This is a genomic window from Streptomyces spongiicola (assembly GCF_003122365.1).
GTDB lineage: Bacteria > Actinomycetota > Actinomycetes > Streptomycetales > Streptomycetaceae > Streptomyces > Streptomyces spongiicola.
Window position 1 is genome coordinate 2,223,874 of sequence record NZ_CP029254.1, and the last position, 230,166, is coordinate 2,454,039.

Below are 230,166 nucleotides of genomic sequence, written 5' to 3' on the forward strand. Positions count from 1 at the left end.
CCATTGTCGTGCTCCCGCTGAGTGACGCCCCGGACACGTTGAGCGACCGGATGCGGAGTGCGCCTGCACCGCCGGTGTCCGGCGCATACGCGCCCAGGCGGACTGCGGCCCGGACCCGCGGTCCCGCTCGCGGCCGCGGCGGTTTCGGGCCGGGCGGTGCGCGAAGCGCACGGAGCGGGGCAGACGCGGGAGCCGGCACTCTCCTAGCCTCCCGGCCCATGCCCATCACACACCTGACACGCCTCGGCCGGCCGGCCGCCCTCGCCACGGCACTCGCCACGGCACTCGTCTGCGCGGGCGCGGCGCAGCCCGCCGCCGCCGACACACCGGACCTGGCCTTCACCGTCGACCAGCCGGTGACCACACCCGGCTCAGCCGTGTCGCTGACGATGACCCTGACCAACAACCAGCCCACGGACATCTGGTTCGTGTACCAGTCGGTCCAGCCGACCTGGGCGACCACCCAGCGCAAGGACCTCAAGTACAGCTTCGTGTCCTGCACCGCCGAGGGCGCCTCGTGCTCGGGCACCGGTTCGACCGGGCTCGGCGTCAACTACGAGATCCCGCTGGCCCCCGGCGCGTCCCGGACCGTCACGCTCACGTACCAGGTCGCCGCCGACTCCGGCTGCAACGGGACCATCGGCTTCTACTCGTACCTGTACTACGAGTACGACAACGGGCAAAGCACCAAGGACGGCATCCACACCCTCCCGGAGACCCGGGTGGACTGCGCGCCCGCGGAACCCGCCGGCGCCTGACCGGCGGACCCCGAGGAACCCGAGAACCCGAGGAACCCGAGAATCCGGGATCCCGGGGAGCCGTGAGCCGGGGCGTCCCGCCGGGCCTGCCCCGCCCTCCGTGGGGCGCCCGGCCTCCCGGAACACCCTGGCGGCCGCCGGGCCCACCCGCGCCGGCGGCCGCTGCCGGCGGTCCGCACACGCGCGGCCGTGCCGGCCGGGTGCGCGGACCGCCTCGCGGCACCTCCCAGGCGCATCGCCGGCACGTTCCAGGCACCGGCACGACCGGCTCGACCGGCACGACCGGCTCGACCGGCTCGACCGGCAGCAGAAGAACGCAGAAGAACGCAGAAGAGCGCAGAAGAACAAGGAGCACCACCCGCACCGGTGGCACCTCCCCGGCACCGCCTGTACTCGCGGCCTCCCGAACTCCCGGCCGCTGCGGCACTCCATGGCACCGTCGGCATCACCAACATCACCGACATCACCGGCATCACCGGCGCTCCTGGCCGAAAACACTCGTCCCCCAAGCCCGGCGTCTTGTCCATCCCCCCGGCCGCTGCGAGCGTCTGGCTCCGTACCCGCCGGGCTCCACGGCGTACGGACCGCTCCGCGCCGTTCGCATGGCACCTGTGCTTTTCCGTCAAGTTTCACCGTAGACGCACAGAACGCACACGCAGCCTCCACTATGTCTCGGGACAGGGCATAGCGGCACGGCGTTCCGGGGGGAGCAGCCGCGCCGCTGTGCCGGGGGTCATGGGGAGGGACACCACCGCATGAAGCGGATCCGCGTCCGGCGGACCTTACGCACGACCGCGCTCGCCGCGGGAGCACTCGCCATCGCGCTCGGCGGACTGCCGGCGTCGCCGGTACGGGCGGCCGAACCGGCGCCGAGAATCGACCTGAGGGTGCTCGTGGTGTCCGACGGGGGCCCGGCCACGGCCGCGATCGCCGCGGAACTCGACGGCGCGGGCACTCCGTACACGGTGGTCGATCTCTCGGACGCGGCGCGGCCCGTCATCGACGCCGCATTCCTCGCGGACGAGATCGACGGCCGGCCGCGCGCGAGGTACCAGGCCGTGGTGCTGCCCAACGACAACCCGTTCCCCGCCGGTTCGCCGGAGATGGCCGCCCTGGCGGCGTACGAGCGGACCTACGCGATCCCGCAGGTCGACGCGTACACCTACGCCCGGCCCCAGGCCGGTCTGGAGTACCCGGTGAACGGCGGGTACGCGGGGCCCGTGGACGGCATCACCGCGCAGGTGACCGCGGCCGGCGAGGCCGGGCCCTTCGGCTATCTCGACGGCTCCTTCGCCTTCGAGGACAACGACCCCTCGGTGGACGAGAGCTGGGGCTTCCTGTCCACGCCGCGGGCGGGCGCCGACTTCACCACCTACGTCGACGCCCCGCTCCCCGGAGGGACCGGCCGGGGCTCGCTCGTCGGGGAGTACCGGCACGACGGCCGCCGCGAACTGGTGGTCACCTTCGTGGCCAACCGGTACCAGCAGCAGTTCCGGCTGCTCGCCCGGGGGATCGTCGACTGGATGACGCAGGAAGTCCGGCTGGGCACCTCGCGCAACTGGTTCTCGGTCCACGTCGACGACGTGTTCGCGAGCGACGACCGCTGGGACACCGAACTCAACTGCACACCGGGGGACGTCGACTGCCGGCCCGGCGAGGGCACACCCGACCCGATCAGGATGACCCCCGGCGACGCCACGCACGCGGTCGAGTGGTCGCGGTCCCGCGACTTCACCCTCGACCTCGCGTACAACGGCGGCGGCAGTGTGGAGTACCGGGAGGAACACGGAGCCGACCCGCTGGCGGACCGGCTGACCGGGGAGCGCGACGCGTTCCGCTGGATCAACCACACCTACGACCATCCCTACCTGGGCTGCGAGCAGGACGTCAGCGTCGTGCCCTGGAAGTGCGCCGTGAACGCGGACGGCACCGTCCGCTACGTCGGGCGGGACGAGATATCCCGGCAGATCTCCGACAACCGCCGGTGGGCGGAGGGCGCGGGACTGCCGCTGGACAGCGGCGAGCTGGTCACGGGCGAGCACTCGGGGCTCAGGCTGCAGCCGCAGCAGCCCGAGGACAATCCGCACCTCGCCCCCGCGCTCGCGGACGACGGCGTCCGCTGGCTCGCCTCGGACAACTCCCGCGACCCGGTGCAGCGCCAGGTCGGTCCCGCGCTCACCGTCTCGCGCCACCCCATGAACGTGTTCTACAACGCGGGCCGCGAGGCGGAGCAGGTCGACGAGTACAACTGGATCTACACCAGCCGGGCCCAGGGCGGCAGCGGCATCTGCGAGGACTCGGCCACGACCACCTGCCTCGACGCCCCGCTCGACCCGGCGACCGGCTACCCGGACCACATCGTCCCCCTCGAGACGCGGATCGCCCTGGGCCACATCCTGGCCAACGACCCCCGGCCGCACTTCATCCACCAGTCGAACCTCGCCGAGGACCGCATCGCGTACCCGGTCCTGGACGGGATCCTCGGCCGGTACGCGGAGCTGTACGCGGACGACACCCCGCTGGTGAACCCCCGGATGAGCGAAGTCGGGGAGGAGCTGCGCGAACGGGCCGCGTGGGACGGCGCGGTGAAGGCCGGGCTGGTCACGGCGTACCGGATCGGCGACACGGTGACCGTCACGGCTCCGCCGGGTACGGCGGTCCGCGCCACCATGCCGGCGGGGACCACCCGGGTACTCCCGGACGGCCCGGCGGGCTTCGGCGAGCCGTACGCCGGCACCGTCTCCGGCAGCGTGCCGTCAGGAACCGGCCCGGACGGCGTGGCCCTGTCACTGCCGTCGGCTCCCGCTGCGGGAGCCCCGTCCTCCGGTCCCGCGCGGGCCACGGCCCCCGCTCCGGAGGGCCCGGTGCCGGCCGGCGCCGAACGGCCCGTGTCCCCCGGCGCCGAGCGCCGGCCCGCCGGCACCGAGCGCTGACCCGAACGACCCGGCCGCACCAGCTCGCCCCGCGAGGGAGCGGGTTCCGGACGCCGCACGCCGTCACCACACCAGGCGGGGCGGCCGGAACCCGCCGCAGACTCGCGCCCTCCTGCCGTGGAGCCCATCGATGCACGTATCGCCTCGTGCGCCGCGCCGAGCCGCGGCTCGCGTCACCCTGCTCACCGAAGGCACCTACCCGCACAGCCACGGCGGGGTGAGCGTCTGGTGCGACCAGCTCGTCCGCGGCATGCCCGACATCGACTTCGACGTCGTCGCGGTGACCGGCACCGGACGGGAGTCCGTCGTATGGGAGCTGCCCCCGCACGTCGCCGAGCCGGTCACGGTACCCATGTGGGGCCCCGCACCACCCGGTTCACCACCGCGGGGCCGGCGGGAACGCCGGTTGATGGCCGCGTACGAGCGGTTCCTCACGGCACTGGTGGACCCGGCCGCCGAGGACGGCTTCTCCCCCGCCCTGTACGAACTGGCGCACGCCGCCCGGGACGGGGCGCTCGGACCGGCGCTGCGCGGTGACCGCGCCCTGCGCGTCCTGACCGCCGTGTGGAACCGCCGCGGTCTGACCGTCCGCGAGGCGCGGCCCAGCCTCCACGACGCCGTCACCGCGACCGCGCTGCTGGAGCACGCCCTGCGTCCCCTCGCGGCCCGGCCGCCGGAGCGCGGAGTGGCGCACGCCGTCAGCGGCGGCGTCGCGGTGCTGCCGGGGCTGGCCGCCCTCGAACTCCACGGGGTACCGCTGCTGCTGACCGAGCACGGCGTCTATCTGCGCGAGCGCTACCTCGGCTACCGGACCGCTCCCTACCGCTGGCCGGTGAAGGCGCTGCTGCTCGGCTTCTTCCGGCTGCTGGCCGAGGAGAGCTACCGCCGGGCGGCCCTGATCACACCGGGCAACCGCTACAACCGGCTGTGGGAGGAGCAGGGCGGCGCCGACCCCCGGCTCATCCGCACCGTCTACAACGGAGTGGACCCGGCGGCCTTTCCCGCGGCCGGCCCGGAGCCGGAGCGCCCGACGCTCAGCTGGGCCGGGCGCGTCGACCCCATCAAGGACCTGGAGACCCTGATCCGGGCGTTCGCCGAGGTCCGCGCGGCCCTTCCCGGAGCCGTGCTGCGGCTGTTCGGCGGCATACCGAGGGGCGGCGAGGCCTACCGGGAGCGCTGCGAGGCCCTCGCGGCGTCACTCGGCCACGGTGACGCCGTGACCTTCGAGGGCCGGGTGGACGACATCAGGGACGCGTACGCCGCGGGTAACGTCGTGATGCTGTCCAGCATCAGCGAGGGCTTCCCCTTCACCCTGATCGAGGCCATGTCGTGCGGCAGAGCCACGGTCTCCACCGATGTCGGCGGCGTCCGGGAGGCCGTCGGCGACGCCGGGCTGGTCGTCCCGCCCCGCGATCCCGCGGCGATGGCGGCGGCCGCGCTGGAACTGCTGGCCGACCCCACGCGCCGGGCGGCCATGGGAGAGGCGGCGAGGCTGCGGGTGATCGAGCAGTTCACGCTCCGCCAGACCATCGACACCTTCCGCGCCCTCTACCTGGAGCTGTCCGTCCGCGGGACCCGGCTCGCCGACCCCTGGGGCACCCCCCTGAGCGACGAGGCCGCCCTGGGGAGCGTGGCCGGATGAGCGGGCCGATGGCTCTCGAACCCGACGGCGGGCAGGGCGACACGCTGGCCCTGCGGCTCGCCGCCCCCGACAGCACCCTGTCGCTGCGCCTGCCCTGGCGCCGACGGGCGCAGGACGACCCGGTGGACGTGCTGGCCGCCGAACTCGCCGAACGCATCGGTCCCGCGGTGCACTCCTACGAGGTGGCGGCCCTGCTGGAGTCCGAGGGCCTGACGGGCGAGCAGATCCGGGAGCGCTACGGGCACCCCGGCCTGTTCTCGCTCGCCGCCGACCTGTACCGGCGGGTGCCGCGCAGCTTCCCCGAGCCCCCGCGCGGGCCGGATCCCTGGGCGCCGGACCACGTCCGGTGCGCCCTGCGCGGCGCGCTGTTCGCCCTGCCGGGACTGGCCTACCTGCTCACCGCCGGGCTGTGGCACGCACCCCGGGGGGTGTACGCCCTGGTGGCCGCGGGCCTGCTGTCCTGGGCGTGGGGGCAGGCCCTCAGCCATCGCGCCTACCTGCGGCTGGCCGCGGGGCCGCGCGAGGCGGGCCGGACGCTGCTCCTCGGTGCTCCCCCGGGCGCGCTGCTCGCCTCGGCGGCCGCTCTCGCGGTCGCCGGGCCGGGACCGGCGGCTCTCTTCGGCGCGGGGCAGTCGCTGTACCTCGCGGCGGCCGGGGTGCTCCTGGTCCGCGGCCGGGAACTGCTGCTGCTCGGCACGCTCGCACCCCTGGCCGCGGGCGCGGCGGTGCTGCCGTGGTGGGACCCGGGTACGCTGCCGCGCGTCGCGCTGCCGGTGCTGACCGTGGTGCTCGCGGTCACCGCCGCCTGCCGGGAGATCCGGGGGATGCTGGCCGCGCCCCCGGAAGGCGGCTCCACCCGGCCACCGCTGGCGGCCTCGATACCGTACGGGCTGTTCGGGCTGGCCGCGGGCACCCTGGTGGTGTCGGTGGGCCGGCACCAGCCCTGGGCCGTCATCGCGCTGACCGTCAGCATGGGCCCCGCGGAATGGCTGCTGTACCGCTACCGGGGACTGTCGGTCGCGGCGCTGCGGGCCTCGGCGAACGAGGCCGTCTTCCGGCTGCGGTCCGCCCGGACGCTGGCCCTGTGCCTGGGCGGCTATCTGCTGCCGCTCGTCCTGGCGGCGCTGCTCACCGGCGCCGAACCGGCGCCCCTGCTGACCCTCGCCGCGCTGCTCTGGACCGCCCTGCTGCTCCAGGCGTTCGGCCTCGCCTGGTTCCCGGCCGTGGTCGCGCTCACCGCGGCCGCCGGAGTGGCCGCCACCGCCCTGCTCGGCGGCCCACCCGGCACCGCCTGGCCGCTGGTCTGCTGCGGCACCGCCACCGCGGTGCTCGTCATAGGCGCCGTGCGGTGCCTGGGCCGGCCCACCGCGCACTCCTGACCCCGATGCCCGCCGGGCCGGTGCCACCCGCGGCGACCGCCGCGCCGGGGCCACGGGCCCGCGCGGCCGCGGGCGGACCGGTCCGTCGCTCCCCTTCTCCACCAGCCGTCTCAACCAGCCGTCCCCACCCGTCGGACGCAACTGCCGTCCGCCACGCTCCCGCCACCGCCACCGCCACCGCCACCGCCACCGGCCCGACGCACCCCTACCACTGCCTCCGGCACCCCCACCGCACAGCCACAGACCGCACAGCCACACACCACACAGCCACACAGCCACACAGCCACACACCCGCCACCGCTCCCTTCAGGGAACCCCTCCGAAAGGAAGATCACTTGACAACCGCACCGCTCGCCGCCGTCACCGGAGCCGAGGGCTTCATCGGCTCCCACCTCACCGAGGCCCTCGTCGCCTCCGGCCACCGGGTCCGCGCCATGGCGCAGTACAACTCCTTCTCCTCCTACGGCTGGCTGGAGACCCTCCCCCAGGACGTCCTCGACCAGGTCGAGATCGTGCTGGGAGACGTCCGCGACCCCGGCTCGGTACGCGCGCTCGCCGAGGGGGCCGACACCGTCTACCACCTGGCGGCGCTCATCGCGATCCCCTACTCCTACCGCGCCCCGCACAGCTATGTGGACACCAACGTCACGGGCACGCTCAACGTGCTGGAGGCCGTCCGGGCGCTGGAGACCCCGCGGCTGGTGCACACCTCCACCAGCGAGACCTACGGGACCGCGCAGACCGTGCCCATCACCGAGGACCACCCCATCAACACCCAGTCCCCGTACGCCGCGTCGAAGGCCGGCGGGGACCGGCTGGCGGACAGCTACCACGCGAGTTTCGGCACCCCCGTCGTCACCCTGCGGCCCTTCAACACCTTCGGCCCCCGCCAGTCGATGCGCGCCGTCATCCCGACCGTCATCGGGCAGGTCGCCGCCGGGAACCACACGATCACCCTCGGCGGCCTCCGCCCCACCCGTGACTTCACCTACGTCACGGACACGGCGGCGGCCTTCCTGGCCGTCGGTACGGCACCGGCCGAGGCGGTCGTCGGCCGGACCCTCAACGCCGGTACCGGCGGCGAGATCTCCATCGGGGACCTGGTGGGGCTGATCGGCAAGGTGATGGGCACCGACCTGGACATCCGGGAGGACGAACAGCGCATCAGGCCCGCGGACTCCGAGGTGATGCGGCTGGTCGCGGACGCGACCCGGCTGCGGGAGGCGACCGGCTGGACTCCGGCACTCGACCTGGAGCAGGGCCTCGCCAGGACGGTGGAGTTCTTCCGCGACCCCGCCAACCTCGCCCGCTACAAGACCGGAATCTACAACGTCTGAATCCGGCGGACCACCGACCACCGTACTCACAGGGGGCTACCGTGCACGCAGTGATTCTCGCCGGAGGCAAGGGCATCCGGCTGCGCCCGTACACCACCGCGCTGCCCAAACCGCTCGTCCCGATCGGCGACCGGCACGCGATCCTGGAGATCGTGCTGCGCCAGCTGGCGGCGAGCGGCTTCACCAGCTGCACCATCGCCGTCGGCCATCTCGGCCACATCATCCGCGCCTACGTCGGGAGCGGTTCCCGATGGGGGCTGAGCGTCGACTACGCGACCGAGGAGAACCCACTGGGCACCATGGGGCCCCTGCTGACGATGCGGGACCGGCTGCCTGAATCGTTCCTGGTGATGAACGGGGACATCCTCACCGACCTCGACTTCGCCGACGTCCTGGGCCGGCACCGGACGGGCGGTTCGGCGCTGACCATCGCCACCTACGCCCGGAAGGTGCACATCGACTTCGGGGTGCTCACCACGGACGCCGGGAGGGTGGTCGGCTTCGCCGAGAAGCCTTCCATGGACTACCGCGTCTCGATGGGCGTGTACGGGCTGTCCCTGGACACGCTCGACGGCTACACCGCCGGGCTGCCGCTCGGCTTCGACGAACTCGTGCTCGACCTGCTGAAGGCCGGGAAACCGCCGCAGGCCTACGAGTTCGACGGCTACTGGCTGGACATCGGCCGGCCGGACGACTACGACCGGGCCAACGCCGAGTTCACCACGCACCAGTCACTGCTGCTCAAGGGAGCCTGAACCCGTCATGCGCATCCTCGTCCTGGGCCACACCGGGTACCTGGGCCGCCATGTCGCCGCACAGCTCGGCGCGCTGCAAGGCGTGCGGCTGTTCGGCGGCGGCCGGTCACCGGACGCCGACCTCCACGTCGACCTCGCCACGGCCGACGCGGGGCGGCTGGCCGAGAACCTCTCGGACCTCTCCCCCGACGCGGTGGTCAACTGCGCGGGGTCCCTCGGCGCCGACCCGGTGACCGACGCCGAGGTCAACGCCCGCGGCCCGGCCGTGCTGTGCGCGGCGCTGCTGCGGGCCGCGCCGACGGCCCGGCTGGTGCACCTCGGTTCGGCCGCCGAGTACGGATCGTGCGAGCCCGGCGTACCGGTGGCGGAGGACGCGCCGACCCGGCCGGCGGCCTCGTACGGGGCCACCAAGCTGGCCGGGACCGTGGCCGTCGCCTCGTCGGGCCTGGACGCGGTCGTGCTGCGCGTGGGCAACCCGGTCGGGCCCGGCGCCGCGCCGAAGAGCCTGCCGGGCGGCACCGCCCTGCGGCTGCGCCGGGCCGGCCGGGACCGGGACGCGGTCGTGCGCTTCGGCGACCTCTCCGCGCATCGCGACTTCGTCGACGTACGGGACCTGGCCCGGGCCGTCGCGGCGGCCACCGCGGCGGGGCCGCTGCCGCGGATCCTCAACATCGGCGGCGGCCGGGCCGTTCCCATCCGGGAGCTGGTGCGGGGGCTGGTGGCCGTGGCGGGGTTCCGCGGCCGGATCGAGGAGGCCGGCGCCGGGTCGTCCCGGTCCGCGGGCGTGGCCTGGCAGTGCTCGGACATCTCGGCCGCGCGGAACGCGCTCGGCTGGGAGCCGCGGTTCACCCTCGCGGACTCCCTCGCCGCGCTGTGGGCGTCGACCGGTGCCCCCGGGAAGGCGGACCCGGTGGCATGACGCTGCTCGTCCCGCTCTATGTGCATCCCGCGGCGGACCCGGAGGCCTGGGGGCTGGTCGCGGCCGCGGGGCCGCGGGTCTACGGGGTGGTACTCAACCCCGGTGACGGTCCCGGGGCGGCGCCCGATCCCGCCTTCGCCGCCGCCACCCGCACCCTGCGGGCGGCCGGCACACTCGTCCTCGGCTATGTCGACCTGGACTACGGGATGCGGCCGGAATCGGCGGTGACCGGCGATCTGGACCGCCACCGCGACTGGTACGGCCCCGACGGGTGCTTCTTCGACCAGGTGCCGGCCGACCGGTCGGCACTGCCCGGCTGCCGCCGGCTCGTCCGCGCCGCGCGGCAGCGGGGCGCGGGCACGGTCGTCCTCAACCACGGGGTGCACCCTGCACCCGGCTTCGCCCGGATCGCGGACCTGCTGGTGACGTTCGAGGGCCCGTGGCCGGTCTATCTCTCCTCCTTCACCCGGCCCCGCTGGACGGCCCGCCACCCGCCGGAGCGGTTCTGCCACCTGGTGTACGAGGTACCGACGGCGCTGGCCGGGGTCGCCGCCCGGGCGGCCGGGGAACGCGGGGCGGCGGTGTCCTGCGCGGTCACCGGCTCGCTGCCCAACCCCTGGGGCTCACCGCCGCCCGCGCTGTACGGGGGGGCGCGGTGAACCGCCGCCGCGTCGCCCGGCTGTGCCTGGTGGCGGCCGTGCTGCTGCTCGCGGGCTGCTCGGGCGGTGCGCCGGAGCCGGACGGAGCCCGCTGGCGGCCGCGGCCCGGCACCGCGTGGCAGTGGCAGCTCGACGGCCGCGCCGATCCGTCGTCCGCGGACGTGCCCGTGTACGACATCGACGGCTTCGAGAACAGCGCGCGCGACGTCGCACGGCTGCACCGGGACGGGCGCAAGGTCATCTGCTACGTCAACGCCGGTGCCTGGGAGCGTTTCCGTCCCGACCAAGGGGACTTCCCGGTCTCCGTACGCGGGCGGCCGAACGGCTGGGAGGGCGAGCGCTGGCTCGACATCCGCCGGCTGGACGTGCTGCGCCCGCTGATGGAGAGGCGCTTCGACATGTGCCGGGAGAAGGGCTTCGACGCGGTCGAGCCCGATCTGCTGGACGCCTACCTCAACGACACCGGATTCCCCCTCACCGCCGCCGACCAGCTCGCCTACAACCGCATGATCGCCCGAATCGCCCATGACCGCGGCCTGTCCGTCGGGCTGAAGAACGACCTGCCCCAGGTGGCGGAGCTGGTCGGGGACTTCGACTTCGCGGTCAACGAGGAGTGCGCCCAGTACGGCGAGTGCGCGAAGCTCACGCCGTTCATCGAGGCCGGGAAGGCGGTGTTCCACGTCGAGTACGCGCTGGCCAACCAGGACTTCTGCGCCGAGTCCCGGCGGCTCGGGCTGTCCTCCATGCGCAAGCGGCTGGAGCTGGACGCATGGCGCCGGCCGTGCTGAACGGGCCCCGCCGGGTATCCGGGTACCAGGTGGCCAACGGAACAACGGAACAACGGACCAGGTGGGTGACCAGGTGGGTGACCGGGCGGAACAGGTGACCAGCCCGGGTACCCGGCGGGCCGAGCGGCCCGTCCGAGCAGCCCGTCCGAGCGGCCCGTCCGAGCGGCCCGTCCGAGCGGCCCGTCCGAGCGGCCCGTCCGAGCGGCCCCTGCCAGCGGGGCCGGCCGGCGGGGCCGCCGGGCACTCAGCGGGTGCCCGGGGAGCGGGGTGTGCCCGGCGGGCCGCCCCCCGCCGAGGGCTCCCGGTCCGCCGGCCCCGGGGCCACGCCGGTGTCCTGGGCCACGCCGGTGTCCTGGGCCAGGAACTCCACGACGGCGAGCGCGAGGAGCAGCGCGAGGGCCAGCCCGACGACGACCCAGGCGGTGGGGTACGTCCAGAAGAGGTACGCCAGCACGGCGGCGGCGACCAGCACCCAGGTGATCCACGTCCGGTACCGCCGGACCCAGGGGCCCACGGGGCCGGTGCGCAGGCCCGCGCGGTCCGCCGTGGCCCGGGTGGCGGCGATACCCGTGGTCCACAGCTGCCGGGCGAGACCCGCGTACCGTCCCGGCCCCGTGAGCCAGGCGGCGAGGGCGACGACGACGCCGAGCATCACGATGTTGCGGATCGTGCTGCGCAGGAAGCGGACGAGCGCGTCGTACACGGCCTCCGCCGCGGGCTGGGACACGCCCTGGGGGAGGGAGTCCAGATAGGTCACCCGGAAGACCGTCAGCGCCACGCCCAGCAGCGCGGTCGCGACGGCGACCCCGAGCGCGGCCGCCACCAGGGCCCTGCGGCGGTGGGCGGCCAGGAGCACCCCGGCGGCGATCAGCACCACGCCCACGACCGGCAGCCAGGTGCCCGCGAGCTGGAGCAGCCGGAACCCGGTCTTGACCCGGCCGACGTCCTCGGACTGGAGGACGGTGAAGTCGGTGTGGATCTCGGGGATGTTCCCGGCGATGGTGAGCCCCCCGTTCACCAGTTGCTGCTTGACCTCCTCGATCACGGGCGCGAGGTCGATCTGCACCGCGTTGTCGGTGAGCACGATGGCGCCGCCGCCGCTGCCGGTCAGGGCCTTGACGACCGCGGCGTGGATCTCCCGGTTCGCCTCGGTCCAGATCCTCCGGAAGACGTCGGAGGCGACGACGTCCTGGACCCGCGCCTGGACGAAGCTGCGTACGGCGTTCTCCAGGGCGCCGCCGACCCCGCCGATCAGGGCGTCCAGCCGGGGGCGGTCGGCCGGGGCCACCTCCTCGAGCAGCTTGGGGATGTCGATGTTCTCCATCACGACGTCCGTGACCCGGGCCGCGACGGCGGCCTGCACGGCGGGGTCGGAGGCGAGCGGGGCGACGGTGGCGACATAGCGGTCGGTGTCGGCCACCTCGCTGTCGGCCCAGGCGGCGACCGCGCTCAGCGGGGCGAGGAGGCAGCCGAGGACGATCAGGACCGCGGCGAGGGCCGAGCGCGCCCGGTGCCGCGGCGGCCGGGACGGGGGCTGCTCCCGCGCCTCCAGGGCCGCGATCCGGGCGCGCAGCTGCTCCAGGTCGCGCCCCTCGGAGCCGGTGGTTCCGTCCGGCATGCGCACTCCTCCGCTGTCGGCAGGCTGACCACAGCAGACCCCGGGGGCCGGTGGGGCGCGAGCCGGGAGAGGCCGCTCAGGTGAGGCCCGACCCGCAGGCCCGACCCGCCCGGGCGGGTCGGGCGCCCCCGGGGCGCGGCCGCCACGTCCGTGCGTCCGCGCCCCGGGGCCGCGGCCGCCCGGGCCGGTGGCCGTGCCGGCCCGGGCGGCCGCGGGACGTGCCGAGTTGCCCCCGGCCCGTCAGGGGCGATCGTTGGTATGTGGACGGAGACGACGCACGACGGGAGTCGGCCATCCTCGACGCACTCTTCACACAGGCACCGTTCGGCCTGTTCCTGTGTGACGCCGAGCTGCGGGTCGTCCGCTTCAACAGCGCCGCGCGCGGGGTGCACGGCGTCCCTCCCGAGCGGATCCTGGGCAGGACCCTGGCCGAACTCGTCGACGGCCTCACGGACGAACCGGTCGTCGCGCTGGCGGAGGAGGCGCTGCACACGGGCGCGGTCGTCCGCGACCGCCTGTTCAGCGGCAGGCCCCCGGCCGACCCCGACCGGGACATGACGGTCTCGGTCTCGCTGTTCCGGCTGGAGGGGGCCGGCGGCGAGCCGATCGGCCTGGCGGTCGTCGTCGAGGACGTCACGGAACGGGAGGCGGCCCTCGGGCGGCTCTCCCTGCTGAACTCGGCCCGGGAGTCCATCGGCACCAGCCTCGACGCGTACCGCACGGCCGCGGAACTCGTGGACGTGCTCGTCCCCGGGCTCGCCGACGCGGCGGCGGTGGACCTCCTCGACGACGCGCTGCGGGGGCGGGCGCTGCAACCCGGTCCCGTGCCCGCGGACACGCCGCTGCGCCGGGCCGCTTTCCGGTCCGTCCTCGGCGACGAGCGGGGGCCGCCGAAGGGCGCACTGAACACCTTCGGCCCCCACACCCCGTACTCCCAGGTGCTGAACGACCTGACGCCGCGTCTGATCACCGGCGTCGACGCGGGCGACGCGTGGCTGGGCGCCGACCACTCGCGAGGGGACCCCATCGTGTCCGCGGGCGTCCACTCCCTCGTCGTGGTGCCGCTGACGCTGCGGGAGACGGTGCTGGGAGTCGCGGCGCTGTACCGCTTCTCGCGTCCCGAGCCGTTCGAGGACAGGGATCTCGCGCTTGCCGCGGAACTGGTGGCCAAGGCGGCCCTGCACCTCGGCAACGCGTGCAGTTTCGCCCGGGAACGCACCGTGGCCAGGGCGCTCCAGCAGGGGCTGATGCCGGGGCGGCCGCCGGAGCTGACCGCCGTGGACACGGCCTGCGCGTATCTCCCCGAGAGCGCCGGAGGCGACTGGTACGACGTCATCCCGCTGTCCGGCGCCAGGGCCGCCCTGGTCGTCGGCGACGTCGCCGGGCACGGCATCGAGGCCGCCGCCACCATGGGCCAGCTGCGCACGGCCCTGCGGACGCTCGCCCTGCAGGACCTGGAGCCCGCCGAACTGCTGAGCCGGCTCGACGAGACGGCCGCGTTCCTCACCCGGACCCGTTCGCCCGTCGGCCAGGGCGACGAGACGACGCACGACTACCTCGCCACCTGCGTCTGCGTCGTCTACGACCCGGTGTCCCGGGTGTGCACCGCCGCCCGGGCCGGCCATCCCCTCCCCGTGATGCTGGGGCCGGACGGCTCGGCGCTCGAGTTCGACGTACCCTACGGGCCGCCGCTGGGCGCGGCCGGCGCCGGCTACCCGTCCGCGACCACCGTGCTCCCGGAGTCCACCCTGCTGGCGCTCTACACGAGCGGCCTGATGAACTGCGGCGGCCGGGACGGGGCGACGTCCCTCGAGCGGCTGCACCGGATCCTCGCCCAGCCCGACGAGTCCCTCGGCCGGCTCTGCGACTCGGCGGTCTACGAACTGGTGCCGCGACTGCCGCGGGAGGACGCCGTGCTGCTGCTCGCCCGGACCCGCGCGCTGCCCCCCGACCGGGTCACCAGCTGGACGCTGCCCCGGGACGCCTCCGTCGTCTCCACCGCGCGCAGGCTGATCGAGCACCAGCTCCAGGCCTGGGAGATGCCGGACGCCGTCTCCGGCACCGAACTGATCGTCAGCGAGCTGCTGTCCAACGCGATCCGCTACGGGCAGGGCCCGATCAGGCTGCGGGTGATCCTCGACCGCTCGCTGATCTGCGAGGTGTCGGACACCAGCAGCACCTCACCGCATATGCGCCATGCCACCGAGACGGACGAAGGGGGCCGCGGACTGTTCATCGTCATGCAGCTCAGTGACCGATGGGGCACCCGGACCACCGGAGACGGCAAGACCATCTGGTCGGAACAGGTGATCCGGCACGGCCCCACCCGGTAGTGTCCACGCACACCAGAGCGACCGAGGGCGTTCGCCGCCCTCCGTCCTGACTCGCCCGGCGGGTCCCGGGCGGGACAGCATGGAGGGAGGACGGCCCTCGGCGGCTGCCCGCGCGAGGAGGCGGAACAATCGGTGACCAGGCATCGCTTTGCGTTCTGCGGGGCTGAGCTGGCCGCTGTCTACGTCCTCGCCGGCGGGGGCCGCGAGCTCCACCTCGCCGAGCTGACCGGCGACCGCGGGATGCTGTACGGCCTGCCGGCGATCACCGCCGTGGAGGGCCACTCCCCCGCCGCCGAGGCCTTCCGCGCCGGCCGCCCGCTGTGGCTCGACCCGAAGGAACTGGCGGCGTACGCGGAACTCGACCCCCACCACTTCCCCGGCCGCCGCGGGGAGGGTGTGGAGACCACGGCCCGGATATCGCTCGGGGCGCTGCCGCTGGGGCGGGGTGCCGGCGAACTGGGCTGCCTGATCGTGGCGGGCGACGTCCCCGAGGGCTTCAGCACCGACCGCCGGGCGCTGCTGGAGCTGTACGCCGACCAGGTCGCCGCCGGTCTGGAATCGGCCGCCGCCCGGGTGCCGGGCCGCGCACCGCCGCAGACGCAGCTCGTACAGGCCGCCCTGGTGCCCCCGCGGGGTGGCGCGTTCATCCTGGAGCTGAGCACCGGCCGCATGGAGGCACACGCGTATGTGCTGGAGCTGCTCGGCATACCCGCGGAGGAGTTCGACGGGCGGGTGGAGACCCTGCTGGCCAGCGCGGTCCCCGACGACATCCCGGCGCTGATGCAGATCGTCGAACCGGGGCGGATGTCCGCCGCCACCGAGCAGCTGGCCTTCCGGATACGCCGGCCCGGTGGCGAGCTTCGCTGGCTCGGCCTGCGCAGCCGGGTCGAGGTGAACGGCGAGGGGACGCCGGAGCGGGTGCTGGGCGTGGTGGCCGACGCCGCGTATCTGCGGCCCACGGCCGACGAGGTCTCGGTGGTGCAGCGGCTGTCGGCCAAGCTGGCGGGAGCGAGCACCATCCGGGAGGTCAGCCGGCTGGTGGTGGCCGCGCTCCACGGCCCCCTGCGGGCGAGCCGGGTCGCGGTCGCCGAGCGGGAGGGCGACCGGCTGGTGGTCACCATCCTGGACCCCCCGGAACCCGACGCCTGGCCCGCGGTCTGGCGCTCCGAATGGCGCTCCGACTGGCCGGACCTCTCGATCCACGACCTGCCCACGCTCGAGGGCGCGCTGCGCGAGGGGCATGTGAGCCTGTGGCCGGCGGGTGCGGATCTCGAACCGGGACTGGCGGAGATCGGGCGCGGCGGCCTGGCGGTGCTGCCGCTCCGCGCGGACGGGCGCATGGTGGGGGTGTGCCTGGTCGGGTGGGACGCCGAGCACCGGTTCGACCCGGACGAGCGGTCGCTGCTGACCGCGACCGCCGCCCTGGTGGGGCAGGCCCTGATGCGGGCGCACGCGCTGGACGCGAGGCACGAGCTGGCCACCATGCTCCAGCGCAGCCTGCTGCCGAGGAAGCTGCCCGAGCTGCCCGGCGGTGAGGCCGTCGCCCGCTATCTGCCGGCCACGGCGGGACTGGAGGTCGGGGGCGACTGGTACGACGTCATTCCGCTCGCCGACGGCCATGTGGCACTGGTGATCGGGGATGTGCAGGGGCACAGCGCGGGCGCCGCGACCATCATGGGGCAGATGCGCACGGCCGTCAGGGCGTACGCGGTGGAGGGGCATCCGCCGGACGTGGTGGTGGCCCGCGCCAACCGGCTGCTGGTCGGCATGGAGACCGACCTGTTCGCCACCTGCCTCTATGTGGACCTCGACATGGAGGAGGGCATCGCCCGCCTGGTGCGGGCCGGTCATCTGCATCCGGTGGTCCGCCACCCCGACGGCAGCACCGAGGAGCTGCTGGTCGAGGGCGGGCCCCCGCTGGGCGTGCTCGCCGACGAGGACTACCCGATGACGGAGGCGGGTCTGGTGCCCGGCACCCTGCTGACGCTGGTCACGGACGGTCTGGTGGAGTCGGCCGCCCTGTCGATGGAGGAGGGTGTGCGCCGGGTGTGCGACACCCTCGCCGCGGCCGACCCCTCCGACGCCGGCCGGGTGGCCGACGAGCTGGTCGTGGGCGTCAACCGGCGCGACGACGACGTGGCCCTGCTGCTGCTCCGCTACGACGGCACCCGGGTGCGGCCGATGCGGACCCACTGGACGGTGTGGCGGCTGCCCAACGCCGTGATGCACGCCCGCCGCTTCACTGCCCGGACCCTGCGCTCCTGGGGTGTGGAGGAGGAGTTGGACGGGGCCCTGCTGGTCGTGTCCGAACTGGTCACCAACGCCGTGGCGCACACGCAGGGCGAGGTGCGGCTCGATCTGACGCTGTCCGCCGACCGCCTACGGATCGCGGTGAACGACGCCTCTCCCCGCAGCCCCGTCAAACCGGCCGACCAGGACTGGGAGGCGACCGGAGGCCGCGGGCTGCTCATCGTCGAGGCCTCGACGGCGTCGTGGGGGGCGGTGCCGCTCAGCGGAGGCAAGCAGGTGTGGGCGGAGATCCCGCTGGCGCCGCGCGAGCGGCTTCCGCGGGCCGGCTGAGCCGGGCGCCGGGGCGGAAATCCGGTGCCGTGCCGGTGCGGAACGCCGGTGCTGTGCCGGTGCCGGGAGCGGAGCCCGCCGACGCGGCCGGGACGCGGCGACCGCGGCGGCCCGGACCGGGGCGGACGTCGAGCGGCGGTTCGGCGAGCAGCGAGCAGCGGCACGGTCGCCCGCGGCGTCCGGGCACCCCACCGCGCTGCGGCCTCGTGTGCGGCGTGCTCGATCCCCCGCCGCCTCCCGGTCGCCTTCCAACTGCCTCCGGCGGTCCGGCGGTCCGGCGGAAGGCCGTACGCCCACCCGGGGCGGGCTAGCGGGACAGCGGCTGCTCCGTCCAGATGACCTTGCCGCTGCCCGTGTAGCGGGTACCCCATCGCTCGGCGAACTGGGAGACGAGGAACAGTCCGCGGCCGCCCTCGTCAGTGGCCGTGGCCCGGCGCAGATGGGGGGCGGTGCTGCTGCCGTCGGACACCTCGCAGATCAGGAAGCGGTCGCGGATCAGCCGCACCCCGATCGGTCCGACTGCGTGGCGGATGGCGTTGGTGACCAGCTCGCTGAGGATCAGCCCGGTGGTGAACGCCTCCTCCGCCAGTCCCCACTCCTCCAGCGCCCCGGCGGCCTCCGCGCGGACCCGGGCGACCGCGGCGGGCTCGGCCGGCACGTCCCAGGTGACGGAGCGGTTGCCGTCCAGCACCCGGGTCCGGGCCACGACCAGGGCCACGTCGTCACGGGGCCGCTCCGGCAGCAGGGCGTCCAGCACCACGCGGCAGGTCTCCTCGGGCGTCCCGCCGGCCTGGGCGAGCGTGCGGCGCAGCAGTTCCAGGCCCTCGTCGATGTCCCGGTGGCGGTCCTCGACGAGACCGTCCGTGTAGAGCACCAGGCTGCTGCCCTCGGAGAGGTGCAGTTCGGCGGACTCGAAGGGGAGCCCGCCGAGGCCCAGCGGCGGCCCGGCCGGCACACCCGGGAACCGGACCTCGCCGTCGGGGTGCACGATGACGGGCTCCAGATGTCCGGCGCGGGCCACGGTGCACACGCGGGAGGTGGGGTCGTAGATGGCGTACAGGCAGGTGGCGCCGGTGAGCGCGGTGACCGAGCCGTCGGTGTCGTCGTCCTGGTCGATGCGCGAGACCAGTTCGTCCATGTGCCACAGCAGTTCGTCGGGCGGAAGGTCCAGGGACGCGAAGTTGTGGACGGCGGTGCGCATCCGCCCCATGGTCGCCGCGGCGTGCAGACCGTGGCCGACGACATCCCCCACGACGAGGGCGACCCGGGCGCCGGGGAGCGGGATCACGTCGAACCAGTCCCCGCCGACGCCGCCCAGCCCCGCCTGGGCGGGCAGATAGTGGTAGGCCACGTCGAGGGCGGTCTGCTCGGGCAGGACCCGCGGCAGCAGGCTGCGTTGCAGGGCGACCGCCATCGCATGCTCCCGGGTGTAGCGGCGGGCGTTGTCGATGTTCACCGCGGCGCGGGCGACCAGTTCCTCGGCGAGCGACACGTCGTCGCCGTCGAAGGGCTCCGGTTTCCCGGAGCGCCAGAACGTGGCGACGCCCATCGTCACGCCGCGGGCGCGCAGCGGGACGGAGATCATGGAGTGGATGCCGTAGTCGACGAGCCTGCGGGCGCGGGCCGGTTCCTGTGCCTGCCATCCGGAGAAGGCGGGCAGGTCGGCCTCGAGGATGGTCTTGCCCCTGGCGTACGCGACGGCCTGGGGGGTGGTGCTGACGAAGTGGATCAGCCGGCCCGAGGGGTAGAGCGGGGTGTCGGCCCGGACGCCGGTAAAGGCGACACGGCGCATGTCGGTGCCGGACTCCGCGGGTTCGTCCCCGCTGAGCACGGGGTCGGAGAGGTCCACGGTGACGAAGTCGGCGAACCGGGGGACGGCGAAGTCGGCCAGCTCCTGCGAGGTGCGGACCACGTCGAGGGTGGTACCGATCCGCATGCCGGCGTCGTAGACGAGCCGCAGCCGGCCCTGCACGGTGTCGGCGCGGCCGCTGAGGGCCCGGAGTTCGGTGGTGTCCCGCAGGGTGGTGACGGCGCCGCAGCAGGGGCCCGAGCCGTCCGGCGGGGGACTCATGGCGCGCTGGTTCACGGCGACCAGCTGGTGCTCGATGACGTGCACCTCGTCGCTGGCGGGGCGGCCGGACTCCAGCAGCCGGGTGATCTCGGGATCCATGGCGATGTCGCGGACGAGGCGTCCCTGGGCGTCCGGGGGCAGCTCGAGCAGGCGTCGTGCCTCGTCGTTGACGAGCACCAGCCGGCCGTCCTCGTCGACGATCAGCACGCCCTCCCGCACGGCGTGCAGGACCGCGTCGCGGTGCTCGTACATCCTGGTCATCTCGGCGGGACCCAGGCCGTGGGTCTGGTGCCGCAGGCGCCTGCTGATCAGCGCGGCCCCGGAGGTGGCGACGGCCATGGCGAAGGCGGCCGCACCGAGCAGCACGGGAAGCTGGTCCCGGGCTGCCGTGCCGGCCCGCTCGACGGTGATGCCGGCGGCCACGAGCCCCAGCACCTCGCCGTCCTCGCCGGTCACGGGCGCGACACTGCGGATCGAGGGGCCGAGGATGCCGGCGAAGTCCTCGGTCACCCTGTCGCCGGCCGCCGCCGGGCCGATGGTGCCGAGGTATCTGCTGTCGATCATCTCGGGGTCCGGGTGCGTGTGCAGGGTGCCGTCCGGGGCCATCACCACGAGGAAGTCGACGTCCGAGGACGCCCTCGCGGTCTCCGTCATGTCCTGCAGTGCCGTGCTCGGGTCGGGGCCGCGCAGGGCCTCCCTGACGCCCGGCGCGGTCGCGTACGTCTCGGCGACGGCGACCGACCGGTTGCGCGCCTCCCGCTCCCCGCCCGACCGGGCCTGCACGAGCAGGGCGGCGACGGCAGCGGCGACGAGCAGCAAAGCGACCGTCACCTGCAGGACGAACACCTGACTGGCGACGGTGCGCGTGCTCATCGTCGAGCGGAGGCGGCCGAAGAGTCCGGCCATGCTCCTATCTAACACCGGGCGGCTACGGCGGGCGACCGCTTCGGGACAACCGGAGGAGCGGAGGTGGAACCGCGGAGGGCCCGCGGAAGAACCGAGGGGAAGCCGCGGATGAGCCGCGGAGGAGCCCTGAAGCGGCCGCGGAGGCCGTCGGGAAGGGCAGGTGGGACCCCCGGGCCGCCGGGGGTCCCGGGCGGCCTGGCCGGATACCGCGGGTACACCGCGGTGCACCGCGGTGCACCCGCGTTGCACCGCGACGGCGCCCCGTCCCGCGCCCCGTCCCCGCGTGCCGTCCCCGCGTGCCGTCCCGCCCCGTGGCGGGAGCGGCTCCCTCACAGCAGGGCCGGCGGTCCCCCGGCCGCCGCCACCCGCTCTCCCGGCCGGACGGCGGCGGCCGCCGGTTCGCGACCGCCCCCTGTCAGATCCGGCGCCCTCCCCGCTCCGCTCCGGGCCCCCGGTCCGCTCCGGGCCCCCGTCTCCCCCGGGCCCGTCCCCCCGGGCCCGACTCAGGCCCTGGTCAGCCGCAGCGTCACGAGTTCGAACGGGCGGAGGGCCAGGGACACCGCGTCGCCGGTGCGCTCCATCGCGCTGCCCTGGGCCAGCGGACGCTCGAGCAGGTCCGTCGCCACCGCTGCGGCGAGCGGGAAGCCCGCCGTCAGCGTCGCGCGGGCGCGCCCGCCCCGGGACTCGTGGAAGCGGACCACCACGTCGCCGCTTCCGTCGTCCGCGAGCTTGACCGCGGTCACCACCACGGCGTCGTCGTCCACCTCGACCAGTGGTGCGACGCCGGTGTCCGCACCCGTCACCCGCCGCTCCGGGAGGTTCACGCGGTACCCCTCGCGTACCGCGTCGCCGATCGCCGCGCCCGGCGCGAGAGCGTGCCGGAAGCGGTGGACGCCCTGGTCGGTCTGCGGATCGGGGAAGCGCGGGGCGCGCAGCAGGGACGCCCTGAGCGTGGTCGTCGTACCGGAGTCGGCGGCACGGACGGTGCGGGTCACGTCGTGGCCGTACGTGGAGTCGTTGACCAGCGCGACGCCCCAGTCGGGCTCGCCGATGTGGACGAAGCGGTGGTTGCAGGCCTCGAACTTGGCCGCCTCCCAGCTGGTGTTGGTGTGCGTCGCGCGGTGGAAGTGGCCGAACTGGGTCTCGGAGGCGTAGCGCTCGGCGTGCACGTCGAGCGGGAAGGCCAGCTTGAGGAACTTCTCGGTCTCGTGCCAGTCGACCTCGGTGTCGATGTCGAGCCGCTTGGCGCCCGGGGCGAGCGACAGCACCTGGGTCACCCTGGACGACCCGAAGGAGCGCACGATCCGCACCGCGGCCACGCCGGCGCCCTCCTCCACGCCGGTGCCGTCCTCCACGCCTGCGCTCCCCTGCCCTCCGGCGGGCTCCACCAGGTCGGCCTCGACCAGGTCCGTGCCGGTGTTGCGGTAGAACTCGTCCACGTCCCAGGCGTCCCACATGTTCGGGAAGTCGGGGTGCAGCTGGAGCAGGTTGGCGGCGGCACCGGGCGCGACCGCCTCGCGTTCGGCGCCGACGTCGTACGCCGAGACGACGAGGCCGCGTTCGTCGACCTCCACCCTGAGCAGCCCGTTGCCGAGGACGTACCCGCCGCCCTCGCGCGGCCGCAGGTGCGCCGCGGCGCCGCCGGTCGGCCGGGCGGCGCCGCCCGCCGGGACGCCGTGCCGGGCGTGCGGAGCCGGGTTGAAGACGAGTTCGGCGGTTCCGTCCCCGGCGAGTGCCCGCTGGGCGGCGTCGACGACGGCGTTCAGCTCGTCGGCGACCGCCGCGTACGTCTTCTCGGCCTCGCGGTGCACCCAGGCGATGGACGAGCCGGGGAGGATGTCGTGGAACTGGTGCAGCAGCACCGTCTTCCAGATCCGGTCCAGCTGCTCGTACGGGTAGCGGAACCCGGTCCGCACCGCTGCCGTCGCGGCCCACAGCTCGGCCTCGCGCAGCAGGTGCTCGGAGCGGCGGTTGCCCTGCTTGGTCCTCGCCTGGCTGGTGAGCGTGGCCCGGTGCAGTTCGAGGTACAGCTCCCCGACCCACACCGGCGGATCGGCGTACTCGGCCTCGGCCTTGGTGAAGAACGCCTCCGGGGTCTCCCAGACCACCGTCGCCGCGCCCTCCAGGTCCCGCATCCGGGCCGCCTTGGCCACCATCTCCCGGGTGGTGCCGCCTCCTCCGTCGCCCCAGCCGGTCGGCGCCAGCGAGTGACGGGCGACCCCCTTGTCCTTGAAGTTCCTCGCGGCGTGCGCGATCTCGCTGCCCTTCATGGAGCAGTTGTAGGTGTCCACCGGCGGGAAGTGGGTGAGGATCCGGGTCCCGTCGATGCCCTCCCACCGGAAGGTGTGGTGGGGGAACCTGTTCGTCTGCGACCACGAGATCTTCTGGGTGAGCAGCCACTTGGAGCCGGCCGCCTTGATGATCTGGGGCAGTCCCGCGGCGAACCCGAAGGTGTCGGGGAGCCAGGCCTCGTCGTTCTCGATGCCGAACTCGTCCAGGAAGAACCGCTTGCCGTGCACGAACTGACGGGCCATCGCCTCCGAGCCGGGCATGTTGGTGTCGGACTCGACCCACATGCCGCCCGCCGGCACGAACCGGCCGTCGGCGACGGCCTGCTTCACCCTGGCCCACACCTCGGGCCGGTGCTCCTTGACCCAGGCCCACTGCTGCGCCTGCGACATGGCGAAGACGAAGTCCGGTTCGTCCTCCAGCAGGGCCGTCATGTTGGAGGTGGTGCGGGCGACCTTGCGTACGGTCTCCCGGAGCGGCCACAGCCAGGCGGAGTCGATGTGCGCGTGCCCGACGGCGCTGATGCGGTGCGCCGAGGGCTCGGCGGGGGTGGCCAGCACCTGCTCCAGGCAGGCCCGGGCGGCGGCGGCCGTGCCGGGCACGTCCTGGAGGTCGACGGCGTCCAGGGCCCGGCCCACCGCCCGCAGGATCTCGGAGCGCCGGGCGGATTCCGCCGGGAGTTCCGGCATCAGCTCGCCCAGCACCTCGAGGTCCATCACCAGCTGCCAGACGCTCTCCTCGAAGACGGCGAGGTCCATCCGGGCCAACCGGTACTGCGGCTCGCTGCCCGCGGTCTCCTTGTCGCCCAGCGGGGTGGGGAGGAAGGGGTGGTAGTCGAGGATGACCGGGTTGGACGCCGCCTCGATGTGCAGCCGCACCTCCTCGCCGCCCTCGGCGGGCGCCCCGATCCGGACCCACTGGTTGCGGGGGTTCAGCCCCTTCACCGGGGTGCCGTCGGGCCGGTAGACGAGCCCTTCGCACTGGAACCCCGGCATGTTCTCGTCGAAGCCGAGGTCGAGGACCGCCTCGACGGTCCGGCCCGCCCATTCCTCGGGGACGGTCCCGGTGACCCGGAACCAGCTGGTCCCCCACGGCGCGCCCCATCTCGTGCCGACCGTGATCGGCGTCGGGTCGGCGGCCAGGCCCTCCGCGACCGGTACGGGCTCGCCCGGGGCGTTCCACACGGCCACGTCCAGCGGGACGGACGCGGAGTACACGGCGGGTCGGATGCGCTCGTCGAGGACGCGCTTGAGTCGGGCCTCGACCAGGCTGCGGTCGTCATGCATGGGGTTCTGCTCCGTAAGGGGTCGGGGTGCGGGGGGTGCGGGCCGTCACCAGGGGTGGACGGCGGAGGCGGCCGCGGAGGCCGTGTAGAGCTCGCCGACGGCGCGGACCTCGATGCGCAGGGCCGGTTCGCCCGGCTCCGGGCGCAGCCCGGGGACGTGGTACGCGGTCTGGCAGGTGCCGCCGAGGAAGCGCCTGGTGCCGTCGGGGAGGACGCGGTGCAGTTCGTAGTGGCGCAGGGGGCCGGGTGCCGCGGTCCAGCGCAGCCGCAGCCCGGTGCCCTCGTCGGTGGTGGCGCTGCCGGTGACGAGGAGCCGGGTCGGGGAGGCGGGCGATTCCGTTTCGGTCCGCACCGCCAGTCCGCCGAGCCGGTAGGCCACGGCGCCGTCGCCGGTGAGCCGGACCCCGAGGCCGCGCAGCTCGCCCGAGAGGCCGTTCAGCCGCAGGGTCGCGGTCGTCCAGCCGCTGCCGCCGGGCAGGGTCCCGGCGGGCACGTAGGTGTACGGGACCGGGTCGCCGGGCTGGTCCGGCTCCCGGGTGGCGACGGCGAGTTCGACGGTGACGGGGCCCTCGTCCGCCCGGTGGGCCAGCTCGACGACGGTGCCGGGGCCGAGCGGCAGCCGGGTCGCGTACAGCTCGACCGTCACCGGCGCGTCGAGCGGGCCGGCGACCAGGACGCTGCTGCCGCCGCGCCAGGCGTCGGCGAAGTCGAAGGAGACGGCCGGGCGGCGGCCTTCGGTCCGTACGACCCATCGGCGGCCCGGCAGCCGGTCCTGGAGGCCGAGGTGGTTCCACTCGCTGCCGGAGGTGACGGTGCCGTCCTCGTACCAGCGCAGTCCGTGGCCGGTGTTGAAGGTGGTGGCGAACGGCAGTCCGGTGACGGTGGAGCGGTCGGCGACGGCGGTCGCCGGGGCGCGCCATCCGCCGTCGCCGTCCGGGACGGACGGGTCGAGCGACTGCCCGGTCCAGAAGCGGTCGTCGGCGGCGTGGAACTGGCCCGGGGTATGCCCGGCGGGGAGGTGGTTGCGGGTCCACTCGGGGCGGTAGAAGCCGTAGGAGACGACGTGGTCCCCGTCGCGGGGGATGATCGCGTCCCAGTCGACGGTCTTGTTCCAGCCGTTCGCCTCGACGTCGACCCCGGCCCACAACTCGTAGCGGCTGCGACCGAGCGCGGCCGCGCGGGTCGCGGAGGACGCGAGCCGGGACGGTGTCCAGCGGAAGTCCACGAACATCGAGTCGGCGGTCCGGAAGAAGTCCTGGTTCCGCTCGTTGAGCGCGCCCTGCCAGGACACCGCGCCGCCGGCCGTCATCGCGTCGTACCAGGTGACGCGCAGCCCGGCGGAGTCGCCGCGCGCCTTGAGGTCCCGCACGAAGGCGAGCATCTCGGCGCCGAGGGCCGCGTCGCCGCCCTCCGTCTCCGCGTTGACGAACCAGCCGTCGAAGCCGTGGGCCGTGGCGACCTCGACCAGCTTCGCGGCGAGGGGGAAGCGGCCCAGGGAGTCGCGCCGCACCAGGTCGCGGGTCCACCGCAGGTCGCCGCCCCAGTGCACGGGCGGCAGGAACACGGTGCCGAGGACGGGGACGCCGTTGCGGTGGGCGGCGTCCACGACGGGAGCGTTCGGGGCCAGGATCAGGCCCTCCCCCGCCGAGCCGCCCCAGAAGACGAGTTCGTCGAGGTACGCCCAGTGCGTCAGCGCGTAGTGGTCGGCGGTCGGCGCGCCCTGGGAGGGGTTGCCGGAGGTGTGCCCGAAGGAGACCAGCGACTGGACGCGGGCCTGGCCGGTGCGTGCGGTGCGGTTCGGCGGGACGGGTGTGAAGCGCTCGGCCAGCGGCACGGCCGCGGTGTTGAAGGGCAGGTCCGGGTCGTCCTCGGCCCGCCAGGTGCCGAGGCTGCGCCAGGTGACGCCCTCGCCGGGGGTCCCGGCGGGCAGCGAGTCGGGGAACCAGTAGGAGGCGTACGGCCGGAGGTCCCCGGTCGCCGCGGCCTCGGCGGTGCCGCCGGCGAGCGGCGCGGCGGCGGCCCGCCCCGGGGGGAGGAGGGCGGCCGCGGCACCCGCCATTCCCGCGATGACCACGCTGCGGCGGCGGGGGGCGATGGGCTGGGTCATGGTGTGCTCCGTGTCGGTGGTCGGCGAGGGACGGTGCGGTGCGGGAGTGGTCTCTCCGCTGCGGGCGGGACGGTCAGGGGCGGTACGGGCAGGTGCCGGGCCAGGGTAGGTCCCGTGGCCCGAAGCCCGTGGCCGGGCGTCCGGCCCGGCCGGTGCCCCGGGGCGGTACCGGAGCGGCCCGGGACGGTACCGGAGCGGCCCGGGGCGCGGGCCGTCCCGACTGCCGGCGCCGGTCGGGCCGGTCGCCGGTGGGGCCGGTCGGCGGTCGGGCCGGTCGGGTGCGTCATCGGACCTCGTCCGGGGTGACCACCTCGGTGATGCCCCGGGCGGCGAGGTGCCCGGGGTCGTCGGCCCGTCCTGCCAGGACGGCGGCCGGCCGGGCCCCGTCCGCGGTGAGCCGGGCGAACGCCTCGAAGACGGCGCCGCCCGGCGCGCAGACCGAGCGGCGCGGGGCGGTGGCCTCGTCGCCCGCGTCGACGACGAGCGCCGTGGTCCGGGGGGCCGGCCGGTGCGGGCGCTCCCGCTGCCCGCGGACGGCGCGGGCGATGGCCCGCCCGATCGGCTTGACCTCCCGGTCGCTGGTCATCAGGCCCAGGCCGTACTCGAGTTCGGGGAAGTCCGCCAGTGAGCGCGACACGTCGTGCGAGCACCACCAGGTGACGCCCCACAGGTCCTCGCAGTCGAGGACGTTGGCGACGGTCGCCTCGGTGAAGGCGGCCGCGTGCTCGGCGGGGACCAGCGGTGCGGGCGCGCCGACCTCCTGCAGCCACACCGGGCGGTGCGGCTCGTCCGCCCACGCCTTGGAGAGTTCGACGAGGTACGCGGCGTGGTGCTCGGTCGCCGTGCCGGTGCGGCCGTGGCGCTGGGCCGTGCCGTTGAAGACCCAGGAGTGCACGGCGGTGACGGCGCCCAGCCGGGCCGAGTGCGCGGGGGTGAACGGCTGGTCGTCCTGGTACCAGGCGGCGTCGTACTCGGCGTGCAGGTGCAGTCTGCCGGGCGCGCCCTCCTCGCAGGCGGCCAGCAGGGCGCCGAGCCAGTGCTCCGCCTGCGCCGGTGTGATCCGGTCGGGGTCGGGGTGCGGTCCGGCGGAGAACTGGTTGACCTCGTTGCCGACGGTCATGCCGATGAAGTTGGGCCGGTCGGCGAGGGCCTGGGCGAGGGTGCGCAGATACGCGGCCTGGCCCGCCACCACCTCGGGGTCCGTGAAGATGTTGCGGCGGTGCCAGGTCTGCGTCCACGACGGCAGGAAGTCGAAGCTCGACAGGTGCCCCTGGAGTCCGTCGACGTTGACGTCGAGCCCGCGTTCGGCGGCGGCGTCGGCGAGCTGGACGAGCTGTTCCACGGCCCGTGGGCGGATCAGGGTGCGGTTGGGCTGGAAGACCGGCCAGAGCGGGAAGACCCGGACGTGGTCGAGACCCAGTGCCGCGACGGAGTCCAGGTCGGCCCGTACGGCGTCGAGGTCGAAGTCGAGCCAGTGGTGGAACCAGCCCCGGCTCGGGGTGTAGTTGGCGCCGAAGCGCACGCGTGAGGACATGGACGTCCGAGGCTCCTCGGAGGGTCGGGGAAGGCCCGCTTCTCCAGCGGACCCGTGGTGTTGACGGTGCATCAGCCCTTGACGGCTCCCTCTCCCACGCCGCGGAAGAAGTAGCGCTGGAGGCAGGCGAACAGGACGACCAGCGGCAGTACGGCGATGATCGTGCCCGCCGCGACGAGGCGCTCGTCGTCGGCGAAGGTGCCGTGCAGGTAGTTGAGCCCGATGGTGAGGGTGAAGTTCTGGGGATCGCTGAGCACGATCAGCGGCCAGAGGAAGTCGTCCCAGGCGCCCATGAAGGAGAGGATGGCGACGACCGCCAGAGTGCCCTTGACCGAGGGCAGCGCGATCCGGACGAACCGCTGCCAGACGTTCGCGCCGTCGACGAACGCCGCCTCCTCCACCTCGTAGGGCAGGTTGAGGAAGGCGTTGCGCATCAGCAGCACGTTCAGCGCGGAGATCGACAGCGGCAGCACCACGCCGGCGAGGGTGTCGTTGAGCCCGAGCCCGCGCATGGTCGTGAACAGGGCGATGATGATGCCCTCGACGGGCACGAGCATCGCCAGGATGAACACGAGCGTGGCGGCCCGGCGGCCCCGGTAGCGCAGCCGGGCGAGGGCGTAGCCGGCGAGGGCGGCGCCCGCGCAGTTGGCCACGACGTTGACGACCGCGACGGTGAGCGAGTTGAGGGCGTAGTCCCACACGGGGATGGTCTCGGCGACGCGGACGTAGTTGTCGAACGTGGGCTGTTCGGGAAGGAAGGACGGCGGGGAGGCGAAGATGTCCTCGTGCGGCCCCTTGAGCGAGGTGGACAGCTGCCACAGGAACGGTCCGACGGTCAGTGCGAGGACCGCCAGCAGCAGCGCGTACCTCAGCGCGATCTCCCACCCGGGCATCCGGCGGCCGCTCCCGCGGCCGGTGTCCCGGCTCCGGCGCCGGCCCGGGGCGGCCGTGCCTTCCTCCCGCCGCTCCGCGCGGTCCCTGGGCCGGCTCATGCGTCCTCCTTGCGGTCGGCGCGCAGCACCAGCAGCATCAGGGCGACGGTGACGACGAAGACGACCACCGATATCGCCGCGGAGTAGCCGACCCGGCCGGAGAGCCCGGTGCCGGTGCGCTGGACGAGCATGACGAGGGTGGTGTCCTCGCCCGCGGGGCCTCCGTCGGGGCCCGCCATCAGGTACACCTCGGAGAAGACCTTGAAGGCGGCCACCGAGGAGAGGGCGCCCACCAGCACCATGGTGGAGCGGACCGCGGGCACCGTGACGGTGAGGAACCGGCGTACGGCTCCCGCGCCGTCCACGGACGCCGCCTCGTGCAGCTCGCGCGGGACGTTCCCCAGCGCGGCCAGATAGATGATCATGTAGTAGCCGAGGCCCTTCCAGACCGTGACCGCCATGGCGCTCAGCAGGAGCAGCCACTGGTCGCTGAGGAAGCCGACCGGGCCGGCCCCCACCACCTCCAGCATCGAGTTCACCAGGCCGCGTTCGTCCAGCAGCCACACCCAGATCAGGCCGACCACCACGATGGAGGCGACGACCGGGGTGTAGAACGCGGAGCGGAAGAACGTGATGCCCGGGATCTGCTTCTCCACGAGCAGCGCCAGCAGCAGCGGCAGGACGACCAGCGCGGGCACGACGCCGAGCACGTACAGCGTGCTGTTGCGCAGGCCGATCCAGAACATCTCGTCGCCGAGCATCTCCCGGTAGTTGTCCAGTCCGACGAAGCTGCCGGGCAGCAGCGCCCGGCGGTCCGTGAAGGAGTTGGCCACCGTGGAGAGGAACGGGTAGAGGCTGAACGCGCCGGCGACCAGCATTCCCGGGGCCGCGAACAGCCAGGGGCTCATGGGCAGTTGCCGTCTGATCCGGCTCCTTCCGCCCCTCGGGCGGCCGGCGGGCGGCCGGCCGCTCGGGGCGCGCCTCTTCGCCGTCCTGCCGGGGGTCGAAGCCGGTGAGGTGGTGGGGGTCGTCATGGCCGGGTCCTTGCTCGTCCGGGTCTCAGCTCTGCTTCAGCAGCCGGTCACAGGCCTTGACAGCGTTGTCAAGCGCTTCCTTGGGGCTCTCCTTGCCCTGGAGCGCCCTCGCGACGGCGTTGCGCAGTTCGGTCTTCATCTGCTCGCTCAGCAGCACCGGGGTGTAGTTGACCGCGGTCTTCAGGGACCTGGCGGCGGCGATCCGCACCCTGGTGGCGTCGGTACCGTCCTCCTCGGTGAAGTACGGGTCGTCGAGGGAGCCCGCGGTGCTCGGGAAGATGGCGACCTGCTTGGCGAACTCCATCTGGCGCTGGGCGTCGGTGACGAAGTGGGCGAAGGCGACGGCGGCCGGCGTCTGCTTGGTCCGGGCGTTCACCATGACGCCCATCACGTACATGTTGTCCTTGCCGGTGTTGCTGATCTGCTCGGTGATCCCGATGTTGTCGTACAGCGTCGGGGCCTGCTTCCGGAACTTCTCCAGGTCCAGCGCGGAGCCCGGGTTCATCGCCACCGCCTCGGTGAGGAACTTCTTGCCCGCCGACTCGGGCGTCGCGGTGAGCGCCTGCGGGTCGAGCGCCTTGGCGTCGTACAACTCCTTGTACTTGGAAAGGAGTTCGACCCCCTTGGCGTCGTTGAAGGTGAAGGCGGTGCCCTCGTCGTTCATCAGCGGCACGCCGTAGCGGCCGAAGTCCTCGATGGTGGGGATGTTGGCCAGTGTGGCGATCTCGCCCTTGCTCTTCTCCGCGATCCGCAGCGACTGGTCGAAGAGTTCGCCGTACGTCGTCGGAGGCTTCTCCGGGTCGAGCCCGGCCTCCCGGAAGAGGCGCTTGTTGTAGAACAGCGGGCCGGTGTTGAGGTACCACGGGAAGGCGTAGGTGCCCTCCAGGCCCGGGACCCGGTGGCCTGCCCAGGCGCCCGGCAGGTACTCCTTCTCGTACTTCGCGGCCGCCTGGTCGAGGTCGAGCGCGAGGCCGGCCTTGGCCAGCGGGGCGAGCAGGTCCGGGGAGACGTTGACGACGTCCGGGAGGGTGCCGCCGGCGGCGTCGGCGCTGAGCTTGTCGGCGTAGCCCTCGGCGGGCTGGTCGACCCACTTCACCTCGGTGCCGGGGTACTCCTTCTCGAAGTCGGCGATGAGACCGGTGAAGTAGGGCTTGAAACCGGCCCGCAGGTTCCAGGTCTGGAAGGTGATGCTGCCCTCGACCTTGCCGGAGGCGTCCGCCTCGCCGCCGGCGCCGGACGCGCCTCCGCAGGCGCTGAGCGGGAGGACGACGGCGAGGACGGCGGCGGTGGCGGCGGTTCTGCGGGCGGTACGGCGGGGGATAGGCACGGTGGATCGGCTCCTTTGCTCGGCCCGGCGTGGGCTGCATCCGGTGCACGGGATGCCGCGGACGCTGGGAGCAGACCCTGCATCGCGTTCCGGCGGAAAGTCAATGCACTGAGCGAAGAAAATTCCGCTCCCCTGACATCTTCGCAGCTCAGAGACGTTTGCACGCAGGGTTGCGTGATCGACTAATGCGCTTTAGAGTTCAGCCACTCAAGCGCTTTAGTGCACTGGGCCGACCGACCGGGAAGGGAGCACGGGTGGCAGCGAATCCTCCGTCCGCCGAGGACGCGCCGCAGCGGGGGCGGTCCCCCGCGCGGCGACCGCGGATCAAGGACATCGCCCGCCGCGCGGGGGTCTCCGAGACCGCCGTGTCCTTCGCGCTCAACGACCGGCCGGGAGTCTCCGAAGCCACCCGCGACCGGGTGCGCCGGGTCGCCGACCAGCTGGGCTGGCGGCCGAGCGCCGCCGCCCGCGCACTGTCCGGGGAGGGCGCGGCGACGGTGGGCCTGGTGGTCGCACGGCCCGCGGGGACACTCGGCGTCGACTCGTTCTTCCTCCAGCTGATCTCCGGGATCCAGGAGGCGCTGTCCGAGCGCCATCTCGGTCTGCTCTTCCAGGTGGTGGAGGACCTGGACGCCGAGTGCGCGGTGTACCGCCGCTGGTGGGCCGAGCACCGGGTGGACGGCGTCCTCGTCGTCGACCCGCGCTCCGACGACCCGCGGCCGGCGCTGCTCGCCGAGCTGGGACTGCCGGGCGTGGTGATCGGTGGCGCCCCCGAGGAGGGCGGTCCGGGGCTGTCCACGCTGTGGGCGGACGACGCCGGTGCGATGGCCTCCGTCGTCGGCAGGCTCCACACGCTGGGGCACCGGCGCATCGTGCACATCGCCGGGCTGCCCGGTCTCGCCCACACCGAGCGGCGCATCCGTTCGCTGCGGGCGCAGGCCGAGCGGCTGGGGCTGACCGAGGTCCGCTCCGTCACCACCGACTACTCGGACGCGGAGGGCGCCGCCGTCACCCGCGGAGTGCTCTCGGGCGAGGCGCCGCCGACCGCTCTGGTGTACGACAACGACGTGATGGCCGTGGCCGGGGTCGCCGTGGCGACGGGTCTCGGCTGTGCCGTGCCCGAGGACGTGTCGATCATCGCCTGGGAGGACTCGGCCCTGTGCCGCCTGGTCGACCCGTGGCTCGCGGCCCTCTCCCGGGACACGGTCTCCTTCGGCCGCGGCGCGGCGGCCGAACTCGTGGCCCTGCTCGACGGAGCCCCCGCGCGGACGGTCCGGGTGCCGGTCCCCGGGCTGATCGAGCGGGCGAGTATCGGACCGGTCCGCCCGGCGGCGGCCGCACGTACACGGCCGCCGTGGCGGCGCGCGGGCGGCTGACCGAGGTCGGACCGACCGCACCGGCTGCCGCCACGGCGGCCGTGAGGACGCAGGGCGCCGGTCAGGCGCGGTGGAGCAGGGCCTTCATGACGTCGAGCAGGGCCGTCTCCGGGTCGCGGACCGCCCCGGGCGCCCGCCAGGCCACGAAGCCGTCGGGGCGCACCACCACGGCGCCCTCGTCCGTCGTGCCGTGCAGCTCGGCCCAGTCACCGGACTCGGGGACGAGTTCCGCGTGCGGTTCGGTGCCGATCCGGTAGGCGTCCAGGGTGACGGACAGCTTCTCGGCGACCTTGGCGGCCGCCGTGTGCCACGGTGTGCCGCCGGAGCCGGTGAGCAGCACGAAGTTGCGCTCGTACAGGTCGAGCGTGGACATCGTCCGCTCGCTGTCGTGCGGGTGCAGCCACATGTGCGGGGCCCGGGTGCCGGGGTCCCCGGAGAGGTCCATCCGATCGGGTACGACCGCCATGCCGGGATCGGCGCCGACGACGGCGCCGTGCGGGTAGCGGTAGCCCATGGCCACCGTGAGCATGCCGCGCCGGCGTCCGCCGACCATCTCGGGGCCGGGCGTGTAGCCCGGATGGCTGTGCTCCGCCGACCGGGCCGACGCGCGCTCGCCGGTGGCCTCCGCCACCGGACGGCGCTCGGCCTCGTAGCTGGACAGCAGGCCGGGACCGGCGGAGCCGTCGAGGACGAGGGCGAGCTTCCAGGCGAGGTTGTGGGCGTCCTGGATGCCGGTGTTGGAGCCGAAGGCACCGGTGGGTGACATCTCGTGGGCGGAGTCCCCGGCGAGGAAGACCCGGCCTTGGCCGTACCGTTCCGCGACCCGCTCGGCGGCGTGCCAGGGGGCCTTTCCGGTGATCTCCACGTCGATGCCGGGCGCGCCGACGGCCCGGCGGATGTGCTCGGCGCAGCGCTCGTCGGTGAAGTCCTCCAGCGTCTCGCCGGTGTCCGGCTGCCAGGGTGCGTGGAAGACCCAGTTCTCGATGTTGTCCACGGGCAGCAGAGCTCCGTCCGCGCCCTCGGCGGTGAGGTAGCAGACGATGAAGCGCCGCTCGCCGACGACGTCCGCGAGCCCGCGCGAGCGGAACGTGATGCTGACGTTGTGGAAGAGGTCCCCGTGCCCCGTCTGGCCGATGCCGAGCTGCCGGCGGATCGGGCTGCGGGGCCCGTCGGCCGCGATCAGGTAGTCGGCTCGCACGGTCCTGCGCCGCCCCGAGTCGCGCTCCCGCACGACGGCGGTGACGCCGTCCCCGTCCTGCTCGAACGACACCAGCTCGGTGGAGTAGCGCAGGTCGCCGCCGAGCTTGCGGGCGCAGTCGAGCAGCACCGGCTCGAGGTCGTTCTGGCTGCACACGCACCACCCGGACGGGCTGAAGCGGGCGATCCCGTTGCCGGGGTCGATCTCCTTCAGCAGCCACTCGCCGGCGTCGCCGTGGAGCGAGGGGGTCTGGAAGATGCCGTGGTTGCCGGCGAGGAGCGAGGCGGCCCGGTGGATGAGCGGTTCGGCCCCGGCCACCCGGAACAGCTCCATGGTGCGGACGTTGTTGCCCCGGCCGCGCGGATGCCTCGACGTGCCCGCGTGTCTCTCCACCAGCATGTGCCCGACGCCGAGCCGGCCGAGGAACAGCGAGGAGGACAGCCCCACCAGGGAGCCGCCCACGATGAGTACCGGTACGCGCTCGTCGATGTGTTCTTCCATCAGTAGCTCCAGCTCCAGCCGCCGGTAGGGGGGAATGGGGTTTCCATGCCCTGGCGGGAGGGGCTCGATCGCCCGGTTCACCCACCTGGTTCACACATCTCGCGCCACCCGTGGTACCGGCACAGGATCGAAGCCTGACACCCCTGGCCGGCTTCGTGCACCGCACGCGGCGGCCCCACCGTCTCGAAGGAGATGCGTGCATCATGACAACGCTTTCGGAACGTATATCGCAGTCGGCCTTCGACGGCTCCAGGCTGCGTGTCGTACTGCTGCTGGACCTTCATGACGGCGCTCAGCAGAACTTCCTCAAGGCCTACGAGCACATGCGCAACCAGGTCGCGTCGGTGCCGGGCCACATCAGCGACCAGCTGTGCCAGTCGATCGAGAACCCCTCGCAGTGGCTGATCACCAGCGAGTGGGAGAGCGCCCCGCCCTTCCTCGCCTGGGTGAACAGCGAGGAGCACGTCGAGACGGTACGGCCGCTGCACAACTGCGTCCGGGACACCCGGTCGCTGCGCTTCAGCGTGCTGCGCGAGACGGGCCGGCTGCACACGCCGCCGGCCGCCGACGCGACGCACGGCGGACTGCAGCCGTTCCCCCGAGTGGGTGACAACGTGGTGCGCCACGCGCTCACCTTCACGGTGAAGCCGGGCAGCGAGAAGGTCGTGGCGGACATCCTCGCGGGCTACCGCTCGCCCCGGTCGAAGGTCGACGAGCACACCCGGCTGCGCAGGACCTCGCTCTTCATGCACGGCAACCGCGTGGTGCGGGCCGTCGAGGTGGAGGGCGACCTGATGGCCGCGCTGCGCCATGTGGCCCGGCAGCCCGAGGTACGGGCCGTCGAGGAGGCCATCAACCCCTACCTGGAGCAGGACCGGGACCTCAACGACCCCGACTCCGCGCGGGTGTTCTTCACCCGGGCGGCGCTTCCCGCGGTGCACCACCTGGCCTCCGCGGGCACCGACGACGAGGCCGTCAAGCGGCACGCGCTGTACTACCCGGCCAAACCCGGCTGCGGCATGGCGCTGGCGCGGCTGCTCGCCGGGCAGGACGAGGCGGCGGCGGGCGACCCGTCGACCCCGATCGACAGCAGCACGATCTTCCAGCGGGACGACATCGTCGTACGCCTGGTCGACGTGCGCGGTTCCGGTGACGCGGCGCCGCTGCAGGTGATCGGGGCGCACGGCCCGCGCAAGGCGGCCATGCTGTCCCGCCTGCTGGACAGCGAGGCACTGGGCATCGACGCCCCGGCGACTCGGGAGGACATGTCCAAGCTGCTGTCGTCCGCCGACATGCGCCCGATCACCGACCGCCACGCCCCCTGACCCGTGCGACCGGCCGCACCGGTACGCGCAAACCCGAAACGCCGGCGCCACACGCACGGCCACGTGGAGGAACCCGTCATGACCACACCCCATCGCATCGTCGACCTCAGTGAGACCCAGCACAACACCAAACGCGGCGGCGACCTGCGCGCCGTGCTCACGCCCACGGCGGTGGGCGCCACGAGCGGCTTCATGGGCCTGGCGACCGTCGAGCCCGGCGACCGCATCGGCGAGCACTACCACCCGTACTCGGAGGAGTTCGTGTACGTCGTGTGCGGGGAGATGGAAGTCGACCTCGACGACGAGACGCTGCCGATCCGGCCGGACCAGGGGCTGTTCATCCCGCCCTATGTCCGCCACCGCTTCCGCAACGTCGGCAGCACGCAGGCCCGGATGGTCTTCCACCTCGGGCCGCTGGCCCCGCGGCCGGAGCTGGGCCACGTCGACACCGAGGAGACGCCGGGAGCGGAGGCAGGGGCCGCCCACCGGCCGCCGGAACGCACCGGGACGGCTTCATGACCCGGCGCGTGGCGGTCACCGGTGTCGGCATAGTCGCGCCGGGGGGTGTCGGGATACCGGCGTTCTGGGACCTCCTGGCCGACGGCCGCACGGCGACACGCGGCATCACCCTCTTCGACCCGGCCGGCTTCCGTTCCCGGATCGCCGCCGAGTGCGACTTCGACCCGGCGGAGCACGGGCTGGGGCCGGAGGAGGTGCGGCGCGCGGACAGGTACGTCCAGTTCGCCATGGTCGCCGCCCGGGAGGCGCTCCGGGACGCCGGTCTCGACCCGGAGAAGGAGGACCCCTGGCGGATCGGGGTGTCGCTCGGCACCGCCGTGGGCGGCACCACCCGTCTGGAGCACGACTACGTCAGGGTCAGCGGTTCGGGCCGGCGCTGGGACGTGGATCCGGGCGAGGCGGAGCCGCATCTGCACCGGGCGTTCTCGCCCAGCGCCCTCGCCTCCGAGGTCGCCGAGCAGACGGGCGCCCACGGTCCGGTGCAGACCGTGTCCACTGGCTGCACCTCCGGCCTGGACGCGATCGGCTACGCCTTCCACGCGATAGAGGAGGGCAGGGTCGACGTCTGCATCGCCGGGGCCTCGGACTCGCCCATCTCCCCCATCACCGTGGCGTGCTTCGACGCGATCAAGGCCACGTCACCCAACAACGACGATCCGGCCCATGCCTCCCGCCCCTTCGACGCGCGCCGTGACGGGTTCGTGATGGGCGAGGGCGGAGCCGTGCTCGTCCTGGAGGAACTCGAGCACGCACGGGCCCGCGGTGCCACGGTGTACTGCGAGGTCGGCGGCTACGCCACGTTCGGCAACGCTTACCACATGACGGGGCTCACCCGTGAGGGTCTGGAGATGGCTCGGGCCATCGACAGCGCCCTGGACCACGCGCGGCTCGACGGGTCGGACATCGACTACGTCAACGCGCACGGTTCCGGTACGCAGCAGAACGACCGGCACGAGACGGCCGCCGTGAAGCAGTCGCTCGGGTCCCACGCGTACAAGGTCCCGATGAGTTCCATCAAGTCGATGGTGGGCCACTCGCTCGGGGCGATCGGGGCGATCGAGGTCGTCGCCTGTGTGCTGGCACTGGCCCACCAGGTGGTGCCGCCGACGGCGAACTACGAGACCCCCGACCCCGAGTGCGATCTCGACTATGTGCCGCGCACGGCGCGCGCCCTCAGGCTGCGCAACGTGCTCTCGGTCGGCAGCGGATTCGGCGGGTTCCAGTCCGCCGTCGTCCTGACCCGGCCAGGAGGGAGGACACCATGAGTCCTCGGCAGGACCGGCGACCGGTCGTCACCGGAATCGGTGTCGTCGCCCCCAACGGGGTCGGTACCGACGCCTTCTGGAAGTCCACCCGGGAGGGCGTCAGCGTCCTCGACCACATCACGCGTGAAGGCTGCGACCGCATGCCGGTCCGGGTCGCCGGAGAGGTCCGCGGCTTCGACCCCGAGTCCCTGGTCGAGGAGCGCTACCTCGTCCAGACCGACCGGTTCACGCACTTCGCGATGGCGGCGGCCGACATGGCGCTGGCCGACGCGCGGATCTCCGCGGGCGACTGCGGCGGGTCGCCGTTCGCCGTGGGTGTGGTCACGGCGGCCGGTTCCGGCGGCGGCGAGTTCGGCCAGCGGGAGCTGCAGCGGCTGTGGGGGCAGGGCTCGCGCTATGTGGGCCCGTACCAGTCCATCGCCTGGTTCTACGCGGCGAGCACGGGCCAGATCTCCATCCGCGGCGGGTTCAAGGGCCCCTGCGGTGTGGTGGCCAGTGACGAGGCGGGCGGTCTCGACGCCCTCGCGCACGCGGCCCGGGCCATCGGCCGGGGCACGGACGCGGTCGTGATCGGGGCGGCGGAGGCGCCGCTCGCGCCGTACTCGCTGGTCTGCCAGCTCGGCTACCGGGAGCTCAGCACGAGCGAGGACCCGGAGCGGGCCTACCGGCCCTTCACCGCGGGCGCGAGCGGCTTCGTGCCCGCGGAGGGCGGGGCCATGCTCGTCGTGGAGGCGGAGTCGGCGGCCCGCCGCCGCGAAGCCCCGGTCCGCGCCGTGGTGGCCGGTCACGCGGCGACGTTCACCGGGGCCTCCCGGTGGGAGGCCTCGCGCGAGGGGCTGGCCCGGGCGATCCGGGGAGCCCTGGCGGAGGCCGGGTGCGCGCCCGAGGAGGTCGACGTCGTCTTCGCGGACGCGCTCGGCATCCCGGACGCGGACCGCGCCGAGGCCCTGGCGCTCGCCGACGCGCTGGGGACGCACGGCCGGCGGGTGCCGGTGACGGCGCCCAAGGCCGGCACGGGCCGGGCGTACTGCGGAGCGCCCGTGCTGGACACCGCCGCCGCCGTACTCGCCCTTCAGGAAGGCGTCGTCCCGCCCACGCCGAACGTCTTCGACGTGTGCCACGAACTGGAGGTGGTCACCGGCAGGCCGCGCCCTGCCGAGCTGCGCACGGCCCTGGTGCTGAGCCGGGGACTCATGGGCTCGAACGCGGCGCTCGTGCTGCGGCACGGCGCCGACGCCCGGTGAAGAACCCTGAGAAGGAGGACGTCATGACCATGCAGATCTCCAAGCTGACCATCGAAGAGCTGGCCGCCCTGATGAAGAAGGGCGCCGGCGTCACCGTCGACCCCGCGGAGATGGGCGGCCGCCCCGAGGCGCGGTTCGACGAGTACGGCCTCGACTCCCTCGGCCTGCTCGGCATCGTCGGGGAGCTCGAGAACCGCTACGGCCGCTCACTCCCCCAGGACGCGGACCGCTGCAAGACCCCGCGTGAGTTCCTCGACCTCGTCAACAACTCCCTCATGGCAGGAGCCTGAAGTGTCCGGGCACACCGAGAACAAGATCGTCATCAACGCTCCCATGGACCTCGTCTGGGAGGTCACCAACGACATCGAGAACTGGCCACGGCTGTTCAGCGAGTACGCCTCCGTCGAGATCCTGGAGCGCGAGGGCAACCGGACGAGGTTCCGGCTGACCATGCACCCGGACGAGAACGGCACGGTGTGGAGCTGGGTGTCGGAGCGCGTCGTCGACCCCGGTGCGAGGACCGTCAGCGCCCGCCGGGTGGAGACGGGTCCCTTCCAGCACATGGACATCCGCTGGAAGTACGACCGGACGCCCGGCGGAGTCCTCATGCACTGGACCCAGGACTTCGCGATGAAGCCGGACGCCCCGGTCGACGACGACTGGATGACCGACAACATCAACAAGAACTCCAAGGTCCAGATGGCCCTCATCAAGGAGAAGATCGAGCAGCGGGCCCGGGAGCACGGCGCGCCGGTCTCGGTCCACTCCGACTGACCGCCCACCGAAGGGAACCCCCTCGATGCACCACGCCCTCATCGTCGCCCGTATGGCACCGGACTCGGCCCCCGACATCGCCGAGGTGTTCGAGGCCTCCGACCGGGGCGAACTGCCCGACCTGGTCGGGGTGACCCGGCGCAGCCTCTTCCAGTTCGGCGATGTCTACCTCCATCTGATCGAAGCCGACCGGCCGCCGGGGCCGGCGGTGGCCAAGGTGGCGGACCACCCCGAGTTCCGTGACATCAGCGACAGGCTCTCCGCCTACGTCAGCGCGTACGACCCGAAGACCTGGCGCGGCCCCAAGGACGCCATGGCCCGCGAGTTCTACCGCTGGGAGCGTGCGGCGAAGGGATGAAACGGCCCGCCGGCTCCGCGTGCGGACGCGGAGCCGGCGAGGGGGAGGCGGCCCGGCGGTCAGCCGCCGGGTGTGACGCTGTCGAACGCGTGCAGGTACGCGTTGACCGGTCGGACGTCGCCGACGGCGAGGCCGGCGTCCGCCATCCTGGCGGCCATGCTCTCCCGGGTGTGCTTCGCGCCGCCCACGTTGAGAAGCAGCAGCAGGTCCATCGAGGTGGTGAACTTCATCGACGGGGTGTCGTCGACGAGGTTCTCGATGACCACCACCCTGGCGCCCGGACGGGCGGCCGCGACGACGTTGCGCAGGGTCCTGCGGGTGCTGTCGTCGTCCCATTCCAGGATGTTCTTGATGATGTAGACGTCCGCCTCGACGGGGATGGACTCCCGGCAGTCGCCGGGGACGATGGTGACCCGGCCGGCGAGGGAACCGCCGTCCCGCAGCCGGGGATCGGCGTTGGCGACGACGCGCGGCAGGTCCAGCAGCGTTCCCCGCAGGCCGGGGTTCTTCTCCAGCAGGCTCGCCAGGACGTGGCCCTGACCGCCGCCGATGTCCGCGACGGTGGCCGCTCCCGTGAGGTCGAGCAGTTCCGCCACGTCCAGCGCCGACTGCACGCTGGAGGTCGTCATGGCCTGGTTGAAGACGTGCGCGGACTCGTGGGCGTCCTCGTGGAGGTAGTCGAAGAAGCCCTTGCCGTACAGGCCGCCGAAAACGCTGCCGCCCGTGCGGACCGCCTCGTCGAGGCGCGGCCAGGCGTCCCAGGTCCACGGCTCGGTGCACCACAGGGAGATGTACTTCAGGCTGTGCGGGTCGTCCTCCCGCAGCAGCCGCGACATCTCGGTGTGGGCGAACGTGCCGCCGGCCTGCTCCGCGAAGATGCCGTAGCAGGTCAGCGCCCGCATCATCCGCCGCAGGGACCGGGGGTCCGCCCCGACGGACTCCGCGAGCTCCTCGGCGGTGGCCGGGGACTCCCCCAGCGCGTCGGCGACGCCGAGCCGGGCGGCGGCCCGGACCGAGGCGGCGAGGGCGGCGCCGAAGACGAGTTCCCTCAGCCGCATCGACGGCGGGGTCGCGGTGCGGACGGCGCCCGCCAGGGTGTCCGTGCCGTGCGCAGCCGTGCCGGTCGTGCCGGTCGTGCCGGTCGTCATGCGCACGTCCCCGCGTTCTGGGAGACGCGGCAGTAGTTGCCGGAGAAGACGTTGCCGGTGCCGGTGTCCCGGTTGGCGAGGTCCGCGGGGCGGTTGGCCAGCAGCATGTTCGACTGGATCAGGTTGCCGGTGTTGGGGGCGCCCACGATGCTCTTGAAGAGCACGATCCCGCCGGAGAACGGGGAGGTTCCGACGTTGCTCCAGACGGCGTTGGAGGCGACGGTCGCGCCCTCGACGCCGGTGAGGACGATGCCCGCGCCCTGGATCCTCGGAAGGCGTGCGGTCTTGGCGCACGCCTTGTTGTTGTGGTGCACGCGGTTGCCGCGCACGGTCAGGTCGCCCGTCCGCGGGACGCCCTCGTCGCCCACGACGAACATGCCGGCGCAGTTGCCGGTGATGACGTTGTTGTTCACGTACAGGTTGCGCAGGCGGCGGACGGTGACGCCGATGCGGTTCCCGGCAAGCAGGTTGTCCATGACCACGGTGCGCCGGGTGTTGACGGCACCGGCCTCGGCGTCGATGGTGTTCGACACGAAGATGCCCGCGTCCGCGTTGTCACGGGCCGCGTTCCCCCGGATCTCGGACCGCAGGGACCGCTCCTGGGCGATGCCCCAGTTGCCGTTCGCCACCGCGGTGACCTCGCGGATGCTCAGCTTGTTGGTGCGCGACGCCCAGATGCCGTTCTTCTTGAACTTCGACACCGTCAGCGAGTGGATCCGGACGTTGGTGGCGGGCTTCGCGTCGGTGCCCAGCACGCAGATGCCGTTGCCGCCCAGGCCGCAGACGTGTGTCGGCTTGGCCGTGGACGGCATGAGGACGGTCCGGTCGCCGGCGCCGCGCAGCGTCAGGTCGGACTTCCTGATGAGGACGCTCTCCCGGTAGACCCCGGGGGCGATGTCGATGGTGTCCCCGGGGCGGGCCCGGTCGACCGCGAGCTGGATCGATCCGCCGGGGACCACGTCGTAGGTGGTGCGGGCGCCTGCCGGTGCCGCCACGCCCAGGCCCGAGGTCACCATGAGAGCCACACAGCCGAGGTACATGAACTGTCGTTTCGTCATGACCTCAAATTATGTGGCGAATAGGACAAGTCGCCACATAGATCGTCCATCAGGAGCGTGTCGTGGAAGCGGTCCCGGCAGGACCGGTTCAGCGGGCCCCGTCGCCCTCGAGCCGGCGCAGCCGCCCGGCGTCACCCGTACGGGGGAAAACCGGTTCAGCCGGAGGTGTCGCCCTCAAGCCGGGACAGCCGCCCGGCGTCACCCGTACGGGGGAAAACCGGTTCAGCCGGAGGTGTCGCCCTCGAGCCGGCGCAGCCGCTCCGCGTCACCCGTGCGGGGGCACGTGCCGCATGCCTCGGCCGGACGGATCGTGTAGTACAGGCAGCAGCCGGTTCGGGTGCGGGTCGGGTACGTCCGGCCCTCGCGGCCCGCCAGGCGGCGGAAGTCCGCGCCGCCGGGGAACGGGGCGACGGGCCCCGGCAGCAGTTCGGACGCGGCCCGCACACCCCGCTCCTCCTCCCCCAGCATCCGGCCGAGGTACCAGACGCCGGAGACAAGGTCGTCGCCCGCCATGCCCCACAGCGCACGGGGCCCCCGGCGCACCCGCGGGGCGATCGCGGCCAGCAGCGGGCGCACATGGCCGGCGAACCCGGCGCGCAACTCCGCACGCAGGGCCTCCTCGTGCGGCAGCACCCGTACACCCGGCAGCCCGGCGGCCGGATCGCCGGGGAGGCAGGCGAAGCCGCCCGGAACGACGGAGAACGCCCCGGTGGTGAGGCTGACGCGGACATCCCGGGGCCGAAGCCGCGGGACGCGGCGCTCCAGGCACCAGGGACCGCTCATCAGCAGGCCGACGGACCAGAGGTAGTCGTGCAGCGCACGGGAGGCCGCGACGTCGGGACGCGGAGTACGGCCGTGGTCGTGCTCCACCCGCAGGGTCTCGGCGGCGAGCAGGGCGTCCAGGAACCCGGGACCGCCGGCCAGCTCGGCGCCGTCGGCCCACCCCTGGGGGGTCCGCGAACCGGCTTCCGCGACCCGCGCGTCGAGGGCGGGGCAGAGCGCCGCGAGCCTGCGGAGCGCCGAGCCGGTCAGGGCGGAGCAGCTCACGGCAGGAGCAGCAGGGTACACCGGAGCCAGGGTCACGGACGCTCCTCGACACAACGACGACACCAACGAGGTAAGGGGAGGCTCACCTTAACCACACAATTGATCTCCGGAAGCAACCGGGGCCGTGTCGCGGCGAATTGACAGGGTTAGGTGTGCCTAACCTAGGCTCTCGCCCGGTGATCCGGAACCGTCGGACCACCGGATCCGAGCGCGGAGTGCCCCCTCATGCGGTTGTACCTGCTTGCCCTGAACCCGACCGACTCGGTCACCGAGGGATTCCTCCCGGCCGCCCACCGGCTGGGACTGACCGTCACCCTGCTCACCGACCAGCCCGCCGCGCACCGCGCCGCGCACCCGGACGTCGAGGTGCTGGAGTGCGACGTACGCGACTTCCGCGCCGTCATCTCCCGGGTGTCCGCCCACGGCACCCCGGAGGCGGTGTTCACCAACAGCGACCATCTGCAGACGCAGGCGGCGCTCGCCGCGGACTACTTCGGGCGGCCCGCCAAGGACTGGCGGGCCGCGCTGCGGACGAAGGACAAGGCCGAGATGCGCCGGCGGCTGGCCGCCATGGGCGCGGACACCGTGCGGTCCGTGGAGCTGGCCGCCGGGCAGGACCCGGCCGCCGTCGCCGCGGGGATCCCGTACCCCTGTGTGGTGAAGCCCCGCGAGGGCGTGGCCAGCGAGGACGTCGTCATGGCCGGGGACCCGGCCGAACTGGTGCGGCACTGCGCGGAGATCCGGGCACGGCGGCCGGGGGCCGCGCTGGTGGTCGAGGAGTACCTGCCCGGCGAGCTGCTCACCATGGAGACCCTCGGCGACGGGCGGGTACGCCATGTGCTGGGGGGATTCCGCACCGAACTGTCCCCTCCCCCGTACTTCGTCGAGGAGCGGCTCACCTACGTCCCCGGGCACCCGCCGGACGCCGAGAAGCAGGTACTCGCCCAACTCGACGCGCTCGGCGTGGGATTCGGCGCCTGCCACACGGAGTTCACCCTGCACCGGGGCCGCGCGCGGATCGTCGAGGTCAACTACCGTGCCATCGGGGACCAGTGCGACCTGCTGCTCGCCGGACTGCTGGACATCCCGTTCTTCGAGCACGTGCTGCGCACCCACCTCGGTGAGCCGCTCCCGCCCGAGCTGGGCGCGCGGACCGGCGGGGCGGCCAGACTGGACTACCCCTGCGCGGACCGGGCCGGGACCCTGACGTCGGCACCGGGTGCGAGCGAAGTGGAGGCGGACGGGGTGAAGCTGACGTACCGGCCGCTGCGCGGTGTCGGTGAGCGCCACCCGGTGTACCGCACCAACCGCGACTTCCTCGGCGTGGTGCGGGCCACCGGGACCGACGCGTCGGCCGTGGACCGCGCCGTGACCCGGTTCCTGGCCGCACAGCGCTGGGAGATCACCCCGTGACGGTCCCCGCGGCGGGCCCGGCGGGCCCGGCCGGGAGAACCGGCCCGGCGGGTGCCGGAGCCGAACTGCTGCTGAGGGTGCTCAGCGCGCTGCTGCGCGAGGACGTGGTGGGGCTGCGCAGCCGCAGCCGCCCGGTCGAACGCCCCGACGGGACCTGGCTGCGGCGGGCAACCCCCGGGGCCGGCGCGCTGCTGCTGCCCGTGCGCGAGGACGGCTTCCAGTGCGCGTGGGCGGCCAGGGAGCCGCTGCTGCGGCGGGAGTCCGACGGGGCCGAACTGACGGACACCGACGCGGTGCTGGCCGAACTCCGCTCCCTCGCACCGCCGGTGGACCGCCCCGGCTTCGACGCCTTCGCCGAGGAGTGCCGCCAGGCCCTCGCCGCCGCCACGCTGCACGACGCCACGGAGGAGGAGGTGCTGCGGACCCTCGCGGAGCGCCACGGCGCAGATCCGGCCGACTGGACCGGGCTGTCGGGCGGCCTCGCGCTGGAGGCCCTCGCCGCCCGGCTGGACCACCCGGTCTACCCCACCGCGCGCGGCAGGTCCGGCATCGGCGGTACGGCACTGCGGGCGTACGCGCCCGAGTTCCACCCCCGGTTCCCGCTGCGCTGGCTCGCCGTGCCGCGCGACGCCGTGACCGCCGAGGGCCCGCTCCCCTGCCCGGCGCCCTCGGTCCTCGGGCTGTCCGGTCTGGACGCCAGCCATGTCGCGCTGCCCGTGCACCCGCTCACGGCGGGGGGCCCGCTCGGCGAGGCGGTGCGCGCCGCGGGGCTCGAGGGCCGCGCCGTCCCGGCGCCGCGGGCCCGCCTGGACGTCGTCCCCACCCTGTCGATGCGGACGGTCGCCCTCGCCGGCCGGCCGGGGGTCCAACTGAAACTGCCGCTGGCCACCTCCACCCTCGGCCGGCTCAACCGGCGCACCATCAAGCCGGGAACGCTCTTCGACGGGGCCGCCGTGCAGCGTCTGCTGCAGACCGTGACCGCCCGCGAACCGCGGTTCCGGGACACCGTCCTGCACGCCGACGAGACCCGTTTCGCCCACGCCGGACACGAACTGCTCGCCGTACTGCTGCGCCGCCAGCCGGCGGGCCTCGACGGCTGCGCGGTGGTGCCCATGGCGGCCCTGCTCGCCCGGGCGCCCGGCGGGCGGCTGGTCGTCGACCACCTGGCCGACCGCTTCCACGGCGGCGACCCGGTCGCCCTGCTCGACGCCGTACTCACCCTGCTCCTGGACTTCCAGGCGACCCTCTTCGGGTACGGCATCGCCCTGGAGTCCCATCAGCAGAACGTGTCGCTGGTGCTGGACGCCACCGGCAGCGGCCCCCGGCTGCGGCTGCTCCTCAAGGACAACGACGGCCCGCGGATCAACGGCGGACGGCTGCGGGCCGCGCTGGGCACCGGCGCGCCCGGGCCCGGCGACTTCGACGACCCCCGCATACTCACCGACGGCGACGGCCCACTCGCCGACCTCTTCACCACCGTCACCGTCCATCTGTGCGCCGGGGCCTACGCCTTCGGCCTCGCCCGGCACGGCCGCGCCCCGCTGGACCGGCTGCTACGGCTCGTCCGCGACCGGCTGGCCGAGGCGGTGGAGCGGCTCGGAACCGGGCCGGGCGAGCCCGGAGCCGTGCTGCGGGCACGGGTGCTGGACGCACCCGCACTGCCCGTGAAGGCGATGGTGACCGCGGGAACCCTGCTGGCCAAGGAACGTTCGGGAGCGTCCGACATCAACAAGCACTACACCACCGGCCCCAACTACCTGCTGCGGGGAGTGTGAACCGGGATGACCTCCACCCGTCCTTCCGCGCACCGCCCGGCCCCGGCCGCAGCGCCCACCGCGCCCGCCGTACCCACCACGCCCACCGCCGGCGAGGCGGTGGCCCACACCCTCCTCAACTGCCTGCTGCGCGAACTGTGCGGACCGGGGCACCAGACCGCCGTCGCCGACGGGCACCTGCTGCTGCGGCTGCCCCGCCGCGGGGTGCTGCTGCGCGTGGCGCTGCGCCGTACATCGCTGCTCGGCGCCCACCGGTTCACCGGCCCGGTCACCGAGGAGGCGCCGGGCGGCTGGTCACCGGTCTGCTGGCGGCGGCTCGCCGAGCACATCCACGCGGAGCTGACCCTGCGCACGGGCGTGCGCAACGAGGAGTTCCTGGACCAGGTCGCCTCCAGCCACCGGGGCGTCGCCGCCGCGCTCGCCGCGCGGCGCACCGCGGCCGGGGCCTCCGTGCCACTCGGCGGGTCCCGCGGCGGGGCCTGCGGTCCGCCCACCGGATCCACCGGGTCCACCGGGTCCACCGGGTCGGCCGGGTCCGCCGGGTCAGCCGGGTCAGCCGGGTCAGCCGGGTCAGCCGGGTATCTGGCCTCGGAGCAGTCCCTCGCCCTCGGGCACCGCTTCCATCCCACACCCAAGGCCCGCGGCGGGGACGCCTCGACCTGGGCGGCGTACGCCCCCGAGGCCGGCGCTTCGTTCCCACTGCGGCTGCTCGCGGTGCGGGAGGACCTGGTCGCCGGGGAGTCGGCGGAACCGGGCTCCGGTGCGGCGCTGGACCGGCTGGGCAGCGCCCCGGACGGGTACCGGCTGCTGCCCGCGCACCCCTGGCAGTACGCGCTGCTGCGCGACGACCCCCGACTGCGAACCGCCCTCGCCCGCGGCGAGGTGCTCGACCTCGGCCCGGGCCCGGCGGCGTTCGCCGCGACGGCCTCCGTGCGCACCCTTTTCGACGGCGACGCCTTCCTGAAGTTCAGCCTCAACATCCGCATCACCAACTGCCTCCGCAAGAACGCGGGGTACGAACTCGCCGGCGCGGTGGCGCTGACCCGGCTGCTGGAGCCGGTCCTCACCGAACTGACCGCCCGCTTCCCCGGCAGCGACATGCTGCGCGAACCCGCGTACCGCAGCCTCGCCCTGCCCGGCCCGGACGGGGTGCCGGTGCGCGGGCTCCTGGAGGGCCTCGGGGTGATCGTCCGCGAAGGGCTCGGCAGGCGGCTGCGGCCCGGGCTCACCCCGCTGCTCGCCGCGGCCGTCGCCGACGAGTACCCCACCGGGCCCGCCCACGTCTCCCGGCTCCTCGCGGACACCGACCCGCGCACGGCCCTGTCCTGGTGGCGCGCCTACCTCGCGCTGCTGGTACCTCCGGTCCTCGCCGCGTACTTCGACCACGGCCTCGTCCTGGAGCCGCATCTGCAGAACGTCCTCGTCTGCGTGGACGGCGGGGGCCTGCCCCGCCAGGTGCTGTTCCGCGACCTGGAGGGCACCAAGCTGCTCCCGGACCGGCACGCCGCCGCGCTCGCCGCGCTGCCCCCGGACGTGGCGGGGCCCATGACCTACGACGCCGGGCGCGGGTGGGACCGGGTGGTCTACTGCCTCCTGGTGAACCATGTGGCCGAGATGCTGGCCGCACTGGCCGATCTACACCCCGGCACGGAGGCCGCCCTGTGGGCCGAGGTCCGGGACACGCTCCGCCGCCACGCCGACGGGCACGGGCGGCAGCCGCGCCTCGACGCGCTCCTGTCGGGCGCGCCGCTGCCCGCCAAGGCCAATCTGCTCACCCGCTGGGCGCGCACCGCCGACCGTGAGGCGCGCTATGTGCGGCTGCCCTCCCCGCTCGCCGAGGACGTGCTGTCCGGGGCGACGGGCACCGACGACGACGTACGGAGCGCACGTTGAGCCACTCCCCGACGGACGCCACCGGGCCGGCCGCGACCGCCCCCGCCGGCACCGCCGCACCCGTCATCCCCGCCGCCCCCGCCGCCCCCGCCGTCAGCGCGGCGGTGCGCGAGCGGGCCCTCTCCCTCCCGGCCGGGGAACTCCCCGCCTACCTGTACGACCTGGGCGCGCTGCGGGAGCACGCCGACGCGATACGGAGGGCGCTGCCGGAGCGGGTCGAGTTGTACTACGCGGCCAAGGCCAATCCCGAAGCGGAGATCCTGACGGCCCTTTCCCCGTACGTGGACGGATTCGAGGTGTCCTCGGGGGGCGAACTGGCCCATGTGGCACAGGCCGTACCGGGGCGTCCGCTGGCGTTCGGCGGTCCCGGGAAGACACCGGCGGAGACGGCGGCGGCACTGGCGGCCGAAGTGGCGCGGTTCCATGTCGAGAGCGCCCACGAGCTGCGGGTACTGGCCGCTCTCGCGGCAGAGCGGCCGGCGTCCGCACCGCCGGTCGAGGTGCTGCCGAGGTTCAACCTTCCGCTGTCCGACGGCGCGTTGCACAGCAGTGCGCTGTCCATGGGCGGCAGGCCGACACCGTTCGGGCTGGACCCGTCCGAGGCCGGCGAGGTGATGCGCCACCTCACCGGCGGCTCCTGCCCCGGCCTGCGGGTGCGCGGGATCCACGCCCACCTCGCGAGCGGACTCGGGGCGGCGGACCAGCTCGCCGTCGCCGAGTCCGTGGTGGACTGGGCCGTACGGCTCTTCGACCGCCACGGCGTGCCGCTCCACGAGGTGAACGTCGGGGGCGGCATGGCCGTCGACTACGCCGACCCCGGCGCCCGCTTCGACTGGGCCGGCTACGGAGCCGGGCTGGCACGCCTCGTCACGGCCCACCCCGACCTGCGACTGCGCATCGAACCGGGGCGTGCCCTGACCGCGTACTGCGGCTGGTACGCGACGGAGGTGCTGGACGTGAAGCGGAGCCACGGCGAGGACTTCGCCGTGGTCCGCGGCGGAACGCACCATCTGCGCACACCGGCGACGAAGGGCCACGACCAGCCCTGTGCCGTGCTGCCCGTGGCCCACTGGCCCCATCGCTGGCCCCGCCCCACGGCACGGGGGGACGGCGTCACCGTGGCGGGGCAGCTGTGCACGCCGAAGGACGTACTGGCCCGCGGGGTGCCCGCGCCCGGCCTGCGGGCCGGCGACCGGATGGTGTTCGCACTCGCGGGCGCCTACGCGTGGAACATCTCGCACCACGACTTCCTCATGCATCCCCGGCCCGGGTTCCACTTCCTGGGCCGGTGACGGCGTCCGGGGCCGGTGACGGCGGAGTCTTCCGTGGGCGCTCGCCCGCGGCACGGAACCGACCTGGGACTCCTGCGACCGACGGCGGTAAGCGGCCGCGGCGATCATCGCCCGGCACGCCCCGATCACCCAGGTGATGTCCGACTTCAACGACAGGTTCCGGCGCCTCGACAGACGGTTCCCGTTCCCGCTGGAGGAGATCCGCCGGCTTTCCCGCGATCCGGTCGTGCAGGGGCCGTGGTGATCGGCCGGGCGTTCCTGGAAGAGCAGCCACTGAGTCATCCCCGAAGCGCTCCCGGCGTCGTGTGCCGCGCGGTGGCGCAGACGCCCGGTGCCGTTCCGGAGCCCCTCGTTCGCGCCGCACCGCGAGGCGTCCGTCCGGTACGTTCCGCACTCGTGCTCCGGCCTCAGCCGTTCGCCGGGACGATCATGGCGTGGCATGGCACGTAGCATCAAGGTTGTGGAGACGACACACCGGCCCGCCGTGCGGGTGATCTGCCTGGATGCCGCTCAGCGCCTACTCCTCCTCCACTGGTGTGATCCGTTCGACGGTGTGATGCTCTGGGAGCCGCCCGGTGGCGGCGTCGAACCGGGCGAGACACCGCTGATCGCGGCTCGCCGAGAACTGGCGGAGGAGACCGGCCTGGACCCCGCCGCCGTCCGTGACCGGTCCGTGTCGGTGGAGCGCGACGTTCGGTGGAACGGGAAGCGGCAGGTCGGGCCGGAGGACTTCTTCGTGGCTCATTTCGCCGAGGAGCGGCCGGCGTTGAGTCCGACCGGCCTCCTGCCCGATGAACAGGTCGGTCTCCACGGACACGCCTGGGTCACGCGGTCCGACCTGGGCACGCTGGCGGATCGAATCGAGCCGCCGACGCTGCCGTCCGTTCTCGCGGCCCTGGTGCCGGACGGTCCCTGGCGCAACCCGGTGCGTTGACCGGGAACATTTCGGTGGGGCCGCCTTCGCAGGTGGGCGTCCGCCCCGGCGGGCGCCTTTGCCACCGTGGACACGAACGCGCTCGCGCGTCGTGCGGCGAGGACGCCGGCACGGCGTGCGCGGGTGTGGCGCCCGCGGACAGCGCTGGAGTTCGCGGGTCCGGACGGCGCGGTCGTGGTGGTGCGCGCGCAGGCCGGGGCGTACTGCCCAGCGGCCCGAGCCATGGTCCGTGCGGTCACGGCGCCGAGCGGCGCGGGGGTTCCGGCGGGGTGCAGAGGGCGGCCGCGCGGGGGGCCGCGCGGATGATCGCGCCGACCAGGTCGGGGGCGGGCTCCCGCTCCCGGGCCCGGTCCCGGTCCTCGCGGGTCCGTCCGGAGTGCTCCGCAGCAGGCCGCCCGGGGTGCTCCCCACCGAGCCACCCGGGGTGCTCCACGGCGGATCGCGCGCCGCGGTGGGCGGGGAACCCCTCGGGGTGTCCGCCGGTCACGGCCGGCTCGGCAGTCGGCTGCCCCGGCGGCAGGCGCGGGCCGCCACCAGGAGCGCCCGGACGCGGTGGCCGGCCTGCCCGGGCTCGTCCACAGGGGCGGGGAAGCGCAGCAGGACGTCCTCGTGGCTGGTTGGGTACTCGAGGCGGAGGGTGATCCCCCGGCGGTCCATGGACAGCGGCCACACCCGGGCCACGCCCTGGAGCAGCCGCGGGTCCACCAGCCGGGTGAGCAGGGCCACCGCGTCGGCGTGGTCGTCGACGAGGTGGGTGAGCATGGCGGCCTCCTGGCGGGCGAGCACATCCGGCCGGGCCAGGGCGAGTTCGTCGAGGCCGACGGTGACCGGCCCCGCGGGGGTCTCCAGGGCGACATGCGCGGTGACCGTCCGGAACGTGGCGATGCCGGACTCCTCGCCTTCCGGCGCGGCCCGGGCCAGCCATCCGGCGATGGTGACGCGGGAGCGCACCCGGTCTCGGACCGCGACCGGCGCGATGTCGGTGAACTTCAGTACGGCGGGGAGCGTGCCGCGCGGCGCGAGCGCGACCTCGCCGGCCAGCCGGGAGTCGGCGGGCAGCCGCAGCAGCGGTGTGCCGTCCTCGCCGACGCCGTGCGGACCGCCGCCGACCAGGTCGCAGGTGTGCCCGTCGGTGATCGCCGTGAAGGATTCGGCGGCGGCCAGCACGGTGCGCACCCGTTCGGCCGGGCTCGCCTGCTCGCCCGCGCAGACGTCGTCGTCAGTCATTCCACACCCCTCATCCGGTTAGGTAAGGCACACCTAACTTAGCCTATGGCTCGGTGGGCGCGCATCACCTGCCGGTGCCGAGGCCGGACCCGCCACCAGCGAGCGGGGACCCGCCGCTACCGGGGCGGGACCTGCGCGCCGGGCCCGCTCGGCAGGGGCGGCGGGCCGGGCGCCGGCTCAGGTCGTGGCCATCAGCGCCTCCAGCGCGGTCGCCGTGCCGGGATGGGCATGGACGAGCGCCACGCCCCGCGGGCCCGGGTCCGCCGCGGCCCACGGGTCGTCGCAGCCGAGCAGCGCCGCGACCGCGTCACAGGTGGCGGGGTGGGCGGTGAGCAGCGCGACCCCGCGCTCCCCGCTCCCCGGCGGGGCGGGCTGCACCGCCCGCGGGTCCGGCGCCCCGTGCCACGGCGGCACCCAGGCGTCGAGGGCCGCGAGCCGCCCGGGGAAGATGCGGCCGGCCTCGCGGATCAGCAGGGGGGCCGACTCCGCGCCACCGGCCCGCAGGGTGCCGATCAGGGTCGGCAGCCATGGCAGCAGCACCGGGTCGGGCAGCCGGGCGAAGGCGTTCGACACCGCCTCCACGACGAAGTCGGCCAGGGCGGGCACCGGCTCCAGCGCGTGCAGGAAACCGCTGAGATAGCGCGGGTAGGACGGAACGACCAGGGGATTGCCGAGCAGTGTGTCGCACCGCGCCCGCAGCTCCGCCCGGGACAGGCCGCCGAGCCGGGTCTGCGCGGCCCAGAGCAGTGCCGTCTTCGCCGGTTCCACGGGGTGCGACTGGGCGACCGCCAGCTCCAGTTGCGTACGGTCGCAGCCCAGGGAGAGCGCCAGGCCCTCCATCCCGAACAGGAACCCGAGGGTCGCGGCGACCTGGCGGACGGTCGCGTCCTCGTCGGCGAACGCCGTCGGCAGCAGGGTGCAGTAGTGCGCGTACCCCGTCCTGACGAAGGACTCGATCCACCGCGGCAGCGCGGGCTCTCCGGTCCGGTAGTACGCCAGCAGCCGGCGCACCCGGCGCAGCACCTCCGGGGCGCCGTCGACGCTGCGCTCGGTGGCCAGCACCTCCAGCGCTCGGGTGCCCAGCTCGTCGGCGAGGCGCCGGCTGCGCAGATGGAGGGTGGCGTCCTCGACGGCCTCGAGGACGTCGGCCGTCGTCGCCCGCGGGCCGTACGCGGTGCGCCTCAGGCGCTGTTCGAGGACCTGCTCGATGCTGACACCCTCGTAGCCGAGTTCGATGAGGGCACGCTGGTGGGTGCCCAGTGCCAGGTCCCAGGACTCCTGGACGGGACGCTCGCCGAGCCGCCGCTCCCCCATGATCGGGCGTGCGGCTCCCCGCGGCATCAGGTACCGCAGCATCCACAGCACGTCGGAGCACTTCTCCAGGTCCGGCCGGGAGGCGATGTCCAGCAACGCCCGCCGCACACCGCTCTGCTGCAACTTCAGTCCCAGCGGCGCGAGCCGGTCGTGCACATCGCGCGCCAGGGGCGGCAGTGCGTCGTAGCCGACCCGGCCCGTCCGGTCGCCGCCCATCATGATCTCGACCAGGCGGCGCACGTCGCGCCGGCCCGGCACGGAGTCCTTCTCGATGCAGGTGACGGCCGCGTCCTGGAAGTCGTACGGGGTGGGCTTGGCCCGGTCCCGCATCCCGGCCAGCAGGATCGAGGTCTCGAACACGGCGATGGCGTCGGCGGTGGAGGCGAGATAGCCGTTGCGGCGCGCCGCTCGCACGATCTCCACCGACCAGCCGAGCAGTTCGGACTCGTCGAGCCGGTCCAGGACGGGCGGCCGCCGCAGAAACCCGGAGAGCCTGTCGGAGGCCGGAACCGGCGCCTCCACGCCCACCGCGGCGGTCCCCGAGGCCTTCGCCCTCTTCTTCGTGCCCGCCTGTCCGGCGAGCCGGAACGGCTCGACGCGGGTGCGCCTGAGGTTCTTCGCCCACACCGTCGCGGCGATGGACACCGAGCCGGGCTCGAGGCCGAACTGCGCCTCGATCGCGGCGTGGCTGGACGGGATGAGCCCGTGCTGCCACCTGGTCGCGGTCCGCGGTCCGATCGCGAAGGCGCCGGCACCGTCCACGCCGAACTCGGCGACCCGGCTGGCCGCGTGGAACGCGCCGCAGACGTACAGGCAGTCCGCCGGGTCGGTGCCGGTGGCGGCCAGATGCTCGCGCATCCGGGTCCACATATGGCGCTCACGGTCCTCGTCCAGGCGCACCCGCCGGGGGTCGCCGGGCGCGAGGCGGCGGAACAGGCTGCCGATCATCAGCATGACCTGCCGGTAGGTGTCGTGGTCGCTGTCGCCGAGCGGGAGTTCGACGTACTGGTGCCACCACTCCGACCAGTGCCGGACCCGTCCGTGGCGCAGCAGGTGCTCCTCCAGTTCGGCGAAGCGCGGCCGCAGGTCCCCGATGCCGACGCCCACCGCGTCTCCGTGCAGTGCGGCCTCGCCGTCGGCCGGTGCGTCCGGGCCGGCCGGTTCGGCAGGTCCCGGAGGTCCGGCAGGCCCGGAGGTCCGCGTATCGCGTGCCTCCCACTGGAACATCTGGTCGGAGGACCGGTCGACGAGGACGAGTTCGACACCGGGGGTGTCCAGTGCGTAGGCGATCGCCTGGTACTCGGCCGAGGCCTCGGTGACGGGCGCGACCACCGACAGCGGCGACCAGTCGGCGGGGAGTCCCTCGACCTCGGTGGCGAACGCCTGCACCGCGACCGGGAGCCGGCAGTTGCGCAGCTCGGTGAGCAGCGGCGCCATGTCCTCGCACAGCTCCAGGTACACCACCTTCGGCTGCTTCACCCGCAGCCTGCGAGCCATCGCCAGCGCCGAGGCCGGCGAGTGATGGCAGACCGGGAAGATCTCCAGGGGCTCCCGAACCGCTCGGTCCACGTCGTCGACGATGCCGAGCAGGATGCCCTCGAGGGCGTCAGGACCGCCGGCGAAGGCCGCCGCGGCTTCCTGCAACTGCGTCCGCAGTCCGGTGAACGTCCCCTCCTGGGCGGCGGTCATGACAGGGTGGCGATCGCCTCGCGGCCGCCCTCCAGGAACTCGGGCCAGGAGCCGCCCTCTTCCTTGCAGCGCGGCTCGACGACGCCGTGCAGATACTTGTTGAGGATGGCCAGGTCCTCCGGCTCGCGCCGGGCCAGCGACCCGACGAGCGAGGAGGCCAGAGTGCGGGCGGTCAGCGCACGCTCGCCGAAGAAGTTCCCGTGCAGGATCGCGTCCTCCAGCACGCCGATCTGCTCGGCGGTGGACAGCGCGGACTCCAGCTTCTCGTCGTCGCTGCCCGCCGAAGCCGAGGAGGCACGAAGGTCGGCGAAGCTCTGGAGCAGCACGTCCAGCAGCGTCGGCGGCACGTCCAGCTCGATGCGGTGACGGCGCAGCAGTTCCTCGGTGCGGAAGCGGACGATCTCCGCCTCGCTCTTCTTGTTCGTCACCACGGGGATACGCACGAAGTTGAAGCGCCGCTTGAGTGCCGAGGAGAGGTCGTTGACACCCCGGTCACGGCTGTTGGCGGTGGCGATGACGGAGAAGCCCGGCTTGGCGAAGACGATGCTGTCGCTGTCCAGCTCCGGGACGGAGATGTACTTCTCCGAGAGAACGGAGATCAGGGCGTCCTGGACGTCGCTGGTGGAGCGGGTGAGTTCCTCGAAGCGGCCGATCGCGCCGGTCTCCATCGCGGTCATGATCGGCGAGGGGATCATCGACTCGCGGGACTGGCCCTTGGCGATCACCATGGACACGTTCCAGGAGTACTTGATGTGGTCCTCGGTCGTACCGGCCGTGCCCTGCACCACCAGGGTGGAGTTGCGGCAGACGGCGGCGGAGAGCAGCTCGGCGAGCCAGCTCTTGCCGGTGCCGGGGTCGCCTATGAGCAGCAGTCCGCGGTCGGAGGCCAGGGTGACGATGGCGCGCTCGACGAGGCTGCGGTCACCGAACCACTTCTGGGGGATCGGCCGGTCGAGACCGTCGGAGCGCTCGGCACCCAGGATGAACAGCCGGACCATCTTCGGGGAGAGCCGCCAGGAGAAGGGCTTGGGGTTGTCGTCGACCGACTCCAGCCAGTCCAGCTCCTCGGCGTACTTGATCTCGGCGGGAGCGCGCAACATATCGGACATGTCGGAACCTTTCTGAAAGTGTGGGCGTGGGAACGGGGTCGGCGCGAGAGCGGGGGTGGAAACAGCGGGTGTGGAGGCGCCGCCGCGGAGAGCGGGCGGCGAAGGCCCCGTGACGGCTCGGGGTGCGGCGGTGGGCACGCGATCTCGCGGCAGGGTGCCGTCGGCCGGGTCGTGCGGCCGCCGGGGAGCGCGGCACCGCCGTCAGGTGAGGAATGTCTTGAGTTCGTGGACCAGCTTGCGGATATGCCCGGATATCACCGGTGTGCCGAGGTCCTTGAAGCGCTCGCGGAACCAGGGGTTGACGCTGGCCCGGCCGGCGCTGGTCACCGAACCGACGGGGATGAACTTCGCCCCGGAACGGTGGACGGCGGCCATGGACTCGAAGAGCTGCTCGGTCCGCCATTCGTAGAAGTCGGAGATCCACACCACCACGGTGCTGCGTGGTTCGGCGATCTTCGGCTGGGCGAGCGCCATGGCGGCGGTGCCGTCGGTGCCGCCCCCGAGGTTGGTGCGCAGCAGCGTCTCGAAGGGGTCGTGTACCCAGGGGGTGAGGTCGAGGGCCTGGGTGTCGTAGGCGATCAGGTGGACGTCGACCTTCGGCAGCCCGGCGAAGATCGAGGCGAGGATGGTGCAGTTGACCATGGAGTCGACCATGGAGCCGGACTGGTCCACGACCACGACGAGCCGCTGCGGTGTCGTCTTGCGGACGGTGTGCCGGTAGTGGAGGCGGTCGACGTACAACCGCTCCTCCTCCGGACTCCAGTTGGTGAGGTTCTTCCAGACGGTCCGGTCCAGGTCCAGGTTGCGGAAGACGCGCTTCGGCGGCACGGAGCGGTCCAGGGGACCGGCCGTGGCCTTCTCCACCTGGGTCCGCAGCACCTCGGCGACGTCGTCGACGAATCGGCGGATCAGCGCCTTGGCGTTGGCCAGTGCGACGCCGGACAGATTGCCCTTGTCCCGGAGCAGCTGCTCGATCAGCGACATGCTCGGGGTGAGCTGTGCGGCGAGCCGGGGGTCGGCGAGGACCTCCCGCAGATGCATCCGCCTCACGAGGTCGGCCTCGATGGCGCCGAGTTCGGGGCCGATCGCCGCAACCTGCGTGCCGGGGCCGGGTGCCGCACCCCGGCCGGTTCCCGGTGGGCCGGCCCCCTGGCCGGACCGGCCGCCGCGCAGCTCACCGGGCGCGCAGCCGAGCGAGCGCTCCAGCCACCCCGCGTCGGACTGCCAGCGCGAGAGCTGTCCGGCGGTGACCGTGCCGGATCCGGACGAGAAGACGTTGAGCAGCACCTTCGACACCAGTGCGGCACGGCGTACTTCGGCGGCGCGGTCACGTCCGCCGGCACCGCCCTCACCGGACGCCTCCGCCTCGCCTCGGGCCTCCCCCTCGTGTACGGCCGCCTCTCGGTTCGCGAAACCGGTGTGATCGGGTACGGACCCTCCCCCGGGCACGTGTCCCGGCTCGGGGCCGGGATCCGGCTCGGGGCCGGGGACCGCTCCAGGGCCGGGATCCGGCTCCGCCGCGAGGTCCGCCTCCGGCAGGGCGTCGGGTCCGGTACGGGGATGGCCTGCCCGGGGCACCATCAGTCCGTCGAACTCCTCGGCCAGCTCCGGATGGCGCTGCACGACGGAGTCGACGGACGCCCGGGGGTCCAGCAGTGCGGGCGGCAGCCCGATGTCCTCGATCACGGCGAGGCTCGCCGCTTCCAGCGCCGTGTGCTCCTCGCGGTCGAAGAGGCGGGCGAGGAGGCGCCAGTACAGGACCTGGCGGCGATTGTCGTGGGAGTCGGCCTCCGGATGCGGGTCCGTCCGCTCCGGTCCGGTCGTGTGCTCGGTCATGTGCGCAGCAGCCTCCCCGCCCGTTCCCGCAGCACCTTCACTGCGTCGGTGGCGGCCTTCTCCGCCCTGACGCCGGTCTTGTCGGTCGTGCCGCCCGCCCAGCCCCCGCCGTGCACCGCCACGGTCTTCTTCCGCACGGTCGTCTCGACGGCGAGCGGCTGCACCGTGAACACACCGGCGTCCCACCGGAGCAGCCCTATGCACGCGCCCGACGCCCTGACGGCCTCCGGAGTGAGCGGCCCCGCGGCCGGAACCCGGCCGGCGTCGACGGCCACGGAGTGCCCGGCCGCCTCGAACCGCAGCACGCCGCCGTCCTCGCGGACCGTGTAGCCCTCCAGGAACACCGGCTCGGCGATGCGCGCCGGGTGGCGGTCCAGCGGCGCCGCCGCCGGTGCCGTCGCCGCGGCCAGGACGACGCGGGCGGTGGCGAACGCGTCGGCGGCTCCGCCCGGGTGGGCCCGCTCGTCGTCCCAGATCAGGTCGCCCCCGGCGGTGACCGGCATCCCCGACACCTCCATCGAGCGGCCCTCGCCCACGGCCGCCAGCAGAGCCATGTGCGGACGGAGCAGCTGCCAGAGGCCGGCCCCGACGACCGTGTCCGGCTTCGGCACCGAGACGGCCGCCCGCACCAGTCGCGGCGCGGTGCCGTCAGCGGGCTCGAGCACCGCGTGCACCTGGGCCTGTGCGGCCGTCGCGTGCTCGTGCACATCGACGCCGAGCGGCAGCAGCCGGCCGGAGGCGGTGCCGGACGCGGCCGTCCCGGTGGCACCGGGCAGGGTCAGCAGCATCGCCCGCGCCCAGAGATCGGCCCAGCGGCGCACCGGGATCCGTTCCGTCGAGGCGACCGGGCAGGAGGCGGCCAGCTCGGCGGCGAACCCGTCCAGCAGCGTCGCCGGCCGGCGCAGTGCCGGGTCGGGAAGCATCGCGGACACCACCCGGGCCGCTTCGGAGACCAGTTCGTGGTCGACGCCCTGCCACCCGGCACGCGCCAGGTCCGAGAGCCAGCAGCGGGCGGCGGCCGGCAGGTTCGCCGTCCGCCGGTCCGCGGGCACCACCGGCACCGCCTCCTCGACGCGCGAACGGCCGGTCGCCTCGTCGGTGCGGGCCACCAGGGCGTCATGGACGGAGCCGAGCAGCGCCGCGCGGGCGGCGGCCAGTGGGAGCAGGTCGTCGTCGGCCGCGGCTCCGGCCGCGGCCTTCCCGGCCGCCTCGGCGGCTCGGGTGGCCAGCGGTGTGCCCGCCACGGCTTCGGCGAGTCCGGTCAGCCCCTCGGCCTGGACGGGCTGCGGTCTGAGCAGACCGCCGACGAGCGCGCGGTCGAAGGCGTCGACCGCGGCGAGGGCCTCGTCCAGGCCGTCGACGGGGTCGGCGAGCAGGGCGGTGCGCATCAGGCCACCGCCCCGGCCGGCGGGAACCAGTGCATCTCGGGCAACGGCACGGTGGACGGGGCGAGTTCGAGGTAGGCCAGATGGCGCAGGAACCGGCTGAAGACGGTGGCCGCGGTCCTCGTCTCCGCCGGGGCGGGACGGGCGCCGGTCATGACCGCGGTGACACCGGCCGCCGTCGGCTCCGCGTCCCCCGTGTCGACGCGCAGGGAGCGGGCGACGCGCTCGGCGCCGTACTGGAGCGCCGCCTCCCCGATCAGGGCCCGGATGTGGTTGCAGAACGAGCCCCGCGCGCCGCCGCAGGGCCGGTTGTTGTTGGTGCTGCAGGCGAACGCGTACGTACCGGCCTCGACCGACGACACATAGACCCGCTCGACGTCCGAGCCGCTGGACACGACGCCCTGCAGGCGTCCTTCGGCCAGCTCGACGAACGGGACCTTGGCGAGCTTTCGGGGCCGGGCGGGCGCCAGCACGCGCGCCGTGCTCCGCCTCTCCCAGTCCTCGCGGTTCCGGTCGTCACCGCTCTCCCGGTCGTCGCCGCTCTCCCGGTTCTCCCAGTCAGACAGCACACCATCTCCTTTGCACAGCACGGGATGTCCCTGCCGGACGGCTGGGCCCGGCGGGACACCACAGAACCTAGCGGCGCACACTGACAACGCCGATCTTGAGCGGGGCCGGGCGGCGGACGGCAGGCGCGGAGCCGGCGGACGGCAGGCGGGCGAGGTGGGCCGGCGCGGGCCGAGTGGCCGGCGCGGGCCGAGTGGGCAGGGCGGGCCGAGTGGGCAGGGCGGGCCGAGTGGGCAGGGCGGGCACGGCTGGCAGGGCTGGCAGGGCGACAGAGGAGGCAGGGCGCCCGAGGGCGATCGGCCAGGGGGATCCCGCGCTGCGCGCACGGCCGGGCACTGCGTGTGACGCCTTCCGCGCCGCGGGCGCCGCTCGCGGTGCAGAGCGGGCCCGGGCTCTCTAGCCTCGAAACAGAAGAGACGTGAAGGACCGCGAGACCCGGAAAGCACGACGGTATGCCCGCCCGTCCTCACCCGGAGGTGGCCCCAGATGCCCGAGCTCTTCATCGGCGGTAGGTGGACCGCCGCGGCCGGCGGGCGCAAGCGGGAGATCCGCTGCCCCGCCGACGGCACGCTGGTGGCGGCCGTCGACGAGGCCGGGCCCGAGGACGCCGCGGCCGCCGTCGCCGCCGCCCGCGACGCCTTCGACAGCGGGCCCTGGCCCCGCACCCCGGCCGCCGAACGCGGTGAGCTGCTGTTGCGCACCGCCGCCCTGCTCGACCGCGACAGGGCGGAGTTCGCCCGCGCCGAGTCGCTGGACACGGGCAAGCGGCTGGTGGAGAGCGTGTACGACATGGACGACATCGCCGAGTGCTTCCGCTGGTTCGGCCGGCTTGTCGCGGCCGGCGGTCACGACCGCGTCGTCGACACCGGACGGCCGGACGTCGACAGCCGGGTGGTACACGAGCCCGTGGGTGTCTGTTCGCTGATCACCCCGTGGAACTACCCGCTGCTGCAGACCTCCTGGAAGGTCGCTCCGGCACTCGGCGCGGGCAACACCTTCGTACTCAAGCCGAGTGAACTCACCCCGCACACGGCGGTGCTGCTGATGCGGGTGCTCGGCGAGGCGGGGCTGCCCGACGGCGCCGCCAATCTGGTCCTGGGCGCGGGCGGCGTCGTGGGTGCCCCGCTCACCGAGGACCCCAGGGTCGACATGGTGTCGTTCACCGGTGGCCTGGTCACCGGTCGGCGCATCATGGCCGCCGCCGCGCCGACGGTGAAGAAGGTGGCGCTGGAACTCGGCGGCAAGAACCCGAACGTGGTGTTCTCGGATGCCGCGTTCGAGGCGGCGGTGGACTACGCGGCGACCGCCGTCTTCCTCCACTCGGGCCAGGTCTGCTCGGCCGGGGCGCGGCTGCTGGTGCAGGAGGGACTGCACGACGCGTTCGTCGCGGAGATCGTCGGCCTGGCGGAGTCCATCAGGCTGGGCGGGCCGTTCGACGAGAACGCCCGCGCCGGTCCGCTGATCTCCGCCGGGCACCTGGAGAAGGTCGAGGCGTACGTCGAGGCCGGCCTCGCCGAGGGCGCGGTCCTGCGCTGCGGCGGCTCCCGGCCGGACGACCCGGGGCTCGCGAACGGCTTCTACTACCGGCCGACCGTGCTGGACGAGTGCGCCCCGGACATGACGGTGGTACGTGACGAGTCGTTCGGGCCGGTGCTGACCGTGGAGCGCTTCCGCGACGAGGAGGAGGCGGTGGCCCTCGCCAACGACACGGTCTACGGTCTCGCGGGTGCCGTCTGGACCCGGGATCCGGCGCGGGCCCACCGGGTGGCCGCGCGGATGCGGGCCGGCACCGTGTGGATCAACGACTTCCACCCGTACGTCCCGCAGGCGGAATGGGGCGGTATGAAGCAGTCCGGATTCGGCCGTGAACTCGGGCTGGCCGGACTGGCCGAGTACCGCGAGGCCAAGCACGTCTGGCGCAATCTCGCGCCGGGCCCGCAGCGGTGGTTCGCATGACGGCGGACGGGAAGGGCACCGCCCGCCGGGGAGCGCCCGCCCCCGCCGCCGTGAGCGGAACGTCGCGCGCCCGGTGCAGCGACCCGGCGCCCCCGGGCGCCGGACGGGCCGTCCCCGGTGCGCCGGCCGGACGGCGGCGCGGGCGCGCCGTCTCGCGCGCGACGCGACACCGGTGTCCGGCGCCCGGATCCGCGGCGTCCACGAGAGGGACGGGCTCGCCGAGCGCGTGCCCGAGTCCGCGCCGACCGGTGCCCCGGCGGCTCCCCGACGAGCCCGGGGGTACGGCCGCACCCGCCCGGTCGCGCCCCGGCGGCTCCCTGACGACCTGGAGATGCCATGTCCTCACCCACGTCCGCGCCGGAGTTCGACCATGTCGTCGTGGGCGGCGGCACGGCCGGCGCCGTCGTCGCCGCGCGGCTCAGCGAGGACCCCGATGTGAGCGTGTGCCTGCTGGAAGCCGGACCCTCCGACGTGGGCGACGACACCGTCCTGGTGCTGGAGCGCTGGATGGCCCTGCTGGAGTCGGGCTACGACTGGGACTATCCGGTCGAACCGCAGGTGAACGGGAACAGCTTCCTCCGCCATGCCCGCGCGAGAGTCCTCGGCGGCTGTTCGTCGCACAACTCCTGCATCGCGTTCTGGGCGCCCGCGGAGGATCTGGACGAGTGGGCCGCGGCGGGGTGCACCGGATGGAGTGCCGCGGACTGCTTCCCGCTGTACCGCCGGCTGGAGAACAACGAGGCGCCCGGCGACCACCACGGCCGCTCGGGCCCGGTGCACCTGCGGACGGTCCCCCCGCGGGACCCGTGCGGGCGGGCGCTGCTGGAGGCCTGCGCCGAGGCGGGCATCCCGACGACCCCGTTCAACACCGGTAGGACGGTGGTGCGGGGCGCCGGCTGGTTCCAGATCAACGCCCGTCCGGACGGCACCCGCGCGTCCGCCTCGGTGTCGTACCTGCACCCGCTGCTCGGCAGGCGCCCGAACCTGGAGGTGCGGACCGGAGTACGGGCGCGGCGGCTGCTGTTCCCGGGCGACGGCCGGTGCGGGGGCGTCGAGTACCTGGAGCCGGACACCGTCCACACGTCGGCGGTGGCCGCCCGCGGTGAGGTGATCGTGGCGTGCGGGGCCATCGACTCGCCCAAGCTGCTCATGCTGTCGGGCATCGGCCCCGGCGGGCATCTGCGGGACGTCGGCGTCGACGTACGGGTGGACGCCCCCGGCGTGGGCTCCCACCTCCAGGACCATCCGGAGGGAGTGATCATGTGGGAGGCGAAGCAGCCCATGGTCACCGCCTCCACCCAGTGGTGGGAGATCGGCGTCTTCGCGGACACCGTGCCCGGGCTGGACCGGCCGGACCTGATGTTCCACTACGGCTCCATGCCCTTCGACATGAACACCTACCGGCAGGGCTATCCCACGTCCGACAACGCCTTCACACTGACGCCGAACGTGACCCGGGCCCGTTCGCGGGGGACGGTCCGGCTGCGCAGCCGGGACTTCCGCGACAAGCCGATGGTCGACCCCCGCTACTTCACGGACGAGCACGACATCCGCGTGATGACCCACGGGCTGCGGCTGGCGCGCGACATCGTCTCGCGGGCCCCGATGACCGACTGGGCCGGAGCGGAACTCGCCCCGGGGCCGGGGACCACGGGCGACGACGAACTGTTCGCGTATGTGCGCGCCACCCACAACACGGTGTACCACCCGGCGGGGACGGTGCGTATGGGGGCCGACGGCGATCCGGAGTCCCCGCTCGACGCACGTCTGCGGGTCAAGGGCGTGCGGGGGCTGCGGGTGGCCGACGCCTCGGTGATGCCGCTGCTCACGACGGTCAATCCGGGCATCACCACGATGATGATCGGGGAGAAGTGCGCCGACATGGTCAAGGCCGACGCGGCCGCGGGGAACGGCTGAGCCGGCTGCCCGGCGGGGAGCGGAGCGGAGCACACTTGCGGCGGGGCGGCGAAGGCCCCGGGAAAGGCGCTCCGGCCCGGAGGGCACCCTCGGTAGGGCACCGGGACAAGACACCGGGGAAGGCCCCGGGACAAGACACCGGGACAAGGCACCGGCGGCCGGGGTAAGGAGCCGGGAGGACTGCGGGGCGGATGCGGGGCGGATGCGGGAGGACCGTGGGGCGGATGCGCGACGGCTGCGGGAGGACTGCCGGGCTGCGCGAACGGCGCCGCCCCGTCCGGGGTTTGCGCGACGGACGGGGCGGCGGGCACGGCGGCGCAGGAGCGGCCACGGGTGGGTGCCGGGGCACCGCTGCCGGGACCCGAGGGCTCGGGAACGGAGGGCTCGGGAACGCTGCGGACCCGGCGGTGTGCGGGTGCCGGGGCGTCCCCGCGCGGGGACGCCCCGGCTACCCACTGGCTCAGCCGAGGCTCGCGAGCGCCTGGTTGAGGGTCTGCGAGGGGCGCATGACCGCCGAGGCCTTGGCCGCGTCCGGCTGGTAGTAGCCGCCGATGTCGGCCGGCGAGCCCTGCACGGCGATCAGCTCGTCGACGATCGTCCCCTCCTGCTCGGTCAGCGTCTTGGCGAGCCCGGCGAACGCCTCCGCCAGCCGGGCGTCGTCGGTCTGCCTCGCGAGCTCCTGCGCCCAGTACAGCGCGAGGTAGAAGTGGCTGCCGCGGTTGTCGATGCCGCCGAGGCGGCGGCTCGGCGACTTGTCCTCGTTGAGGAAGGTGCCGGTGGCCCGGTCCAGCGTGTCGGCCAGGATGCGGGCGCGGGCGTTGCCCGTCGTGGCGGCGAGGTGCTCGAAGCTGACGGCGAGCGCCAGGAACTCGCCGAGGCTGTCCCAGCGGAGGTAGTTCTCCTTGAGGAGCTGCTGGACGTGCTTCGGCGCGGAGCCGCCCGCACCGGTCTCGAACAGTCCGCCGCCGTTCATCAGCGGGACGACCGAGAGCATCTTGGCGCTGGTGCCCAGCTCCAGGATCGGGAACAGGTCGGTCAGGTAGTCGCGCAGCACGTTGCCCGTCACCGAGATGGTGTTCTCGCCGCGGCGGATGCGCTCCAGCGAGAAGCGGATCGCGTCGACCGGGGCCATGATCTCGATCCGCAGGCCCTGGGTGTCGTGCTCGGCCAGGTAGCGCCGGACCTTCTCGATCAGCCGGGCGTCGTGCGCGCGGCCCTCGTCGAGCCAGAAGACGGCCGGGTCGCCGGTGGCGCGGGCGCGGGTGACGGCGAGCTTCACCCAGTCCTTGATCGGCGCGTCCTTGGTCTGGCACATGCGGAAGATGTCGCCGGCGCTGACCGTCTGCTCGATCACGGCGTTGCCGTCGGCGTCGACGACGCGGACGGTGCCGGTGACCGGGATCTCGAAGGTCTTGTCGTGGCTGCCGTACTCCTCGGCCTTCTGGGCCATCAGCCCGACGTTCGGGACGGATCCCATGGTCGACGGGTCGAAGGCGCCGTTGGCACGGCAGTCGTCGATGACGACCTGGTAGATGCCCGCGTAGCTGCTGTCCGGGATGACGGCGAGGGTGTCCGCCTCCTGGCCGTCCGGGCCCCACATGTGGCCGGAGGTGCGGATCATCGCCGGCATGGAGGCGTCGACGATGACGTCGCTCGGCACGTGCAGGTTGGTGACACCGCGGTCGGAGTCGACCATCGCCAGGGCGGGGCCCTCGGCGAGTTCGGCGTCGAAGGAGGCCTTGACGGCGTCGCCCTGCGGAAGCGACTCCAGGCCCTTGAGGATGCCGCCGAGGCCGTCGTTCGGGGTCAGTCCTGCGGCGGCGAGGGCCTCGCCGTGCTCGGCGAAGGTCTTCGGGAAGAAGGCGCGTACCACGTGGCCGAAGATGATCGGGTCGGACACCTTCATCATCGTGGCCTTGAGGTGGACCGAGAACAGCACGCCCTCGGCCTTGGCGCGGGCGACCTGCTCGCCGAGGAACTCGCGCAGGACGGCCACCCGCATCACGGACGCGTCCACGACCTCACCGGCGAGCACCGGGACCGACTCGCGCAGCACGGTGGTGCTGCCGTCGTCACCGGCGAGTTCGATGCGGAGGGTGCCGTCCTCCGCGACGACGGCGGACTTCTCGGTCGAGCGGAAGTCGTCGCCTGTCATGTGCGCGACGTTGGTCTTGGACTCGGGGGTCCAGGCACCCATGCGGTGCGGGTGCGCCTTGGCGTAGTTCTTCACCGAGGCGGGGGCCCTGCGGTCGGAGTTGCCCTCGCGCAGCACGGGGTTGACGGCGCTGCCCTTGACCTTGTCGTAGCGGGCGCGGATGTCGCGCTCCTCGTCGGTCTTCGGGTCGTCCGGGTAGGCCGGCAGCGCGTAGCCCTGCTCCTGGAGCTCGGCGACCGCCGCCTTCAGCTGCGGGATCGAGGCCGAGATGTTGGGCAGCTTGATGATGTTGGCACCGGGGGTCCTGGCCAGTTCGCCGAGTTCGGCGAGGGCGTCGTCGATGCGCTGGCCCTCCTGAAGGTACTCGGGGAACTGGGAGATGATCCGTCCCGCCAACGAGATGTCCCGGGTCTCCACGGCGACTCCGGCCGTCGAGGCGTACGCCTGGATCACCGGCAGGAACGAGTACGTCGCCAGGGCCGGGGCCTCGTCAGTGTGTGTGTAGATGATGGTCGAGTCACTCACCGGGTGCTCCGCTCTCCACGTCTGCAACATTGCTCGACATCAAGATATCTCGGTGCGGCTCCCCTCTCGACAGTGGCCTGCCCCACAGTCGGCGCGAAACCGCCGGCCCGCGCTCACGCGCTCAGCGGCCGGCACCGGAGAGGGGCAGGGACTGCTCGGACCGGACCGCCCCGGCCTCCCCGGTGGAGCGGCTGCCCGGCGGCGGGAGAGCTGTCAGGCAGGGGGCGGCGGCCGGGTCCGCCTCCTCTCCGGCGTCCGAGCCCTCTCCGACGTCCGAGCCCTCTCCGACGTCCGGGCCCTCTCCGATGTCCGAACCCTCTCCGGCGTCCGGGCCCGGCGCATCCTGGGCCGGGTGCCACCGGAACGGACTCCTGGCAGTTCAGGGCATCCGCCCGGATGAGCCGGAGGCCCACGGGACCGCCCGCGCAGCGGCCGGGTCATCCGGCGGCCGGCTCGCCGGTCGTCGACCCACGGGAGCAGGCCGCACCGGCGGGTCCCCGGCCTTCGGGTCGGGGCCGGCCGACGGCCGTACGGAGTGACATGGAACGGTCCCCGCCATGGCCGAAACACACGGTCCCGTGACCGGCCACGTCCCCGGCCACCGGATCGACACGGACCGGAGGCCGTACGGAGCGCCATGGAACGGTCCCCGTCGGCGCCGTCCCCCGGGCCGGCCGACGGGGCAGGCGCCGAAGCCTCCGGCGCGGGCCCGCGCCAGGAGCGCCGGAGTCCCCACGGCCGTACAGCGCTCCCCGGTGCCGCGTCGTGCGCTGCACAGCAGCGGGCACGGCGAGGGCCGCAGGCCCCCACACCGGCACCGGCACCGGCACCGGCACCGCACGGTGCGGTGCGGTGCGGGTGCCGCCTCTCGGGTGCGTGCTCGGAAATCACCCAGTCCGGGGCCGGCCAGGGCGGGCCGGGGCAGGGCAGGACGGCGGAGCGGGCGGCACCCGTGCAGGCCGGGGGGCCGGGGGGCCGGGGGGCCGGGGGGCAGCACCCGGCCGGGCCCCGGGGCCGTCAGACCTTCTGGAAGACCATCCGCAGCGCGGTGTAGCGGCGCTCGCGCAGGAACTTCAGCGCGGTGCGCTGCTCCCTGACGATGTCGGCGACCGCGTCCTCGCCGATGAGTTCCGCGCCTCTGGCCCGGTTGGCCTGCGCCCGCTCGAGCCAGGTCGCCACGGTCTTCACGCCGTCGTCGGGATCGCTGCGCACCTCCGGGATCCGGAACAGCCCGCGGGCCGCCTCGGTGAGCTCACTCCGGGTCGGGAGGAACACCTCGGGGAAGACCTTGCGCGAGGCGTGCATGCCCTCGCGGAGGTTGCCGAAGCCGTCCCGGACGTCCCGCAGGGCCGTGCGGACCCTGGCGCGCCCGTGCACGTCGCGCCCGGCGGGCCGACGCGGCGGGAGGGCCAGTGACGTGAACCATCCACCGCTGTTCCAGGCGTTGGCCTGGAGGGAGATGCGCCCGCCGGGACGCAGCCAGGTGTGGCAGCGCTCGAAGAACATGCGGTAGCTGGCGACCCGCTTGCGCCGCAGCATGGTGGTGCCCGCGAAGTGCTCGATCGCCTCGATCGCGATGATGGCGTCGTACGGGGCGTCCGGCTCGTGGTCGAACCAGTTCTCGGCCAGGATCTCGCAGTTGGGCCAGCCCTGCTGGCGGATCCATGCCGCCTGGCCCGGACTCATCGTGAGCCCGACGGCATGGCCCACACCGTGGTTCTCCACCAGACGCTGCATGAGGCTGCCCCAGCCGCAGCCGACGTCGAGCACCCGGCCGGCGCCCGTCGCCCGCGCGGCCTCGGCGTGGTGGTCCAGCTTGCGGATCTGCGCCGATTCGAGTGTGTCGCCGTCCTCCCACATGGCGTAGGAGTAGACGAGTTCGGGGCCGAGGGTCAGCCGGTAGAACTCGCCCAGGAAGTCGTACTGGTGAACGATCGCCTCGGATGACGTGCCCTTGTACGCGGACGTTCTTCTCGACCCGGTCAACGCGATCACCTGCCTGTCGATTCGGTGCGGGTTTCCGACGGCCGCGGGCGGGCCGGATCGGGAACGGCGGCAGCCGTTCGGGGGAGGTGTGCACGCAAGACGGCTCCCGGACGCGGCGGTTCTGGCCGACGGCGGGGGCTCCGCCCGGCCGTCGGGCCCACCGGCGACCCGGCCCGCGTTTCGCGGAACGCACCTTCGATCACCCTAACCGTGTGCGGTCGAACCGGCACGCTGAGCAAGACCCGGAGTCGCCGGACGGCGAACGCCGGACGCCGGACGCCGGACGGCGAACGCCGGACGCCGGACGCCGGACAGCCGGACAGCCGCAGCGGCGGACGGCCCGGCGGCGGTGCCGGACCGGCCCACCGACACAGGGCTCCTCACCCGTCCGGCCGATCCGATTCGCCGATACGCCGATACGCTGTACAGGAGTCGCGGCAGGAGAGCAGCGATGACGGCACTTCCGAGTTCCGGCACGACACACGCCTGGGTGGTCGGGCGCCCCGCACCGATCGCCTCGGGGCCGCTGCGCCCGGTCGAGCGGGCGATTCCCGAACCGGGTCCGTACGAGTTGCTGCTGGGCGTGCGCGCGTGCGGCGTCTGCCGGACCGATCTGCATCTCGCGGAGGGCGACCTGCCGCCCCGCCGGCCGGGCTGCACCCCGGGTCACGAGATCGTCGGCGAGGTGCTGGAGGCGGGAGCGCTCGCCGACGGGTTCGCGGCCGGTGACCGGGTGGGCGCCGCCTGGCTGGCGGGTACCTGTGGGCGGTGCCGCTGGTGCCGGTCGGGGCGGGAGAACCTGTGCCCGGCCTCGCGCTACACCGGCTGGGACGTCCACGGGGGCTTCGCCGGGCACACGCTCGTGGACGCGCGGTACGTGTACCGGTTGCCGGAGGGTCTGCCGGACGAGGACGCCGCCCCGCTGCTGTGCGCCGGCATCATCGGCTACCGGGCCCTGGAGCGCGCCGAACCGCCCCGGGGCGGGCGCCTCGGCTTGTACGGCTTCGGCGCCTCCGCTCATCTGACCGCCCAGCTCGCCGTCGCCCGGGGCGCCGAGGTCCATGTCGTCACCCGCTCGCCCGCGGCGCGGCGGCTTGCGCTGGAACTGGGCGCCGCGTCCGCCCGGCCGGACGCCCCTCCACGCCTCCTGGACTCGGCGATCCTGTTCGCCCCTGCCGGAAGCCTGGTACCGAAGGCCCTCGAGGCCCTGGACCGGGGCGGGACGCTGGCGATCGCCGGCATCCACCTGACCGACGTGCCGCCGCTCGGCTACGAGCGGCACCTGTTCCAGGAGCGCACGATGCGCAGCGTCGCGGCCAACACCCGTGAGGACGGCCGCGCCTACCTGGCCGAGGCCGCACTGCTGCGGCCCACCGTACGGGCGGTGCCGTACTCCATGCGGGACGCCGACCGGGCACTGGCGGATCTGGCGGCCGGGAAGGTCACCGGTGTGGCCGTGCTCCTACCGCCGTGAGCCCGGGTCCGGACCCGGGCGCCGCACCCGGACGGCGGCCCCGGACGGCGAACCGCGAACCGCGAACGGTGGACGGTGGACGGTGGACGGTGGACGTGTTTGCCGAATCGGCAAGGAACATTGCCAATCTGCTCGGGCAGGGCACAGGGTGGAGCCATGGACGAGGCGAACGGACGGAACGGGATGAACCCATGGACGGGATGAACCCCGTGTTCGGAGCGGGCACGGTACACGGGACGGGCGAGCGGGACCTCGCCGAACCGGACGTCGTGGTGGTGGGGGGCGGCGCCGCCGGGCTGTCCGCCGCGCTGACGCTGGCCCGGGCCAGGAGAACCGTGCTGGTGATCGACTCCGGCGAGCCGCGCAACGCCCCCGCGACCGGCGTCCATGGTCTGCTGGGCCGGGAGGGGATGCCGCCCGGAGAGCTGGTGCGGACCGGGCGCGAGGAGGTCAGCCGGTACGGCGGGCTGATCGTGCCGGACACGGTGACGGGCACCCGCCGGGACGGCGGCCGCATCGTCGTGGAGACCGCGGGCGGCCGCAGTCACCGGGCGCGGCACCTGCTGGTGGCCTCCGGCCTGGTCGACGAGCTTCCCGCCGTTCCCGGACTGCGCGAGCGCTGGGGCCGCGATGTGCTGCACTGCCCGTACTGCCACGGCTGGGAGGTACGGGACGAACCGGTCGGGGTACTCGCGAGCGGCCCCAAGGCGGTGCACCAGGCGCTGCTGTTCCGGCAGTGGACGCCCTACGTGACCCTCCTCCTGCACACGGCGGACGACCCGGACGAGGAGCAGTGGGAGCAGCTCGCGGCCCGAGGTGTCGCCGTGGTCGACGGTGAGGTGACCGGACTCTCGGTCGAGGACGACCGGCTGAGCGGGGTGCGCCTGGCGTCGGGCCGGCGGGTGCCGCTGAGGGCCCTCGCCGTGGCCCCGCGCTTCCTGGCGCGCGGGGACGTGCTGTCCGGGCTCGGCGTGAAGACCGTCGAACACCCCATGGGCGTGGGCCGTTACGTGGAGGCCGGCGCGCAGGGGGCGACGGGGGTGGAGGGGGTGTGGGTGGCGGGCAACGTCGCCGACCTCATGGCGAGCGTGGCCGTGGCGGCGGCGTCCGGCACCCAGGCGGCCATGGCGATCAACGCGGAACTCGTGGCAGCCGACACCGCCGCCGCGGTGTGGGCGGGCCGTTCGGCGGCCCGCGCACCCCGGGTGTTCGCCGCGCCCGCGGAGTCGGCGGTCGGCGAGCGGGTGCTCGGGGAACGCCGTCACGGGCTCGAGTCCCTGATCGGCGGCGGAGGCGGCCGGGCGGGGTGAGAAGCGTTGCGGCGGTCGGAGACGAGCCCGGCGCACAGCACCGGGGCCCGTCGGGAAGCGGCCGGAACGGGTCCCTCCGCACGGCCGGCCGGGTCGCCCGTCGCGGGGCGGGAGCGGCAGGAGTGGGAGGCGGGTACGTGGGTGGTGCGGGAGGCGGGTGTGTGGGAGACGGGTGTGTGGGAGGCGCGGGAGGTGTGGGAGGCGCGGGAGCGGGAGGAGACCGGAAGGACCTGCTCCGTCCAGACGGCCTTGCCGTCCTGGCCGTACCTGGTGCCCCAGCGCTGGACGAGCTGGGCGATGATGAACAGCCCGCGCCCGCCCTCGTCGTCGTCGGCGCTGTGCCGCAGACGGGGTGCGGTGTGGCCGGCGTCCGCGACCTCGCACACCAGGGTCCGGTCGTGGATGAGCCGCAGGTGCAGCAGCCCTCCGGCGTACCGGACCGCGTTGGTGACGAGTTCGCTGGCGATCAGCTCGGTGGTGAGGACCAGTTCGTCCAGCCCCCAGTCGCGCAGCCGGGCGGCCACGAGCCGGCGGGCTCGGCCGGCGGCGACCGGCTCCGCCGGCAGGCTCCAGACGGCCACCCTGCGGTCGTCCAGCTCCCTGGTCCGTACCAGTAGCAACGCGGTGTCGTCGCTGGTCGTGCCGTCGGGCAGCAGCTCGGACACGGCCCGGTCGCACAGGTCCTCCAGCGAGTCCGCGCCTTCGGCCAGTACCCGTGCCAGGGTGTCCAGCCCCTTGTCGATGTCCTGGTCCCGGGCCTCGACGAGGCCGTCCGTGAAGAGCGCGAGCAGACTGCCGACGGGCAGTTCGACGTCGAGGCACTCGAAGGGCAGGCCGCCGAGCCCCAGCGGCGGCCCGGCCGGCAGGTCGGGGAATGCGACGCGTCCACCGGGCTCCACGACCGCCGGGGGAAGATGCCCGGCGCGCGCCATGGTGCAGCGCCTCGACACGGGGTCGTAGACGGCGTACAGGCAGGTCGCTCCGGCCGCGACGTCGTCGTCGCCGGTGAGCGTCCCGAGGGCGTCGGCGCTGTCCTGGGCGGACTGCCCGACGAGGTCGTCGAGCCGCTTGAGGAGTTCGTCGGGCGGCAGGTCCAGGGGCGCCAGCGCGCGCACCGTGGTGCGCAGCCGGCCCATGGTGGCCGCCGCGTGCAGGCCGTGCCCGACCACGTCGCCGACGACCAGTCCGACCCGCGCACCGGACAGCGGGATGACGTCGAACCAGTCCCCGCCGACCCCGCTGAGGTCGTCCGTGGGCAGGTATCGACAGGCCAGTTCCACGGCCGAGCCGGCCGGCAGGTGCTGCGGCAGGAGCTGCCGTTGGAGTGCCAGTGCGGACTCCCTCTCCCGGGTGTAGCGGCGGGCGTTGTCGACGGACACCGCGGCGCGGGCGACGAGTTCGTCCGCCACGGCCACCGCGCCGTGGTCGAAGAAGCCCCGCAGGCCGTCGCGCACGAACGTGGCGATCCCCAGCACGCCGCCCCCGGCGCGCAGCGGCACGACCAGGGTGCCGTCGTCCAGCACGAGCCCGCCGGAGGCGAGGCTGCGGTGCTGCGGCGAGCCCTCGGCGTAGGCGACCGGCAGCGGGCGGAGCCGGCCCGCGCCGATGCCCCCGTCCGGCCCGGTGCCCCCGTCCGGCCCGGTGCCGTCCGCGCTCCCGGGGGCCTGGGCAGCCGCGGCGCCGGAGGACGCGGCACGGAGCAGTTCCGCCGTCCCCCGGCCCGTGCCGCCCGGTACCTCGCCCGCCAGTACGGCCGGGGCCAGGTCCACGTCGACGCGGTCGGCGAAATCCGGCACGGCAACCGCGGCGAGTTCGCCGGCCGTGACGAGCACGTCCAGTGTCGTACCGACGGTGCGGCCCGCCTCGACGAGAAGGCTCACCTGGCGCTGCGCCTCGTAGCGGTCGGAGATGTCGAAGGCGTCCTCGCACACGCCGAGGACACGGCCGCCGGCGTCCTGCAGGCGGTAGTACGAGCAGGACCACACGTGTTCCCTGCCCGGGTCGCTGGGCTGCTCCGCGCGGAAGTGCAGATCGAGGAACGGCTCGCCGGTGTCGAGCACCCGGTGCATGACGGCGTGGAGCGTCTCCGGGTAGCCCGGGGTCACGAACCCGCCCCTGGGGTAGAGCTCCTGGGCCGGCTCGCCGCGGGTCTGGGCGAGCGGGCGCCCGATCTCCCGCTCCGAGGCGGCGTTGCACCAGACGAGGCGGAGGCCGGTGTCGTAGATCGCGAAGCCCAGGGGCGACTCGGTGGCCAGTCCCTGGAGCATGGCGAGGCGGGACTCCCACTCCCGCAGCCGGTCCCGGTCGGCCGCCACGACGACGCGCTCCGCCCGCCCCGTCCCGGAGAGCGGGCAGACCGCGGTGGCGAGCTGCATCCGGTGGCCGTCGCGGTGGACCGCGGTGTGCACACGATGCTCGGGGAAGGGCGGGACCAGGGGGCCGCCGGCCGCGTCGGCGGCCCGGCCGGCTGCCGCCCGGGGGTCCGGTGCGGCGCCGGGCGCGGGAGCCCCGCCGGGCGCCAGGAACACGGCGACGGGACGCCCGATGATCTCGTCCGTCCGGTAGCCGAGGAGTTCCTGCGCCGCGGGGCTCCAGCCGATGACGGCGTCGTGCTCGTCGAGCACGAACGTGGCGGCGCTCGTGACGTCGAGCGGCCCGCGGAAGTCGGCGCCCTCGGTCGCCCTTCTCGCGTTGTCCATGACGCCCTCACCGGCCGGTTTCGTCAGGTCCAGAATCCGCCTTGCGCTGACCCTGCGCAACCGACCGGACCGGATGGGCGGCCGTCGCCGCCACGGGAGCGTGCCGCACACGCGACCGGGTGAGCGGGGCGGCGGCGCGCTCCGCTCCCGGCGCGGACACCCGCCCGGCCGGAGGGGTCTGGTGTGACCCCGCGCGAGCGCGGATGACAGCATGGACCCCATGAGTAACGACGTTTTCTTCGACATCACCATCGACGACGAGCCCGCCGGGCGGATCGTCTTCACACTGTTCGACGACGTGGTCCCCAAGACCGCGCGGAACTTCCGCGAGCTGGCCACCGGTGCGCACGGCTTCGGGTACGAGGGCTCCGGCTTCCACCGCGTCATCCCCGACTTCATGCTCCAGGGCGGCGACTTCACGGCCGGTAACGGCACGGGCGGCAAGAGCATCTACGGCGAGAAGTTCGCCGACGAGAACTTCCAGATCAAGCACACCAAGCCCGGCCAGCTGTCCATGGCCAACGCGGGCCCGAACACCAACGGCTCGCAGTTCTTCATCACGACCATCGTCACCGACTGGCTGGACAACAAGCACGTCGTGTTCGGCGAGGTCGTCGAGGGCATGGACATCGTGAAGCGGATCGAGTCGCTGGGTTCGCGCAGCGGCGCCACCAAGGCGAGGATCAGCATCGCCAAGTCGGGCGTCGTCGGGGGCTGACCCCGGCGGCTGCCGCCCCGGCCCCGGCAGAGGTCCACGACCCACCGGGGCGGGGCGCGGCGCTCCTCTCCCGCAGGCCAGGTCGGCGAGCGGCGACCCCCGCCCAGCACCGGCGTCACCAGGGCCGCCGTGACCGGCACCGGCGTCACCAGCACCACCGTCACCAGGGCCGGGGTCACCAGCACCACCGTGACCAGGGCCGCTGAAGCCCGGCCGGCGAACGCCCGCCCCGCCCAGCGCCGCCGGTCCTCGGCCGGCGAACGCCCGCCCGCGTCCTCCGCGGCCGAGGGCCCGGCCCGCGCCGGTCGAACGCCCAGGACACGCGTACCCGGCGGCACTGCGGCACTGCGGCCCGGCGGCTGCCGTTCCGCCGCCCGGCCGGGACCTGCGGGGATACTGTGGTGGCGGCGGTTGCCGGGAAGGACGGCCATGCGGGTAGCCCTCTTCGTCACATGCGTCAACGACACGCTCTTCCCTCGCACCGGCCGGGCCGTCGTCCGGCTCCTGGAACGCCTTGGCGTGGAGGTGGACTTCCCGCCCGCGCAGACGTGTTGCGGGCAACCGCAGTACAACAGCGGCTACCGGCACCAGGCGGAGCCCCTGGTACGCCGCCACGCCGCCGCCTTCGACGGCTACGACCACGTCGTCACGCCGTCCGCCTCGTGCGCGGCGATGGTCCGTGACAACCATCCGAGGATCGGTGCCAGGGCCGCCGCCGAAGGGCGCGGCCGGGCACTCGCCGATGCGGCGGCGGCCTCGCTCCCGCGCACGTACGAACTGACGGAGTTCCTGGTCGACGTGCTCGGGGTGACGGACGTCGGGGCGTACTACCCGCACACCGTCACCTACCATCCGACGTGCCACGGCCTTCGGGTGCTCGGGCTCGGCGACCGGCCGCGGCGGCTGCTGGAGCACGTCGGCGGGCTGGTGCTCAGGGAACTCGAAGGCGCCGAGGAGTGCTGCGGATTCGGCGGGACCTTCGCGGTGAGGAACGCCGCCGTGTCGGCCGCCATGGGAGCGGACAAGGCACGCCGCATCCGCGCCACCGGCGCCGGGGCGGTGTGCATGGTCGACAACTCGTGTCTGATGCACATCGGCGGCACCCTCGCCCGGCTCGGCTCGCCGGTGCGGCCCGTCCACATCGCCGAGATCCTGGCAAGCACGGAGGAGGACGTCCGTTGAGCGGTACGTATCTCGGGATGCCGTCGTTCCCCAGGGCGGCGGCCGCGGCCACCCGCGACGGCACCCTCCGCGGCAATCTGCGGCACGCGACACACACCATCCGCGACAAGCGGGCCAGGGCTGTCGCGGAACTCGCGGACTGGCCGCGGTTGCGCGCGGCGGCGGCCGCGATCAAGGAACGTACGCTGCGCCATCTGGACCACTACCTGGTCCAGACCGAGGCCGCCGTGACGGCCGCGGGCGGAACCGTCCACTGGGCCGCGGACGCGGCCGAGGCGAACCGGATCGTCACCCGACTCGTCCGCGCCACCGGCGAGACGGAGGTCCTCAAGGTCAAGTCCATGACCACCCAGGAGATCGGGCTCAACGAGGCGCTGGGCCGCGCCGGGATCACCGCCTGCGAGACCGATCTCGCCGAGCTGATCGTGCAGTTGGGCGAGGACCGGCCCTCGCACATCCTGGTACCGGCGATCCACCGCAACCGGGCCGAGATCCGCGACATCTTCCGTGCCCGGATGGCGGACTGGGGCCGGCCCGCCCCGGACGGCCTCGGCGACAACCCGACCGAACTGGCCGAAGCCGCCCGGCTGCATCTGCGGGAGAAGTTCCTGCGCGCGAAGGTCGCGATCTCGGGCGCCAACTTCATGGTCGCCGAGACCGGCACTCTGGTGGTGGTCGAGTCGGAGGGCAACGGCCGGATGTGCCTGACACTGCCGGAGACGCTGATCTCGGTGGTCGGCATCGAGAAGGTCGTGCCGACGTGGCGGGACCTGGGGGTGTTCCTCCAACTCCTGCCGCGCTCCTCCACAGCCGAGCGGATGAACCCGTACACCAGTATGTGGACGGGGACGGCGGAGACGGCGGAGACGGCGGAGACGGCGGAGACGGCGGAGACGGCGGCAGAGGCCCGGGCGGCGGCAGAGGCCCGGGCGGCGGCAGAGGCGCGGCCAGGGGCGCGGGCGGGAACGCGGACCGGGACGGAGACGCGGGCAGAGGCGGGGGCGCGGGCGGGCGGCGCCGACGGCCCGCGCGCCTTCCATCTCGTCCTGCTGGACAACGGCCGCACCGACACGCTCGCCGACACCGTGGGACGCCAGGCGCTGCGCTGCATCCGCTGCTCCGCCTGCCTGAACGTCTGCCCGGTGTACGAGCGGGCCGGCGGACACGCGTACGGTTCGCCCTACCCCGGCCCGATCGGCGCGATCCTCACCCCCCAACTGCGCGGCACCGAAAGCGAGCTGGACGCCTCGCTCCCCTTCGCCTCGTCCCTGTGCGGCGCCTGCTACGAGGTGTGCCCGGTCGCCATCGACATCCCCGAGGTCCTGGTCCATCTGCGGGAGCGGGTCGCCGAGGGCGGCATCGTGACCCGCGGCGGGAAGAAGGCCGTCATCCGCCCGGCGCGAGGGCACGCGGCGGAGCGCGCGGCGATGCGCGCGGCCCGCTGGACCTTGGACCACCCGGCCGCGCTGCGCACGGCCCAGCGCATCGCCTCCCGCACCCGTCGGCTGCACCCACGGCGCCTGCCGGGGCCGGGAAGGGCCTGGACCGGGACCCGGGCGCTCCCCGAGGTCCCACCGGAGTCGTTCCGCGACTGGTGGGCACGCACACGCGGCCAGGGGAGTCCGGAATGAGCGACAGGGACACGGTGCTCGGCCGGGTGCGGCGGGCGCTGGCGGACGTACCACGCGAGGAGCGGCCGGAGGACGTGCCGGTCACCGGGGGCCGTCCCGACGGAGCACGCGCCCCTGACGCGGCCGCCGACCTGCTGGCCCGGAACCTCGCGGACTACCGGGCGCTCGTGCACCGGGTGTCCCCGGCCCGGCTGCCCGTACTCGTCGCCGGGCTGCTGGCCGCTCGGGGCGCCCGCACGCTCCTGGTCCCGGAAGGACTGCCGGAGCGGTGGCCCGCGGCGGCCGCCGCGGCGGGCGTCCGGCTGTGCCCGGACGATCCGAGGGCGACGCCCGTCGAACTGGACGCCGTGGACAGCGTGCTGACCGGTTGCGCGGTCGCCGTCGCGGAGACCGGGACGGTCGTGCTGGACGGCGGCCCGGGGCAGGGTCGCCGCCGGATCACCCTGGTGCCGGACCATCACATCTGCGTGGTGCGGGTCCCCGGGCAGGTCGTGGACTCCGTGCCGTCGGCACTGGAGCGGCTGGACCCGACGCGTCCGCTGACCTGGATCAGCGGGCCGTCGGCGACCAGCGACATCGAGCTGGACCGGGTGGAGGGCGTCCACGGGCCCCGCACACTGGAGGTCGTCCTGCTGGAAGGCTGATCCAGGCCGTGCCCCACGTGCCGCCGTGCCGTACCTGCCGTGCCGCACGTGCCGCCGTGCCGTACCTGCCTTGCCGCACGTGCCGCCGTGCCGTACCGGACCCGAGGTGGGCGGGGCCGCGCTCGACGGGTCCGCAGCGCGCTCGGTCTACCGCGCGCCGCGGGGTGAGCCCGCGCGCCGGCGAACCGGCGCAGTCCAGGGACTCTCTCACCTCCGTGCGGGTCCCGGTCACCGGGAGTGACGCGGTACGGCGGGCACCGGAGGAGCGGAGTAGCGTGGAGGTTCCAGTCCCGCGTGCCCGGACACGCGCGGCGTGGAGATGGGCGGCTGTCGTGTCTACGTCAAGTCATGCGCTGTTCGGCGCTCCGTGCTGGGTGAGCCTCATGGCTCGTGACCTCCCGACGGCGGAAGAGTTCTACTCCGAGGTGCTCGGGTGGGCGTTCCGTCCCACCCGGCTCGGTGAGGAGTTCTCCGTCGGCTTCCTCGACGGCACTCCGGTCGCCGGCGTAGGAGCCCTCGCGGACAGCCTCTCGGTCGCGGTGGCGTGGACACCGTACTTCGCGGTCGACGACGCGGATACGACCGCGGCCCGGATCCAGGAGCGCAGCGCAACGGTGGCGGTGGGCCCGCTCAGCTTCGGCACCGGACGGGCGGCGCTGGCCGCGGACCGCGACGGCGCCGTGTTCGGCATCTGGCAGGGCAGGGCCATCCCCGACTGGAGCATGGGCACCGACAAGGCCCCGGCCTGGCTGGAACTGCGCACCCGCGATGCCTTCGAGGCGGCGATCTTCTACGCCGAGGTGCTGGACTGGGCCTGCGCGCAGCCCGGTTGCTGCCAAGTGACCTATGAGGACGACCATGTCGTCCTGCGGCACCAGGGCGACATGGTCGCCCGGATCACCGGCGGCGCGGTCGGAGAAGCGCCCGACCCGCACATCCGCCCCCGCTGGCACGTGTACTTCTACGTGCCGGACGTGGACTTCGCCGTAAGGACGGCCGTCGGGCTCGGCGGCCGGGTCGTCGGTGATCCGGGCGACCCGGCCCGCGCGGACGACTGGGTGAGCCTCCGCGACCCCGACGGCGGCCTGTTCACCGTCACGTCCAGCGATCCGGTGCCGGGGCTCCCGCACTGAGCCACCGCCCGGCCGAAGCGAGCGGAGCGCTCACACAGCCCGGCCGGCCCCCGTCGGGACGAGGGCCGGCCGGGCATGGGGGAAGGATCCGGGTCACCGGCGACGAGCCGCCGCACTCTGCGGACGGCGGGTACGCAGCAGCAGCACACCCGCCACGAGCAGTACGGCCCCGGCCGCGGACGGCCACAGCTGCGCACCGGTCTCGGCGAGCCCGCCACCCTGGCTGCCTGCCAGGGGGCTGCCGCCGCCGTTGGGCTCGGCGGCGTTCCCCGCAGCTGCCTCGGTGGGCTGGGCGGCGGGCTCGCCGTCGCCCGCACCGGTCTGCGCGGAGTCGTTCGTACCGGCGGACGAACCCGTCGACGACCCGGCGGAGGACCCGGCGGAGGAATTGGCGAGAACCTCGCCGTTCTTCACCTCGCCGCCGCCATCCGGCGCCTTAGGGTCCCCGTTGCCGTTGTCAGCAGCGCCGTTGTCGCCGGAGCCGTTGTCAGCAGCGCCGTTGTCAGCGGGGCCGGATCCGTTCTGGCCCTCACCATTCTGGCCGGAGTCCTGCCCCGCACCGTCCTGGCCGGAGTCCTGCCCCGCACCGGCGGCCGCGCCGGGCTCACCGTCGCCGCCGGGGGCACCGGGTGCCTCCTGGCCGCCCGCGGCGCCCTCGTTGGGCGGGGCCGGGTCGCCGGGGTTCTCCTCGTTGTCGCCTCCGTTGCCTCCGTCGCCGTTGCCTGCGTTGCCTCCGTCGCCGTTGCCTCCGTTGCCTCCGTTGCCTGCGTTGCCTCCGTCGCCTCCGTTGCCTGCGTTGCCTCCGTCGCCCTCGCCGTTACCGCCGTCACCGTTACCGCCGTTGCCTCCATCGTCCGCCGGAGGTGCGCCTGCATCGTCGGGACCGCACTCGCGTCCCTCGTTGATGCAGCTCACGAGTTCCTCCATCAGGTTCTGGTCGAAGACGTTGATGAAGTCGCCGTGGTCGGTGATGGGCTTGTGCAGCTGCTCCGGGAAGGAGTCGACGGCGAAGACGCTCGGGTTGGCCCCGCCGAAGACCGGCGGCGGCACGTCGTACACGATGCGCTGCACGAGCTGCGGGATGGCGCGGAAGCCGTTGGGGCAGGCGCCGTTGGCCTGGGCGAAGGCGACATGGGTGCGGTGGTTGGCGCTGTCGGTGTTCTGGCCGTCCCAGCAGCTCTGGAACTTGAACGTCCGCACCACCTGGCTGCCCTGGGGGCAGATCGGGTACTTGTCCTTCAGCTGGCGGTTCTCGAAGCCGGTGCAGCTCCAGGAGGCGTTCGCGTTGGCGTCGCCGTTGACGAACGCCTTGGCGTCGCCGGTGATGATCCGCAGAAGCCGCGGCATCGCCGTCACCTTGGACCGCGGGTTGCCCACGAAGTCCATGGTCACCTGCGACGGTGTCTGGATCTCGCCGACGTTCTGGTCCTTGCCGCCGCCGTCGGCGTCGGCGTCGTCCTCCTGCTGCCCGTTCTGGAGCCGCAGCACCGGCCAGAAGTACGACGACCGGTCGCCCTGGTTCACACAGGTCGTCTCGCCCGCGGCGAGATCGTCGTCACTGGCGAACGCGTCGTTGGCCTGGTTGCCGATGTAGTCGTGCATATGGTGCGCGCCGTTGGCGACACCGGGTGCGACGATCACGTTGTCCGGGTTGAACTTGCCGTTCTCGTTCACCCCGCAGCTCGTCTTGAAGACACCACGGGAGACGCCGCGCCGGTTGCGCGGGTCGCCCGCGTTCGGCTTGACGGACTTGATGTCGACGAAGTCGGCCTGCACCGGGCCATTGCCCGCCTGACCGCCACCGCCACCGCCCTGACCGCCATCGTCCTGACCACCGTCGTTCTGACCACCGTCCTGACCCTGGCCGTTGCCACCCTGGTTCCCACCGTCGTCGGCTTCGTCCTGCTTCAACTCGCAGGCCGCCATGGACTCGAGGCCCTTGGGCCGATCGCCCACACGGCCGATCGCCGTGGCGATGCGGTCCAGGCTCGCCGTCCGCTTGTCTTCCAGGGGACCGAGGACCGCGTTCTCGGCGAATCCCGGGTCCTGGGCAACCTGCTCCCGCTGCTCGGCGAAGCGCTTGTACGCCTCCGTGATCTGGCTGTCCATCGCGGCCAGTTCCCTGTCGACCTCGCGCCGCGCCGCATCGGGCACCTCCGAGAGCCCGTTCGCGGCCTCGGGGCACTTGATGGTGGAGGCAGAGGCACCGGCACCGAGAGTCCGGTCCTGTGACTTCCCCCACCCCTCGCCGGCCGAGGCATAGGTGTTGACGGCGATGAGCCCGCCACCGCCCAGCATGAGCGCGATCGAGGTCGCGACTACTCTCCTGCCGCCCGTTGAGCGCCTGCGTGAACTTCTTCTCAATGGAACTCCTGTGCGTCTCTGCCGGTTCGCGCGTGGACGCGAACGGCTGTGGGGGACCCGCTGAGTTCCATACGGACGCCCCCGGGTGCGCGTTCAGATCGATCGGCAACTCTTGGGCCCGGCGCGGTGGGACGACCCACGCACGCACATGGCCGGTGCTTCCCCGGCGGTGCCCGGGCCTGGGCCCGGGCATAGACATGGGCATAGAGATGGGCATAGACATGGGAGGAGCGTGCCCCGGGGCGGGAAGGAAGCCCCTCAGCTGCCGGTGCCGTTGCGGGTGCCGTTGCGGGAACCCACCACGTCGGGTTCGGCCTCCCGGGACTCCGCTTCGAGCACGGTCAGCGGCTCACCCGGGACCACGACGGAGCCGACCTCCGCCTCGGGTGCCGTGGTCGCGGCCCACTGGACCGCTCCGGCCACGAGGCGGTCGGTGGCGTCCTCAGTACCGGGCTCACCCCGCTCGCCCCCGCGCGGCCCCGCGCGGCCAGAGCACAGAGGTCCCACCTCCCCGGCGGACGTGGAGTGGTGCCGGTGCGCAGGCGAGGCCGGGTCTCCTGCTCCTGCTCCTGCTCCTGCCGCGCGACGCCGCCGGGTCCTGCCCGCCGCGGCGACGGTCCCTCGCCGAGCCGCCGAATCGCACACCTGAACGGGCGGTGTCCGTCAGGGCGATGGGAACCAAGTCGTTATCGGGGGCGGAGTGAACCGTGCTGTACGGGAGGAGTACTGTGCGCTGCCGTCAGACCATGTGTCAGGACATCCATGGAGGATTGATGAATGCACCCACCCGTGCGTGGAAGCGCTCGGGCGCTCTTATAGCGGGCGCTGCCTTCGGACTGGTCGGAGTGGGCCTGAACGCGGCTCCGGCCTCGGCCCACACGCCCGTCTGGACGGTGACGTGTTCCGAGGTCACCGTCGACCTCAAGGCGTACAGCTCCCGGGTCACCAACACGGTGACGATCACTGCCGACGGCAAGGACCTGCTGCCCACGCAGGAGTTCGGGCGTGACTTCAGCAAGACCCTGCAACTGCCCGAGCACAAGGCCGAGATCCAGGTGCGGCTTGTGGTGAAGGCAGGCGACGGGGAACGCTTCTCGCGCGACGAGACCAAGACCGCGCCCGTATGCGAGACCCCGGAGCCCTCGGAGCCGCCTCAGGAGCCGGAGCCCTCGGAACCGCCCAGCTCGGAACCGCCGGCCTCGGAGCCTCCCGCCTCGGAACCGCCCAGCTCGGAGCCTCCCGCCACGGAGCCTCCCGCCTCGGAACCGCCCAGCTCGGAGCCTCCCGCCACGGAGCCTCCCGCCACGGAACCGCCCGGCACGGAGCCTCCCGCCACGGAGCCTCCCAGCTCCGAGGCCCCGCCCGCTCCGGCGCCGAGCACGCCGCCTCTCGCGGAGACCGGCGGTTCCAGCGCCACGCCGGTGATCGCGGGCGCCGCTGCCGCGACGGTCGCGGCGGGTGCCGGCATCCTCGTGGTGACGCGCAGGCGCCGCGCCGGCCGGAGCTGACCGCCCGCCGCCCGTTCCGTGCCCCGGGGCCTGCACGGGCCCCGGGGCACGGCCGTGCCCTGGTCACTCCGGCGCCCGGTTGCCGATGCCGGTGCCGTACGGCGGAGCCCGAAACCCGGCGCCCGAAGCCCGCAGGGTGGTCACGTTCACCGGTGGGACGGGGGCTCGGCGCACACGCACGCAACCCGGAGGTCGCGGACCGGGGCTGGTGCCCTACCCGGCTCGAACACCGGCCGGACCGGGGAGACGGACCGGGAGACGGCGGGAGACGGAGCGGACCGGGAAACCTGGCAGGACCCGGGAGGCAGACGGGACCCGGGAGGCAGACGGGACCCCGGAAGAGCACAGGACCAGGGCCGGAAGAAGGCAGGACCCCGGAAGAGGACCGGAAACCGGGCCGGCGCCGCCTTGCGCAGCCGCGCCTCAGGAACGCTCTTCGGCCCCGGCTTCCTTCGCGGCGCGCCTCTCCTTGAGGCGCACGGCCTCCTTCCGCACCTCGGCCTGGGTCGCGCGCTCGCGCTGGAGCCACTCCGGGCTCTCCTGCTTCAGTGCCTCGATCTGCTCCGTTGTCAGGGCCTCGGTGACCCCGCCCCGGGCCAGGCCCGAGATGGAGACGCCCAGTTTCGCCGCGACGACGGGCCGGGGGTGCGGGCCGTGGCTCCGCAGCTCGCGGAGCCACTCGGGCGGGTCGGCCTGGAGCGCGTTGAGTTCGTCCCGCGAGACGACACCCTCCCGGAACTCCGCAGGGGTGGCCTCGAGGTACACACCCAGCTTCTTCGCCGCCGTGGCGGGCTTCATGGTCTGGGTGCCGTGGTGCGACGTCATGGCTCCAGGATATCGAGCATGTGCACGGGCTCGAACCACGCCGGATAACCTGGAGCGGTGACCGGCTCGGAAGCTCCCCCCTCGTTCAGACTCGCGTACGTCCCGGGCGTGACCCCCGGCAAATGGGTGCGCATCTGGCAGGAGCGGCTGCCCGGCACTCCTCTGGACCTGCTCGCGGTACCTGCCGCCGAGGCGGAGCGCCTGCTGCGCGAGGGGGCGGCCGACGCCGGTGTGGTCCGGCTGCCCGTCGACCGCACCGTCTTCAGCGCCATCCCGCTCTACACGGAGACGACGGTCGTCGTCGTACCGAAGGACCACGCGATCGCGGCCGTCGACGAGGTCGCCCTGGAGGACCTGGCCGACGACGTCGTGTTCCACCCGCTGGACGACACCCTCCCGTGGCAGGGCCTGCCGGGCCGTCCCGCGGTTGAGCGGCCGGCGACGACGGCGGACGCGATCGCACTCGTGGCCGCGGGGGTGGGTGTGCTGGTGGTCCCCCAGTCCCTCGCCCGTCTGCACCATCGCAGGGACCTCACCTACCGCCCGGTGACGGACGCCCCTCGGTCGGGCGTCGCCCTGTCCTGGCCGGAGGACCGGACCACCGATCTGGTGGACGACTTCATCGGCATCGTCCGCGGGAGGACCGTCAACAGCGCGCGGGGCCGGCGCCTCTCCCCCGCCGAGCCGCCGAAGGGCACGACGAAGAGCACGAAGAGCACAGCGAAGGGCACGGCGAAGGACGGGACGAAGAGCACGACGAGGGGCACGGCACGGGACCAGCCGAAGGACCAGCCGAAGGGCGGGGCCCGGCGCTCCGGCCGCCCGGCGCGCGAGGCGGCCGGCGGCACGTCCGCGGCGGGTGGCCGGCGTGGTGCGGCCACCGGGCGTGGCGGTACTCCGGCCGGGCGCCGGGGTGCCCGGCCCGGCAGGCCGCGCCGCCGTTCCTGACGTCCGGAGCCCGCGAGGTGCCCGTCCCGGCATGGGAAACGCGGATGCCCCGGGAGAAGCCCTCCCGGGACACCCGCGTCCGGACGGACGGCGGCCGAGGCCGCCCTACCAGCGGTACCAGCGTCCTCGGCCGCCCCCGGGCCCGGCCGGCCGGATGACGAAGCCGAGCAGCCATACGACGAGCACGATCGCGGCGATCCACCAGAGCGCTTCGAGAGCGAATCCGGCACCGAAGAGAAGCGCGGCGAGTATGAGAACCAGAAGCAACGGGACCATGTTTATCAACCTCCGAACCCACGGTTGCCCCGGGTCTGCGCATTCACACCTGAGGAACAGCCGACCGTTCACTTGTCTTTTCTCGTGCGTACCGGGTTTGACGGAGCGCGCTCCGGATATTCGACGCCGTGCACCCGTTGTCGAGTTCTTCGGGAAGTGAGAGTCATGGCCGCGGACGGGAAGACCCAGGCCCGGATCGAGCAGGTCAGGGGCAAGGTGAAGGAGGCGGTGGGGCGCGCCGTCGGCAACGGGCGGATGACCGCCGAGGGCCGCGCCGAACAGTCGATGGGCGACATGCGCGAGGCGAAGGAAAAGGCCGGGGACGCCTTTCACCGCTGAGCGGCACGTCCGGCCCCGGGGCCCGGTGTCCGCGCGGCGGAACGGAGTTCGAGCGGTCCTCGCCGCACCCGCGATCCGCGGGTGCGGCGAGGACCGCGGGCGTTGAGCGGGCTGAGCTTGCGGGGGCGAGGGAGCGTTTCCCGCACGGCTGGACGTCGTGCAGACGGTGACTTCCGTGGCGCGTGGGCTGGGGAGTCGAACAGCGAACCGGAAGACTTCCTTCGGCTGGACTCGGCAGACCGGCCGCCGTTCGGTGCGCTTGTCCCGGCGGCATCCGCGACGGGACGAGTACCAGCGGCTGCGGGCCGAGAGCATCGCGCTGGCCGTCGCGGCGAGGCCCGTCGCGATGACCCGCGCCCTGGCATGCGCGACCGGCATCCTCCCGCTCGACGAACAGCCGACGCACCCGGACCAAGAGCTGCGCGAGCCGCTGCGCGACAGGTTCAGGACCCTCCTCGTTCCGTAAAGCGGGGCATCCCGGAACAGCTTTTCACAGCGCCCTTCTCGTCCAGCCATGTCGGCTATATCGGCCACTACGGCTACTCCGGCCACTTCGTCGACTCGCCGGTGATGAGCTTCCTGGACCGAGGACCGGGGAGCAATGACCGAGCGGCGGACGGGGAGTTGTTCCCGAGCGGCCGGAAGCCAGCCGCCGCCCGGGGCCTCCCGCCGGGTCCGGCCCGGGTCCGGGTGCGCCTCACGGAGAGCCCGGCACCGCCTCCATGGTGGGTTAGCGCACTCCGACAGGGAGAACTATGGTGTCCCACCATATGTGATGGTGACGTGCCGCTTCCTACGTTGTGCCGACACGAATACGTCCCCGCCAACGCCTGGAAGTGGTGTTCATGGCCGCCTCGGCAACCGCTCCACCCGAGCCCTCGAACCTGCGGCGCATCGTCGCGGCGAGCCTCATCGGCACGACCATCGAGTGGTACGACTTCTTCCTCTACGGATCAGCCGCTGCGCTGGTCTTCAACAAGCTGTTCTTCCCGGACTCCGATCCGCTCGTGGGAACCCTGCTGTCGTTCCTGACATACGCGGTCGGGTTCGCCGCCCGGCCGCTCGGGGCGCTGGTGTTCGGGCACTACGGGGACCGCCTCGGCCGCAAGAAGCTGCTGGTACTGAGCCTGCTGCTGATGGGCGGGGCGACGTTCGCGATCGGTCTGCTGCCGACGCACGCCACCATCGGGAGCGCCGCTCCCGTGCTGCTGACGGTTCTGCGGCTGGTCCAGGGGTTCGCACTGGGCGGTGAGTGGGGCGGAGCCGTGCTGCTGGTGTCGGAGCACGGCGACGCACGCCGGCGCGGCTTCTGGGCCTCGTGGCCGCAGACGGGCGCTCCGGCGGGACAACTGCTGGCGACGGGGGTGCTGGCGGCGCTGACCGCCGTGCTGTCGGAGAGCGCCTTCATCTCATGGGGCTGGCGCATACCGTTCCTGCTGTCCGGTGTGCTGGTGTTCGTCGGACTGTGGATCCGCCTCTCCGTCGACGAGTCGCCGGTGTTCAAGGCCGCGCTGGCCCAGGCGGAGCAGCGCAAGGCGGAGTCCGGCCAGGTCGAGAAGATGCCGCTCGTGGCGGTGCTTCGGCACCACTGGCGGGACATCCTGATCGCCATGGGCGCCAGGATGGCGGAGAACATCAGCTACTACGTGGTCACCGCCTTCATCCTGGTCTACGCCACCACGTCGGCGGGCCTGAGCAAGCAGACGGCCCTCAACGCGGTGCTGATCGCGTCGGCCGTGCACTTCGCGGTGATCCCGTTCTGGGGCGCGCTGTCCGACCGGCTGGGCCGACGGCCGGTGTATCTGATCGGCGCGGTGGGCGTGGGCGCGTGGATGTTCCCGTTCTTCGCGCTCATCGACGCCGGGTCCTTCGGCAGCCTGCTGCTCGCCGTCACGGTCGGACTCGTGCTGCACGGCGCGATGTACGCCCCGCAGGCGGCCTTCTTCTCGGAGATGTTCGCGACACGCATGCGGTACTCGGGCGCTTCCATCGGCGCCCAGTTCTCCTCCGTGGCTGCCGGGGCGCCCGCGCCGCTGATCGCCACGGCGCTCCTCGCCGAGTACGGCGGCTCCACGCCGATCGCGCTGTACGTGATCGCCGCCGCGCTGCTCACGGTCGTGGCCGTGGCGTGCGCCCGGGAGACCCGTGACCGCGACCTCGCCTCCGTCGGAGCGGGCGTCCCGGAGGACGGTGCGGCCCGGGACGCCCGGGAATCGAACGCGGCGGACGCCCCGGCCTCCGCCTGACCCGTTCACACCGTCACACCTTCACACCTCCGGAGCCGCGTGGACCGTGCACAACGGTCGGCGCGGCCCCGGGCGCGCGGGGCGACGGGTAGGCGCCGTGCGCCTGGCGGGTGCGTCCGCGCCCCCGGGCCCTGCCCGGGGCAGGTGACCGAAGGGACGCGACCGAAGGACGTGGCCGGTGGGGCGGGCCGGCCAGGGCGTGCGGTGGGGCCGTGCCCCCGGCGCGGTCTGCGGTGGCCCGGGCAGCGCGGGAACACCGGGGCGCGGGCGGATCGGACGACCGGGCCGCACACTCGGTCTGGGCCCCGGCGCACCGGCCCCGGGTCAGCCGGCGCCGCACACCCGGCGGGGAAGGGCCTTCAGCGCACCGCGGCCCCCGATATCGCGTGCAGCCGCAGCGCGAGCTGGATCTCCAGGGCACGGGCGGGCGACTGCCAGTCCGCGCCCAGGAGCCTGCCGATGCGCTCCAGCCGCTGGGCGACCGTGTTCACATGCACATGCAGGGCGTCCTTGGTGCGGGCCGGGCTCGTTCCGCTGGCGAAGTAGGCGTCGAGGGTGCGCACCAGGTCCGTGCCGCGGCGCTCGTCGTAGTCGGCGACGGGCCCGATGGTGCGGTGGACGAATCCCCCGATGTCCCCGGTGTCGGCGAGCAGCAGCCCGAGGAATCCCAGGTCCGGTGCCGCCGCGCCTTCCCCGGAGCGGCCCAGCAGCCTCAGGGCCTCCACACAGCGCCGCGCCTCCGCATAGGCCGCGGCGACCGAGCCGGGGTTTCCGGCGGGTGCCGCGACCGGCGCCGAGGCGCCGACGGTGACGGGCTCGCGGAGGGTGGCGCCGAGCTGCTTCGCCGCCTGGCGTGCCAGCTCGGGCGCGCTGCCCTCGGGTCCCGTCGGCAGCAGGAGCACCGTGCCTCCGTCGCGGGTCGCCGCCAGTCCGTGGCGGGTGGCCGCCAGATGCGAGGCCGCGGACCACAGGCGCTGGCGGTCTGCGGTGGCCCGGTCGCCGCGTCCGCCGGCCGCCTGGGCGTCGACGCGGGCGGCGAGCACCACGTGCGGGGCGTCCAGGTCGGCCCGTAGCCGGGCGGCGCGCTCGCGCAGCAGGCGGGGGTCGCGTCCGGGTGAGTCGAGCAGGTCGTCCAGCAGTTCCCCGCGCACCCGCTGCTCGGCCTCGCCGGCGGAGCGGCGGGCCAGCAGCAGCAGCGAGGTGACCATGGCGGCGCGCTCCAGGGTGCGCCGGTCGACGGGGTCGGGGGCGGGGTGGCCGCTCAGCACGAGCGCGCCGAGGAGTTCCCCGCCGGCGGAGACGGCCACCACCCAGTCGTCCGCGTGCCGTACGGCGTGGCCGTCGGCGCCGGAGAACTCCACGCCGGCCAGCGCGGGCGCGTCCGGTTCGGCGAACTCCACCGTCCCGTCGAGCACCTCCGACACGGCACGGGCGACGTCCTGGACCCCGCCGCCGTGCAGAACCAGTTCGGTGAGCCGGTCGTGGACGCCCGAGGCGCGCTCGATGACGGCGCTGTGGTCGCGGATGATGGCGTTCGCCCGCTCCAGCTCCGCCAGTGCGTTCCGCGTCTCGGCGAGCAGATGCGCGGTGTCGATGGCGACCGCCGCGTGGGCGGCGAAGGAGGCGAGCAGCGCCACCTGCTCCCGCTCGAAGACCCGGGCGCGGCGGTCGGCGGCGAAGAGCACGCCGATCACCTGGCTGCCCAGCATCAGCGGGACGCCGAGGATCGCGACGAGTCCTTCGTCCCGCACGCCCGAGTCGATGGCCCGGGTGTGCCGGAACCGTTCGTCGTCGAGGTAGTTGTCGGTCACGTACGGCCGGGCGGTCTGGGCGACCAGTCCGCCGAGCCCCTCGCCCATGCCGAGCCGGAGCTGCTGGAAGCGGGCGGACACCGAGCCCTCGGTGACCCGCATGTAGGTGTCTCCGGCCGCGGGGTCGTTGAGGCTGAGGTAGGCGACCTCCGTGCGGAGGAGGGAGCGGGCGCGCTGCACGATGGCCCGCAGTACCGCGTCGAGGTCGCGCAGCCCCGACAGGTCGTGCGCGGTCTCGAAGAGCGCGGACAGCTCCGCCTCGCGGCGGCGTCTGCCCTCAAGTTCGGCGCGGACGCGCAGGGCGAGTTGCTTGGCCTGCTCGAGGCCGGACAGCGCCTCGGGGCCGGCACCGGCCGCCCGGGCCAGCAACACGGGCCGGTCGTATGCCTCGGCGTGCGCGCCGCGTGCGAGGAGCTCCAGGTAGGAGACCTGTTCGTGGGACATGGTCACAGGGATACCCGTCGTGCCGGGGGTCCCGCCAGCCCTGTGGACGACGGGGCCCTTGTGGACAACCGCGTCACCCGCGGCTCGCGGATCCGCCCGGCCGGCCGGCCGGTTCAGTGCGCCGTCCAGCCGCCGTCCAGGGCGAGTGACGCACCGGTGACGAAGGACGCCTGCGGGGTGCAGAGGTAGGCGACTGCCTCCGCGACCTCCTCCGGTTCGACGAGCCGTTTCAGGGCCGAGTGCTTCAGCAGGACCTCCGCGAGGACCCGCTCCTCCGGGATGCCGTGGGCGGCGGCCTGGTCCGCGATCTGCCTCTCGACCAGGGGGGTGCGCACATAGCCGGGGTTCACGCAGTTGGAGGTGACCCCGTGGGCCGCGCCTTCGAGGGCCGCGGTCTTGGACAGTCCTTCCAGACCGTGTTTGGCGGCCACATAGGCGGACTTGTAGGCCGAGGCGCGGAGCCCGTGTACGGAGGACAGGTTGACGATGCGCCCCCACCCCTTGGCGTACATCTGCGGGAGCGCGCCCCGCATCAGCCGGAAAGGGGCCTCCAGCATGACGGTGAGGACGGTGTGGAAGACGTCCGGCGGGAACTCCTCGATGGGGCGCACGAGTTGCAGGCCCGCGTTGTTCACCAGCACGTCGGTGCCGGCGGCGGCGTCCTCGGCGGCGCCGAGGTCGGTCAGGTCCAGGGTGAGGGGCTCCACGGCACCCGCGAGGCCGAGGTCCCGGGACTGCCCGACGAGGTCCTCCAGACCGGCCCCGTCCCGGTCGACGGCCCTGACCTTCGCTCCGGCCGCCGCGAGCCGCAGAGCGCAGGCGCGCCCGATCCCGCCCGCGGCCCCGGTGACCAGGGCGGTGCGGCCGCCGAGGTCGAGGGCGACGGTCGGACTCGCGGCGGAGGCGGAGGCGGACGCGGATACGGCGGATACGGCGGATACGGCGGAGGGGACGGGCTGGGGGGCGGGACCCGGGTTCATGGCCATGGTCCGCACCCTAGGGAGGGCGAAGACGCCGACCGATATGGTCAGCAGCCATAGTTCATCAGGTGGCCGTGGTGTCGAACCACGTCGGGCCGTCCCTGAGCGCCTGCTTGATCCGGAAGAGCGCGAACTCCTGGAGTTCCGGCAGCATGTCGATGGGGAACCACCCCACCTCCAGCGACTCGTCGTCATTGACACGTGCCTCGCCGTCCACAGCCCGGCAGCGCAGGCAGACGTCCATGAACTGGCAGCGGTCGCCGTTGGGATAGGTCACCGGCCGCGTGAGGGTCTGGACGAGCACGACGCGCTCGGCGACGCAGCGTACGGCGGTCTCCTCGTACACCTCGCGGACCGCCGCCGCCGCGGGCTGCTCCCCCGGCTCGGGGATGCCGCCGATGATCGACCATCCGCCGGTGTCGGCGCGTCGTCCCAGGAGCACCCGGCCGTCGTCGTCGAAGACCACGGCACTGACCCCCGGCAGGAAGAGCAGCTGGTGACCGGCGGTAATCCGGATCTCGCGGATGAAGTCGGGGATGCCCATGGACCGACCCTAACGGTCGGCGGCCCCGCGCTCCTTCACACGGTTGCGGCCCACCAGGCCCAGGGCGCCGAGCGCCAGTGCGGCGAGCACGCCCTCGGGCAGGGCGCCCATGCGGGTCGCGGGGGTCAGGGAGGAGCGCAGCGGCACCTCGGCGACCAGGGCGTCCGGGGTGAACATCCGGGTCTGCCGCGCGATCGTCCCGTCGGGCCGGATGATCGCGCTGACACCGCTGGTGACCGGCACCACGACGGCCCTGCTGTGCTCGACCGCCCGTACCCGGGACATGGCCAGCTGCTGGTAGGTCATCTCGCTGCGGCCGAAGGTGGCGTTGTTGCTGGGTACCGAGATGAGCTGGCCGCCGTGGGTGACGGTGTCCCGCACGGCCCAGTCGAACGCAGCCTCGTAGCAGGTGGCGAGGCCCACCCTGGTCCCGGCCAGGTCGAAGACGCCCACCTTGTCCCCGGGGCCGAAGTCGCGGCGGACCCGGTCCACGTCGGAGCTGAAGAGGCGGACGAACGGCCGCATGGGGATGTACTCGCCGAACGGCTGCACATGCCGCTTGTCGTAGGCGGCCACCGGCCCCTTCCCGGGCTCCCAGGCGATCAGGGTGTTGCGCAGCGGTCCGGTCCCGGGGGTGAGGACCGCTCCGATCACGGTCGGCACCCCGACGGCCTCGACGGCCCGGTCGATCACGAGCCGTGCGTCGCCGTTGCGGTAGGGGTCGAGGTCGGAGGAGTTCTCCGGCCACAGCACGAAGTCGGGCTTGGCCACCCTGCCCGCGGCGACGTCCGCGGCGAGCTGCTCGGTGCGGGCCGCGTGGTTGTCGAGGACGGCCCGGCGCTGCGCGTTGAAGTCGAGGCCGAGCCTCGGCACGTTGCCCTGGACCGCCGCGACGGTCGCGGTGCCGTCCTCGGCGGAGTCGTCGACGAGGGGGAGCGCGGCGAGGGCGGCGGTGACCGGGAGCAGGACGGCGGCGGTGGCGGCGGCGAGCGGTCCGCGCGGCAGCCGGCCGGTCCTGCGGTACGCACGGAGGCGGCGGGCCGTCTCGTACAGCCCGAAGCCGCACAGCGCGACCGCGAAGCCCAGCACGGGGGTGCCGCCCACCGCGGCGAGCGGCAGGAAGACGCCCTCGGCCTGCCCGAAGGCGATCTTGCCCCAGGGGAAGCCGCCGAACGGTACCCGCGCGCGCAGCCCCTCACCGAGGACCCATACGGCAGCCGCCCACAGCGGCCACAGCGGCAGCCGGGACACCAGGGCGATCCCGGCAGCGGTCGCCGCGACGAAGAGCGCCTGGACGGCGGCCAGGGCCAGCCACGGGACGGGGCCGACCTCCTCCCCCGTCCAGACCAGCAGCGGCAGCAGGAAGCCGAGCCCGGCGAGGTGGCCGAGCCCGAAGGCGGCCCGGGCCCGGCGCCCGTAGAGGCTCCAGCCGAGCAGGGCGAAGGCGGGGAGCGCCAGCCACCACAGCGGGCGCGGCGGGAAGCTCAGGAACAGCATGGCCCCGGACAGCACGGCCGCGGCGGGCCTGGTGAGCCGCCGCAGCCGCAGGCGGGCCCGGACGGACGAGGGGGGCTCGGGCGGCCGGGTGTCGGCGGGAGTGATGGTGGCGCTCACGTGCCGGAGTCTACGGCGGCACGGTCCGCTCCCCGGCGGGAGCGTGCCGAGCGGCAGGGCGGAGCGCTTTCCGCCCCGGGTCAGACGGCCGGCGCGGGCCCCGTGGTGGCCCCCGGCCTCAGGTGGTCGCGGATCACCCGGACCGCCGTCTCGGCGTCGTCCACCGTGACGGTGAGGGTGCGGCCGTCGCCGAGGGTGAGCGCGATGCCCTCGCCCCGGGTCAGACGGCCGGCGCGGGCCCCGTGGTGGTCCCCGGCCTCAGGTGGTCGCGGATCACCCGGACCGCCGTCTCGGCGTCGTCCACCGTGACGGTGAAGGTGCGGCCGTCGCCGAGGGTGAGCGCGATGCCCTCGCCCCGGCGGACGACGACGGCGGTGCCCTGTTCCGGGCGCCAGCGGCAACCCCAGCCTCCCCAGTGGCACGGCGTGACCCTGGGGACGAACTCCGCGCGGACGACCTGGTCGAGCGGGATCCTGCGGCGGGGCACCCCCATGTGGCCGCAGCGCACCTCCATGGCGTCGCTGTCGACCCTCACCGCCACATGGACGAAGGCGAGGGTCCCGAAGAGCATCAGCAGCCCGGCGGAGACGCAGCCGATGACCGACATCAGCAGTGGCACGATGCCGGACGTCCACGGCTCGTCGACGGCGAGTTCGATGCCGAGGGCCATGCAGGCCGCTCCGGCGGAGGCCGGCAGCCACTGGAGGCGGTTGGTCGCGCGACCGGTCCAGAGGGCGGGCGGTGGTCCTCCGGCCTGCCCCTGGTCACGGGGGTGGTCCGTCATGCCTCGCACGGTACCCACGTTCCGGTTGGGGAGCATCGCCCGGAACGGAGGGCCCCGGAGCCGGAGGTGCGGCATCCGGGTGCGCTTCCGTGCAGATCGCCGCAGATCGCTGCAGGCCGCCGCAGATCGCTGCAGACCGCCGCAGGCCGGCCCGGTCCGCCGGCGGACCGCCGCTCAGTGCGCGCGCGTGACCGGTTTCACCGCTTCGAGCAGCCTGCCCTCGGTGTACGCCCGGGCCTCCGCGGGAAGCTCCGACCCACGTCCGCTGAGCAGCACCGTGAGCCCCCCGTCCGGTGCGGCCGAGGGCGCCGGGCGGCCACCCGCGCGCCGCAGCGCCTGGGTGGCGACGGCGACGGCTGAGCCGTGCAGCACGACCGGCGGGAGCCCGTCGGGGCGGCCCTGCGCCACGGCCGCGCGGATCCGCCCGGCGACGAGTTCGTAGTGGGTGCAGCCGAGGACCACGGCACGTACGTCCGACGGGGTGAGCGCGGCGGCGGCGGCCACGGCACGGGCCACCCCCGCCTCGTCCGCCCACTGGACGGCGTCGGCGAGGCCGGGGCACGGCACCTCGGTGACCTGGACGCCGTCGGCGAAGTCCGCTATCAGCCGGCGCTGGTAGGGGCTGCCGGTGGTGGCCGGGGTGGCCCAGATGGCGACGCGGCCGCCACCGGCGGCCGCGGGCTTGATCGCGGGTACCGTCCCGACGACCGGAAGACCGGGCTCCAGTGCGGCGCGCAGGGCGGGGAGGGCGTGCACGGAGGCGGTGTTGCAGGCGACGATCAGCGCGTCGGGACGGTGTGCGGCCGCGGCCCGGGCGACGGTGAGGGCGCGCTCGGCGAGGTCCTCCGGGGTGCGCGGGCCCCACGGCATGCCGTCGGGGTCGGAGGAGAGGACGAGATGCGCGTCGGGCCGCAACCGGCGCACCGCGGCGGCCGCCGCGAGGAGGCCGATACCGGAGTCCATGAGCGCGATCTTCACCCGGTCACCCTAGCCGACCGCCCTTGCGGCGCCCGCGATGTGGTGCAGACTGCGGCGGATGAGCCCCCTTGCGTGGATCGCCGTGACGTCCCTGGCCGCGTGGCTGTGGCTGCTGCTCGGGCAGGGCTTCTTCTGGCGCACCGACCAGCGGCTGCCGCGGCGGACGGCGCCGGCGCACTGGCCGTCGGTGGTGATCGTCGTGCCGGCCAGGGACGAGGCCGGCGTGCTCCCGGAGAGTCTGCCGTCGCTGCTGCGGCAGAGCTATCCGGGCAGGGCGTCGGTGGTGCTCGTCGACGACGGCAGTACGGACGGCACGGGTGAACTGGCCCGCAAGCTGGGTGAGCAGGGCGAGGGGCTGCCGCTGACGGTGACCTCGCCGGGCGATCCGGAGCCGGGGTGGACGGGCAAGCTGTGGGCGCTGCGGCACGGGATCGACCTGGCCCGCACCCTCGGCCCCGACTATCTGCTGCTCACCGACGCCGACATCGCGCACGAGCCGGACAGCCTGCGCGAACTCGTCGCGGCCGCGAAGACGAACGACCTCGATCTGGTGTCGCAGATGGCGCGCCTGCGGGTGGCGACGGGCTGGGAGCGCCTGGTCGTACCCGCGTTCGTGTACTTCTTCGCCCAGCTCTACCCGTTCCGCTGGGTCAACCGGGAGCCCGCACGGGCCACGGCGGCCGCGGGCGGGTGTGTGCTGCTGCGCACCGAGGCGGCCGAACGGGCCGGGATCCCGGAGTCGGTACGGCAGGCGGTGATCGACGACGTCGCGGTGGCACGGGCGGTGCGCCGGGCCGGCGGACGGGTCTGGCTGGGGCTCGCCGAGCGGGTGGACAGCATCCGCCCCTATCCGCGGCTGGTGGACCTGTGGCGGATGGTGTCCCGGAGCGCCTACGCCCAGCTGCGGTACAGTCCGCTGCTCCTGGCGGGGACGGTCGCCGGTATCGCGGTGGTCTATCTGGCGCCGCCCGTCGCGGTGTACGCCGCGGCCGTCCCGGTGGTTCCGGGATCCGCGGTGGCGGGCTGGGCGGGGCTGCTGGCCTGGGCGGTGATGGCGGGGACGTACGTCCCGATGCTCCGCTACTACCGGCAGACGCTGTGGCTCGCCCCGCTGCTGCCGTTCACCGCCCTGCTCTATCTGCTGATGACGGTGGATTCGGCCGTGCGGCACCGCCGGGGGCGGGGTGCGGCCTGGAAGGGGCGCACGTGTCCCCGCCCGGAGGCCGCGTCCGACCGCTGACGCCCGGATCGGCTCACTTCCTGCCGGGCGTCCAGTTCATGCCCCATCCGTAGGCGTGGTCGACGGTGCGCTGGGGACTGACTCCGCGTTCCGGCACCAGGTAGCGGGCCTCGCGCCGGACGACGAGGTCACCGCCCTGGTTGGTGATCAGCGCGAGGGCGCAGACGGTGGACGGGACGGTGCACTCGTCGAGGGAGAACTCCACGGGGGCGCCGTGCTGCGGCTGGAGGGTGACGGTGGCGTGCAGGTCGGCGAAGCTGCGGGCGCCCTCGTAGACGGTGACGAAGACGACCACGCGGCGGAGTGCGTCCCGGTGGTCGAGGTTGACGGTGAGGTTCTCGCCGGCGGCCACCGCACCCGTGCGGTCGTCGCCGTCGAGGTGGATGTACGGGGGCTGGTGGAGTGCGCCGAACGCGTTGCCGAGAGCCTGGACGACCCCCTTGCGGCCGTCCGCGAGTTCGAAGAGCGCGCACAGGTCGAGGTCGAGGTCGGAGTGCGTCGCCACGGCCCGGCCGAGCTTGGCCCCCCACCCCCTGAACTGCTTGCGCACCTCCCAGTTGAGGTTGACCCGCATGACGCCGGACGTACCGCCCTGCTTGGCGAGCGAGACGGTCGGCGCCTCCTTCGTCAGTGTGACCTTGGTGAGGCGTACCGGCCCGGCGGCGGGCACCGGAGCGGGGGCGGGCGCCGTCGGCCCGGGGGGCTTCGGGGGAGCCGGTGCGGGGGGTGCCGGGGGCGGGGCCGGCTGCGGGGGTTCGTCGACCGTGATGCCGAAGTCGGTCGCGAGGCCCTCCAGCCCGCTTTCGTATCCCTGTCCCACCGCCCGGAACTTCCAGGCACCGCCGCGCCGGTAGAGTTCGCCGAGGACGAAGGCCGTCTCGACCGTCGCGTCCCGGCTCTCGTAGCGGGCGATCTCGGTGCCGGCCGCGGCGTCGAGGACCCTCACGTACAGTCCCGGGACCTGCCCGAAGCTGCCGCCGTCGGCGGAGGCGGCGAGCACGATGCGCTCGACGGCCGGCTCGACGCGCCCCAGATCGACCGCGATCCGGTCGGTCGTGGCACCGTCCGCGGCGTGCTTGCCCTCGTGGCGCACCGCACCCGAGGCGTGCGCCGGCTGGTTGTAGAAGACGAAGTCGGCGTCGGAGCGGACCCTGCCCGATCCCGAGGCGAGCAGGAGCGCCGACGCGTCCACGTCCGGGACCCCCTTTCCCGAACTCCAGCCCAACTCGACCCGAACTCTCGGTGCGGGTACCGGAACATTGGCCCCCTTGGGCATGGGCGTCCTCGCCGCCATCCGCCTCGCCCCCATCCTGCTCGCCCTGCCCTGCACGTCTTGCGGTGCTCATCTCGTCTTGCTCGTCTTGCCCGTCTCGCCCTTCCCCGCTCGCGCCCGAAGACGTACAGGCGCGGAGAAGTGCGTGCGGACAAGGTAGCCCCGGCGCCGCCGGGACGCCTCGCGGGACCCGCGGGAAACCCCTTCCCAGCTCGCTCTTTACACGATCCAAACACCGAGGCGCGACCGTTTTTCCCACGTTCGCTCTGATTGGGGAATCCCGGTCGCCAAGCAATACGTCAAACAACCCTCTTATCGGGCTCCCCAACCAGCACATCCTCCGCTTAACTTAGGTGCCATGACCTCCCCCCGCTCCACCTACGGCGGCGGTTACCACTCCGCGCCGTCCTTTCCCGACACCCCGATCTACGACTCCCTGGTCGCCGAGCGGGGCACGCCTCAGATCGCGCCGATCCGAGTGCCCTCCGCGTACGACACCGGCGGCAGCCACCTGCCGGCACTGCCCGCGGCACTGCCCGCCCTCCCGGCGGCCCCCTCCCAGCCCGGCCCGGCCTACGGCTACCCCCAGCCCGCGCCGCAACCGGTGCCCCTGCAGCAGACGGCCGCCCCGTACATCCCCCAGCAGCCCGTCGGCCCGCGCGGCTACCCGGGCGGGCAGCAGCAGTACACGCCCCGCCCGATGGCGGGCGGGTACGAGGCGATGCGGCCGGCCGCGGCACCGCGGCCGATGCCCGCGCCCCCGCCCTACGACGATCCGTACAACCGGCCCTACCAGGGCGGTGGCTACTGAGACCGGCCTGACCACCGCGACCGGCGGAAGACGCGGGGCACCTGGCAGGATGGCCGTATGGCGACTCCCGTACTGCGCTCCCTCCACGTCCACCCGGTCAAGTCCGTCGCGGGCCACGCACCGGCCGAGGCCGCAGTGGAGCCCTGGGGACTCGCGGGCGACCGCCGGTGGATGCTCGTGGACGCGGCGGGCCGGGCCGTCACCCAACGCCAGCAGCCGCGACTGGCGTTGGCCGCCGCGGCGCCGCTCGCGGACGGCGCCGTCCGGCTGACCGCACCCGGCACGGCACCGCTGACCGTCGCGGTGCCCGAGCCGTCCGGCACCACCGTCGTGGAGCTGTTCGGGGAGAAGGTGGAGGCGGTGCCCGCGGGCACCGCCTCCGACCGTTGGTTCAGCGCCTACCTGGACGCACCGGTCCGGTTGGTGCACCTCGACGACCCGGCGTACCGCCGCCCCGTCGACCCCGGCTACGCGCTGCCGGGCGAGACCGTCTCGTTCGCCGACGGCTTCCCCCTGCTGCTCGCGTCCGCCGCTTCCCTCGACGCGCTCAACTCGCTGATCGCCCAGGGCGACCACGCGGACGAGGGCCCGCTGCCGATGAACCGCTTCCGCCCCAATCTGGTCGTGGACGGCACCGCCCCGTGGGCCGAGGACGGCTGGAAGCGCGTCGCGGTCGGCGAGGTGCCCTTCCGCGTGGTCAAGCCCTGCGGCCGCTGCGTCGTCACGACCACCGACCAGGCCACGGCGGCACGGGGGAAGGAGCCGCTGCGCACCCTGGCCCGGCACCGCCGCTTCGGCGACCGGCTGGTCTTCGGCCAGAACCTCGTACCGGAGCGCACCGGGACCCTCCGCGTCGGCGACCCGGTGCTCGTCCTGGCCTGAGCACGGCGGTACGGGGAAGCCGGACCGCGGGGCGCGGGGCGCCGGCCCCGGCCGCACGAGCGCGTGCCGCCGACCGGTCAACCCCCGGTTCCCCCGCACGCTACGGTGGTGCGACGCGCGGCACGGGCGCGACCGACGCACGAGGTGGGGGCAGATCAGCACCATGGCACAGGGCACGGTCCAGGTGACGCACACCGGCACATCGCGGTGGCGGCGCCGCACGGGTGAGTACGCCTCTCTCGCCGCGGCCCTGGAGGCGGCGGCCGACGGCGACGTCCTCACCGTCTCACCCGGCACGTACCGGGAGAACCTCGTACTCCGGCGTGCCGTGACGCTCCGCGGGGCGGACGGCTCGGCCGGCTCGGTGCGGATCGCCCCCTCGGACGGGGTGCCGCTGACCGTCCGCGCGTCGGCGACCGTGCAGGACCTGCACGTCGAGGGGCAGGACGCCACGGCGCCCGCGCTGCTCGTCGAGGACGGCACCCCCGAGCTGACCGATCTGCGGATCGTGACGCGCTCGGCGGCGGGCATCGAGGTCCGCGGGGCGGCCCGCCCCACCGTGCGGCGCTGCACGGTGGACAATCCGGCCGGCGTCGGGATCGGTGTACTGGACGGCGCCGGAGGGGTGTTCGAGGACTGCGAGGTCGTCGCCGCCGGGCAGTCCGGGGTGTCGGTCCGCGGCGGCGCGCATCCGCGGCTGGAGCGCTGCCAGGTGCACCACGCCTCCGGCTCCGGGCTGAGCGTCACCGGGGAGAACAGCGCCCTGGAGGCGCTCGGTTGCGAGGTGTACGAGATCAAGGGCGCCGGTGTGCAGGTCACGGCCCGGGCGACGGCCCATCTGACGGACTCGCGGGTGCACCGCACCGCCTCCGACGGCATCACGCTCGACACGGACGCGGTGCTCACCCTCGCCGACTGCGACATCCACGACGTGCCGGAGAACGCCGTGGACCTGAGGTCGCGTTCGGTGCTCACGCTCACCCGCTCGACGGTGCGGCGGTTCGGCCGCAACGGCCTCTCGGTGTGGGACCCGGGGACGAGGGTGGACGCCAACCAGTGCGAGATCCACGACAGCACGGGCGACTACCCGGCCGTCTGGGTCAGCGACGGCGCGACCGCGGTGCTCGACTCCTGCCGGGTGCACGACGTCCCGGACGCCCTGTTCGTCCTGGACCGCGGCTCGCGTGCCGACGTGGTCGACAGCGATCTGACCCAGGTGCGGAACACGGCCGTGTCCGTCAGCGACGGGGCCACCGCCCAGCTCGACGACTGCCGCATCCGGGACGCCTCGACCGGCGCCTGGTTCCGCGACCACGGCAGCGGCGGCACACTCGGCAACTGCACCATCGACGGCGCGCAGACGGGCGTCATCGTCACCAAGGGCGCGGACCCCTCCATCGAGCGGTGCACGGTGACCTCGCCGGCCGAGGCCGGCTTCTACGTCTCCGCCGAGGGCCGCGGCACCTTCCACGACTGCCGGGTCTCCGGCAGCGGCGGCTACGGCTTCCACATCATGGACGGCTGCCGTGCGACCCTGACCCGCTGCCGCACGGAGCGTTGCGCACGCGGCGGCTACGAGTACCCCGAGGACGGCACCGCCGTCGAGGACTGCTCCAGCGACGAGAGCGGTGTGCGTTCGGCGCCGCCCGCGACGGCTCCGGTGGTGGCCACCGCCACCCGGTCGCCCGGGCTGCTGTCCGTGATCCCCGGCCAGCGGACCGCCGAGCCCGAGCTTGCCGCCGCCCCCGCCCCCGCGGCCGCCCCCGCCGCCAGGACGTCGGACGCGGTCCTCGGTGAACTGGACGCCCTGGTGGGCCTGGAGAGCGTCAAGCGCGAGGTCCGGACCCTCACCAACATGATCGAGGTGGGCCGGCGCCGGCAGGAGGCGGGCCTGAAGGCCGCTTCGGTCCGCCGCCATCTGGTCTTCACCGGCTCCCCGGGCACGGGCAAGACGACGGTGGCCCGGCTGTACGGAGAGATCCTGGCGTCCCTCAAGGTCCTGGAGCGGGGCCATCTGGTCGAGGTGTCCCGGGTCGACCTCGTCGGCGAGCACATCGGATCCACCGCGATCCGCACCCAGGAGGCCTTCGAACGGGCCCGCGGCGGCGTGCTGTTCATCGACGAGGCGTACGCGCTCTCGCCGGAGGACTCCGGCCGGGACTTCGGCCGGGAGGCCATCGACACGCTGGTGAAGCTGATGGAGGACCACCGGGACGCCGTGGTCGTGATCGTCGCCGGGTACACCGCCGAGATGGAGCGGTTCCTCACGGTCAACCCCGGTGTCGCCTCGCGTTTCTCACGGACCATCACCTTCAGCGACTATCTGCCCGACGAACTGCTGCGGATCGTCCGGCAGCAGGCCGAGGAGCACGAGTACCGGCTGGCCGAGGGCACCGCCGAGGCGCTGGGGAAGTACTTCACGGCAATGCCGAAGGGCCCGGCGTTCGGCAACGGCCGGACCGCGCGCCAGACCTTCGAGTCGATGGTCGAGCGGCACGCGGGCCGGGTGTCCGAACTCGCCGAGCCGAGCACCGACGACCTGTCGCTGCTCTACCCGGAGGACCTGCCCGAACTGCCCTGATACGGGACGCCGGCGTCGCGCCGGCGGGGCAGCGCGGGCGGCAGCCGCTCCAGGAGGGCCCGGCGTTCCTCGGCGAACGCCGGGTCGGCCTGGTAGCCGGAGTGCCCGAGGACGGGCTCCGGCAGGGGGTGGGCGTCCGTCCGCCCGTACACCACGGGGTCCCTGAGCGCTTCCCGGTCGACCGCGGGCCTGCCGTCCTCGGCCGGAAGCCGGACCGGCCCGCCTATCGGGTCGGTGTGCCGCCAGAGGTTGCGCCAGCAGTGCAGTTCCCGGTGCAGGCCGCGCAGCTGCTCGGCGCCGAAGTAGGCGGGGAACCAGCGGCCGTAGAGCCGCTCCAGCGGTGAACCGAAGGTGAGCAGGGCGACGCGCCGGCGGGTGGCCGCGGGCAGCTGCCAGACCGCGGCCGCGGCCAGCGCACTGCCCTGCGAGTGGCCGGAGATCACGAGCCGTCCGCCGGTGGCGGAGGTCCAGGACGCCATCCGCCAGGTGAGGTCGGGGACGGCCCGCTCGGCGTAGCAGGGCGGTGCGAACGGGTGGGCGGCGCGGGGCCAGAAGGTGCCGACGTCCCAGAGGATGCCGATGGTGCGGCGGGCAGAGGCGTCCCGGTAGGCGCGCCGGCCCCAGGTGACGAAGAGGATGAAGCCCAGTCCGACCAGCCAGGAGCCGAGGGCCTGCGCGGCGTCGGCGGCGGCCGCGACGAGCGGATGGGCCCCGTCGAACGCCTCGCCGGGCACCTCCGCGCTGATCCACGCCCCGGCGACCGCGCCCGCGCCGAGCAGCAGCGTCGCGAGGCACAGGATCGCGATGACGGCCGGCGCGGCGTCGGTGAGACCCGCGCGGGCGCGGATGGCCGCGATCCGGCGGGTGCGCACCGGGTCGGGTCGCTCGTCCGGGTAGTCCCGCTCGACCCGGTCGCCGAGGGCGCGCGCGGTCCGCCGGGTCCGGATGCCGAGGACGCAGAGCGGCACCAGGAGCAGGAGCAGCAGCACCGGGATGACCGACGCCTGCCAGCTGAGCAGTACCGGCGGACCGGGGATCGCGCCTCCTCCCTCCCCCGGGGTGCCCGACCCGTCGAGCCAGTCGGCGACCCGCTGGGCGAGACCTCCCGTCATCACGCCCCCGAGCGCGCAGGCGAGCAGAGCGACCCCGGGGCCGCCCAGACCGCGCATCGCGGTGCGGCCGTGCCGGACGCGGAGGTGCAGCACACCCGCGGCGACGGCGAGCGCGACGACGAGGCCCCCCTGGGCGACGGCGATGACGCGGAAGGCGACATCACCGGGGAGCGTGCCCTCGGAGGCCCAGCCGGGACGCGACCATGACGCGTACACCACCGCCACGGCGAGCAGGACGAGCGAGACGCCGGGCAGCCGGCTGACGACGGCCCGGTCGATCCGGTTGTCGAGAACCTCCTCGCTGCGGCCGCGGCGGAGCACGACTGCGACGACGAGGACGCCGACCACGACCAGTACCCCTTCGAGGAGCCACCCGGCGATCTCCAGCGCACGGACGCCGGCGCTCCGGTCGTGGCGCGCCGCGGCACCTGCCACGGCGGCCGCGATGACCAGGAACCCCGCGGCGGTGTGCGCGGCGCGCAGCCGGGCGACCAGCCTGCGGCCGTACCAGAAGCCGGGCCGTCCGAGCGCGGGCCGGACGGTGTCCCGGGCCGGGGCAGCGGCGCCGCGCTCGCCGTCCCCGGTGGCGAGGGGCGCGGCGGTGGCCGCCGGGACCCGGCGGTTTCCGGTGGCGGGGGACTCCGCGCGGTTCTCCGTGCCCTGGCCGTTCTCCCGGGGCCCGGAAGACGCGGACGACGCGGGGGGCACGGACGTCGCGGGGGGCTCGGAGGGCATGGAAGTCACGGGGGCCGAAGGGGCCGCGGGGTTACGGGGGTTGCGCGGGTTGCGCGGGTTGCGCGGGTTGCGCGGGTTGCGCGGGTTGCGGGCAGCCTCCCGGTTCCCGGCCACCCCTCCATCCCCGGCCGCCCTTCCGTTCCCGGCTGCCTCGCGCTCGCGGTTCCCGGGGACCTCGCCCCCGCCGGAGCCGGCGCCCGGCCCCGCGGGCACGATGGCGGTGTCCGGCGGACGCTGGGCCTCGTAGGCGCTCCAGGTCCGGTTGGACAGGTACCAGAGCAGTCCCACCAACGCGGCCGGCACCAGTGCGGCGAGGGAGAGCCGGCGGCCGGGCTGCGACCACCAGCCGTCGTTCGCGGCGGAGAGGAAGCCGATCCAGGAGCTGCCCTGGGAGCAGCGGGCGGACCCCGCGCACTGCCAGGCCGTCAGATCGAGGGCGACCTCGCAGGCCGCCGCGGTGAACAGCACCGTCAGGCTCAGGGCGAGCAGCCGGACGAGCGTCCCGTACAGCCGCGAGGTCCTGTCCCCGCCCGTGGTGGCGGGCCGCATCCAGTGGGCCAGGTTGACGACCATGAACGGCAGCAGGAGCAGCCAAAGCGCCCTGGCCCCGTCGCCCGAGGTGAGGTTGGACCAGCAGTACGCCTCGCGGACGGGCCACTCGCGGACGGGCCACTCGCGACCGTGCAGGCGGTCGGGGCGGAGGTCGGCTCCGGCGTCCTGGGCCCGCCGGTAGACGGCGGCGGTCGCATCGCCGGTCACCCGCACCGTACGCGGATCGCCGAGCATGCCCTGCGGGGTGGCTCCGCCGACGCCGTGGACCAGCAGCTCAAGGGCCGGCCCGCCGGGCTGCGGGACGGGGCCCGATGTGTCAGGGGACACTTGTGCGGCTCGCTTTCTGCCGGCGGGATTCGAGGCGGTTGGGGGCTCCCCGGTGCCCGGAATCCCGGACCGCGGCGCGCGGCCGCGCGCCCCTGTACGTAATCTCCCCTCCGCCGGGGCGCGCCCACCGTGGCAGGATGAGAAACCTCGGTGAACAGCGGTGGCATCTCGACGGCACGACGGAAGGACCGACCCCAGCGGTGAGCGACAATCAGAACCTCCTCGCGGAACAGCGGCGCGCCCTGATCGTCGACGAGGTGCGGCGGCGCGGCGGCGTGCGCGTCAATGAACTCACCCGCCGGCTGAACGTCTCCGACATGACCGTCCGCCGCGACCTCGACGCCCTCGCCCGGCAGGGCGTGCTGGAGAAGGTGCACGGGGGTGCCGTGCCGGTCACCGAGGCGAGCACCTACGAACCCGGTTTCGAGGCCAAGTCGTCGCTTGAGCCCGGCGCCAAGGAGGACATCGCCCGGGCGGCGGCGGCGATGGTCGTCCCGGGCAGCGCCATCGCGCTGTCGGGCGGCACGACCACGTACGCGCTCGCCCACCGGCTCGTCGACGTCGCCGACCTGACGGTGGTGACCAACTCGGTGCGGGTGGCCGACGTGTTCCACACGGCGCAGCGGCCGGGTGGGGCGGCGGAGGTGCGTCCGGGCGCCGGCGCCACGGTGGTTCTCACGGGAGGCGTACGCACTCCGTCGGACTCGCTGGTGGGCCCGGTCGCCGACCAGGCGATCCGCTCCCTCCACTTCGACCTGCTGTTCCTGGGGGTCCACGGCATCTCCGTGGAGGCGGGGCTCTCGGCTCCCAGTCTGGCGGAGGCCGAGACCAATCGGCGGCTGGTCCGCTCGGCCCGCCGGGTCGTGGTCGTGGCGGACCACACCAAGTGGGGCACGGTCGGGCTCAGTTCGTTCGCCCGGCTGGACGAGGTGGACACCCTGGTGACGGACGCCGGACTGCCCGAGGGGGCGCGCGAGGCGATCACCGAGTACCTGCCGAACCTCGTGGTCGCCGGTGAGCCGGCGGAACGCCCGGAGGCGCCCGAATGACCGTGTTCCGCATCGTGCGTACGACACCGCTGCCGGTCGCCGAGGCATGGCGCCGGCTCACCGACTGGCCGGCGCACGCAGCGCAGGTGCCGCTGACCCGGATCTCCGTGGTGACGGAGGGGCCGAGCGCCGAAGGCACCCTGTTCGTCGCCCGGACGGGGATCGGCCCTGCCCGTTTCGACGATCCGATGGAGATCGTGCGCTGGGAGCCGCCGGAGGGCGGGCGTACCGGGTACTGCCGGCTGGAGAAGCGCGGCCGGGTCGTGCTGGGCTGGGCGGAGATCGTGGTGCGGGAGTCCCCGGGCGGGGCGGAGGTGACCTGGACGGAGGAACTGCGGGTGCGGGGACTTCCCGGCGCGGCAGGACCGGTACTGGCGCGGGCCGGAAGCCGCGTCTTCGGCCGCGTGGTGGACGCTCTGCTCAGCGGCGATCCGCGGCCGCCCGGGCGGTGACCGTCCGGCGGACGGCAGCCGCCGTCCCGCACGCCCCTGTGCGGGCGCCTGTCCGCCCGCTCTCCCCTTCCCTGGGCACGGGGCACAGGACACAGGACAGGGCCGGGCCCTGACCCTGCGTCGTGCTCTCCTGCCGCTTCCGCCGATTCCGCCGCTTCCGCATCCACGGCTCCGCCTCCTGCCACGGCCCGCACGCAGGCCGACCCGCTCCCCCAACGGCTCCACGGCCCGCACGCAGGCCGACCCGCTCCCCCAACGACTCAACGGCTCCACTCCCCCGTCCGCCCCGCTCCGACTCTTCCCGGAGGTACGGTTCATGGCTCACCGACTCAGGCCCGTGGAGCCGGACTTCGCCGAGTCCGCACCGGTCCGTCTCGTGTTCACGGCGGAGGTGCGGGCCGATCCCGCGGCCGTGTACCGCGCCCTCGCGGAGGACGTCGAGGGCTGGCCGGGCTGGTTCACGGCCGTCACGTCCGCGCGGCCGACCCGGGACGGCGGGGGCCGGGAGGTCCGGCTGCGCGGCGGCGCCCGCTTCCAGGAGACGATCGTGAGCGCCCGGCCCCGGGAGCGCTACGCCTACCGCGTCGACGAGACCAACGCCCCGGGCGTACGGGCGATGCTCGAGGAGTGGCGGCTGTCGCCCGCGGGCTCCGGGACCCGGGTGAGGTGGACGATGGCGGTCGACGGCGCCGCTCCGGTGCGCCTCCTGATGGGGTTCGCGAAGCCGGCCGTGGGCCGGGCCTTCCGCGACGCGGTACGCCGTCTGGACCGTCGGCTCGGTTCACCGGCGACATAGCGACTGCGCGGGCGGACGCGTCGAGCGACCGCGCCCCGATCGCGGGTCCGCTTCCCCGGGCCCGGGGAAGCGGACCCGCGATCGGAGCCCGCCGGCACCCCAGCGGGCCCGGAGGCCCCGGCCGGCCCCTCGTCCGCCGCAGCCCGCGGGGACCGCGATCAGCCGGGATCAGCCGGGATCAGCCGGGATCAGCCGGGATCAGCCGGGATCAGCCGGGCCAGCCTCCGGTACGCAGGAACTGCTCGATGGCGGCGGTGTACGGGGCGATGTCGAGGCCCTGCTCCGCCAGCCAGTCGTCGGAGTAGTACTTGTCCAGGTAGCGGTCGCCCGGATCGCAGATCAGGGTCACGACGCTCCCCTGCTCCCGCGCTGCCACCATCTCGGCGACGATCTTCAGCGCGCTCCACAGCCCCGTGCCGGTGGAACCGCCCGCCTTGCGGCCGATGGCCTTCTCCAGGGCCCGTACGGCCGCGACACTCGCCGCGTCCGGCACCTTCATCATCCGGTCGATGGCTCCGGGCACGAAACTCGGCTCCATCCGGGGCCGCCCGATGCCCTCGATGCGGGAGCCGCAGTCGCTGGTGGCCAGCGCGTCGCCCCGGGTCCAGCCGTCGAAGAAGCAGGAGTTCTCCGGGTCCGGGACACAGACCCTGGTGTCGTGCTGCATGTAGTGGACGTAGCGGGCGATGGTCGCCGAGGTACCGCCCGTACCGGCGGTGGCCACGATCCACGCGGGCTCGGGGTAGCGCTCCAACCTCAGCTGCTGGTAGATCGATTCGGCGATGTTGTTGTTGCCGCGCCAGTCGGTGGCCCGCTCGGCGTAGGTGAACTGGTCCATGTAGTGCCCGCCGGTCCGAACGGCGAGCGTCGCCGACTCCTCGTACATCTTCCGCGGGTCCTCCACGAAGTGGCACTGGCCACCGTGGAATTCGATGAGGCGGCACTTCTCCCGGCTGGTCGTGCGGGGCATCACGGCGATGAAGGGCACCCCGATGAGCTTGGCGAAGTAGGCCTCGGAGACGGCGGTCGAACCGCTGGAGGCCTCGATGACCGGCCTGCCCGGCCGGATCCAGCCGTTGCACAGCCCGTACAGGAACAGCGATCGCGCCAGCCGGTGCTTGAGGCTGCCGGTCGGGTGGGTGGACTCGTCCTTGAGGTAGAGGTCGATGCCCCATCTCTCGGGCAGTGGGAAGCGCAGCAGATGGGTGTCGGCCGAGCGGTTGGCATCGGCCTGGACCTTCCGTACGGCTTCTTTGAGCCATGCCCGGTACTCGGGGTCGCTGCGGTCCACATCGACGGTGGCCATCGCCTCGTAGGTGGTCATGCGCCCCGCTCCTTACTTTCCAGCCGGCACTTCCCATAGTCCACAATAGGTCCCTCACCTGCACAAACGTTGACTTGGGGGTGCTATAGGGGTTGCCTTTGGATGCGGCGGGGAAGCGCTCTGGTGCCCGTGCGGATGGCTGTGCAGACTGAGGTGCAGGAACGGCGCGAAGGGGGCGTCCATGTCGGAGGCGGATTTCACGGCACCCGTGCGGGACCCGGAGTTCAGCGCCACGGGCGTGCGGATCGAGCGATGGCCCCGCTCGCTCACGACGGCCGGGCAGGTCCTGGTCGAGGGCGGCACACTGGCCCTGCTGACCAGCTACGGACGGGTCATCGACAGCGCACCGGTGCGGGCGGTCCGGGTCGGCAGGCCCTGGTTCACGGGGGGCGCCGACAGGGCCGTCGCCACGGTCAACGGCATTCGCTACCGGCTGACGCTGAGCGGCTCCGGCGGGGGACGCGAGGGCAGGGCGCTGACGGGCCGCCTCCTGGAGGTGCTCCGCAAGGCCGGCGGCGGTTCCGGCTGATCTGCCGCACCATCCCACCCGCGCCGTGTGTGCGCGGAGTTGCGCATGTGTCACACCGGGTTCACTCTTGACTCATCACTCAGGGTTCACCGGCGGTGACACTGTGACCCAGCTCCGCCGGCGCAGACAGCAGTCGGCAGCCAACTGCTGGATCCGATCCTTCGTCTTCTTCCGGACCTATTTCGGGGAGTCGCAGCCGTGATCAGCGAGGCAAGCAGGCATTGCACGGTGGAGCTCCAGGCTCTGCCGTCGCGGATCGGCCAGATCCGCAGAATCGTTTCAGCGCAACTGCGCTACTGGCAGCTCGATCGCCTGATCGACCAGGCGGCACTCGGCGTCACGGAGCTTCTGACCAACGTCCACCGGCACGCACAACCCGACAAGCTGTGCACCGTGGAGATGGAGTTGCTCCTCGACCGGCTCACCGTGTCGGTACACGACCACGACCCCCGGATACCGATGCTGGGATCCGCGGGGCCGCTCGAGACCACCGGCCGTGGGCTCGCGCTGGTCGAGGCCGTGAGCGAGAGCTGGGGAGTACGGCCCAAGGGCGATGAGGGAAAGGCCGTATGGTTCACACTGCCGACGGCCCTCCCGCCCCCCGCGGCGCCACCGCCGTACGCGGTCGACACCGTCTTCGGGAAGACCACCACCCCCTTCCCCGTCATCGAGGCGGAGCCGCGGGAACGCACCCCGGTACGGGCCGCCGTGGCGACCTGAACGGGCGTGTTCCCGGGCCTGCGACCGGGCCCGTCCGCCCGTCCGCCCGTCCGCCCGCCCGACCGCCCGTCCGCCCGTTCCGGAGTCCGGGACGAACGGGCAGGCGTGCAGGCGTGCAGGCGTGCAGACGTGCAGACGTGCAGGCGTGCAGGCGTGCAGGCGTGCAGGCGTGCAGGCAACCGTGGAAGCAGTCAGGCAGGCGGTACGCCGGGGGCCTCAGCCGTGCGATGCCGTGCCGGCGGGCCCGGGAGCGGGCGACCGCGCGGGGCGGGGTCGCCGATCGGCCGACCGGGATCGGTGCGGGGTACGCGAGACCCCGGCATGCCCCGGTAGCCGCGCAGCCGGCCCGCCCGGTGGCGGCGCGGACGTTCGCGGGTCCCGACGGCTGGGCCGACGACCCGCACGAGGCGCGCGGCGGGCACCCCGGACGCACTCCCGGGCCGGACCGCCGGGCCGCATACGGGCCTCCTTCGTCACGGGAGTTCACGGAACACGCTGCGCCAGCATGCTCTGCGGATCGTCCAGCACCGGCTGCCAGGCCAGTTCCGCCGCACCCACCAGGCTGTTGTGGTCGAGGGTGCACGGCAGGATGGGCACACTGCCGCTGCGGCCCCACAGGCTGCGGTCGGCGACCACCGCCCGCAGGCGCTCCGGATCGGCGTCGAGCAGCTCACGGTGCAGACCGCCCAGGATGATGCGGTCCGGATTGAGGATGTTGACGAGCCCCGCGAGCCCGAGGCCCAGCCGGTCGACGATCTCCTCGGCCGCCGCGCGCACGTTGGGGTCGTCGTACTCCTTGCGCAGCAGGTCCCTGGCCTGCTGGAGCAGTGAGACCTCGGGGCCGGGGTCGATACCGGCCGCCGTGAGGAACGCGAGCGGGTCGGCCTCCACGTCGAGGCAGCCGCGGCTGCCGCAATGGCAGGCGCGCCCCTCGGGGTTGACGGTCAGATGGCCGACCTCCAGCGCGAGGCCGGAGCTGCCCGTGTGCAGTCTGCCGTCGAGCACGAGCGCACCGCCGACACCGCGGTGGCCGGTGGCGACGCAGAGCAGGTGCCGGGCTCCGCGGCCGGCCCCGTGCCGATGCTCGGCGAGGGCGGCGAGATTGACGTCGTTTCCGGTGAATGCGGGCCCCGTGATACCGGCCGCCTGCACGCACGCGGCGAAGATGTCGCGGACCTGAGCGCCCGCGGGCCAGGCGAGATGCAGCGGGTTGAGAGCCGTGCCGTCGGGTTCGGCGACCGCCGAGGGCACGGCGAGTCCCGCGCCGACACAGCGGCGACCGGACTCCTCCAGCAGCGCCGCGCCCGCCTCGACCACCTCGCCGAGCACCTGGGCCGGATCGGCGGAGACGGTGACACAGCCGGGGGCGGTCGCCGCGATCGTGCCGCCGAGTCCGACCAGCGCAGCCCGGAATCCGTCGGCGTGCACCTGGGCGGCCAGGGCGACCGGCCCGTTCCCGTCCACGGCGAGGCGGTGGGAGGGGCGGCCCTGGGAGCCGGAGGCAGCCCCGGGACGGGAGTCCACCCGGATGAGTCCGAGCGCCTCCAGTTCGGCTGCGACCGCACCGGCCGTGGCCCTGGTGACGCCCAACTCGGCGGTCAGCACGGCCCGGGTGGGCGCACGCCCCGTATGGACCAGTTCCAGTGCGGGGCCGAGGGCGCCGCGGCCTCGCTCCAGCCGCGTCCGGGTGCTCGTCGCCTTGCCGTTCATGGGCGAAGTCTCCCATGATCCCGTAGGCCGGGGGGCGCCGAGTGGGGCGCCCGCAGCGGCGGCGGGGCGGCTCCCGCGGCGCTGCGGGGCGCCGCTCTCCACACCCCCGGCGCACCCCTCACCCCTCCCTCCACACCCTGGGGGCCCTCAACACCCCGGGCGCACCTCCTGCCACACCCTGGGCACGCTTCCCTCCAACCCCGGGCACACCTCCTGCCACCTCCCGGGCACGTCGCGCGCGACGCCGGGCGGAGCCGCCCCTTCCGGGCTCGTTCCCGGAAGCGCAGCGCCGGTGCGATTGGGCCGGATGGCGACCGTCCCCTATCCTGATTTTGTGCCGCCACTAAACAAACTTGCTCCTTCCCGCTCCCTCGCCCGGCTCCGGATCGCGCTCACCGTCTTCTTCGCCCTCGACGGCTTCCTCTTCGCCGGCTGGGTCGTCCGCATCCCGGCCATCAAGGAGCAGACCGGGGCCTCGGCCGGCGACCTCGGTCTCGCACTCCTCGGCGTGTCCGCCGGGGCCGTGGTGACGATGACGCTCACCGGACGCCTCTGCGGGCGCTTCGGCAGCCGTCCGCTGACCGTCGCGGCCGCGGTCCTGCTCTCCCTCGGCATCGCACTGCCGGCGCAGACGCACTCCCCGCTGTCCCTGGGCCTGGTACTGCTGGTGTTCGGTGCCGCCTACGGCGGGATCAACGTGGCCATGAACAGCGCCGCGGTGGACCTGGTCGTCGCGCTGCGACGGCCCGTCATGCCCGGCTTCCACGCGGCCTTCAGCCTGGGAGGCATGATCGGGGCCGGCCTCGGCGGACTGCTGGCCACCGGGCTCTCCCCGGCCTCGCACCTGCTCGTCCTCACGGTGACCGGTCTCGTCGTCACCGCCGCAGCCGGACCGGTCCTCCTGCGGGCCCCCTCTCCGCCCGTCGACGGCGGGACCGGCCGCGCCGCAGCCCGCGAAGGACACGGCGGCGAACGGACCGCGCGCCCCGGCGGCGGACGCGAAGACGACCGGGCCGGTCTGTCCGGCCGTACGCGCCGGCTCGTCGTGGTCTTCGGCGTCATCGCCCTGTGCACCGCCTACGGCGAGGGAGCACTCGCCGACTGGGGAGCGCTGCACCTGGAGCAGGACCTGGGGGCGCACCCGGGCGTCGCGGCGGCCGGCTACTCGCTGTTCGCGCTGGCGATGACCGCCGGACGGCTCTCCGGCACGACCATGCTGGAACGGCTCGGGCAGACCCGGACCCTGGTCGCGGGCGGGGCGACCGCAGCCGCCGGCATGCTGCTCGGCTCACTGGCACCGACGGTCTGGCTCGCTCTGCTGGGCTTCGCCGTGACCGGACTCGGGCTGGCGAACATCTTCCCCGTGGCGGTGGCGCGGGCGGGCGCGCTCGCCGGACCGCGCGGGGTGGCGACGGCCTCCACGCTGGGCTACGGCGGCATGCTGCTCGGGCCCCCCGTCATCGGCTTCCTCGCCGACTGGTTCTCGCTGCCGGTGGCACTGACCACGGTGGCCGCGCTCGCCGCCGTGGCCGCGGTGATCGGCTACACCGCCCGCGGAACCGCGGACGGGGGCACCGCGGACGGAGGCACCGCGGAGGCACGGGCCGGCGGGCGGCGGGCGCCCGCCGGCGCCACCCGGGACGAGCGGTGCCGGGCCGAGCCCCGCTGACGCGGCTGTCCCGCGGATCGCGCCGCCGGGGGAGCCCGGAGGCGGGCAGAACACGGCCCGTCAGAATGCGACCGGGCCGGTTCGGCGCGAACGACCGGTGCAGCGGTGCCGGAAGCGGCGGGATGGCCCAACCAGGCCGCGTGGGCGGGGGGTTGCCCGTCCACCGAGGCCCGGTGAAACTCTGCGTGTGGGGAAACGTACGCAGGCGCAGCGGGACGAGTCGACCGTCGAGATCGGCTATGCGCTGTTCAGCGGGGCGTTCGCGGCGGCTGTGGTCTTCGGGGCCGTCGCGGGACCGAAGCTGATGTTCACCATGCCGTACGCAGTCGAGCAGGGGCTGCTCCTCGCGGCCGCGGCCGCCGCGGGGCTGGTGTTCCCGGTCCGGGTGGTCACGGTACTGCGGCGGCACGCGCGCGAGGCGGACGGCAACTCCCGGGCAGCGCGGTCCGGACAAGGGACCGCGGCGGCACGCGCGCGAGGCGGACCGGGGAGTTCCGCCGGGTCCGGCGGACCGGACCGCCCGCGGCTCGCAGACGGGGGCGACGAGTCGGGCCGGGTCCCGGACAGCAGGCCTTGACCGGTCGGCGGTCGGCGGTCGGCAGTTGACGGTCGGCGGTAGCAGCTGGACGTCAGGCGGCCGAAGCAGGCGGGTCCGGACCGGCCGGTTCCCGCGCTCCGCCGTCGCGCCGGGTTCGGCTCCGGGCGCGGGCGGACGGGTCGCTCGCACCGCCCGTACCGCCCCTGTGTGTCAGCTCCGGGTGTCGGCGGACGGGACGATACCCGCCTCCCGGCCGAGCCGTTCCGCGGCGTGCGCGAAGAACGCGTCCCGGTCCTCCACCACCCGGTGGTACTGCCCGAACACCTCGAAGGAGATCAGCCCGAAGAGCTGCGACCAGGCGGCGACCAGCGAGGCCGCGAGTTCCGGCGGCAGCCCGGGAGCGAGGTCGGCGGCGATCCGCTCGGCCTCGGGACGGAGGCCGCCGGGGAGGCCGGGCGGTGAGGCGCCCGGTCCTCGGTGGGCGTCGCGCGCGATGCCGACGAGGGCGAGGCCGACTCGGGAGGCGGGCTCGACGGTCGTCCGCGGGGCGGCATAACCGGGTACGGGCGAACCGTAGATCAGCGCGTACTCGTGGGGGTGCTCGAGGGCCCAGGCCCGGACGGCGGCGCAGACGGCCCCCCAGCGGGTGAGCGGCTCCCCGGCCGTGCCCGCGGCCGCCTCGGCGGCGGCGCCCACGGCGTCATAGGCGTCCACGATCAGTGCGGTGAGCAGTTCCTCCCGGCTCGGGAAGTAGCGGTAGAGCGCCGAGGAGACCATGCCCAGTTCCCGGGCGACGGCGCGCAGGGAGAGCCTGGCGGCGCCGTCGGCGGCGAGCTGCCTGCGCGCCTCGTCCTTGATGGCGGCGGTGATCTCCTCCCGGGCCCGCTCTCTGGCCCCTCGGACGACGGGTCCGGAGCTGCCGGGAGACCGCCCGGTGCGGTGCTCGGTGTCCATACGGTGCTCGGTGTCCATACGGAGCAGTGTTCCACGATTCGGAGCGCCCGCCAACGACGAGAGCACCGCTCTTGCCCAGGCGTCCGGGCATGGTGCACACTGCCCACATAAGAGAGCACCGCTCTCCCGGATTCGAAGCCATCCGAGTTCCGCCGCTGGAGGTCGTCCCGTGTCACCGTCGCCGCACTACGTCAAGGCAGGACCCGTCGCACGGCGCTTCAACGACCTCGTAGGTTGGCTGGCGCGCCACGGCGTCAGCCTCTTCGGCACCGCCGAACTGTCCGTGCGGGGCCGCAAGAGCGGCCGGATGCAGCGCCTCCCGGTCAATCCGCACCGCCACGGCGGCGAGCAGTACCTGGTCTCGGCACGCGGCCACTCGCAGTGGGTCCGCAACATGCGCGCGGCGGGAGGCGGGGAGCTCCGGGTGGGCCGCAGGGTGCGCGGCTTCACCGCCGTCGAGGTCGTGGACGACGCCGCGAAGCTCCCGGTCCTGCGGACCTACCTGAAGCACTGGGGCTGGGAGGTCGCCGGGTACTTCAACGGTGTGACCGCCAAGTCCTCCGACGAGGAGATCCTGGCGGCCGCACCCGATCACCCGGTGTTCCTGATCACCCGCTGATCCTGATCACCGGTCGGCGGTGATCCGCCGGGGCGGTTGCCCCGTGCCCCTTCCCCGCGCGGGGCCGGTACCGGTACCGGGCTCGCGCGGGGCCGGGCCCGGGGCACGGAGCGGTCGACCGCGCGCGCTGTTCAGGACGCGACCCGCATCCCGCCCGTCCCGTCCGGTCCGCCGTCGGTGTCGGTGTCGGTGTCGGTGTCGGTGTCGGCGCCGTCGGCGGCCTCGGCGGCACCGTTCTGCGCTGCCGGCACGGGACGGGAGCGGTCCATGGCCTCGAGGGCTCGCCGGGCCAGCCCGTGCGTGCGCACGAGGCCGGCCAGTGTGGTGGCCCCGCGCGTGATGTCCGAGAACGCCTTCCAGGCCGGACGGAAACCCGTGATCGTGGCGTGCAGGATGCCCGGGCGCCGCTCGAACACCGAGAGCATCCGCCTGCCGACGCCCATCTCCACCCCGAGCCCCGCCTTGACCGCGAAGGCGTAGTTCAGCGCCTGGCGGCGGGCGTCGACGGCGTCGCCGGCCTCCGCGACCCGCACCGCCCACTCCCCGGCCAGCCGGCCCGAGCGCAGTGCGAAGGAGATGCCCTCACGGGTCCACGGCTCCAGCATCCCCGCCGCGTCACCGCAGACCAGTACCCGCCCGCGGGACAGCGGGGAGTCGTCGCTGCGGCAGCGGGTCAGATGCCCGGAGGAGACGGCCGGCTCGAAGCCGGCCAGTCCCAACCGCGCGATGAAGTCCTCGAGATAGCGCTTGGTCGCGGCGCCCTCGCCGCGGGCCGAGATCACCCCGACGGTGAGCACATCGCCCTTGGGGAAGACCCAGCCGTAACTTCCCGGCATGGGGCCCCAGTCGATGAGCACCCGGCCCGCCCAGTCCTCGGCGACCGTCGCGGGCACCGGGATCTCGGCTTCCAGGCCCAGGTCCACCTGGTCCATCTTCACGCCGACGTGTGCGCCTATGCGGCTGGCGCTGCCGTCCGCCCCGACCACGGCGCGGGCGAGAACGGTCTCCCCGCCGGCGAGCACGACCGCCGCGGTGCGGCGGTCGGGCACGGCCGGTCCGTGCTGCTCGACCCGGACGACGGTGGCCCCGGTGCGCAGGACGGCGCCGGCCTTCTCCGCGTGTTCCACCAGGGCGGCGTCGAACTCAGGGCGGTTGACGAGCCCGAAGAGCATCCGCCGTGAGCGCCGCGTCCGGGCCAGCCGGCCGTTCATCGAGAACGTGACGGCGTGCACCCGGTCCTTCAGGGGAAGTTCGAAACCGGGCGGCAGCGCGTCCCGCGAGGGACCGATGATCCCGCCGCCGCAGGTCTTGTAGCGAGGGAGTTGGGCCTTCTCCAGGAGGAGCACCCGTCGCCCCGTCACCGCGGCCGCATAGGCCGCCGACGCTCCCGCGGGCCCCGCGCCGACCACGACGACGTCCCAAACCCGCTGGTCCCGCCCGCTGGCGGCATCTGCGTTCTCGCTGCTCACGATGTGCTTCTGCTCCCGATCCGACGCTCGGCCCAAGGTCTCCACGGCATCCTACGGCGCTGCCCCCGCCCGTTCCGCTGTGGGAGGATCGCCGTACCTTCGCACTACACACAACGTCGCACCCACAAGGAGCGTGCCCATGACCGCGAATCCGATCGCCGAGACCGTCGCGTCCCTGATGCCCCGCGCGAAGGCGGAGCTCGCGGAACTGGTGGCGTTCGAGTCGGTGGCGGATCCCGCGGTGGCGCCGGGCAGCGAGTGCGAGGCCGCCGCCGACTGGGTCGCCGACGCGCTGCGCTCGGAGGGTTTCCAGGACGTGGCGCTGCTCGCCACCCCCGACGGCTCGCAGTCGGTGTACGGCCTCCTGCCCGGCCCCGAGGGCGCTCCCACCGTACTGCTGTACGCACACTACGACGTGCAGCCGAAGCTCGACGAGTCGGCGTGGGTGTCACCCCCGTTCGAACTCACGGAGCGCGACGGCCGCTGGTTCGGACGCGGTGCCGCCGACTGCAAGGGCGGCTTCATCATGCATCTGCTCGCGTTGCGCGCCCTCAGGGCGAACGGCGGCGTCCCCGTCTCCGTCAAGGTGATCGTCGAGGGCTCCGAGGAACAGGGCACCGGCGGCCTCGAACGGTACGCCGAGGCGCACCCTGGGCTACTCGCCGCCGACGCGATCGTCATCGGCGACGCCGGCAACTTCCGGGTGGGACTCCCCACCGTCACCGCGACGCTGCGCGGCATGACGATGGTCCGGGTCACCGTCGACACCCTGGAGGGCAATCTCCACTCGGGGCAGTTCGGCGGAGCCGCCCCCGACGCGCTGGCGGCGCTGATCCGCGTCCTGGACTCGCTGCGCGCCGAGGACGGCTCGACGGTGGTCGAGGGGCTGGACACCGGTGCCGCCTGGGAGGGACTCCAGTACCCCGAGGCGGACTTCCGCAAGGACGCCAGGGTCCTCGACGGGGTGGACCTGCTCGGCCGCGGCAGCGTCGCCGACCGGATCTGGGCGAGCCCCGCCGTCACGGTGATCGGCATCGACTGCTCGCCGGTCGCGGGCGCCGCCCCGTCCGTGCCGGCGAGCGCCCGCGCGCAGATCAGCCTGCGGGTACCGCCCGGGCAGGACGCCGCCGAGGCGACGAAGCTGCTCTTCGCGCACATCGAGAAGCACACGCCGTGGAACGCCCGGGTGAGCGTCGAGCAGGTCGGCCAGGGCCAGCCGTTCCTCGCCGATGCGGGCGGCCCGGCGTACACGGCGATGGCGGACGCCATGCGGGTCGCCTACCCGGGCCAGGAGATGCAGACCGCCGGCATGGGCGGTTCGATCCCGCTGTGCAACACACTCTCCGAGCTCTACCCGTCGGCGGAGATCCTGCTGATCGGGCTCAGCGAACCGGACGCCCGCATCCACGCCGTCAACGAGAGCGTCTCACCGCAGGAGTTGGAGCGGCTGTCCGTGGCCGAGGCACACTTCCTGGTCAACTACGCGCGTTCCCACCGGGCTTGACGAGACCGGCCGCGCTCCCGGACCCGGCAGCGCTCCCGGACCCGTCCCCGGGAACGGACCCGGCCCCGTTCCCGGGTCCGCGCCGCCGGCGAGGCGCGCCGAGAGCGTAGTGCCCGGTCGCGGTGGCGCCCGCCGTCGTCGATGAGGCGGCGCCATGCCTTCTCGCGCACTTCCCGCCCGGCGTCGTCGGTGTCGGTCATCTGTCGCCTCCCGTTCCCGGATCGCCGCCGTCAGGGCGGACAGCCGGTCGTCGACCTCCCGCGCCGGCAGGTCGAGTGCGGCGGGGCGGCAGCCGCGAGCGCCGCGGCGGCCGGTACGGCCCCGGGAGCGCGCGGCGCCGTGAAGCCGGGGCGGCGCGCCGTGAAACCGGGCGGCGCGAATCGTTCCGGGCGCGAGACCGCGCGGGTCGCGAGACCGCGCCGCCCGGTGGACGTGCGACGGACCGAATCGCCTGCTCCACACACCGAACGGCACCGCACCCCGGCACCGCACCCCGGCACCGGCCCCGTACCCGTCAGACGGGCACACCCGCCTCCAGATTGAGCACCGTGCCGCGCTCCCGGGCGCGCAGTGCCCAGCGCAGCCGCTCGTAACGCACGGGGGGCAGCATCCCGGCGGCCTCCTCCTCCGTCGCGAAGCGCCAGCCCCGCAGCTCGGCCCCCGGCAGGCTCACCCGCGCGGCGGCGTCGTCGCCGGTGAGCCGCCCTCCGTCGAAGAGCAGCCGGAGCCCTCCGTATCCGGGTGGCCGGGGCGGTTCCCAGTCGACGACGAGCAGCCGCGGCACGGCGTCGAGTTCGATCCCTATCTCCTCGGCGACCTCCCGGATGCCCGCGCGGGCCGGGGCCTCGCCGGACTCCACGACCCCGCCGGGGAACTCCCAGCCCGGTTTGTAGGTGGGATCGACGAGGAGCACCCGGTCCTCTTCGTCGAAGAGCAGGACCCCGGCCGCGAGGGTCTCGGCCGTCGGTTCCGCCGTCTGCACGATGTCACTGACCGCGGCCGCGCCGGATCGGACGGCCTCGGCCACCGACTCCGCCGTCTCCCTCGGTGTGAGGCGGGAGTTGTCGACGACATGGGCGTCGGCGAGCAGCCAGCCGAGGGCGGTGCGGTAGCGCTCGACGTGGTCGCGGGCATCGGCCTCCCCCGGGCGTCCGCCGGAGGCGCCCAGGTCCTCACGGGTGGCGATCCGGTTCCGCAGGATCGTTTCATCCGTGCGGAGCAGCACATGCCGGACCGGGATCCGGCGTGCGGCGAGACCACCGAAGATCTCGTCGCGGTACTCCTGCCTCAGCAGGGTCATCGGGACCACCAGCACCCCGCCGACCTCGGCGAGCAGCGCGGCCGCGGTGTCGACGACCAGCCGGCGCCAGATCGGCAGGTCCTGATGGTCCGTCACCTCGGCGAGCCGCTTCTGCGGCAGCAGGGCCCGCATCGCGCCGCCGGTCACCTCGGGGTCGTACAACGTGCTGTTCGGGATCAGATCGATCAGCTCGCGAGCAGTGGTCGTCTTGCCCGCGCTGAACGCACCGTTGATCCAGACGATCACGGTTCCCCCTCCTCCGTAGCCCCCTGTGGACTGCCCGCAACACCCTGCCACGGAAACGTCACTCCGGATGCGTCACGCCCGCCGTGCGACCAGGCCGTAACACATCCGTGCGGAGGTTCGTTGGGGATCAGGGACGAGCAAGGGGGTGCGAGGTGCGCCGAACGGTGCTGGAGAGGTTTCCCGCAGGTGGCCCGCGAGGGAGCTGGCCGGCCGAGGAGTTCGCGCGGGCGCGCCGGGACGAGGGCCTACCGGCGGAGGTCGTGATGGACCTGGACTCCGACGCGTTCCTCGTCGTGATTCCCCGGCAGGGCTCCGGTCCCGACGGGCGGTCCGCCCGGGATCACAGGGCCCAGTACGGCCCCGACAGCACCCGGTGGAGCAGCCGCACCGACGACCCGTCCGGTGTGGTGGCCCTGACCTCGAACCGGAGATGACGGCCCCTGGGCACGTCGGCGCTGCACTGGAACTGATGGCCGCCGGGCCCCTTGCCGGTGACGGTGAGGTACGCGGACGGGTTGGCGCCGGCGGTGTCCGTCAGATAGAAGCGGCCCTCGATGCGCGCCTCCTTGTGGGTGCTGTCGGCGAACAGCAGATGGACCAGCGTCGAATGGCGCCGCGGTCCCGAGTGCACCACGGCGTCCGTGAAGGCCAGGCCCGTCCAGACTCCGGAGCGGAGCGAGACGTCCACGGCGTTGGACTCGTTCAGCATGGACGGCATGTCGGGGTCCTCCAGGGGTGGTCTCGGTCCGGTCGCACGGGCGACGATTCCGGGGAAGACGACGTTTCTGAACTGGCTCACCCGGGCGTCCCCCGGGCATGCGGTGCCGGACACCGACCAGTCGGTGTACAGGCGGTGGTAGCCGTAGCCGGGGTCGGAGGCCGAGCGGCAGACCCGTAGCGGAATGCCGTGCCGGTGGTGCAGCCAGCTGCCGAGGGCGATCAGCTTCTCGACCTGTTCGCCGGTCCACGGGTCCGACGCCTTGGTGTTCGACGCCGTCTCGATCGAGACGGCGCCCGTACCGTCAGGGCGCCGGTTGGCCCCGGCGTTGGCGTCGGCGCGGGTCTCGGTGCCGATGAACTGCCCCAGGTCGCCTCCGTAGTCGAGGCCGAAGTGGCTCTCGAGCGAGGTGGACTTCCAGTACTCGTAGAGCCGGTCCACACTCCACGGCGCGGCGATGCTGTGGAAGATCATCTGTGTCGGTCGGATCGCCGGCTGACCGTCACTCTCCGGTTGGAGCTCCAACTTTCTGGCGAACGGGCACCAGGCCATCGGGGTCCCTCCTTCCTCTCCCCCGAGGGGGGCGACGGCACGAGCGCCGTCGGCCGTACTGCCGGCGGATGCGCGCACCGGTACGCGGGCTGCCGGGGGCCGTGCTTTCCACACCGCGTCCGGTTGCGGCGGTCCGGGGACAACGGGCCGCCGCAACCGGCGGTCCGGGGGACCGGGCCCCGGAGTCGCGCTCCGCCGGCACTCCGGCACGGCGGCGAGGCACCGTGGGTGCGTGGTCCCCGGAGGCCCGCGGCCGTTCGCCGCCCGGAGGCCGCGCGCGAACCGCGACCGGCGGCGCGACAGGGTCGGGAGCGGCGGCGCGACAGGGGACGGATGCGGCCGCGCGACAGGAGACGTGATGCGACATGGCTGCCGGACCGGCGGGAGGCCGTCCGGCCGGGGCTGCGACGCGTCGGTGGTGGCAGCCGGGTACCAGGGCCACGCGAGCACCCCCTTGTGTCGTGCCCATGTCCGTGATGCCGCAGGCAGCGGCCCGGGAAACCCCGGGCGGAGGTCTTTCGGCGCCGGTGCGTCCGTGCCCGGGGGCGCACACACCGAACCGCCGGCCCGAGCGGGCGCATCCGTGCCCGCCCCGGCGCAGTCGGGCGACAGGCGTGGTGCGTGCCCGTCTGGTGAGACCGAGTTCGCGTAGGGCGTCGGCGGGGTGGTGGCGGTAGTGGCCGTGGGCTGCGGCGTCGTTCGTCCACCCGGCGAGGTGGGCGAGGCTGATCGCCGGGCCGCGGAAGGTCGCGAGCGCTCGGGGCAGACCGCCGGTGCGAGCCCGGTAGGCCTGATGACCGGTACGCCGATCCCGGTGAACACCCTCTCCGGGACGACGACGGCGCGGACCTGCCTCGGCCGTCTCCGCCGGCAGCGAGTCGAGACCGGCGTTGCCCGGATGGGCCTTCCCCGATGTCCGAAAGCGCCGACTCCACCTCGTCTTCGCCGTCCTCCGCGCCGAACCCACTCGGCGCGGCGCCGTCGCCCGGTCGGGTCGGGTCGGGTCGGACCCACTCCACCCCGTCTTCGCCGCCCTCCGCGCCGAACCCACTCCGAGCGGCGCCGTCGCCCGGTCGGGTCGGTGAAGACCAGCGCGTCCAGGCGGCGGGTGCAGCCCCCGGCCAGCGCCAGGCGGGCGGCGACCTCGGCGACGGCGCGCTCGTCGGCCTGGTGCAGCGCGGAGCGGACGATGGTGTCGACCTGGGCCGCGGCCGGTGGCTCGATCATCTCCGCGCGCGTCCGCCGCGGCAGTTCGGCCCGCACCTGCTCCTTGCGTCGTTCGCCGTTCGCCGTTCGCCGTGCCAGAGCATGTCCACCAGGTGCGCGAGGAGCTTGACCAGGTCGGTCCTGGTGCACTCGTGCCGGCCGGTCAGATCCCGCAGCCCGCTGCGGTGCCGGATGGCCGCGGACGAGGTGAAGTCCTGGAAGACCGGTTCGGACGCGGCAACGCCGACCTGCTTGGCGACGTGCTCGACCGCGTCGGGCGGCGAATCCAGGCGCATCCGGGAAACCCGCCGCGCCAGGTCCAGGACTTGACCTGAACGGCGAAGCCCGGCCTCGTGGCACAGGTCCTGTTCCGCAGCCGACGCAGCCGGCCCGCCTCGTCTCCGGAGAGGGTGAAGTGGTCCACCACCCCGTCCGGACCCAGCTCCCGCCCCACTGCCCGGCTCCTTCCGTACGCCCCCCGTGATCGCCTGTCGGGCCGGACGGTGATGGCTCTGGTGTACGGCTGGTGCGGGTATCGACGAGGTGCCCGAAAGAGACGGAGTGACCTGCTACGGCACCGGCTCTGCCGCAGGACGGCGGCTCACGCCGATCGTCCCTCGCCCCGAATCCCCGGCTGCCCTCTGCGGTAGGCGGAGCCGCGACCCCGGAGGGCGAAGAGACGGCCGGAGGTCAACGAGCGGCGCGGAGCGCGGCTGCCGCGCCGTCGGCGGACCCGCTGATCCCCCATGGCCTCGGGGCGCGGGAGCGCAGGGTCGGGGCACCGCCGTTTCGGTGCGCGGCCCGGGCATCCGCGCACCGGCGGCTCTCAGCCCGCCGCGGTGGCCGCGGCCGCGCCCCGAGGGCCGGGCGACACCGCCGCGGCCGCGCCGAGCAGACCCGCGTCGGTGCCCGTCAGCGCCGGAGCGACGGCGAGGTCCCGGACGAAGGACAGCCTGGCGTAGTCGTGCAGGGCACGGCGCAGCGGGGCGAAGAGGACCTCGCCGGCGCCCGCCACTCCCCCGCCGATCACGGCGATGCGGATCTCGACGAGCGTGGCGGTGGCGGCGATTCCCGCTGCCAGCGCCTGCGCCGCGCGCTCGAAGGAGGCGGCGGCGACCGGATCGCCCGCCGCGGCGGCCGCGGCCACGGCGGCCGCGGTGGTGTCTCCGTCCCCGCCGGGGCGCCAGCCGTCCTCGAGGGCCCGCCGGGCGATGTTGGGGCCGCTCGCGATCCGCTCCACACAGCCGCGCGCCCCGCACGGGCAGAGGTCCCCGTCGAGATCCACACTGATGTGGCCGATGTGACCGGCGTTCCCGGTCGGCCCCGGGTGCAGCCTGCCGCCGAGCACGAGCCCGCCGCCGACCCCGGTGGACACGACCATGCACAGGGCGTTGTCGTACCCGCGTGCGGCGCCCTGCCAGTGTTCCGCCGCGGTCATGGCGACACCGTCCCCGACCAGTTCCACCGGCAGTCCGCCGGTAGCCGCCCGTACCCGGTCCACCAGCGGGTATCCCCGCCAGCCGGGGACGTTGACCGGGCTGACGGTGCCCGCGGAGGCGTCCACCGGGCCCGCGCTGCCGATGCCCACCGCGGAGACGCGGAGCCAGAGGGGCGAGCCGCGGAGTTCACCGAGGACCGTCTCGACCGCGCGCATCACCGTCTCCCCGTCCTCACGCGCCGGCGTCGGCCGCTGCACCCTGACGAGAATCCTGCCGCTGCCGTCCACCAGCGCACCGGCGATCTTGGTTCCGCCGATGTCGAGCGCGGCGACGAGGTCGTTATGCATCGGTGTGGATCTCCCGGGGGCTGGAACAGCGGCTGGTACGGCCAGTCTCCCCGCGTATGACAACGTTGTCCAGGCTCTATGCTCGACGCCACAGCCTCGCACAGCCCCGAAGCGGGCGCACGCGACACCCGACAGGTGGCCCGGACGGGCACTCCCGACGACGATTGGACCGCGCATCGTGGCCGAGTTCGCCCGCCGCAACGAGACCCGCTACGGCAACCGGCCCACCATGAAGGACGTGGCCGCGCGTGCCGGAGTGGGACTGAAGACGGTCTCGCGGGTGGTGAACGGCGAGCCCGGCGTCACCCCGGACACCGAGCGCCGGGTGCAGGAGGCCATCGAGGCGATGGGGTTCCGCCGCAACGACAGCGCGCGCGTCCTGCGCAAGGGCCGTACCGCCTCGATCGGGCTGGTCCTGGAGGATCTGGCCGACCCCTTCTACGGACCGCTGAGCCGAGCCGTGGAGGAGGTCGCGAGGGCGCACGGAGCACTGCTGATCAACGGGTCCAGTGCGGAGGACCCCGACCGCGAGCAGGAGCTGGTGCTCGCGCTGTGCGCCCGCCGGGTGGACGGCCTCATCGTGATCCCCGCCGGTCACGACCATCGCTATCTGGAGCCCGAGATCAGGGCGGGCGTCGCCACGGTGTTCGTGGACCGGCCCGCCGGCCGGATCGACGCGGACGCGGTGCTCTCCGACAGCTACGGCGGCGCCCGGGAGGGCGTCGCACATCTCATCGCCCACGGTCACCGGAACATCGGGTTCGTCGGCGACCAGCCGCGCATCCACACCGCGGCGGAGCGGCTGCGCGGCTACCGGGCCGCGATGGCGGACGCGGGGCTCCCGGTGGACGAGCGCTGGGTGTCCCTGGGCTCGACGGACCCCGCGCGGGTGAGGGCGGCGACGGAGGAGATGCTGTCCGGCCCCGATCCGGTCACCGCCCTCTTCGCGGGCAACAACCGGGTGACGGTCACGGCGGTTCGGCTGCTGGCGGGGCGGGACGCCCCGATCGCTCTCGTCGGGTTCGACGACATCGAACTCGCCGATCTGCTCGGCATCACGGTGATCGCCCAGGACGCCGCCGCACTGGGCCGTACCGCCGCGGAGCGGCTGTTCCGCCGGCTGGACGGGGTGTCCGAGGCGCCGACACGAGTGGAGCTGACCACCAGGCTCCTCGCCCGCGGCTCGGGCGAAGTGCCTCCGCCCGGGGCCTGAACCGCCGCTCGGACGGACTGCCTCCGCCCCGGCACCCGAACCGCCGCGCGGACGAACTGCCTCCGCCCCGGCACCCGAACCGGGGGCGGAGCGCCGGGCGTCCCCGATCCCGGGCCGGTATGCCCGGCGTGTGCGCTCGCCCGGACCGGGCCGAGCGGTGCGCGCCCCCGGTCGGCGACTCCCCTGCCGTGACGCTCAGTCGTGACGCTCAGTCGTGACGCTCAGTCGTGACGCTCAGTCGTGACGCTCAGTCGTGAGCCGACGAGGACGTGTCGAACGAGATCCAGACGTCAGGAGGCACGTCGGGCCGGGCGGGTACCGGCCTGCGCTCCTCGGTCCAGGCGTCGTCGGCGACCTCCGTGGCGACGCGGCGCCAGAAGTGCACCGCGGCGGTGTTGGCATCCTGAAACGCGATCTCCCACGGGCCGGGGTGCCTGGCCACGACCTCCCGGGCCGCATGCAGCCCGATGCCCTTCCGCCGCGCCCCGTGCACCACGAAGAAGCTGTTCAGCACGCGTGTGGGGGCGGTCAGACCACGGACGAACGCGAACCCGGCCGGACTGTCCCCGAGGGTGAGGAGGTACGGTGCCCAGCCGGACCCGGAGAAGGCCAGGTGGAGCCAGTCACCGCGGAAGGTCCCGTCGGCGCTGGGCGGCGGTCCGCCGAACTCCGCCAGGTCCCGGCGGAACATCGGCCACAGCCGCTCCACTACGGGCCGGTCGGCCATGCCGGCGAGGCGAATGGACAGATCAGGCACGGGACTCCCTCGCAGAAGCGGTCGACCGGCGCTCCGCGCACCCGCGTCGGAGATGCGAGGCCCGGAGCCGAAGCCCGTTCGACCGGCGCTGGTGCCCCGGGACGAGCGGCCCGGGGCATGAGAAAAGCCTCCCTGGCGGACGGTGGTTCCGGCCGGGAAGGCTCACTGGCGGCGTGGATCCTACCAGTTGAGTGCGTGAGCCCGCCCTGCGCCGACATGCGCCCGCCCTAACGCTGCCCTGCGCCGCCCTGCGTCGGCCGGAACCGCCGCCGTCCGTTCTCGCGCCGGGGGCGGGGGCGGGGCCGCCGGGCGCCGTGCATCGGCCGGTCACCGTGGGCGCGCGTTCCGCCGACGGAGCGGCCGGTGCGCGCCGCGAGGCGTCGAGTCGGACGGGCGGACGGACGGGCGGACGGAAGGAAGGGCGGGCGGAAGGGCGGGCGGGCGGGCGGAAGGGCGGGCGGTTGCGGCGGCTACCGGGGGGTGGCCGTCAGATCGCCGCGGCGCGGCCGGGCGAAGGCGTCGAGTTCGGTCCGGGTGAGTCCGGTGAGGCGTGCGACCTCGGCGTCGTCGAGCGCGCCGCAGTCCAGTCCGCGGAGCAGGTAGCCGCTGAGCGCCTTCGCCGTGGCGGGCTCGTCCATGATGTCGCCATCGGTCCGGGCCACGTAGGCGGCGAGACGCGCGGCGGCGGCCTCCATACCCTCGCGGTAGAACGCGAACACGGCTGCGTAGCGGGTCGGGAGGTGGCCGGGGTGCATGTCCCAGCCCTGGTAGTAGGCGCGGGCCAGGGCGCGGCGAGTGAGACCGTAGTGGAGGCGCCAGGCCCGGTGCACACGGTCGGTGCCGCCGACCGGCAGCACGTTGGTGGAGCCGTCCGAGACGCGTACGCCGGTACCGGCGGCGGCGACCTGCATGACGGCCTTGGCGTGGTCGGCGGCGGGGTGGTCGCCGGCCTGGTGGGCGGCGCTGACGCCGAGGCAGGCGCTGTAGTCGAACGTGCCGTAGTGCAGCCCGGTGGCGCGGCCCTCGGCCGCGTCGATCATGCGGGCGACGGTCGCGGTGCCGTCGGCGGCGAGGATGGCCTGGCTGGTCTCGACCTGGATCTCGAACCCGATCCGCCGCGTGTCGGGCCCGTGGGCCTTCTCGAAGGCCTCGAGCAGCCGGACGAAGGCCGTGACCTGCTCCGGGTAGGTGACCTTCGGGAGGGTGAGGACGAGGCCGCCGGGCAGTCCGCCGTGCTCCATCAGTCCGGTCAGGAAGACGTCGGTGGTGCGGATGCCGCGGTCGCGTACGGAGGCCTCCATGCACTTCATGCGGATGCCGGCGTACGGCGCGGCCGTGCCCCGGGCGTGCGCCTCGGCGAGCAGCCGGGCGGCACGGGCGGCGTCGGCGTCCTCGTCGCGGCCGCGGTAGCCGTCCTCGAAGTCGACGCGGAGGTCCTCCACGGGCTCGCGTTCCAGCTTGGCCCGTACCCGTGTGTAGACGGCCTCCGCGAGGCCGCCGGGGAGCCCGAGCACCCGGGCGAGGGTCGCCGCGTCCGGGGCGTGCTCGTCCAGCGAGGCGAGCGCCTCGTCCCCCCAGGACCGGATCGTTCCGGCGTCGAAGGCGTCACCGGGCACATAGACGGTGTGGACGGGCTGGCGGGTGCCGGGGTCTCCCGGGTACCGGCGGGCGAGTTCGGCGTCCACCGGTGCGAGGGAGGCGCTGATGCCCTCGCCGACTGCGCCGGCGAGGCTTGTCGACACCTTCTCCTGCTGACCCATTCCGGCATCCTCCACACTCACTTCATTCCGCTTTACGGAATGAGAAATCCGTATGGTGAAGCTATCGGGGTGACTGACCTGCGTCAATGGTCTCCCGGAACGCCGCGGGGCCGCGCGGTGGGTTCACCGTGCGGCCCCGGACGGGCGTCGTGCCGGACTCAGCCCTTGCGGGCCCTGATCTCCTCGGTCAGCTGCGGGACGACCTCGAAGAGGTCGCCGACCACGCCGTAGTCGACCAGGTCGAAGATCGGCGCCTCGGGGTCCTTGTTGACCGCCACGATGGTCTTGGAGGTCTGCATGCCCGCCCGGTGCTGGATCGCGCCGGAGATCCCGGAGGCGATGTACAGCTGCGGCGAGACGCTCTTCCCGGTCTGGCCGACCTGGTTGGAGTGCGGGTACCAGCCCGCGTCCACGGCGGCGCGGGAGGCGCCGACGGCCGCGCCGAGCGAGTCGGCGAGCGCCTCGATCACCGAGAAGTTCTCGGCGCCGTTGACGCCGCGGCCGCCGGAGACCACGATCGCGGCCTCGGTCAGCTCGGGGCGGCCGGTCGACTCGCGCGGGGTGCGGGAGACGACCTTGGTGCCGGTCGCCCCGTCACCGAAGGTGACGTCCAGCGCCTCGACGGCGCCGGCGGCCGGGGCGGCCTCCACGGGGGCCGAGTTCGGCTTCACCGTGATGACCGGGGTGCCCCTGGAGACGCGGGACCTGGTGGTGAAGGCGGCGGCGAACGCGGACTGCGTGGCCACCGGACCCCCGTCGCCGGCCTCCAGGTCGACCGCGTCGGTGATGATGCCGGAGCCGATGCGGACCGCGAGTCGGGCCGCGATCTCCTTGCCCTCGGCGGAGGACGGCACCAGCACCGCGGCCAGGGAGCCGCCGGCGGACACCGCCTCGTACGCGGCCTGAAGCGCGTCCACCTTCGGCACGACGAGGTAGTCGGCGAACTCGGGCGCGTCGGCGGTGAGGACCTTCACCGCGCCGTGCTCGGCGAGGGCGGCGGCGGTCGCCTCGGCGCCGGAGCCGAGCGCGACGGCGATCGGCTCGCCGATGCGGCGGGCCAGCGTCAGCAGCTCCAGGGTGGGCTTGCGGACGGCGCCGTCCACGTGGTCGACGTAGACGAGAACTTCAGCCATGGGACTTCTTCTCTCCTGCTTGCGAAGTGTGCGGGGCGGTTGGGGTGGTGACCGAAGCTCAGACGAACTTCTGGCTCGCGAGGTACTCCGCGAGCTGCCTGCCGCCCTCGCCCTCGTCCTTGACGATCGTGCCCGCGGTACGGGCCGGGCGCTCGGCCGCGGAGTCCACCGCGGTCCAGGAACCCTCCAGGCCGACCTCCCCCGCCTCGATGCCGAGGTCGGACAGGTCCAGCGACTCCACCGGCTTCTTCTTCGCGGCCATGATGCCCTTGAAGGACGGATAGCGCGCCTCGCCCGACTGGTCCGTCACGGACACGACCGCCGGCAGGGACGCCTCCAGCCGCTCCGAAGCGGTGTCGCCGTCCCGGCGGCCCCTGACGGTGCCGCCCTCGACGGAGACCTCGGACAGGAGGGTCACCTGCGGAACGCCGAGCCGTTCGGCGAGGACCGCGGGAAGGACGCCCATGACGCCGTCGGTCGAGGCCATGCCGCACAGGACCAGGTCGTAGCCGGTCTTCTCGATCGCCTTGGCCAGGACCAGCGACGTGCCCATCACGTCGGTGCCGTGCAGGTCGTCGTCCTCGACGTGGACGGCCTTGTCCGCGCCCATGGACAGCGCCTTGCGCAGCGCGTCCTTGGCGTCCTCGGGACCGACGGTCAGCACGGTGATCTCGGCGTCGTCCGCCTCCTCGGCAATCTGCAGCGCCTGCTCGACCGCGTACTCGTCGAGCTCCGACAGCAGGCCGTCGACATCTTCGCGGTCGACGGTCAGGTCATCGGCGAAGTGCCGGTCGCCGGTGGCGTCGGGCACGTACTTCACACAGACAACGATCCTCAAGCTCACGCCGGCTCTCCTACTGCATCGTCATTACCGAGCTGCCTTGTGCAGGCAGCATAGGCGCCTGAAGGCGGGGTTTTCCGGTCGGGGCGACCGGCGCTCCGAACGAAATATTACTCGCCAGTACACCCAGTGCGTACCCGGTGAGCAAGCGCTTGGAACTGTGACCTTGCCAACGCTGCGTAACCGGGATCCCTCAGTCCCTCAACGCGTTGAAGCGACCCTGGTGGTACAGCAGGGGGCGACCGGTCCCCTCCGGGTCGCCGGCGACCGCCTCGGCGATCACGACGCGGTGGTCCCCCGCCGGCACCCGGGCCACCACCCGGCAGACCAGCCACGCCAGCACCCCGTCAAGGAGCGGAACCCCTTCGGGACCGGTGCGCCAGCGGGTCGGCGGGGCGAACCGGTCGGCGCCCCTGCGGGCGAACCTGGCTGCCAGGTCGCTCTGGTGCTCGGCGAGTATGTGCACCCCGACGTGGTCGGCGCCGGCGAGGACCCGCCAGCTGGAGGAGGCCGTGCCGATACCGAACGACAGCAGCGGGGGCTCGGCCGCGACGGAGCTGAGCGAGGTGGCGGTGAAGCCCACCGGGCGGTCGCCCTGCGCGGTGATGACCGCCACTCCGGCGGCGTGGCGCCGGAACACGGAGCGCAGCAGGTCGGGGGAGGCCAGTGGAGGAGTGCCGAGGCCGGGCCTGGCCGCCATGGAGGGGTCCTTCCGCGGGGGGATCGGTCGGGGGCGGCGCGGCTCAGACACCCGGGCGGCGAGCGCTCGCGCCTCGGGCAGGCGGGGAGGTCCGGCGCGGTTTCCGGCCGGTGGGAAGGGGTTCTGTCGGCACATCGTCAGACTGACGATTGCGGGTGCGCGCAGTCAAGTGGGTCCCGACGGATGGGAGCTGAGTCACGGACCGTCACCCGGCGGTCGCCGCCCCTCCTCGGTGTCCTGCTCGGCGCCTCTCCTCGCCGCCCCTCCTCGCCGCCCCTCCTCGGTGTCCTCCTCGGTGTCCTGCTCGGTGTCCTGCTCGGTGTCCTGCTCGCTGCGCCGTACCGCAGCCCCGAGGGCCGCGATCACGTCCGCCCGGCGCGGCTGGCCCGATGCCCGGCGCACGATCCGGCCCCGGGCGTCGAGCACCAGCACGGTCGGGGTACGCAGGACGTCCAGTTCGCGGACGAGCCCGAGCCGCGCCTCGGCATCGATCTCGACATGGACGACGCCGCCGACCATTCCCGCGACCTCCGCGAGCGTGCGACGCGTCGCCCGGCACGGCTGGCAGAAGGCACTGGAGAACTGTACGAGCGTCGCCCTCTCCCCCAGCCCAGCGCCCAGTTCGGCAGCGCCAAGCCGCCGCCCCCCTTGCTCCTCGCGCCGCCCCTGCACCTCGTGCCCCCCGTACCCCTCGTGCCGTCCGCTCACCATCGATCCTGCTCCCTTCCGCCCGGTGCGTCGGTACGACGGCCCCGCCACCGCGAGGACCGACGCGCACACACGAGTCCCAGTCGTCGCCTCCCTCCAGCGCTCCCGGGGCCGCGATCGATTCCCGGCGTGCCAGGCCCGGGGCCATGACGGCTTCCGGATGCTCCCACGGCCGGCGAGCCCACGGGCCCACCGCGGCCGTGAGGACGGGGCCGGACCCACCCATCGGAAACCAGCAGAAAACCCCGAAAACCTCCGGAAATTACCGAAAACCACTAGAATCCGCCAGAACCCGCCGGGAGCGTGCGGAGCCGTTCGCGAGGTCGTGGACATGCCGGCCTCGGCGGCGCCCACCGGCGGCGTCGCCCACCGCGACCTTCCCGTACCGCCGGTGCGTGCCGGAGGCACCTCCCGGCCCGGCCCGCGGGCGAGCCGGGAGGGACCGGGCGGTGCACACCACGGGCCGGACGGCGTGCGTGACAGGTGACACGACGTGACGAGAATCTCGCCGCACGACGCGCCGGGGACTGGCCGTCGCGTCGCACATGGGGCACGATCTGCCCAATGCCGAATACCTACGGCTGCGTAACCTCCGCTGGGAGAACCCTCCCCAGGACACAGAAGGAAGGGCCTCTCCCGACATGGCAGAGCTCGTCTACCGGCCGGTCATCGGCGCCGCACGCTCGATGTTCAAGGCGCTCGACCTGAAGATCGACTGCCAGGGCTCGGAGAATATCCCCCGTTCCGGCGGCGCGGTGCTGGTGAGCAATCACATCGGCTATCTGGACTTCATCTTCTCCGGCCTGGCCGCGCTGCCGCAGAAGCGCCTGGTGCGCTTCATGGCGAAGGAGTCGGTCTTCCGGCACCGGGTCTCGGGTCCGCTGATGCGGGGCATGAAGCACATCCCGGTGGACCGCCGCCAGGGCGAGGAGGCGTACGCCCACGCACTGGACTCACTGCGCGCGGGTGAGGTGATCGGGGTCTTCCCCGAGGCCACGATCTCCCAGTCGTTCACGCTGAAGGGCTTCAAGTCCGGCGCGGCTCGGCTCGCCCAGGAGGCCGGTGTGCCGCTCGTCCCGATGGCCCTGTGGGGCACGCAGCGGCTGTGGACCAAGGGCCGGCCGAAGAACCTCCGGCGCAGCCACATCCCGGTGACGATCCGCGTCGGCGAGGCCATGGAGGCGCCGAACGACCAGTACGCCGGGGCGATCACACGCCGGCTGCGCGAGCGCGTCCAGGAGCTGCTGGAGTCGGCGCAGCGCGCCTATCCGGTGCGCCCCAAGGACGCCTCTGACACCTGGTGGGTGCCCGCTCACCTCGGGGGCACGGCCCCCACCCCCGCGGAGGTCCGCGAGGCCCGCTGAGCGGCTCCCCACGGGCCCTGCGGAAGATGACGGCCCCGGCCGCGGCCCGGCGAGCGGAACCGGCTCCGGCCGCGGGTCTCCGTGGCCCCCGTCGCGCGTGTCAGTCCGGCGTGCGTGTCAGTCCGGCGCGCGGAGGGTGATCCGGGCTCCGGGGCTGAGTTTCTCCAGGGATTCCGCGAGTTCCGCGCCCGCCGCCCGGAGTTCCGCGGAGTCCATCGGGGCCAGGGACTCCAGCAGGAAGAGGCCGTTGACGGAGCGCTCGGTGAGCCGGGTACGGGTGCCCTGGCGCCAGTTCCAGCGGCGGCAGGTGACGCCTTCCCCGTCGCACCAGACGACCTCGCCCGGGTCGGGGAACTCCACGGACTCCTCGCCGCCCGCCACCGTGACGAACGGCTCCCGGCCGGTGGCGCGCACCAGTCGCATGCCGCCCTGGACGCGGTCCGGGTCCTCGCCGCCGACCGGGATCAGACGGGCCACGCTGAGCGCGTTGTACGCGTCGACGAGCAGACTGATCCGGGGCAGGCCCGCGCCGGTCAGCGCGCGCCGGGCGAGCGCCTCGGCGGAGTTGCGGGTACGGGACGGCTTGGCCCCGAAGGCGGTGTAGGCGGCGCGCCAGGCCGCCATGTGCGGATCCTCGTGCGGTGCCCGTCCGCCGAGCCGCTCCGCAAGACGGCGGGAGGCTTCCTCGAGGAGTGCCGAACTCGCCTCGTTGCTGGGCCCGTTGACCAGGCCGCGGGCCTCGACGACGAGCGGTGTGAAGCCCGGGACGAGGGCGTCGACCTCGTCGGACACGGTGAGCGTGAGAGGCATCGGCGTCCTTGCCTGAGAGTGCTGCGACGGAGTCGCGGGCGCGCGGGAGAGCCCTTGAGGGCCCCGGCGGACAATACAGCATGCAACACCAGACGGTCTAACATGCTGCACTTTCCCCCGAAGCGACCGGCTGCCGTCGCCCCAGACCTCAGGGGACCCGCACGAGTTGCCCTGCGACCCCTCGGATCCCGCTCCGGCGACCGGACGCGCCCTCCGAGGACCACGGCCGCGACCCGCCCGCGACCCGCCCGCGTGCCGCCGGCGTGCCGCCGGCGTGCCGCCGGCGGCGCCGACCGCCGGGTCGTCCCGCGGACCCGGAGGCTCTCCCGGCCACCAGGAGCCCCCGGCCGCTCGCCACCGGCACCGGGGGTGCGACGCCGCCCCCGTAGCGGGTCCTGCGCGGGTCCCGCGCCGGTCCCGCGCCGGTCCTGCGCCGGTCCTGAGCCGGTTCCGTCATCCACTGGTCTGCGTCCTGCTGGTCGCGGGTGGTCTGCGTCCGCCGGTCGCGGGCGCGATCACCGCGACGCCGAGTACGCAGGTCGACCCGGCGGCGATCCCCGCCGTGATGCCGGCGAACGCCCTGGCCGGGTTCGCCCGGTGGCCGAAGGGCGAGACGGCACTCGCCGCCACCGGCACACGCCTGCGCCACCAGCGGCTCCAGGAATGTACTGACGATCTTGAACACATGCCCGACTTACACCAGATCGCCCCGATCGATATTCACCGGTGAACCAGGGCAAGGCGGGCGGCCGGAGCAAGATCCTCAGCAGACTCCTCAGGGCGTGGCCCTCAGCCGCTCCCCGTCACCCGGACCCGGCGGCGGCGGAGGGCCTCCCAGCCGCCCGGCCCCCGCCCCGGGGGCCGGGCGGGCACCGGCGAAACGGGTGATCACGGGTCCGGCGACGGCGAGCAGCAGGACGTAGGCGGCCACCAGGGCGCCGAGCCTGTCCTGCCGCACGCCGACCAGACCGATCATGACGATGGAGAACTCGCCGCGCGCGATGAGCGCGGTGCCGGCCCGCAGTCGGCCGCGGGGCCCCGCACCCTCCCGCCTCGCCGCGTACCAGCCGGTCACCACCTTGGTCAGCGCGGTGACCGCCGCCAGCAGCAGGGCGGCGGGAAGCACCGGCAGCAGCGCCCGGGGGCTGATGGCCAGTCCGATGGCGAGGAAGAAGACGGCGGCGAACAGGTCCCGCAGCGGGCTCAGCACCTGGCGCGCCCGCTCGGCCGCCTCACCGGTGAGCGACAGCCCGACGAGGAAGGCGCCGACGGCCGCGGAGACATGGACGGCCTCGGCGAGTGCCGCGACGACCAGCGTCACACCGAGCACCCGGAGCAGCAGCTGCTCCGGGTCCGGGCGCAGATGCAGCAGCGCACGCCCGAGACGGTGGCCCCACCAGTACGACACGGTGAACGCGGCGACCACCGCGCCCAGCGCCAGCAGCACGCCCAGCAGGGCCTGGCGCCAGGTGCCCCCGGCGGCGACGACGGAGAGCAGCGGGAGGAACCCCGCCATCGCGAAGTCCTCCAGCACCAGCACCGACAGCACGGCAGGGGTCTCCCGGTTGCCCAGCCGGCGCAGATCGCCCAGCAGCCGGGCGACGATACCCGAGGAGGAGATGTACGTCACCCCGGCGAGGGCGAGAATCCCACTCCCGTCCAGCCCCAGCAGCCATCCGGCAACGGCCCCGGGGGTCGCGTTCAGTACCAGGTCCACCACCGCGCTGGGCAGATGGCGGCGCAGGCTGACGGCGAACTCCGGCACCGTGAACTCGAGGCCCAGCACCAGCAGCAGGAGCACCACCCCGATTCCCGCCCCGGTCTCCACGAAGGGGCCGGCGGCGGGGACCGGGGCGATGCCCCCTTCGCCCAGCGCCAGCCCCGCCAGGAGGTACAGCGGGATCGGCGAGAGCGCGAAGCGCCGGGCCAGCGCCCCGAGCACGCTCAGCGCGGCGAGGATGGCGCCCAGCTCCAGCATCAGGGCGACCGAGACGTTCACGGCTCAGCCCTGGATGATCTGTTCCACCGCGGAGATCCCGTCGCGGGTCCCGATCACCACCAGCACGTCCCCGGCCCGCAGCAGTTCCCCCGGTCCCGGGGAGGGGATCACGTCCTCGCCGCGCACGACCGCCACGATCGACGCCCCGGTTCGGGTCCGGGCCCTGGTCTCCCCCAGCGGACGGCCGGCGAACGGCCCGGCCGCCCGCACCTCGACCTGCCCGGCACCGAGTCCGGGCACCTCCTTGGTGAGGTCGGCGAACCGCTCGGCGATGCGCGGCGCGCCCAGGATCTCGGCGAGGGTGTCGGCCTCCTCGCCGGTGAGCCGGCACATGACGCGCGCCTCGTCCGGATCCGCGCCCTCGTAGACCATCAGCTCGAAGTCGCCCGACCGGCGGGCGACGACGCACATCCTGTCCCCTTCGCGGTTGGCGAACTCGTAGCGCATCCCCACCCCGGGCAGCAGCACCTCGTTGACGTCCATGCAGCCATCATCACGTCACACGCAAACCCGGACGCCCCTACACGAAGAAGGCATACGGGGGTTTCACCGGCAGCCGACAGCCGGCAGGCGGAGGACGGGGCCGTGTCGGTCCGCCCTTGGACGGCGGACGGACGCAGCGATGCGACCGGCCGGGCGGCGGGGGCCTCCGGCCGGTCGCACGGCCGTGCGCCGACGACGACGGCGGCTCGACGACGGCGACGGCGACGGCTCGACGGGCGCCCGCGGACCGTCCCGCCCTGCCCGCCCGCCGGGGCGGCGCACCGGCAGCGCCCCGCGGCACCGGCGGACCGGGGACCGGGACGGCACCGGTGGGCCCGGGACCGGGACGGCCCCCGCTGGCGCCGTCAGCGCGCCATCTCCTCCTTGAGCGCGAGGACGAAGGCGTCCACGTCGTCCTCGGCCGTGTCGAACGAGCACATCCAGCGCACGTCCCCGGCCGCCTCGTCCCAGAAGTAGAAGCGGAAACGCTTCTGCAACCGGCGGCTCACCTCCTGCGGCAGCCGGGCGAAGACCGCGTTCGCCTGGACGGGGTAGAGGATCTCCACCCCGTCCACCGCCCGGACGCCCTCGGCGAGCCGCCGGGCCATCTCGTTGGCGTGCCGGGCGTTGCGCAGCCACAGGTCCTTGGCCAGCAGCGCCTCCAGCTGCACGGAGACGAAGCGCATCTTGGAGGCGAGCTGCATCGACATCTTGCGCAGATGCTTCATATGGCTGACCGCGTCGGGGTTGAGCACCACGACCGCCTCGCCGAACATCATGCCGTTCTTGGTACCGCCGTAGGAGATGACGTCCACGCCGACGGCGTTGGTGAACGCCCGCATCGGCACGTCCAGAGACGCCGCCGCGTTGGCTATCCGCGCGCCGTCGAGGTGGACCCTCATCCCGAGACCGTGGGCGTGCTCGACGATCGCGCGGACCTCGTCCACCGTGTAGACCGTGCCCAGCTCGGTGTTCTGGGTGATCGAGACGACCTGCGGCATGGCGCGGTGCTCGTCCTCCCAGCCCCAGGCCTGCCGGTCGATCAGCTCGGGGGTGAGCTTGCCGTCCGGGGTCGGCACGGTCAGCAGCTTCAGCCCGGCCATCCGCTCCGGGGCGCCGCCCTCGTCCACGTTGATGTGCGCGCTCTCGGCGCAGACGACCGCGCCCCACCGGTCGGTGAGGGCCTGCAGGGCGGTGACGTTGGCGCCGGTGCCGTTGAAGACGGGGAACGCCTCGGCGCCGGAGCCGAAGTGGCTGTGCATGATCCGCTGGAGGTGGTCCGTGTACGCGTCCTCCCCGTAGGCGACCTGGTGGCCGCCGTTGGCCAGGGCGAGGGCGGCCAGGACCTCCGGATGGGCGCCCGCGTAGTTGTCGCTGGCGAAACCCCGGACGCCGGGGTCGTGGTGCCGTCGGGCGTCGGTCCTCGTCGGGATCACGGCTCGGGGGTCAGCCACAGGCGCTGTCCATTCACTTCCGGGGCGGGCCGGTCCCAGACTCCGGCGATGGCCTCGGCCAGTTGCCTGACGTCCGTGAAGCCCGCGAACTTGGCGTTCGGGCGCTCGGCGCGCATCGCGTCGTGCACGAGCGCCTTGATGACCAGGATGGCAGCCGCGGTACGCGGGCCGTCCTCCCCCCCGGCCTTCCTGAACGAGTCCGCGAGCGCCAGGGTCCAGGCCTCCGCCGCCGCCTTGGCCGCCGCGTAGGCGGCGTTGCCCTCGGTGGGCTTCGCCGCCCCGGACTGGCTGACCAGCACGAAGCGGCCCCTGTCGCTGCGCTTGAGTGCCTCGTGGAACGCGAGGGAGGTGTTCTGCACCGTGCGGATCAGCAGCTTCTCGAGCAGCTGCCAGTCGCCGAGGTCCGTCTCACCGAAGGTGGCGCAGCCGCGCCAGCCGCCGACCAGGTGGACCAGGCCGTCGACACGGCCGAACTCCTTCTCGGTCTGGGCGGCCCACTCGCGGGTGGCGGACGGGTCGAGCAGGTCGACGGTGTCGCCGGTGACGGTCGCCCCGCCGTGCGCGTAGCGGGCCTCGTCGACCGCCTGGGCGAGCCGCTCGGTGTCCGCGTCCGAGGCCACGACGATCGCGCCCGCCTCGGCGAGGCGGAGCAGGGTGGCGCGGCCGGCCGGGCCGGCCGCGCCGGCAACCGCGATGACCGTACCGTCGAGGGCTCCGTTGCCGTTCACATTCATCGTGCTGGTCTCCTCCGTACGAGAGCTCACGCGGCGACTCGCTCGGCGGACCGGGCCGTGATGCCCTGGGTGGAAGTAGTTCGCTCGCCCGCTTCAGATTTCACTACATCCTCCTGGGAATCATCGATCACGCCGGAAATCTTCATGGGAGGCAGAGTGTAGCCAGTAGGAGCTTTGGCCCCGTCGTATGGGTCCATCATCGCAAGAGCCTCGGCATACATCCCCTCCGTGAACCAGCGGCGACCGAGGCGGTAGAGGAAGCCCCAGCCCTTCCCGCCCATGCGCTCATGCGCTCATGCGCTCATGCGCTCATGGTGGTCGTAGTCGTGCCACCCCTTGATCTCGCGCAGCTTCTCCAGCAGCATCTCGAAGCATGGCCGGTCCTCCGGCTTGGGCTGGCGCCCTCCTGCCAGGATGCCCTCGACCCGCGCCCACTGCTCGTCGGAGACGGTGAGGGGGATCTTGATCCCGTTCTCGCGGTGCCACTCAAGCATCGGGTCCTTGGTCCCACCCTTCTGGCCGGACGTACTCTCGCCGACGATCTCGACCCGGACCCGGAGAAGTTCGAGCAGGCGCTTCTTGTCGATCTTGTCGAGGTCGTAGACGTTCGTGCCGATCCGATCGACCAGCGTGCGCATACTCTCCGCCCGCTCCTCCTTGTGCTCGGCCTCCTCCAGCCACTCGGCAATGCGCTCCTGCTCCTCGCGCAGCTCCTTCTCCTTGGAGGCGATCTCCTCCTTCAGCTCGACGATCAGCTTCTGGTCCTCCTCGTCGTCCTCGTCGAGCGAGGCGACCAGCATGGCGATCTTCTTGCGTCGGGTGTTGCGGAGTTTGTTCAGCTTCTCGTCGATCTCCTGCATCCGGTTCCGGTAGGACTCCGCGCGCTCGGGGATGGTGCCCAGCCACTCGTCTACCAATCCCTTGATCGAGTCGGGGTCGGCCAGCTTCTTGGCCACCTCGTCCCAGACCACCCTCTCCGTGTCTTCGCCGGGGATCTGCTTGCAGGTGTGCCCCTCGGCGAGGGTGGCCTGGTTCGAGCACAGGAGGGGGCGACCGACCTGGTCGCCCCCTTCCGCCGCTCATGACATGGGTGGCGCACCCCCGCCCCCATCCCGGAACGGGAACAGCATGATCACGGCGACTCCGAGGGCCGCCGTACCCCCAAGTGCAGCGGCCCCACTCTGGACGCAGTCGACCAGCGGCTCACCGAGGGCCGCAAGCACGACACCCCAGCACACGCCCACGAAGGCCGCGAAAAGAACGCAGAACCCGAGCGCGAGGAGCCTCTTGAAATTGGCGCCCACCGAACTTCCTTCCCCTACTTGGGGGGTGACCGGTTGAGCGCAGGCAGCAGTCTCGACCAGCCACCTACATTAGTAGATGACGTCCCGGCCGAGGCCATCCATCGCTCGGCAGGGTGGTCGAGTTCTGCTGGACCAGCCCGCAGTACAGCACAACTCAAGGTTGTGAGTGGCTACTTCCGAACCTGGGAGTAGGTGACTGCCTGGGGTCCGACCGTCGGGCTGTGCGTCCGGACCCGCCCCCGACACCGAGTGTCGGGGGGCTTTCAACTTCACCCCAAGCCTACGCACAAGCACCCCTTGATCACAAACAGCAAGCCCCCTGGCCAACTGGCCGGGGGGCTTTGCGTTTTGGCGAAGAATGTCAGCACACTGGGCGCAGAGGACTGCTCGGGTGGTCGAGCCACGGGGTGTGCTCGCCGGTTTCACCGTCGACAGTCAGGCCGAACCGCCCGAACTCCGGCCTGCCCATGTTGTCCCAGTGAAGGTAGGCGACGGCCACCTCGTCCCACAGGTCGCGCGGGCCGGACTGGTACACCTCGAACTCGTCCCGGCCCGGCTCGTAGTCGACCGTGGCCCAGGAGGTGACGGCGGCATCCCTCAGCCACAGCGTGTAGGTGCCGTCGTCGTAGTACTCCGCCCACGGGAACATGCCCTGGGTCTGGAGGCCGATCGCGAACATCGGCAGCCAATCCCCCACCTCCTCCGGCGAGATCGTCGTCATGGACTTCTCGCCGTCGGCCGGCCAGGGCTTCCCGCCCAGGTAGTCGCGCACGTGCCGGCGCTTCTGGCGTTGCTGACGCAGCCGCATGAATGCCGACGAGCCCACGAAGTGCCCGACCGCCGAGCCGTCGCGCTGCACGGTCAGTTGCACCACGCCTTCGCCGCCGTAGGTGGTGGCGTACGGCGCGACGATGATCCCGCCCGTGCGCACCTGACCAATCACGCGGTGCGGAACCTCGGTCAGCGCGGCCGTCACCAAGACGCGGTCGTACGGCGCCCCCTCGCGATGCCCCTCGAAGCCATCGCCCACGATCAGCGTCGGGTGGTAGCCAGCCGACTCGATGCGCTCGCGCGCCGACTTCGCGTTCTCCTCGTCGACCTCGACGGAAACGACGTTGCCCGGACCGACCCGCTCAGACAGGAGCGCAGCGTTCCAGCCTGTACCCGTGCCGATCTCCAGGACGCGGCTGGTCTCCTGGACGTCGAGAGCGTCGAGCATCGAGAACACCATGGATGGCTGCGAGTTCGAGCACGTCGGCGTCCTCCCCTTGCCGGTACCCGAGTGCTGGCCATCGTCCCACTGGGTGGTCAGAGACACGTCCGAGTAGACCGCACTGAACCACGCCTCCGGGTCCTCGTTGCGGTCGATCGCCTCGCCCTGGCCCGCGCCCGTGCCCTTGGCCCGGCCCGGCCACATCAGGTCGGGCACGAACAGCTCACGCGGCACTGCGGCGAAGGTCGGCAGCCAGTCCGAAGTCAGCGCGCCCGACTCCTTGAGCCGGGAGGCCAGCCCGTGAAGGCCGGCCTCCCTCAGTTCGTGCTCAGTCACCGGCTGGAGCCGCCGTTCGTGTCGCTGTGGCCCGAGTCGTCGCCCTCACTGCCTCCGCCGCCGTGCTTGTTGCCGGAGTCGCTGTCGTCCTCGCCGCCGCGCACGATCCAGGGGCGCTCGTCACGCATGTGACACTCCTTGTTTCCGAAGGTGTGGTGCTCTGCACTTGCTGACCCACCTCAACGAGGCGGGGGTTGGGCGGCCTCACCCAGGCGCCACGGGGGAACGATGCCCGGATGAGGCCAGTCTCAGGGATTCGCCATCACGTACGCACCGGCAAGGACATGCCCGACCGAAGCGGCGACCATGAAGGCCAGGAGGGGGCCGACGTACCGGCTCAGGGCGGGGACGACGTGGCGCCTCAGTAATCGCCGCATCACGCCTGCATCCACGTGCACCACGGCCGCGTGATGATCTCGCGGAAGCTGTGGTGCGACGGGTTCTTCCCGCAGTGCGCCAGGACCCAGTCCTGGGGCGCGTTGGGGTCCTCGCTGGCCGGGGAGGTCTCCCCGTCCACTGCGCACTGCATCGCGTACGTCGTCGTCTCAGCATCCGGCTCTCGGTCCGGCTCCAGGTGCCACGTTCTGTGCTCAACGACGGAACTGGGACTGCTCACTTGACCTGCCCCCGCCTCGACTCATGGTTCTGTATGGCCAGGCGGGCGCTCAGCTCCTCGCGGGCGGACAAGCGGCGCACCTTGAATGCATCCCACTCGCGCCCGCCCGACAGCGGCCGAAGCTGTACTCGGTCCGGCCCCTCGTGCCCCATCACGACACCCGCGTTACCGGTCGCGATGTCCATCGCGAGGGTGCCGACCGGGAGCATTCTCGGGGGAACGGCCTTCGTCTCTTGCGTCTCCGTCCTGGCCATGACCCGAAACTACGAGGCGTGGTCGACCAGGGCCAGGCAGTGACCTTGATAGTTACCCGACGGCCCGTCAAGAACTACCAGTATGCTTGGTAGTTACCCAGAAATGCCCAGGTGGGCGGCCGTCTCACGCATGTCCTGAGTCAGGGTCCGCTTCCGGCTGCCCAGGATCTCCCGCATGACCCGCCGCGCCATCGTCTGATGCTTCAGCCACTCCGGAGACGACGCCTTGATGCCCGTCAGCTCATCCATGGCGTCCTGGTGCGACCCGAGCTTGACGTGAGCCCTGGCAACGTCCAGGCGGTGCCTGTCCCAGTTGTTCGGGCTCGGCCGGCCGAGCTTCTTCAGCGCCTTGCTGCCCACGGGGCCTTCGTCGGCCCGCCCGAGCACCCCGCGCGCATCCCCGACCAGCGACAGATCCTCAATCGCCTTGGTCTCGGCCGTCACGGGCCCGAACGTGCCCCAGTGCTCACGGAAGTCCATGTGCTCCCGCCCGAGCGCGCTCGCGGCCGTCGTCGCCATGCGCCGGGCCTCCTTGGCAACGTCCGGGCGGTTGTTGCGGATCGAGGCAGACGCCACGCGCTGAAGCAGCTCCCCCCAGACGGCGAGCTGGGCGGGGGTGGCCTTGGACATGCGCGGCTCGACGTCGTCTGCCGTACGGACGGCGAGTTGCTCCGCCTCGTCGAACCGGTCCTGCCGCAGGAGCAGCCAGCCCATCCCCACGACGCCGTTCGTCGCGAGCTGCACCACCCCGACGTCCCGCGCTTCCTGGATGCCGCGCGAGAGGGCGTGGTACGCCATGTCGTAGCGCCTGACCTGGGTCAGGTACTTGCCGGCCAGCAGGAGGGCCCTGGCGCGCACGATCTTGGCGCGCTGCTCGTCCTCGCCGTCGTCGCTCGTCGCCACCGCGACCTCGGCGGCACGCAGGATGCCGGGCAGCTTCTTCGCGACGCTGTCGTAGCGGTCTGTGCGGTAGAGGGCATGCTGGTCGTCGATGTCTCGCTGAATCGCGGACAGGGCGACCGGCTCGCTCGGCTCCACGAGGATCTCGGACAGGCCGACGGGCGGCATGAGCGCGCGGCGCAGCTCCATGAGCCTGGGGCCCTCGCTGGAGTCCACCTCGATGGGTGACGGCACTTCGGTGGCGAAGAGGCTCGACGTCGTAGTGTCCAGCGCAGCCGCAAGGGTGTGCAGCATCTCGACCGAGGCGTTCCCGCCCTGCTCGACGGTGCGGACCGTGCCCAGCGAGGCCCCAGCAGCCTCGGCAAGCTGCTCTTGCGTCCAGCCCTTCAGGCGACGGTAGTTCTTGACGCTCTCTCCGAGCGACGACATCGAATCACCTCGCATCCAGCGTACGCGCTCGCTTATGTAGGGAGGGTTCCTCCGGGGAGGTGCGGGTGAACATGCAGAAGCCCCCGCCTTGCGACGGGGGCCAGTTGAGCTGCGGTCAGGACTTCGCAGTGCTGCCGATCTCGAACTCGAAACCTGAAGCGTCCCCGCGAATTCCCTTGGTGGAGGCGATCACGCCCTTCAGCTTCTTGGAGAGCGCCTCAAAGAACATGCTGAGCGGAAACTCGTCGGGAAGCACGTCGTCCACGAGCTTGCGGGGCGGCCGGCTCAGGTCCAGGGCGTCGGGGCCCTTGGCCCAGCGGGAGCCCGGGTGCGGGGCGAGGTAGGCCGAGACCAGCTCGTAGGCCTTGAACCAGTGGACGAGCTTCGGGCGGTCGATGCCGTCGCGGTACAGCTTCTCGATCTCGGCGCAGAGCTGGTTGGTGACCCGCGGCGCACGCTCCCAGTCGATCCTCAGCGTGTTGTCCGTCCAGCGCACGACGTCGTGCTTGTGGAGGTAGGCGAAGAGCAGCTGGCCGCCGAGCCCGTCGTAGTTGCGCACCCGGTCGCCGGTGACGGGGAAGCGGAACATCCGGTCGAACAGCACCGCGTACTGGACGTCACGGCCGTGCGGGTTGCCCTCGGCCTCCAGGTTCACGGCCTCCTTGAAGGCGGTGAGGTCGCAGCGCAGCTCCTCCAGGCCGTACATCCAGAACGGCTGGCGCTGCTTGATCATGAAGGGGTCGAACGGCAGGTCGCCGTGGCTGTGGGTGCGGTCGTGGATCATGTCCCACAGGACGAAGGCCTTCTCGCAGCGCTCCTGGTCGTGGACCATGGAGGCGGCGTCCTCGGGGAGGTCGATGGAGAGGATGTCCACCGCGGCCTCGGTGACCCGGCGGAAGCGGGCGGCCTCACGGTCGCAGAAGATGCCGCCCCAGCTGAACCGCTCGGGGGCCTCGCGCACGGCTATGGTCTCCGGGAACAGCACGGCCGAGTTGGTGTCGTAGCCGGCGGTGAAGTCCTCGAAGGTGATCCCGCAGAAGAGCGGGTTGTCGTAGCGGGTCGCCTCCAGCTCCGCCAGCCAGTCGGGCCAGACCATGCGCAGGACCACGGCCTCGAGGTTGCGGTCCGGGTTGCCGTTCTGCGTGTACATGGGGAAGACCACCAGGTGCTGCAGGCCGTCCACCCGGTCGGCGGCGGGCTGGAAGGCCAGCAGCGAGTCGAGGAAGTCCGGCACGGCGAAGCCGCCGTCGGCCCACTTGCGGAGATCGGCGACGAGCGCACGGTGGTACGCGGCGTCGTGCGGAAGCAGCGGGGAGAGTTCCTCCACGGCGGCGGTCACACGCTCGACGGCGTACTCGGCGGCGGCGGGCACCGGGGCGCCCTCAGCGTCGAAGTCGATGGAGCCGTCCTTGGACTGCCAGGGCCTGATCTCCTCGACGGCGTCCCTGAGCTTCCGCCACGCAGGATGCTCGACCACCGCCGTGGCCGTCGCCGCGTCCGCCGCAGCGTTCTGCACAAGAGTTTCCGTCATGTCACTTCCTCCACGGGAGAACCTCGCGTCAAGACACCGTATCTATGCCCGGTTCTCCCGCACAAGGGGAACCTTGGGAAATTATCCTGCCCCACCTCATGGTCACCGCAAATTTTTCTGTGACCTAGGCCATACGGAACGATGGCTGCGGCGATCCGGGGAGGAGCGCCCCGGGACCGCGGCCGCCCCGGCAGGCACCGCCGGCACCGTCAAGACCCGGAGGACTCGCCCACGCCCGAGTGAGCCGGCGACGGGCCGCGGGGCCGGAAGACCGCCTTCCCCCAAGCCCCGGACCTTATGCACGACCGGTTACGGCCGTGTCGGAGACCACTAGGCTGCGGCCGTGCCGCGCGGCGCCGGCAGCCACCACACGGGCCGCGCGGGGCGGCTGCCGGCGCCGCGCGGGAGCCGCGAACGAGAACGGCCCGAGCCCGACACATCGACGGAAGCGAGAAGATCTTGAGTTTCCTCACCATCGGTCATCGCGGGGTCATGGGTGTCGAACCGGAGAACACCCTGCGTTCCTTCGTCCGGGCGGAGCGGGCGGGGATGGACGCGATCGAACTGGATCTCCATCTCAGCAAGGACGGCGCGCTGGTCGTCATGCACGACGCCGATGTGGACCGCACGACCGACGGCACCGGGCCGATCGCCGAGAAGACCCTCGAGGAGCTGCGGGAGCTGGACGCCGGCCAGGGCGAGCGCATCCCGGTCTTCGAGGAGGTGCTGGACGCGGTGTGCCTGCCGCTCCAGGTCGAGATCAAGGACGCGGCCGCGGCGCGGGTGCTCGCGGACGTCGTGGTCAAGCGCGAGCTGGTGGACCGGATCGAGGTCACGTCGTTCCAGGACGACGCCGTGAGGGAGATCAACGCACTGGTGCCAGGAGTGCGCACGGCTCTCGTCGCCAGCCGCTGGGGCAGTGACATCGTCGAGCGCGCCCAGGCCGTCGGCGCTCCCGCGCTGGCGCTCAACATCCGCCGGCTGACCCTGGAGACCGTGGAGCACGCCCACGGCGAGGGCCTCAGAGTCATCGGGTGGGTCGTCAACACACAGGACCATCTGCGGCTGGTGCGCGCCCTCGAACTCGACGGCGCCACCACCGACTTCCCCGAGATCCGGCGCACCGGCCGCTTCACGGCCTGACGGCGGGCGCCCCGGGACCCGCCCGCGGGCCCGCGGGCCCGGGCCCGGGCCCGGCCACCGGCTCGGCGGGCAGGCGGGCAGGCGGGCAGGCGGGCAGGCGGGCAGGCCAGGATCCCGGCCTGGAGGTCAGCGGCCCGGCACCGGGGCCTCCAGGTCCTTCACCAGCAGTTCGAACCGCAGATCGTCCCGGCGCGGAAGCCCGAAGCGCTCGTCGCCGTACGGGAACGGTGTCATCCGTCCCGTACGGCGGTACCCGCGCCGCCCGTACCACGCGATCAGCTCCTCGCGCACCGAGATCACCGTCATGTGCATCTCCGTGACGCCCCAGTCCTCCCGCACGACGCGCTCGGCCTCGGCGAGCACCCGCCGCCCGAGCCCCCCGCCCTGGAGTCCCGGGCGCACGGCGAACATCCCGAAGTACGCCGCTTCTCCGCGGTGTTCGAGCTGGCAGCAGGCCACGAGCTCGTCCCCGCGCCGCACCGCGAGGAGCCTGCTCCCGGAAGTCGCGATCACCTGGCGCACGCCCTCCGCGTCGGTGCGCTGCCCGTCCAGGAAGTCCGCCTCGGTGGTCCAGCCGGCCCGGCTGGAGTCCCCGCGGTAGGCCGACTCGATCAGGTCGACCAGGGCGGGCACGTCGGAAGGGGTCGCGTCGCGGTAGGACAGCTGCACCGGGTCCCGGGGCGGGGCGGTCTCCATGGGGCGGGTCTCCGTTCTGCTCTTCGCCGTCCGCCGGCGGGCTCTCCGCACGGTCCGGCAGTGGCGCGGCGGACGCACGCGGCGGCGGTCGGGCGGGGTCGGCCGCGGGCGGGCCGTCCGCGGCCGACCCTAGCGCGACGCTCCGGCGGTCTACCGTGGTGGCCATGATGCACGTGCTGAGCAGCCGCGTCCTGCTGCGGCCGACCGATCCCGAACGGTCCAGGCGGTTCTACGAGGACGTCCTGGGCCTCCAGATCTACCGCGAGTTCGGTACCGGGCCCGACCGCGGCACGGTCTACTTCCTCGGCGGCGGCTTCCTGGAGATCTCCGGACGGTCCGGCACCCCGCCGGCCCCCGGCCTCTCGCTGTGGCTCCAGGTGTCGGACGCCAAGGCGGCCTACGGCCATGTGCTGGCGCACGGAGCCGTCGTCGACAGACCGCCGCGGCGCGAGCCCTGGGGGCTCGTCGAGATGTGGCTGACCGACCCGGACGGGGTGCGGATCGCGGTGGTGGAGGTGCCCGAGGACCACCCGCTGCGCCACCGGCCCTGACCCAAGCCACCGGCCCTGATCCGGGGCCGGCCGTGATCCGGGCCACCGGGCCTGATCCGGGGCCGGGCCTGACCCAAGCCACCGGCCCTGATCCGGGGCCGGGCCTGATCCGGGCCACCGGGTCTGATCCGGGCCACCGGGCCGTGCGCACCGCCGGTGCCACCCCGCCGGTCCGCGGCGCGCCGTGGCGTACGTCACTTGCCGGGTGAAGGCGTACCCGTGGGTAGCGCGGCGCTCATACCCTGGTGCCCATGTTGGTCTCCCTCGCGCTGCTGTCGCTCGGCGCACTGGCCGCCGTCGTCGCACCGCGGCTGATGTCGAGGGCCGAGTGGCCGGAGCGCGAGCCGGTGGTGGCCCTGTGGGTGTGGCAGTGCGTGGTCGCGGCGGTGCTGCTGAGCTTCGGGCTCTCCATGACCATCAGCGCGGCGGCCGCCTGGCAGGCGGTGCGGGGCCCGGTCTTCGCGCCCGCGCCGAGTGCCGTCGTCGAGGCGTACGCGCTGGGTGCGGGCGGTCCGTGGTCCGCCGTGCTGGCCGTCGTGCTGGCCTGCGCGGGGCTGTGGAGCGGCGCGATGCTCACCCGGGAGATCCACCGGGCGCACGCGCGGCGCAAGCGGCGCAGGGCGGAACTCCTCGTACGCGCGCCCCTGTTGCCCGGGGAGGACCCGGGTCACGATCCGGTGGTGGTGCTGGAGGGCGAGCGGCCCGACGCGTGGTGGCTGCCCGGGGCCGCACCCCAGCTGGTCGTCACCACGGCCGCCCTCCGGCGCCTGAAGGGCCGTCAGCTCGACGCGGTGCTCGCCCATGAGCAGGGCCACGCCAAAGCCCGCCACGACTGGCTGCTGCACTGCTCGGCGGCGCTCGCCAACGGTTTCCCCCAGGTCCCGGTCTTCGCCGCGTTCCGCGACGAGATGCACCGGCTGGTCGAACTCGCCGCCGACGACGTCGCCTCGCGCCGGTTCGGCCGGCTCACGATCGCCCTGGCGCTGGTCGAACTCAACGAACACCGCGGAGCCTTCGGGCCCCGCCCCGCCCCCGACGCCCAGCTCCACCACCGGGTCAACCGGCTGCTCGCCCCGGTGCCCCGGCTCACGGCGGGCAGGCGGCTGCGGCTGACCGCGGCCGCGGCCCTGGTGCCCGTCGTACCGCTGCTGGTGGCATTCGTGCCGGGTCTGAGCGCTTTGGCGTAACCGCCGAGGGGGATCGGGGGCAGGATCCTGCCCATGCGTCCCCCCACCCCCACGCGCATCCCGCACCGCCTCTCGCCGGAGTCGCGGATTCCGGTCCCCTGGGCGCGCGCCGCCTCGCTGACCGCCCTGTGCGCCGTGCTCCTGCTGGTGGCCGTGTCCGTCGGCTGGGCCCCGCTGCTGTCGGTCGACCGTTCGATCGCGACCGCGCTGCACGGGTCCGCGCGGGCCGATCCGGGGTTCACCCAGGTGAACCGGGTCCTCAGCGACTGGGTGTGGGACCCCTGGACGATGCGCGCCCTGGTGGTCTCGGCGGTCGTCGTCCTGCTGCGGCGGGGCGAGAGCCTGGCGGCCCTGTGGGTCGCGGCGGCGAGCCTGCTGGGCTCGGCCGTACAGCAGGCCCTCAAGGCCCTGGTGGGGCGGCCGCGCCCGGTCTGGGCGGACCCCGTGGACTCCGCCCACTACGCCGCCTTCCCGTCCGGCCACGCGATGACGGCTGCCGTGACCTGCGGGCTGCTCCTGTGGCTGCTGGCACGCGTCGGGACCGGGACGGGACCGCGTCGGACGGCGGCCCTGCTGGCGGTGGTCTCGGTGCTGGGCGTGGGCTTCACCAGGCTCTACCTGGGTCTGCACTGGTTCTCGGACGTCCTCGCCGGCTGGCTGCTCGGGGCCTGCCTGGTGGCTGTGGCGGCCGGCTCGTACGAGCGGCTGGCAGCGCACCGGGGGCCCTGGCACCCCGAGGGGAACGTGCGCCCTTGAACCAGGCCCCCGGCCCCGGGAGGATCGCCGCATGGCGATCAAAGGCGTGCTCTTCGACTTCTCGGGAACGCTCTTCCGGATCGAGTCCGTCACGGACTGGCTGCGAGCCGCCCTCGACGAGACGGGCGTCTCCGTCGGCGAGGACGCGTTCGAGCGCTACGCCCGCGAGCTGGACGCGGCCGGGGCGCTGCCCGGCGGCTCCGTACCCGAGCTGATCCCGGAGGCGCTGGCCGATCTGTGGTGGACGCGCGATCAGGACGGCCGGCGGCACCGGGACGCCTATGTGGGCCTCGCCCGCCGTGTGGCGCTGCCGGACCCCCGGCTCTACGACGCCCTCTACGAGCGGCACAAGGCCCCCTCCGCATGGCGGCCGTACCCGGACGCCGCGGAGGTGCTCGGCGAGCTGCGGCGGCTCGGCACCGGCGTGGCGGTGGTCAGCAACATCGGCTGGGACCCGCGGCCGGTGTTCCGGGCGCACGGGCTGGACGGGTATGTGGACGCGTACGTGCTGTCCTACCGCCACGGGGTGCAGAAACCGGACGCGCGGCTGTTCCGGGCGGGCTGCGAGGCGCTGGGGCAGGAGCCCCGGGACGTGCTCATGGTCGGCGACGACCGGCGCGCGGACGGCGGGGCGGCCCGGCTGGGCTGCGCGGTGCACTTCGTGGACCATCTGCCGGTCGAGGAGCGGCCCGCGGGGCTTCGTCCGGTGCTCGGACTCGTGGCGGCCTGAAGCCGGACGGCCGGGGCGGCGTGCCGGCGGTCGGCCCGGACAGGGGAGCTGGGACCGCGGAGCCGGGCAGGGGAACTGGGGCCGCTGAGCCGGGCAGGGGAGCTGGGACCGAAGAGCCGGCCAGCCGGCGCGGAAGCCGCGCCCCGGGCACATGTGATCCGGGGCGCGCCCCGGGCGGAACGGGACGGGCCGGGCGATCCCCCGCGTCGCCCGGTCCGTCCGGTCCACCCCGCTGACCAGGCGCACCGGCGCCCCGCAGCGTACCCGCGCTGAGTATACTGGCTCCGAGCCAGTCAACGCAGGAGTCAAGCATGTCCCCGCGGAGCGCATCGGTCAATGAAGAGCTCCGTCGGCGTTCCCGCGAACGTCTCCTCCAGGCGACGGTCGAACTGGTCGGGGAGCGCGGCTACGAGGCGACGACGCTCGGCGACATCGCCGACCGGGCCGGCTCGGCCCGGGGACTGGTCTCGTACTACTTCCCCGGCAAGCGCCAGTTGTTCCAGTCGGCCGTGCACCGGCTGATGCACCGCACGCTGGAGGAGGCGCTGGAGCGTGAGCCGCGCACCGCCGACGGGCGGGAGCGGCTGGCCCGCGCGGTCGACGCGATCCTGGGTCTCGCGGTGGACCGTCCGGTGCTGATGCGCGCGCACATGGCGGGCATCCTGCAGGCCGAGGGGTTCGTCCGGTGCCCCGAGCAGCAGCACCTGGCCGCTCTGCTGCGCGACACCGTCGAGCGGTACGGGTCCCCGGACGTGGACGCCGACTACCCGCTGCTGCGCGCGCTGCTGATGGGCGCGGTCTTCGCGGTGGCGCTGCCGGGCGCGCCGATGCCGCGCACCCGGCTGCGTGCGGAGCTGTTCCAGCGGTACGGGCTGGACTGGCGGCTCGGCTTCCCTCCGGGCGGGGAAGCGCCCGGAGGGACCTCGCACGGAGGTGCGGGCCGGTCCGCCGGCGGGGCGGCCCGTGAGGGGGTGTCACCGGGGCGGCGGGCGCGGGCGCCCGCCGGGGAGGCCGTGCCGCCCGCCGGGGCGGCACCGCGGGAGTGCGGTCAGCCGCCGGAGCGGTCGAGGTAGTCCGGCTGGGTCTGCACGTTGAGTTCGCGCATCCGCACGCGCTTGGCCGGGTCGGTGCGCCGGTCGTCGAGCTTCAGCACGTCGAGGCCCTTGGTGATGTCGTTCGAGTAGATGTGGCCGTTGTAGTAGTACGCGGACCAGGAGCCGCCCGTGGCCGCCGTGTCGGTGGAGAGCGGGCCGCGTTCGAAGTAGGCGATCTCCCTGGGCCTGGTGGAGTCGGTGAACTCCCACACCGACACGCCGCCCTGATACCAGGCCTGGACCATGATGTCGCGGCCCTTCACCGGGATCAGCGAGCCGTTGTGGGCCACGCAGTTCTCGGTGGGGGCCTGGTGCCGGTCGATCTTGTAGTAGCCGCGGAAGACCAGCTTGCGCCCGTCGCCCTTGCCGACGATGTCGTAGATGCCGTCGGCCCCGCGGTTCGGGCCCGTCTCCGGATTGCAGGTGGCGCCCCCGCCGCCGCCGAGCTCGTCGGTGAAGACGACCTTGCGGGCGTCCTGGTTGAACGTCGCGGAGTGCCAGAACGCGAAGTTGACGTTGTCCTGGACCTGGTCGAGGACCTTCGGCCGCTCGGGGTCGCGGATGTCGAACAGGATGCCGTCGCCCATGCACGCCCCGGCCGCCAGGTCCCTGGAGGGCAGCACGGTGATGTCGTGGCAGCCGGTCGTCTTGGAGACGCCCGGGTTCACGGGTCCGCCGGGGTTGCCGCCGCCGTCCGGGCCCTCGCCCGGGAACAGCACCGGGAAGCCGACGACCCGTGACTTCTCCGGGGCGTTGCGCGGCACCTTGATGACGGAGATTCCGTCGTGCGGCGGCCGGCAGTCGGGGAACAGCGCGTTCGGCGAGTACGACGACACGTAGACGTACACGTCGCGCCGCTCGGGCACCAGGGTGTGGGTGTGCGAGCCGCACGCGGTCTCGACGGCCGCGACGTACCTCGGGTTGCGCTTGTCGCTGATGTCGAAGACCTTGATGCCCTCCCACGAGGACTTCTCCGTGGCCGACTGGCTGGTGCTGGCGCAGGAGTCGTCGCTGCGGGAGGAGTCGGTGGAGAGGAAGAGCAGGTTCCCGGAGACCGAGATGTCGTTCTGGGCGCCAGGACAGAGCACCTGGGCGACGGTCTTCGGGTCGCGCGGGTTGCGGATGTCGAAGATGCGGAAGCCGTCGTAGTTGCCGGCGAACGCGTACCTGCCCTGGAAGGCCAGGTCGGAGTTGGTGCCCGGGAGTGCGTCCTTGGGGACGTTGGCGAGATGGCGGATGTTGCCGCTGTGGACGACCTCGTCCACAGAGGGAATGTCGCCGCTCCTCGTCAAGGCCTCGGCGGCCGCCGCCTGTTCGGACGAGGGCGTCCTCTCGGCCGGGGCGTCTCCGGGGTCGGGTGTGGCTGCCGCGGGTCCGGCCGCGAGCAGCGTGGCCAGCAGTCCTGCCGCGGCTGCCGCCGCGCCCAGGCGTCTGCGCCGCACGCTGGTGGTGTGCAACGGGGTCACCTTTTCCTCCCGTGCTTCATCGGTTGAGCAGTGCACTGCCCCCGGCAGTATCGTCTAGACATGCCCACATCAATAGATGGCAGCAGAGGTGCGGTGAAAGTCGTCGCGGCCGCCGTGGTGGCCCTACTCGCCCTGGGAGCCTGCGAGTCGGGATCCCGTACCGGCGACCCGAAGGCCGAGGGGGACGGCGGCGCCGCGGTCGTGGCCCCGGGGAAGCCGGGCGAACCGGCCAGAACGCTCTCGCCCGAGCAGGCCGCGCGGGAACTGCCGGACGACAGCCCGAACGCGGCGGACGTCATGTACGTCCAGATGATGATCGTCCATCATCGGCAGGCGTTGGAGATGACGGCACTCGTCCCCGACCGGGCCGCGGGCACCGCGGTGAAACGCCTCGCCGAGCGCATCAGGGCCGCGCAGCAGCCGGAGATCGGGGCGATGCTCGGCTGGCTGAAGAGGCACGGCAAGGAGGAAACGACGGGCGGTCACGCGGCCCATGACCACGGCGCGATGCCCGGCATGGCGACGGGCGAGCAGCTGGCGCGGCTGCGCGCCGCCGAGGGCGCGGCCTTCGACGAGCTGTTCCTCAAGCTGATGATCACTCATCACCAGGGCGCGCTGACGATGGGGGCCGCCGTGCTGTCCGAGGGGAACAACGTCCAGGCGGGCGAGATGGCCAATGACGTGATCGCCCAGCAGACGGCCGAGATCAGCCGTATGCGCGCCATGTGAGGCTTACCGGGCGGCCGCCCCGGTGCCATGCTGGAAAGCACCCTGCGGAAGGAGCGCAGCCGTGCTTCGAGTCGCCGTCGTCGGATCCGGGCCGAGCGGGGTGTACACCGCTCAGGCCCTCGTCCAGCAGTCCCTCGTACCGGATGTCCGCGTGGACGTCCTGGACCGGCTCCCGTGCCCCTACGGGCTGGTGCGGTACGGGGTCGCGCCCGACCACGAGAAGATCAAGTCCCTGCAGAACACCCTTCGGGCGGTCCTGGAGGACGACCGGATCGGCTTCGCCGGCAATGTCGAGGTGGGCGCGACCGGCCTCGCGCCGGAGCGCCTGCTGCGGCTCTACCACGCGGTCGTCTACTGCGTCGGGGCCGCGAAGGACCGCAGGATGGGGATTCCCGGGGAGGACCTGCGGGGGAGCTGCTCGGCGACCGACTTCGTTTCCTGGTACAGCGCCCACCCGGACGCCGCGGGCGGCGCGTTCGCCCTCGGCGCCAGGTCGGCGGTGGTCGTCGGGGTGGGCAACGTAGCCGTCGACGTCACCCGGATCCTGGCGCGGGGCGCCGCCGAGCTGCGGCCGACCGACGTACCGCACGACGCGCTGGGCGCCCTGGCCGGCAGCCGGGTGCGCGAGGTGCACATGGTGGGCAGACGCGGCCCGTCCCAGGCGAAGTTCACCACCAAGGAGCTGCGCGAGCTGGGCTCGCTGCCGGACGCATCCGTCCACGTCGAACCGGCCGACCTCGCCCTGGACCCGGGGTACGCCGACGCGTCGGGGCTGCCGGCGGTCAACCGTCGCAACCTCGACGTGGTGCGCGGCTGGGCGGCGGCCGGAGAGGACGCCACGGGGGTGCGGGCGCGGAGCATCCGGCTGCGCTTCTTCCTGCGCCCGGCGGAGCTGCTCGGTGAGGACGGGCGGGTCGCCGCGGTGCGCTTCGAGCGGACGGTACCGGACGGCTCCGGCGGGCTGCGCGGCACGGGCACGTACGAGGAGATCGAGGCCCAGCTGGTGCTGCGGGCGGTCGGCTACCGCGGTGTGCCCCTGGAGGGGCTGCCGTTCGACGCCGCGCGGGGCACGGTGCCGCACCGGGCCGGCCGGGTGCTGCGGGACGGCAGGCCGTCCGCCGGCGAGTACGTCGCGGGCTGGATCAAGCGCGGCCCCACCGGGGTGATCGGCACCAACAGGCCCTGCGCCAAGGAGACGGCGGCCTCGGTCCTCGAGGACGCGCCCGCCCTGTCGGCGCGACCGCTGCCGGACGAACCGCTCGATGTGCTCAGGGACTGGGGACAGCGCCCCGTGGAGTGGCCGGGCTGGCTGTCGATCGAGGCGGCCGAGTGCGCGCTGGGCCGGTCGCTGGGGCGCCGATCGGTGAAGATCGCCGACTGGGAGGGGCTGCTGCGCGCGGCCGGCGTCGACATGGCTCCGCAACTGCCCGCGGCGTAGCGTCCGCCGGCGCGGCGCCCCGTGACCGGGCGGGCGCGGGGAGGCGGGGTCAGCCGGTGCCGCGGCGGGCCGCCTCGCCGGCGGCGGCGGTCAGGACGCTGTCGAGGAGGCCGGGGAACAGCGCGTCCAGATCGCCGCGTCGCACCCCGTTCATCTTCGCCGTACCGCGGTAGGCCTGCCGGATCACCCCGCTCTCCCGCAGCACCCGGAAGTGGTGCGTCGAGGTGGACTTGGTCACGGGCAGATCGAAGTACGAGCAGGACAGCTCGGTCCCGGCGGCCGCCAGTTCGGTCACCACCCGCAGCCGCACCGGGTCGGAGAGCGCGTGCAGCACGTCCTCGAGCCGGATCTCGTCACGTGCGGGGTGGGCGAGTTCGCGGGGGCTTGCGGCGGTGGTCACGAAGGCTCCACTTCGGCTGGGGCCTCCATGGTACGAAGACCGCCGCAGCCGCAGGGAGGCCGCTCTCCGGCCACGATACCGGCGTGGTCCTGGTGCAAGACCGCCGCAGCCGCAGGGAGGCCGCCGTGGCCGACGGGCCCGCACGGGTCCTGGGCGGCCCCGCGCGAGGGCCCGCCGGCGACGGGCCGGCGTCGCCCGGCCGCAGCGCACCGGGCGGGACCGGGACCGGAGGCCACCGCCGGGAACGCCGGGCACCGCCGGGCCGGGCTACTCGACGACCAGCTCGACGGGGATGTTGCCGCGGGTGGCACGGGAGTACGGGCAGACCTGGTGCGCCTGCTCCACCAGCCGCTCGCCGGTGCCGCCCTCGAGCGACGCGGGCAGCTCGACCCGCAGGACCACGGCGAGCCCGAACCCGCCGTCCTCGTCCTTGCCGATGCCCACCTCGGCGGTCACCGAGATCTCCCCGGTGTCGACCTTCGCCTGGCGGCCGACGAGGCCGAGCGCGCTCGCGAAGCAGGCCGCGTACCCGGCCGCGAAGAGCTGCTCCGGGTTGGTGCCCTCGCCGCTGCCGCCCAGGGCGGTGGGGGCGGCGAGCGGCAGGTCGAGTCGGCCGTCGGAGCTGACGGCGCGCCCGTCGCGGCCGTTCGCGGTGGCGGCGGCGGTGTACAGCGCGTTCATGGAGAACCATCCCTTGGTCGTGGGCCGGGCCCGCGCGGCGGGCCGTACGAGTCAACTAGAGCACACAATTCAATTGCGCACAACTCAATTGCCTGGAGGGCGGTACCCTGACCCCATGGAGACGACACCGGACGCCGCGGCGGACGAGGCCCTCCGCCTCGACCGCCAGATCTGCTTCTCGCTGCACGCGGCCTCGCGGGCCTTCAACGGCCTGTACCGGACGGCCCTGAAGGACCTCGGCCTCACCTACCCCCAGTACCTGGCGATGCTGGTGCTCTGGGAGCACGGCGAGCTGCCGGTGAAGACGATCGGCACCCGCCTCCGGCTGGACTCCGGCACCCTGTCGCCACTGCTCAAGCGACTGGAGGCGGTCGGCCTCGTGGAGCGCCGGCGCAGCACCGAGGACGAGCGCTCGGTCACCGTGCGCCCGACGGCCGAGGGCGCCGCCCTGCGGGAGCGGGCGCGCCTCGTACCGCGCAGGATCGCCGCGGCCACCGGGCTCTCCCTGGAGGGGATCGGCGACCTCCAGGAGCGCCTGTCCGCACTGACCGCCAAGCTCGACGGCGCCGACCTGGGCCCCGGAGGGCTCGACGGCTGCGCGGGACCCGCCGGCTGACCCGGCCGGCCCGGGCACCGGCACCGGCACCGGCACCACGCACCGCGCACCGCGCACCGCGCACCGCGCACCGCGCACCGGAGACGGTCCACCACCCGGCCGGCATCATAGTTTGACAGTCGCCGTACTACGAGGGTTATCGTACGAGGGTCTTCTCCGACCCGCCGTGAATGGAGCCCCCGTGAGCGCACTGTTCGAGCCGTACACACTGAGGTCCGTGAGGATCCCGAACCGCGTGTGGATGGCCCCGATGTGCCAGTACAGCGCCGAGGCCACCGGGCCGGACGCGGGCGTCCCCACCGACTGGCACTTCGCCCACTACGCCGCGCGCGCCGCCGGCGGCACCGGGCTGATCCTGGTCGAGGCGACCTCGGTCGTCCCCGAGGGCCGGATCAGCCCGCACGACCTCGGCATCTGGAACGACACCCAGGCCGCCGCCTTCCGCAGGATCACCCGCTTCCTCAAGGACCAGGGCACCGTCCCGGGCATCCAGATTGCCCACGCGGGCCGCAAGGCCAGCACGGACCGGCCCTGGACGGGCGGCGCTCCGGTGGGCACCGACGCCCTCGGCTGGCAGCCGGTCGCACCCAGCCCGGTCCCGTTCGACGAGGGGCACCCGGTGCCCGACGAGCTGACCGCCGATCAGATCGCCGAGTTGCCCGGCCGGTTCGCCGAGGCCGCACGGCGGGCGCTGGAAGCGGGCTTCGAGGTCGTGGAGGTGCACGGCGCACACGGCTACCTGATCGGCGAGTTCCTCTCCCCGCACAGCAACCGCCGCACCGACGCCTACGGCGGCTCGTTCGGGAACCGCACCCGGTTCGCGCTCGAGGTCGTCGACGCCGTACGGGCGGTGTGGCCGCAGGAGCTTCCGCTGTTCTTCCGGATCTCCGCCACCGACTGGCTCGAGGAGAACGGCTGGACCGCCGACGACACCGTCCGCTTCGCGGCCCTGCTGCGGGACCACGGCGTGGACCTCCTCGACGTCTCCTCCGGCGGCAACGCGCCGCGGGTGCGCATCCCGGCGGGCCCGGGATACCAGGTGCCGTTCGCCGCCCGGGTCAGGAACGAGACGGAGCTGCCGGTGGCCGCCGTGGGCCTGATCACCGACCCGGCGCAGGCCGAGAAGGTCCTCGCGAACGGCGAGGCCGACGCCGTGCTCCTCGGCCGGGAACTGCTGCGCAGCCCCTCGTGGGCCCGCAGCGCCGCGCGGGAGCTCGGCGGGGCGGTCCGGACCCCCGAGCAGTACCACCGCTCGGTCTGAGCCGGTACCCCGGAGCGCGGCCGGACCGGGCACGTTGCGCTCCGGAGCGGCAGGCAGCGCTCCGGAGCCGGGCACGGCCGGTCCCACCTGCGGACACGCCCACTCCGGGGGCCGCTGTCAGTGGGTGGGTGCAGACTGGCCCCTGTCCGCGACAACGGCGTCCTGGAGGTGTCGTCGATGACCGACGTTCTGCTGGCGGTAGGCACGCGCAAGGGGCTCTTCCTGGGGCGCCGGAGAGACGGCCGGTGGGAGTGGGACGGCCCCCACTTCAACGCCCAGGCCGTGTACTCCGTCGGGATCGACACACGCCGCGGCGCCGTGCCGCGGCTGCTGGCCGGCGGGGACAGCGCACACTGGGGCCCCTCGGTGTTCCACTCCGACGACCTCGGAGCGACCTGGGTGGAACCGGCCGTGCCCGCGGTGAGGTTCCCCAAGGACACCGGGGTCTCCCTGGAGCGGGTCTGGCAGCTCCATCCGGCCGGTCCCGCGGCCCCCGGCGTGGTCTACGCGGGGACGGAGCCCGCGGCGCTGTTCCGCTCGGAGGACGCCGGGGAGACGTTCGAACTCGTCCGGCCGCTGTGGGATCACCACACCCGCCCGAAGTGGATGCCGGGCGGCGGCGGGGAGGCCGTGCACACCGTGGTCACCGACCACCGCGACCCCCGCCGGGTGACCGTGGCGGTCTCCGCGGCCGGGGTCTTCCGCAGCCTGGACGGCGGAGCCGCCTGGAGCCCGTCGAACGACGGGGTCTCGGCCGTCTTCCTGCCCGACCCGAACCCGGAGTTCGGCCAGTGCGTACACAAGATCGCCCAGGACGCCGGCGATCCCGACCGGCTCTACCTCCAGAACCACTGGGGGGTGTACCGGAGCGACGACGGGGGCGCCACGTGGACGGACGTCGGTGCGGGGCTGCCATCCGATTTCGGCTTCGCCGTCGTCGCCCATCCGCACCGCCCCGGCGTCGCCTATGTCTTCCCGATCAACGCCGACGCCGACCGGGTGCCCGCAGGGCGGCGCTGCCGGGTGTACCGGACGGCCGACGCGGGGGCGACATGGGAGCCGCTGTCGCGAGGGCTGCCCGAGGGGGACCACTACGGCACCGTGCTGCGGGACGCCATGTGCACCGACGGCGCCGACCCCGCCGGGATCTACTTCGGCAACCGGAACGGCGAGCTCTACGCGAGCGCGGACGACGGCGACAGCTGGCAGCGGCTGGCCTCCCACCTGCCGGACGTGCTCTGCGTCCGGGCCGCGGCGGTCGGTTGAGCAGGCACCCCACGCGGCCAGTAGAGTGACGCGCGTGGCAGCACGACCATTGAAGGACATCGTCGATTCGGGGTGGGCCGACGCCCTGGAACCCGTGGCCGGACGCATCGCCGCGATGGGCGACTTCCTCCGCGCGGAGGTCGCCGCGGGGCGGACCTACCTGCCGGCGGGCGCGCATGTGCTGCGCGCCTTCCAGCAGCCGTTCGAGGAGGTGCGCGTCCTGATCGTCGGTCAGGACCCCTATCCGACGCCGGGGCACGCCGTGGGGCTGAGCTTCTCGGTGGCCCCCGACGTGCGGCCGCTGCCGGGCAGCCTGGAGAACATCTTCCGGGAGATGCACACGGACCTCGGGCTGCCCCGGCCCTCGAACGGCGATCTGACGCCATGGACCCGGCAGGGAGTGCTGCTGCTCAACAGGGCGCTGACCACCGCGCCCCGCAAACCCGCCGCCCACCGCGGCAAGGGGTGGGAAGAGGTCACCGAACAGGCCATCCGCGCCCTCACCGCCCGCGGCACACCGCTCGTGTCCGTCCTGTGGGGGCGCGACGCGCGCAACCTGCGGCCGCTGCTCGGCGGCCTGCCGGCGATCGAGTCGGCGCACCCCTCCCCCATGTCGGCCGACCGGGGCTTCTTCGGCTCCCGGCCGTTCAGCAGGGCGAACGATCTGCTCGTCCGCCAGGGTGCGCAACCGGTGGACTGGCGCCTCCCTTGACCGGCGGCGGCGCGGGCGACTGGGTCCTGGGGGTCGACTCCGGGGGCTCCGGTCTGCGCGTGGCCCTCGCACCGGCCGCCGACCCGTCGTCCTCACTGGGCGCGGCGTCCGGGGAACCGGTCCGCACGGGCGGCTCCGGGGTCGAAGCCGCCCATCTGCTGGCGCAGTTGCTGCCGACGGCGCGGGAACTGCTGCGGCGGGCCGGCGTGGCGGCGCCGGTCGCCGCCGCGGTCGGTGCCGCGGGGATGGCGACCCTCGGGGACGAGTTGCGGGCCGTGCTGCCCGGGGCGCTGTCGCACGAACTGGGCGTGCGGCAGGTGGCTCTCGCCGCCGACGCGGTCACCGCGTACGCGGGCGCGCTCGGCCAGCATCCCGGCGCGGTCGTCGCCGCCGGCACGGGAATGATCGCGACCGGTACGGACCTGGCGAGCTGGCGCCGTGCCGACGGCTGGGGCCATCTCCTCGGGGACTGCGGGTCGGGCGCCTGGATCGGGCGGGCGGGGCTGGAAGCGGCACTTCGGGCCCACGACGGGCGCGCGCGGGGCTCCCCGGCACTGCTGGCGCGGCTGGAGGACGTCTTCGGGCCGGCCCCGGACCTCCCCGGGCTGCTCTATCCGCGAACCGACCGGCCCGCCGTGCTGGCCTCGTTCGCCCCCGAGGTCGCCCGCTGCGCCGACGACCCGGTCGCCGCGCGCATCCTCCACGACGCGGCGGAGCACATCGCCGACACGGCCGCCGCCGTCTGCCCGCCCGCCTCGGCCGGTGGCTGCCGCGTCGCCCTCACCGGAGGGCTGTTCGCGATGGGCGATCCGCTCCTCGTACCGCTGCGCGACGCCCTCGCCCGGGAACTCCCGCACGCCAGGCCGGTGTCGGCGGCGGGGGACCCGCTCGCCGGTTCGCTGACCGTCGCGGCCGCGCTCGCCGGCGGGACGCTGAGGCTGCCGCGGGATCCGCGACTGCTCGTACTCACAACCACCCTTACCAGCCAGACCGGTACAGGTGACCGTTAACGAACTCATCGGGTAAACACGGACAGACGGCACTCGACCGCCCCCTCCCTGAGCAGGCACGACGACGAAACCAGTAGCATGCGGCGCCATGAGCTCCCCCACTGGGCCCGCATCCGGCCTGCCCGTACGAATGCCGCGACCCCGCCAGCCCGGGCGGCACCGCCGCCCGGAGCCCGTGGTGGCACCCGAGGGCGCGCCGACCCTCGTCCTCGCCGTGCCCGGCACCCCCTCGTCCGCGATACGCGGGCTCGCGGAGGAGGTCGTCAGCATCGCCCGTTCCGAGCTGCCCGGCCTCGAGGCCGCCATCGGCTATGTCGACGGCGACGGCGGCGACGCCGAGTACCCCACGCTGGGGAGCGTGCTGACCGGTTCCGCCGCGCTGCGCGAGGAGCGCTACGAGCTGGCCAAGGCGGCCGGCCGCGAGGTCGCCGAACCCGAGGGCCCGGCCTCCGTCGTGGTGCCGCTGCTCGCGGGCCCGAACGGCGCCCTGATCCGCCGGATCCGCCAGGCCGTCCTGGACAGCCGGGCGACGGCGGAGCTGACCGACGTCCTCGGCCCGCACCCCCTCCTCGCGGAGGCCCTCCATGTGAGGCTGTCCGAGGCGGGCCTGGCCCGCGCGGACCGGGCCCGGCTCTTCACGGTCGCCACCGCCGCGGACGGCATCGTCCTGGCCACGGTCGGCGGCGAGGAGGCGGTCCAGGCCGCCGGGATCACCGGGATGCTGCTGGCGGCCCGGCTCGCCGTCCCGGTCATGGCGGCCGCGCTGGACCAGGACGGCTCCATCGCGGCGACGGCGGAGGAACTGCGCGCCTCCGGCTCCTCCCAGCTCGCGCTGGCCCCCTGTCTGGTCGGTCCGGAGCTGCCCGAGGGCCTGCTCGCGGCCGCCGCGGCGGAGGCGGGCTGCCCCGTCGCCGAACCGCTGGGCGCCTACCCCACGATCGGCAAGCTGGTGCTGTCGCAGTACACGACCACGCTGGGCATCTCGCCCCAGCCGCAGGGCGCCCAGTCGCGCTGACGGATGCGGCCCCGTGCGGGCTGGGGCCCGGTGCCGGAACCCGGGGAGGCGGCCCGGTGCGGGCCCCTCGCGGACGCGGAGCACGGCGCGGGCGATCCCCGCGCCGGCGATCCCCGCGCCGGAGGGCCCGCGCCAGCGGACCTGCGCCGGAGGACCTGCGGGGTGGGTGCGACGGGCGCGGGAAACCGGCGCCAGGAGACCGCTGAGGGGGGTAGCTGCCCCGTTTCGGGGTCACGGCAGAGGCGACCGGGACGGGCGGGGAAGCCGGTCCGCACGGAGCCTCGCCCGCTCCTTCCACCGCTGCCGGCGGTGTACGGCGCGGGTGCGCCCCCTCGTGGCCGCCGGGCGTGCGGCGGCGGTCTCCGCGCCGCACGGCCCGTGGCCGGATCCGATCCGGCGGCCGGGCGGCCGGATCGGATCCGGCCGCGACGGCCATCCGGCCACGACGGGCCCTTCGGCCGCGGGCCGAGGTGGGAACGGCCCGATGGGCGCAGGCACCCAGCTTCCGGGGCCCCGGAGTCCCTCTGCCGCCGCTCCACTCCGCGCCTCTCTGCCGCTCGTGTCTCGCGTTTCCTGCCCGGCGGACGGCGGACGGCGGTACGGCCCGGGGAGCGCGCCGGAGCCGTCCCCGGCTCCCGGCTAGATCGGCTGGATCGGCTGGATCGGGCCGGTTACGGGAGCCGCACCCGGCACCGCCTCCTCCCCGCGCGCCCGGGCGAGCGCGTCCGGGTGGTGCACGAACCGGGGGCACGCCTGCACGGTGTCGTAGGTGCGGTGGAAGACGGGGGTCGCGGCTCCGGAGATCGGCGGCACGATCCAGGACCAGTCGGCCCCCACCCGGCGCCCCCGCCCGGCTTCCTGCTCCAGGTGGGCGAGGAAGCGGCGCGACTCCGTGTGGTGGTCGGTGACGGTCACACCGGCGCTGTCGAAGGAGTGCAGCACGGCCCGGTTGAGTTCCACCAGCGCCCGGTCCTTCCAGAGGGTGCGGTCGGTGGAGGTGTCGAGGCCCAGCCGCGCGGCGACGACCGGGAGCAGGTCGTACCGGTCGGTGTCGGCGAGATCGCGGGCTCCGATCTCGGTGCCCATGTACCAGCCGTTGAAGGGGGCCGCCGCATAGCAGATGCCGCCGATCTCCAGGCACATGTTGGAGATGGCGGGCACCGCGTGCCAGCGCAGCCCGAGGGCGGCGAACCAGTCGTCCTCCGGGTGGCGCAGGAACACCTCGTGAACGGCGTCGTCCGGCAGTCCGAACCAGCGGGGCTTGTCGTCGCTGCCCTGAAGCACCAGCGGCAGTACGTCGAACGGCGTACCGGGGCCGCCCGGCCAGCCGAGGCCCGTCGCGTAGGCGGTGATCCCGGCGTTGCGCGGATCGCCGGTGCACCGGCCGCCGTCGCCGGTGTAGCCCGCGTACCGCACCAGCTGCTCGTTCCAGATGCGCGGGCCGGGGCGGCCGGGGGCGTCGGGCGCGAAGACCGTGATGACGGGCCGGATCCGGCCGCCGTTGGTCGCCTCGCGGAGATGGGCGGCGGACTCGGCGGCGACGGTCTCGGCGTCGCGCACGTCGCGGCGGTCCCTCACCCGCAGGGAGCGCCAGTAGAGGCGTCCGATGCAGCGGTTGCTGTTGCGCCAGGCGACGCGCGCCCCGTGGGTGAGTTCGTCCGCGGTGTGGCGGTACGTTCCGGTGGTGTCTATCTCGGCGCGCACGGCGGCTATCCGGGCCGCCGGGTCGCCCGCCCCGCTCTCCTCCCGGTGGTACAGCCGCAGGAACTCCTCGGCCTCCTGCCGCAGTTGCGCCGGGTCCGCCGGCGCCGAGGGCCGCACCGGGGCCGTTCCGCCGGGCCCGGAGCGGCTGACCGGGCACTGCCCCGGCGGAGCCACGGGCTCCGTTCGGACGAGCTGCGCTCCGGCCGGCTGGGGATCCGGCGGGCGGAACTCGCGTACGGCGGCTCTACGAAGGAACTTCCGCATGGTGCGTACCCCGGTGTGTGAAGGCGTTGTGGATGCCGCCCGATCTACCCCGAACCGATCCTGATCCACCCTGGGAATGCCGGATGCACGTGCCCGGTCGGGAGCCGCCTCCCGGCGCGCGGGCACCCGCCGTGTACCGGCGCGCGGCCGGACGCGCGCCGGGGTGCAGACGCGGGCAGGCCGGCTCACGGCCGTACTCGGTGCGCCGGGCCGCCGGGGCCGCGGGGCCACGACCGGGGACCCGCGGCCTGCGGGCCGCGGGTGCGGGTGCGGGCCGGGCCCCGCGGACCGTGAGCGCCTCCTACGATGCGTGGCCGGGGCCCGGGAGCCGGGAGCCGGGGGCCACAGGGCGGAGACCGCTCGCACCGGACCACCGGGCGACGGCGCACGGAAAGGCGCCCCGGGCGCTTTCAGACGGTGGTGAGCGGCGCGCGGGGGGAGCTGCGCAGCGGGGTGGCGAGTCCGGAGAGGGCCCGTTCCAGACCGTCGAGGTGCGAGAGCGCGGCCTCGGCGCCCGGGTGCTCCGGGGGCGCACCCGGACCGGCCGGAGCGGGCCCGCGGCCGGGCCCGGAGTCCGGCTCCAGTGCGTGCACGGCGGCCTCCACCCGCCAGCAGGCCGCGGCCAGCCGGGCGTCGTGGGAGGCGTACGGGTCCGCCGCGACGGCTGCCAGGCCTCGTACCTCCCGGGCGCAGTCGTCCAGCAGGGCGATGACCTGCCGGGCCCGGGCCTTTCGTGCGCGCAGCGGGCTGAGCGGGTGGACCAGGGGTGCCAGGGACATCCGGACCCGGGCGAGCAACTGCTCCAGCTCGGCGGCCCGCGGCGCCGGGTCGGCGGTCTCGTCCCCCGCCAGCCTGCGCATCGCGACCGTGGTGCACTCGTGGACGCAGCGCACCGCAAGCCTGATCCAGGCGTCGGTCACCGAGTGGGTGGTGACGGGCAGCACGAACGCCACCGCCAGCGCGGCGCCCAGGGCGCCGACCGCCGTCTCGGCGAGGCGCAGCGCGAGCAGCGCGGGCCCGAGCGCCCCGAGCAGCCCGTACAGCAGCGAGACGAGCAGCGTCACCGCGAACATCATCCAGCTGTACGAGACCGGGGCGCTGTAGAAGATCCCGAAGACGCACGCCAGGGCCAGGACGGTCGTCGGGAGCGGCGCGCCCTGGACGGGTACGGCGACGACCAGGCCGGCGGTGATGCCGAGGACGGTGCCGAGAACCCTGCGAAAGCCCCTGACCAGGGTCTCTCCGCGGGCGCTGGTGTTGACGAAGATCCACCAGGCGGCGCCCACGGCCCAGTACCAGCGCTCGTCGGACAGCAGCTGGCCGGCGGCGAGGGCGAACGTCCCGGCGACGGTCACCTGGACTGCCTGCCGGGTGGTCGTCCGGGCCAGCCCCGTCCCCCCGGGCAGTACGGGCGCGGCGGGCGGCGACAGGCGCCGTTCGAAGCACCAGGCGCCGAAGCGGACGGCGGAGGCGGCCAGCACGCCCAGGACGACGGAGGAGCAGAGCTCCGCGAGCTGTGCGGGCACCGCGCTCAGGAACTGCGTCACGAAGAAGGTCATGAACGCGAAGACCCCGAGGGCGTGCCCGCGCGGGCCCCAGCGCCGCGCGTACACCGCGGCTCCGGCGACGGCCACGAAGGCCGCGTCGCGCGCCACCGGGGTGGTGTGCAGGCCGGTCGCGAGGGCCAGCACCGGAAGGCCCACCACTGGCAGCAGGGCGGTGGTGACGGCCTGGTCGCGGATCCTCGGGTCGGTGACGGTGAAGAGGGCCAGCAGCGCCGCGAGCCCGCCCGTCATGACCGAGGTGAGCGGGTGGCCCGTGAGCGCGCATCCGGCCACGGCCACCCCGACGCCGAGGACGGCCCGCGTGGCGCTGCGCAGTCGCAGCAGCCCCGGGTCCGGAGCCGCGAACACCCTCTTCAGCACTGCTTCCCGTTCCTTTCGGCCTGCACCGGCGCGCCGGTCGACGTGCGTCGACGCACCGGCATGAAAATGGCGCCGCGGAGTCCGCAGCGCCATCGACGGGTCCATGAGAGCACCTCATGCCCCACTGGCTCAAGCCGGCATCGATCCGGTGTGCCATTGGCTCATTCGCGAAGCACCGGGCTCCGGGCCCGGCGGGCCAACGGTCCAGCCCGGGGTAACCCGGGTCGGGCCACCGGGTCCGGCGACCGGGCGGCGGCGCGTCGGTCCCGTGTCCCGCCGCTCCACCGCCATCCCGCGCCATCCGTGGCTTCCGAGGCTTCCGTGCCTTCCGTGCCTTCTGGGGCGGCCCTCAGCTCCTGGAGCAGTTCGACGCAGTCGCGATCCGCCCGATCCCCCTCCGGCTCCGTCTCGCGCCGCGCGCATCCGGGTGTGCCGTCGGGCATGCTCTGCGGGTACCGGGGCAGACCCGGAGAACGACCCGCCGCCGGACGCGCACCGGTCCCGTCCCGGCCGCGCCACCCGGCCGCGGGGCCGGGCGCGGGGCCGCGGGCGGCGATCCACGCCCGGCCGCCACGCACGGGACCACCGGCACAGGTGTTCCACGGACCAGAGGCCGAGCCGAGGGGCGTCGCCGGCGTCCCTGGCGGCCTGGAAGGAGACTGTGGCCGATGACGACGGAGCATCCCGCCGACCGTGGCGGGCCCACCCCTGGCGCCTTCGAACGACTTGCGGAGAAGGCCTCGAACTTCACCAGTTCACCGGTCTTCTTCGGCTTCTGCCTGCTTCTGGTGCTCACCGTCGTCGGGGTGCACTTCGCGGACGTCTCCCTGAAGTGGAAGATCTTCGCCGGTGAGTGCATGACCGCCGTCACCCTGATGCTGCTGGCGCTGCTGAAGAACTCGGAGCTCCGCGGCGAGCGGGCGCTCCAGCGGAAGCTGGACGCCATCGCCGCCGCGATCCTCGAAGCCCACCGGGAACAGGGCGGCAAGGCGCACGAGGACCTGAGGGCCGCCATCCGGCTGGAGGAGGAGACCTGAGGGACCGCCGCAACCGCCCGGAGAGCCTTCGAGCCTTCGAGCCTTCGAAGCTCCGAGGCTTCGAGGCTTCGAGCCCGTCGACTGGGCCATTGGTACAGTCGACGGGAAGAACAGCGGGCTCCAGGGAGGCCGACGGCCATGGCGGTGGACGAGCTCGACACCCGCATCCTGCGACTGATGATCGATCAGCCGCGCACCAGCGTCCGGGAGTACGCCCGCCTTCTCGGCATCGCGCGCGGCACCCTCCAGGCCAGGATCGACCGGCTGGAGCGAGCCGGCGTGATCACGGGTACCGGCCCGGTGCTGTCCCCCGCCGCACTCGGTCACCCGGTGCTGGCATTCGTCCATATCGAGGTCACACAGGGGCGCCTCGACGAGGTGGGCGACGCGCTGGCCGAGGTGCCCGAGATCGTCGAGGCGTTCTCCATCACTGGCGGCGGGGACCTGCTGACCAGGGTGGTCGCCCGGGACAACGGTCATCTGGAGGATGTGATCCAGCGTCTGATCAGTCTTCCGGGCGTCGTCCGGACGCGGACGGAGATGGCGCTGCGCGAACGCGTGCCACACCGGATGCTGCCGCTGGTGGAGTCCGTCGGCCGGGCCGTCCGCGCCGGGCGCTGACCCGAGCCGTCCGGCCGGCCCGGGGGCGCGCCCGGCGCCCGACGCCGCGTGCTTCGGCGACCGCCCGGACCTGCGGGCCGCCCCGGGCGGCGCAACGCCGCGCGGGCCGGTTTCCGGCCCGCCGACGACACCGACGACAGCGGGAGGATGCGGCCCTCGGCTGCTCACGGGCGGCGGGTGCCGGTGGCGGCGGCGGGTGCCGGTGGTGGACGTCGGGGAACCTTCACGTCGAGGTTCCGGGCGTCCGGCGGTGGCCCGCACGGGCCGGGCCGCCGCCCGCGGCGAGGGCGGGGCGTCCGCCGGGCAGCCGGCCGGTCCCCGAAGGGGCCACCGCCGGCCGTGGCCCTGACGGACCGCCCGCAGGAGCAGGGCCGGTACGGACCGCCCGCAGGAGCACGGCCGGTACGGACCGCCCGCCGGGCCGCTACCGCGGGTTTCGGTCTCCTGCCGCATCCGATGCCGCATCCGGCACCCGCGCCATCCACTCCTCCACTTCATGCGAACCGCTCGGCATCGCGGCGGACAGGTTCTCGCAGCCGTCCTCGGTCACCAGCACGTCGTCCTCGATGCGCACTCCGATCCCGCGGAACTCCTCCGGTGCCAGCAGATCGTCCGCCTTGAAGTACAGGCCCGGCTCGACCGTGAGGACCATCCCCGGCTTCAGCTCGCCGTCCATGTACTCCTCGCGCAGCAGCAGTTGGCAGTCGTGCACGTCCATGCCCAGATGGTGGGAGGTCCCGTGGACCATCCAGCGGCGGTGCCAGCCGCCGTGCTCCGGATCGAGGGTCTGCTCGAGGGTGACCCCGTGGGGCAGCAGCCCCCACTCGTGCAGGCGGCGTGCGATGACCTCGTTCGCGGCGGCGTGGACGTCGCTGAACCTGTTGCCGGGCCGCACCGCCGCCATGCCCGCCCGCTGCGCCTCGTGGACCGCGTCGTAGATCCTGCGCTGCACGTCGGTGAAGCGGCCGTTCACCGGCAGGGTGCGGGTGATGTCGGCGGTGAACAGGGAGTCGACCTCGATCCCGGCGTCGATCAGGATCAGGTCGCCCTCCCGGACCTCGCCGCTGTTCCTCGTCCAGTGGATGGTGTTGGCGTGGTCACCGGACGCGCAGATCGACTCGTATCCGACCCCGTTGCCCCGGTGCCGGGCGTGGAGGCCGAACATCCCCTCCACCCACCGCTCGCCGCGCCCCTTGCGCACGGCCTCCGGCAGGGTGGCGATGACCGCCTCGAACCCCTCGTGGGTGGCGGCGATCGCCCTGCGCATCTCGCCGATCTCCCACTCGTCCTTGACGATCCGCATCCCGGACAGATGGCGGGCCAGTTCCTCGTCGGCCTCCTCCTGCTGCTCCGCGGACCGGGACGTGCCCGCCTGTGCGCGGGTGGTGTCCACCAGCGCGGCGAGTTGCGGATCGGCCGACCGGACCACGCGCAGCCGGGCGGCGGCGTCGTCCTTGGCCAGATCGTCGGCGAGCGAGTCGATGTGGCGGGCGGTCAGACCGAGTTGCGACTCGACGTCGGCGACGGAGGGCCGGGCACCGACCCAGAACTCCCCGTACCGGGAGTCGGTGTAGAACTCCTCGGTGTCCCGCGGGGCCGGCGGCCGGAAGTAGAGGACGGCGTGGTGGCCGCCCTCGGGGCCGGGATGCAGCACCAGGACGCTGTCGGGCTCGGCGTGTGCGCCGAGCCCGGACAGGTGGGCGAAGGCGGTGTGCGGACGGAAGGTGTAGTCGGTGTCGTTGCTGCGCACCTTCAGGCCGCCGCCGGGGATGACGAGCCGCTCGCCGGGGAACCGCAGGGACAGCGCCGCCCGTCTGCGGGCGGCGTGGTCGGCGACCTCGGCACGGGGCGTGGGCGAACGGTCGTCGGCAGCCCATCCGGAGGCCATGAACTCGCGGAACTCGGTGCTGGTCGGAGTGCCGCGATGGCCGGCCTTGGGTTGATTCTCGCTCGTCATGCCGGCCATCCTGTCAGACCCGACCGACCATTCGGACCCCCTGTGGACAACTGCCCCGTCATTCGGGGCGAGGTGCCGGAAGGACCGTCGCGAGGGCCGGCCGAACCGCCGGGGCGCCGTCACTCCGCGCGGTTCGCCTCCTCCCGGCAGCGGACCATGAAGGACCGTTCGAAGACGATGACGGTCTCCCCCGTCGCCTTCGTGCCCGTCGTCTCCACCGTGATGATGCCCTGCCCCGGCCGGGACCGGGACAGCCGCTTGCCGAGGATCCGGCTCGTCGCGTAGAGGGTGTCGCCGACGAAGACGGGACTCTTCAGGCGGACCCTGTCCCAGCCCAGGTTGGCCACCGCCCGCGCCGACAGCGCCTGCACGGTCATCCCGCCGACCAGGCACAGCGTGATACCGCTGTTCACCAGGACCTTGCCGTACTCGGCGCCGGTGCCGTAGTGCCGGTCGAAGTGGAGCGGGTGCTGGTTCATCGTGAGCAGGGTCAGCCAGGTGTTGTCGGCCTCGGAGAGGGTGCGGCCCGGCCAGTGCCGGATCACCATGCCGGGCTCGAAGTCCTCGTAGTCCCCGCCGTGCTCCTCGGCGTACTCGTTGTCCTTGATATGACGCAGGGTCATGCGGTCCCTTCCGGTGGTGTCGCTGAGAGGGGCCGGCGCCGGCGGCGCGCCGGAAGGCGGGCGGTGGGTGGGTGGTTCGGTCGGTGGGTCGGTCGGTGGGTCGGTGGTTCGGTCGGTGGGTCGGTGGTTCGGTCGGTGGGTCGGCGGGTGAGCGGCTGCCGTCAGATCGCCACCATCACGTTGTCGGAGCTGCTGGTCCCGGCCCGGACGCTGACGATGCCGGCGGAACCGTCGCCGTAGAACCGGCAGAACATGCCGGCCGGGCGGCCGCCGAACAGCAAGGGGCCCAGAACCGGGGCGACCTCGGCGTCGTGCGGCTCGTCGGAGCCGTCGGCGATCAGGGCGACCCGGCAGGTCTGCGGCTCCACGAAGTCCTGCACCACGCTGGTGCCGCCGCCGACGGCGTCGCCGACCGCGGACTCCCACCCTGCCTGGCCTACCTCGCGGCCGATCACCACCTGTCTGCCGCTCTCGCCCAGACCGGCCTTGAGCACCAGCAGGTGCCGGTTCCGCAGCACGAACGGGAGCAGGTCCACCGGCCGGCCCCCGCGGTCCGTCTTCCGCTCCGAGAGGATCCGCGTCCACGGCAGGTACCGGTCGACCAGGCCGCGTTCGGCCCCGGTCATCCAGGGCCGCCCCTCCGACAGCAGGCCCATGGTGAGCTTGCTGTGGAGGAAGGTCGACGTCTGGGTGCCCACCAGCAGGCAGCCGTTGTCCAGCGCCTCCTGGACCGGAGCGGTGTCCAGGCCCGCCTCGAGCCAGTCCGGGATGGTGAAGTTCCGCAGCCCGACCGGATAGCGCAGACGCGGAGCGCAGTCCCACGCCTCGTGCAGTTCCTCCGGCTCGAAGAACCGCGCGGTCAGGCCGTGGGCGTCGCAGTAGTCGGCCTCCATCTCGAAGTACCGCCGCTCCACGCCGGTCACCCGGGCGCTGCCGACGACGGCCACCCGCGGTGCCACCGCCAGCTCGGCGCCGAGCGACCGGAACATCTCGGCGCGCACGGCGAACGGGCCGGGCGAGCGGAAGGGGGTGCGGCCGTGCTCGTCGGCGTGGAGTCTGCGCCACACCGCCAGGCGGCAATGCGTCTCCACCACGCCGCCGAGCGCGCCGCTGACGTTGAACTCCAGGAACCGCGGCCCGTCCGGGCCGATGACCAGATCCGGGCGGACCACGCAGTCGGCGTACCGCTCCTCGACGAACGGGTCGCGCACCCACAGCCGGTTCTCGGTGGCGGGCATGCCGTAGGCCGCCAGCCGGGCGGAGGTGGTGGCTCCGGTCTCCAGTGCGGTGCGGCGCAGCAGTTCGACCAGGGCGGCACCTGCCCGGAACACCTCGGCGTAGGAAGCACGCGGGACGGCCATCGGCGCCGCGGGGAGGAGCGGCTGGTACGGCCAGCCGGTGTCCCGGAGTTCGTGCCGCAGCAGCTGCCGGATCGTTTCCGCGGGTGCGGCGGGGCGCAACCGGTGGCGGCCGAACCACGGGTGCCCGTGGGCCGTTCCGAGGTCCTCATACACGTCCATCGATCGCTCCCTCCCCTGGTGGCGGGACGGCGGGCGGTTCGCCCGCTCCCTGCCCGGCGCCGCGGTGCAACTCGAACAGCGCCAGCGCGGCCGCGGTGTCCTCGACGGCCATGCCGACCGTGCGCAGCACCGAGGTGCGGCCCTCGGCGCCGTCCTCGGCGCCGTCCTCGCCGCTCACCAGCCGGCCCAGTTCGTGCAGGTCCCCGGTCCCGATCAGGCCGCCGGCCAGGGCGGCCCGGACCTCTCCCGCGCCGTCCAGCGCCGCGGCCCGGTCCTCGACGACGGTCATGGCGCCGGCCAGCAGGGCCGGGTCGAGTTCCACGGCGTCCGGGTGGGTGCCGCCGATCACGTTCACATGCGCCCCGGGGGCCACCCAGTCCGCCTCCACCACGGGTGTGCCGTCGGACGTCGAGGTGGCGGTGCAGACGAGCGGCGCGTCGGCGACGGCGTCCCTCGCGCTGCCGCAGACCACGGCGCGGATCGGGCGGGGTGCGGTGTCGCGGATCCAGTCGGCGAGCCTGTCGGCCCCGGCGCGGGTGCGCGAGTGGATCCGGACGGTGCGGATCGGGCGTACCGCGGCCGTCGCCCGGATCAGGGCGCGCGCCTGCACCCCCGCGCCGATCACCGCCATGCTGTCGGTGTCGCCGGGGGTGCACCGGCGGGTGGCCAGTGCGGTGACCGCGCCGGTGCGGACGGCGGTGAGTTCGGCGCCGTCCAGCAGGGCGGTGATCCGCCCCGTCTCCAGGTCGGTGAGCGCGACGATGCCGTGGATCAGCGGCAGTCCGCGTGCCGGGTTGTCCGGGGTGAGCGTGGTGACCTTGACGCTGCCCACGCCGCGCCGCTCCCAGACGGCGGGGCTGACCAGGAGGACGCGCCGATCGCCGTGGTCGACGACGGTGCGGGCGGGGGACCTGGTCCGGCCGGCGGCCAGGTCGGCGAACATCTCGCCGAGCACGTCGATCACCCGGGTCATCCGCCGGGCGCCGGACATGTCTGCGGCGCCGACCATCACCGGTGCGGTCATGCGGTGCCGCCGTCGCCGCCGAACCGGTCGGTCCAGGCCTCCCCGCGCGCCAGTGTGGTGCGGGCCAGCCGGGCGAACGGCGGGCCGACCATGTTGCCGTCCAGGACGGCTATCCCTCCGTCGGCCGCGGTGACGGCCTCCGTGACCCGGCGGGCCCGGCCCAGTTCGCCGGGCCCGGGCCGCAGGATGCGGTTGATCACGTCGAGTTCGCCCGGGTGCACCGTCGCCTTGCCGTGGAAGCCGAGTGCCCGCACCCGGGCCGTCTCCTCGGCGAGGGCGTCCGGCTCGGCGAGCCGGAAGTTGGCGGTGTCGACGCAGGCGGTGCCGTACCGGGCGCAGGCCATCGCCATCGCCTGCCGGGCGGCCAGCATGGCCTCCCAGGTGATCTCGACACCCATGGTGGCGGCGAGGTCGGCCGAGCCGAGCACCAGTCCGTCGGCGGCGCGTGCGACGGCATCGATGCCGGTGACCGCCTCGACCGTCTCCACCGTCACATAGATCTCCGGGTACGCGTCCGCCGACGCCAGGATCCGGCGCAGCAGGTCGACCTCGGCGGCCGAGGTCACCATCGTCATCACGACGATGCCGGGCCGCACCGGGCTGTCGGTCAGCATCAGCACGTCGTGCACGGCCGCGAGGCTGCCGAGTTCGTTGACGCGTACGGCGACGTTCGCCGGGCGCGCCGACTTCTCCAGCGCGGCCCGGCAGACCGCGCGGGCGGCCGGCTTGTCCGCGGGCGGCACGGAGTCCTCGAGGTCGACGAGGTGGACGTCCGCGTCGTACGACCAGGCCTTCACCACGCGTTCCAGCGAGAGCGCGGGCGTGTACAGGATGCTGCGCGGGATCGCCCGCGCCACGCCGGTCACCGGGACGCCGGTTCGGGCTGCGGGGCCGCGGGACGCGCCCCGGCCTCGACCAGTGCGGAGCAGAGCCGCGTGATCTGCTCCTCGGTCTGGCCGGCGCGCAGCATCACCCGGAGCCCGGCGGTGCCGCGGGCGACGATCGGGAAGAACACCGGCGAGGTGTAGAACCCGGCCGCGAAGACCCGCCTGGCGGCGTCGACGACCGTCTCGTCGCTCATCGGCACCACCCGGATCGGGTAGCTGCCGCCGGACTGGGCGGTCGCGACCAGCGAGTCGAACAGGGCTATGCGGGAACGCAGGCGGTCCTGCAGCCGGGTGAGCTCGTCGGTGCGGTGGATCTCGGCCGAGGCGAGCGCCGCGCCGACCGCGGCGGCGTTCATCTTCTGCGAGTAGCCCAGCGGGCCGGCGAACCGTTCGATGAGCCGGCGGGTGTCCTGGGCGTACCCGTCGAGCAGGATCGCCGTGCCGCCGGCGCCGAAGCCCTTGCTGAGGGTCGCCACGGTGATGGTGCGCTCGTCCAGCACCGGGGAGTGCGAGCGGACGTAGCCGATGCCGCGTTCGCCGTACGCGGACAGCGAGTGGGAGTCGTCGTAGTAGACCAGCAGGTCGTACCTCTCCTGGAGTTCGGCCAGTTCGTCCACGGGCGCGTAGCCGCCGAGGCTGTCCGAGCCGTCCACCACGTAGCACACGCGCTCGTAGCTGCGGCACATGTCCTTGAGGAAGTCAAGGTCGTGGTGGCGGCAGGTCACCACCTCGGTCTCGTCGGCGCAGCTCGGTTTGGCGTTGGCCATCGAGACATGGGCGTTCTTGTCGAAGACCATCAGCGGCCGGGTGCCGTTGCCGAGGTGGCCGGAGGCGACCAGCGGCAGCAGCCCGGTGCTGGCCGCCGCGGTGGAGACGGCGCTGATCACCATGGCTCCGAACAGCTCGCCGAGCGAGTCCTCCAGCTCCAGCAGTACCGGCGTCTGGACGCGGGTGCGCGGGATGCAGTGGTCCAGCACGCCGAAGCGGCGCAGCGAGGCGACCGCGCCGTCGATGACCCCGGGGTGGGTGTCGAGGTCGAGGTAGGAGCAGACGGTGAAGTTGACGAACTCGTGCCCGTCGGACATGTGGAACACGCCGTCGTCGAGGTCGCCGACGATGCCGGCGACGCCGTGTTCGTAGGACATGTTCCAGAAGGCGTTGCCGATCCCGATGAGCCTGTCGTTGTCGCGGTACCGGTGGGTGGGGGTGATGGACTTGCGCTCGCTCATCAGGAGTTCACCTCGGTGGGCTGGTAGCTGTAGACGCCCTTGAGCCTCCGGTAGGCGTACGTGTAGAGCGCGACGCCGAGCACGTGCGGCCGGTGGAGGATCTTCTTGGACTTGAGCCAGAAGTTGACGTTGATGTTGATGTCGTCCAGCGACTCGGCCTGGTGCCACCAGCCGAGCGGCAGGTAGAGCATGTGGCCCGGTTCGAGGACGAAGTCACGGCGCTGGGCGAGCCTGGCGGCCAGCCTCGGGTAGCGCTCCAGGTCGACGTCGTCGAGGTCGACGACCCGGGACTTGTCGCCGAACCCGCGCAGTACCGACCTCGGGTAGTAGGCCCGCACGCCGGGCGGGGCGACGATGAACCGCTTGCGGCCCTCCAGTGCGATGTTGAAGTTCTCGAACTCGTCGAAGTGGTTCTTGGTGAACACCCCGCGGTGGCTGATCCACAGGTTGGCCGCGTAGAGGGAGTTTCCGTAGCCGAAGAGTTCCTCCGCGTCGAAGCCGATGACGGCGTTCACGTCGGCCGGGCTGCTGCGGATGTTGGACACCACCCGGTGCCAGGTGTCCGCGCTGCCCAGGTGCCGCCCGTCGGCGAAGAACTCGCGGAGCCTGATGTCCCGCGTCTCCCACCGCCCCGGGTGGTTCTTGTCGCCCGGCTCGGTGAACAGGGTGACGGTCATCTCGGCCAGGCGCGCCACCACCTCGTCCCTGCCGAGCCCCTGCACACTGCTCGGCAGCTTGATCACCACGGGCCGGTCGGCCTTGTACAGCCCCCGGGGGCCGACGGCCGTGAAAGCGTCGAAGGACATGCGGGTGACCTCCACACCCTCCGTCCCCCTCGACTCGGGCACAGCGTCCGGAACTGCCATGTCGGGTGTCCTCCCCTTCGTCGAAAATCCGGGTCGCCGCCGTCAGCCGTCGGTCCCGCGGCCGCTCAGCTCCGCCACCACGTCCACGATCAGGTCCTCCTGTCCGGCGACGGCCTGCCGCCGGCCGAGTTCGAAGAAGACGTCGCGCGGGTCCACCCCGGCGGCCGCGGAGAGTTCGACGACCCGGTGCTTGAATCCGGAGAACACCCCCGCCAGGCCGCTGACGATGCTCATCGAGGCGGTCACCGGGGGTGCGGGCATGAGTTCGCGCTCGGCGAGGTCGGCGGCGTCCAGCAGCGCGTACAGGTCGATGCCGGTGGTGAACCCGCTCCGCTCCAGCACCGGGACCAGAACCTCGAGCTGGGTGTTGCCCGCCCCGGCGCCGAAGCCGCGGGCGCAGCCGTCGACGATCAGGGCGCCGGCTTCGGCCGCGGCCACCGAATTGGCGACGGCCATACCGAGGTTGTTGTGCCCGTGGAAGATCACCGGGGTGGTGTCGACCGCCTCGGCGATCGCGCCGATCCGCGCGGTGACGTCCGAGGGCAGGAAGTGGCCCGCGGAGTCCATGATCCCCACGGCCTGCGCGCCGTACCCGACGGCGCGCGCGGCCTGCTCGGCCAGTGCGCCCGGGGTGGCCATATGACTCATCATCAGTACGCAGTGGGCCTCCGCCCCGGCGTCCCGCAGAAAGCCCAGATGGCGTTCGGCCAGCGAGGTCTCCGTGGCGTGCACGCCGACGCGGAAGACGTCGACCCCGTGGGCGATGGCCCGCCGCAGGTCCTCGGAGGTACCCCAGCCGGGCAGCATGAAGGTACCCATGCGGCTGTTGCGCAGCGCGTCCCGGACGGTCGACAGCATCTCGTCGTCCCCCGCCGCGGCCTGCCCGACCTGAAGCGACGAGGCACCCAGGCCGTTTCCGTGGCCGACCTCCACCACCGGGATCCGCGCCGCGTCCGCCGCTTCGGCGTAGCGGCGCAGCGCGGTCAGCCCGAGCTGGTGCCGGACCGCGTGCTGGCCGTCCCGCAACGTGGGGTCGTGGATCACCACCCGGGTCATGAGGCCACCCCTGTCCGGGACATGCGGTCCGGCCGGGCCGCGTACTGCTCGGCGACCAGGACGGCGGCGGAGTTGATGATGTCGAGGTTGCCCGCGTACGGCGGCAGGACGTCGCTGTGCGCCATGACCTGGAGGGTGATCGTCACCCGGTCGCCGACCGCGGTGCAGGCGGTGACCTCGTAGCCGGGGGCGAAGCAGCGCACCTCCTCGGCCGCCCGGTCGGCCACCGCGCGCACCTGAACCGGGTCGGCGCCGGCCATGCGGGCGTGGACGGCCGTACGGAAGGTCGCCGGCGGCACCGCCGGGCTGATGTTGAGGATCGCCTTGACGTCGCTCACGCCGGAGAACGCGGTCAGGGCGTGACCGGTGGTCGCCACGTACTCGTCGAGGTTCATCCTGGTCGCCCGGCCCGCGACGTCGCTGGCCACCGTCGAGACGACCTCGAGGTACGTCACCGGGAAGCGGGCCGCGAGCGCGTGCGCCACCGGGACGGAGGCCTGACCGCCGCAGCTGATCAGGTTGACGTTGCGTCCGGTCGCCGCCGACACCCCGGTCACCGTGGGCGCCACCATCCGCCCGATCCTGCTGGGCGTCAGGTCGATCACCAGTGTTCCGAGCGGCTCCAGCAGCGGCCAGTGGTCCCGGTGGGACGCGGCGCTGGTGGCGTCGAAGACGACGTCGAACGGGCGGGGCGCAGCGAGTAGGGCCTCGATGCCGGCGGCCGAGGTGGCGTAGCCGAGGCTCTCCGCGTACCGCAGGCCCGCCGACTCCGGACTGCGCCCGGCGACCAGCCGGCAGTCCAGGGCGGGTGACCGGTCGATCTTGCTGACCAGATCACGGCCGATGGCCCCCGTGCCGATGACGGCGACCGTCACCGGTTCGGCGACATCCGCCCGTGCTGCCGTCGGACCCGCCCCGGGACTCACCGTATGCCCCGGTGGGGCGTGCGGCGGCAGACCGGCCGACGACTCGCAAGGCGGCGGCGGGTGCCGGGCGCGTGTCTGGCCGCATCCGGTTCGCTGGTTCCCCTGAACACCATGGACGTTGTCCTCACCTTCGATGTGCACGCGGCTCTCCGTGGCAGCCCTGGCGGCGGGCACCCAGGAGCCTCCCCCGGCGGTCCGTTCCACACCGTGTGACGACGCGTGGTCTCGCGACCCGGGGGACGAGGAGGCCAGGACCGCTCGGCCGCGGGCCGTCGCGGTCGGCCCCGGGCACGGGTCAGGAGTCCTGAACACGGTGTGGGCACTTGCCCCCTTGACGGCATGCCCTCCCGTGCATGCCCGCTGCCGGCCCCCGGCTCAGCGCCCGGCGGCGGTGAACATACCAGAAGAACGCGGGACACAACCCCCTTCAGGCGCAAGGGAATTGATCACCCCGGGCAGTGCCGGGCGGGTTCCCCCGGCCTCCCGGACGGCGGGTTCGCCCCTTCCCCGCCGCGGGGCGCGGCATCCGCCGGGGACGGTGGACGGCGAATCCGATCTTGCCCTCGACGCCGTCGCGGACGCCGACTATTCTCGGCAGCTCCGCGCGCCGACCGCCGGGCTCTCGGCGAGCGACGACGGGGCGGCGCATCCGAGGGGGAGACGATGGACTGCCGGCTGCGCTGCCACAAGGTGTCATGAGCGCGTCGACGACCGACTCCACCAGCTCCCAACGGCCCAGGCTGGGGCGGGACTTCCCCTGGCTGTGGTGCTCCGCCGCCGTGTCCTCGCTCGGCGACGGGGCCACCATCGCCGCCGCCCCCCTGCTGGCGAGCCGGCTGACCGACGACCCCCGGCTGATCGGCGCCGCCTCGGTCGCCTTCACCGCGCCGTTCATCCTGTTCGGCATCCCGGCGGGGCTGCTCGTCGACCGCGTCGACATCCGGGCGATGATGGTGCGCGTCGACTTCGCCCGGGCCGCCCTGCTCACCGTGCTCACCCTCGGGATCCTCGGCGGCTGGGGCGGGCTGCCGCTGCTCTACGTGTGCATGTTCCTGCTCGGCACCGGCGAGGTCCTCTGCCGCAACGCCGCCCAGGTACTCGTCCCCTTCATCACCCCCAAGGCCGGGCTCGCCACCGCCAACGCCCGCATCATGGCCGCTCAGGAGGCCGGCGCCGGCTTCGTCGGCCCGCTCGTCGGCGCGCTGCTGTTCGGTGTGGCGACGGCCCTGCCGTTCGGCGTGGACGCGGCCACCTTCCTGTGCTCCGCGGTACTGCTCGGCCGCATCCGCCGCACCCGGCCGGTCGAGCCGGACCGGGACCGGGACCGGGCCGGCATGCTGTCGCAGATGCTGGCCGGCGCCAGCTGGCTCTACGCCCACCACCTGCTGCGCAGCCTCGCCCTGGTGTCCTGTCTGATCAACCTCGCCGGGAGCGCGATGCTCGCCGTACTCGTGGTGCACAGCGGGAAGGTGCTCCACCTGGGCCCCTTCGGGTACGGCGCCCTGCTCGCCTGCCAGGCCGTGGGAGCCGTTCTCGCCTCGCGGTTCGCCCCCGCGCTGACGCAGCGCCTCGGCAGGGAGGGCGCGCTGGTCGCGACCGCCGCCCTGATCGCCACGAGCGAGACGCTGCTGGCGGCCGCCTCCTCGGCGTACGCGGCCGGCGCCGCCCTCGCGATCTTCGCGTGCGGGACGGTGACATGGAACGTCGTCGTGGTCGTGCTGCGGCAGACCCTGGTGCCGCAGCACCTGCTCGGCCGGGCCAACAGCGTCTACCGGCTGGTCGCCTGGGGCGGACTGCCCGTCGGCGCGGCGGCCGGCGGCATCCTCGCCGCCGAGGTCGGCACCCGCGCCGTGTTCGGCGCCGGCGCGGTGGTCATGGCGGTCGTCGCGGCGGCGCTCCTCGCGGGCGCCCGCCGCCGGTGGATCACCCGCGCCGAACAGAACACCCGGCAGAACGCCCAGCCGGGCACCGAGCGGGGCACCGAGCAGGGCGCCGAGCAGACGCGGCGGCCGACGGACGAAGTCTGAGCCCGGCACCCGCCCGGCACCCGGCACCGCCGCAGCCCCCACCCGACACACGGTCCGCTCCGGAAAGGACATGCAGTGACGACCAGCAGCCCGCCCCAGCCGCCCAGGTCGCGGCTGGGCCACGCCTACCGGGAGCAACTCGCGCGGCACGCGCCCCCCGGCCATCCCGCGGCCGCCGCCCGGGAATCGGCCGCACTCACGCTGGCGTACCGGAACCGGTTCCTGAGCGGCCCCGCCTTCCTCGGCGAGACCGAGCGCCGCACCGTCGTGGACGACCTGCACACGGCCTACGGGCTGCTCCGCTCACTGCCGGAACGGGTGTTCGGGGGAAGCGTCACCGCACTGGCCGCGGCGGTCGGACTGGACCCCCGGCAGTCGGCGCTGATCACCCGCAGCGCCCGGACCGGGGCGCTCCTCCCCCTGGGGCGGGCCGACCTCCACCACGACGGCACGGGCTTCAGACTCCTCGAGTTCAACATCACCAGCGCACTCGGCGGCTTCGAGAACGCGGACATCAACCGGGCGATGCTGGCGTACCCGCCGCTGGAGGACTTCGTGCGCCGGCACGGCCTCCGCTACCGGGACACCCTGGGCTGCATGGTGCGGACCATGTACGCCGAGTGCGCCGCGGTCCTCCCCAGCGGCCGGGCGCCCGTCGTCGCCGTGGTGGACACCGCGGAGAACTTCGCCGTCGTGGGGCCCAGACTGCGGGTGTTCGCGGCGAAGCTGGCCGACCACGGCGTCGAGGGGATCGCCTGCGACCTCGGCGAACTCCGCTACCCCGGCGGCCGTCCCACCGTCGCGGGCCGCGCCGTCGACGTCGTCTTCCGGTACTTCCTGGCCGAGGACCTCACCGATCCCGCCACGGCGGAGCTGCTGGAGCCGCTGCTGGTCGCGGTCGAGCGGGGCAGGGTGGGCCTGTTCAGCCGGCTGGACGCCGAACTGTACGGCAACAAGGGCACCCTGGCGATGCTCTCCGACGAGCGGCACCGCGACCTGTTCGACGCCGCCGAACTGGCCTGCATCGACCGGCTTCTGCCCTGGACCCGGTACGTGCGCCCGCACACCACGGACCCCGGCGGCGCCCGGGCCGGCATGCTGTCCTACGCCCTGGCCCACCGGCAGGAGCTGATCCTGAAGCCGACCCTGCTGCACGGCGGCAACGGGATCACCGCCGGCTGGGAGGCGGACGCGGCGGAGTGGGAGCGCAAGGTCGCCTCGGCCATGGACGGCCCCTATGTGCTCCAGCACCGGGTACGCCCCGCCGCCGAGCCGTTTCCCGGCGACGACGGCGGCGTGCGGGAACTCTTCCTCAACTGGGGCGTCTACGTGGGGGTGCGCGACGCCGACGGCGAAGGCGAAGGCGAAGGCGAAGGCGAAGGCGAAGGCGAAGGCGACGGCGACGGATACGGCGGAGGCTTCGTCCGGGCGAGCCCCGATCCGGCCGCCGGGGTCGTCAGCGTGGGCAGCGGTGCCGAGGTCGGTTGCGTCTTCCACGGCGGCGACCGCTGACGGCACGCGGCCGGAACGAAGAGGTTCGAGGCGCGCGGCACACCGACAGCCAGGAAGGCCGCACCGGTAGAGGTGAGGACGCGGGCGGCTCCAGCGGCGCGGGCAGGCGGCAGCAAGGCCACCGCGAAGCCCGCACCGCGGAAGAAGGCTGCCGCGCCGAAGCCGACGCCCGACCTCAGTGACCGCCTCGTCAACCGCGCTGCACTCGGTTACGCCCCCGAGACTCCCGACACGAACCTCACGAAGGGCGCCCAGCCCTCGCGGCCCACGGCGAAGGGCGGGCGGGCCGGATCCTTGGAGTCCCGTATATGAACGGCCTGTTCGGCGACAGCCACCTCCACACAGTCATCGCCCGAGCTACCACTATGGCTTGACTTGAACCAGGCGAGTTCCGTCGTGCTCATGCCTCTCCTCGCAGTCGCTCCAGCAAGGCCCGGGAGTCTTTGGGGTGCAGGGCCTGCGACCGCAGTGTGTCATAGCGCTGCTGGAGAACTCTCACCTCTTTCGAGTCACCGATCAGCCGCCCGCTCTCCTGGCCCTCCGAGTAGGCGAGTCGACGGCCTTCTGGAGTCTCCAGTAGGCGCAGAGGCCCATCCATGCACGAGTGGTACTCGGCTTCCAACGGCATGACCTGCAGTGTCACGTTGCGAGGCGATGTGTGCTCGAGAACGTGATCCAGCTGCTCGCGCCGCACCTCGGCACCGCCCAGTCTTCGTCGTAGGACCGCTTCCTCAACGATGAAGTGGAACGGAACTGTCGGACGCTCACACAGCATCCGCTGTCGCTCCATCCTCGCCGCAACCTGAGCTTCCAATTGCTCGTCCGTCAGCAGCGGAATCCGGTTCTCGAAGAGGGCCCGCGCATACCCCTCCGACTGCAGCAGCCCGGGCACCAGCCGGCATTCGTACGTACACAGACTCACCGCCTCCCGCTCCAGCCGCGCCCACCGCCGGAACCACGCAGCGAGTCCCACCTCGCCCCTGCTCAGATGGCGCGCGGCCCTGCGCAGCGCCCCGGTGTTCCCGAGCACCTCCTCCGCACGCTCGACGAACGACTCGTCCGGCATCCGGCGGCCCAACTCCACCGACTCGACCGTGTGCTTGGAGTACCGGACCACGGCGGCGAGGTCTCCCCGGCTGAGGCCCGCGTGCTCGCGCAGCGCCTGGACGACCGCGCCGAACGTACGCAGACTGTCCGAAGGATGGGGTTCCCGCTCCCCCTCCCCCACCGCGACCGTACGGGCGACGACGCCCGTCGCGGCGGCCCCCTCCGCTTCGACGATGTCCATCCGCCGCACCTCCCTCTCCGGCCGCTCAGGCCCGCACACGTTCAACACTGAGCGTGACGAAAGGGCACGCGTACTGTCCACTGCCCGTGCCCGTACGCTGACTCCCCGTACGGGGAACGGAGTCCGCAACAGGCCCGCTCGGACGCCACACCGGCACCATGAACCATCCCGCTCCCCAACTCGCCACCTCCCCGTGCGCCTTCACGCGGCTGCCGTCCTCCCACGACGGCGCTGGGATCCTGGCGCGCGATGGCCCGCCCAATGGCGTCACTCCGTGCGGTGGTCAGGTGTCGAGTTGTTGCGCTCCGAAGTGCTGTGCTCGAAGGACCAGGACGACATCGTCGCGGTAGTCCTCCTGGTACCAGACCATCATGGCGCCCTCTGCGAACGTCCTGACGCCGGATGCCGCCTCGGTGATGTCGAAGGGCTTACCGATGCGGACTCCCACGGCATCGGCGATCCGCTGCGCGATCGCCTCGACCTCCAGCCGCTGGGCCTTGTCCAGGCGGCCGACGACGTTCTCGGCGTCGGGTTCGTACTCCCAAATTCAGTCACTCACGCGGCGATAGCCTCGGCAAGGATCGAAGCCAGCTCACTCGCGGCGGCGCGGCGCGCGGCACGATTATCCGACTCGCTGACGATGCGCTCACACTCTCGGAAGCGGGCGAGACGCTGCGGGTAGCGGGCGACTCCGACCCATGACCACCAGTGCTCGACGAAGGCACGGGGCGGTGCGAGGGTGTACTCATCGCGGGCTTGGCGCATCGCTTCATCCCACTGCCGATCAAACGTGGCGAGGACAGACGGGTCGAGGCGTCCGACGGCGACGCGGAGCGCGGCCGGGGTCTTCTCGGGCATGGGGATGCGAGGGCCAGTGGGCTTTGGGGCACGCCCGGTCATGACGGACTCCGTAAGGTCTCAGGCGGTGGAGTGGAGCAGGGACGGAGTAACGGCGCCCGCGGCTTCCTCGCGCGGTATTCCCTCCCCCACTCGGCGCTCGTCGGCGTGGGCCCAGGGCTTGGTCGGATCACATGCTCAGCCGAAGGCCGCCCGCACGTCCGGCAGTTACCAGTCCGAGTGATCAAGTACGAGGACCCGTTCGGACCCAAAGGTTAAAGATCAAGCTCAGGCGTCGTAGCGCTTGGTCACCACCATCGCCATCCCTGTGAGGACCGCTTTCGTTGACCTGACTCGCTCAGCCAGCAGTCGCTTCCCGTCCACAGACTGCGACAAGTGGGCCATCTCGGCAGCGCTCGGCGTTACCGGAAGGCTCACTCGCGGGAGGGCAGATCGGAGACGCTCAGCACGAGCGCCGCGGTGAGGATCTGTGGTGGCTTCGTCGACATCTGCTGCTGCTGGTCCAGCAGTTCGAGACGCTTGCGGAGCCGCACATCGAGCTCGACGGCTTTGCGGTGGAGGCTCTCGGCGGACTCCTTGGGCTTCTCACCCCTCCGCTCCTTCTCGGAGGCCGCCGTGGCGTCGAGGAGCAGCCGCTCGCTCTCCGAGGTCAGGCGCTTGGTCACCAGATCACGGGTCTTGGTCAACTCTGCCAGGCGACGGGGCTGGACTTCTGCCAGGTACCCGGGAAGGCGGTTGGCGATGATCCAGCTGGTCGCCTTGGACTCGGCGTCCGCCAGCCAGGGCAGTCCGTGCACGACGTCGCTCGCCGTACCGTCGGGCGCCGCGGCACAGTCGAGGTAGGGCGCGGGGCCCGCCGGGTGCACGGTGCCCCGGCTGTCGACGTAGGCGTACGAGAACCGTCGGGCCACCGACTCGCCTGCACCGTCCACGACCTCTTCCACGACCCCGACGAGGAGGTGCGGTGCGTCGAGACTGGCCGAGATGAGGACGGTGCCCCGGTTGAGGGCGTTCTTGAGGTTCCGGATGGTTTCCGCCATGACGGCGTCGTGTAGCGGGTGGCCGGGGGCGAGCAGGTCGGTGCGGGCCCGGTCGTCGGGCTGGACCCGGCCGAGGTCGAAAGTGACGTGGTCGTACTTGATGGAGATGGGGCCGTCACCCGCTGATCGGACGTGCTGCGGCACGTGGGCGATCTCGTGACGGCCCTGTGCCCGCTTGACGATCCGACCGCCGAGCCGGGTGAAGGCGTCCTTGAAGGTCGATTCGATGTCGTGCGGCTCAAGACGCCGGGCGTGGGCATCGTCCATGGTGGCGCGCAGAGCGCGGAGATCTGCGTCCGAGAGGTGCTCCGAAGCGAGCGCGCGTTCGTCCAGGAGGCTCTTGAGGCCGTCTCCGACGGTGCTGTCGATGACCTCGTGCATCCTTCCCTTGACGGCCGGCTGCTCACCGTACTGGATCGCGTCGAGGAGCAGGTCTCGCAGCGGGGTCTCGGCGAATGCCTCTCCCAGGACGTCGAAGACCTTCCCGCCGTACGTCTCGCGCATCTGGTCGAGTTTCTCCAGCAGGCGTGTGAAGACCTCGCCCTCGCGGGTGTTGGAGGCGACGAGGTTCCAGAGCCGACAGACCTCCTCTTGGCCGATGCGATGGATGCGGCCGAAGCGCTGCTCGATGCGGTTGGGGTTCCACGGCAGGTCGTAGTTGATCATCAGGTGTGCGACCTGGAGGTTGAGGCCCTCGCCTGCGGCGTCGGTGGCCAGCAGGATCAGGACATGACGGTTCTTGGTGAATTCCTCGGTGATCTGCCGACGTTCGGCCCGGCGTACGCCGCCGTGGATCGCCTTGACGGCATCATCCCTCCCCAGCAATGAGCCGATCTTGGCCTGCAGGTAGCGAAGTGTGTCACGGTGCTCGGTGAAGACGATCAGCTTCCGCGGGTTCCCTTCGGCGTCCATCACCAGCGCGTGGTCTCTGAGGAGGGCGGACAGCTCGGTCCACTTGCGGTCCGTACCCGCCTCGCGGACCCGCTGCGCCATCCGCACCAACCTCCTCAGCTCGACGAGTTCGGCGTCGAGCTCCTCGACCGTCCGTGCCGCCGTCGCGGCGTCGAGCAGATCCTCCTCGATCTCCTCAATCTCCTGCGCGTCGAAGTCGTCGCGGTCGAAGGAGGCTAGGTCGACGGCGGGCATGCTCTCGCAACGGGCGCCGTCGAGGATCTCCTGCCTCCTGCGCTCCAGGCGTTCGGTGCGCCGCACGAGGCTCTTGTAGATCGCCTCGGGGCTGGAGGCCAGCCGTCGCTGCAGCACGGTGAGTGCGAAACCCACGGTGTTCTTGCGTGTGCCGCCGATGCGGTCGGCGCGGTTCATCCCCTCTCGAACGTACTGGGTGACGTCCTCGTAGAGGTCGTACTCGAGCGCCGTGAGCTCGTAGGGGACGGTCTCCGCTAGTCGCTCGGGAAAGAGTTTCCTGCCCTCGAAGGTGAGCAGGTCCTCCTTGATCATCCTCCGCATGACTCCGCCGACGTCGGCACTCGTCTTCTGCCTGCCCTCGAATCGGTCGCGGTCCAGCAGGGTGAGGAAGAGCTGGAAGTCCTCTTCCTTTCCCGAGTGCGGGGTCGCGGTCATCAGGAGCAGATGGCGTGTGATCTCCCCAAGCATCTCGCCGAGCTGGAAACGCTTGGTCTTCTCCACTTTGCCACCGAAGTAGTGACCACCCATGCGGTGTGCCTCGTCCACGACGATCAGGTCCCAGTCAGTCTCCCTGAGTTGTGCCTTCAGGCGTTCGTTGCGGGAGAGCTGGTCCATGCGGGCGATGAGAAGCGGGTGGGCCTCGAACACATTGAGGTGGAGCTGCGAGTCGCCGAGCTGGTTCGTGAGCAGGTCGAAACGGAGGCCGAACTTGAAGAAGAGCTCGTCCTGCCATTGGTCGACCAGGCCTCCTGGAGCCACAATGAGGCACCGTCTGACGTCATCGCGCAGCAGGAGCTCCTTGATGTAGAGCCCTGCCATGATCGTCTTTCCCGCACCCGGGTCGTCGGCGAGCAGGAAGCGCAGCGGCGTACGGGGCATGAGCTCGCCGTACACGGCGCGAATCTGGTGCGGAAGCGGCTGGACGTCGCTGGTCGCCACGGCCAGCATCGGGTCGAACAGGCCGGCCAGCGAGATCCGCTGAGCCTCGGCGGCCAGCTTGAAGTCACGGACGTTCGCGTCGAAGGCACGGCTGCCGCTGCGTGCGATGCTCAGCCTGCCCTCGTCCCTCCGGAAGACGATCTGCTGGTCGAGGGCGCCCCCGGCTGTCTTGAAGGTCAGCTCGACCGCGTCCCTGCCATGCGGCTGGGCGGCGATGAGCGTGACGACCTCCGCCGGTACGAGTCCGTCTATCCGCAACCCCGGCTTGAGCTCCTCGAGCAGCACGTGCACAACCTCCGCTTGGCAGCCTGCGAACGCTACTCGGACGTTCCGGCGATGTCGTGATCCCGTCGACGTGATCGATCGGGGTCGCTAATCTTCCCAGAGGTCATGCGAGTCGGCGGGGGCAATGGAACGAGAAGCACGTCATCACCTGCGCGGTGTGGTGGACGACGTCAGCGGTTGGCACGAGCTCGCGACGGGGATCGCCGAGCAGCGCGGGCCCGTCGAGTCGGCGGCGGAGGACGCCGCCAGGCAGCTCCTCGACCGCGTGGTCCCCCTCGGAAGCAAGACGGCCACCGCATGGCGCGTCCTGCAGGTCTCGCCCTCCGATGCCGGCCTGGTGACCGCCCTGGCTTGTCGCCAAGCCCTTCCGACGATCACAGCCGATGGCCGGCAGGGCATCCGTCGGCTGACGGACGACGCCGGCCGGGCGTTGACGGCCGTCCGCTCACTGTTCGGTGCCCGCCGGATCTTCTCGGGCAAGAGCCGCAAGGAGGAAGCGGAGCAGGCTGCCGCCTGGCTCCTGTCCCTCCATGAGGAGGTTACGGGCACCCGACTCATACCCGAACTGGAAGGCCTGGCCGCGTGGGGCGGGAAGGCCGTCCCGGCTGTCGGGCCCTCGGCCGTGCTCGACGAACAGGTCGGCCTCGCCCCGCGCCTAGGCTCCGGAGCCGAACTCGTCGGACGGCGGGAGCTGGATCCCGCCAGGTCCGCGCTCAGCGCCATCGACCGCGCTCTGCACCGCGAGAGCGAGTTCAGAGCGGCTGTCAAGGCCGCCGGCAACGCCGTCCGGAAGACCGAGGTGCGCAAGCTGGTCGCCGAGATGCCCGTCGAACGGCTCAAGGACGTGACCAGCGGCCAACTGCGCATCACGGCACTGCTCGATGCCGGAATCCGGACCGTGCAGCAGGTCCTCGACCAACGGTCGCGGATCCGGTCGCTCCCCGGCGTCGGGGACACTACGGGAAACCGGATGATCGGCGCCGCACAGACCGTCTGGCAGACCACGATGGACGAGATGCCGATCCGCATCGACATCAAGAACCGCTCGCAGGACACCACTAAGCTCCTTACTGCGATGCGGGCCTGGGACGCGGCGCGATCGATCCGCAGCGCTACGTCGGACCTCGCCGCCGCCGACGCGGTACGACCGCTCCTCCAGAACCTCGCGTCCCGGACCTCCCACGTGGTGCTCCTCCCCCGCGCCCGGACCGTCGCCGAGCTGCGTACCGCGCTGGTGGCCGTCGAACGGCGCGGGGCCGTCCTCGGCGGCGAGAACGGCGCTGCGGGCGGTGACCCCTGGGAGGACTTCCTCTCCCGGCCGGCCGACTACTATGCGATGCTCGCGGAGCTCGGATTCCTGGCCGACGACGCCGAGAAGAGCCAGGGCGACCTGCCGGCCGACATCGTCGAGGCGGTCAGACAGCTCACGCTCGACACCACCCATCTCAAGGCGTCCCTGCGCGGGTACCAGTCCTTCGGCGCCCGCTTCGCACTCGTGCAGCAGAAGGTCGTCATCGGCGACGAGATGGGGCTGGGGAAGACGGTCGAATCCCTCGCCGTGCTCGCCCACCTGCGCGCCAAGGGCTCCTCCCACTTCCTGGTGGTGTGCCCGGCGGCCGTCGTCACCAACTGGGTCCGCGAAGTCCAGGAAAAGTCGGCTCTGCGGGCCTACCGCCTCCACGGACCCGCTCGCGACGACGCGCTGAAGTCCTGGATCCGCAGCGGCGGAGTCGCCGTCACCACCTACGACATCCTCGGATGGCTGGAAGGCCGAATACCCGAACGCGCCGAACCGGCGTGCCTGGTGTTCGACGAGGCGCACTACATCAAGAATGCGCACGCCAAGCGGACCCAGCGCTCCACAGCCCTGATACAGCGCTCCGAGCGGGCAGTCCTCCTCACCGGCACCCCGCTGGAGAACCGGATCGAGGAATTCCGCAACCTCGTCGGCTACCTCCGGCCAGATCTGCCGATCGACGCCTCGGAGATCTCCCCCCGTCAGTTCCGGAAGCAAGTGGCACCGGCCTACCTGCGACGCAACCAGGAAGACGTCCTGACCGAGCTCCCGGAGCGGCTGGACATCGACGAGTGGCTGCCGATTTCCGGCGCCGATCAGCAGTACTACCGAGCGGCCGTGATCGAAGGCAACTTCACGGCCATGCGCCAGGCCGCCCTGCGGGCCGGGGACAAATCCGAGAAGATGCAGCGCCTCGTCGACATAGTCCGGGAGGCGGAGGGGAACCGGCGCAAGGTACTGGTCTTCTCATACTTCCGTGACGTCCTCGACGCAGTGGCCTCGCACCTTCCGGCGAAGGTGTTCGGGCCTCTGACCGGCTCAGTGTCCGCCGCGGCGCGGCAGACCATGGTCGACGATTTCTCCCGGGCCCCCGCTGGGTCCGTCCTCGTCGCACAGATCGTGGCGGGTGGGGTCGGTCTGAACATCCAGTCGGCATCGGTCGTCGTGATCTGTGAGCCCCAGCTCAAACCGACGATCGAGTGGCAAGCCATCGGCCGCGCCCACAGGATGGGGCAGCTCGAATCGGTGCAGGTGCACCGTCTGCTCTCCGAAGAGGGAGTCGATCAGCGCATCATCGAGATCCTGGCACGCAAGAAGCAGCTCTTCGCGGACTTCGCCCGGGTCTCCGAGACGGCGGACAGCGCTCCGGAAGCATTCGACATCACGGACGCCGAGCTGGCACGGGAGATCGTGGCAGTAGAGCGCGAGCGCCTGCTCCAGGCGGCTGGGGAAGGCTAGACGCGAGGACGACGGCGCGCTCGGGCGCCGCCGACCCCCTGCCCCGCGGTAGGCGGTCACCGCGTGGCAGGTCCGCCCGGTCGGCTACGCGGGGAGGAACGGGCTGGGCTTGCCGTGCCAGGAAATGCGCCATACGTCGCGGGCTCGGGTGGTGGCGACGAAGAGCTGGTTGCGGCTCTTCATGAGCTCGCGTTCGTACCGGGTGGGGTCGGCCTTCTCGTACTGCTCGACGAGGGCGGTGCGCGGAAGGGTCCCGTCGCTCGCGCCGATGATCGCAAGCTCTTGGTATTCGAGCCCCTTGAACCGGTGCATCGTGCCGATGTGGACCTCGCCGCCCTGCCGCTCGGGCGAGGTCGTGACGGCCTTGACCCGCGACAGGCGGCGAACTGCGAGCGGACACTATCCGCAGCCGTCATACGGCCGCTCGATCTCGTCCACGGTGGTACCGCGCATCCTTCCTTCTCCCGTGTCGGCGGGGCGTGAGGAGAATTGGCGACCACACCCAGGACGATCTTGATCGGCTCGATCAGCCCAGGAAGCTCAGTCGAACCTGACGGTTGACATTGTCCTTGTTGGTGTCGACCAGGCAGACCGATTGCCAGGTACCGAGCTGCAGTCTCCCTTCGACGACCGGCAGAGTGGCATGGGGCGGCACCAGCGCGGGCAGGACGTGGTCCCGGCCGTGGCCCGGACTGCCGTGGCGGTGCTGGTAGCGGTCGTCGGCGGGAAGCAGCACATGCAGTGCGGACAGCAGGTCGTTGTCACTCCCCGCGCCGGTCTCGATCAGCGCGATACCCGCGGTGGCATGGGGCACGAACACATTGAGCAGACCATCGCGGCCGTCGGCGGTCTCCGCGAGGAACTCCTCGCAGGCGTGGGTCAGATCGGTCACGCTCTCCCCCGTGCCGGTGCGGAGTTCCAGGACGCGGGTGGTGAAGGCTTCGGGCATACCCCCATACTCCCGCCCGGCCGGTGAGATCGCGCGTCCGGGTGCCGCGGCACCGGCCACCGGCCGTCGAACGGGTCAGCTGGTGCTGCCGCGCGGCGCGCACGCCGCCGCTCGTCGCGCGGTCGCCCCGAGCCGCCGGGGACGTGCCCCGCCATCCCGTCCTGACGCCCCCTCAGCAGGGATGCTCCCCGTGGTCCGGCGGGCGCGGGCGGAGGAGACGGGTATGGCGCACGGGACACCCGCACGCCTATCCCGTATGCCCTGAGGTACGGCGAGGGGATGATCGAGCCGTACCGGGGCGTCCCCGGGCCCGTGGTCGTCGGCGGCCGCCCGGCGCCGGTAGCAACCGGGCGGGTCGGGCGGGAGGCGGGCGGTTCGGCGGGAGGCGGACGATCCGGGGCCGTCGGCGGGAAGACGCACGGCACCGCCACCGTTAGTAGAAATGTGAACAACTCCGAGGCGCGAGACGTGGACGTGGTCGTCATCGGTGCCGGACAAGCCGGGCTGTCCGGCGCCTACCACCTGCGGCGGGTGGGCCTGCGCCCCGACACCGGCTTCGTGGTCCTCGACCACGCCCCGGCGCCGGGAGGGGCCTGGCAGTTCCGCTGGCCGTCGCTGACGTACGGAAAGGTCCACGGCCTGCATGCGCTGCCCGGCATGGAGCTGACCGGCGCCGACGACGAGCGCCCGTCCTCCGAGGTCATCGGCGGGTACTTCACCCGGTACGAGGACGCCTTCGGGCTGCGGGTGCACCGCCCCGTCCATGTGCGCGCGGTGCGCGAGGGAGCGGGCGGCCGACTGCTGGTGGAGACGTCGGAGGGCCCGTACGCGGCACGGGCGCTGATCAACGCCACCGGCACCTGGGACCGGCCGTTCCACCCGCGCTACCCGGGCCAGGAGACCTTCGGCGGACGGCAGTTGCACACGGCCCGGTACCCGGGGCCCGAGGCGTTCGCCGGTCTGCGGGTGATCGTGGTCGGCGGCGGTGCGTCGGGGACCCAGCATGTGCTGGAGATCGCCGAAGTGGCGGCGGGGACCACCTGGGTGACCCGCAGGCCGCCGGTGTTCCGGGAGGGCCCGTTCGGTGAGGCGCAGGGGCGGGCGGCGGTCGCCCTGGTGGAGGAGCGGGTCCGGAAGGGCCTGCCGCCCGAGAGCGTGGTGTCGGTGACGGGCCTTCCGTTGAACGACGCGATCCGGCGGGCCCGCGAGCGGGGCGTCCTCGACCGGCTGCCGATGTTCGACCGGATCACTCCGGAGGGTGTGGCCTGGGACGACGGTCGCACCGTCGAGGCGGACGTCATCCTCTGGGCCACCGGCTTCCGGGCGGCGATCGGCCACCTCGCGCCCCTGAAGCTGCGCGAGCCGGGCGGGGGTATCGCGCTGGACGGCACCCGTGCGGTGCGGGACGAGCGGGTCCATCTCGTCGGCTACGGACCGTCGGCCTCGACGATCGGCGCGAACCGGGCCGGACGGGCCGCGGTCCGCGAGATCAGGCGGCTTCTGGACCGCGGGCCCGCGGCCCGCGGGGGTGGCGAGCGGCGACCGGTGGACCAACCGGCCGGGCAGCGGGCCGGAGAACCGGCCGTCGTGCCCGGCTGAGGCAAGCTGCCCCCCAGGGGATGGCGACCCTTCCCCGACGGGGGCCTGGGGGCAACCCGGTCACCGGGAGGTGGTGGCCGCAGACTGCCGGGAGCCTTGCCGGACTTCCGGCAGCGCCGTCGCGAGGGGATGACCGGAGGGTCAGGAGACCACCGGTGCCGGCCGGCCGTCCCTTCGCACCAGCGCCGCATAGCGCCCGTTCCGGTCGATCAGCTCCTCGTGTGTCCCGTGCTCGGCGATCCGCCCGCCCTCGAGGACGACGATCTGGTCGGCGTCACGCACGGTGGAGAGCCGATGGGCGATGGTGATCGTCGTACGTCCGGCGGAGAGCGCGTCGACGGCCCGCTGCACGGCGTGCTCCGTACGGGTGTCGAGCGCGCTCGTGGCCTCGTCCAGGATGAGCACCGGAGGGTCGCGCAGGATCGTGCGGGCGATGGCGAGCCGCTGCTTCTCACCTCCGGAGAAGCGGTAGCCCCGCTCACCCACCAGCGTGTCGTAGCCGTCCGGCAGCGCGGCGATGTGGTCGTGGATATGGGCCGTACGCGCCGCGGCCTCGATCTCGTCGTCGGTGGCGTCCGGTTTGGCGAAGCGCAGATTGTCGGCGACCGAGGCGTGGAAGAGGTACGTCTCCTGGGAGACGACACCCACGGACCGGGACAGTGTGTCGAAGTCGAGGTCGCGGACGTCGACGCCGTCGAGGGTGACCCGGCCTTCCGTGACGTCGTAGAGCCGGGGCACGAGATAGCCGAGGGTGGACTTCCCGGACCCGGTGGGTCCCACCACTGCGAGGCTTCCACCGGCCGGGACGGTGATGTCGATGTCGTCGAGCGTCGTCCCTCCCCCGGCGTCGTAGCTGAAGCCGACCTTCTCGAACCGCACCTCCCCGGCGACCTCGTCCAGCCGGACCGGGTCCTCCGGCTCGGTGATGTCCACTCGCAGGTCCAGGTACTCGAAGATCCGCTGGAACAGGGCGAGCGACGTCTGGATCTGAACGCCCGTGGACAGCAGACTCACGGCCGGACGGAACAGTCCCTGCTGCAGGGAGACGAAGGCGACGAGAGTGCCGATCGAGATCGCGGACCCGCCGGATGCCAGGGTCAGCCCCGCCGCCCAGTACAGGAAGGCCGGCATCGCGGCCATGACGATGCCGATGACGGCCATCCGCCATCGGCCGGCCATGCTGGAGCGGACCTCCAGACCGACGAGGCGCTCCGACTCGTCGGCGAAGGACCGGGTGAGCGAGTCGGCGCGGCCCATCGTACGGCCGAGGAGGATGCCGCTGACGGACAGCGACTCGGTGACCGTCGCGGCCATCGCCGCCATCTGCTTCTGCCGCTGGGTGGTGATGGCCTTGCGCTCACGGCCGACGCGGCGGCTGATCCAGACGAACACCGGCAGCAGCACCAGGGAGACGAGGGTGAGCCGCCAGTCGAGCGCGAGCATCGCCACGATCGTGGCGACGACGGCCGTCGCGTTGGAGACCAGGGAGGTCGCCGTGGACGTGACGGTCGCCTGCATGCCGCCGATGTCGTTGGCGATGCGGGACTGGACCTCGCCGGTCCGCGTCCGGGTGAAGAACGCGAGCGGCATGCGCTGCAGCCGGGCGTACACGCCGGTGCGCAGGTCGTGCATCACGCGCTGGCCGACCGTGGTGGAGATCAGGGTCTGCAGCACGCCGAAGACGCTGGTCGTCACGGCGGCGGCGATCATGCCGAGGGCGAGCAGCGTCAGCAGGCCCGTGCGGCCCTGCGGGATCGCGGTGTCGAGGATCTCGCGCAGCAGGAAGGGCGAGGCGACGGAGACCAGCGACGAGGCCCCGACGAGCAGCCCCACCACGGCGAGCCGCGTCCGGTAGGGCCGGAAGAGCCGGAGGATGCGCCGCACCTGGGCGGGCTCGGCGGGTCGCGCGGGGTCCAGCGGTCGCTCGGGAGGCGTCCAGGAGGGACCGTCGTCGTGGCGCATGGGCTCCCTCCGCGGGTCGGGGACGTACAGCTCGATGAGCATAGCTCATTGTTACCTGTACTCACAATGAGCGTGGTCCTGATATCGTCCGTGCATGACCACTCCAGGCCCCGTCCCCGACGCGGACGGCGTTCTCGCGGAGCAACTGCTGCGGCTGACGCGCCGCCTGCACCGGATTCAGCGGCAGCATCTGCAGCCGGTCGGCATCACCCCCGCCCAGGCCCGGCTGCTGCGCGTCGTCGCCCAGTACGACGCGGCCCCGCGGATGGCGGACCTGGCCGAGCGCCTTGAGGTGGTGCCGCGTGCGGTCACCACGCTGGTCGACGGGCTGGAGACCGCCGGCCGCGTCCGCCGGGTCCCCGACCCGGCCAACCGCCGCGTGGTGCGGGTGGAGCTCACCGACCTCGGACGCACCACTCTGCGCGAACTGCGCGGCGCCCGGCGCGCCGCAGCCGAGGACATCCTGGCTCCCCTGACCGCCGGGCAGCGCGAGGCGCTGGGCGAACTGCTGTCGGCGCTGACCGACGGAGGCACGGGGCCCGCCTCCCGGAAACCCTGACCGGCGCCTCCCCCTAGCCGGGGGTACGTGGCTCCTCGGTGGTCCCGGCACGGGTGAGCCGGCGCCTCCGCACCCCGCACCCCGGACGCCCGGACCGCCCGCACGGCACCCCGGGCGGTGCCCCGCGGTCGGGGCGACCGTGCCGTGGCGCACGGCCCGGAGCACACGGTCCGGAGCACACGGCCCGAAGCGCACCTCACGGCCCGCGCCACCCGGAGCGCGCCGCCGCGCGACGCGGATGAAGTGACTGGATGAAGTGACTGGGTGAGGTGACTGGGTGAGGTGACTGGGTGAGGTGACTCGGATGAAGTGACTCAGATGAAGTTCAGGGCCGCCGCAGCGCCCACTCCCCCGAGCAGCATGAACGCCGGCATCAGGACCTTCAGCTCCACCCAGCTGCCGGCCCGGAAGCGCATCCCCTTGGGCGGCCCCACGGGGTACCAGCGCTTGTTGCCGAGTGGTATGGGCCAGAGTACGGGGCAGCCCGAGACCGTCAGAGCGTCCCCGATGTCGTGCACCAGGGCGCCGAGGACGACGGGGAGCCCCAGCCACAGGTATTCCTGGCCGGGACCGGTGAAGAGCCAGTCGGCTCCGCTGCCCGGTTTGTCGAGGACGCCGGCGAGGATCCAGGCGCTCGTCGCCCCTAGCAGCCACACCAGGACGTCGCTGGACACCCGTGCCGCCCGCCACAGCAGGCCCTCGACGGCGAGCACCAGATGGACGAAGAGGATCGCGAGGACCGCCCACCGCCCCCCGGTCGCAGCCAGCGCCGAGGTGCCGCCTCCGATGAGCACCGCCCACAGCCACGTGTGGGTGAGCGTGCGGTGACCGCCGGTCCGGCGTTTGTCCCCCGGTTTCCTGGTCGCCTTGTAGACCGCGTACGAGAGCTTGTCGACCACTTCGCACAGGCCTCGGGAGACCGGCCCGAAGGCGCGGGAGATCGTCGCCGCCTTGTGGTCGAGGTCCGGCGCGAGCGCGGCGCCCGCGCAGACCAGTGCGCCGACGACCAGCACGGGCCATGGCATCGGGCGGTCCATCGCGGCCGCCGCCGCCCCCACCCCCAGCCAGGCAGCCGCCCCGGACAGGGAGTGTGCCGGTCCCATCATGCTCGTTCCCGCCCCATCTGCTGTTGTCCCGTGCCCCGTTGGGCCCTGCCCCGTTGACCCGGGCCCCGTCGGGTGACCCGGGCCCCGTCGAGCCGTACCTCGTTGCCCGTAGCTCGTAGCTCGTAGCTCGTTGCCCGGGCCGTGTTGTCCCGTGCCCCGTTGACCCGAGCCCCGTCGAGTGACCCGAGCCGTGCCGACCCGAGCCGTGCCGAGGGGACAGGCTACCGGTGGCGATCTTCGTCCCGGCGGCCGGTTCCCCGTCCCGGCGGCAGGGCAGGCAAGATGGTGGGGTGACCCTTATCGATCAGCCGCCGCCGGACGCCGACCCCGATGCCCTCTTCGAAGCCTTCACATCATGGGCCGGGGACCGGGGCATCTCCCTCTACCCGGCCCAGGAGGAGGCGCTGATCGAGGTGGTCTCGGGGGCCAACGTGATCCTCTCCACACCGACCGGCTCCGGAAAGAGCCTGGTCGCCGCGGGTGCGCACTTCGCGGCCCTCGCCCGCGACGAGGTCACGTTCTACACCGCGCCGATCAAGGCCCTGGTGTCGGAGAAGTTCTTCGACCTCTGCAAGCTCTTCGGCACGGAGAACGTCGGCATGCTCACCGGCGACGCGTCGGTGAACGCGGACGCGCCCGTCATCTGCTGCACCGCCGAGGTCCTGGCGTCGATCGCGCTGCGGGACGGCAGGGACGCCGACATCGGCCAGGTGGTGATGGACGAGTTCCACTTCTACGCGGAACCGGACCGCGGCTGGGCCTGGCAGATCCCGCTCCTCGAACTCCCCCAGGCGCAGTTCGTGCTGATGTCGGCGACGCTCGGCGACGTGTCGATGTTCGAGAAGGACCTCACCCGCCGCACCGGCCGCGAGACCGCCGTGGTGCGCTCGGCGACCCGGCCCGTGCCGCTCTCCTACGAGTACCGCACGACGCCGATCACGGAGACGCTGACCGAGCTGCTGGAGACGAAGCAGGCGCCGGTCTACATCGTGCACTTCACCCAGGCGCAGGCGGTCGAGCGGGCGCAGTCGCTGATGAGCATCAACATGTGCACGCGCGAGGAGAAGGACCGCATCGCCGAGCTGATCGGCAACTTCCGCTTCACCACCAAGTTCGGCCGGAACCTCTCCCGGTACGTCCGCCACGGCATCGGTGTGCACCACGCCGGCATGCTGCCCAAGTACCGCCGTCTCGTGGAGAAGCTGGCGCAGGCCGGACTTCTGAAGGTGATCTGCGGTACGGACACCCTCGGCGTGGGCGTCAACGTCCCCATCCGCACCGTGCTGTTCACCGCGCTCACCAAGTACGACGGCAGCCGGGTCCGTACGCTGCGCTCCCGGGAGTTCCACCAGATCGCGGGCCGGGCCGGCCGGGCCGGCTTCGACACCGCCGGCTTCGTCGTCGCCCAGGCGCCCGACCACGTCGTCGAGAACGAGAAGGCCCTCGCCAAGGCCGGCGACGACCCGAAGAAGAAGCGCAAGGTCGTGCGCAAGAAGGCTCCCGAGGGCTTCGTCGGCTGGACGCGGAACTCCTTCGAGAAGCTGATCGCCTCCGACCCCGAGCCGCTCACCTCGCGCTTCAAGGTCACCCACGCCATGCTGCTGTCGGTGATCGCGCGCCCGGGCGACGCCTTCGAGGCGATGCGCACGCTGCTCGAGGACAACCACGAGCCCCGCAGGCAGCAGCTCCGGCACATCCGCCGGGCCATCGCCGTCTACCGCTCGCTGCTCGACGGGGGAATCGTCGAGCGCCTCGACACCCCCGACGCCCAGGGCCGGACCGTCCGGCTCACCGTCGACTTCCAGCAGGACTTCGCCCTCAACCAGGCGCTGTCCACGTTCGCGCTCGCGGCGTTCGACCTGCTGGACCCCGAGTCGCCGTCGTACGCCCTCGACATGGTGTCCGTCGTCGAGTCGACGCTCGACGACCCGCGGCAGATCCTCGCGGCCCAGGAGAACAAGGCGCGGGGCGAGGCGGTCGCCGCGATGAAGGCGGACGGGGTCGAGTACGAGGAGCGGATGGAGCGGCTCCAGGAGATCTCGTACCCGAAGCCGCTGGAGGAGCTGCTCTGGCACGCGTACGGCACCTACCGGACGTCGCATCCCTGGGTGGGCGACCACCCGGTGTCCCCGAAGTCCGTGATCCGGGACATGTACGAACGGGCCCTTTCCTTCACGGAGTTCACGTCCTTCTACGAGCTGGCCCGCACCGAGGGCATCGTGCTGCGCTATCTGGCGAGCGCGTACAAGGCCCTCGAGCACACCGTGCCGGACGATCTGAAGAGCGAGGACCTGCAGGATCTGATCGCCTGGCTGGGCGAGATGGTCCGCCAGGTCGACTCCAGCCTCCTCGACGAGTGGGAGCAGCTGGCCAATCCCGAGGTGGAGACCGCCGAGGAGGCCCAGGAGAAGGCCGATCAGGTGAAGCCGGTCACCGCCAACGCCCGCGCCTTCCGGGTGCTGGTCCGCAACGCGATGTTCCGCCGGGTGGAGCTGGCGGCGCTCGACCGCGTCGGCGAACTGGGCCGGCTGGACGCCGAGTCGGGCTGGGACGAGGAAGCCTGGGGCGAGGCGATGGACGGGTACTGGGACGAGTACGACGACCTCGCCACCGGACCGGACGCGCGCGGCCCGAAACTGCTCGCCATCGAGGAGGACCCGGGGCACGGCCTCTGGCGTGTCCGGCAGACGTTCGCCGACCCGAACGACGACCACGACTGGGGCATCAGCGCGGAGGTCGACCTGGCGGCCTCGGACGAGGAGGGCCGGGCCGTCGTGCGCGTGACGTCGGTGGGCCGGCTGTGAGCCGCCGCGCGCCTCTCCTGCCGCACGTCCGCAGCGGCAGGCGGGCCCCACGCCGCGGGGCGGATCAGTCCGTGCCCGGGCCCGGGGGGTCCACCAGAGCTGCGGCGAGGGCCGTGTAGGCGTCTGCCGTGGCGGGGCGCAGCCTGCCGAGGGCGGGACTCGGAGCCGAGGCGAGGACATGGTCGAAGGGAACGATGACGGGTCGCCGTCGCCGGTCGAGCAGTCGTACGGCGACGGTGCCGTCCGCAAGAGGCTGCAACCCCCCGCCGAGCCGTGTGACGATCACCAAGGCATCGGCCGCCAGCCGCGGGTACCCCACTTCGCCGATCTGGGCGAGTCGGGCGGCGGCGGCCCCGATGGATTCCTCGGTCGCGTTGCAGCAGACCAGCACTCGATCGGTCAGCTCCAGAACGGCATCCGCCGTGCGGTCGAGTCGCGGAGGCGCCCAGTCGGTGAGGATCATCGGATAGTGCCGGTCCGCCACCGCCATGATGCGGCGGTACTCTTCCGTGTAGGCGGGGCTCGGCACCGTGTGGGTCGGGCTGTGGGCCAGCACCTGGAGTCCGTGCGGCGTCTCGCTGGTCAGGCGCTTGAACTCTTCGTAGGAGCTGTCCCCGGGCAGGGCGGCGGCCTCCCTCAGTGTGGCGCGGTTGCGGTGCGAGAGCCGCCTGCTGAGTTCCCCCCGCGCGGGCGCCCCGTCCAGGGCGAGCACGGGTTCGTCGCGTACCGAGGCGAGGACCGAGCCCAGCACGATGGTGGTGGTCGAGCGTCCGGCCAGGGGGTGCGCCCCCACGAGAGTGACATGGCGGCTGTGGCCGAGTGGGGTTCGGATCCTCTCCAGCAGTTCCGCATGCTCCGTCCGCGAGGGTCCCCATCGTGCCGCGCGCCGGCCGATACGCGGTGCCGGCCTTCGCACGGGCGGTGCCGGGCGGAATTCCAGCGGAACCCGGTTGCCGGCTTCGGCGCCGGACGCGGCGACGACCGCGCGGGGCGGCCCCGAGCCGCGCACCGCGGGTCCTGCCAGAGCCGAGGCGATCGACACGTATCGCGCCAGGACCGCGGCGACCTCGCTCGCGGAGGGCCGTCGGCCGGGGTCGTGGTCGACGCATCGGAGGACGAGTTCTCTGAGCGGGGCCCACGTGTCGCCCTGCCAGAGTTCCATGCCGTCCGTGAGGTAGTGCCTGGAGCGGTTCTCCTTGCTGCCGACCGCCCGGAGGAGGTCCCCGAGCGCCTGAACACTGGACGCCTCGTCGGGCGGTGGGCCCTCGCCCGTGTACTCGCCGTCGACGGAGCAGTCCGACAGGCCCATGAGCATGACCGAACGGTCCAGGACGACGATGGATTCCGGTGAGAGGTCGGCTGGGTGCAGTCCCTTCAGATGGCACAGGCTCACGGCCCCTGCGAGATGCCAGGCCAGTGTGATGCTGGTGAGCACGTCAAGCGGTGGCCGAGGGTCGGGTGAGGTGAAGGGGAGCACGTCGGCGAGTCGTGGGGGACCGGCTGCGTGCGGCTTCGGGCTCCCGGCGAGTTCGGTCGCCGTCCAGGCCGGGCGCCCCGACAGCTCTTGTCCGAGAAGCCGCGGAGCGTAGCGGCCGTCCATGCGCTCCAGTGCCTCGGCCTCCGTGGCGAGAAGCCGAACCAGCGAAGGGGGCATGTCGGGTCGGACGACCCGCACCGCGGCCCAGGCTCCGGCGTCGTCCTGTCCGAGGTAGACGATGGTGCGTCGCCCCACCCTGCGCCTGGTGAGCCTGTAGGGACCGATGCGCGCGGGATCGTGCGGGGTCAGCGGCGCCCATGTCCCGGCCGGCGTGCGCTCCTCGCGTGCGGTCTCCTCGAGCGGCGCCGTCGGGCGCAGCGAGACTCCGAGTCGGGCGAGCAGACGGCGCTCGATCACGCTGAAGGACCGGAACGCCTCCGGAAGGTCGTCGTCTCCGTCGGGATGGACGAGCCACGCGGGGAAGTCCGGTGAGCGTCCGGCGAGTTGCTCCAGGCGCCGGCCGATGCTGCGTCCCGTGCGCAGGAGTTCGTCACTCGGGACGGCGTCGAGCAGTGCTCCCTTCGCTTCCTCCGGGAAGTCGAACACCCTGTGCTGAGGCGGCAGGGGACCGGGCACCGGCGCCGGACTGGGACGCAGCACACCGCCGAGGAAGACCTCTGCCAGATGCGCCGTCCCGGCGCGCCACGGCACTGTCGCCAGAACCAGGCGCATCACCGGGACCGAGACCGGTGACACCGCGGCGACATGGGCGGCGAGGCGGTAAGCCTCCGGGGTCGCGGCATCACGGAACCGCTGCAGCCCGCGCTCTTGCGGCAGCCCTGCGGTTCTGCCGCGTGGGCGGGTGAGCAGCGGGAGTTCGAGAGTGGTCCCCGGGGACGCGACCAGATGGGCCCAGTCCCCGAGGGAGCGGGCCGTCGGCTCGAGTACGGGCACGGGAATCCCGGTGAAGTCCGCGACACCGGGTGGCAGCACCCGGTCCGTCACCGTCCAGGACGCGCCCGCGCTTCCCCTGCGGCGTGTGGTGGCCTGCCAGCGATCGGCCTGGATGCCGGAGCCCTCCCAGAGAGAGGTCGGCAGGGCGTGCACGACCGAGACCGGTCCGCTGCCGGACCAGGTCTGCAACACGTCGTGCATGGAGCCCGTGCGCCACGCGGCACCCATTCCGTCGCTGACCACGAGGATGAGCGTCTGGCCCGAGGGGTCCGTGAGGACCGACGGCGACATCGTCGTGGAGGAGGGGTCGAAGGGCTGTCCGCGCAGGGAGGGGAGGGCCCGGCGGCTGTCGAGGCCGTGTACGCGGACCGAGCGGAAGGCGCCGAGCCTCTGCATCAGGGTGCGCAGTTCGGCGACGAGCCGATGCCAGAGCAGCATCGAGAGACCGTCGTCGACGAGCAGGACGAGGTGAAGCCACCGCTCACGCGCGGGCCGGGTGACGACGTCGGGCAGTCCGGTCTCGGCGAGCGCCGCCGCGGTGGCGGCCTCGTCGACTTCGTGGTGCCGCAGACTGGGGCGCCGCTGCTTCAGCGGGCGCAGCGCCCGGCCTATGAGCAGTTCGTCGCGGAGCGCCTTGTCTTCGGGTACGCGCAGGGGCATGGCGCGCTTCTCCCGCGGACGACCGCCGGTGACAGCGACCGGATCGGGCCGGGACGGAACGGCGCGCTGTGCCGCCGCGTGGAGTGCGGGGCTACCGTCGTCGACGGGCCGGTCGCCGAGCCGATCGGCCTGTTCGCAGGGCGTGTTCGGCGTGCCGCTCCCGGTATCGGGGGCGGGCCGGGCCGCGGGCCGCTGATCGGGCCCGGGTCCGTTCAGCGGCAGCCGCTCGTCGGCCGGGAGCCTTCCGGCGAGCCACAGGACGTCGAGCAGTTCCTGCGGATCGAGTTCCAGGCCGGCGCCGCGGAGTACCCGCAGTACCCCGCGGAGTCGATCGTCCGCCACCGCACGCACCCTCACACACTGCCCGTCAGCTGGTGCAGGACCGCGTCGAGCAAGCCGTCGGCATCCAGGTCCACCCCGCCGGTCCGGAGGAAGACGGCATTCAGCAACTGGTCTGTGGCCAGCTCCCCGGGAGCCCGCCTGCGCAGGAACGCCTGGAGGAGGTCGTCCACGTCGGCGAGTACCTCGTCACCGAGGTGTGCGGAGACGATCTCACGCAGCCGCTCCTCATCCGGAACAGGCAGCTCGAGCCGAATACACCGGCGCAGGAAGGCGGGCGGAAAGTCGCGCTCGCCGTTGCTGGTGATGACCACGACGGGGAACTCGGTGCACTGGACGCGGCCCCGCTCCACCGGCACGGTGTCGTTGCCGTCCGCGGTGAGCACGTTCACGACCGCCCATTCCTCGGGGAGCCGGATGAGTTCCGGGATCTCGAACACGCCCTCCTCGAACACGGTGAGCAGGTCGTTGGGCAGGTCGACGTCGCCCTTGTCCATCTCGTCCACCAGGAGTGCCCGGGGCACACCGCGCGGCACCAGGGCGGTGCCCAGCGGGCCGAGTCTGACGAACCCGCCGATGGACGGCTCCTCACCGCCCCGGTCACGGCTGAGGGTCGTCTCCCGCAGCCGCCCGATGGCGTCGTACTGGTAGAGCGCGTCCTGCACCCCGGAGCGGCTGTTCACCGGCCACCGCAGCAACGCGCCCAGGTCGAGTTCGTGCGCGATGGCCCGGGCGAGCGAGGACTTCCCCGTCCCGGCGGGCCCGGTGACCAGCAGAGGCCGACGCAGGTGCAGAGCGGCGTTCACGACGTCGGTGTGCCGAGGGGAGATCAGATAGGGCAGGGGCTCGACGGGCCGGTCGGGCGCGGCGGGTCGGAAGCGGCGCCACGGCGGGGCCGGGGGCATGGCGACGGTGCGGCGGACTCCGTCACCGCGGAAGATGCGCCAGTCTGCTCGAGGGGACGTGGTCATCAGCTCTCCTGCGGCTCGGACAGATGCAACTGGGGTACCGGCCGGTCGGCGTCGGCCCAGGCGAGCACGGGCCGCCCGGGGTACTCGCTGGGCCGGTGGACGGTCTTGGCCCGGTAGGACCGGACTCCTTCCGGTAGCTCGCGTGTGGTGACGGTGGCGATGTGGTCGACCGCGTGGGATTCGTCTCCGCGGTCCCACACCACGACGGGGACGCCGACGGCGAGGCACACCTCGACGATCCCGTCCCTCAGATGCTCGGCGGCGTCCACCGCCACGCGTACGGCGTCCTGGTGGTCCATGAGCGTTCCGTAGATCTGCCGCGGCCCCACCGTCGCACCCGAGAAGCGCAGGGAGGCACCCGTGTCCAGCTGCCGCCACCGCCTGCGCCATTCGGGGAGGAAACGTTCGTTGCGGCGCAGGAGTTCCGGGCAGTTGACCACGAGCGGGTACTCGGCGCCCAGCACACCGGGTACGACATCGTCCGGACTCCAGGTCTCCCATTCGTCGATGGGAAGGTTCAGCCCGCTCCGGTCGACGACGGCCTCCACCAGAGGGCGCCGCTCCTCCGGCGACAGGCGATGGAACGACTCGAGGACGTGCAGCAGGAGGCGGGCCGCCTCGCCGCCGGTGTGGTCGCGGTCCGACTCCGTGGTGACCTGCCGGGGCCCTGTCCCCTCGTCGCACCAGATGCGCAGGCGGTAGCGGTCCGGTAGCACGCCGCGTGTGATGTGGACGAGTACCCGGGGAGGGCCGCTGCACGCGGCGAGGGCCCCCGCCCACTCGTCGGCGTCGAAACGCCGCTCGGCGAGGGCCGATTGCGGAATGCCGAGCCGCTGGGCGACACCGTCGCACCACAGCCGGAGTCCCGCCCTCCGATCCTCGGAGCAGAGCGCGGCGAGGTACTCCATCACGCGCAGCAGCCCCGGGACCCGGGGGGACACACCCTGCGAACGGCTGTCCCCGGGCAGCCGTTCGAGCCTGTCGACGACATCGGCCGCGGCGGCAGGGCCGGACGGCTCCACGGGATAGTCGGCGGCCAGCGGCAGGGCCGCCCGGGCTGCCACCGGCAGCCGCGCGCTCACGGAGCCCGGCAGTTGGCCGAGGATCTCGGTCAGTCTGCCGTACTCCCGCGGCGACAGCAGGCGGGGCACCGGGGACATGCGGCCGATCGCGAGCAGCTGCCGGACCGCGGAGGGGTCCCTCAACCGCAGGATCTCGGTCAACGCGGGTAACGCCCGCGGCTCGGTGACCAGAAGGCGCGCGAACTCCTCGGGGCTGGGGGCCGACCCGTCGTCGGGGTGGCGAAGGGCGCACCGCCCTGCGACGAGCCGCCCGAGGTCCCCACGCAGGTCCGTGGACGGGACGATGCCGTGGATGGTCTCCGCGAACAGGGCGAATGCCGGATCGTCGGGCGGGGGCTCGTCGTCGACCAGTCCGACCGCGCCCACGGAGGCCAGCTCCCGGCGTATCCGCTGCCAGGGGATCGCCCAGCTCCTGCGCGCCACGTGCTGGGAGCTGTGAGGCAGGAGTCGTCCGGTGACCGGGTCGGCCGGGGGCATCGTGTGGGCGGCCACGAGCCCGACCGCCGCGTCGCCCGGCACCGACCACAGAGCCCCGCCGCTGAAAGCGGGGCCGATCGACATGCCGGTCGGCTCACCGTCCACGTAACCGACGGACTTGTCGCAGGTCTTGACCCGGACGTCGGCGAAGGAGCCGGGCCTTCCGCTGCTGCTCCAGGCCCTCAGACTCTGGCCGGGCCGCATCGGTGCCCAACGGGTCTGCGGCATCCGTCCCTCGGGCGGCCGGGGGAACGTGAGGACGGCGAGGTCGCCGTGCCAGACCCGGTCCTCCCGTTCACGCACCGGCAACGTGCCGTCGAGGCGGCGGGGTGGGATCCAGTGGGTGAGTTCGCCCGTGGCTTCACGCGTCCCGTGCCGGTCACGGTAGTCGATGCGCAGCGCAACCCTGCCCGGCGGGGCCGCGGCGAACACGGCCCGGCCGAGCGCGTCGTTGACGACGTGCGCACACGTCAGCACGACTCCCGGGGAGAGGAGCACACCCGCGCCGGCGGTGACGGACCCGCCCACCCGCCGCACCGCCACTACCAGGCGGCCCGCGTCGTCGGGTCCCATCGCGGCACCGCCGAAGAACCAGCCCACGTGTCAGTCCGTACGGGGCTGCGGGTGCCACGTCGCGGACACCTCGATGTGGGCTTGGCCACTGCCCCCGACGATCCCCAGTTTGAGGTCCTGGCCGATCTGCACTCCGAAGGAGACGTTGATCTCCTGCGGAGGGCTCGGCGCCGCGGTCACCGCGTCGTGCACCTCCTGGAGCACCGTGCCGAGGGGCCGCAGAGCACGCCGGAGAGAGTCGATGGCGAACGACGGACTCCCCGTACCGCGTGCCACGGGTACGGTCGGTCCCATGCCGTCGGGGTCGTCGCTCCCCGGGGACGCGGATGGCGGATGGGCGTCCTCCGCCCCGGGGACGAGGACGAACCGGACGGCGGTTCCGTCCGCGAGCTGCAGTTCGCTGTAGGTCGACACACGCATATTGTGCCGATCAGCGTGTGTCCGGCTGGGCGGTTGAGGGATTTCGACCAGCTCCGACCCCATCCACGGGGCCTGGGAATAGGATGAGTCCATACCGACCGTCTCCTAGGAGTTGCCGTGAGCCTGTTCGAGATCCCGCTGCGCACTCTGGCGGGTGAGCCCACCACGCTCGCCGAGTACTCCGGGCGGGCCGTACTCGTGGTGAACGTGGCGTCCCGCTGCGGTCTCACACCCCAGTACGAGGGGCTGGAGCGACTGCAGAAGACGTACGCGGACCGGGGTTTCACGGTGCTCGGGGTGCCCTGCAACCAGTTCCTGGGACAGGAGCCGGGCAGCGCCGAGGAGATCGCCGCGTTCTGCTCGGCCACCTACGGGGTCACGTTCCCGCTGCTGGAGAAGTCGGACGTGAACGGCGGGCAGCGGCATCCGCTCTACGCCGAGTTGACCCGCTTCCCGGATGCCGACGGGGAGGCCGGTGACGTGCAGTGGAACTTCGAGAAGTTCCTCGTCTCCCCGCGGGGCGAGGTGGTCGCCCGCTTCCGGCCGCGGACGGAGCCCGAGGCGGCGGAGGTCGTCGCGGCGATCGAGGCGCAGCTCGCGGTGTGACCGGCCGGTGACACCGCCGGGCGCCGACCCGGACGCACCCGGCGGGGCGCCGACCCGGACGAGCGGGTGGCGCCCCGCCGCGTGCGGGAGCCCGCTCGGGACCAGAGCGTCCGCAGCCCCTCGGCCGAGCCCGCCCCGCCGCGTGCGGGAGCCCGCGCGTCAGCGGATGGGCAGGCCGGAGAGCGTGCGGGCGATGACCAGGCGCTGGATCTCGCTGGTGCCTTCGAAGATCGTGTAGATGGCGGCGTCCCGGTGCATGCGCTCGACGGGGTACTCGCGGGTGAAGCCGTTCCCGCCGAGGATCTGGACGGCCTGCGCCGTGACCTTCCGGGCCACCTCGCTGGCGAAGAGCTTGGACATCGAGCCCTCGGCCGCGGTGAAGGGCTTGCCGCTGACCGCCATCCAGGAGGCGCGCCAGACCAGCAGCCGGGCGGCGTCGATCCCGGTGCGCATGTCCGCGAGCTGGAAGGCGACGCCCTGGTTGTCGATGATGGGGCGGCCGAACTGCCTACGCTCCTTGGCGTATTCGAGGGCGTAGTCGTACGCCGCCCGCGCGGTGCCGACGGCCATCGCGCCGACGGCCGGGCGGGATGCCTCGAAGGTGGCCATGGCCGCGTTCTTCGTCCGCTCCCCGCCCGCCCGGGCCCGCTCGCGGGCGCGGGCGAGCCGCTCGTCCAGTCTCTCCTTGCCGCCGAGGAGGCAGGAGCCGGGGACGCGGACGTCCTCCAGGACGACCTCGGCGGTGTGCGAGGCGCGGATGCCGTGCTTCCTGAACTTCTGGCCCTGGGACAGGCCGGGGGTGTGCGGGGGCACGATGAAGGAGGCGTGGCCCTTGGTGCCGAGGCCGGGGTCGACGACGGCGACGACGACATGGACGTTGGCGATACCGCCGTTGGTGGCCCAGGTCTTGGTGCCGTTGAGCACCCATTCGTCCCTGGCCTCGTCGTAGACGGCGCGGGTGCGCATCGCGCCGACATCGGAGCCCGCGTCGGGCTCGGAGGAGCAGAAGGCGGCGACCTTCACATCGTCGGCGTCTCCGTACATCTGCGGGATCCACGTACCGATCTGCTCCTCGGTGCCGTTGGCGAGGACACCGACCGCGGCCAGGCCCGTACCGACGATGGAGAGGGCGATGCCGGCATCGCCCCAGAACAGCTCCTCCACGGCCATCGGGATGCCGAGCCCGGTGGGGTCGAAGAACTGCTGGGCGTAGAAGTCGAGGGAGTAGACACCGACCTTGGCGGCCTCCTGGATGACCGGCCAGGGGGTCTCCTCGCGCTCGTCCCACTCGGCGGCGGCCGGGCGGATCACGTCCCTGGCGAAGCCGTGCAGCCAGTCGCGGACCTGCTTCTGATCATCGTTGAGATCGAGCGCGAACTCGGTCATGTCCCCTCCTGATGTGCACAACACGCATGTTACCAACGGTAACCACAGTCTGTTACCGGCGCGTAGAAGCTGTCAACCGCCAACGGCTCGATCGGCAGCCCAGCCCCGCGGAGTGTTACGTTGCGCAGGCCTCAGGATTCAGCACGGGCGGGGAGAGACCATGGAGACCACCACCACTCAACAGGGTGACCAGCAGCGTTCGGCCGAGCAGCAGCGTTCGGCCGGCCTGCGTCGGCGCGAGCTGCTCGAGGCCGCCGACCGCGTGGTACTCCGGGACGGCCCGCAGGCCTCCATGAACGCGATCGCGGCCGAGGCGGGCATCACCAAGCCCATCCTCTACCGGCACTTCGGCGACAAGAGCGGGCTCTACCGGGCACTCGCCAAGCGTCACACCGACGGACTGCTGGCCGCGCTGCGCACGGCGATCGACGCCAGCTCCGACCGGCGGGAGCGCGTGGAGCACACCCTCGACACCTACCTCGCCGCGATCGAGGCCAGACCGCAGGTCTACCGCTTCCTGATGCACCCCGCCGAGGAGCCCCACCAGTCCGAGCAGGGCTTCGACGTCGGCAGGCACACGGCGCCGCTGCTGCGCAGACTGGGCGAGGAGCTGGGCGCGGTGATAGCCGAACGCGTCGACCTCGGCCCCGCCGGGGACGAGCTGGCCAGGATCTGGGCGCACGGCATCGTCGGCATGATGCACGGCGCCGGCGACTGGTGGCTCGGCGAACGTCCCTGCTCGCGGGAGCAGTTGGTGCGCAGTCTCGCGGACCTGCTCTGGGGCGGCCTCTCCGTCGCCGAGGACCGCCCGGGCAGCCCGGGCTTCTGACGCCGCCGGCACCCGCGGCACCGAGGGCACCCGCGACCGCACCCGCACCCGCACCCGCACGGGCAACACAGCGTCTTGGTGGCGGTCCACTGGCCGTACGGGCCCGCACCCGCGACCGCACGGGCAACACCGGCACGGGCAACACCGCCACGGGCCCGGGAACCGCCCCCGCCCCCGCCGGGGAAGGCCGTGCACGGCCGAGGACCGACCGGGCAGCCCGGGCTTCTGACGCCGCCGGCACCCGCGGCACCGAGGGCACCCGCGACCGCACCCGTACCCGCACGGGCAACACACCCCGAGGTTGCCCAGAAGATCGCGGGTACGACCCGCGACCGCACCCGCACCCGCACCCGCACGGGCAACACTCCGCGAAGTTCTCGGGTGCCTTCGCGCCCTCGCCCGCACCCGCGACCGCACGGGCAACACCGCCACGGGCCCGGGAACCGCCCCCGCCGCCGAGGACGGCCGTGCACGGCCGAGGACCGCCCGGTGCCCCGGGTGCCGCGCACCGGCGGCGGGCAGCGCACGGTCAGACGGCAGCGGCACGGCCCGGCCGCACGGCCCGGAACGGGCCGCTACCGCCGCCCCCACGGGGCACGGTGGACGGCGCGCAGGGCACGGGCCCGGCGCAGGCCGGTGAGCCGGTCCACGTACACCCCGCCCTCCAGGTGGTCGCACTCGTGCTGCAGGCACCGCGCGAAGAACCCCGTGCCCTCCACATGCACCGGCTCGCCGTCGCGTGTGACGCCCTGGACCACCGCGTGGTCGTACCGAGGCGTCCCCGCCTCGACTCCGGGCAGCGACAGACAGCCCTCCGGACCGCGCACCTCGACACCGCCGGCGGCGACGAGCCGGGGGTTGACCACGTGCCCGAGGCGGCGGACGTCCTCGTCGTCGGGGCAGTCGTAGACGAACACCCGCAGCGGAACGCCGATCTGGTTGGCGGCGAGGCCCACGCCGTTCGCCGCGTACATGGTGGCGTACATGTCCTCGATCAGCCGGCCGAGCGAGGGGCCGAAGTCGGTGACGGGTCCGCACGGCGCGTGCAGCACCGGATCACCGAACAGGCTCATGGCCCGGACGCGGCCGGAACTGCCGGGGATCGGACGGTTTCGCATGGCCGTAAGGGTACGTTCCGTACATCGCGCCGGTGACCTCCGGGTTCCTGACGGAGCCGCAGTTCGGGCCGCCGCCCTGAGGTCGATAGGCTGAGCCCCGACCGACGCAAGGAGGATCAAGGACGATGGCAGGACACCCTGACAACGCAGAGCCGCTGTCGCCGCGCGCCAAGCTGGCCGTGACGGCCGGCAAGGCAGCGGCGGCGGTGTCGCGCGCGGCGGGACGCGGCAGCGGATCGGTCATCGGCGGTCGGGTCGCCCTGAAACTCGACCCCGACCTGCTGAGCAGGCTCGCGCAGCACCTCGACGTGATCCTGGTTTCGGCGACGAACGGCAAGACCACCACCACCCGGCTGATCGCCGAGGCCCTGCGTGCCGCCGGCCCGGTCGTCTCGAACGCCCTCGGCGCGAACATGCCGGCCGGTATCACCTCCGCGCTGGCGGGGGGCTCGGACGCCCGCTTCGGCGTGATCGAGGTCGACGAGAAGTACCTCGCCGGGGTCGCCCGCGACACCACGCCGAAGGCCATCGCCCTGCTCAACCTCTCCCGCGACCAGCTGGACCGTGCGGCGGAGACCCGGATGCTGGCCGAGAAGTGGCGCGAGGGCCTGTCCGGCAGCAAGGCCGTCGTGATCGCCAACGCCGACGACCCCCTGATCGTGTGGGCCGCGTCCTCCTCCGCCAATGTCGTCTGGGTCGCCGCAGGGCAGGAGTGGAAGGACGACGCCTGGTCGTGCCCCGCCTGCGGCGGTGTGATGCAGCGCCCGGGGGACGAGTGGTTCTGCGGCGAGTGCGGGTTCCGCCGGCCGCCGGTGACCTGGGCCCTCAGGGGTGACCACGTCCTCGACCCGCACGGCTCGGCCTGGCCGATCCGTCTCCAGCTGCCGGGCCGCGCCAACAAGGCCAACGCCGCCACCTCCGCCGCCGTCGCCGCGGTGTTCGGCGTCCCGCCTCAGGTCGCTCTCGAGCGCATGTACCAGGTGCAGGCCGTGGCCGGCCGGTACGACGTCGTGTCCTTCCTCGGCCGCGATGTACGGCTGCTGCTGGCGAAGAACCCGGCCGGCTGGCTGGAGACGTTCTCGCTGATCGACCCGCCGCCCACCCCGGTGATCCTCTCCGTCAACGCCCGCGGCGCCGACGGCACCGACACCTCCTGGCTCTGGGACGTCGACTACACCCGGCTCGCCGGGCACCCCATCGTGGTGATCGGCGACCGCAAGCTGGACCTGGCCGTGCGTCTGGAGGTCGCCGGACTGGACTTCCGCGTCGCCGAGGACATGGACGAGGCGGTGCGGCTCTGCCCTCCCGGGCGGATCGAGCTGATCGCCAACTACACCGCCTTCCAGGACGTCCGCCGCCGCGTCGGCAACTGACCCCACCGACCGCACCGACCGCACCGGCAGCACCGGCAGCAGCGAAAGCACCGGCACCACCGACCGGCTGACCGGACCGACCGCAGAGGAACACGAGCATGAGCGACAGCAGCCTGCGCCTGGTGTGGGTCTACCCGGACCTGCTCAGCACGTACGGCGACCAGGGGAACGCCCTGGTCGTGGAGCGCCGCGCACGCCAGCGCGGCCTGGGCGTGACCCGGGTCGACGTCCGCAGCGACCAGCCGGTGCCGACGTCCGGCGACATCTATCTGATCGGCGGCGGCGAGGACCGGCCGCAGCGGCTGGCGGCCGAGCGGCTGCGCCGCGACGGCGGGCTCGCCCGGGCCGCCTCCAACGGCGCGATCATCTTCTCGGTCTGCGCCGGCTACCAGATCCTGGGCCAAGAGTTCGTCAACGACCTCGGGGAGCGGGAGCCGGGCCTCGGCCTGCTCGACGTGGTCTCCACCCGGGGCGAGGGCGAGCGGTGCGTCGGCGACGTACTGGCGGACATCGACCCGCGGCTGGGCCTGCCGCAGCTCACGGGCTTCGAGAACCACCAGGGCATCACCCACCTCGGACCGACGGCGCGTCCGTTCGCCCGGACCGTCCTGGGCAGGGGCAACGGCACCGGCGACGGCACCGAGGGCGCGTACAGCGACACCGTCTTCGGCACGTACATGCACGGGCCGGTGATGGCCCGCAATCCGCAGATCGCGGATCTGCTGCTGAAGCTGGCGCTCGACGTGAACGCGCTGCCGCCCACCGACGACCGGTGGTACGAGGCACTGCGCGCCGAGCGGGTCGCCGCGGCCACCCAGCCCGCCTGAGACCGGCCACCCAGCCCGCCTGAGACCGGCCGCCGAGCGCGTCGCGGGGCTACCCGGATCCGCCTCACCCGGCCCGCGCCCGGGGCCTGCCCGAGACGGGCCCCGGGCAGGCCCCGTGGGGGCTGCACGGGCCGTACGGGAACATGGTGTCCACTGTTCGGACGCCCGGTTCGGCTCCCGCCGCCCCGCGCCGGTAGGGTGGCGGGGATCCAACCGGACGACGTGGTCCGGGAGTCGGCCCACGTTGCAAAGGTTTTCGGGCTATGCGCATTGGTGTCCTCACCTCCGGCGGCGACTGCCCCGGGCTCAACGCGGTCATCCGCTCCGTCGTGCACCGCGCCGTCGTCGACCACGGCGACGAGGTGATCGGCTTCCACGACGGCTGGAAGGGCCTGCTGGAGGCCGACTACCGCAAGCTCGACCTCGACGCGGTGGCGGGAATCCTCGCCCGCGGCGGCACGATCCTCGGCTCCTCCCGGGTGCAGCCCGCGCATCTCGTCGACGGCGTCGAGCGGGCCAAGGGGCACGTCGCCGAGCTGGGCCTCGACGCGATCATCCCGATCGGCGGCGAGGGGACGCTGAAGGCCGCGAACCTGCTGGCCCAGGCCGGTCTGCCGATCGTCGGCGTGCCGAAGACCATCGACAACGACATCGCCTCGACCGACGTCACCTTCGGCTTCGACACCGCCGTCGGCGTCGCGACCGAGGCCCTCGACCGGCTGAAGACCACCGCCGAGTCCCACCAGCGGGTGCTGATCGTCGAGGTCATGGGCCGGCACACCGGGTGGATCGCCCTGCACTCGGGTATGGCCGCCGGTGCGCACGCCATCGTCGTGCCGGAGCGTCCCTTCGACATCGGGGAGCTGACCCGGCGGGTCGGCGCCCGGTTCGAGGCCGGCAAGCGGTTCGCGATCGTCGTGGCCGCCGAGGGGGCCAAGCCGCGGGAGGGCTCCATGGAGTTCGACGAGGGCGGCAAGGACATGTACGGCCACGAGCGCTTCGCCGGTGTCGCCCGGCAGCTGTCCGTCGAACTCGAGGAACGGCTCGGCAAGGAGGCCCGGCCGGTGATCCTCGGCCATGTCCAGCGCGGCGGCACGCCGACCGCCTACGACCGCGTCCTCGCCACCCGGTTCGGCTGGCACGCGGTCGAGGCGGCGCACCGGGGCGAGTTCGGCATGATGACCGCGCTGCGGGGCACGGACATCACGCTGGTGCCGCTGGCGCAGGCGGTGGAGACGCTGAAGACGGTCCCGCAGGAGCGGTACGAAGAGGCCGAGACGGTCCTCTGACCACGGCTTCCCGGCGGTGGAACCGCCCCCGGTCGCAACGGCGGCCGGGGGCGGTTCTAGTCTTGCCCGGACAACAAGCGCGAATCAGGACGTCCCAGGAGTACGCAGATGGATCACGGCGGGCACGGCGAGCACGGAATGCGGATGGACCTGCCGCCGTTCACGCTGGGCAGGGGGCTGGAACTCTCCGCCGATCCGTTCTTCCTGGCCGGCTGCCTGCTGGCACTGGCGCTCTACGCCTGGGGCGTGGCGCGGCTGCTCCGGCGCGGGGACGCCTGGCCGGTGAGCCGGACGGTCTTCTTCACCGTCGGTGTGCTGAGCGTGGCACTGGTGATGTGCACCGGCCTGAACGACTACGGCATGGTCATGTTCAGCGTGCACATGGTCCAGCACATGGTGATCAGCATGCTGTCGCCGATCCTGCTGCTGCTGGGCGCGCCGGTGACCCTGGCGCTGCGCGCCCTGCCACCGGCGGGCCGCGGCCGCACGGGCCCCCGCGAGCTGCTGCTGGCCCTGCTGCACAGCCGCTATATGAAGATCATCACGCATCCCGCGTTCACCATCCCGATGTTCATCGCGAGTCTGTACGGCCTCTACTTCACCCCGCTGTTCGACTTCCTCATGGGGTCCAGGGCCGGGCACATCGGGATGATGGTGCACTTCCTCGCCGTCGGACTGGTCTTCTTCTGGCCGATCATGGGCGTGGACCCGGGCCCGCACCGCCCCGGCTACGTGATGCGGATGTTGGAGCTCTTCGCGGGCATGCCCTTCCACGCGTTCTTCGGCATCGCGCTGATGATGGCGTCCGAGCCGATGGTGCGGACGTACGCCGATCCCCCCGCGTCACTCGGGATCAACGCGCTCACCGACCAGAACGCGGCGGGCGGCATCGCCTGGGCGTTCAGCGAGATCCCCTCGGTGCTGGTGCTGATCGCCCTGGTGTTCCAGTGGTACCGCTCCGAGCAGCGCCAGGCCGTCCGCAAGGACCGGGCCGCTGACCGGGACGGCGACAAGGAGCTCGAGGCGTACAACGCGTATCTGGCCTCGCTCCAGGCACGCGGCCGCTGAACACGGTCCGCCTCCGCGGACGACCCGCCGGGCGGGGCTCCCCTCCCCGGTGGCCGCAGCCGGCCGGAGAGTAGCGCGCGCCCCTCGTCAGGGGTGACGATGGCTGCACGGCCCCGACCGCGGGTCCAGCCGCGGCGCCGGCCCGGAGGAGGGCGAGCATGTCCGGTTCCACGAAGACGATGGGTGTGCTGACCGTGGCGTCCCTGGTGGTCGTGACGGCCTACACCGCGGCGCTCGGCGGCAACGGCTGGCTGTGGTTCGCCTGGGTCGTGCTGGGTCTGGTCACACTGGGGATGCTGGTGTCGAAGCCCACCTGAGGGCCTTGGCCGGCGGGGCGGGTCACGGCGCCCGTGGATCATCAAGGGATCCGTGGCGCATAGACGGTCCCGCGGGGCCTCGGCGGTTCCGCGCCGCCCTGTCCGGACGGCAGTACGCGGACGAGTACGCGGCGAAGCCGAAGGCCACCGGGGCGGACGGGCCGGAGGGCGGACCGATCCCCCGGCTGCGCCGCTGACACCCTGCCCTGGCCTGCCCTCACCTGCCCTGCCCTGCCCTGGCCTGGCCTGGCCTGGCCTGGCCTGGCCTCATGCACCCTCACGTGCCGCTGTCGGACCGGCGAGGTCCGGAGCGTGACGGGCGGGGCGGAAGTCCTTCCGGTGCGTCAACCGGTCTCCGGAAGCCGCATGGACATGAGTGCGCGCAGCCCGTCCTCGAGCATCTCGACGCGCACATCGCCGAACAGCGCCTGCTGGGCGATGAAACCCTGGGCGGTGGCCATCATCGTCCGGGCGACATGGTCGGCGGGCACGTCGACGGGCAGGATCCCGCTCCGCCGGTACGCCTCGACCACCTGCGACCAGGCCTGCCGCATGCCCTGGAAGCCCTCGTTCAGGATGGCCGCCAACCGGTCGTTGCGGAGTGTCTCCGTCCACACCTGGACGATGAGGCGGGCGAAGGCCTGCCTGTCGCCGCCGGGGACCTCCTCCTCCAGGAAGGTGCGCAGCACACGTGCGAGCAGGACGTCCGGCGCCGGTGGCACCGCCATCCCGGCCGCCTCATGGAAGGCCCCTCGTATGCCGTCGAACGCCTCGCGGGCGATGGCCGAGATCAGTTCGTCCTTGCCCTTGAAGTAGCGGTACACGGCACCGGCGGACAGGCCCGCCTCAGCGAAGACGTCCTGCATCGACGTGGCGTGGAAGCCGTTGCGGGCGAAGCAGCGGGCGGCGCCGTCGAGGATCTGCCGGCGTCGGGCCTCGAGATGCTCCGGGGATACACGAGCCATGACCCAAATCTAAAACGAACATTCCTTCTTGACAACCGGCACTCCGCTCGGGACAGTGGAAAACCTAAAACGAACGATCCTTCTTTTTGAAGCCCCCGAGACAGTCCACGGAAGAGGAACCATGTCCACCGCCTCCCCGGCCCGCCGCACGATCGCGGTGATGCTCCTGGTACCGGCCGTCGTGGCCCTCGCGCTGTGGGCCTTCGCCTGGCCCGCGGCCCGCATGGCACCCCACGACCTCCCCGTCGGCGTCGCGGGCCCCGCCGCGTCGACGGCACCGCTGGAGCAGCGCCTCGAGCACCGGCAAGGAGCGTTCGACCTGCACCGCTACGGCAACGAGGCCGCTGCCCGGCAGGCGATCGAGGACCGCGCCGTATACGGAGCGGTGGTGATGACGCCGGAGGGACCGAAGGTGCTGACGGCGTCCGCCGCCAGTCCCGTCGTCGCCCAGCTGCTCAGGGAGTCGGTGGCGGCAGGCGCGCCGCCCGGAGCGCGGGTGGCCACCGAGGACGTGGTCGCCACCCCCGCCGGAGCCCCCCGGGGCAGCGCACTGGCCTCCAGCGTCCTGCCGCTCTCGCTGGCCGGGGTGGCGGCCGGGGCGATGGTGACCGTGCTCGGGCTGCGCGGCATCCGGTCGGTGGTGGCGCTGAGCGGGGCCGCCGCGCTCGTGGGCCTCACCGCGACCGGGCTGGCGCACAGCTGGCTCGGGGTCCTGGCGGGCGGCTGGTGGGCGGAGGCGGGAGCGTTCACGCTGGCCACCCTGGCCGTGGGCGCCGCCGTCGCGGGTCTCGCGGCGCTTCTGGGACCCGCCGGAATCGGCCTGGGCTCGCTGCTGGTCGTCCTGCTCGGCAATCCGTTCTCCGGCGTGGCGACCGCGCCGGAACTGCTGCCGGAACCGGCCGGTCTGATCGGCCGGTGGCTGCCGCCGGGCGCCGGCGGGTCACTGCTGCGGTCGGTGGCGTACTTCGACGGCAACGGCGCCGGCGGGCCGGCACTGACCCTGGCGCTGTGGGCGGCCCTGGGACTGACCGCGGTCCTGATCGGCGGTCGCCGCCGCACCGCCGCCACCGCACTCGCCGCGACTCCCCCCTCAGGACCTGGACCGGGACCGGCACCGGCACCGGCCGGATGACGGCGGGCGAACGCCGGGTGAGGGCCTGAACGGGCCTGCACGGGCCGGGCGTCGGGCGCTCCGGCATTCCGGCGTTCCGGCGTTCCGGCGTTCCGGCGTTCCGGCGACACCGGACGGCCGAGTGTTCCCACCCTGGCGGGCAGCCCTCACCATGGGAACCGGTGCGGGGCAGCCCGCCGATCCGGACCTCACGGCACAGGAGTTGCCGCGAGCGCGGGAACAGCTCACCACCATGCCCGCCCGCCGCCGGGGCCCGGGGCATGGAGCGAGTCGCCGCCGTCCGGGAGCGCGACACGGTGTTCGACGCCGCGGGAGCCCGGGAGTACGGGCCGATCGTCCACGTCGTCAAGAACCCTGAGTCCGAACCGACTTCCGCCGGCGGCCCGGTGAGGGACGGTGCAGCCACCGCCCGCCCTGCCGGCCCCACCCGCCCTGGCACACACCGAGAACGAGTGCGTCGACAGCGGCCCCGAAGTGGCCGAGCGGCAGGGAGGGGCCAACGCGGCACGCGGGACCCGCACATGGCGACTGCGCGCCGCACAGGCACCGGTCGGCCGGGGCTACGGTGCTCCGGCGACGCGCTGTGGGTCGTGTACCAGAGCGGTGGGGGCGAACCGCGCACCGCCGCGTCGGCCCGCGTGCCGGAGGTGTTGGGCGGCCGCGCGGAGCATCGCGTATCAGCGTGCCGCCGGAGGACGTGAGTTGACGAACCGCCGCGTACGCCCTGCCGTGAGCCCTCCGGCGCGCCCGCGATGCGTACGACCGGGTGTCGCCCATCCGGACCACCGGCGGGGTCGGCTTTCGTCCCGTGCAACTTGCGCGACGGCATGGCCCGATCGGCCCAACAACCGGCTCCACCGCAGGTGCGGGGCTCATCACCGGAAGACGCCGGGGCCCCCTAACGGCTCTGTCCACTCGAACAGATCAGTGGTGAGGAGCCTCACAAACCGTCGTTTCGACTCGGAAATCGGGCAGTTCATGGGTCAAGATCCCTGGGACGACAAGCCCCCGCCACCGCGGCGGGGCGGTCCGGGCGGACGCCGAGTCCTGCCGCCGCACCGGATGCCTGGTCGACACGAGGGCTTCGGCAGGAGTGGAGGACCCAGCAGTGCGGGCCGGCCGCCGGATCGGTGGCGGGTCCTTGGGGTGAAGCCGCGTACGCGGCCGGGCGTCTTCGCCGGTCCGAACCCGACAGGTCATCCTTCACAGGCGGCTGACGAAGGGTTGCGCATGACCGCGCAGACACATCTCCCGTCCCTGCTTTCCCGGACGGGTGCCGTCTCGGCACTCACGATCGCCGCCGTCGGCGGCTCACTGATCGTGCCGGGCGGCGCTCCGGAGGCCGAGGCCGCCTCGGCTCACGCGACGAAGGCTCTCAAGGTCGCCGCGTCGAAGAAGGGAGCCCCGTACCGGTACGGAGCCACCGGTCCGAACCGCTTCGACTGCTCGGGGCTCACGCTCTACGCCTACAAGAAGGCGGGCAAGAAGCTGCCTCGTACGGCCCAGCAGCAGTACAACCGCACCCGCCATGTCTCCGCCTCCCAGCGCGAGCGCGGTGACCTGGTGTTCTTCCAGTCGGGTGGATACGTGTACCACGTCGGGATCTACGCCGGGGCGGGCAGGATCTGGCATTCGCCCAAGAGCGGTTCCGTGGTGAAACTGACCAAGATCTGGTCCAAGAGCGTCCGCTACGGGCGGGTGCGCTAGTACCAAGGCCGTTCAGTTTGCGGATGGGTGGGGTTGTCCAGGGTCCGTAAGCTGCGGTTTCGCGGACATGAGGAGCGGAGCCCCGGTAGAACTGGCAGTCGACCAAGACAAGCCGTTCACAAGGACCGGAGGCTCCGCTGTCCGGACAGTGTGCCATCACTCGTGTCGTCACGGTGGCCGGAGGCCGGTTCGCACCCGGTCATCTCGGTGAACTCACCCAGTGCATCCCCTTCGAAATGGTCGACGAGGCATTGAAGGCCACGGGCAGGGTCCAGGAGCGGCTGCGGGACCTGCCATCCCGGGTGGTCGTCTACCTGCTGCTGGCCGGGTGCCTGTTCCCGGAGGTCGGATACCTCGGGGTCTGGCGCAAGCTCACCGGCGCTCTGGCCGGTCTGCCACTGGCCGCGCCGTCGGCAAGCGCGCTGGCCCAGGCCCGCCGCCGTATCGGCGCCACACCGCTGAAATGGCTGTTCGACCTGCTGAAAGGCCCGGTGGCCGGGCCACGGACACCGGGAGCATGGTGGCACGGTCTGCTGGTGATCGCGCTCGACGGCACCACCCTGACGGTCCCCGACACCCCTGCCGTCCTGACCCGGTTCACCAAGCAGGCGGGCAACCACGGCGGGACCGGCTACCCGCAGGTCCGCCTGCTGACCCTGGTCGCCTGCGGCACCCGCACCCTCATCGACGCGGTCTTCGGACCCACCACATCGGGTGAGACCACCCACGCCCCGCGCCTGCTGCCCAGCCTGCGGCCGGGGATGATCCTGCTGGCCGACCGCAACTTCGCCGCCCAGGGGCTGATCAACGACATCGCGGCCACCGGGGCCGAGGTCCTGGTCCGGCTCAAGAACGGCCGCCGGATGCCGATCCTGGCCCGCTACCGGGACGGCTCCTACCTCTCCGCCCTCGGCCCGGTACCCGTGCGCGTCGTCGACTGCGAGATCACCATCACCACCACCGCCGGGAAACACACCGGCCTCTACCGGCTCGCCACCACTCTGCTCGACCACCACCGCCACCCCGCCGGTGAACTGGCCATGCTCTACCACCAGCGCTGGGAGATCGAAACCGCCTACCTGGAACTGAAATCGACCATCCTCGGCGGCCGGGTCCTGCGCGCCCGCACCCCCGAGGGCATCGACCAGGAGATCTACGCCCTGCTGGTGGTCCACCAACTGCTGCGGACCGCCATGGCGGACGCCACCAGCACCCAGCCCGGCACCGACCCGGACCGGGCCGGCTTCTCCATCGCCTGGCAGGCCGCCCGCGACCAGCTCGTCCTGGCCGCGGGCATCATCGCCGACCCGGTCGTCGACCTCGTCGGCATCATCGGTCGGCACGTCCTGGCCGGCCTGCTGCCCCAGCGGCGGCTACGGGTCAGCCCCCGCATCGTCAAACGCGCCATCTCGAAGTACCAGGCACGAGGGCCCTGTATCGACCGGACCAGCTACAAGGCCACCACCGGCATCGAGATCCTCGCAGCCGCAGGCCCTTGACGACACGGCCCAGCCGCAAACTTCACGGCCTTGGCGCTAGTACCGCGTCAGGCGGGGTTCGCCCGTCGGCGGCGGCGCGGAGCGGCGTCCGGTGCGGTGCGTCGCAGGGCGCCGGATCGGCCTCGCAGCGGGCCTGCTCGGTTGGTTCGGCGACGCGGCGACCCGCCGTGCAGGGCGTCGCGACGGGGCGAACGCCGCCTGACGCGGCACCAGGAGGGCCGGTACGGCCACCGCCCGGTGCGCCGCAGAGCGCGCCGGGCGGCAGGGGCACCCGCCGGGCGTCGCCCGCCGTGGTGGGTCATGGAGGCGGTCACGAGCGCGGGTCCCGGCCGCTCGTCCTCCGGGGCGCCCGGGAGGACGGGCAGCCGGCACGGCCGCGTGTCCACACAGGTCCACGAGCCGCGCCAGGCACCGCGCCCTGCCATGCCCCGTGCCGGAACGGGACACGACGCGACGCGACGCGACGCGACGGGACACGACGGGACACGACGCGACGGGACACGACGGGACACGACGGGACACGACGAGGCGAGACGGGAACCCGATCGGCGACCGGGAACGACGACGGGCGCGGGCAGTGCGGCGGGCGGCGGCGCGACCGCTCCTGCGAGCGGCGCCCCGGCGTGTGGGCCGGTGGTGCCCCGGTGGCGGGCCGGTGAACGCCATCGGCGCTTCCCCGCCGGGAGGGGCCGCCCCGCCGGGAGGGGCCGCCCCGGCCCGGCCGAGCCACAAGGCGTGTGGGGACCGGTGGGCACGGACCCGTCCCGGTTCCCATCGAGGTGTCCGGCGCCCGTTGCCGGTCTTCGGCGCTCATCGCGGACGATCGGCGGCGCGCGCGCTCCAGGGCATGGCGATCCAGACGGTCTTGCCGCCCTCGGGTGTGGGATCGACGTAGAGCCTGCCCCCGCATTCCGCGGTGAGCCAGCGGATGATCACCATGCCGCGGCCGTTGTCCTGCTGCACGGCCGCGGGCAGGCGCTGGGGCCGGCGCGGATGGCTGTCCGTCACGCCGACGCACAGACGCTCATCGCGCTCGAGGCGGATATCGACCGTGAAGGTCGGGGACAGCCCGAAGGTGTGCTGGACGGCGTTGGTGGCGAGTTCGGAGACGATCAGACGGACCGTTTCGGCGGATTCGTCCTCCTCCGGCAGTCCCCATGCGGCCAGGACATCGGAGACGTATCTGCGCGCGGCGGAGACCGAGGCGGGATCGCTCGGCAGTGTGACGGAGGCTTCCTGAAGGTCTGCCATGGTGAGCTGTCCCTTTCCCACCGGGGCTGCCGGAGCACGGCACACAGCGGATTGGATGCCGGAACAGCCTCGGACTGCGCTTCGCGCCAGACTGCCACTGTTACCGCCCCCATGGGAGCGGATCCACCAGGATATGCATATATCTGTCGCTCAATGCGGTGAACTCTGCGACGCGAGAGCGTATTTGGGCTCAGACTGGGCGCTCGGCACCGCGCCGGCCGGTGTTCGCGGGCCGGTCACCCGTGCCGGGCGGCCCGGTGGCCCGGTGGCCCGGCGGCCCGGCGGTGTCGGCCCCCGGCGGCCGGTCGCAGGAGAGCACGAGGAGAAACGAGGAGACGAGGAGAAGCGGCATGCGGCAGGGTCCCGCGGTACGCCGGCGCAAGCTCGGGGAGGAATTGCGGGGTCTGCGGCTGGGCGTCGGCCTCACGAGCCGGGAGGCGGCGCTCCTGGTGGGCTGGAACCAGTCGAAGGTCAGCCGTATAGAGACCGGAACGAGCGGTGTGAAACCGGCCGATGTCGCGCGGCTGCTGGACGCCTACGGAGTGGCCGACCAGCGGCTGCGCGAGCTGCTGGGAGCACTGGCCGGCACGGCGGACGGCGGGGGAAAGGGCTGGTGGCACGCGTATCGCGGGGTGATTCCCCCGCAGTACCGGGACTTCATCAGCCTGGAGTCCCAGGCGAGCGCGGCCCGCACACTGGAGACCTCCGTGGTGCCCGGGCTGCTGCAGACGCCCGACTACGCGCGGGCGGTGACCCGTTCCGCGCTGGAGGGGGTGCCGACGGCGACGGTGGACTCGCTGGTCGAGGTGCGCATCGCACGCCAGCGCGTCTTACGCGCGGAACGCCCGCTGACCTTCAGTGCCGTACTGGACGAGGCGGTCCTTCGGCGCAGGGTGGGGGGCCCGCATGTGATGCGGGATCAGCTGCGTCGGGTGCTGGAGATGGCCCAACTCCCGCATGTGCGGCTCCAGGTGCTGCCCTTCTCCATGGGCGGTTACGTGGGCCTGACCGGATCTTTCGTTATCTTCTCCTTTCCGAACACTTCTGATCTAGACGTGGTTGTTCTCGACCACTTGACGAGTAGTCTCTACCTCGAACGGAAGGAAGATCTCGAGACGTACGGCGCCGCCTTCCGCACGATGCAGGCGCATGCGCTCTCACCGACCGACTCGTTGGATCTCGTCGCGGGAATCCGTGACGGCGTGTAGGGAAGGCACCCCCCCGATGTCTGCTCACGACGCACCTTCACCCCCGCTGCCCGGCATGTCCTGGCAGCGCAGCACCCGCAGTGTCGGCATGAACAACTGCGTGGAGACCGCACGGTGCGCCGACGGCGCCCTGGCCGTGCGCGACTCGAAGGACCCCGGACCGCGCTACCTCGTGTTCTCCCCCGGCGCCTGGACCGGATTCGTCCGCGCGCTGGAAGCACGGCCGCGGTGACCGGCCCGCCCGGTGGGGCGGGGTGATCCGCCCCGCCGGGTCGCGGGTCCGCCGCGTCCCGGCGACCGGGAGCCGGCTCCCGGTCGCCGGCCCTCACCGCGGCCCCGTCTCCGGTGCCGTCTACGGGACGGCGGCCGCCTCAAACTCCCGGTGCCGTCTCCAGGAGCGTGGCCACCGCCGCCCCGATCCGACGATCGGTGAGGTCCGCGCGCGCGGTGAGCCTGATCCGTGAGATCCCGTCCGGCACGGACGGCGGCCGGAAGCACCCCACCGCGAGACCGGCGGCACGGCAGTCCGCCGCCCAGCGCACCGCCGCCTCCGGAGAGGGCGCCCGCACGGAGACGACGGCCGCGTCCGGCCGGGCGGCGGTCAGCCCGGCCTCCGTCAACCGGGCGTGCAGGGTGCCCGCCACGGTCCGGGCCCGGTCCGCGAGGCCGGGTTCACCACGCAGCAGCCGCAGACTCGCGAGGGCCGCACCCACCGCGGCCGGGGCGAGCCCGGTGTCGAAGATGAACGTACGGGCGGTGTTGACGAGATGCTCGATGACCCGCGCCGGGCCGAGGACCGCTCCGCCCTGGCTGCCCAGGGACTTGGACAGGGTGAGCGTGGCGACGACGCCCGTGGCCCCGGCGAGGCCCGCCGCGTGCGGGGCCCCCCTGCCGCCCTCGCCGAGGACGCCGAAGCCGTGCGCGTCGTCCACGACCAGGGCGGCCCCGCGGGCCCTGCACACACCGGCGAAGGACGCCAGCGGCGCGGCGTCGCCGTCCACCGAGAACACCGAGTCCGACACCAGCAGGGCGCGCCCGCCGCGGTGGGCGTCGAGGGCCTTGGCCGCGGCCTCCGGGTCGGCGTGCGCCACCACGGCGGTCTCCGCCCTGGACAGCCGGCAGCCGTCCACGATCGAGGCGTGGTTGCCGGCGTCCGAGACGATCAGGGTCCCGGGCGCGCCGAGCGCCGTGAGCACCGCGAGGTTCGCCGCGTACCCGGAGGAGAACACCAGGGCGGACTCGAACCCGCAGAACCGGGCCAGTTCGTACTCCAGTTCCGCATGCAGTTCGGTGCTGCCGGTCACCAGCCGGGATCCGGTGGCCCCCGCGCCCCAGCGCCGGGCCGCCGAGGCGGCCGCCTCGGTGACCTCGGGCCTGCGGCTGAGGCCCAGGTAGTCGTTGCTCGCCAGGTCGAGCAGAGCCGACTCCGCCGACCGGGGGCGGAGCGCACGGACGAGGCCCGCGTCCGCGCGGCGGCGCGCCGCGTCGTCCGTCCAGTCGAAGGGATCCTGCGGCACGGGGGGCATGGTCCGGTCCTTTTGTAGGCAGCGAACAGACCCTAGCGGGGGACGCCGGAGGGCAGAGTGTGGCCATACACACACCTCAAACGGGGGCCGTTGTGGAGTTCCTCCTTGGCCGGGAGGTGTCCGGTAGGCGAGGATCGGCGCCATGGACCTCCTGAACACACTGGTGGACAAGGGCCTGCGGCGTGAGCTGCCGACCCGCGAAGAAGCGCTCGCCGTACTGGCGACCTCCGACGACGATCTGCTCGATGTGGTGGCCGCGGCCGGCAGGGTGCGCCGCCAGTGGTTCGGGCGGCGGGTGAAACTGAACTACCTGGTCAACCTGAAGTCCGGGCTCTGCCCCGAGGACTGCTCGTACTGTTCCCAGCGGCTCGGTTCCACGGCGGAGATCCTCAAGTACACCTGGCTGAAGCCGGACGAGGCGTCCCAGGCCGCCGCCGCCGGGGTCGCGGGCGGCGCGAAGCGGGTCTGCCTGGTCGCCAGCGGCCGCGGCCCGACCGACCGGGACGTCGACCGCGTCTCGAAGACCATCGAGGCCATCAAGGAGCGCAACGAGGGCGTCGAGGTGTGCGCGTGCCTGGGGCTGCTCTCCGAGGGCCAGGCCGAGCGGCTGCGCGAGGCCGGTGCGGACGCCTACAACCACAACCTCAACACGTCCGAGGCGACGTACGGGGACATCACGACCACCCACACCTACGCGGACCGGGTGGACACGGTGCAGAAGGCGCACGGGGCCGGACTGTCCGCCTGCTCGGGCCTGATCGCGGGCATGGGCGAGAGCGACGGGGACCTCGTCGACGTGGTGTTCGCACTGCGGGAGCTGGACCCCGACTCGGTGCCGGTGAACTTCCTGATCCCGTTCGAGGGCACCCCCCTGGCCAAGGAGTGGAACCTGACGCCCCAGCGGGCGCTGCGCATCCTCGCCATGGTCCGGTTCGTCTGCCCGGACGTGGAGGTGCGCCTCGCGGGCGGCCGCGAGGTCCATCTGCGCACGCTCCAGCCGCTGGCACTGCACCTGGTCAACTCGATCTTCCTCGGCGACTACCTCACCAGCGAGGGCCAGGCCGGCAGGGCGGACCTGGAGATGATCGCGGACGCGGGCTTCGAGGTGGAGGGCGCGGACACCGCGACCCTTCCGGCGCACCGGGTGGACGCCGCCTCCGGGGGCTGCGGTTCGCAGGGCGGCGGAGGCTGCGCCCCGTGCGGCGACACCGCCGGGGACACTGCCGGGTACACCGGTCAGCAGGCGGCCGGCACGCCCGGGGCGCGCCCCGACCTGGTGTCCGTCCGCCGCCGCGGCGCGGGAACCGGCCTCGCCCCCAATGCGTAGCTCCGGCACACGTGAACTGCTGGCCCTGGACCGGGCCCATGTCTGGCACCCGTACGGTCCCATGCCGGGCCGCACGGACCCGCTGGTCGTGGAGTCCGCGTCCGGAGTGCGGCTGCGGCTCGCCGAACCGGTCCACGGGCGCACCGAACTGGTGGACGGCATGTCCTCCTGGTGGTCGGCGGTCCACGGTTACAACCACCCCGTACTGAACGCCGCCGCGCACGGCCAGCTGGAGCGGATGAGTCATGTGATGTTCGGCGGACTCACCCATGAGCCCGCCGTACGGCTCGCGACCCGGCTCGTCGAGATCACCCCGGAACCCCTCCGGCACGTCTTCCTCTGCGACTCGGGCTCGGTGTCCGTCGAGGTGGCGGTGAAGATGTGCCTCCAGTACTGGCGTTCGACGGGCCGACCGGACAAGCGCAGGCTGCTGACCTGGCGCGGCGGCTACCACGGCGACACCTGGCAGCCCATGTCGGTGTGCGACCCCGAGGGCGGGATGCACGACCTGTGGGCGGGGGTGCTGCCACGGCAGGTCTTCGCCGACGCACCCCCGGCCGGTCACGACCTGCCCTACGACCCCGCCTACGGGGACCGGCTGCGCGAACTCGTCGCCCGGCACGCGGACGAACTGGCCGCCGTGATCGTGGAACCGGTGGTGCAGGGCGCGGGCGGGATGCGCTTCCACTCCCCCGCCTATCTGCGGGTGCTGCGGGAGGCGTGCGACGAGCACGGCGTACTGCTCGTCTTCGACGAGATCGCCACCGGGTTCGGGCGCACCGGCAGGCTGTTCGCGGCGGAGCACGCGGGGATCTCACCCGACGTCATGTGCCTCGGCAAAGCGCTGACCGGCGGCTATCTGACCATGGCGGCGACGCTGTGCACGGGGAGGGTGGCCGAGGGGATCTCGCGGGGCGAGGTGCCCGTGCTGGCCCACGGGCCGACCTTCATGGGCAATCCGCTGGCGGCCGCGGTCGCCTGCGCGTCGATCGGCCTGCTGCTCTCCCAGGACTGGGAGCAGCAGGTCAAGCGCCTGGAGACCGGGCTCCGCGAGGGTCTCGCCGAGGCGGCGGGCACCCGCGGCGTCCGGGACGTCCGCGTGCTCGGCGGCATCGGCGTCGTCCAGCTCGACCACCCGGTGGACATGGCGGCGGCGACCGAGGCCGCCGTGCGCGAGGGCGTGTGGCTGCGGCCCTTCCGCGATCTGATCTACACCATGCCGCCGTACGTCACGGACGCCGCGGATCTCGCACGCATCACGCGGGCGGTCCGGGCCGCGGCCGCGGCGGGCTGAACCGGGGGCGTCCGCGGGGCCCCTCCCTCCCGCGCGCCCATCACCAGCAAGGAGCGCCATGGGTGTCATCGTCGTCAGCGGGACCGGTACCGAGATCGGGAAGACCGTCGTCACCGCCGCCGTCGCCGCCGCGGCCGCGGCGCGGGGGCGGACCGTGGCGGTGCTGAAACCCGCCCAGACCGGGCTCTCGCGCGGCGAACCGGGGGACGCCGGGGAGGCGGCCCGGCTGGCGGGCCCCGGGGTCACCGGGACCGAACTCGCCCGGTTCCCCGAGCCGCTCGCCCCGGCGACGGCCGCCCGCCGGGCGGGCATGGCGCCGGTGGCACCGCGCGAGGTCGCCGAGGCGGCCGCGAAGCTGGCGGCGGAGCACGACCTGGTACTGGTCGAGGGCGCGGGCGGACTGCTCGTACGCCTCGACAGCCAGGGCGGCACCCTCGCGGACGCCGCCCGCCTGCTGGGCGCGCCGGTACTGGTCGTGGCCCCGGCCGGGCTCGGCACGCTCAACGCGACCGCGCTCACCGCGGAAGCCCTGCGCTCCCGCTCCCTGGAGCCGCTGGGGATCGTGGTCGGCAGCTGGCCCGCGGCGCCGGACCTCGCCGCCCGCTGCAATCTCGCCGATCTGCCGGAGTCGGCCGGGGCGGCGCTGCTCGGGGCCGTTCCCGAGGGGGCCGGCTCGCTGGCTCCCGAGGCTTTCCGGGCCGCTGCGCCGGGCTGGCTGGCACCCGCGCTCGGCGGGTCCTGGGACGGGGAGGCGTTCGCGGCGGAGTACGGGCCGGCCGCACGCTGAGCGCCGTACGGGCCGCTAGCGGTCGCTGCCGGACCGGGAGGAGCACGGGTTCCGCTCGGCCTGCGGGCGGCGGACGGAGCGGGCGGCGGGCGGCGGGCCGCCGAGATCCCACCTGCATCCGGCGGCCGAGGCTGCGTCCGGCGGGAGGAGCACGGGTTCCGCTCGGCCTGCGGGCGGCGGACGGAGCGGGCGGCGGGCGGCGGGCCGCCGAGATCCCACCTGCATCCGGCGGCCGAGGCTGCGTCCGGCGGCCGGGCTGGGTCCGTGGGGCGGGAGACGCTTCCGTCCCAGGCGCCGGGGGCCCGCGCCGAACGGGTCGACTGAGTAGGGGCGATCGGGGGAGAATCACTGTGTCCGCCGTCCCTCCGCCGGGGGCGGTACGCGCGGCGGACGGGCCCGATTCGTGCTCGGGAGGAGGCCGGCCATGCCGTCGCGCAGCTCCAAGGTCCCCCGGGACGCCGTGCACCATCCGCTGTTCGCCCGCTTCTACGCCCGGTTCAGCGTGGCGGCCGACACCAGGGGCGGTGTCGTCGCGCACCGCCGGGAGTTGCTGGACGGCCTCTCGGGTCGCGTGATCGAGATCGGCGCGGGGAACGGGCTGAACTTCACCCACTACCCGGCAGCGGTGTCCGAGGTCGTCGCCCTGGAACCGGATCGTACGCTGCGGCAGTTGGCGTTGACGGCCGCGAGGCACGCGGAGGTGCCGGTCGACGTCGTGCCGGGTGCGGCGGAGGCGCTGCCCGTGAAGAGCGAGGCTTTCGACGCGGCGGTCGCCTCACTGGTGCTGTGCAGCGTCCGGGATGTGCCGCGCGCGCTGTCGGAGATCAAGCGCGTACTGCGTCCCGGCGGCGAACTGCGGTTCTTCGAGCACGGGGCCGCTCCGGGCCGGCCGATGGCCGCGGTGCAGCGGGCCCTGGACCGTACCGTCTGGCCACACGTCTTCGGCGGCTGCCACACGGCCCGGGACCCGCTCGGCGCGATCGAGGCCGCCGGCTTCGAACCGGGTACGTACCGAAGACTGTGCGTGCCCGGGAAGGGTCCCCGGCTTCCGACCTCCTTCTGTGTGCTGGGAGTCGCACGCCGGCCGCACGAGGACGCTCGCTGAGCCCTTCGCCCGGACCCGGTCGGCGCACGCCTCCGCCTGCCCGCTACGGCCGCTCCGGCCGCTCTGGCCGGTTCAGCGGGTCCAGCACCGGACCGGCCGTGTCCCGCCCGCCGGTCCGGCACCGGACCGGGCCCCGCGCCATCGGGCCGGCCGCACTCCGTCCATCGGACTCGGTCCGGTTCCCGGACCGGCTGCGGCACCTCCCCGCCGGCACGTCCCCGCCGGCCGTCGCCGCACCGGCATCCGTCCCGGGCCGGATGCCACCGTGCCACCGTGCCATTGGGCTACTGGGCCACCGGGCTACTGGACCCAGCCGCGCAGTTCACGTGCGATCCCGTGGACTCCGGTCTTGCCGTCCTTCACCAGCCGGGCGAGATCACGCACGCTCTCGGCGGACACGGCCACCCGCAGTCCGCTCGCGACGAGATAGCCGTAGGCGACGGCCATCGCGAACATCGCGTTGGAGTGCTCCAGGGCGGGAACGTGCAGGAGCATCTGCATCAGGGCCGCCGCGCGGGTGTACGGGTCGTCGTACACGGCCATTCCGAAGATCTCCGCCTCATGGCGGCTCACCGCGGCGATCAGCGCACCCCAGTCGGTGACCTGCGGATCGCCGGGCGTCTTCCGCTCGGCGACCATGAGCAGCCAGGCGAGATCGACCGACAGGCTCAACGCTCGCCCTGCGCGACCGACCCGCGGTGCCGGGAGCGGCGCCCGGCAGCGGTGGCGTCTCCCCCCGGGCCCGGATCCCCGCCCCCCGGCGGGCTCAGGACGGCGGCCGGGTCCGGGGTGCCGAACTCCTCGGCGAACACCGACTCGTACTGCTTCATGAAGTCGGCCGCCGCCTCGACGAAGGCACGTCCCGCCTCGCCCGCGTCCTGCTTGACGAGTTCCTCGATGTAGCGGTTCACGCTGAGCCCGCGCTGCTGCGCCCGCCGGCGCGCCGCCGCCGCGGTGCTCTCGTCCACCCGCACGTTCAGCTGTGTCTTGGCCACCCCCTCAAGCTAGCGGTGCGGCGCTAGCACCGGCAAGAGGTGCGGTACGGCGGGCCGGCGAGGGAACCGTGCGCTGGGCGAACCGCCCGCACCGGGGCGCACGGCAGGAGCGGTCGCGGGAAAGCGCGTGCCGGAGGGGCGGCCCGGAGGGCGTGCCGGTCGTGCGCCCGGAGGGCGAGGGCACCGGAGCGGTCCCGGGAGAGGCGGACGCCGGGAACCGGAAGCCGGCGGGCCCGGTCGCCCCGGAGGACGCGCTCGGCATCCTGGTGGGCCCGCCCGGGGAGACCCGCTGAGACCGCGGCCGTGCCGGCTCGGGGCCGCGCGGTTCCTCGCGGTTCCTCGCGGTTCCTCGCGGTTCCTCGCAGTTCCTCGCGGCACCTCGCGGTACCTCGCGGGCGAGCCAGCCCGAGCACCGCAGCACCGCAGCACCGCAGCACCGCAGCGCCGGCCAGGGCCGCCCAGGGCCGCGGCCGGGCACGACATACCGGGCGGTAGGATCACACCGCCATGGAGACGAACGCCTCGTACACCAGTCTTGTCGCGGTAGGCGACTCGTTCACGGAGGGCATGTCGGACCTGCTACCCGACGGTACGTACCGGGGCTGGGCAGATCTCCTCGCCGCCCGGCTGGCCACCCGCTCCCCCGGCTTCCGGTACGCGAACCTGGCGGTCCGGGGCAAGCTCATCGGCCAGATCGTCGAGGAGCAGGTCGGCCTCGCCGCCGCCATGCGGGCGGACGTGGTGACGATGGTCGGCGGCCTCAACGACGCGCTGCGCCCCAGGTGCGACCTGGGGCGGGTACGCGACCGGCTCGAGGAGGCCGTGGAACGCCTCGCGCCGAGCTGCCGCCGGCTGGTGCTGATGCGCAGCCCGGGACGGCAGGGCCCGGTCATGGAACGCTTCCGGCCCCGCATGGAGGCGCTGTTCGAGCACATCGACGGTCTGGCCGCCCGGCATGGCGCGCTGGTGGTCGACCTGTACGGGGCCGAGGCGCTCGGCGACCGGCGGATGTGGGACGTGGACCGGCTGCATCTCACGGCCGACGGCCACCGGAGGGTCGCGGAAGCCGTCTGGCAGGGACTCGGTCTGGCCGCCGAGGACGACTGGCGGTCGCCGCTGCCCCCGCCGGTGCCCCCCGGCTGGACGGCCCGGCGGACCGCCGACGTCCGGTTCGCCCGGCAGCACCTGGTGCCGTGGATCGGCCGCCGTCTCACCGGCCGCTCGTCGGGCGACGGGCTTCGCCCCAAGCGGCCCGAGCTGCTGGAGTGGGACGCGGACGGAAGCCCTCGGGACGGAAGCAGCCGGCCGGGGCTCTCGTAGCAAGCCACAAACCGGGGCGGGGGGCCGGCCTGCGTGAACCGCCAGTAGAATCGGTGCACGTGACTGCAAAGCCTCGCATCCCCAACGTCCTGGCCGGCCGCTACGCCTCCGCGGAGCTCACCGAGCTGTGGTCCCCCGAGCACAAGGTGAGGCTGGAGCGCCGGCTCTGGCTGGCGGTGCTGCGTGCACAGCAGGACCTGGGGATCGAGGTGCCGGACGCCGCCCTCGCCGACTACGAGCGGGTCCTCGACGAGGTCGACCTGGCGTCGATCGCCGCACGGGAGAAGGTCACCCGGCACGACGTCAAGGCGCGGATCGAGGAGTTCAACGCCCTCGCCGGCCACGAGCACGTGCACAAGGGCATGACGTCCCGCGACCTGACCGAGAACGTCGAGCAGTTGCAGATCCGGCTCTCGCTCGAGCTGGTGCGGGACCGCGCGGTCGCCGTGCTGGCCCGGCTCGGCAGGCTGTCGGCCGAGTACGCGGAGCTGGTGATGGCGGGCCGCTCGCACAACGTCGCGGCGCAGGCCACGACGCTGGGCAAGCGGTTCGCGACGGCGGCGGACGAGCTGCTGGTCGGCTACGCCAGGGTCGAGGAACTACTCGCCCGGTACCCGCTGCGCGGCATCAAGGGCCCGGTCGGCACCGCCCAGGACATGCTGGACCTCCTCGGCGGGGACGCGGCGAAGCTGGAGGAGCTGGAGCAGCGCATCGCGGGCCATCTCGGCTTCGCCCATGCCTTCACCTCCGTGGGTCAGGTCTACCCGCGGTCGCTGGACTACGACGTGGTCACGGCGCTGGTGCAACTGGCCGCCGCACCGTCGTCGGTGGCGAAGACGATCCGGCTGATGGCGGGGCACGAACTCGTCACCGAGGGCTTCAAGCCGGGCCAGGTCGGCTCCTCCGCGATGCCGCACAAGATGAACACCCGTTCCTGCGAGCGTGTCAACGGCCTCATGGTCGTCCTGCGCGGCTACGCCTCGATGACCGGCGAGCTGGCGGGCGACCAGTGGAACGAGGGCGATGTCTCCTGCTCCGTCGTCCGCCGGGTCGCCCTCCCGGACGCGTTCTTCGCCTTCGACGGTCTGCTGGAGACCTTCCTGACCGTGCTCGACGAGTTCGGCGCCTTCCCCGCGGTGGTGGCCCGCGAACTCGACCGCTATCTGCCGTTCCTGGCCACCACCAAGGTGCTGATGGGCGCCGTGCGGGCCGGCGTCGGCCGCGAGGTCGCCCACGAGGCCATCAAGGAGAACGCGGTCGCCTCCGCCCTCGCCATGCGCGAGCAGGGTGCCGAGCGCAACGAGCTGCTGGACAGGCTCGCCGCCGACGACCGCGTGCCGCTGGACCGGGCCCGGCTGGACGCGCTGATGGCGGACAAGCTGTCCTTCACCGGTGCGGCGAGCGGCCAGGTCGCCTCGGTCGTCGCCCGCATCGAGGAGATCGTCAAG

General features: G+C 73.2%; 187 protein-coding genes and 2 pseudogenes (1 of these 189 only partly in view). 93 read left to right on the plus strand and 96 right to left on the minus strand.

Annotation, left to right across the window (positions count from 1 at the left end):
* The first annotated feature begins 218 nt into the window (after positions 1 to 218).
* From DDQ41_RS09610 to DDQ41_RS09655, 9 genes are all read left to right on the plus strand, one after another.
* Positions 219 to 758, plus strand: coding sequence for a hypothetical protein (locus DDQ41_RS09610; protein WP_109294115.1), 540 nt, complete (start codon positions 219 to 221; stop codon positions 756 to 758).
* A 755-nt stretch (positions 759 to 1,513) separates the two neighbouring features.
* Positions 1,514 to 3,691 carry a hypothetical protein gene (locus DDQ41_RS09620; protein ID WP_109294117.1) on the plus strand — a complete coding sequence of 726 codons (2,178 nt, stop codon included), beginning with the start codon at positions 1,514 to 1,516 and terminating at the stop codon, positions 3,689 to 3,691.
* A gap of 130 nt (positions 3,692 to 3,821) precedes the next feature.
* A complete protein-coding gene (gene pelF, locus DDQ41_RS09625) occupies positions 3,822 to 5,333 on the plus strand; it encodes a GT4 family glycosyltransferase PelF (protein ID WP_109294118.1) in 1,512 nt (503 codons plus the stop codon).
* Between the two features lie 8 nt (positions 5,334 to 5,341).
* Positions 5,342 to 6,712, plus strand: a complete 1,371-nt coding sequence (locus DDQ41_RS09630; RefSeq protein WP_262508409.1) for a hypothetical protein — start codon at positions 5,342 to 5,344, stop codon at positions 6,710 to 6,712.
* 335 nt (positions 6,713 to 7,047) lie between these two features.
* Positions 7,048 to 8,049, plus strand: coding sequence for an SDR family NAD(P)-dependent oxidoreductase (locus DDQ41_RS09635; RefSeq protein WP_109294120.1), 1,002 nt, complete (start codon positions 7,048 to 7,050; stop codon positions 8,047 to 8,049).
* 41 nt (positions 8,050 to 8,090) lie between these two features.
* Positions 8,091 to 8,804 (plus strand): sugar phosphate nucleotidyltransferase, encoded by a 714-nt coding sequence (locus DDQ41_RS09640; RefSeq protein ID WP_109294121.1) that lies wholly within the window; start codon positions 8,091 to 8,093, stop codon positions 8,802 to 8,804.
* A gap of 7 nt (positions 8,805 to 8,811) precedes the next feature.
* Positions 8,812 to 9,723, plus strand: coding sequence for an NAD-dependent epimerase/dehydratase family protein (locus DDQ41_RS09645; protein ID WP_109294122.1), 912 nt, complete (start codon positions 8,812 to 8,814; stop codon positions 9,721 to 9,723).
* Positions 9,720 to 10,382, plus strand: coding sequence for a spherulation-specific family 4 protein (locus DDQ41_RS09650; RefSeq protein WP_109294123.1), 663 nt, complete (start codon positions 9,720 to 9,722; stop codon positions 10,380 to 10,382). The genes DDQ41_RS09645 and DDQ41_RS09650 overlap by 4 nt, the downstream gene beginning before the upstream one ends.
* Complete coding sequence (locus tag DDQ41_RS09655) at positions 10,379 to 11,170, plus strand: endo alpha-1,4 polygalactosaminidase (protein ID WP_109294124.1); 792 nt, start codon at positions 10,379 to 10,381, stop codon at positions 11,168 to 11,170. Before DDQ41_RS09650 ends, DDQ41_RS09655 begins: the two co-directional genes overlap by 4 nt.
* Before the next feature lie 244 nt (positions 11,171 to 11,414).
* On the opposite strand, the gene DDQ41_RS09660 is transcribed toward DDQ41_RS09655, so the two are convergent.
* The gene (locus DDQ41_RS09660; RefSeq protein ID WP_262508410.1) at positions 11,415 to 12,788 is read right to left on the minus strand and encodes a hypothetical protein; all 1,374 of its coding nucleotides are present in this window, start codon (positions 12,786 to 12,788) and stop codon (positions 11,415 to 11,417) included.
* A 260-nt stretch (positions 12,789 to 13,048) separates the two neighbouring features.
* Between DDQ41_RS09660 and DDQ41_RS09665 the strand changes: the two genes are divergently transcribed.
* Positions 13,049 to 15,121, plus strand: a complete 2,073-nt coding sequence (locus DDQ41_RS09665; protein WP_109294125.1) for an ATP-binding SpoIIE family protein phosphatase — start codon at positions 13,049 to 13,051, stop codon at positions 15,119 to 15,121.
* A 132-nt stretch (positions 15,122 to 15,253) separates the two neighbouring features.
* Positions 15,254 to 17,701 (plus strand): SpoIIE family protein phosphatase, encoded by a 2,448-nt coding sequence (locus tag DDQ41_RS09670; RefSeq protein WP_109294126.1) that lies wholly within the window; start codon positions 15,254 to 15,256, stop codon positions 17,699 to 17,701.
* A 307-nt stretch (positions 17,702 to 18,008) separates the two neighbouring features.
* Here the strand turns inward: DDQ41_RS09670 and DDQ41_RS09675 are convergent, their stop codons facing one another.
* From DDQ41_RS09675 to DDQ41_RS09705, 7 genes are all read right to left on the minus strand, one after another.
* Complete coding sequence (locus tag DDQ41_RS09675) at positions 18,009 to 20,678, minus strand: SpoIIE family protein phosphatase/ATP-binding protein (protein WP_109294127.1); 2,670 nt, start codon at positions 20,676 to 20,678, stop codon at positions 18,009 to 18,011.
* 503 nt (positions 20,679 to 21,181) lie between these two features.
* On the minus strand, positions 21,182 to 24,253 hold the full coding sequence (locus tag DDQ41_RS09680; protein ID WP_109294128.1) for an alpha-mannosidase: 3,072 nt from the start codon (positions 24,251 to 24,253) through the stop codon (positions 21,182 to 21,184).
* A 45-nt stretch (positions 24,254 to 24,298) separates the two neighbouring features.
* Positions 24,299 to 26,359, minus strand: coding sequence for an endo-beta-N-acetylglucosaminidase (locus DDQ41_RS09685; RefSeq protein ID WP_109294129.1), 2,061 nt, complete (start codon positions 26,357 to 26,359; stop codon positions 24,299 to 24,301).
* Between the two features lie 283 nt (positions 26,360 to 26,642).
* The gene (locus DDQ41_RS09690; protein ID WP_109294130.1) at positions 26,643 to 27,893 is read right to left on the minus strand and encodes a glycoside hydrolase 5 family protein; all 1,251 of its coding nucleotides are present in this window, start codon (positions 27,891 to 27,893) and stop codon (positions 26,643 to 26,645) included.
* A gap of 71 nt (positions 27,894 to 27,964) precedes the next feature.
* Positions 27,965 to 28,885 carry a carbohydrate ABC transporter permease gene (locus DDQ41_RS09695; RefSeq protein ID WP_109294131.1) on the minus strand — a complete coding sequence of 307 codons (921 nt, stop codon included), beginning with the start codon at positions 28,883 to 28,885 and terminating at the stop codon, positions 27,965 to 27,967.
* Positions 28,882 to 29,859: a carbohydrate ABC transporter permease gene (locus tag DDQ41_RS09700; RefSeq protein WP_109294132.1), complete on the minus strand. Its 978-nt coding sequence runs from the start codon at positions 29,857 to 29,859 to the stop codon at positions 28,882 to 28,884. The genes DDQ41_RS09695 and DDQ41_RS09700 overlap by 4 nt, the downstream gene beginning before the upstream one ends.
* A gap of 25 nt (positions 29,860 to 29,884) precedes the next feature.
* A complete protein-coding gene (locus DDQ41_RS09705) occupies positions 29,885 to 31,186 on the minus strand; it encodes an extracellular solute-binding protein (RefSeq protein ID WP_109294133.1) in 1,302 nt (433 codons plus the stop codon).
* Positions 31,187 to 31,440: 254 nt separating this feature from the next.
* On the opposite strand from DDQ41_RS09705, the gene DDQ41_RS09710 reads away from it, so the two are divergent.
* A complete protein-coding gene (locus tag DDQ41_RS09710; RefSeq protein ID WP_109294134.1) occupies positions 31,441 to 32,562 on the plus strand; it encodes a LacI family DNA-binding transcriptional regulator in 1,122 nt (373 codons plus the stop codon).
* Between the two features lie 61 nt (positions 32,563 to 32,623).
* On the opposite strand, the gene DDQ41_RS09715 is transcribed toward DDQ41_RS09710, so the two are convergent.
* Positions 32,624 to 34,261, minus strand: coding sequence for an FAD-dependent oxidoreductase (locus tag DDQ41_RS09715; RefSeq protein WP_109294135.1), 1,638 nt, complete (start codon positions 34,259 to 34,261; stop codon positions 32,624 to 32,626).
* A 203-nt stretch (positions 34,262 to 34,464) separates the two neighbouring features.
* Between DDQ41_RS09715 and DDQ41_RS09720 the strand changes: the two genes are divergently transcribed.
* The 7 genes from DDQ41_RS09720 to DDQ41_RS09750 all read left to right on the plus strand — a co-directional run bounded on the left by DDQ41_RS09720 (position 34,465) and on the right by DDQ41_RS09750 (position 39,746).
* The gene (locus DDQ41_RS09720; protein WP_109294136.1) at positions 34,465 to 35,586 is read left to right on the plus strand and encodes a SchA/CurD-like domain-containing protein; all 1,122 of its coding nucleotides are present in this window, start codon (positions 34,465 to 34,467) and stop codon (positions 35,584 to 35,586) included.
* A gap of 78 nt (positions 35,587 to 35,664) precedes the next feature.
* Positions 35,665 to 36,105, plus strand: a complete 441-nt coding sequence (locus DDQ41_RS09725; protein WP_109294137.1) for a cupin domain-containing protein — start codon at positions 35,665 to 35,667, stop codon at positions 36,103 to 36,105.
* Positions 36,102 to 37,370 (plus strand): beta-ketoacyl-[acyl-carrier-protein] synthase family protein, encoded by a 1,269-nt coding sequence (locus DDQ41_RS09730; protein ID WP_109294138.1) that lies wholly within the window; start codon positions 36,102 to 36,104, stop codon positions 37,368 to 37,370. The genes DDQ41_RS09725 and DDQ41_RS09730 overlap by 4 nt, the downstream gene beginning before the upstream one ends.
* Positions 37,367 to 38,614, plus strand: a complete 1,248-nt coding sequence (locus DDQ41_RS09735) for a beta-ketoacyl synthase N-terminal-like domain-containing protein (protein WP_109294139.1) — start codon at positions 37,367 to 37,369, stop codon at positions 38,612 to 38,614. Before DDQ41_RS09730 ends, DDQ41_RS09735 begins: the two co-directional genes overlap by 4 nt.
* Before the next feature lie 23 nt (positions 38,615 to 38,637).
* Positions 38,638 to 38,904, plus strand: a complete 267-nt coding sequence (locus DDQ41_RS09740; protein WP_109294140.1) for an acyl carrier protein — start codon at positions 38,638 to 38,640, stop codon at positions 38,902 to 38,904.
* Position 38,905: 1 nt separating this feature from the next.
* Entirely contained in the window at positions 38,906 to 39,388 is a 483-nt protein-coding gene (locus tag DDQ41_RS09745) for an SRPBCC family protein (RefSeq protein WP_109294141.1), read from the plus strand.
* A gap of 25 nt (positions 39,389 to 39,413) precedes the next feature.
* Positions 39,414 to 39,746 (plus strand): TcmI family type II polyketide cyclase, encoded by a 333-nt coding sequence (locus DDQ41_RS09750; RefSeq protein WP_109294142.1) that lies wholly within the window; start codon positions 39,414 to 39,416, stop codon positions 39,744 to 39,746.
* Positions 39,747 to 39,805: 59 nt separating this feature from the next.
* Here DDQ41_RS09750 and DDQ41_RS09755 read toward each other — a convergent pair whose 3' ends face one another.
* The 3 genes from DDQ41_RS09755 to DDQ41_RS09765 all read right to left on the minus strand — a co-directional run bounded on the left by DDQ41_RS09755 (position 39,806) and on the right by DDQ41_RS09765 (position 43,035).
* Positions 39,806 to 40,894 carry a methyltransferase gene (locus DDQ41_RS09755; RefSeq protein ID WP_109294143.1) on the minus strand — a complete coding sequence of 363 codons (1,089 nt, stop codon included), beginning with the start codon at positions 40,892 to 40,894 and terminating at the stop codon, positions 39,806 to 39,808.
* Positions 40,891 to 41,952 (minus strand): right-handed parallel beta-helix repeat-containing protein, encoded by a 1,062-nt coding sequence (locus tag DDQ41_RS09760; RefSeq protein ID WP_245990778.1) that lies wholly within the window; start codon positions 41,950 to 41,952, stop codon positions 40,891 to 40,893. The genes DDQ41_RS09755 and DDQ41_RS09760 overlap by 4 nt, the downstream gene beginning before the upstream one ends.
* A 222-nt stretch (positions 41,953 to 42,174) precedes the next feature.
* Entirely contained in the window at positions 42,175 to 43,035 is an 861-nt protein-coding gene (locus DDQ41_RS09765; protein ID WP_109294145.1) for a (2Fe-2S)-binding protein, read from the minus strand.
* A gap of 189 nt (positions 43,036 to 43,224) precedes the next feature.
* On the opposite strand from DDQ41_RS09765, the gene DDQ41_RS09770 reads away from it, so the two are divergent.
* The 5 genes from DDQ41_RS09770 to DDQ41_RS09795 all read left to right on the plus strand — a co-directional run bounded on the left by DDQ41_RS09770 (position 43,225) and on the right by DDQ41_RS09795 (position 50,306).
* Positions 43,225 to 44,412, plus strand: a complete 1,188-nt coding sequence (locus DDQ41_RS09770; RefSeq protein ID WP_109294146.1) for an ATP-grasp domain-containing protein — start codon at positions 43,225 to 43,227, stop codon at positions 44,410 to 44,412.
* A complete protein-coding gene (locus DDQ41_RS09775; RefSeq protein ID WP_109294147.1) occupies positions 44,409 to 46,187 on the plus strand; it encodes an IucA/IucC family protein in 1,779 nt (592 codons plus the stop codon). The genes DDQ41_RS09770 and DDQ41_RS09775 overlap by 4 nt, the downstream gene beginning before the upstream one ends.
* Positions 46,188 to 46,193: 6 nt before the next feature.
* Complete coding sequence (locus DDQ41_RS09785) at positions 46,194 to 48,080, plus strand: IucA/IucC family protein (RefSeq protein ID WP_262508411.1); 1,887 nt, start codon at positions 46,194 to 46,196, stop codon at positions 48,078 to 48,080.
* Complete coding sequence (locus DDQ41_RS09790) at positions 48,077 to 49,372, plus strand: type III PLP-dependent enzyme (RefSeq protein WP_394342133.1); 1,296 nt, start codon at positions 48,077 to 48,079, stop codon at positions 49,370 to 49,372. Before DDQ41_RS09785 ends, DDQ41_RS09790 begins: the two co-directional genes overlap by 4 nt.
* A gap of 439 nt (positions 49,373 to 49,811) precedes the next feature.
* A complete protein-coding gene (locus DDQ41_RS09795; protein WP_109294148.1) occupies positions 49,812 to 50,306 on the plus strand; it encodes an NUDIX hydrolase in 495 nt (164 codons plus the stop codon).
* A 483-nt stretch (positions 50,307 to 50,789) separates the two neighbouring features.
* Here DDQ41_RS09795 and DDQ41_RS09805 read toward each other — a convergent pair whose 3' ends face one another.
* From DDQ41_RS09805 to DDQ41_RS09830, 6 genes are all read right to left on the minus strand, one after another.
* Positions 50,790 to 51,533 carry a DUF2470 domain-containing protein gene (locus tag DDQ41_RS09805; protein ID WP_109294150.1) on the minus strand — a complete coding sequence of 248 codons (744 nt, stop codon included), beginning with the start codon at positions 51,531 to 51,533 and terminating at the stop codon, positions 50,790 to 50,792.
* Positions 51,534 to 51,710: 177 nt separating this feature from the next.
* The gene (locus tag DDQ41_RS09810; RefSeq protein ID WP_109294151.1) at positions 51,711 to 54,536 is read right to left on the minus strand and encodes a DUF5682 family protein; all 2,826 of its coding nucleotides are present in this window, start codon (positions 54,534 to 54,536) and stop codon (positions 51,711 to 51,713) included.
* Positions 54,533 to 55,645: an ATP-binding protein gene (locus DDQ41_RS09815; protein WP_109294152.1), complete on the minus strand. Its 1,113-nt coding sequence runs from the start codon at positions 55,643 to 55,645 to the stop codon at positions 54,533 to 54,535. Before DDQ41_RS09815 ends, DDQ41_RS09810 begins: the two co-directional genes overlap by 4 nt.
* 201 nt (positions 55,646 to 55,846) lie before the next feature.
* Positions 55,847 to 57,481, minus strand: coding sequence for a vWA domain-containing protein (locus tag DDQ41_RS09820; RefSeq protein ID WP_109294153.1), 1,635 nt, complete (start codon positions 57,479 to 57,481; stop codon positions 55,847 to 55,849).
* Positions 57,478 to 58,899, minus strand: coding sequence for a hypothetical protein (locus tag DDQ41_RS09825; RefSeq protein WP_109294154.1), 1,422 nt, complete (start codon positions 58,897 to 58,899; stop codon positions 57,478 to 57,480). The genes DDQ41_RS09820 and DDQ41_RS09825 overlap by 4 nt, the downstream gene beginning before the upstream one ends.
* Positions 58,869 to 59,339, minus strand: coding sequence for a hypothetical protein (locus DDQ41_RS09830; protein ID WP_109297649.1), 471 nt, complete (start codon positions 59,337 to 59,339; stop codon positions 58,869 to 58,871). Before DDQ41_RS09830 ends, DDQ41_RS09825 begins: the two co-directional genes overlap by 31 nt.
* A gap of 580 nt (positions 59,340 to 59,919) precedes the next feature.
* Here DDQ41_RS09830 and DDQ41_RS09840 point away from each other — a divergent pair.
* Positions 59,920 to 61,389: an aldehyde dehydrogenase family protein gene (locus tag DDQ41_RS09840; protein WP_109294156.1), complete on the plus strand. Its 1,470-nt coding sequence runs from the start codon at positions 59,920 to 59,922 to the stop codon at positions 61,387 to 61,389.
* A 336-nt stretch (positions 61,390 to 61,725) separates the two neighbouring features.
* Positions 61,726 to 63,306, plus strand: a complete 1,581-nt coding sequence (locus DDQ41_RS09845; protein ID WP_109294157.1) for a GMC family oxidoreductase — start codon at positions 61,726 to 61,728, stop codon at positions 63,304 to 63,306.
* A gap of 460 nt (positions 63,307 to 63,766) precedes the next feature.
* Here DDQ41_RS09845 and DDQ41_RS09850 read toward each other — a convergent pair whose 3' ends face one another.
* A complete protein-coding gene (locus tag DDQ41_RS09850) occupies positions 63,767 to 65,986 on the minus strand; it encodes an NADP-dependent isocitrate dehydrogenase (protein ID WP_109294158.1) in 2,220 nt (739 codons plus the stop codon).
* Positions 65,987 to 67,003: 1,017 nt separating this feature from the next.
* Positions 67,004 to 67,981, minus strand: coding sequence for an SAM-dependent methyltransferase (locus DDQ41_RS09860; RefSeq protein ID WP_109294159.1), 978 nt, complete (start codon positions 67,979 to 67,981; stop codon positions 67,004 to 67,006).
* 442 nt (positions 67,982 to 68,423) lie between these two features.
* On the opposite strand from DDQ41_RS09860, the gene DDQ41_RS09865 reads away from it, so the two are divergent.
* Both DDQ41_RS09865 and DDQ41_RS09870 read left to right on the plus strand, forming a co-directional pair.
* Entirely contained in the window at positions 68,424 to 69,446 is a 1,023-nt protein-coding gene (locus tag DDQ41_RS09865; protein ID WP_109294160.1) for a zinc-binding alcohol dehydrogenase family protein, read from the plus strand.
* A gap of 200 nt (positions 69,447 to 69,646) precedes the next feature.
* Entirely contained in the window at positions 69,647 to 70,756 is a 1,110-nt protein-coding gene (locus tag DDQ41_RS09870; protein WP_394342179.1) for an NAD(P)/FAD-dependent oxidoreductase, read from the plus strand.
* Here DDQ41_RS09870 and DDQ41_RS09875 read toward each other — a convergent pair.
* A complete protein-coding gene (locus DDQ41_RS09875) occupies positions 70,708 to 73,455 on the minus strand; it encodes an ATP-binding SpoIIE family protein phosphatase (RefSeq protein ID WP_262508413.1) in 2,748 nt (915 codons plus the stop codon). The genes DDQ41_RS09870 and DDQ41_RS09875 overlap by 49 nt on opposite strands.
* Before the next feature lie 220 nt (positions 73,456 to 73,675).
* On the opposite strand from DDQ41_RS09875, the gene DDQ41_RS09880 reads away from it, so the two are divergent.
* The 5 genes from DDQ41_RS09880 (at position 73,676) to DDQ41_RS09900 (ending at position 78,763) form a co-directional block, all read left to right on the plus strand.
* Complete coding sequence (locus tag DDQ41_RS09880; RefSeq protein WP_109297651.1) at positions 73,676 to 74,173, plus strand: peptidylprolyl isomerase; 498 nt, start codon at positions 73,676 to 73,678, stop codon at positions 74,171 to 74,173.
* A gap of 429 nt (positions 74,174 to 74,602) precedes the next feature.
* Positions 74,603 to 75,355 carry a (Fe-S)-binding protein gene (locus DDQ41_RS09885; RefSeq protein ID WP_109294161.1) on the plus strand — a complete coding sequence of 251 codons (753 nt, stop codon included), beginning with the start codon at positions 74,603 to 74,605 and terminating at the stop codon, positions 75,353 to 75,355.
* A complete protein-coding gene (locus tag DDQ41_RS09890) occupies positions 75,352 to 76,986 on the plus strand; it encodes a lactate utilization protein B (RefSeq protein ID WP_109294162.1) in 1,635 nt (544 codons plus the stop codon). The genes DDQ41_RS09885 and DDQ41_RS09890 overlap by 4 nt, the downstream gene beginning before the upstream one ends.
* Positions 76,983 to 77,630, plus strand: coding sequence for a LutC/YkgG family protein (locus DDQ41_RS09895; protein WP_174720276.1), 648 nt, complete (start codon positions 76,983 to 76,985; stop codon positions 77,628 to 77,630). Before DDQ41_RS09890 ends, DDQ41_RS09895 begins: the two co-directional genes overlap by 4 nt.
* Before the next feature lie 383 nt (positions 77,631 to 78,013).
* The gene (locus DDQ41_RS09900) at positions 78,014 to 78,763 is read left to right on the plus strand and encodes a VOC family protein (protein WP_109294164.1); all 750 of its coding nucleotides are present in this window, start codon (positions 78,014 to 78,016) and stop codon (positions 78,761 to 78,763) included.
* A gap of 93 nt (positions 78,764 to 78,856) precedes the next feature.
* On the opposite strand, the gene DDQ41_RS09905 is transcribed toward DDQ41_RS09900, so the two are convergent.
* Positions 78,857 to 81,061, minus strand: coding sequence for a DUF1996 domain-containing protein (locus DDQ41_RS09905; protein ID WP_109294165.1), 2,205 nt, complete (start codon positions 81,059 to 81,061; stop codon positions 78,857 to 78,859).
* A gap of 324 nt (positions 81,062 to 81,385) precedes the next feature.
* Positions 81,386 to 81,550, minus strand: a complete 165-nt coding sequence (locus tag DDQ41_RS09910) for a hypothetical protein (RefSeq protein ID WP_373995417.1) — start codon at positions 81,548 to 81,550, stop codon at positions 81,386 to 81,388.
* A gap of 350 nt (positions 81,551 to 81,900) precedes the next feature.
* Between DDQ41_RS09910 and DDQ41_RS09915 the strand changes: the two genes are divergently transcribed.
* Complete coding sequence (locus DDQ41_RS09915) at positions 81,901 to 82,635, plus strand: LAETG motif-containing sortase-dependent surface protein (protein ID WP_162602641.1); 735 nt, start codon at positions 81,901 to 81,903, stop codon at positions 82,633 to 82,635.
* A gap of 423 nt (positions 82,636 to 83,058) precedes the next feature.
* On the opposite strand, the gene DDQ41_RS09920 is transcribed toward DDQ41_RS09915, so the two are convergent.
* Positions 83,059 to 83,460: a DUF5997 family protein gene (locus DDQ41_RS09920; RefSeq protein ID WP_109294166.1), complete on the minus strand. Its 402-nt coding sequence runs from the start codon at positions 83,458 to 83,460 to the stop codon at positions 83,059 to 83,061.
* 57 nt (positions 83,461 to 83,517) lie between these two features.
* Here DDQ41_RS09920 and DDQ41_RS09925 point away from each other — a divergent pair, with 57 nt between their 5' ends.
* The gene (locus tag DDQ41_RS09925; RefSeq protein WP_109294167.1) at positions 83,518 to 84,408 is read left to right on the plus strand and encodes a LysR substrate-binding domain-containing protein; all 891 of its coding nucleotides are present in this window, start codon (positions 83,518 to 83,520) and stop codon (positions 84,406 to 84,408) included.
* Positions 84,409 to 84,513: 105 nt separating this feature from the next.
* On the opposite strand, the gene DDQ41_RS09930 is transcribed toward DDQ41_RS09925, so the two are convergent.
* Entirely contained in the window at positions 84,514 to 84,684 is a 171-nt protein-coding gene (locus DDQ41_RS09930; protein WP_109294168.1) for a hydrophobic protein, read from the minus strand.
* A 165-nt stretch (positions 84,685 to 84,849) separates the two neighbouring features.
* Between DDQ41_RS09930 and DDQ41_RS09935 the strand changes: the two genes are divergently transcribed.
* From DDQ41_RS09935 to DDQ41_RS09945, 3 genes are all read left to right on the plus strand, one after another.
* Complete coding sequence (locus DDQ41_RS09935) at positions 84,850 to 85,023, plus strand: CsbD family protein (protein ID WP_109294169.1); 174 nt, start codon at positions 84,850 to 84,852, stop codon at positions 85,021 to 85,023.
* A gap of 259 nt (positions 85,024 to 85,282) precedes the next feature.
* The gene (locus DDQ41_RS09940) at positions 85,283 to 85,489 is read left to right on the plus strand and encodes a hypothetical protein (RefSeq protein ID WP_109294170.1); all 207 of its coding nucleotides are present in this window, start codon (positions 85,283 to 85,285) and stop codon (positions 85,487 to 85,489) included.
* 379 nt (positions 85,490 to 85,868) lie between these two features.
* Positions 85,869 to 87,269 (plus strand): MFS transporter, encoded by a 1,401-nt coding sequence (locus DDQ41_RS09945; RefSeq protein WP_109297653.1) that lies wholly within the window; start codon positions 85,869 to 85,871, stop codon positions 87,267 to 87,269.
* 359 nt (positions 87,270 to 87,628) lie between these two features.
* Here the strand turns inward: DDQ41_RS09945 and DDQ41_RS09950 are convergent, their stop codons facing one another.
* From DDQ41_RS09950 to DDQ41_RS09975, 6 genes are all read right to left on the minus strand, one after another.
* Positions 87,629 to 89,524, minus strand: a complete 1,896-nt coding sequence (locus tag DDQ41_RS09950) for a helix-turn-helix domain-containing protein (protein ID WP_109294171.1) — start codon at positions 89,522 to 89,524, stop codon at positions 87,629 to 87,631.
* A 113-nt stretch (positions 89,525 to 89,637) separates the two neighbouring features.
* Positions 89,638 to 90,510 carry a 3-hydroxybutyrate dehydrogenase gene (locus DDQ41_RS09955; protein ID WP_109294172.1) on the minus strand — a complete coding sequence of 291 codons (873 nt, stop codon included), beginning with the start codon at positions 90,508 to 90,510 and terminating at the stop codon, positions 89,638 to 89,640.
* Positions 90,511 to 90,568: 58 nt separating this feature from the next.
* Positions 90,569 to 91,048, minus strand: coding sequence for an NUDIX hydrolase (locus tag DDQ41_RS09960; protein WP_109294173.1), 480 nt, complete (start codon positions 91,046 to 91,048; stop codon positions 90,569 to 90,571).
* Between the two features lie 9 nt (positions 91,049 to 91,057).
* Entirely contained in the window at positions 91,058 to 92,662 is a 1,605-nt protein-coding gene (lnt, locus tag DDQ41_RS09965; protein WP_109294174.1) for an apolipoprotein N-acyltransferase, read from the minus strand.
* Between the two features lie 220 nt (positions 92,663 to 92,882).
* Complete coding sequence (locus DDQ41_RS09970) at positions 92,883 to 93,446, minus strand: hypothetical protein (protein ID WP_109297654.1); 564 nt, start codon at positions 93,444 to 93,446, stop codon at positions 92,883 to 92,885.
* Between the two features lie 174 nt (positions 93,447 to 93,620).
* Entirely contained in the window at positions 93,621 to 94,424 is an 804-nt protein-coding gene (locus DDQ41_RS09975; RefSeq protein WP_109294175.1) for a glutamate racemase, read from the minus strand.
* 58 nt (positions 94,425 to 94,482) lie between these two features.
* Between DDQ41_RS09975 and DDQ41_RS09980 the strand changes: the two genes are divergently transcribed.
* Entirely contained in the window at positions 94,483 to 95,664 is a 1,182-nt protein-coding gene (locus DDQ41_RS09980) for a glycosyltransferase (RefSeq protein ID WP_109294176.1), read from the plus strand.
* Between the two features lie 13 nt (positions 95,665 to 95,677).
* On the opposite strand, the gene DDQ41_RS09985 is transcribed toward DDQ41_RS09980, so the two are convergent.
* A complete protein-coding gene (locus DDQ41_RS09985; protein WP_394342134.1) occupies positions 95,678 to 96,958 on the minus strand; it encodes a TerD family protein in 1,281 nt (426 codons plus the stop codon).
* 337 nt (positions 96,959 to 97,295) lie between these two features.
* Here DDQ41_RS09985 and DDQ41_RS09990 point away from each other — a divergent pair, with 337 nt between their 5' ends.
* The 3 genes from DDQ41_RS09990 to DDQ41_RS10000 all read left to right on the plus strand — a co-directional run bounded on the left by DDQ41_RS09990 (position 97,296) and on the right by DDQ41_RS10000 (position 101,211).
* Positions 97,296 to 97,748: a DUF6643 family protein gene (locus DDQ41_RS09990; RefSeq protein ID WP_109294178.1), complete on the plus strand. Its 453-nt coding sequence runs from the start codon at positions 97,296 to 97,298 to the stop codon at positions 97,746 to 97,748.
* Between the two features lie 57 nt (positions 97,749 to 97,805).
* Positions 97,806 to 98,630, plus strand: a complete 825-nt coding sequence (locus DDQ41_RS09995) for an MOSC domain-containing protein (protein ID WP_109294179.1) — start codon at positions 97,806 to 97,808, stop codon at positions 98,628 to 98,630.
* A gap of 163 nt (positions 98,631 to 98,793) precedes the next feature.
* Positions 98,794 to 101,211 carry a right-handed parallel beta-helix repeat-containing protein gene (locus DDQ41_RS10000; RefSeq protein WP_109294180.1) on the plus strand — a complete coding sequence of 806 codons (2,418 nt, stop codon included), beginning with the start codon at positions 98,794 to 98,796 and terminating at the stop codon, positions 101,209 to 101,211.
* Here the strand turns inward: DDQ41_RS10000 and DDQ41_RS32340 are convergent.
* On the minus strand, positions 101,181 to 103,937 hold the full coding sequence (locus DDQ41_RS32340) for a lipase family protein (protein WP_262508414.1): 2,757 nt from the start codon (positions 103,935 to 103,937) through the stop codon (positions 101,181 to 101,183). The genes DDQ41_RS10000 and DDQ41_RS32340 overlap by 31 nt on opposite strands.
* Positions 103,938 to 104,137: 200 nt before the next feature.
* On the opposite strand from DDQ41_RS32340, the gene DDQ41_RS10015 reads away from it, so the two are divergent.
* The 3 genes from DDQ41_RS10015 to DDQ41_RS10025 all read left to right on the plus strand — a co-directional run bounded on the left by DDQ41_RS10015 (position 104,138) and on the right by DDQ41_RS10025 (position 106,234).
* Complete coding sequence (locus tag DDQ41_RS10015; protein ID WP_109294181.1) at positions 104,138 to 104,986, plus strand: DeoR/GlpR family DNA-binding transcription regulator; 849 nt, start codon at positions 104,138 to 104,140, stop codon at positions 104,984 to 104,986.
* Entirely contained in the window at positions 104,983 to 105,438 is a 456-nt protein-coding gene (locus tag DDQ41_RS10020; protein ID WP_109294182.1) for an SRPBCC family protein, read from the plus strand. The genes DDQ41_RS10015 and DDQ41_RS10020 overlap by 4 nt, the downstream gene beginning before the upstream one ends.
* A gap of 316 nt (positions 105,439 to 105,754) precedes the next feature.
* Positions 105,755 to 106,234 (plus strand): SRPBCC family protein, encoded by a 480-nt coding sequence (locus DDQ41_RS10025; RefSeq protein WP_174720277.1) that lies wholly within the window; start codon positions 105,755 to 105,757, stop codon positions 106,232 to 106,234.
* Between the two features lie 208 nt (positions 106,235 to 106,442).
* On the opposite strand, the gene DDQ41_RS10030 is transcribed toward DDQ41_RS10025, so the two are convergent.
* Positions 106,443 to 107,558 (minus strand): PLP-dependent cysteine synthase family protein, encoded by a 1,116-nt coding sequence (locus DDQ41_RS10030; RefSeq protein ID WP_109294184.1) that lies wholly within the window; start codon positions 107,556 to 107,558, stop codon positions 106,443 to 106,445.
* A 181-nt stretch (positions 107,559 to 107,739) separates the two neighbouring features.
* Between DDQ41_RS10030 and DDQ41_RS10035 the strand changes: the two genes are divergently transcribed.
* Together DDQ41_RS10035 and DDQ41_RS10040 are read left to right on the plus strand one after the other, a co-directional pair.
* On the plus strand, positions 107,740 to 108,087 hold the full coding sequence (locus tag DDQ41_RS10035) for a hypothetical protein (protein WP_109294185.1): 348 nt from the start codon (positions 107,740 to 107,742) through the stop codon (positions 108,085 to 108,087).
* Between the two features lie 198 nt (positions 108,088 to 108,285).
* Entirely contained in the window at positions 108,286 to 108,807 is a 522-nt protein-coding gene (locus DDQ41_RS10040) for an ATP-binding protein (protein WP_109294186.1), read from the plus strand.
* 483 nt (positions 108,808 to 109,290) lie between these two features.
* On the opposite strand, the gene DDQ41_RS10045 is transcribed toward DDQ41_RS10040, so the two are convergent.
* A complete protein-coding gene (locus DDQ41_RS10045; RefSeq protein WP_109294187.1) occupies positions 109,291 to 110,517 on the minus strand; it encodes an ROK family protein in 1,227 nt (408 codons plus the stop codon).
* 334 nt (positions 110,518 to 110,851) lie between these two features.
* Here DDQ41_RS10045 and DDQ41_RS10050 point away from each other — a divergent pair, with 334 nt between their 5' ends.
* Together DDQ41_RS10050 and DDQ41_RS32085 are read left to right on the plus strand one after the other, a co-directional pair.
* Positions 110,852 to 112,186 (plus strand): MFS transporter, encoded by a 1,335-nt coding sequence (locus DDQ41_RS10050; protein ID WP_109294188.1) that lies wholly within the window; start codon positions 110,852 to 110,854, stop codon positions 112,184 to 112,186.
* Positions 112,187 to 112,373: 187 nt separating this feature from the next.
* Positions 112,374 to 112,763 carry a DUF6332 family protein gene (locus DDQ41_RS32085; RefSeq protein WP_223179121.1) on the plus strand — a complete coding sequence of 130 codons (390 nt, stop codon included), beginning with the start codon at positions 112,374 to 112,376 and terminating at the stop codon, positions 112,761 to 112,763.
* Between the two features lie 171 nt (positions 112,764 to 112,934).
* On the opposite strand, the gene DDQ41_RS10060 is transcribed toward DDQ41_RS32085, so the two are convergent.
* Complete coding sequence (locus tag DDQ41_RS10060; protein WP_109297655.1) at positions 112,935 to 113,678, minus strand: TetR/AcrR family transcriptional regulator; 744 nt, start codon at positions 113,676 to 113,678, stop codon at positions 112,935 to 112,937.
* A 169-nt stretch (positions 113,679 to 113,847) separates the two neighbouring features.
* Here DDQ41_RS10060 and DDQ41_RS10065 point away from each other — a divergent pair, with 169 nt between their 5' ends.
* Positions 113,848 to 114,297 (plus strand): nitroreductase family deazaflavin-dependent oxidoreductase, encoded by a 450-nt coding sequence (locus DDQ41_RS10065; RefSeq protein ID WP_109294189.1) that lies wholly within the window; start codon positions 113,848 to 113,850, stop codon positions 114,295 to 114,297.
* Positions 114,298 to 114,428: 131 nt separating this feature from the next.
* Here the strand turns inward: DDQ41_RS10065 and DDQ41_RS10070 are convergent, their stop codons facing one another.
* A complete protein-coding gene (locus tag DDQ41_RS10070; RefSeq protein ID WP_262508415.1) occupies positions 114,429 to 115,766 on the minus strand; it encodes a geranylgeranyl reductase family protein in 1,338 nt (445 codons plus the stop codon).
* A 139-nt stretch (positions 115,767 to 115,905) separates the two neighbouring features.
* Here DDQ41_RS10070 and DDQ41_RS10075 point away from each other — a divergent pair, with 139 nt between their 5' ends.
* Positions 115,906 to 117,270, plus strand: coding sequence for a dipeptidase (locus DDQ41_RS10075; protein WP_109294190.1), 1,365 nt, complete (start codon positions 115,906 to 115,908; stop codon positions 117,268 to 117,270).
* Between the two features lie 514 nt (positions 117,271 to 117,784).
* Here DDQ41_RS10075 and DDQ41_RS10080 read toward each other — a convergent pair.
* The 4 genes from DDQ41_RS10080 to DDQ41_RS10100 all read right to left on the minus strand — a co-directional run bounded on the left by DDQ41_RS10080 (position 117,785) and on the right by DDQ41_RS10100 (position 123,078).
* Positions 117,785 to 118,816, minus strand: coding sequence for an NUDIX hydrolase (locus DDQ41_RS10080; RefSeq protein WP_109294191.1), 1,032 nt, complete (start codon positions 118,814 to 118,816; stop codon positions 117,785 to 117,787).
* Between the two features lie 340 nt (positions 118,817 to 119,156).
* On the minus strand, positions 119,157 to 120,008 hold the full coding sequence (locus tag DDQ41_RS10090; protein WP_245990767.1) for a peptidoglycan recognition protein family protein: 852 nt from the start codon (positions 120,006 to 120,008) through the stop codon (positions 119,157 to 119,159).
* A gap of 1,301 nt (positions 120,009 to 121,309) precedes the next feature.
* On the minus strand, positions 121,310 to 121,588 hold the full coding sequence (locus tag DDQ41_RS10095; protein ID WP_109294193.1) for a DUF4158 domain-containing protein: 279 nt from the start codon (positions 121,586 to 121,588) through the stop codon (positions 121,310 to 121,312).
* A gap of 530 nt (positions 121,589 to 122,118) precedes the next feature.
* Complete coding sequence (locus tag DDQ41_RS10100; RefSeq protein WP_109294194.1) at positions 122,119 to 123,078, minus strand: ROK family protein; 960 nt, start codon at positions 123,076 to 123,078, stop codon at positions 122,119 to 122,121.
* A gap of 229 nt (positions 123,079 to 123,307) precedes the next feature.
* Between DDQ41_RS10100 and DDQ41_RS10105 the strand changes: the two genes are divergently transcribed.
* Positions 123,308 to 124,291, plus strand: a complete 984-nt coding sequence (locus tag DDQ41_RS10105) for a LacI family DNA-binding transcriptional regulator (RefSeq protein ID WP_172607593.1) — start codon at positions 123,308 to 123,310, stop codon at positions 124,289 to 124,291.
* Between the two features lie 247 nt (positions 124,292 to 124,538).
* Here DDQ41_RS10105 and DDQ41_RS10110 read toward each other — a convergent pair whose 3' ends face one another.
* The 6 genes and pseudogenes from DDQ41_RS10110 to DDQ41_RS10135 form a co-directional block, all read right to left on the minus strand.
* Positions 124,539 to 125,048 carry a GNAT family N-acetyltransferase gene (locus DDQ41_RS10110; protein WP_109294196.1) on the minus strand — a complete coding sequence of 170 codons (510 nt, stop codon included), beginning with the start codon at positions 125,046 to 125,048 and terminating at the stop codon, positions 124,539 to 124,541.
* A 470-nt stretch (positions 125,049 to 125,518) separates the two neighbouring features.
* A complete protein-coding gene (locus tag DDQ41_RS10115; protein WP_109294197.1) occupies positions 125,519 to 126,808 on the minus strand; it encodes a DUF6986 family protein in 1,290 nt (429 codons plus the stop codon).
* 158 nt (positions 126,809 to 126,966) lie between these two features.
* Positions 126,967 to 127,941, minus strand: coding sequence for an electron transfer flavoprotein subunit alpha/FixB family protein (locus tag DDQ41_RS10120; protein ID WP_109294198.1), 975 nt, complete (start codon positions 127,939 to 127,941; stop codon positions 126,967 to 126,969).
* A 58-nt stretch (positions 127,942 to 127,999) separates the two neighbouring features.
* A complete protein-coding gene (locus DDQ41_RS10125; protein WP_109294199.1) occupies positions 128,000 to 128,785 on the minus strand; it encodes an electron transfer flavoprotein subunit beta/FixA family protein in 786 nt (261 codons plus the stop codon).
* A 190-nt stretch (positions 128,786 to 128,975) separates the two neighbouring features.
* Entirely contained in the window at positions 128,976 to 129,482 is a 507-nt protein-coding gene (locus DDQ41_RS10130; protein ID WP_109294200.1) for a flavin reductase family protein, read from the minus strand.
* A 339-nt stretch (positions 129,483 to 129,821) separates the two neighbouring features.
* Positions 129,822 to 130,193, minus strand: a pseudogene (locus DDQ41_RS10135) (TlpA family protein disulfide reductase); the annotation flags it as partial.
* A gap of 638 nt (positions 130,194 to 130,831) precedes the next feature.
* Between DDQ41_RS10135 and DDQ41_RS10140 the strand changes: the two are divergent.
* The gene (locus DDQ41_RS10140) at positions 130,832 to 131,554 is read left to right on the plus strand and encodes a lysophospholipid acyltransferase family protein (RefSeq protein WP_109294201.1); all 723 of its coding nucleotides are present in this window, start codon (positions 130,832 to 130,834) and stop codon (positions 131,552 to 131,554) included.
* 117 nt (positions 131,555 to 131,671) lie between these two features.
* Here the strand turns inward: DDQ41_RS10140 and DDQ41_RS10145 are convergent, their stop codons facing one another.
* From DDQ41_RS10145 to DDQ41_RS10210, 14 genes are all read right to left on the minus strand, one after another.
* On the minus strand, positions 131,672 to 132,364 hold the full coding sequence (locus tag DDQ41_RS10145) for a B3/B4 domain-containing protein (protein WP_109294202.1): 693 nt from the start codon (positions 132,362 to 132,364) through the stop codon (positions 131,672 to 131,674).
* A gap of 453 nt (positions 132,365 to 132,817) precedes the next feature.
* On the minus strand, positions 132,818 to 132,994 hold the full coding sequence (locus tag DDQ41_RS10150) for a hypothetical protein (RefSeq protein WP_162602642.1): 177 nt from the start codon (positions 132,992 to 132,994) through the stop codon (positions 132,818 to 132,820).
* A 145-nt stretch (positions 132,995 to 133,139) separates the two neighbouring features.
* On the minus strand, positions 133,140 to 134,363 hold the full coding sequence (locus DDQ41_RS10155) for a cation:proton antiporter (protein WP_245990766.1): 1,224 nt from the start codon (positions 134,361 to 134,363) through the stop codon (positions 133,140 to 133,142).
* A 3-nt stretch (positions 134,364 to 134,366) separates the two neighbouring features.
* Positions 134,367 to 134,846: a cation:proton antiporter regulatory subunit gene (locus DDQ41_RS10160; protein WP_109294204.1), complete on the minus strand. Its 480-nt coding sequence runs from the start codon at positions 134,844 to 134,846 to the stop codon at positions 134,367 to 134,369.
* Positions 134,847 to 135,211: 365 nt separating this feature from the next.
* The gene (locus DDQ41_RS10165) at positions 135,212 to 136,282 is read right to left on the minus strand and encodes a threonine aldolase family protein (RefSeq protein ID WP_109297656.1); all 1,071 of its coding nucleotides are present in this window, start codon (positions 136,280 to 136,282) and stop codon (positions 135,212 to 135,214) included.
* Positions 136,279 to 137,034: an SDR family NAD(P)-dependent oxidoreductase gene (locus DDQ41_RS10170; protein ID WP_109294205.1), complete on the minus strand. Its 756-nt coding sequence runs from the start codon at positions 137,032 to 137,034 to the stop codon at positions 136,279 to 136,281. Before DDQ41_RS10170 ends, DDQ41_RS10165 begins: the two co-directional genes overlap by 4 nt.
* A gap of 293 nt (positions 137,035 to 137,327) precedes the next feature.
* A complete protein-coding gene (locus DDQ41_RS10180) occupies positions 137,328 to 138,005 on the minus strand; it encodes a hypothetical protein (RefSeq protein ID WP_109294207.1) in 678 nt (225 codons plus the stop codon).
* Positions 138,006 to 138,699: 694 nt separating this feature from the next.
* A complete protein-coding gene (locus DDQ41_RS10190) occupies positions 138,700 to 139,887 on the minus strand; it encodes a methyltransferase domain-containing protein (protein WP_167450247.1) in 1,188 nt (395 codons plus the stop codon).
* Positions 139,884 to 140,015 carry a hypothetical protein gene (locus DDQ41_RS32345; protein ID WP_262508416.1) on the minus strand — a complete coding sequence of 44 codons (132 nt, stop codon included), beginning with the start codon at positions 140,013 to 140,015 and terminating at the stop codon, positions 139,884 to 139,886. The genes DDQ41_RS10190 and DDQ41_RS32345 overlap by 4 nt, the downstream gene beginning before the upstream one ends.
* 120 nt (positions 140,016 to 140,135) lie before the next feature.
* Positions 140,136 to 140,267 (minus strand): hypothetical protein, encoded by a 132-nt coding sequence (locus DDQ41_RS32350; protein WP_262508417.1) that lies wholly within the window; start codon positions 140,265 to 140,267, stop codon positions 140,136 to 140,138.
* Entirely contained in the window at positions 140,264 to 140,503 is a 240-nt protein-coding gene (locus DDQ41_RS10195) for a DUF7848 domain-containing protein (protein WP_109294209.1), read from the minus strand. The genes DDQ41_RS32350 and DDQ41_RS10195 overlap by 4 nt, the downstream gene beginning before the upstream one ends.
* On the minus strand, positions 140,500 to 140,757 hold the full coding sequence (locus DDQ41_RS10200) for a hypothetical protein (RefSeq protein ID WP_109294210.1): 258 nt from the start codon (positions 140,755 to 140,757) through the stop codon (positions 140,500 to 140,502). Before DDQ41_RS10200 ends, DDQ41_RS10195 begins: the two co-directional genes overlap by 4 nt.
* 93 nt (positions 140,758 to 140,850) lie before the next feature.
* The gene (locus DDQ41_RS10205; RefSeq protein WP_109294211.1) at positions 140,851 to 142,086 is read right to left on the minus strand and encodes a helix-turn-helix domain-containing protein; all 1,236 of its coding nucleotides are present in this window, start codon (positions 142,084 to 142,086) and stop codon (positions 140,851 to 140,853) included.
* Between the two features lie 115 nt (positions 142,087 to 142,201).
* Positions 142,202 to 143,617 (minus strand): DUF6421 family protein, encoded by a 1,416-nt coding sequence (locus DDQ41_RS10210; RefSeq protein WP_109294212.1) that lies wholly within the window; start codon positions 143,615 to 143,617, stop codon positions 142,202 to 142,204.
* A gap of 459 nt (positions 143,618 to 144,076) precedes the next feature.
* On the opposite strand from DDQ41_RS10210, the gene DDQ41_RS10215 reads away from it, so the two are divergent.
* Entirely contained in the window at positions 144,077 to 144,760 is a 684-nt protein-coding gene (locus DDQ41_RS10215) for a glycerophosphodiester phosphodiesterase (RefSeq protein ID WP_109294213.1), read from the plus strand.
* A gap of 126 nt (positions 144,761 to 144,886) precedes the next feature.
* Here DDQ41_RS10215 and DDQ41_RS10220 read toward each other — a convergent pair whose 3' ends face one another.
* Positions 144,887 to 145,456, minus strand: a complete 570-nt coding sequence (locus DDQ41_RS10220) for a GNAT family N-acetyltransferase (RefSeq protein ID WP_109294214.1) — start codon at positions 145,454 to 145,456, stop codon at positions 144,887 to 144,889.
* Positions 145,457 to 145,620: 164 nt separating this feature from the next.
* On the opposite strand from DDQ41_RS10220, the gene DDQ41_RS10225 reads away from it, so the two are divergent.
* The 5 genes from DDQ41_RS10225 (at position 145,621) to DDQ41_RS10245 (ending at position 149,753) form a co-directional block, all read left to right on the plus strand.
* Positions 145,621 to 146,007, plus strand: a complete 387-nt coding sequence (locus tag DDQ41_RS10225) for a VOC family protein (RefSeq protein WP_109294215.1) — start codon at positions 145,621 to 145,623, stop codon at positions 146,005 to 146,007.
* A 251-nt stretch (positions 146,008 to 146,258) separates the two neighbouring features.
* Positions 146,259 to 147,194 (plus strand): M56 family metallopeptidase, encoded by a 936-nt coding sequence (locus DDQ41_RS10230; protein ID WP_109294216.1) that lies wholly within the window; start codon positions 146,259 to 146,261, stop codon positions 147,192 to 147,194.
* Between the two features lie 33 nt (positions 147,195 to 147,227).
* Positions 147,228 to 147,950, plus strand: coding sequence for a phosphatase PAP2 family protein (locus DDQ41_RS10235; RefSeq protein ID WP_109294217.1), 723 nt, complete (start codon positions 147,228 to 147,230; stop codon positions 147,948 to 147,950).
* Between the two features lie 31 nt (positions 147,951 to 147,981).
* Positions 147,982 to 148,680, plus strand: a complete 699-nt coding sequence (locus DDQ41_RS10240) for an HAD family hydrolase (protein ID WP_109294218.1) — start codon at positions 147,982 to 147,984, stop codon at positions 148,678 to 148,680.
* Between the two features lie 311 nt (positions 148,681 to 148,991).
* Positions 148,992 to 149,753 carry a TetR/AcrR family transcriptional regulator gene (locus DDQ41_RS10245; protein ID WP_245990761.1) on the plus strand — a complete coding sequence of 254 codons (762 nt, stop codon included), beginning with the start codon at positions 148,992 to 148,994 and terminating at the stop codon, positions 149,751 to 149,753.
* Here the strand turns inward: DDQ41_RS10245 and DDQ41_RS10250 are convergent.
* On the minus strand, positions 149,729 to 151,240 hold the full coding sequence (locus tag DDQ41_RS10250; RefSeq protein WP_109294219.1) for an LVIVD repeat-containing protein: 1,512 nt from the start codon (positions 151,238 to 151,240) through the stop codon (positions 149,729 to 149,731). The genes DDQ41_RS10245 and DDQ41_RS10250 overlap by 25 nt on opposite strands.
* A gap of 60 nt (positions 151,241 to 151,300) precedes the next feature.
* On the opposite strand from DDQ41_RS10250, the gene DDQ41_RS10255 reads away from it, so the two are divergent.
* Together DDQ41_RS10255 and DDQ41_RS10260 are read left to right on the plus strand one after the other, a co-directional pair.
* Positions 151,301 to 151,969, plus strand: a complete 669-nt coding sequence (locus DDQ41_RS10255) for a DUF305 domain-containing protein (protein ID WP_172607580.1) — start codon at positions 151,301 to 151,303, stop codon at positions 151,967 to 151,969.
* A 61-nt stretch (positions 151,970 to 152,030) separates the two neighbouring features.
* Positions 152,031 to 153,407: an FAD-dependent oxidoreductase gene (locus DDQ41_RS10260; RefSeq protein WP_109294221.1), complete on the plus strand. Its 1,377-nt coding sequence runs from the start codon at positions 152,031 to 152,033 to the stop codon at positions 153,405 to 153,407.
* Between the two features lie 49 nt (positions 153,408 to 153,456).
* Here DDQ41_RS10260 and DDQ41_RS10265 read toward each other — a convergent pair whose 3' ends face one another.
* Both DDQ41_RS10265 and DDQ41_RS10270 read right to left on the minus strand, forming a co-directional pair.
* Positions 153,457 to 153,807 (minus strand): ArsR/SmtB family transcription factor, encoded by a 351-nt coding sequence (locus DDQ41_RS10265; RefSeq protein ID WP_109294222.1) that lies wholly within the window; start codon positions 153,805 to 153,807, stop codon positions 153,457 to 153,459.
* A gap of 267 nt (positions 153,808 to 154,074) precedes the next feature.
* Positions 154,075 to 154,488, minus strand: coding sequence for an organic hydroperoxide resistance protein (locus tag DDQ41_RS10270; RefSeq protein WP_109294223.1), 414 nt, complete (start codon positions 154,486 to 154,488; stop codon positions 154,075 to 154,077).
* A gap of 115 nt (positions 154,489 to 154,603) precedes the next feature.
* On the opposite strand from DDQ41_RS10270, the gene DDQ41_RS10275 reads away from it, so the two are divergent.
* The 6 genes from DDQ41_RS10275 (at position 154,604) to DDQ41_RS10300 (ending at position 160,368) form a co-directional block, all read left to right on the plus strand.
* On the plus strand, positions 154,604 to 155,104 hold the full coding sequence (locus DDQ41_RS10275; protein WP_172607579.1) for a MarR family winged helix-turn-helix transcriptional regulator: 501 nt from the start codon (positions 154,604 to 154,606) through the stop codon (positions 155,102 to 155,104).
* A gap of 181 nt (positions 155,105 to 155,285) precedes the next feature.
* Positions 155,286 to 156,365: an NADH:flavin oxidoreductase/NADH oxidase gene (locus DDQ41_RS10280; protein WP_109294225.1), complete on the plus strand. Its 1,080-nt coding sequence runs from the start codon at positions 155,286 to 155,288 to the stop codon at positions 156,363 to 156,365.
* A gap of 177 nt (positions 156,366 to 156,542) precedes the next feature.
* Entirely contained in the window at positions 156,543 to 157,631 is a 1,089-nt protein-coding gene (locus tag DDQ41_RS10285) for a WD40/YVTN/BNR-like repeat-containing protein (RefSeq protein ID WP_109294226.1), read from the plus strand.
* A gap of 34 nt (positions 157,632 to 157,665) precedes the next feature.
* Positions 157,666 to 158,343, plus strand: coding sequence for a uracil-DNA glycosylase (locus tag DDQ41_RS10290; RefSeq protein WP_109294227.1), 678 nt, complete (start codon positions 157,666 to 157,668; stop codon positions 158,341 to 158,343).
* Positions 158,340 to 159,353, plus strand: coding sequence for an N-acetylglucosamine kinase (locus DDQ41_RS10295; RefSeq protein ID WP_109294228.1), 1,014 nt, complete (start codon positions 158,340 to 158,342; stop codon positions 159,351 to 159,353). The genes DDQ41_RS10290 and DDQ41_RS10295 overlap by 4 nt, the downstream gene beginning before the upstream one ends.
* Positions 159,354 to 159,441: 88 nt before the next feature.
* A complete protein-coding gene (locus DDQ41_RS10300; RefSeq protein ID WP_109294229.1) occupies positions 159,442 to 160,368 on the plus strand; it encodes a sirohydrochlorin chelatase in 927 nt (308 codons plus the stop codon).
* 639 nt (positions 160,369 to 161,007) lie between these two features.
* Here the strand turns inward: DDQ41_RS10300 and DDQ41_RS10305 are convergent.
* Both DDQ41_RS10305 and DDQ41_RS10315 read right to left on the minus strand, forming a co-directional pair.
* On the minus strand, positions 161,008 to 162,189 hold the full coding sequence (locus DDQ41_RS10305) for a nitric oxide synthase oxygenase (RefSeq protein WP_109294230.1): 1,182 nt from the start codon (positions 162,187 to 162,189) through the stop codon (positions 161,008 to 161,010).
* Between the two features lie 557 nt (positions 162,190 to 162,746).
* Positions 162,747 to 164,261, minus strand: a complete 1,515-nt coding sequence (locus DDQ41_RS10315; RefSeq protein WP_109294232.1) for an FUSC family protein — start codon at positions 164,259 to 164,261, stop codon at positions 162,747 to 162,749.
* A gap of 668 nt (positions 164,262 to 164,929) precedes the next feature.
* Here DDQ41_RS10315 and DDQ41_RS10320 point away from each other — a divergent pair.
* Together DDQ41_RS10320 and DDQ41_RS10325 are read left to right on the plus strand one after the other, a co-directional pair.
* The gene (locus tag DDQ41_RS10320) at positions 164,930 to 165,298 is read left to right on the plus strand and encodes a low affinity iron permease family protein (protein WP_109294233.1); all 369 of its coding nucleotides are present in this window, start codon (positions 164,930 to 164,932) and stop codon (positions 165,296 to 165,298) included.
* Between the two features lie 138 nt (positions 165,299 to 165,436).
* Positions 165,437 to 165,919 (plus strand): Lrp/AsnC family transcriptional regulator, encoded by a 483-nt coding sequence (locus DDQ41_RS10325; protein ID WP_109294234.1) that lies wholly within the window; start codon positions 165,437 to 165,439, stop codon positions 165,917 to 165,919.
* Positions 165,920 to 166,343: 424 nt separating this feature from the next.
* Here DDQ41_RS10325 and DDQ41_RS10330 read toward each other — a convergent pair whose 3' ends face one another.
* The 9 genes from DDQ41_RS10330 to DDQ41_RS10375 form a co-directional block, all read right to left on the minus strand.
* Entirely contained in the window at positions 166,344 to 167,876 is a 1,533-nt protein-coding gene (locus DDQ41_RS10330; protein WP_109294235.1) for an aminopeptidase P family protein, read from the minus strand.
* A gap of 119 nt (positions 167,877 to 167,995) precedes the next feature.
* Positions 167,996 to 168,499 carry a MaoC family dehydratase gene (locus DDQ41_RS10335; RefSeq protein ID WP_109294236.1) on the minus strand — a complete coding sequence of 168 codons (504 nt, stop codon included), beginning with the start codon at positions 168,497 to 168,499 and terminating at the stop codon, positions 167,996 to 167,998.
* Between the two features lie 161 nt (positions 168,500 to 168,660).
* Entirely contained in the window at positions 168,661 to 170,019 is a 1,359-nt protein-coding gene (locus tag DDQ41_RS10345; protein WP_109294237.1) for a hypothetical protein, read from the minus strand.
* The gene (locus DDQ41_RS10350; protein ID WP_109294238.1) at positions 170,006 to 171,043 is read right to left on the minus strand and encodes an ornithine cyclodeaminase family protein; all 1,038 of its coding nucleotides are present in this window, start codon (positions 171,041 to 171,043) and stop codon (positions 170,006 to 170,008) included. Before DDQ41_RS10350 ends, DDQ41_RS10345 begins: the two co-directional genes overlap by 14 nt.
* Positions 171,040 to 171,909 (minus strand): HpcH/HpaI aldolase/citrate lyase family protein, encoded by an 870-nt coding sequence (locus DDQ41_RS10355; RefSeq protein WP_109294239.1) that lies wholly within the window; start codon positions 171,907 to 171,909, stop codon positions 171,040 to 171,042. Before DDQ41_RS10355 ends, DDQ41_RS10350 begins: the two co-directional genes overlap by 4 nt.
* Entirely contained in the window at positions 171,906 to 173,159 is a 1,254-nt protein-coding gene (locus DDQ41_RS10360) for an 8-amino-7-oxononanoate synthase family protein (RefSeq protein ID WP_109294240.1), read from the minus strand. Before DDQ41_RS10360 ends, DDQ41_RS10355 begins: the two co-directional genes overlap by 4 nt.
* Entirely contained in the window at positions 173,159 to 174,025 is an 867-nt protein-coding gene (locus tag DDQ41_RS10365) for a cupin-like domain-containing protein (protein ID WP_216365042.1), read from the minus strand. The genes DDQ41_RS10360 and DDQ41_RS10365 overlap by 1 nt, the downstream gene beginning before the upstream one ends.
* 42 nt (positions 174,026 to 174,067) lie before the next feature.
* Positions 174,068 to 175,081 (minus strand): 4-hydroxy-2-oxovalerate aldolase, encoded by a 1,014-nt coding sequence (gene dmpG / locus DDQ41_RS10370; RefSeq protein ID WP_109294241.1) that lies wholly within the window; start codon positions 175,079 to 175,081, stop codon positions 174,068 to 174,070.
* Positions 175,078 to 176,007: an acetaldehyde dehydrogenase (acetylating) gene (locus DDQ41_RS10375; RefSeq protein ID WP_109294242.1), complete on the minus strand. Its 930-nt coding sequence runs from the start codon at positions 176,005 to 176,007 to the stop codon at positions 175,078 to 175,080. The genes dmpG and DDQ41_RS10375 overlap by 4 nt, the downstream gene beginning before the upstream one ends.
* Before the next feature lie 695 nt (positions 176,008 to 176,702).
* On the opposite strand from DDQ41_RS10375, the gene DDQ41_RS10380 reads away from it, so the two are divergent.
* Together DDQ41_RS10380 and DDQ41_RS31855 are read left to right on the plus strand one after the other, a co-directional pair.
* Positions 176,703 to 178,034, plus strand: a complete 1,332-nt coding sequence (locus DDQ41_RS10380) for an MFS transporter (protein WP_109294243.1) — start codon at positions 176,703 to 176,705, stop codon at positions 178,032 to 178,034.
* 75 nt (positions 178,035 to 178,109) lie between these two features.
* Positions 178,110 to 179,546, plus strand: a complete 1,437-nt coding sequence (locus tag DDQ41_RS31855) for a hypothetical protein (RefSeq protein ID WP_174720279.1) — start codon at positions 178,110 to 178,112, stop codon at positions 179,544 to 179,546.
* Between the two features lie 209 nt (positions 179,547 to 179,755).
* Here DDQ41_RS31855 and DDQ41_RS10390 read toward each other — a convergent pair whose 3' ends face one another.
* The 5 genes from DDQ41_RS10390 to DDQ41_RS10410 all read right to left on the minus strand — a co-directional run bounded on the left by DDQ41_RS10390 (position 179,756) and on the right by DDQ41_RS10410 (position 185,102).
* Complete coding sequence (locus tag DDQ41_RS10390) at positions 179,756 to 179,950, minus strand: DUF397 domain-containing protein (protein ID WP_109294245.1); 195 nt, start codon at positions 179,948 to 179,950, stop codon at positions 179,756 to 179,758.
* Positions 179,947 to 180,834, minus strand: a complete 888-nt coding sequence (locus DDQ41_RS10395) for a helix-turn-helix domain-containing protein (protein WP_018891148.1) — start codon at positions 180,832 to 180,834, stop codon at positions 179,947 to 179,949. Before DDQ41_RS10395 ends, DDQ41_RS10390 begins: the two co-directional genes overlap by 4 nt.
* A gap of 283 nt (positions 180,835 to 181,117) precedes the next feature.
* On the minus strand, positions 181,118 to 181,282 hold the full coding sequence (locus DDQ41_RS32355; protein ID WP_018891147.1) for a hypothetical protein: 165 nt from the start codon (positions 181,280 to 181,282) through the stop codon (positions 181,118 to 181,120).
* A 107-nt stretch (positions 181,283 to 181,389) separates the two neighbouring features.
* On the minus strand, positions 181,390 to 181,692 hold the full coding sequence (locus tag DDQ41_RS10405) for a DUF6247 family protein (protein WP_262508419.1): 303 nt from the start codon (positions 181,690 to 181,692) through the stop codon (positions 181,390 to 181,392).
* 413 nt (positions 181,693 to 182,105) lie between these two features.
* Positions 182,106 to 185,102: a DEAD/DEAH box helicase gene (locus DDQ41_RS10410; protein ID WP_262508420.1), complete on the minus strand. Its 2,997-nt coding sequence runs from the start codon at positions 185,100 to 185,102 to the stop codon at positions 182,106 to 182,108.
* A gap of 157 nt (positions 185,103 to 185,259) precedes the next feature.
* Here DDQ41_RS10410 and DDQ41_RS10415 point away from each other — a divergent pair, with 157 nt between their 5' ends.
* Positions 185,260 to 187,857, plus strand: a complete 2,598-nt coding sequence (locus DDQ41_RS10415) for a DEAD/DEAH box helicase (RefSeq protein WP_109294247.1) — start codon at positions 185,260 to 185,262, stop codon at positions 187,855 to 187,857.
* An 84-nt stretch (positions 187,858 to 187,941) separates the two neighbouring features.
* On the opposite strand, the pseudogene DDQ41_RS10420 reads toward DDQ41_RS10415, so the two are convergent.
* A pseudogene (locus tag DDQ41_RS10420) lies at positions 187,942 to 188,193 on the minus strand (3'-5' exonuclease); the annotation flags it as partial.
* Positions 188,194 to 188,383: 190 nt separating this feature from the next.
* Positions 188,384 to 188,806, minus strand: a complete 423-nt coding sequence (locus DDQ41_RS10425) for a secondary thiamine-phosphate synthase enzyme YjbQ (protein WP_109294248.1) — start codon at positions 188,804 to 188,806, stop codon at positions 188,384 to 188,386.
* Between the two features lie 444 nt (positions 188,807 to 189,250).
* On the opposite strand from DDQ41_RS10425, the gene DDQ41_RS10430 reads away from it, so the two are divergent.
* Positions 189,251 to 190,405 (plus strand): NAD(P)-binding domain-containing protein, encoded by a 1,155-nt coding sequence (locus DDQ41_RS10430; protein ID WP_109294249.1) that lies wholly within the window; start codon positions 189,251 to 189,253, stop codon positions 190,403 to 190,405.
* 141 nt (positions 190,406 to 190,546) lie between these two features.
* Here the strand turns inward: DDQ41_RS10430 and DDQ41_RS10435 are convergent, their stop codons facing one another.
* A complete protein-coding gene (locus tag DDQ41_RS10435; RefSeq protein ID WP_162602782.1) occupies positions 190,547 to 192,367 on the minus strand; it encodes an ABC transporter ATP-binding protein in 1,821 nt (606 codons plus the stop codon).
* A gap of 94 nt (positions 192,368 to 192,461) precedes the next feature.
* On the opposite strand from DDQ41_RS10435, the gene DDQ41_RS10440 reads away from it, so the two are divergent.
* Positions 192,462 to 192,926: a MarR family winged helix-turn-helix transcriptional regulator gene (locus tag DDQ41_RS10440; protein ID WP_017949362.1), complete on the plus strand. Its 465-nt coding sequence runs from the start codon at positions 192,462 to 192,464 to the stop codon at positions 192,924 to 192,926.
* Positions 192,927 to 193,240: 314 nt separating this feature from the next.
* Here DDQ41_RS10440 and DDQ41_RS10445 read toward each other — a convergent pair whose 3' ends face one another.
* A complete protein-coding gene (locus DDQ41_RS10445; RefSeq protein WP_109294251.1) occupies positions 193,241 to 194,032 on the minus strand; it encodes a metal-dependent hydrolase in 792 nt (263 codons plus the stop codon).
* Between the two features lie 290 nt (positions 194,033 to 194,322).
* Here DDQ41_RS10445 and DDQ41_RS10450 point away from each other — a divergent pair, with 290 nt between their 5' ends.
* Positions 194,323 to 196,836 carry a DEAD/DEAH box helicase gene (locus DDQ41_RS10450; RefSeq protein WP_109294252.1) on the plus strand — a complete coding sequence of 838 codons (2,514 nt, stop codon included), beginning with the start codon at positions 194,323 to 194,325 and terminating at the stop codon, positions 196,834 to 196,836.
* A 64-nt stretch (positions 196,837 to 196,900) separates the two neighbouring features.
* Here DDQ41_RS10450 and DDQ41_RS10455 read toward each other — a convergent pair whose 3' ends face one another.
* From DDQ41_RS10455 to DDQ41_RS10470, 4 genes are read right to left on the minus strand one after another with little or no spacing between them, the layout of a single operon-like run.
* Positions 196,901 to 200,269: an SAV_2336 N-terminal domain-related protein gene (locus tag DDQ41_RS10455; RefSeq protein ID WP_109294253.1), complete on the minus strand. Its 3,369-nt coding sequence runs from the start codon at positions 200,267 to 200,269 to the stop codon at positions 196,901 to 196,903.
* A gap of 11 nt (positions 200,270 to 200,280) precedes the next feature.
* Entirely contained in the window at positions 200,281 to 201,237 is a 957-nt protein-coding gene (locus DDQ41_RS10460) for an AAA family ATPase (RefSeq protein ID WP_109294254.1), read from the minus strand.
* Positions 201,237 to 203,396: a VMAP-C domain-containing protein gene (locus DDQ41_RS10465; protein ID WP_109294255.1), complete on the minus strand. Its 2,160-nt coding sequence runs from the start codon at positions 203,394 to 203,396 to the stop codon at positions 201,237 to 201,239. Before DDQ41_RS10465 ends, DDQ41_RS10460 begins: the two co-directional genes overlap by 1 nt.
* Before the next feature lie 3 nt (positions 203,397 to 203,399).
* Positions 203,400 to 203,789, minus strand: a complete 390-nt coding sequence (locus tag DDQ41_RS10470) for a CU044_2847 family protein (RefSeq protein ID WP_223179122.1) — start codon at positions 203,787 to 203,789, stop codon at positions 203,400 to 203,402.
* A gap of 117 nt (positions 203,790 to 203,906) precedes the next feature.
* Between DDQ41_RS10470 and DDQ41_RS10475 the strand changes: the two genes are divergently transcribed.
* Positions 203,907 to 204,395 (plus strand): glutathione peroxidase, encoded by a 489-nt coding sequence (locus DDQ41_RS10475; RefSeq protein ID WP_109294256.1) that lies wholly within the window; start codon positions 203,907 to 203,909, stop codon positions 204,393 to 204,395.
* 159 nt (positions 204,396 to 204,554) lie between these two features.
* On the opposite strand, the gene DDQ41_RS10480 is transcribed toward DDQ41_RS10475, so the two are convergent.
* A complete protein-coding gene (locus tag DDQ41_RS10480) occupies positions 204,555 to 205,781 on the minus strand; it encodes an acyl-CoA dehydrogenase family protein (RefSeq protein ID WP_109294257.1) in 1,227 nt (408 codons plus the stop codon).
* A 160-nt stretch (positions 205,782 to 205,941) separates the two neighbouring features.
* On the opposite strand from DDQ41_RS10480, the gene DDQ41_RS10485 reads away from it, so the two are divergent.
* The gene (locus DDQ41_RS10485; protein ID WP_109294258.1) at positions 205,942 to 206,610 is read left to right on the plus strand and encodes a TetR family transcriptional regulator; all 669 of its coding nucleotides are present in this window, start codon (positions 205,942 to 205,944) and stop codon (positions 206,608 to 206,610) included.
* A gap of 575 nt (positions 206,611 to 207,185) precedes the next feature.
* On the opposite strand, the gene def is transcribed toward DDQ41_RS10485, so the two are convergent.
* Entirely contained in the window at positions 207,186 to 207,728 is a 543-nt protein-coding gene (gene def, locus DDQ41_RS10490; RefSeq protein ID WP_109294259.1) for a peptide deformylase, read from the minus strand.
* 125 nt (positions 207,729 to 207,853) lie between these two features.
* Between def and DDQ41_RS10495 the strand changes: the two genes are divergently transcribed.
* From DDQ41_RS10495 to DDQ41_RS31650, 5 genes are all read left to right on the plus strand, one after another.
* A complete protein-coding gene (locus tag DDQ41_RS10495; protein WP_109294260.1) occupies positions 207,854 to 209,101 on the plus strand; it encodes a MurT ligase domain-containing protein in 1,248 nt (415 codons plus the stop codon).
* Between the two features lie 98 nt (positions 209,102 to 209,199).
* Positions 209,200 to 209,928, plus strand: a complete 729-nt coding sequence (locus DDQ41_RS10500; RefSeq protein ID WP_109294261.1) for a type 1 glutamine amidotransferase — start codon at positions 209,200 to 209,202, stop codon at positions 209,926 to 209,928.
* Positions 209,929 to 210,191: 263 nt separating this feature from the next.
* Positions 210,192 to 211,217: a 6-phosphofructokinase gene (locus tag DDQ41_RS10505; protein WP_109294262.1), complete on the plus strand. Its 1,026-nt coding sequence runs from the start codon at positions 210,192 to 210,194 to the stop codon at positions 211,215 to 211,217.
* A 108-nt stretch (positions 211,218 to 211,325) separates the two neighbouring features.
* Positions 211,326 to 212,285, plus strand: coding sequence for a cytochrome c oxidase assembly protein (locus tag DDQ41_RS10510; protein ID WP_109294263.1), 960 nt, complete (start codon positions 211,326 to 211,328; stop codon positions 212,283 to 212,285).
* Between the two features lie 158 nt (positions 212,286 to 212,443).
* Positions 212,444 to 212,602 (plus strand): hypothetical protein, encoded by a 159-nt coding sequence (locus DDQ41_RS31650; RefSeq protein ID WP_167450248.1) that lies wholly within the window; start codon positions 212,444 to 212,446, stop codon positions 212,600 to 212,602.
* Between the two features lie 344 nt (positions 212,603 to 212,946).
* Here DDQ41_RS31650 and DDQ41_RS10520 read toward each other — a convergent pair whose 3' ends face one another.
* Complete coding sequence (locus DDQ41_RS10520; protein WP_109294264.1) at positions 212,947 to 213,567, minus strand: TetR/AcrR family transcriptional regulator; 621 nt, start codon at positions 213,565 to 213,567, stop codon at positions 212,947 to 212,949.
* Between the two features lie 121 nt (positions 213,568 to 213,688).
* Here DDQ41_RS10520 and DDQ41_RS10525 point away from each other — a divergent pair, with 121 nt between their 5' ends.
* From DDQ41_RS10525 to DDQ41_RS10535, 3 genes are all read left to right on the plus strand, one after another.
* Complete coding sequence (locus DDQ41_RS10525) at positions 213,689 to 214,699, plus strand: ABC transporter permease (protein WP_109294265.1); 1,011 nt, start codon at positions 213,689 to 213,691, stop codon at positions 214,697 to 214,699.
* A gap of 1,230 nt (positions 214,700 to 215,929) precedes the next feature.
* On the plus strand, positions 215,930 to 216,406 hold the full coding sequence (locus DDQ41_RS10530) for a C40 family peptidase (protein ID WP_109294266.1): 477 nt from the start codon (positions 215,930 to 215,932) through the stop codon (positions 216,404 to 216,406).
* Between the two features lie 173 nt (positions 216,407 to 216,579).
* Positions 216,580 to 217,905 carry an IS4 family transposase gene (locus tag DDQ41_RS10535; protein WP_109293153.1) on the plus strand — a complete coding sequence of 442 codons (1,326 nt, stop codon included), beginning with the start codon at positions 216,580 to 216,582 and terminating at the stop codon, positions 217,903 to 217,905.
* 810 nt (positions 217,906 to 218,715) lie between these two features.
* Here the strand turns inward: DDQ41_RS10535 and DDQ41_RS10540 are convergent.
* The gene (locus DDQ41_RS10540; RefSeq protein WP_109294267.1) at positions 218,716 to 219,156 is read right to left on the minus strand and encodes an ATP-binding protein; all 441 of its coding nucleotides are present in this window, start codon (positions 219,154 to 219,156) and stop codon (positions 218,716 to 218,718) included.
* A gap of 350 nt (positions 219,157 to 219,506) precedes the next feature.
* Here DDQ41_RS10540 and DDQ41_RS10545 point away from each other — a divergent pair, with 350 nt between their 5' ends.
* Both DDQ41_RS10545 and DDQ41_RS10550 read left to right on the plus strand, forming a co-directional pair.
* On the plus strand, positions 219,507 to 220,364 hold the full coding sequence (locus DDQ41_RS10545; protein WP_109294268.1) for a helix-turn-helix domain-containing protein: 858 nt from the start codon (positions 219,507 to 219,509) through the stop codon (positions 220,362 to 220,364).
* Between the two features lie 16 nt (positions 220,365 to 220,380).
* Positions 220,381 to 220,596 (plus strand): DUF397 domain-containing protein, encoded by a 216-nt coding sequence (locus tag DDQ41_RS10550; protein ID WP_245990746.1) that lies wholly within the window; start codon positions 220,381 to 220,383, stop codon positions 220,594 to 220,596.
* Positions 220,597 to 220,735: 139 nt separating this feature from the next.
* Here the strand turns inward: DDQ41_RS10550 and DDQ41_RS10555 are convergent, their stop codons facing one another.
* Positions 220,736 to 221,890 carry an 8-amino-7-oxononanoate synthase gene (locus tag DDQ41_RS10555; protein ID WP_172607578.1) on the minus strand — a complete coding sequence of 385 codons (1,155 nt, stop codon included), beginning with the start codon at positions 221,888 to 221,890 and terminating at the stop codon, positions 220,736 to 220,738.
* Between the two features lie 142 nt (positions 221,891 to 222,032).
* On the opposite strand from DDQ41_RS10555, the gene bioB reads away from it, so the two are divergent.
* The 4 genes from bioB (at position 222,033) to DDQ41_RS10575 (ending at position 226,403) form a co-directional block, all read left to right on the plus strand.
* Complete coding sequence (gene bioB, locus DDQ41_RS10560) at positions 222,033 to 223,217, plus strand: biotin synthase BioB (protein WP_109294270.1); 1,185 nt, start codon at positions 222,033 to 222,035, stop codon at positions 223,215 to 223,217.
* Positions 223,210 to 224,511, plus strand: a complete 1,302-nt coding sequence (locus tag DDQ41_RS10565) for an adenosylmethionine--8-amino-7-oxononanoate transaminase (RefSeq protein ID WP_172607577.1) — start codon at positions 223,210 to 223,212, stop codon at positions 224,509 to 224,511. The genes bioB and DDQ41_RS10565 overlap by 8 nt, the downstream gene beginning before the upstream one ends.
* 58 nt (positions 224,512 to 224,569) lie before the next feature.
* Entirely contained in the window at positions 224,570 to 225,298 is a 729-nt protein-coding gene (gene bioD / locus DDQ41_RS10570; protein ID WP_109294271.1) for a dethiobiotin synthase, read from the plus strand.
* Positions 225,299 to 225,722: 424 nt separating this feature from the next.
* Complete coding sequence (locus DDQ41_RS10575) at positions 225,723 to 226,403, plus strand: class I SAM-dependent methyltransferase (RefSeq protein WP_109294272.1); 681 nt, start codon at positions 225,723 to 225,725, stop codon at positions 226,401 to 226,403.
* Between the two features lie 300 nt (positions 226,404 to 226,703).
* Here the strand turns inward: DDQ41_RS10575 and DDQ41_RS10580 are convergent, their stop codons facing one another.
* Together DDQ41_RS10580 and DDQ41_RS10585 are read right to left on the minus strand one after the other, a co-directional pair.
* Positions 226,704 to 227,075, minus strand: a complete 372-nt coding sequence (locus DDQ41_RS10580; protein WP_109294273.1) for a fic family toxin-antitoxin system, toxin component — start codon at positions 227,073 to 227,075, stop codon at positions 226,704 to 226,706.
* Complete coding sequence (locus DDQ41_RS10585) at positions 227,072 to 227,398, minus strand: hypothetical protein (RefSeq protein WP_245990744.1); 327 nt, start codon at positions 227,396 to 227,398, stop codon at positions 227,072 to 227,074. The genes DDQ41_RS10580 and DDQ41_RS10585 overlap by 4 nt, the downstream gene beginning before the upstream one ends.
* Positions 227,399 to 227,905: 507 nt before the next feature.
* On the opposite strand from DDQ41_RS10585, the gene DDQ41_RS10590 reads away from it, so the two are divergent.
* Positions 227,906 to 228,718 (plus strand): SGNH/GDSL hydrolase family protein, encoded by an 813-nt coding sequence (locus DDQ41_RS10590; protein WP_109294274.1) that lies wholly within the window; start codon positions 227,906 to 227,908, stop codon positions 228,716 to 228,718.
* Between the two features lie 59 nt (positions 228,719 to 228,777).
* On the plus strand, positions 228,778 to 230,166 hold the 5' portion of the coding sequence (gene purB / locus DDQ41_RS10595) for an adenylosuccinate lyase (protein WP_109297663.1). It continues 45 nt past the right edge of the window; only the first 1,389 of its 1,434 coding nucleotides appear in the window; the start codon lies at positions 228,778 to 228,780; its stop codon lies off the right edge, out of view.

What these genes read in the sequence shown, in the direction of transcription:
- DDQ41_RS10115 (WP_109294197.1), bottom strand. Translation starts at nt 126,808, where the DNA reads ATGGGTCAGCAGGAGAAGGTGTCGACAAGCCTCGCCGGCGCAGTCGGC.
- DDQ41_RS09980 (WP_109294176.1), top strand. Translation starts at nt 94,483, where the DNA reads ATGAGCCCCCTTGCGTGGATCGCCGTGACGTCCCTGGCCGCGTGGCTG.
- DDQ41_RS10445 (WP_109294251.1), bottom strand. Translation starts at nt 194,032, where the DNA reads ATGATGGGACCGGCACACTCCCTGTCCGGGGCGGCTGCCTGGCTGGGG.
- DDQ41_RS09630 (WP_262508409.1), top strand. Translation starts at nt 5,342, where the DNA reads ATGGCTCTCGAACCCGACGGCGGGCAGGGCGACACGCTGGCCCTGCGG.
- DDQ41_RS09620 (WP_109294117.1), top strand. Translation starts at nt 1,514, where the DNA reads ATGAAGCGGATCCGCGTCCGGCGGACCTTACGCACGACCGCGCTCGCC.
- DDQ41_RS10300 (WP_109294229.1), top strand. Translation starts at nt 159,442, where the DNA reads ATGAGCTCCCCCACTGGGCCCGCATCCGGCCTGCCCGTACGAATGCCG.
- DDQ41_RS09840 (WP_109294156.1), top strand. Translation starts at nt 59,920, where the DNA reads ATGCCCGAGCTCTTCATCGGCGGTAGGTGGACCGCCGCGGCCGGCGGG.
- DDQ41_RS09610 (WP_109294115.1), top strand. Translation starts at nt 219, where the DNA reads ATGCCCATCACACACCTGACACGCCTCGGCCGGCCGGCCGCCCTCGCC.
- DDQ41_RS10365 (WP_216365042.1), bottom strand. Translation starts at nt 174,025, where the DNA reads ATGGCAGTTCCGGACGCTGTGCCCGAGTCGAGGGGGACGGAGGGTGTG.
- def (WP_109294259.1), bottom strand. Translation starts at nt 207,728, where the DNA reads ATGCGAAACCGTCCGATCCCCGGCAGTTCCGGCCGCGTCCGGGCCATG.
- DDQ41_RS09650 (WP_109294123.1), top strand. Translation starts at nt 9,720, where the DNA reads ATGACGCTGCTCGTCCCGCTCTATGTGCATCCCGCGGCGGACCCGGAG.
- DDQ41_RS10160 (WP_109294204.1), bottom strand. Translation starts at nt 134,846, where the DNA reads ATGGACGTCAACGAGGTGCTGCTGCCCGGGGTGGGGATGCGCTACGAG.
- DDQ41_RS10590 (WP_109294274.1), top strand. Translation starts at nt 227,906, where the DNA reads ATGGAGACGAACGCCTCGTACACCAGTCTTGTCGCGGTAGGCGACTCG.
- DDQ41_RS09725 (WP_109294137.1), top strand. Translation starts at nt 35,665, where the DNA reads ATGACCACACCCCATCGCATCGTCGACCTCAGTGAGACCCAGCACAAC.
- DDQ41_RS10440 (WP_017949362.1), top strand. Translation starts at nt 192,462, where the DNA reads ATGACCACTCCAGGCCCCGTCCCCGACGCGGACGGCGTTCTCGCGGAG.
- DDQ41_RS09690 (WP_109294130.1), bottom strand. Translation starts at nt 27,893, where the DNA reads ATGTCCTCACGCGTGCGCTTCGGCGCCAACTACACCCCGAGCCGGGGC.
- DDQ41_RS09805 (WP_109294150.1), bottom strand. Translation starts at nt 51,533, where the DNA reads ATGACTGACGACGACGTCTGCGCGGGCGAGCAGGCGAGCCCGGCCGAA.
- DDQ41_RS09770 (WP_109294146.1), top strand. Translation starts at nt 43,225, where the DNA reads ATGCGGTTGTACCTGCTTGCCCTGAACCCGACCGACTCGGTCACCGAG.
- DDQ41_RS10575 (WP_109294272.1), top strand. Translation starts at nt 225,723, where the DNA reads ATGCCGTCGCGCAGCTCCAAGGTCCCCCGGGACGCCGTGCACCATCCG.
- DDQ41_RS09985 (WP_394342134.1), bottom strand. Translation starts at nt 96,958, where the DNA reads ATGGCGGCGAGGACGCCCATGCCCAAGGGGGCCAATGTTCCGGTACCC.
- DDQ41_RS10025 (WP_174720277.1), top strand. Translation starts at nt 105,755, where the DNA reads ATGGCTCACCGACTCAGGCCCGTGGAGCCGGACTTCGCCGAGTCCGCA.
- bioB (WP_109294270.1), top strand. Translation starts at nt 222,033, where the DNA reads ATGGACCTCCTGAACACACTGGTGGACAAGGGCCTGCGGCGTGAGCTG.
- DDQ41_RS10045 (WP_109294187.1), bottom strand. Translation starts at nt 110,517, where the DNA reads ATGAACGGCAAGGCGACGAGCACCCGGACGCGGCTGGAGCGAGGCCGC.
- DDQ41_RS10390 (WP_109294245.1), bottom strand. Translation starts at nt 179,950, where the DNA reads ATGAGCACGACGGAACTCGCCTGGTTCAAGTCAAGCCATAGTGGTAGC.
- DDQ41_RS10030 (WP_109294184.1), bottom strand. Translation starts at nt 107,558, where the DNA reads ATGACCACCTACGAGGCGATGGCCACCGTCGATGTGGACCGCAGCGAC.
- DDQ41_RS09870 (WP_394342179.1), top strand. Translation starts at nt 69,647, where the DNA reads ATGAACCCCGTGTTCGGAGCGGGCACGGTACACGGGACGGGCGAGCGG.
- DDQ41_RS10145 (WP_109294202.1), bottom strand. Translation starts at nt 132,364, where the DNA reads ATGCCTCTCACGCTCACCGTGTCCGACGAGGTCGACGCCCTCGTCCCG.
- DDQ41_RS10035 (WP_109294185.1), top strand. Translation starts at nt 107,740, where the DNA reads ATGTCGGAGGCGGATTTCACGGCACCCGTGCGGGACCCGGAGTTCAGC.
- DDQ41_RS10090 (WP_245990767.1), bottom strand. Translation starts at nt 120,008, where the DNA reads ATGATCTTCCACAGCATCGCCGCGCCGTGGAGTGTGGACCGGCTCTAC.
- DDQ41_RS31650 (WP_167450248.1), top strand. Translation starts at nt 212,444, where the DNA reads ATGTCCGGTTCCACGAAGACGATGGGTGTGCTGACCGTGGCGTCCCTG.
- DDQ41_RS10380 (WP_109294243.1), top strand. Translation starts at nt 176,703, where the DNA reads ATGAGCGCGTCGACGACCGACTCCACCAGCTCCCAACGGCCCAGGCTG.
- bioD (WP_109294271.1), top strand. Translation starts at nt 224,570, where the DNA reads ATGGGTGTCATCGTCGTCAGCGGGACCGGTACCGAGATCGGGAAGACC.
- DDQ41_RS09685 (WP_109294129.1), bottom strand. Translation starts at nt 26,359, where the DNA reads ATGACCCAGCCCATCGCCCCCCGCCGCCGCAGCGTGGTCATCGCGGGA.
- DDQ41_RS10325 (WP_109294234.1), top strand. Translation starts at nt 165,437, where the DNA reads ATGGCGGTGGACGAGCTCGACACCCGCATCCTGCGACTGATGATCGAT.
- DDQ41_RS10345 (WP_109294237.1), bottom strand. Translation starts at nt 170,019, where the DNA reads ATGGACGTGTATGAGGACCTCGGAACGGCCCACGGGCACCCGTGGTTC.
- DDQ41_RS10330 (WP_109294235.1), bottom strand. Translation starts at nt 167,876, where the DNA reads ATGACGAGCGAGAATCAACCCAAGGCCGGCCATCGCGGCACTCCGACC.
- DDQ41_RS09750 (WP_109294142.1), top strand. Translation starts at nt 39,414, where the DNA reads ATGCACCACGCCCTCATCGTCGCCCGTATGGCACCGGACTCGGCCCCC.
- DDQ41_RS09880 (WP_109297651.1), top strand. Translation starts at nt 73,676, where the DNA reads ATGAGTAACGACGTTTTCTTCGACATCACCATCGACGACGAGCCCGCC.
- DDQ41_RS10395 (WP_018891148.1), bottom strand. Translation starts at nt 180,834, where the DNA reads ATGGACATCGTCGAAGCGGAGGGGGCCGCCGCGACGGGCGTCGTCGCC.
- DDQ41_RS09785 (WP_262508411.1), top strand. Translation starts at nt 46,194, where the DNA reads ATGACCTCCACCCGTCCTTCCGCGCACCGCCCGGCCCCGGCCGCAGCG.
- DDQ41_RS09995 (WP_109294179.1), top strand. Translation starts at nt 97,806, where the DNA reads ATGGCGACTCCCGTACTGCGCTCCCTCCACGTCCACCCGGTCAAGTCC.
- DDQ41_RS10525 (WP_109294265.1), top strand. Translation starts at nt 213,689, where the DNA reads ATGTCCACCGCCTCCCCGGCCCGCCGCACGATCGCGGTGATGCTCCTG.
- DDQ41_RS10425 (WP_109294248.1), bottom strand. Translation starts at nt 188,806, where the DNA reads ATGCCCGAAGCCTTCACCACCCGCGTCCTGGAACTCCGCACCGGCACG.
- DDQ41_RS10060 (WP_109297655.1), bottom strand. Translation starts at nt 113,678, where the DNA reads ATGGACACCGAGCACCGCACCGGGCGGTCTCCCGGCAGCTCCGGACCC.
- DDQ41_RS09680 (WP_109294128.1), bottom strand. Translation starts at nt 24,253, where the DNA reads ATGCATGACGACCGCAGCCTGGTCGAGGCCCGACTCAAGCGCGTCCTC.
- DDQ41_RS10405 (WP_262508419.1), bottom strand. Translation starts at nt 181,692, where the DNA reads ATGCCCGAGAAGACCCCGGCCGCGCTCCGCGTCGCCGTCGGACGCCTC.
- DDQ41_RS10200 (WP_109294210.1), bottom strand. Translation starts at nt 140,757, where the DNA reads ATGGCCAGGACGGAGACGCAAGAGACGAAGGCCGTTCCCCCGAGAATG.
- DDQ41_RS10350 (WP_109294238.1), bottom strand. Translation starts at nt 171,043, where the DNA reads ATGACCGCACCGGTGATGGTCGGCGCCGCAGACATGTCCGGCGCCCGG.
- DDQ41_RS10075 (WP_109294190.1), top strand. Translation starts at nt 115,906, where the DNA reads ATGACCGCGAATCCGATCGCCGAGACCGTCGCGTCCCTGATGCCCCGC.
- DDQ41_RS09695 (WP_109294131.1), bottom strand. Translation starts at nt 28,885, where the DNA reads ATGAGCCGGCCCAGGGACCGCGCGGAGCGGCGGGAGGAAGGCACGGCC.
- DDQ41_RS09915 (WP_162602641.1), top strand. Translation starts at nt 81,901, where the DNA reads ATGAATGCACCCACCCGTGCGTGGAAGCGCTCGGGCGCTCTTATAGCG.
- DDQ41_RS10205 (WP_109294211.1), bottom strand. Translation starts at nt 142,086, where the DNA reads ATGTCGTCGCTCGGAGAGAGCGTCAAGAACTACCGTCGCCTGAAGGGC.
- DDQ41_RS10170 (WP_109294205.1), bottom strand. Translation starts at nt 137,034, where the DNA reads ATGAATGTGAACGGCAACGGAGCCCTCGACGGTACGGTCATCGCGGTT.
- DDQ41_RS10530 (WP_109294266.1), top strand. Translation starts at nt 215,930, where the DNA reads ATGACCGCGCAGACACATCTCCCGTCCCTGCTTTCCCGGACGGGTGCC.
- DDQ41_RS09845 (WP_109294157.1), top strand. Translation starts at nt 61,726, where the DNA reads ATGTCCTCACCCACGTCCGCGCCGGAGTTCGACCATGTCGTCGTGGGC.
- DDQ41_RS09875 (WP_262508413.1), bottom strand. Translation starts at nt 73,455, where the DNA reads ATGGACAACGCGAGAAGGGCGACCGAGGGCGCCGACTTCCGCGGGCCG.
- DDQ41_RS09755 (WP_109294143.1), bottom strand. Translation starts at nt 40,894, where the DNA reads ATGACGACCGGCACGACCGGCACGACCGGCACGGCTGCGCACGGCACG.
- DDQ41_RS10220 (WP_109294214.1), bottom strand. Translation starts at nt 145,456, where the DNA reads ATGGAGACCGCCCCGCCCCGGGACCCGGTGCAGCTGTCCTACCGCGAC.
- DDQ41_RS09820 (WP_109294153.1), bottom strand. Translation starts at nt 57,481, where the DNA reads ATGACCGAGCACACGACCGGACCGGAGCGGACGGACCCGCATCCGGAG.
- DDQ41_RS09795 (WP_109294148.1), top strand. Translation starts at nt 49,812, where the DNA reads ATGGCACGTAGCATCAAGGTTGTGGAGACGACACACCGGCCCGCCGTG.
- DDQ41_RS09865 (WP_109294160.1), top strand. Translation starts at nt 68,424, where the DNA reads ATGACGGCACTTCCGAGTTCCGGCACGACACACGCCTGGGTGGTCGGG.
- DDQ41_RS10245 (WP_245990761.1), top strand. Translation starts at nt 148,992, where the DNA reads ATGTCCCCGCGGAGCGCATCGGTCAATGAAGAGCTCCGTCGGCGTTCC.
- DDQ41_RS10255 (WP_172607580.1), top strand. Translation starts at nt 151,301, where the DNA reads ATGCCCACATCAATAGATGGCAGCAGAGGTGCGGTGAAAGTCGTCGCG.
- DDQ41_RS10210 (WP_109294212.1), bottom strand. Translation starts at nt 143,617, where the DNA reads ATGACGGAAACTCTTGTGCAGAACGCTGCGGCGGACGCGGCGACGGCC.
- DDQ41_RS10510 (WP_109294263.1), top strand. Translation starts at nt 211,326, where the DNA reads ATGGATCACGGCGGGCACGGCGAGCACGGAATGCGGATGGACCTGCCG.
- DDQ41_RS09950 (WP_109294171.1), bottom strand. Translation starts at nt 89,524, where the DNA reads ATGTCCCACGAACAGGTCTCCTACCTGGAGCTCCTCGCACGCGGCGCG.
- DDQ41_RS09960 (WP_109294173.1), bottom strand. Translation starts at nt 91,048, where the DNA reads ATGGGCATCCCCGACTTCATCCGCGAGATCCGGATTACCGCCGGTCAC.
- DDQ41_RS10105 (WP_172607593.1), top strand. Translation starts at nt 123,308, where the DNA reads ATGAAGGACGTGGCCGCGCGTGCCGGAGTGGGACTGAAGACGGTCTCG.
- DDQ41_RS09990 (WP_109294178.1), top strand. Translation starts at nt 97,296, where the DNA reads ATGACCTCCCCCCGCTCCACCTACGGCGGCGGTTACCACTCCGCGCCG.
- DDQ41_RS10235 (WP_109294217.1), top strand. Translation starts at nt 147,228, where the DNA reads ATGCGTCCCCCCACCCCCACGCGCATCCCGCACCGCCTCTCGCCGGAG.
- DDQ41_RS09645 (WP_109294122.1), top strand. Translation starts at nt 8,812, where the DNA reads ATGCGCATCCTCGTCCTGGGCCACACCGGGTACCTGGGCCGCCATGTC.
- DDQ41_RS10095 (WP_109294193.1), bottom strand. Translation starts at nt 121,588, where the DNA reads ATGCGCCTGGATTCGCCGCCCGACGCGGTCGAGCACGTCGCCAAGCAG.
- DDQ41_RS09660 (WP_262508410.1), bottom strand. Translation starts at nt 12,788, where the DNA reads ATGCCGGACGGAACCACCGGCTCCGAGGGGCGCGACCTGGAGCAGCTG.
- DDQ41_RS10500 (WP_109294261.1), top strand. Translation starts at nt 209,200, where the DNA reads ATGAGCGACAGCAGCCTGCGCCTGGTGTGGGTCTACCCGGACCTGCTC.
- DDQ41_RS09740 (WP_109294140.1), top strand. Translation starts at nt 38,638, where the DNA reads ATGACCATGCAGATCTCCAAGCTGACCATCGAAGAGCTGGCCGCCCTG.
- DDQ41_RS09895 (WP_174720276.1), top strand. Translation starts at nt 76,983, where the DNA reads ATGAGCGACAGGGACACGGTGCTCGGCCGGGTGCGGCGGGCGCTGGCG.
- DDQ41_RS10275 (WP_172607579.1), top strand. Translation starts at nt 154,604, where the DNA reads ATGGAGACGACACCGGACGCCGCGGCGGACGAGGCCCTCCGCCTCGAC.
- DDQ41_RS10495 (WP_109294260.1), top strand. Translation starts at nt 207,854, where the DNA reads ATGGCAGGACACCCTGACAACGCAGAGCCGCTGTCGCCGCGCGCCAAG.
- DDQ41_RS10240 (WP_109294218.1), top strand. Translation starts at nt 147,982, where the DNA reads ATGGCGATCAAAGGCGTGCTCTTCGACTTCTCGGGAACGCTCTTCCGG.
- DDQ41_RS09970 (WP_109297654.1), bottom strand. Translation starts at nt 93,446, where the DNA reads ATGACGGACCACCCCCGTGACCAGGGGCAGGCCGGAGGACCACCGCCC.
- DDQ41_RS09730 (WP_109294138.1), top strand. Translation starts at nt 36,102, where the DNA reads ATGACCCGGCGCGTGGCGGTCACCGGTGTCGGCATAGTCGCGCCGGGG.
- DDQ41_RS09700 (WP_109294132.1), bottom strand. Translation starts at nt 29,859, where the DNA reads ATGACGACCCCCACCACCTCACCGGCTTCGACCCCCGGCAGGACGGCG.
- DDQ41_RS10225 (WP_109294215.1), top strand. Translation starts at nt 145,621, where the DNA reads ATGATGCACGTGCTGAGCAGCCGCGTCCTGCTGCGGCCGACCGATCCC.
- DDQ41_RS10020 (WP_109294182.1), top strand. Translation starts at nt 104,983, where the DNA reads ATGACCGTGTTCCGCATCGTGCGTACGACACCGCTGCCGGTCGCCGAG.
- DDQ41_RS09905 (WP_109294165.1), bottom strand. Translation starts at nt 81,061, where the DNA reads ATGCTGGGCGGTGGCGGGCTCATCGCCGTCAACACCTATGCCTCGGCC.
- DDQ41_RS10435 (WP_162602782.1), bottom strand. Translation starts at nt 192,367, where the DNA reads ATGCGCCACGACGACGGTCCCTCCTGGACGCCTCCCGAGCGACCGCTG.
- DDQ41_RS10460 (WP_109294254.1), bottom strand. Translation starts at nt 201,237, where the DNA reads ATGACCACGTCCCCTCGAGCAGACTGGCGCATCTTCCGCGGTGACGGA.
- DDQ41_RS09760 (WP_245990778.1), bottom strand. Translation starts at nt 41,952, where the DNA reads ATGACGAAACGACAGTTCATGTACCTCGGCTGTGTGGCTCTCATGGTG.
- DDQ41_RS09945 (WP_109297653.1), top strand. Translation starts at nt 85,869, where the DNA reads ATGGCCGCCTCGGCAACCGCTCCACCCGAGCCCTCGAACCTGCGGCGC.
- DDQ41_RS10520 (WP_109294264.1), bottom strand. Translation starts at nt 213,567, where the DNA reads ATGGCTCGTGTATCCCCGGAGCATCTCGAGGCCCGACGCCGGCAGATC.
- DDQ41_RS10285 (WP_109294226.1), top strand. Translation starts at nt 156,543, where the DNA reads ATGACCGACGTTCTGCTGGCGGTAGGCACGCGCAAGGGGCTCTTCCTG.
- DDQ41_RS09720 (WP_109294136.1), top strand. Translation starts at nt 34,465, where the DNA reads ATGACAACGCTTTCGGAACGTATATCGCAGTCGGCCTTCGACGGCTCC.
- DDQ41_RS09955 (WP_109294172.1), bottom strand. Translation starts at nt 90,510, where the DNA reads ATGGCCATGAACCCGGGTCCCGCCCCCCAGCCCGTCCCCTCCGCCGTA.
- DDQ41_RS10120 (WP_109294198.1), bottom strand. Translation starts at nt 127,941, where the DNA reads ATGGCTGAAGTTCTCGTCTACGTCGACCACGTGGACGGCGCCGTCCGC.
- pelF (WP_109294118.1), top strand. Translation starts at nt 3,822, where the DNA reads ATGCACGTATCGCCTCGTGCGCCGCGCCGAGCCGCGGCTCGCGTCACC.
- DDQ41_RS09675 (WP_109294127.1), bottom strand. Translation starts at nt 20,678, where the DNA reads ATGGCCGGACTCTTCGGCCGCCTCCGCTCGACGATGAGCACGCGCACC.
- DDQ41_RS09900 (WP_109294164.1), top strand. Translation starts at nt 78,014, where the DNA reads ATGGCTCGTGACCTCCCGACGGCGGAAGAGTTCTACTCCGAGGTGCTC.
- DDQ41_RS09920 (WP_109294166.1), bottom strand. Translation starts at nt 83,460, where the DNA reads ATGACGTCGCACCACGGCACCCAGACCATGAAGCCCGCCACGGCGGCG.
- DDQ41_RS10505 (WP_109294262.1), top strand. Translation starts at nt 210,192, where the DNA reads ATGCGCATTGGTGTCCTCACCTCCGGCGGCGACTGCCCCGGGCTCAAC.
- DDQ41_RS10100 (WP_109294194.1), bottom strand. Translation starts at nt 123,078, where the DNA reads ATGCATAACGACCTCGTCGCCGCGCTCGACATCGGCGGAACCAAGATC.
- DDQ41_RS09935 (WP_109294169.1), top strand. Translation starts at nt 84,850, where the DNA reads ATGGCCGCGGACGGGAAGACCCAGGCCCGGATCGAGCAGGTCAGGGGC.
- DDQ41_RS09810 (WP_109294151.1), bottom strand. Translation starts at nt 54,536, where the DNA reads ATGACCGCCGCCCAGGAGGGGACGTTCACCGGACTGCGGACGCAGTTG.
- DDQ41_RS32345 (WP_262508416.1), bottom strand. Translation starts at nt 140,015, where the DNA reads ATGCGTGACGAGCGCCCCTGGATCGTGCGCGGCGGCGAGGACGACAGC.
- dmpG (WP_109294241.1), bottom strand. Translation starts at nt 175,081, where the DNA reads ATGACCCGGGTGGTGATCCACGACCCCACGTTGCGGGACGGCCAGCAC.
- DDQ41_RS09930 (WP_109294168.1), bottom strand. Translation starts at nt 84,684, where the DNA reads ATGGTCCCGTTGCTTCTGGTTCTCATACTCGCCGCGCTTCTCTTCGGT.
- DDQ41_RS10470 (WP_223179122.1), bottom strand. Translation starts at nt 203,789, where the DNA reads ATGCGTGTGTCGACCTACAGCGAACTGCAGCTCGCGGACGGAACCGCC.
- DDQ41_RS10565 (WP_172607577.1), top strand. Translation starts at nt 223,210, where the DNA reads ATGCGTAGCTCCGGCACACGTGAACTGCTGGCCCTGGACCGGGCCCAT.
- DDQ41_RS09815 (WP_109294152.1), bottom strand. Translation starts at nt 55,645, where the DNA reads ATGTCCGATATGTTGCGCGCTCCCGCCGAGATCAAGTACGCCGAGGAG.
- DDQ41_RS09885 (WP_109294161.1), top strand. Translation starts at nt 74,603, where the DNA reads ATGCGGGTAGCCCTCTTCGTCACATGCGTCAACGACACGCTCTTCCCT.
- DDQ41_RS10270 (WP_109294223.1), bottom strand. Translation starts at nt 154,488, where the DNA reads ATGAACGCGCTGTACACCGCCGCCGCCACCGCGAACGGCCGCGACGGG.
- DDQ41_RS10550 (WP_245990746.1), top strand. Translation starts at nt 220,381, where the DNA reads ATGTCTGCTCACGACGCACCTTCACCCCCGCTGCCCGGCATGTCCTGG.
- DDQ41_RS10555 (WP_172607578.1), bottom strand. Translation starts at nt 221,890, where the DNA reads ATGCCCCCCGTGCCGCAGGATCCCTTCGACTGGACGGACGACGCGGCG.
- DDQ41_RS10335 (WP_109294236.1), bottom strand. Translation starts at nt 168,499, where the DNA reads ATGACCCTGCGTCATATCAAGGACAACGAGTACGCCGAGGAGCACGGC.
- DDQ41_RS10540 (WP_109294267.1), bottom strand. Translation starts at nt 219,156, where the DNA reads ATGGCAGACCTTCAGGAAGCCTCCGTCACACTGCCGAGCGATCCCGCC.
- DDQ41_RS10485 (WP_109294258.1), top strand. Translation starts at nt 205,942, where the DNA reads ATGGAGACCACCACCACTCAACAGGGTGACCAGCAGCGTTCGGCCGAG.
- DDQ41_RS10000 (WP_109294180.1), top strand. Translation starts at nt 98,794, where the DNA reads ATGGCACAGGGCACGGTCCAGGTGACGCACACCGGCACATCGCGGTGG.
- DDQ41_RS10545 (WP_109294268.1), top strand. Translation starts at nt 219,507, where the DNA reads ATGCGGCAGGGTCCCGCGGTACGCCGGCGCAAGCTCGGGGAGGAATTG.
- DDQ41_RS09715 (WP_109294135.1), bottom strand. Translation starts at nt 34,261, where the DNA reads ATGGAAGAACACATCGACGAGCGCGTACCGGTACTCATCGTGGGCGGC.
- DDQ41_RS10130 (WP_109294200.1), bottom strand. Translation starts at nt 129,482, where the DNA reads ATGGCGGCCAGGCCCGGCCTCGGCACTCCTCCACTGGCCTCCCCCGAC.
- DDQ41_RS09735 (WP_109294139.1), top strand. Translation starts at nt 37,367, where the DNA reads ATGAGTCCTCGGCAGGACCGGCGACCGGTCGTCACCGGAATCGGTGTC.
- DDQ41_RS10140 (WP_109294201.1), top strand. Translation starts at nt 130,832, where the DNA reads ATGGCAGAGCTCGTCTACCGGCCGGTCATCGGCGCCGCACGCTCGATG.
- DDQ41_RS10320 (WP_109294233.1), top strand. Translation starts at nt 164,930, where the DNA reads ATGACGACGGAGCATCCCGCCGACCGTGGCGGGCCCACCCCTGGCGCC.
- DDQ41_RS10480 (WP_109294257.1), bottom strand. Translation starts at nt 205,781, where the DNA reads ATGACCGAGTTCGCGCTCGATCTCAACGATGATCAGAAGCAGGTCCGC.
- DDQ41_RS10360 (WP_109294240.1), bottom strand. Translation starts at nt 173,159, where the DNA reads ATGAGCGAGCGCAAGTCCATCACCCCCACCCACCGGTACCGCGACAAC.
- DDQ41_RS10230 (WP_109294216.1), top strand. Translation starts at nt 146,259, where the DNA reads ATGTTGGTCTCCCTCGCGCTGCTGTCGCTCGGCGCACTGGCCGCCGTC.